The following is a 225,677-nucleotide window of genomic DNA, read 5'->3' on the forward strand; positions in this document are numbered from 1 at the left end:
GGTGTCAGACTCCCATGCCAGCGGCAATGCCACCCAGAGCAAAGTCCACCGCCGCTTCCACATGAATAGCGGTGGAATCGAAGCCTGGCAACGGCAGCTTATCGGTCTCGAGGATCATGCAGATCTCCGTGCAGCCGAAGATGACGGCGTCTGCCCCCTCAAGCTTCGCCTTGTTTATCAGGGAGATGAGAGCCTCGCGAGAATCGTCTAACACCTTGCCCGCGCAGAGTTCGTTAAAGATTATGTCGTGGGTAATCGTCCGCCCTTCAGTGTCGGGAACAACGACATCGATGTCATGCGTTAGCATTCGCGCACGATAGAAACCACTCTCCATCGTGTAGCGGGTTGCCAGAAGCAGAGGGCGGCGGCATCCGTACGCCTTCAGCTTGCGCGCTGTCTCGTCGACAATGTGAATAAAGGGAATGTCGATCTCCTGCTCCACCGCTTCGGCGACCAGATGCATGGTGACGGCGCAAATCAGCACACAATCGGCACCCGCACCTTGCAGGCCGCGTGCAACGGCCGCGAGGCGCATGCCGGCCTCGTCCCATCGGCTTGTCTTCTGCATGTCGACAATGGTCTGAAAATCGACAGAATGCAGAAGGAGTTCAGCCGAATGCAGCGCGCCGAGACGCTCCCGCACGGCTTCGTTGATCTTTCGGTAGTACACGGCCGAGCCCTCAAAGCTCATGCCGCCAATTAGTCCGAGAGTGCGCATATTTGTCGAGTGGTCTTATGGGTGAATGGGGAAAATGGCCGGAGTGGCTACCGTCTGGCCGACGAAGGCTTTGAGCAGGGTGGTCGCCTCATATGTTTCCTCCAAAGAACTCAGCATCGCATCAGGATCCCTTCCTTCGCGCTGTAAGATATCTGCCCTACGCCGGATGCACGCTGCGGCAATCGTACGGGTGAACTCCGGATGAAATTGGGTCGATAGAGCGTTCGGACCGTACCTGACGATCTGGTGAGGGTCATGTGCCGAAAAGGCCAACGCCTCCGCACCGCGAGGCAGTTCGATGATGGTTTGCTCGTGAGTAAGGTGAGCAGTGAAGGATTCCGGCCATTTACTGAGCAAGGGATCATTTCCCGCCGCGGATGTCTTGTGAATGCGATGGCACCCCATTTCGCGTCCATCCGGATGAAAATCCACGCGACCACCCAGCGCATGTGCCATCAGTTGATGCCCATAGCAAACGCCAAAAATCGACATCCCGACTGCTACCGCATCCCGGATCCATTCCGCTGTCGTCTCGCTCCACGGAAGTCGGTCCGTTACCATCGCCCATGATCCCGTGATGATTGCGGCGCTGCCGGGATTCGGTTCTGGAAGCACGTCGCCATCGAAAACGCGTACCACCTCTACCTCATCAATCGGTCGCTCCAATGCACGGCAAAACCATGCTGGCAAGTCGCCCAGAGGCTCACGAATTTCTTTGGGTGGGGTACCGACCTGGACGATCAGCAGTCGGGAATAACGCGCGGATGTCATAGATGAAGCAGTTCGTTAGTGGTGCGCCACCCTAGCCTTAAGGGAGCGAGTCGGTTCAGGGTCCGGCGCCGTACACAAACAATTCCGCTGGCCACCAGGGCGTCGGCAGCAATGGTCAAGCTGTTGCCGGCACCGGCCCTCTCTCGAGGAACGTGCCGCCTCACTTAGCTGCGATGCATTCGAGTTCCACGCGCGCATTGAAAGCCAGCCCCGATGCGCCGAAGACGCTGCGCGCGGGATACTTCCCGGGAGTGAAATAGGTCCGGTACACCTCGTTGAATGTCGACCACTCGCTCATATCCGCGAGCATTGCCGTGCACTTCACGATGTGGCCGAGTGCATACCCGTTGGCTTCCAGGCTGGTCTTCACGTTCTCCATGGTCTGCTTGGCCTCGGCTTTGATGCCGCCGGGAGCGACGTCCGTTGTCCCGGGAATCAGGCCGATCTGGCCGGAGAGGTACAGCGTCCCGCCCACCTTCACGGCCTCAGAGAACGGGAATTCCCCCTTCAGAACCTTTCCGCTGTTCAGGTAGACGTTCTGCGCGATGGAGGTGGACGCACCAAACGCCAGGGCCAGCGCCGCGGAAATACGAACGAACTGTTGCGCGGTCATGATGGAGTTTCTTCAAGTTAGCTTTTCAGCAGAATAGGGGAACGGCCAGCGGCCTGATCACACAGCGATGGTTCCGTCGACACACGTGACCGATTGACCTCCAACGCGAATGACGTCGTCGCCGTTAAAGGCCACAAAGATCTTTCCTGCGCGCCCAACGACCGAACCTTGCGTGCTGACATAGCTGGAACCGAAGGTCTGGACCTGGCCAGCCTCGCGAATGAACGCTGCCACCGAGCCGTTTCCGCTGCCGCAAACGGGGTCTTCATTCACGCCGAGACTGGGCGCGAAGGCGCGCACCTCGATCGCCGCAGGTGCACCCTTCTCATAGGTGCCATACACCACGATGCCGATGGACTTGTTGCGTTTGTCAAACTCCGCCATACGCACAAAGTCGGGGCGAAGCGCCAGGACGGCCTCTGCACTTTCCATCTGGACGATCGTCCAGACGGGGCCGACATTGATGAGCTTCGGCGTGTGCTCACGCTGCACCGGGGCACCAAGAATGGCCGCCAGCTCGTCAATCTGTGCATTGGTCAGGGGAACGAAGCTGGGTGTTGGCAGGTTGAAAGCAATCACCGGGCTTGAGTCGGCCGACGGAGTGACGGTCAGCTCGATCAGTCCGGCATCGCACTCCTGCTTGAGCTTGCCATTTTGCGGCGCAATCCGCCCCGCCTCCAGGAGTGCGTGCGCCGTTCCAAGGGTGGGGTGCCCCGCGAACGGCAATTCCGATTGAGGCGTAAAGATGCGCACGCGGTAGTCCGCACCCGGCTGCGTAGGCGGTAGCACGAAGGTCGTTTCGGAGAGATTGGTCCAGTTCGCAATGCGCTGCATCTCCTCGCCTGTGAGTCCTTCTGCGTCAAGGATCACGGCTACTGGGTTTCCGCGATAGGGAACGTTGGTGAAAACATCAACTTGCTTGAATGGGACGCCGGACATCTATCTGCTTCCTGAGGGTGTATTCGCGATGCGCTGCATCGCGGTTGACTGGCGAGGGGACGGCCGGTGGAACCGCCCGGCAGGCCTTCACGCGACTGCTTGCCACCAGCTGCAGGGATAATAGGAGTGGACCAGTCATGGGTACAGAGGCAGTACAATCCAAAATTTATGGTTACAGTTGACATCGAGAGGAAACCCTGTGCGAACGACCCCATCGGCAGGTAGCCTGTATCAGATCTTGGCTGATGATTTGACCGCGGCTATCTCGTCAGGACGTCTTCCCGCAGGGTCCAACCTGCCTTCCCTTCGCGAATGCGCGATACAGCGCAAACTCAGTCTCAACACCGTCACCGCCGCCTATCGGCTGCTGGAAGATCGGGGCCTGATCGTGGCTCGCCCTCAATCCGGCTTCTATGTGTGCAGTGAGCTGGCAGAACCAGAGTTCGCTTTCCGGCGCATTGCTAAGGACGTGGTGGGGGCAGCTCAGGAAGATTTAATGACTGCAGTTCTGGAGGCGCAGCAGCGGCCAGGCCATATCGATCTGGCATTCGCCGCTCCTCGCGGGAAAAAGTTCTACCCCGGCGAACGCTTGGCCCGAATGACCAGTTCGGTTCTGCGCCGCCAAGGCAACGTTGTCGCCTCTTACGCAATGCCACCGGGTTCGGAGCTCTTGCGCGACCAGATTGCCAGGCGCAGCCAGAGATTGGGGATGGACCTTACGGCCGATTGCATCGTGCTCACGCATGGCGCCATGGAAGCACTTCATCTGGCGCTTCGAGCGGTGACTCGTCCGGGCGACTTCGTCGGAATCGAGGCCCCCTCCTACTTCAATCTTTACCCCCTCTTATCCGCACTCGGGCTCAAGGCCATCGAGATTCCGACGCATCCGCAGCACGGCTTGGATGTTGACTCCGTGGAGAGCGTCCTTGCCGAGAAGCGAGTTGCAGCCCTCGTTGCCATGCCGAGCGTCCACAATCCGCTCGGATGCTCAATGCCAGTCGACGCGAAGCAGCGACTTGCCAAGCTGCTCAATCAATACAAGACCCCATTGATTGAGGATATGGTGTACGCAGAGCTTCAGTTTCTTGAGCCCTTGGCGCCCACCGTAAAAGCCTTCGATCACGGAGGATGGGTGCTGGCCTGCGGAGGATTCTCAAAAACATTGGCTCCCGACTACCGCTTGGGCTGGATCGCCGGCGGGCGCTTCAGTCAGGCCGTACAACGGCTTAAGTTTGCCTCCAGTGCGTCCGAATCCATGCTACTGAGCGAGACCGTTGGGCAGTTTCTCAAAAGCGGAGGTTATGAACGTCACCTCAGCAGTTTGAGACGGTTGTACTTCGCTCAGGTCGCCACGGTACGCGGATTAGTCGCACAATTTTTCCCTGGGGGCACGCGCGCGACTCAGCCGGCAGGAGGGTTCGTTCTTTGGGTTGAGCTGCCACCTCAGGTGGACAGCTTGAAACTGTTCCACGCGGCTTTGGAAAAGGGCATAGTAATGATGCCAGGCCAAGTTTACGCCAAGGGCCCACGCTATCGTCACTATCTCCGATTGTCCTGTTGCCAGGAGATTGATGAGCGTTTTACCAGCGCCGTCCGGACCTTGGGAGAATTAGCGGTCAAAATGCAAAAGGACGGTAACAAGGCGCCGAAGGGTCGGTGAGCCCTGGCGGTCATCCTGTCACTGAGCACCGTATGTTCTAGCCACCGTAGCGCGGTCAGGAGCGCATTGACGATGGAACCAAGATCTTGGGCGGACTGCGTCTTAGACGGACTGCGCGCCTGGCGGACTACGCTGGACTTGCTCGGCTTGTCGCAATGGCGGGACGCCCGTGATCGCCGCCGCCGAAGTTCGGGCGACCCTTACCGGAGTACCGTCGTAGGCAGCGTGGCGTGTTCGGGGCTGAACGGCCAGATGCCTGAATGCAATCCGTCCGAAGGGGTAAGGATGCATTGCAATTGCGCCCGGTCAAGCGGCAGCGATGTTCGTCGTGAACCATCTCCTCGTGGTGTGACCCATCGGGAATACTACCGCGCGGTCCTGCGATCTGGCGATCGGGGAGTGGGGTGGGAAATCAGGGGCGACTTTCCAAGCAAAGTCGGAGCGAGGTTGCATCAAGACAGACAACCAGCCATATGAGAGTGAATCTGCCGGTCACAGACAAAGAGTACGAACTGCCAGCGGGCGAGGTCATCATCACCAGGACCGATGTGCAGGGCAATATCGAATATGCCAACCAGGCGTTCTTCCGCAGCAGCGGGTACGACCGTGCCGAGGTCATCGGCCAGGCGCAGAACATCATCCGCCATCCCGACATGCCAGCGGCCGCGTTTGCCGATATGTGGGCAACCATCCGCGCCGGTACGCCGTGGACCGGCGTGGTGAAGAACCGCCGCAAGGACGGCGGCTTCTACTGGGTGCTGGCCAATGTCACGCCGGTCCTCCAGGACGGCAAGCCCTCGGGCTACCTGTCGGTGCGGACCAAGCCCGCCCGGGCGCGGATTGTCGCTGCAACCCGTCTTTACGCCGATCTGCAGCGCGGGCCGCGCTCCCGCTGGCGTTTGTCTGGTGGCGAGGCTTTTCGCAAGGGCGCCGCGGGTGTCAACCAACGCATGCTGCGGCTGCCTGTGGTGGCGCGTCTGCTCGCGGTCCAGTTCGCGCAGATCCTGCTGATCCTGATGGCGGCGGCAGGTGCGACGTTCTGGTCGGCTCCCTCTGCCGTCACCTGGACGCTGGCTGGGGCGGCGGCGGCGATGTGCAGCGCGGCCGCCTGCTACCTCGTGTTGAACATATTCAGGCCGCTGACGGGCTTGAATCAGAGCGCGCTGGCCGTGCTGTCCGGGCAGTTGCAGCACCAGTTTCCCGAGTGCGGGGACGCGCAGACGCACCTGCTTGGCCGCTTCCTGAACCAGATGAATGCGCGCCTGGTAGGCGTGCTGTTGGATACGCGGACGTCGATTGCCGGCGTGTGGCAGTCTTCCGTCGGACTGGCAAGCGGCAATGCCGACCTGTCCGGGCGGACCGAGCAGCAGGCCAGCGCCATCGAAGAAACGACCGCCACGCTTGCGCAGATCACGGAGACCGCATGGCAGAATGCGAGCGATGCTGAACAGGCCCACCAGGAAGGGCGCCGTACCGCCGAAGCAGCTTGCGCAGCCGCAGGCGGGGTGCGCCGCGCGGCCACGATGATGGAGAAGCTGAGCATACAATCGCGCAAGATTGCCGAAATCACCGCGGTCATTGACGACATTGCCATGCAGACCAACCTGCTGGCCTTGAACGCCGCGGTGGAGGCGGCACGCGCCGGCCAGCACGGGCGCGGCTTCTCGGTGGTGGCGAGCGAGGTGCGAACGCTGGCCCAGCGGTCCGCGGCGGCCGCCAAGCAGATCAAGGCGCAGATCGAGAACTCGCTCGAAGTTGTGGAGGCCAGCACTGAGGCTGCGGTCAGTGCCGGCAGCGAAATGGACCGTGTCGAGCAATCCGTCTCGGCGCTGATACGGACGATCTCGGCGATTGCCAATGCCAGCAGGGGGCAGAGCGTCGAGATCGAGCAGGCCAGCACGGCGGTCGAGCAGATCACGCAGATCACGCAGATGAACGCAGCACTGGTCGATGAGTCGGCCGCAGCGGCAATGGAGCTGAAGCAGCAGGCGCAGGCACTGGAAGATGCGGTGAACGTCCTTGCGAGCTAGGCTTGACATGGGTTCGGCAGCGCCTGCTGCGGGCTGCCGCGGCCTGAACGGCTGGCCGAAGTACTCCGGTCACGTGACAGGCGGGCCCACCCGTCGCGGGGGACGGAGCGCAGGGAATCCGAAGCCTTGTGCGGTGATTTCACAGCGCGATGGGGCGTGCGTTTGCGGGGTACGTGCGCCTGAGTTGAATGCTTTGGGTGTCAGGGAGCCCAAGGAGCAAAAAGCCCCGAGAGTCGTCTGACTTTCGGGGTTTTCCCACTCGGGTGGCCGGAAATCAGTCGAATTGGACTCCGGAATCGGGCTCAGTCCAGATGGATCTCATTGGCCCGTGCGATGTTCTGCCATACCAGCAGGTCGGCTCGCACCGTCTGGGCGAATTGCTCCGGTGTCTTCAGCGGCGGGTCGACCAGGTTGAGTTGCAGGAACCGCTCGCGCAACTCAGGCGCTGAAAGCGTGCCCAGGATCTCGCGGTGTACCGCGGCCACCACGGATTGAGGGGTGCCTTTGGGTGCGAAGACGCCATACCAGGCATCTGTATCGAAGGGGTAGCCTTGCTCCGTCATGGTTTGCAACGCTGGCAGGGCGGGGCCCCGATGAGAGCCAGTGATGGCGATGCCGCGCAGCTTCCCGGCCTTGATCAGTGGCACGGAACTGGTAGCGTCGACGAAGGCGACCTGAATCCGTCCGCCCTGCATGTCCTGGTAGATCTGACTGATGGTCTTGTAGGGAACGTGGCGGATATCGAGGCCGTTCCGACGCTTCAAGGACTCCATGACCAGCTGTCCCGTCGATCCTGGCCCCCAGGTTGCGTAGTCGTACTTGCCGGGGTTTGCCTTCACCAGGCTCACAAAGGCCTTGAGATCGTGCGCCGGGAAGTCGTTGGAGACCACCAGGTGGATGCCGCCGGAGAAGATCTGCGCTACAGGCACCAGGTCACGTGTCACGTCGAATGGCAGTTTGCTCAGCAACGCCTGGCTGATGACGGTCGATGACGAACTGGCAAAGAGCAGGGTGTAGCCATCGGGAGCGGCCTTTGCGACGGCGTCGACCCCGATGACGCCGTTGGCGCCGGGCCGGTTGTCCACGACCACAGGCTGCTTCAGGGACCGGCTCAGTCGTTCCGCAAAGATCCGCGCGATAGTGTCAGGGCCGCTGCCGCCTGCACTCGGAAGAATCAGCCGCACTGGCCGCGCGGGCCAGGTGTCCGCGAGCACCGTGCCGGTCATGCAGGCCATGGCCAGCCACGCACACCGCGCAAGGTACCATGAGGCCACGCGAGCGCGGCCGGCGCATAAGGTCCAGATTTTCATTTGGGTCTCCTCCTTGGTATGCCCAATCGGCGCCGGGTTGCTCAGGCTGCGGTGCGCACGGCACCAATCGACAGTCCGCCGTCCACGACCAGCATTTGGCCGTTGACGTAAGAGGATTCGGTGCTGATGAGGAAGAGAGCGGCGTTGGCGACTTCCCAGCCTGTGCCTTGGCGGCCAAAGGGCAGGGGGCGTGCCGCGCGCGACGGGCGGGCGCGGGAGGCGTCGCGTCCCATCGGCGTGTCGATCAGGCCTGGCGCGAGCACGTTGGCGCGCAGTCCTGTGCTTTGTCCGGCAAAGGCGACGGCGCGACCGAGGGCCATCAGACCGGCTTTGGACGATTCATAGGCCGGCAGGCCGCTCAGAGGCGAAATTGCCGCAGTGGAGGCGACGAAGACGACTGCGCTGCCGGGTGGCATGACGGCCGCCGCCTCCTGTGCGCAGAACATTGGCGCCCGCAGGTTCAGGTCTTGCACACGATCCCAGTCGGCAGGATTCTCGTTGCCAAAGCGGTTCTGGTTGCCGATGCCGACATTGACGACGACCCCGTCCAGGCCGTCCATGGCGGCTACTGCTTCGCGCACCATCCGCGAAATCTGGGCAGGGTCCGAAACGTCAACTTGCACGACGAAGCCCCGCCCGCCTTCGCGAGCGATCCAGTCAACCGTGCCTTGGGCGGCACCGGGATCGATGTCGGCGCAAGTCACCGCTGCGCCCTCGCGCGCAAACAGCACCGACATGGCGCGTCCGTTTCCGACGGAAGGGAGCGGATCCACGGTCTGGCGCTGGCCAGCGCCAACCACCAGGATACGCCGGCCGGCAAGGCGCCCCTCGCGCCGGGCAGTGCCCAGTGCAGGCGCAAAGAGTTGTTGTTCAGGACGCATTTGCAGCGCATTAGTCACGGGGAATCTCCAGGTGTTCAAGCGGCGGGCTCTCAATATCGACTTCCAGGTTTTCCAGCAGGCGTGACACCAGCATGTAGTAGCCGATGGTCACCAGCAGTTCCATGGTCTGCTGATCTCCGAGTGCCTTCGCAACGCGCGCATACAGCTCCTCGGGGGCCTTGACGTCCCGCACCACGGCATCGGTGAATGCGACCACCAGTGCCTCGCGTGAGTCGAGGGCCTCGGTTGAGCCCGGCCCGAGGACAGCTTCGATCTTTGCCTGGGGCACACCGGCGGCGCGCGCCACCCGGCGATGCTGATGGATCTCGTAGGTGGCCTTGCACAGTGCGCCAACCCTGAGGATGGCCAGCTCGCGCAGTGTTGCCGGGAGCGCCGATTTCGCGAGAATGGCGCGCCCCAGCGCCAGGAAGCCGATAGCGGTCTCGGGCGCGTTGGGGAGAATGCGGTACAGGTTGAGCGGCGGACGGCCGCGCACCAGCTCGCCGAGCGGGCCGGTGACTTCGTTGACGTCGAAATATGGCATGCGAGCCATGGAGTCTCCTCTGGCCGCGTTGGCGCGGCTCGTGGGTGGTGGATGGAGCGGAAAACTTCTGTGTATCAGGACAGCACGTTGCGCTTGTCCTGACGGAGTACCAGGTCCCACATGAGCGCAGCGGTGGGATGCTCGCGCTCCTCCAGAACGTGGGCGACCAGGCCGGCGCAGCGTCCAATCAGTGCGAGGCCGCGGCCAAACAGGGGATCAAGCCCCATGTCGGCCAGGATGGCGCCGATGGCACCGGCGGCGTTGAGCGGGAGCTTCTGCTTTCTATTCCCATCAGCGCCCGGCTCGCCTGACGCGTCTGCGAGTGCGAGGGCCAAACGGCAGTGCCGGCCGAAGAATCCGCTGGCGCTGGCGGTATCGAACAACGCCGGAACGCGCGGATCGCCGTCGGCGTGGATCGGATGGCCCAGGCCGGGTAGGGCGCGCCCGGCCCGTCGCGCAGTCGCCACGACCCGGCGTGCGGTCTCGTGCAATACGGGCCCTTGTGCGTCCGGGTCCAGATCAGCAGCTTCTCGCAAGAGGAGTTCGGCGGTGTTCTGCACCGTGCCGAGAAAGCGTTCCCCTGCGCCAAGCAGGCCAGCGGCGACGGCGCCCTGCAGTGACTCGGGAGCGCCAAGCCAGGTCATGCGCGTGCTGATGGCACTGGGTGTCAGCCCATGGTCCACCGCTGTGACGAGTAGCGTGTCGATCATGCGCGCCTCAGCCTTGTCCGGCAGCCTGCCGAGCGCGACCAGGCACAGCATCTGCACAAAATCGAGCTTGCCGATAACGTCGCGCGCGAGATCGCGTCCACGCACCGCAATACGGTCGGGCGTGGTGGTGCCGATGTCAGTGCAGATGCTCCCGCGAGCGGTACTCATGCGGACAACCCCACGGTAATGCCGCCACAGACATGCAAGACCTGCCCGGTCACGAAGGACGCACGCGTATCCAGAAAGAACTCCACGGCGTGGACGATGTCCTCGGCCGTGCCCAGCCGTTTCACGGGAACGCCGGCGACGATACGCTGCGTCAACGCCTGCTGTGCCGGATTGGCCGCGCCGAACGCCGCAGTGGCGATCGGCCCCGGTGCGACCGCATTCACGGTAATGCCGTCCGCGCCTAGTTCGAGCGCCCACGTCCGGGTCATCGCGTTGAGGGCGCCCTTGGTCGCGGCGTAGGCAGTGCGCATTTCCTTGCCCAGCGCCGCACGGCTGGAGATATTGACAATGCGGCCCTGCCGCGCCGCGCGCATGGCGGGCAACACCGCCTGGGCGCATTGCAGGGCGGCGCGGGCGTTAACCAGCATCTGATTGTCGAAGTCGTCCAACGCCGTATCGTCGATGTTGGCGGCACGCAGCGTGGCCACATTGTTGACGAGCCCGCCGAACGCATGCTTGCCGCAGGCATGGCGCAGGACTGCAGCAAGCTCAGTCTCACTGGCCATGTCTGCATCGTAGAACTCCACGATGTCCGGCTGGGGCGGCACGACGCGGTCGACGCTCACGACATGGCAGCCGCGTCTCGCCAGGGTCTGGCACAAGGCCCAGCCGATACCGCCGGAGCCACCGGTGACAAGTACAGATTCAGGAATCATGATGCGAGCGTCTCCTTGACGAAATGAGCCTTGCAGTCCGGACTCGTCAGCTGCCCCGGAGGGCCTGTTTTGAAACCTTGCCGTTCGCGGTCACAGGCAGACTGTCGAGAAAGTGGATTTGTTTAGGCGTCTGGACGGGGCCGAGGCGAGCTCTGACCACGGCCCTGAGCGTGTCGGCCGACACGTCGGTGCCAGGCCTGAGTTGGACGGCTGCGTGTACGGCTTCACCCCAGCGAGGATCGTCGACGCCGAAGACCGCGCACCGGCAGACGGCCGGGTGCTCGCCCAAGGCATTCTCGACGTCAGTCGGGTAGACGTTAAAGCCGCCGCTGATGACCATATCTCGCAGCCGGTCCTTTAGGTAGAGAAATCCTTGCGAGTCCAGGTATCCGCCATCGCCGGTATGCAGCCAGCCGTCGACGATGGTCTCGCTGGTCTTTTCTGGCTGTCGCCAATAGCCGCTCATCAACAGGTCGCCGCGAACGACGATTTCTCCGGCCTCTCCCGGCGGCAGCAAGCGGCCGTCCGGGGCCATGATCCCAATCTCGGCCAGAGGAGTGGCGCGGCCGACAGATCCGTGGCGCACTGGGTTGCGCAGGTCGGCCGCAGGCATATACGCAATGACCGCCGGCGCCTCGGTCTGTCCGAACGAGGTTTCGAGAGTGCCGAACACCGCGATGGCCTGGGCGATGCGGTCTGCTCGCATCGGCGCGGCGGCATAGACCAGATGCCGCAGGTGCGACCAGTCCCGCTCAGCAACACCGGGTTCATCGAGCAAGTCGTAGATCAGCGTGGGCGGCATGAAGGTCGCGGTGATGCGGCCGCTTTCGAGCTGGTCCAGTACTGACTTCGGCCTGGTCGAACTCGCCAGGACAATGGTGCCCCCGCAGGCAAACACGGGAAGAAGGAAGGTCGACGTACCGTGCGTGATCGACGCCACTGCGAGATAGCGCTCATCTTCCCGCAATTGCATTGCTGTCAGGATCGATACGACCGTGGCATTCCAGGCGCGTAGGGATTGCATAACGCCTTTGGGGGCGCCCGTCGTACCACCAGTGAACTTGATGGCCTGGATTTCGGACAATTCCCTTGACTGGCGTCGTGGCATACGCCCTTGCCATGCCGCTATCAAGCCCTCCACACTGTCCGGTTCACGGGAGTGGGCACCGCAAGCAACGCGCAGCGTGCCGGCAGGGACCGCGTAACAGGCCTGCTCACGGTGTGCTTCGTCAAACACGAGAATCGACGGTGTCGTGAACTCGATGATCCTGGCAAGTTCCGGGCCGGCGCTGCGCGGATTGAGCGGCACCCAGGTCTTGCCTGCCGCCAGGGTCGCCATCAAGGCGACCACGTGCGGGACGCTGTTACCGGCACAGATGGCCACCCGAGAGCCGGGCACCGGATCGATGTCCTGGAAGGCGGTGGCTAGCGCGGACACTTGCCGGGCCAGTTCGCCGTAAGTCACTGAGACATCTTCTGCTTCCAGGGCAATACGCTGGGGGAACGCGCTTGCGGTTCTCAGCAGGAAGTCAATCGGCTGCATACGTACTCCGGTTTGAAAAATCGGCCGACACGACTGCCGCACGAAACGGGGCGAGGGATCTCATTCCGGCCGCGCTCCCGACACTTTGACGATTCGATCCCATCTGACCATCTCGTCGTCCACGAAGCGAGCGAACTCCGTGGGGCTCATGGCCTGTGTGTCAGCGCCCATTTCGACAAAACGCTTTCGCAGCGTGTCACTGGTCACGGCTTTCCTCACGGCCTCATTCAGGCGATCCACGACATCAGGCGGTGTGTTTGCCGGCGCGAAGAGGCCGCTCCAGTTGCTGACGGTGTAGCCCGGGACACCGGCTTCCGCGAGGGTAGGCACCTCGGGCAACGCGGGTAAGCGACGCGCAGAAGTGACTGCAAGAGGCCGCACCAGTCCTTTGGCAATCAGAGGAAGCGAAGACGGCACGTTGTCAAACATCAGCTGAACGCGGCCGCCCATCAGGTCCGTGAGCGCTGCGGACGCGCCGCGGTAGGGCACGTGTGTAAAGCGCGTGCCGGTCATCGTCTGGAACAGTTCGCCGGACATATGAATGCTGCTGCCATTGCCCGACGAGCCCATCATCAACTGGCCGGGCCGGCTTTTTGCCAGCGCAACCAGCTCCTTGACCGTACGGGCCGGCACTTCGGGATGGACAACGAGGACGTTGGCGCCGGAAGAGACCAATGCCACCGGCTGGAAGTCCTTGCGGGGTGAATACGGCAGGTTGCTGTACAGGCTGGGATTGATGCCGTGCGTGCCGATCGTGCCGAGCAGCACGGTGTAGCCGTCGGCGGACGCATTGGCGACGGCTCCGGCTGCGATATTGCCGCCGGCCCCTGCACGGTTCTCCACCACAAAAGGCAGGCCAAGCGTTTGCGTCAGTTGCTGGGCCAGGAGGCGGCCGAACACGTCAGCCGTACCGCCCGGCGGGAACGGGACGACGAGTCGGACCGGGCGGGACGGATAGGTTTGCGCCAGCGCCGGCGTGCCAAGCATCGAAATGGCTGTTGCAGCAAGCAAGCCTGACAGGAGTCGGTACAGCATGCAGGGTCTCCGGTGCGGGCGCATCCAGGGGCGCCTTTCTGCAGAATTCGGAAAACGTTTTCAGATCAGAAATGCAAGAGAAAACGGCGTGGTGGTAAATTAACAGTCGGAAAAACTGGCGTCCAACTGTGGAACGTTTTCATTAGGGAAGACCATGACGCAACGCGTATCTGTGAGGGATGTGGCTGAGGCTGCGGGCGTTTCAATCGGCAGCGTGTCACGCGTGTTGAATGGGACGGGTTACGCCAGCGCCGCGCTACGCGCACGGGTTCTGGCTGCCGTGGACAAGCTGGGGTATGCGCCGAGCTTTGCCGCGAAACACCTGCGCACAGGGCGCAGCCACACGGTCGGATACCTGGTTTCGAACATTCGCAATCCGCTGCTGGCTGCCCATTTCAGCGAGGTGGAGCGTCACCTGCAGACGGCCGGCTATTCGGTCATAGTGGGAAATACGCTGGACCAGCCTCACCGTGATCGCGAACTGGTAACACTCTTCGAGACGCGGCGGCTCGAGGGCATCATTGCTGCGCCCAGCGTGGAAAGCGAGTCGCCAGCGGATTTTGTGTTCAGTGCATGTGGCTTGCCCGTTGTCATTCTTGACAGGGAGACGCCAACGCCGATGGACGCGGTCATGCTCGACCATCGTGCCGGCGTACGGCAGTCAGTGGAATACCTTGTTTCGCTTGGCCATCGCCGAATTGCCCTGTTCGGTCCCGGGGAGCACATTCGGCCCGGGCGCGAGAAGTTGTTCGGATATCAAGACGGGCTTCAGGCGGCGGGGATCCCCTATGACCCGGCGCTGGTATTCATGTCACGTTCGGCCGTAGATTCTTCACGAGCGCAGATGAGTGTCATGCTTGGCCTCAAACAGCCGCCCACCGCAATAATCGGGCTAGGCACCCGCTTGCTCTCCGGCGCCATCTACGCGGCGAGGAAAGCAGGACTGGATATTCCGCACGATCTTTCAGTTATAGGCATTGGCACCCCGGAAACACTGGAGCTAATGTACCCACCGCTAACAACGCTGCACTTCAATATCGAAGCGGCGGCGCAAGCCGCGGCGCAATTGATGCTGGATAGACTGGAAGGCGTTGTCGATGTGCCCGCACGCCAGGTAAATGTGCCGTTGGATCTCGTCCTCGGGGAGTCCTGTGCGATGCGAAAGTGACCGCCCTCCGCGGCTCGGAGAACTGCCCATTCTTCGAGAGGAAACACAGAATTTTGTCGCCGACTCTCCGACTCTCCGACTCGCTGGTACAGGCCGATGTCGGGTCGATGTACCGGAAAGTGATCGGCAACCGCTGCCCGGCGCTAGTCGCGCTTGGGAACCGTCGGGCGCAAGACTGTACTCGCCGCCCGTGCCGCCGTCTGTACGTACCGGCTAGCATCTCGATATCCCCAGCGGCTTGGGTCACGAAGGTTTCGTTCATCTGCCGTTATGAATCCTGGGTCCGCACGATGAAGCGCCCCCAAACCGGGTCGTGCACCGCTTGGTCAGAAACATTCTCTGGATGTAGCTGATCGCGACGGCCTTGTCGGGCTCCCTCTGGGAGATGTCGTCGGTAGTGTGCCGATCTCCGTCGCGCGTTGGGCAAATACCGCTCGCGCGATATCCTCCTTCGGCTTGAAGTGATTGTAAAAGCTGCCGAAGCCCACATCGGCCAGCCGTGCAATCTCCTCGATCGTGCATTGCTTGAAGCCCTTCTCGGCCATCAGGAAGTGCGCGGCCACAATCAGCTTGTTTCGCGTGCGCAGGCGCGAACGTGCGCCGCGGGTCAGAGGGGCATCCGAAGGCGCCGACACGTCAGTGCGAACTTCTTTCGGCTTCTGGTTTCGTGTAGCCGTCTTTCTCACTGCCTTTTTTTGCGCCAGCGTCCCCGCGCAACGATGCTTGTTGTCTTCTCGGTTCGTCCATCTTGATTTGTCCAGATCGGCGGCGCCCTCAGGTCGTGGCCGCCGCACTTCAGCGCTATCACCCTCCGAGACCGCTCTGCCCGACCAGTAGTAGGGCATTTCCGTCGATCCGCATCTGCGCGACAGTGAGCTCTCCATTGAATGCGCTCGCGAACGTCGGCCACGCCTGGAACAGGAAGCATCTCACGCGGGCCACACGCGAATCACGCCGAATGAAGCACACGTCGCAAGCGGGTGCGGACAAACGCCAGATCGTCTTTTAATATTGACTAACTCGTCAGGATGACGATAATGTCGTCAAAACATAGGGTGCCACCTATAGCGGCGCCCGACCATTCAGGAGACGCCATGACCCGCCCGCCCCGCAGCGTGCTGCGCACGCCGCCGGCTTTCCCCGAAAGCGCGCTGCCTGCCTTCGTCCAGAAGCTCAACCGGCCCGAAGCCCTGGTCAAGGCCCAGGCGCTTGCCTTCCTGATGTTCGAGAAGCGCGATCTGCGCGCGACGGAGACCTTCCTGACGGATTTCGGCATGCGCTGCGTGTCGCGCACCGGCAGCCGGCTGTTGATGCGCGGCGCCGGCGTCCAGCCGTGCCTGATGCTCGTGACGCAAGGCCAGCGCTCGCGCTATGTCGGCGCGGCCTTCTCGGTGCGCAGCGAGGCAGACCTGCTCCACCTCGAGGCCAACGCGAATGCCCGCCGCCTGTCGGCCGACGAGATCCCGGGCGGCGGCGCCGGCGTCGAACTGACCGATCCCGCCGGGAACTTGCTGTGGCTGGTGACCGGCCAGCAGCCGTTCGACCCGCTGCCATTGCGGGACCCGCTGCATTCGCTCACCAACGACCCGGGGCAGCTTCGGCGGGTGAATGCTACGGTCCGGCCGCCGCTGGAGCCCGCAGCCGTGGTCAAGCTCGGCCACGTTGTGCTCCAGACAGTCGACTTTCCCGGCATGGCGCGCTGGTATATGCGTCATCTCGGCCTGATCCCGACCGATGTCCAGTATCTGGAGGACGGGTCACCCAATCTCTGCTTCTTCCGCCTGGACCTCGGCAGCACGCCTGCGGACCATCACACCTTCGTGGTCGCCGGCGGCATCGAGGAGAAATACGAGCACAGTGCATACGAAGTGCTTGACCTCGACGCGCTCGGCCAGGGCCACAACGTGCTGCGCGCGAATGGCCACCGCCATATGTGGGGGATTGGGCGCCATGTGCTCGGCAGCCAGCTGTTCGATTACTGGTTCGATCCGGACGGCATGGAATTCGAGCACTACGCCGACGGCGATGTCTTCACCGCCGACCGGGAAACCCACTACGTGCCGTTGGAAATGTCCGGCATCTGGGCATGGGGCGACGACGTCCCCGCCAGCATGGGTGTCAAGCGCAATCTCGCCACAGTGTTCCGCGTTGCGCGACTGTTGCGCGCCGGCCGGCTCTCGGCCGCGCGGCTGAAGCTGCTTGGGCGCGCGATGACCCAGGCGCGGCCCTGGCTCTGAGCCTGCGCTACCGCTCCCGCTCCCGTACCACCCCCCCCTCACGTCAAGGAAAGCAAATGTCCGTCAAAGTTGTCCGATATATCCACGGCGGGGAGCCCGGCTGGGGTGTGGTCCACGACCGCCGCATTGCGCCGCTGTCTTGCGGCTCCACCAGCACCGCCGACTTCGTCGCGAACGGTCTCGAAGCCGCGTGGCGCAGCACCCCCGACCAGGCCACGCTGCCGCTCGACGCGGTCACGCTGCTGCCGCCGGTCACGTCTGACCGCCAGTTCCTGTGCCAGGGCATCAACTACGCCAGCCATGTGCGTGAGTCCGGCATGGACCCCGACAAGATCGGTTTCAACACCCTGTTCACCAAGGCCCCGTCCTGCCTTGCGCCCGCCGACGCCGACGTGGTGCGGCCGGCGCATGTGCGCCTGCTCGACTATGAAATCGAGCTCGGTCTGGTGGTGCGCAAGCCGCTGAGCGGCGCGGTCCAGGTCGGGCCGGACCAGCTGCACGAGTTCCTCGCTGGCGTGACCATCGTCAACGACATTTCGGCGCGCGACGTCCAGTTGCCGCAGGCGCAGTTTTACAAGGGCAAGAGCTACCGCAGCTTCGGCCCGGTCGGGCCCTTCCTGGTGCTGTTGAACGCCGAGGAATGGCGGCGCTGGCCCGAGTTCCGTATGCAGCTGCATGTCAACGGGCAGCCCCGCCAGGACGCCTATTGCGGGGACATGATTTTCAAGCCGCACCAGACGCTTACCGAGCTGTCCGCCCTGCACGACGTGCAACCTGGCGATCTGATCGCCACCGGCACACCGGCAGGCTGCGCCGCCCGTGCGCCTGGCAAGCTCGCCATGTGGGTGTTCCGGCATGTGCTGTCCGAGAGCGCGAAGTGGCGCGTCTTCATCAAGAAGGGCCTGTCCAACCCGGCTTACCTGCGGCCGGGCGACATCATGACCGCTGCGATCCGCACCGACGACGGCGCCATCGACCTGGGCGAGCAGCGCAATCGGGTGGTGGCGTCATGAGCCCCAGCTATGTCGCCGCCATCGACGGCTTTGGCGCTGCGTTCGCGTTGCGGCTGCGCCCGGCGCCCCGCCCGCAGCCGCGCCAGGGGGAGATCGTGGTGCAAGTGGAGGCCGCAGCGGTCAATCCCATCGATGTGCGCCGCCGCGGCGGCTATGGCAGCAGAATCTTCTCGCTCATGGGCGCGGCGCGCATGCCGCTCGTGCTCGGTAACGATTTTGTCGGGACGGTTTGCGCGGTGGGCCAGGGTGTGACCGGGCTGCGCGAAGGCGATGCCGTGTTCGGCGCCAAGCCGCCGTCGAGTGCGGGCACGCATGCCACCCATGTCGCCATGCGCGCCGAACACGCTCGCCTGAGGCCGTCGTCCATCCCGGCCGCCGCCCTGGCGACGCTACCGTACAACTTCCTGACCGTGACGCGCGCGTTCGCCGACGCCGGGATCTGCCGCGAGACCGTGAACGGGCGTCCCGTGCTCGTGCACGGTGCCACCGGTGGCCTGGGCCAGATCGCGGTCTGGTTGCTGCACAGGCTGGGAGCGAGTGTTACCGCCGTCGGCGGAGGTAAAGGGCTCGTTGCCTGCCTGGCAGCTGGCGCCGACGAACTCGTCGATCGCCACCGCCAGTCGCTGGCGAGCCTGCCGCGGCATTTCGCTGCGACCCTGAATTTCGCCAACTGGGACGATGAAGCGGACCTGCTGTACCGGCTGGCGCCCGACGCGGCCGGTCACGCGACCACGGTCCATCCGCTGCTCGGCAACTTCGACCGGCTGGGACTGCTCAGAGGCGGGGTGGCCACGCTGGTCGGCAAGCGTGGCAAACGCGGCCTGATACCGAAGGGCGCGCGCTATGGGTGGACGACCTTCCGCCCGAACCCTTCGGCCTTGCAGGCACTGGCCGATTGCGCGGCGGCGCTGGCGCCCCCCGAGGTTAAGACTTTTACGCTCAGCCAGGCCGGGCAGGCGTTCCTGCACGTCGGCCAAGGCCAACCCCGGCGGGCCGTCTTGCTGCCAGGGCAAATCTAGAAAAAAACAGGGCCACAACAAGGAGACAAGCATGCCCGATACCACAAACGACCGCGGGCCGCGTACCGGCGGCATCCAGACCCAGGCCGATATCGACGAATTCGAACGCACGCCCTGGCAGGAAAAGCTGCCCGCGCAGAACACTTATGAACTGCTGTGCCGTGCCTGCGACAGTCATCCGGACAAGACCGCGTTGCGCTTCGTCATGACAGGGGAGCCAGACGCGCCAGAATTTGTCGTCGATTACGCAACCCTCAAGGCGCGCGTGACGCAAGCGGCCAACGCCTTCCACCGCGCCGGCATTTCAACTGGCACGGCGGTGGCGTTGCTGCTGCCCAATCTGCCCCAGACCCATTACGCCTTGCTGGGCGCGCAGGCTGCCGGCATCGCCAGTCCCATCAACCCGATGCTGGAGGTCGACCATATCGCCGCCATCGTCAATGAGACAGGGGCGCAAGCGCTGGTCGCCTGCGCCCCGGTCTCTGACAGCGCGCTGTGGGACAAAGCCGTCGCCGTGGCCGACCGCTGCCCTTCGGTGCGGACCCTGTTCGTCGTCAGCGCTGCGCCGTACCTTCCTGCCGCGGATCTTGCGCGGGTTGACGCGGCCTTCGACACGGCGTCCAGGCCGTGCCGCGCTGACGTGAAGATCGTCGGCTTCGACCAGGCGCTGGCGGCCGAGCCGTCGGACACGCTGGTTTCGAGGCGCCGCATCCTGGCGACTGACCTCTGCTCGCATTTCCATACCGGCGGCACGACCGGCCTGCCCAAGGTCGCGACGCACACGCATCTCAATGAAGCCTTCGTCGCGTCGATGCTTAAGGCGCTGATCCCGTCGCCAAATACGATCCTATGCGGCCTGCCGCTGTTCCACGTGAACGGCACGATGATCACCGGCCTTGCTGCGTTCCATAGCGGCTGGGAGGTCGTGATGCTGACGCCCGCCGGCTATCGGGGCCAGGGCGTAATGCCGAACTTCTGGAAGCTGGTCGAACGGTTCCGCGCCACCAGCTTCAGCGGCGTGCCGACGATCTACGCCGCGCTGGCCGATCTGCCGCGGGAAGGCGCCGACATTGCCTCGTTGCGCTTCGCCTTTTGCGGCGCCGCGCCGTTGCCGGCCGAGGTCGCGCGGCGCTTTGAAGCCGCCGCCGGCATTCCGCTGTACGAGGGCTACGGTCTGACCGAAGGCGCGTGCGTCTCGGCCCTCAATCCGCCGCAGGGCGAACGTCGCCTCGGCACGGTCGGCCTGCGCCTGCCGCACCAGGCAATCGGCGTCTGGAAGGTCGACGGCTGCGGCCACGCCAGCGAGCCGTGCGCGCCGGGCGAAACCGGAGTCATCGGCATCAAAGGTCCGAACGTGTTTCCCGGCTATCTGCGCGAGCAAGATAATCGAGGCATCTGGCTCAATCCGGGATGGCTCAATACCGGCGACCTCGGCCATCTCGATGCCGACGGCTATCTGCATCTGACCGGCCGCGCCAAGGAGCTGATCATCCGCGGCGGCCACAACATCGATCCGGCGATGATCGAGGACGCACTGCTGCAGCATCCGGCCGTGGCGATGGCGGCCGCGGTCGGCCAGCCGGATGCGCACACCGGGGAACTGCCAGTCGCCTACGTCACGCTCAAGCCAGGCTTTAGCCCGGCTGCCGACGAACTGCTGGCGGCAGCGCGCAGCCTCGTGCCGGAACGCGCTGCAGTGCCAGTGCGCATCGACATCCTGCAGGAGATGCCGCTGACCTCCGTCGGCAAGGTGGCCCGGGCGGAGCTACGCATGCGCGCTGCCGAGCATGTGTTCCGAGAGATTCTGGCGCAGGCCGGCACGGCCGCCAGCGTGCGCGTGGGGCCGGATATCCGGCGCGGCACCGTCGCCTTCATCCAATGCCCCGCCGCGGACGTGGCGCGCGTGCAGGATCTGCTCGGACGGTTTCCGTTCCCTCTCGACTTCAACTGCCCGGTGTGAACGCGCCGAGTCCCATCCCGTAGAGAAACCGCTCATGAATACCACATTGCCCGAGCAGGTCGACGTCCTGCTGGTGGGCCTGGGCCCGGTCGGCGCCACCGCGGCCAACCTGCTGGGACGCTACGGCGTCCATACCCTGACCATCGACAAGGCCTCGGATATTTTCACCGCGCCCCGTGCCATCGCGCTCGATAATGAAGCGCTGCGCATCCTGCAGATGGCGGGGCTCGAGGAAGGCGCGTTCGAGACGATCGCCATTGCCAAGGTGCAGATGCATTCGCCGCTGTTCGGCAAGTACGCACGCGCCAACACCGCGGGCACTCTCGACGGCCACCCGCGCCTGGTCACGTTCTACCAGCCCGAACTCGAGCAAGCGTTGCGCGCCCGCTTGAGCCGCTATTCCTGCGTGGATATCGCGCTCGGCGCCGAACTTGCCGGTTTCGAGGACGACGGCGAGGCGGTACGGGCCACGGTGCGCCTTCCCGACGGTGACACGGCCACCGTGCGCGCGCGCTACATCGTTGGCGCAGACGGCGCTAACTCCTTCGTGCGGCGCCACGCCGGCCTTGGCTTCGAAGGCAAGACCTTCACGCAGGACTGGCTGATCGTCGATGCGCTGAATGTGCCGGATCCGATCGACCATATCGAATTCCTGTGCAACCCGCGCCGGCCCACACCGCACATGGTCGCCCCGGGCGGCAGGCAACGCTGGGAGTTCATGCTGCAGCCCGGCGAGTCGCGCGAACAGATGGAAACGCCGGAAAAAATCCGCGAACTGCTCGCCCCCTGGTGCAAGCCGGAGGACATCACGATCGAACGCACTGCGGTCTACCGGTTCCACGCGCGCATCGTCGATCGCTTCTCCAAGGGCCGCGTCTTCCTGGCAGGCGACGCCGCGCATATCACGCCACCCTTCGTCGGCCAGGGGCTCGTCGCCGGCCTGCGCGACGTCGCCAACCTGTGCTGGAAGCTCGCATGGGTTTTGCAAGGAAAGGCGGCACCCGCCATTCTCGAAACCTATGACACCGAGCGGCGTCCGCATGCGCGCTCCATCATCAATCTCGCGCTGCTGATGGGGCGCCTAGTGATGCCGAGCAACCGGCTGACCGCGCTCACCGTCCATGGCGCGATGGCGCTGATGCAGCGCATCCCGGGGGCCCGGGCCTTCTTCGAGGACCTGAAGATCAAGCCCCCCGCACGATTCGGGCGCGGCCTGTTCCGGCGCGGCAAGACGCGCGCAAAGTTGGTGCGCGGCGGTCTGCTGCCGCAAGGGCTGGTGCGCAGCGGCCCGGGCGCGCCCATCGTGCCGAGCGACGAGGCGCTCGGTGCGCGGCTTGTGCTGGCGGGATTCGGCTGCGATCCCGCGTCGCGGCTGAGCCCCAGCCTTCTGGCCGCGTGGCAGCAGGCGGGCGGCGACATTATGCAGCTGCGCCATTGCGGACAAGCCGGGCGCGGAGCGCTCGAGGCGCGCGAAGGGCAGGGCGGACTTTCGTGGGAGGACATGTCGGACAAGCTCGTGCCCGGGGCCGCACCGGTTGGCTGGATCGCGGTCGTGCGCCCCGATCGCACCGTGCTGCACGATGGCCCGCTCGAGGCCCTCGACGACATCGTGCTCGAATCGCTTGCGATGCTTGGCGCGGACAGCCCGCTGCCTGAAGGCCTGCCTCGCACTTTGCAGGCCGCCGGCTGAGACCGGCTTGCCCTGATCGCTTTGGCGTGCGCCCCCGCGCGCCAGCGATGCGCTGGCGAAGGTACGCCGCCCGACCAGAGGCATCCCGCGATAACCGCGGACGAACACACCGGCTCCGGTCGAGGCAAGCGTCGGTCCCGGGGTCGTCAAGTAAAGCAAAACGGCTTTGATACCGGAGGAGACAAAGATGACAAAGAGAACAGCGGACGCACTTCGCTCCGTCGTTTCATGTGCCATGCTTTCATGGTCATGCGCGGCGCTCGGTGCGGAGGGCTTCGAGCCGCGCTACAACATGGCTGGAAGCCTGGGCGGCGAGATGTTTGCGCCGCCCAACCAGACCGGCTTTATCAGCGCGCTCGCCGCCACCCATGTCAGTGTCAGCAAGGTGACCGGGGACGATGGCGGGCAGCTGACCCAGAGCGTTCCGGGGGGCACCGTTGACTTGCCCAAGCCGACGCCTTCGGCCCTTTATCCCACCTTTTCGCGCGGCACGGTAGAGATTCCAGCCTCCGGCACCATGACGCGCTGGGACCTGGTGCTCGGCTATATCACGAACGAGCAGTTTGGGGGCGGGCGGCTGGCCTTTGCCGTCGACGTTCCGTTCGCCAGGAAATCGCAATCCATCAGCACAAGCGGCGCCACACCGGTGCTCAACTGGAATCCCGCGGTTCCGGCCGACGTGCAGAGCGCCGTGCAAGGGCAATTCAGCAGCCAGTACCAGGGCGCGCTCAAGGCGCAGGGCGCGAGCGAAAGCGGCGACGTCAGCGGTATCGGGGACGTCGAGCTCATCGCCGGCTGGCACTACGTGGGCGACAAGCTGCGGGTGCTGGGCAGCGCTGCGCTGGTGGTGCCGACGGGGAAGTACAGCGCCGACGCCGGCCCGGATATCGGCAACGGCAACTTCTACACGGTGCGCCCTACCATCCAGGTGGCCTATCTGCCCACATCGAACCTGGCCTTCGCGGCCAAGGTATCCGCGGGCCTGAACAGCCGCAACCGGGACAACGATGTACGCAGCGGCAACTGGTTCGGCGTGGAGCTCGCTGCCGGGTATAAAACGCCGATCGGGGTGGTGGGCGTGCATGGGATCCGGATCCAGCAGTACCAGGACGACGAGAACAATCCGCTGGGCGCAAGCCGTTTCCGTTCCAACAACCTGGGGGCGTTCTTCACGACGATGGTCCCGGTGGTCGATGTGGCATTGACCGTGCAGTACATGGCGACGACATGGTCGCGCAATGCCAAGCACGCAAAGTTCACCCAGGTCCGGCTGATCCGGATGTTCTGACTGCCGCCAAGTGGTTGGGAGCGCCTGCCCGCAGGCGCTGCTCAACCGCCTACGCGAACATGACGAATTCGAAGGGGCCGGGCAAGTAGCCAGCCTCCTGGGGAGGAAAGAGGCTGGCCGCCGACGGCGCAGGTCATTCCGGCTGGATGCCGGCGGCCTTGATCACCTCAGCCCATTTCACGGTCTCGCCGCGCACGAACGCTGCCAGCTCGTCTGGCGTCGATGGGGAGGGTTGGCCTCCTGTCCGGCTGAAGTGTTCGGTAGCCGCCGGGCTCGTCAGCCCCTGTCGAATCAGCTGGCTCATGCGCGCGACGATCGGCTTTGGCGTATTGGCAGGGAAGAAGGCAGCAACCCAGGCCGTCATCTCATACCCTGGCAGGCCGCTTTCCGCCATGGTCGGGACATTGCCGAGCAGGGGATGGCGCCTGGACGTGGTCACGGCGACTGCGCGCAGCTTGCCGTTCTGGATCAGGGGGAGGGCCGGATTGATGTCGGAAATCATGAAGTCGACCTGGTGGCCCATCAAGTCGGTCAGGCCCTGCGGCACGCCCTTGTAGGGCACATGCAGTGCCGGTGCGCCGCTCATCATCTTGTAGAGCTCACTGGCGACCCGGGTGGAGGAACTGCCGCTGGCGAAGGTCATCTTGCCTTGCCGGTATTTCGCCAACGTGGTCAGTTCTGACACCTTCTGCACCGGGCTGTCGGATGGCACCACCAGGACCAATCCGCTCCTGGCGATCAGCGACACCGGCGCGTAGTCCTTGATGGGATCATAGGGCAGCTTCCTGAACAGGGACGCATTGGCCGCGTGGGTGGTATTTGTCGTGATGAGCATCGTGTAGCCATCTCCGGGCGCGGTCGCGACCGCCGTGGCCGCGATGAACCCGTTGGCACCGGGGCGATTTTCCACGACGACGGACTGTCCGGTCTGGGCAGTGATGGTCCGCGCGATGTAGCGCGCGATGTTGTCCGTGCCACTGCCTGCAGGGAACGGCACCACGACACGGATCGGTTTGTCCGGATACTCGTTCAGGCCCGCTGCCCACACCAATTGCGGGGCCGCGGAAGCAGCGGCCAGTCCGGACAGCAGGGCGAGCATGCGTCGCCGGGGAAATCGCTGGATCATCTTGTCTCCTCCCGCATCTCGGGATCTGATGGATTGACTTGGCCGAGCTTGCGTCAGGACAGCGGATCGTGTGCGCGAATGACAATCAGCTCGCACGTCCCGTCCGCCGATTCGAGGCTGAGCTCCGCACCGTCGGGTACGTAGACCCACTCCCCACTCCCGGCGGCAAAACGCTCGCCTTCGATGCGACCGTGAATCGTGCCGCCACGCACGAAGAGCACCTGCTCGGTCTCGCCAAGCCTGTGCGGCTCGGCGCCGCCATCGGGATCAAGTTCGACCATGTAGATGTCGAGAAAGCGGGAATCGACGGTCTGGCCTGTGATGACCGGCCTGGCGAGCGCGCCACGGTAGTGCGGCAGCTCGATCGGTTCGGTGCTGGCGGGAACGTCGCGGACATCGGCGGCACCGGCCTGAAGGCGCGGGTCGTCCGGGCCGGTCGCGGTCACTGCTGCGTTCGGGTTCTCGCTGTACGGCGGCGCGTAGACCACCATCACCCGTACCGGTTCGTCGCTGATGACCTCGAAGCGATGGAAGACGCCGGCCGCATTGAAGCTCCAGTCCCCCGCGCGCAAGATGCGCTGCTTTCCCGGTAGTTCGCCGAGACCCTCGCCGGCGAGCAGGAGCGACGCCTGCTCGAGGTCCGGGTGTGCATGCGGCAATGCGCCGTGGCCCCGCGAAATCGTGCCCAGCAGGACCTCGAGCCGGCGCGCGCCGACAGTCTCCTTGCCGATGATGCGCTGGTTCGCCGTTCCCGTATGGTTGGCCGGTGCGTACGCGGGCACGTCAGTGGCCCTCCGTACAAAGGATGATGTCATTCGGATGTCTCCTCGCTTGAATGGTGAAGTCTGTCGCGCTCAGCGACGGCTGTCGGGGATGGCGAGCGCGGGGTAGTGCTCGGTCAGCTTGGCTGGCATCTCCACATCCAGGATGAACCGGTCGCCGCGATACCAGAACTCCCCTGCCAGCAGCACATTGCCGTCGACGTCCAGCGTCGACCGGACGATTCTGGCGATTGGCGCCCCGAAGCCATAAGCGAGGTCGCGTGCCAGGATATAGTCGGCCGGCTCAACCGTCATGGTCTGCTGCATCATGCCAAGGCGATCGCCTTCGACCTGGCGCAGCAGGTGACCGAGCTTGTGGTGCTTTTCGCCACCGAGGGGAAAGCGGGCAAAGACTGACGAGGCCACATACACTTCGATCAGGCAGAATGGCGTGCCGCCATGCAAATGCAGTTTGCGGACCATCACATAGCTGTCCAGCGGCGTGCCGCGGCGGGCCAGCCCCGGCCGCAGCGTCACGCCCTCGCGCATTTCCAGGATGCGAATTTCCAGCTCGCTGCCATGGGCCGATTCGTCATTGATGGCGGAGCGCAGGCCTTCTCCGGGTGCTGGCGGCTGCTTCATGACGTGGGTGCCACGACCGCGCTGGCTGTTGACCAGCCCCTCTTCCGTCAGCGCGGCAAAAGCCTGGCGCACGGTGACCTTGGCGATCCCGTAGGTTTGCGCGAGGCTGTCCACGGTTGGCAGCTGCATGCCCACCGGGTACTCGCCCGAAACGATCTTGTGCCGGATGACGCTGGCCAGTTGTCGATATCGCGTCACGCCGCCGATGCCGTCGTCGGCGAGGATGACGCCCTCGTTGGCAGCGGCGTTGGACGCATTGCTCGTCATGACAACAACTCCCGCGGCACGCGCACCGGCATGGTAAGGAGGATCTGCGCCATGCCCTTGCCGAGCGGATCATTGCGCAGCGACGCCATGCCGCCGCCATCCAGGGCCGACTCGCAGACAAAGTTCATGGCGTCGAAGCCGGGCAGGTCGTAGCATGTCACCGGCCCCTTCACCAGGTACCCAAGCCAGTCCGCCACGCGCGCCACCGTCACTTCGGCCCGGAGCACGGGCAGGTACGCCGGCCGGCGGGCGATCAGCCCGATGTTCGAGGTATCCCCTTTGTCGCCGCTGCGGCCATAGGCAAGACGGATCAGCGGAACTTCGACGGTATCGCTTTCTGCCGGGCCCGTGCCTGTCGCTTCCGCGAGTGAAGGTGCCACCGGCGCGACGGGTACCGCCTGACCGCCCGAAGGAACGGCCACGCCGCTGCGTACGCCATCCATCACCACCGCCGGGGTCAGGGCGCTCTTGTCGAGCAGGAATGCATACTGGCGAATCGATGGCGAGGGACTGGAACGCCCGCCAGCCGAGCCCGTCGTGCCCGGCGCCCAACTGGTCCCCGCCGCGGCAATTTCCCGCGCGAACAGTTCCAGCGCCGCCTTCTCGGGATGCATCACCGCCAGCCGCATCACCGCCTCGCGGGTGTGCCGGACGGCGGCATGTGGCCCAAAGCAGGACTCCGCTCCGAGCACCTCGATCCGGGTGCGACTGTAGTCTCCCCACCCGTTCTCCCCGAACAGCTTGCGCGTGCGGGCAAGGATCGCCTGCGCCGTGCGTTCCGCCTTGGCGACCGCGTCGACGCCGACGATGGAAAGCTGCGCATTGCAGCGAAAGCCGTCGACATAGGTGGCACAGACTTTGTAGGCATTGCCCGGAGCCCGCCCGCGCGCGCCGCTGACTTCCACCAGGTCCGGTGCGGCCTGCCGAAGGGTTACCTGCGTGAAATCGCAGGTGACGTCTGGCAGCAGGTAGGTGGCCGGGTCGCCGATCTCGTACAGCACCTGCTCGCCGACCGTGGCGGTATTGACCAGTCCCCCGGTGGCGGGCGGCTTGCCGACCAGGAAGGTGCCGTCGGCACGGCACTCGACCACCGGATAGCCGATGTCGTGCCAGTCCGGGACGCTTTCCCAGTCGGTATGCAAGCCTCCCGTGGCCTGGCACCCGCACTCGATGATGTGGCCGGCCAGACTGCCTTGGGCCAGGCGGTCATAGTCGTCCGCCTGCCAGCCGAACTCGTGCATCAGCACGCCGAGCGTCACGGCACTGTCTACGCAGCGTCCGGTGATGACGACCTGGGCGCCCTGGTCCAGCGCCTGTTTGATCGGCAAGGCCCCCAGGTACGCGTTGGCGCTGACCACCTTCTCCGGCAGGGGGCGGCCTTTCTGCATGTCCTGCACACCGGCTTCGCGCAGCTGTGGAAGCCGGGGCATCACGTCATCGCCTTCCACCACGGCGATGCGCAGCGTCAGGCCCTGTTCCGCGGCCAGCGCGGCAATGGCCTGCGCACACCCGTGCGGGTTCATGCCGCCGGCATTGCTGACCACGCGGATCCCGCGCTCGGCAATCTCTCCGAGCAGGGCCTTCATTGTCACCGTCACGAAATCGGTGGCGTAACCCAGTTCCGGCTTGCGCAATCGGGCGGCGGCGAGAATCGACATGGTCAGTTCGGCCAGGTAGTCGAACACCAGGTAGTCGATATCGCCGTGACGCACAAGCTGTGGCGCGCCAACGCTGCTGTCGCCCCAGAACCCGGAAGCCCCGCCAATGCGTACCGTTTTCACGTCCATTCCCATCTCCCTATCTGCCAGTCCACTTGGGCTGGCGCTTCTCGCGGAATGCCAGCTGGCCTTCGCGCGCGTCCTCGGTCAGTGCAAACAGCCCGATCTGGCTTTCCGTGAACGCCATGGACTGCTCGAACGACATGGTTTCCATATGCTTGAGCGTGTACAGCCCCCGACGGATGGCGGCGGGCGAATTGTTCAGCAGGCGGGTCAGCAGCAAGTCCAGCCTGGCGTCGAGATCGTCGCTGACATCGTTGACGAGTCCTGCGGCCAGCGCTTCCCTCGCGGACAGTGGCTCGCCGCACAGGCACAATTCGGTGAGCGTGCGACGTGGCACCAGGTGCTGCAGCACGCTCAGGACTTGCGCCGGGAACAAGCCCAGCTTGACCTCCGGCAGGCCGAAGCGGGCGCCTTCGCTGGCGATCGCCAGATCGCACATCGCCATCAGCCCCATGCCGCCCGCCATGCAGGCGCCGTTGACACGGGCGATCAGCGGCACCGTCGACTGCCTGGCGCAGCGGAAAAGGTCCGCCATCCCCAGGTAGGGCTCGGCGTAATCGAAGGCAAAGGATTTGCCGGTCTGCAGATCGGCGCCGGCGCAGAACGCCTGCTCGCCCATTCCGGTAATGACCACGGCGCGGATGTCGGCATCGCGATCGGCGCGCACGATGCCGTCGCGAAGTCCCTGCACCACTCCCGGCGTGATGGCATTACGGCGCTCCGGGCGGTTGATGGTCAGGTAGAGCACTGCGCCCCGGACCTCGCTCAGCAATTCTTCACTCATGGCTGGTTTCTCCTTTGGCGTGGCGCGCTTTCGGCCCATCCCCTAAGATGCCCGACGCGTACAGCGCATCGATGGCGGCGTCGTCATAGCCGGCCTCACGCAGTACCTCACGGCTGTGCTCACCCAGGCCGGGTGCATGGCGGCGGCTTGTCGGTGGGGTGCCATGCCATTCGCTGGGCACGGCCATCTCCCGGATACGCCCGACGGCCGGGTGGTCCGATTCGCTGAAGAAACCGATGTCCTGCAAATGGGGATCGTCCAGCAGCGACTCGAACGTGTGCATCGGAAAGACCGGAACATCGGCTTCCTTGAGCAGGGTGCGCCATTCCTCGGTGCTGCGCCTGGCCATTTCGTCGCTGACCATGGCGTACAGCTCGGTGATGTTGGCGGTGCGGGTGTTGATGTTGGCGAAGCGCGGATCGGTGTCGTACAACTCCGGCTTGCCAATGACCCGGAGGAAGGCCCGCCAATGATGATCGTGATAGATCAGGCAGCAGACATGTCCGTCCTTCGTCTGGTACGGGCGCCGCTCGGGCGAGAGCAGGCGCGGATAGCCGAAGCCGCCCTTTGGCGGGACGAAGGTCTCGCCATACAGGTGGTCTCCCATCACATAGGGAACCATGGTCTCGAACATCGGGACATCAACGCGCTGGCCCTTGCCGGTGCTCATGCGCGAATACAGGGCGGCACAGATCACGCCGAAAGCATAGAGCCCCACCGAGCGATCCGCGATGGTGATGGGCAGATACCGGGGACTGTCGCCGCTGCCCAGCGAAACGGCCAGCGGCAGGCCGGTTGCGGCCTGGATCAGGTCATCGAAGGCAGCCTGTGGCGCGTAGCGTCCCCGCTGCGAAAAGCCGAACATGCCGACATAGACCAGGCGCGGATTGATGGCCGACAGCGTTTCATAGTCCAGCCCCAGCCGCTGCATGGCCTGCGGGCGCACGTTGTAGGCCAGCACGTCGGCATCCCGTACCAGGCAAAGCAGGGCCTCCCGCCCCTCGGGCGCTTTCAGGTCAAGCACGATGCTGCGCTTGTTGCGATTCAGGCCCAGGAATAGCGGGCCCATCTTTTCATCGCCGCAGGGACCTATGCCGCGCGTACTATCTCCGCTAGGAGCCTCGACCTTGATCACGTCGGCGCCCAGGTCAGCCAGCATCTGGGTAGCAGAAGGCCCCATGAATACTGACGTGATGTCGACGACTTTCACGCCGGCCAGCGGCCCCGTTGTCTCCTCTTTGTTCATATCCTTTTCATCCCGTTGGGGCAATGTATGACGGCTGGCCCGGAGGCCACCGTTCCGTGCCGATCGGCCGCGACATCGGGCTTGCAACAACGCATCGGTCATCGGTCGGGCTCCGGCTGGATTCGCTACAGTTGAATTCGTCCACCATCATCGGCTGCAAGCATTTGTCGATCGGTGTCGTGCGTCGTGCGGTCAGCGAACAGGATCTTGTTGACGTGGACCGCGGTCGAGCGCAAGACGTTCTGGTATCGGCCTCTTGATTTTCGAGATGGTGTGGGTCTTCACCTGGCGCGCCCACGGCCCATCGATGGTGCGCAGATTCCTGGGCACGAGATGCGCCAGGCCAAGCTCGTCACTGAGCTGCGAAAGGGCAGTCTCGACATCGAGCGAGAGGTTGGTGACCAGAATGTCGTCGCCATGGAAGACGAGGCTGTTCGACCAGAGAAAGCCGATCGGCGTCCCGTTGCGATCGATGCCACCGAAATCGCCGAGCTTGGCAATCACCCGGCCCTGCGTCGGCTCGAGCACGAGAATCTCGTTGGACTGGTTGCACGCGATCCAGAGGTTGTCATGCTCGTCGATGATCAGGCCGTCGGGTCCGCCGCCGATCCGGTTGACGAAGACTTCAGGCGTGCCGGGCTCGAGCGTCGGGCCGGTCAGCGGTATCCTGACAACGATGTCGTTCGCCGTATTGGCAACGAACAAGGCCGTCTTCTTGTTGTTGAACGCCAGGCCATTGGCGCCGATGGTCGGCGGTATCCGCGTGGGCTTCAGCAGCGGGGTGGTGACCCATGCCGACGCTTCGCCGCCATCGGGTCCGACTTTCCAGATGATGCCCTGGTGGGCGTCGGTCACGTAGACGTTTCCGGCGGGGTCGAACGTCAACCCGTCGAGACCGGGGTTCTTGCCGGTGACCGTCATGAACACTGAGGAGGCACCCGTCCTGGGATCGACGCTCAGGACCTTCGCGCCCTTGTAGTCGACGACAAGCAACTGGCCCGTCCGGGGATGGAAGCCGAGGTCAAGCAACAATCTGCTCGAGCCCTTGATGGTGACAGTGCGCAGGTGCTTGCCCCGCGGGTCGAACACAAGTAGCGTGCCCTCGCTCGTCCTGGGTTTGTTCGCCGCCACCGTGACGACGTAGACGTTGCCCTCGCGGTCCACGGTGATCCCCTCGGGATGCGCCTCACCAGCGGGCAACGTGGCGAATGTCTCAACCTTGCCACGCTCCCACGCTCTTGCGGCTAGCGGCGTCGCCAGCATCACGAGCAACATCAGCATCGGCAGTATCGACATCCTCTCGGCTTTGATCATTCTCATCTTGCACTCTCTCAATCTCGCGGATTGATGGATCGTCACTGATTGAACTGATCGGTGTCGTACACGCTGGCCTGTAAGGAGCAGAGGAACGGCACCGCGCAGGCCGACGAGCGGCCTGCCTTGGTGTCAGTCGCTTTTTATCCCTCGATAACGTCGGCGCCGTTGCCGCGGACGTAGGGCACCGGACCGATGCCGCGCGCCGCCGCGAGAGTCTGGATCGCGTACTGGATCGAGAGCGCGTCATTGAGCGAGTGGAACGTGCCGTCCTCGTTGAAGCTCACTTGCGCGCCTTCGATCCAGGCGATGGTGATGGTGTCCTCGGTGTTGTCCTCGGGGGTGTAGAAGGTGTGCACCGAGCCGCCGGGCTCGTACAGGTAGGAGCCGGCCGTCTGCGGCTGGTCGGGGTACTCGCGATACTTCCAGCAGCCCTGGATCGTCCACACCTGCGCCGTCCCGGTGTGGTAGTGAATCGGCAGGGAACAACCGGGTTCCACGATGGCCATGAAGACCCACTCTCCGCGCTCCGGGTCCAGGCGCAGCGGCTTGATGTGGATGCCCGGAAAGACATCCTTGATCAGCGGGATCTGTTCGATGTTGACGGTCAGGAGCTTGTCCTGCGGCAGGGCGGGCAGCGGCAGCTTGGCGCCGGTGGACGTGGTGGGCTGCGTAAGAATTTTTGCAGTCATGAGTTGTCTCCGTTTGTTAGAGGATATGAATCAGTGGAAGGAAGCCGTCCTTTGATGAGGCAGAAGAGGCACGCCGGTCCGGCGGGAAACTCAGAGCTACGGCGGCAACGCGCCGGAGGAATAGCAGCGTCCAGCGAAACTGTGAAGCCTGGCTAACCGCTGCCGGGCTGCATGTCACTGGATACTCCTAAAGTTCTAATGTTGGAAGTTTAGGGGCTGAGGAAGGTTTTTTCTGCCCCTTGTTTACCCTAGGGACAGCCGCGACATCTAGCGTTTGTAGAGGCCGGCCAGGGTAGCTGTGGCGAGCGTGTTCTGGGAGATGAAAAAGCGCACCACAGCGTTGGTCGGGTTGGCCGGCAATCCCAGCTCGGGCACGCCCAGCGCGTGCACGGTGAAGATGTAGCGGTGCGGGGGCAAGCCCTTGGGCGGGCAGGGACCGCCGTAGCCGATGTCGCCGTAGTCGTTGGCGACCTGAGTGCCGCTTGCGCCCCGGTCACTGCCGTCGCTGGAGCCCAGGCCTGCGGCGAGTTGGGTGACGGACGAATGGATGTCGAACAGGATCCAGTGCCAGAAGCCACTGCCGGTGGGCGCGTCCGGGTCGTACAGCGTCAGCGCGAAACTCTTGGTGCCTTCCGGCGCGCCCTGCCATTGCAGCGCGGGCGAACGGTTCTGGCCGGTGCCGTCGTAGCCATCGAACTCATGCACCCGTTGCAACGGATCCTGATCCTTGAATTCAGGCGATGTTAATTTGAAGTTACTCATGCCGTCTCCTTTCACTTGATTTAGTCACATCAGCGCAGAGGTGCGCCGTAACCCGGGCATAGGCACACGACGGCAGCAGTCGCCCGGGCTGGTCGCGGGTGACGCGAAACGAATGCACAACGCCTCTGCCACTGCCTATAGCCTAAAATTCTAATATTGGAATGTTAGGTTCTGTGGGGCGATCTTTCTGCCCCTTGTTTACCCTAGAGGCTGAACGACGGGGGCCTTTAGCCTTGCTTGCGCTCGCCAGCAGCCCGGCGTTGGGGTTCGGTAATGGCAGGCACCGCCTTCAATGCTGACGCGGGGATGTCAATTTCGGAGACGTAGCGGTCACCCCGATACCATGTGACGCCTGCGTAGAGCACGCTGCCTTTGCCATCAAGAAGACGTCGCGACATCTTCGCGACGGGTGTGGCGAACGGGATTTTCAGCATGTCGCACAGGGGAAAATCCGCCGGCATCACGGTCATGCGTTGTCGCACACGTTTGCCCCGCGAGCCCAGTTCATCGAGCAGCGCGGCGAGAAGCTTTTTGTTCCTGGCGGTGTCCTTGGGCAATGAGTCGAAAACCGGGGTCAACACATAGATTTCCGCGTAGCAGAACGGCTCCCCGGAATAGGTGTGCAGCTTGCGGACACAGACGTACTCGCCGTCCGACCGGTCGCCCGTTCCGAGCAGTTCCGGCGGCACCCTGGTGCGGCGCCGGACTTCGAGTACCTCAAAGGCGAGCGCCTCAGGCGCGGCGAACGGATTGTTGATCGCCAGTTCGAGGTCGCCCGTGGCGGCCGGCAGGGCAGCCACGTGGGTCCCGATGCCTCGCTGGCTACGAATCAGCCCTTCCTTGGAAAGCAGCTCATACGCCTGCCGGACGGTAACGACGGCCACGCCCAGATCAGCCGCGAGCTGCGTGATCGGCGGCAGCAGCATGCCGAGCGGATACTCGCCCTTTGCGATGCGGTACCTCAGCAGCGAAGCCAGCCGCTGATATTGCGCAACGCCCCGTTCAGCCGACAGCTCCGCCCGCTCAATCCCCGTAGTTCGATCGTCCGTCATTCCAGTTGCCTGACACTCAGAACCTTGGAGTATGCACCAGAAAAACGGGTGGCCCCTTAGCTAGCAGGCGTCCACCGTCGGTCGGCTGGAACCGGTAGCGTCGAGACGTGGCGCGGTGGCACCAGGTGCGAAGCGTTTCGCGTCTAGCGGTTAAGCGATTGCACGCCAACTGCTATATCGGCCGCGGTTGCCGCGAGGATCTCCCGATACGCTTTCACCACGCCCTCCACCTGCCCGGGCGCGGGCACCTCTGCTTCGGTGCGGCCGCTCAGGACCTTGCCGTCCGGCAGCCGCCGCACGGTCCAGGCGATGGTCGCCGCTGCCCGTTTGCCCACGTCGGCGTCGAGGGCTACCACATCGGTCGTCACGCGGAATGCCGGCTGCGTCGCCGACAGGCCGCGCTGGTAGACATCCACCGCGTCGAGGCTCGCCTGCAGCTGCTGCGACAGCGCATCGCGCAGTTCGTTGGGTAATGGCGACGTCCAGCGCGAAGTGTCGGACAGCTTGAGGCCACCGCCGTTGCCGTCACGCACCACCAGCTGAATGCGGTTCAGGCGTTCCGGCACGCGCACCGGCGTGACTTCGATCCATAACGGGTCGCCGCTCCGGCTGGCTCGCCCGGTCACGGCCGGCGCGGCGTCAGAGCGACTGGCAGCCAGCGTGTAGTAGCGCGCCTCGGGCGACGCGCAGCCGATCATCAGGGTCGTGGCCGCGGCGGCCAGCGTAAGGATCATCGTCAGACGTTTCATCATTTCTCTTCCCTCTTGCCTTGCAGGAGCGCTTCGGGATGCCGCTCGAGATAATCGGTGAGCATGCGCAGCGAGACGGCTGTTTGCGTGAGTTCCTGCATCATCCGACGCGTATCCTGTTGCAGCGATGCGTCGGGCGCCAGCGCGTCATTGGCCGTGGCGAGCGTGCGGCGCATATCCTGCAGCGCGGCGACCACCTGTGGCGCCACATCGCCATTGACCTGTGCCACGAGCTTGTCCGCCTTGACGAGCATTTTGTTCATCGACACCATCGCCGTGCGCGCGTCCTGCCCGATCTGGTCGAACGGCACCTTGCCGATCTTGGTGACGATGTCGCCAAGCTTGGCCTGCAACTCGTCGAAGGTGCCCGGTGTGGTGGGCAGCTCAGGCACCGACGCGTTCAGGTCCAGATCAACCGGCGAGGACGCCTTCGGAAAGAAGTCAAGTGCCACATACATCTGGCCGGTCAGCAGGTTGCCGGTGCGCAACTGCGCGCGCATGCCGCGCTGTACCATGCTATGCACGATGGCGCGCTTGCGCATGTCGTCAGCCACGTCCTTCTCGCGCAGGCCCATGCGAGACGGATAGAGCTCCACCACCACGGGCAGGCGGAAGGCCTTCTTGTCACGCTGGTATTCGATGCCAATCGAGCGTACCTGGCCGACGGTCACGCCGCGGAAATCGACCGGCGCACCGGGGGACAGGCCGCGCACGGACTGATCGAAGTTGAGCACTGCCAGCGCGGGGGCGAGCTCGTCCGGTTCCTTCATGGCTTCGGACTGGTCCGCCGCCAGCAGGTACTGGGTGTTCTCGGCGGCCGGGGCATGCGCTGTCGAGTGGTCCGGAGCCTGGAAGGCTACGCCGCCAAGCATCACGGTGGCCAGCGACTGCGTGGACAACTTCAGCCCGTTCGCGTCGAGCTTGAGGTCGACACCGCTGGCGTGCCAGAAGCGCGTATCGGCGGAAACGAGCTTGTCATAGGGCTTGTTGACGAAGACGCGCAGCGTGATATCGCGGCCGTTCGGTTCGAGCTGGTACGCCACTACATGGCCGACCCGCACGCGACGATAGTAGACCGGTGAGCCGATATCGAGCGAGCCCAGGTCCTGCGCACGCAGCACGAACTGCCTGCCGGAGGCGTCGGTGGTGATGACCGGCGGATTTTCGAGCCCGGTGAAGCTGTGCGTGGTCTCGCCCGACTTGCCGGCATCCACGCCGATATATGCGCCCGATAGCAGCGTCTCCAGTCCCGATACGCCGCTCATGGCAAAACGGGGCCGTACCACCCAGAATCGTGTGTCGGCCACGGCGAAGTTCCTGGCGTCCTTGGTCAGCGCAATCGTCGCGATCACATGCGAACGGTCCGCTGCCAGACGTGCCGTCTTGACCAGTCCGATATCGACGTCCTTGTAGCGCACGGCGGTCTTGCCTGGCGTCAGGCCTTCGGCAGTGCGGAATGTGACGGTGATCTCGGGCCCGCGCGACGCAAGCGTGCTGATCAGCAGCGAGAGTCCGACCACCGCGGCAACGATCGGGATGACCCAGACGAGGGAGGGGAGCCAGCGCGCGCGGGGCTTGCGTCCTGGCGGTGGAATACCGTTTGGTGGAGGATGGTTAATGTGTTCGGGCATTATCGGAGTGCTGTAATTCGATGGAGGAAGGAGAGGTCTCGAGCGCATCCCACAGCAGACGGGGATCAAAGCTCAGTGACGCGAGCATGGTCAGTACGACAACCGAGGCAAAGGCCAGGGCTCCGGCACCGGGCGTAATCGTGGCCAGCGCCCCTGCACGCACCAGCGATGCCAGCAGTGCCATCACGAAGATATCGAGCATGGACCACCGGCCGATGACTTCGACCAGGGTGTAGAGCCGGGTCTGCTCGCGGATGCGCCAGGTCGATCCGCGGCGCACCGATAGCAGCAGCAAGGTCAGGATCATCATCTTCTGCAACGGGACGACGATGCTGGCGATCAGCACCACGATTGCCAGCATGAATGAGCCGGACAACCACAGATAGATCACGCCGGACATGATGGTGTCGCGCTGCGTGCCAAAAATTGACTGCGTCACCATGATCGGCAGCAGATTGGCCGGGATATACAGCAGGTAGGCGGCCAGCAGGAAGGCCCAGGCGCGCGCCAGGCTGGCCGGCTTGCGATGATGCAGTACGGTGCCGCAGCGCGGACACGGTTCGGCCTCGAGCGTCATCGGACTGAGCCGGTCGCACGTGTGGCACGACAGCAGCCCGCGCGAGGTGGCGGTGGGGTGGGGCGACTGAGGCGCGGTCATGACGCGGTATCCCGCGAGCGGGCCGGTACGTCATCTGCATCGTGCGCATCGAGGTGGTGCCAGAGTTCACGCGGGTCGAACGACAGGATGATGGCCAGTACGACCACCAGGGCACCGAACGACCAGAGCGCGACGCCAGGCACCACCTGCGCTATGGTCGACAGCTTCACCACCGTAACCAGCACGCCGATCATGAACACTTCGATCATGCCCCACGGCCGCATCCGGCAAATGCCGCGCAAGATGCGCTCGAACCCGGGTGGCGTGCGCCGCTGCGCCATCGGCACGAGCAGGTAGCACATCATCAGCAACTCGGCGAGCGGAAACAGGATGGTCGTGGCGAACACGAGCATCGCCACCGGCGCCATGTCGTCCGCGTAGAGTGCCTGTACCGCGCTCCATAGCGTGGTCTCCATGCGCGAGCCCTTGAGGTCCATGGCGACAATGGGGTACGCGTTAGAAATCAGAAGCAGGATCAAGGCGGTCACCACGAGCGGCAGCAAGCGGCGATAGGCTCGCGAACTGTCGCGATACAGCGCGCCGCCGCAGCGCAGGCACGTGGCACGTTCGTCCTGTTTCAGCGCCGCGCGCGTATGGAGTGCGTCGCAATGCTCGCATGCCACCAGCTTGTCCGGAGCCTGCATGGGAACTGGCAGCGAGGCGTGGTTCTGATGCACATGTGTCCTGGGGAAAATGATCGGCCTCGTTGCGTGAGGCAAGCAGCGCGTGCGCGCACCGGAATCTTTCATGAGTTCCGTATTCTTTCACAAAATGACTGATGTGTCATCATGACGCGTTGTATGTTATAAGAAGAGCACGGGCGCCGCTGCCGCCAACATGGCGTACGCCATGTTGGCGGCGTTGAAGCGGCGTATTGATATAATCGCCTCGTCACATAAGGTCCTCTAACTGAAGATGCCTGCCGCTCCTGATCCCAAAGACCATCGCCCTCGCGTTGCCGCAGAACGCCGTGAACGGATGCGCAAGCGTCTCATTGAAAGCGCGATGATCGTTTTTGCGCAAAGGGGTGTCGGAGCCAGCGTGATCCCGGAAGTCATCGCGTCAGCTGGCGTCTCGCAAGGTTCCTTCTACAACTACTTCCGTACAAACGAGGATCTGCTGGCGGCTGTCGGCGACGCGCTCAGTCACGACATGGTGCAAATGATCGAGAGCGTGGTCGGCGAAATCGAAGACCCGGCGTTGCGGGTTGCAACGGGTATGCGCTTATACCTGCACCTTGCGCGCTCCTATCCTGTCGTGGCGCAATTTCTTTCCGGTACGGGCCTGCTGTTGGTCGGCAGCAAGAGTGCTGCCGTCTACGAATACCTGCCCTCGGATATCAAGGAAGGCCTGAAGACGGGCACCTTTGACGAGGCTTCGGCCGACGTTGCATTGGACATGGTGGCCGGCGCCGGGCTGATCGCCGTTCACCGCATGGCCAAGGGAAGAACAGCCAGGGATTATCCCGAACGGATTGCCCGGGCGGTGTTGCGGTCGCTGGGCGTGCCTGCGGCGAGTGCGGTACGGTTGACCTCCGCGCCTTTGCCAAAGCTGGTGGCTCCGCCGGAGTCATTGCTCGAAAAGGCCCAGGAGAAGCTCGCCGCCAGGGCCGAGCCCTCCAACTAGTAGCCAGCGCTACGGCACATCGCTGAGCGTTTCCGCGAGCAAGCCGTCGAACAGCGCTTCACTCGCATGCAGCGGCGACCTGGATATCGCATCGGCCGCTGATTCCTCCACGCCCAGGGCGCGCAATGCCACGGCAGCGGCGAGCTCCGAAAAATCTTCGCGACATTCGGTGTCAAGCATGCTCTGCATCGCGCTCATTGCGGCGCCGGCAACGATATTGAAGCCCAGGGCGATCGGCATGCGCTTGAAGCGATTGCGACGAACGCCCTCCTCTATGTCCCTGCGGACAAACTCCAGCATATTCGGCGCGTGGTAGCCCGCCCATCCGTGCCGGCCAAGGATGCCAGCCACACCCGGTTGGTGTACGGTCAGTATCGACGCCAGCCGTATTCCCCTGGCGATGTGCTCGGCCGGGTCGTCATGGTCGCGCACAATGGGGTCGGCCGCCCGCACCCACTGTTCAGCCATCTTCCCGACAAGCTCCCGCACGATCGCGTCAGACGACGGAAAGTACTTGTAGAACGTTCCGCGTGAAACCCGTGCTGCCGAGATGATGTCGTCGATGGACGGCGTCGAGGCGCTGTTCGCCAGCATCAGGCGCATCGCACTGTTCAGCAACAGCGAGCGCATACGCTGCCGCCGCTTTGCGGCAACGCGCTGACGGTGGTCGCCAGTCTTCCACGGTTCTGTTTCCGCTGCGAATCGCGTCTGCATCGGGGTCATTGATCTGTTCTCTCCTCATAGTTAATGCGTCGACAACGCCGCGCGCCGGTCTTCCTGCGTCTTCAGCCTATGTCCGTCGCACCACTTCACGTATAGCCATTGTGGTTGCGCCCACATCCTTCCGGCGCGCGCGCTTTCTTCGTCTCATGCGGTCCGGGACCTCAACGTCGACCCATCCTCACACACAAAAATAAATTGTACGTCATCATGACAAATAAGTCAGTATGACGTAGACTTCGAGCTCTCAGGAAGGGCGAAAGCCCGAACAGGCCTGCCGTCAATGACGCCAGCACGAGTCCGGTTAGAGCGGCTTGGTGGCGTGGATCGCTGATGACTCGCAGGCGAGCGACGGACCTTAGTGGAGCGCAGAAATTGAACAGGAACCTTCGAGCGGCAGCTCTTACCATCATCGCGGCACATCTGGCCGCGTGTACACCGGGTCCGGAACCCGAACGCAAGGACGTGAGGCCAGTGCGGACAGTCGTCGCCGGACGCACCGCCGGGTCGGTCGGTGCGACCTACTCAGGCGAGATTCGTGCGCGCTACGAAAGTCAGTTGGGATTCCGCACAGCCGGCAAGATCGTCGCGCGCATGGTGGAAGTCGGGAGCCATGTCAAGCGCGGCCAGCCGTTGTTCCAGCTCGATCCCACGCAGGAAACGTTGCAGGTGGCCGCGGCGGGTGCGGAGGCTGACGCGGCAAGAAGCCGGGTAGCCCAGGCGCGGGTGGACGTCAAGCGTACCGAGCAACTGCTCGCCCAGAACTTTGCCTCGCAAGCCGAGCTGGACCAGCAGCGGCTGGCGCTTAACCAGGCGGAAGCACAACTGCGTTCGGCACAGGCGCGCCAGCAGCTGAATGCCAACATGCGCGGGTTCACCACGCTCGTAGCAGACCGCGATGGCGTGGTCAGCGCAATCAACGCGGAAGCTGGCCAGGTGGTTTCAGCCGGGCAGACGATCGCCACCGTCGCGGCCGACGGCGAACGCGAGGTCTCGATCAGCATTCCGGAGTCGCGCGTCGACGAACTGCGTAAGGCGCCGACGCTGACGATTACGGTGTGGGCGCAGCCGGACAAGTCCTGGACGGGGAAGCTCCGCGAGCTTGCGCCGGACGCGGACAGCGTCACCCGGACGTACTCGGCACGCATTTCCATTCAGGAGGCGGTTCCGGAGCTGCGGTTAGGCATGACAGCGTCGGTGATCGCACCCGACGTGGACGGCAGCGGCGTAGTCCGCGTGCCGCTGACCGCCATCGTCGATCATGATCGTGGCCGCCAGGTATGGGTGGTCGACCCGAAGACGTCGCGGGTGATCGCGCGTGAAGTCAAGCTGGGCGCGGCGCAGAACGACAGCGTCATCGTGGTTGAGGGACTGGCGGGTGGAGAGACCGTGGTCACTGCCGGCGTGCACATGCTGCAGCCTGGCCAGCAGGTGAAGGTGGCCGAGACGGTAACGGTCGCCAAGGCGGGAGGTGCGAAGTGAAAGGTATCAACCTGTCCGAATGGGCACTGAAGCACCAGCAGATGGTCGCGTTCCTGCTGTTGCTGTTGTCAGTGGCCGGCGCGCTCGCATACGGCAGCCTGGGCCAGAAGGAAGACCCCGAGTTCACGATCAAGACCATGGTTGTGCAGGCGTACTGGCCGGGCAGCTCCGCCCAGCAGATGGCCGACCAGGTCACCGACAAGATCGAGCGCAAGCTGCAAGAGGTGGCGGAGATCGACTATACGTCCACCTATGTGAAGCCGGGCGAAACGCAGGTCAAGGTCAACCTGCGCGAGAATGTATCACCGGACGCGGTGCCGGATGTGTGGTACCAGGTCCGCAAGAAGATGGGCGACATCCGGCATACCTTGCCACAGGGCACGCAAGGCCCGTTCTTCAATGACGAGTTCGGCGACACATTCGGTAATCTCTATGCCATCACGGGCGATGGCTTCGACTATGACGACCTGAGACGGATTGCGGACGCCGCGCGTAATGAGTTCCTTCGTGTCGGCGACGTCAACAAGGTCGACCTGGTAGGCAAGCAGGAACAGAAGATCTATGTCGAAGTCTCTACCGCCAAGCTCGCCTCGCTGGGAATCGACCCGGCACTGATCGCATCGACGCTCGCACAAACCAATGCCGTGACATCGGGCGGGACGGTGCAAACCACCGCGGAACAAGTACGGCTGGCTGTCAGTGGCGAGTTTGACTCGGTCGAAAAAATCCGCGCCATCGGCATCCGTGCCGGCCAGCGCACCTTCCGTCTCGGCGATATCGCCGACGTCCGCCGGGGCTTTGTGGAGCCCGCCACCTCGAGGATGCGCTTCAACGGCAATGAGGCGATCGGACTGGCGGTGAGCATGCGCAAGGGCGGCGACGTGATTCGGCTGGGCGCAAAGCTGGATGAAACGATCCAGCGCATCGAGTCCAACTTGCCGGTGGGCGTGCAGATCCACGCGGTCAGCGACCAGCCGCGTATCGTCGAGCATTCCGTATTCGAGTTCAAGAAGAGTCTGGCCGAGGCGGTGATCATTGTGCTCGTCGTCAGCTTCCTGTCGCTGGGCTTCCGGACCGGACTGGTCGTCGCGCTCAGCATCCCGCTCGTACTGGCCATGACCTTCCTGGCGATGTACGTGATGGGCATCGAGTTGCAGCGCATCTCGCTGGGCGCGCTGATCATTGCGCTCGGACTGTTGGTGGACGACGCCATCATTGCCGTCGAAATGATGGCGCTGAAACTCGAGCAGGGCTGGGACAAGTTCCGCGCCGCCACATACGCCTACACCGCCACGGCTTCCCCGATGCTCACCGGGACGCTGATTACTGCGGCGGGATTTCTTCCGGTCGGCTTTGCGAAGTCGGGAACGGGCGAGTATGTGTACTCCCTGTTCCAGGTGGTGGGCATTTCGCTGGTGTTGTCATGGATCGTGGCCGTCCTCTTTACCCCTTACATCGGCTTCAAGCTCCTGAAGGAGCATGCGAATGCGTCGCATGACGAGGACGCGGTCTACCAGCGCGGCTTCTATGTCAAGTTCCGCCGCTTCATCGACTTCTGCCTGAAGCAGCGCGTGTGGGTGCTCGGCATCACGGTCGCCGCTTTCATCGGCTCACTGTTGCTGTTCAAGGCAATACCCCAGCAGTTCTTTCCGGCGTCTGACCGGCCCGAACTCATTGTGGACCTGTGGATGCCGAAGGCTTCGACGTTCGAGGCGAGTCAACGCGAGGTCCAGAAGCTGGAAGGCCTGCTAAAGGGCGATCCGGACATTGCGGCGGTGACCAGCTTTGTTGGCAACGGTGCGCCGCGATTCTACCTGCCCCTCGACGTGCAGACGCCCAATCTGAATCTGGGCGAGATGCTGGTGATGACGAAGGGCGGCGAAGCACGGGAGCGGGTGAAAGAGAAGCTCGAGAAGCTGTTCGACGAGAAATTCCCCAATGTGCGGGGCCGCGTCAATCGACTGGAGAATGGTCCGCCAGTCGGTTACCCGGTGCAGTTCCGCGTGTACGGGCAGGACAACGCCAAAGTTCGTGCAATCGGACAGAACCTGACGGCAATCATGCGCGAAGAGCCGCACGTGCGCCAGGTCAACCAGGACTGGGGCGAACGCGTCAAGCGCTTGCAGGTCGACGTCGACCAGGACAAGGCGCGTGCACTGGGTATCAGCTCAGGCCAGATCAAGGAGGCACTTGAGGCTTCGCTGTCGGGCACGCCAATCACCCAGTACCGCGAGGAAGAGCAGGGCATTGACGTGGTCTCGCGCCTCGTCGCGGCGGAACGCACGGACCTGAACAACCTGAAGGACGCAAAGATCTATGTGCGCGACGGCAAGTTCGTGCCGGTCTCGCAGGTGGCCCGACTCACGCTGGAGAGCGAGGACAGCGAGCTGTGGCGACGCAACCGCGTGCCAACGCTGACGGTTCGCGCCGATATCGCCGGTGCGCAGGCACCCGACGTCACGCGTGCACTGCAGCCGAAGATCGACGCACTGGAAAAAGAACTTCCGCTCGGCTATGGCATCGAGATCGGTGGCGCTTACGAATCGAGTGCGAAGGCTCAGGATTCTGTGTTCGCGGTGATGCCTGTGACGATCATCGCGGTGCTCCTGCTGCTGATGTTTCAACTGCAGGATATGAGGAAGATGGCGATGGTCTTGCTGACAGCGCCGCTCGGGCTGATCGGTGTCAGCATCATCATGGCCGCGTTCCGGATTCCATTTGGTTTTGTCGCCATGTTGGGCGTTATCGCCCTCGCCGGAATGATCATCCGCAACTCGGTGATCCTGGTCGTACAGATCGACCAGGACGTGGCCGCGGGTGCCGCATTGTGGACCGCCATCGTCGAGGCCGCGGTGCGACGGCTGCGTCCCATCGTGCTGACTGCCTTAGCGGCGATTCTGGCGATGGTGCCGCTTACCCATTCCGTGTTCTGGGGCCCCATGGCGTGGGCAATCATGGGAGGGCTCGCCGTTGCCACGGTGCTGACGCTCGTCTTCCTTCCCGCCTTGTATGCGACCTGGTACCGGGCCAAGCGCCCTGCGACCGTCTGATCGCAAATGTGACGATGAGAGTTATTTCGATGAATAGATTGAGCATGGCCCTGCGGGCCGGGCAAGTGGCTTTGGGCTGCATGCTTTTCCTGAACGCTGGCGAGTCGGGCGCTATCGACCTGGTGGCGGCCTATCAGCAGGCATTGGCGCATGATCCAACGAGCCTCGCTGCAAATGATGCGCTCACGGCGGGGCGGGAGAAGGCAGTGCAGGGCGACGCCTTGTTGCGTCCCCGCGTAAGCCTGCAGGCGGCACTGGACAGGATCAACAATCGTTCGTCCGGCAACCCGCCGGCCGACGTCGCGCCGTTGGTATTCAGCGATAGTTCGGGAACTGCGCGGCAGGCGGGCGTGCTGTTGGTTCAGCCGCTGTACGACCGGACCGCGGTAGCGACGAGGAAACAGTTCCGGGAGCAATCAAACCTGGCGCAGACGCAGGTCGACCAGTCTCGCCAGGATCTGGCCCTGCGGGTGGCCGAGGCATACTTTGGCGTGGTGTTGGGCGAGGAAACGCTCCGTGTGGTGCAAGCCGAGAAGGCGGCCTTACGGCAGCAACGCGATCGCGCCAAGGCCCGCTTCGACGTCGGCCAGGGCAAGATCACCGATCTTCATGAAGCCCAGGCGCGCCTGGATGGTGTAGAGAGTCGCGAAGTCACGGCGCAGTCCGCGCTGGAGCAACGACGCACGCGATTCCAGGAAACGGTCGGCACGCCACCCGATCAACTCAGCGCGCTGGCACCCACTTTCGCGCCGCAGCCGCCGGAACCGGACAATCTCACGGCGTGGCAGGCAAGGGGCGAAGAGCAGAGCTACCTCGTCAAGACCAGGCAGTCGGAGCTCGACATTGCCGGCGCGGAGATCGACAAGTACCGCGTCAGCAGCCGCCCGACCGTCGCGCTCGTGGCACGTTATGGCGCGCAAGGGCAATCCGGCAACCTGGCTCCCTGGATTGCAGCCAGCAACACCCGAAGCGCGACGGTCGGCTTGCAGCTCAACATTCCGCTTTACGCGGGCGGCGGCCTGGATTCGCGCGAGCGGGAGTCCGTTGCGAGGAAGAGCCAGGCGGAGCAGGAGGTTGCCGCCGCCCGGCGCGACGTGCGCCTGAAGGTGCAGGACGGATTCCTCTCGGTGAAAACGGGCGTGTCGCGCGTCGCCGCACTCGAGCAGTCGCTGACTTCGGCGCGTAGCGCGCTCGCGGCGACGACGCTTGGCCGGGACGTCGGCACCCGCACGGAACCCGACGTGCTGGACGCGCAGCAGCGCGTGTTCGCCGCTGAGCTCGACCTGGTCCAGGCACGCCTGGACTACCTCCTTGGCCGTCTGCGGCTTGCCGCCGCGGCGGGGGAACTGAGCGAGGAAACCTTGCGCTCGCTGAATGCCTGGCTCGCCGCCTGATCGCGAAATCCTATGCTAGGAGATCTGCAGCACTATTGGAGCGGTAGCTATCTCGCCGCCAACGCGTTCATCGGGTTGAACCTGGTGGGCGCGTTGCTGCTGGGAATGCTGGTTGGCTACGAGCGCTCGTACAACGGTCGGGCCGCTGGTATGCGCACTTATGGCCTCGTCTGCATGGCGTCGACGGCATTGACTGTGTTCGTCGGCTACCCGGCGCTGTGGTACGGCGGTGCTTCAGCGCACGCCCAGGCAGACCCGACCCGTATCGTCCAGGGAGTCGTCACCGGCGTCGGCTTCCTTTGCGCGGGGGTCATCATGAAGGACGGCATGAGCATCCGCGGCCTCACGACCGCGGCATCGATCTGGGCTGCCTCGGCCATAGGGGTTTTGCTAGGCGTTGGTTTCTATGCCGCCGGGTTGCTGCTCGCCGTGCTCTCCGTGGGCTCGATGTCCCTGTTGCACCGGCTGGAGGCCAGGCTTCCGGGCCGCATGACATTTGATGTATCGCTGACTTTCCAACCCGGAGAAGCGCCTGACTTCGATCTACTGATCGACAGGGCAAAGTCCCGCGGCTATCGCGTACTGCACGACAGCCTGACCATCACGTTTGCCGACAACCAGGCCGTGTGGCGAGTCAGCCTGGTCGCGCCGGACAAGGCGCGCGCCCTATCGCCGGCTTCACTGGCGGCCGAGATGGCTGCAACCCAGGGTGTCTCCCGATTCAGCATCGTACCGGTGCGCAGTTGATTCGGGTAGCCGCTTATCACCGTCTTGAGCGGGTGGGTTCACCGACTGTCTTCCACGCGGCCACAAGCAAGGAGTATCCATTCTCTCCATGAGCGGCAGCCAGGACCTCTATGCCTGACCACTGACCGAAACTGGCCGATGCGGCCAGGCGAACTACCGCCGCTGAACGGCTATTGCTTGGTGTCGTGGCGTCGCCCGAGCGAACGAATGCCGGTGGCGGACGGCGTAAGGTCAGAGGCCCGGCGCCGACCGCGAAGGAAGGACAGGACGAAGAACAGGGCGCGCCGGCTGCCGCCCTCAACGCCGATGGCGGCAATGACGGCAACGATGGCAACAAAGAATGAGCGGGTAGACGCGATCCGCTGGATCCAGGCGCAAATGGCCGACAACGCGCTGACGATGGAGGAACTGGAGGTGGCGGGGTGCTTCGATCCTCCGCCACCCCCGCCGCCGGCGGTCTGCTACCGCAATGCCGAGGGGCTGAGCTGGGACGGGCAGGGCGAGATGCCGGCGTGGCTGCGGCGGGCGGTCCATGCGGGGCAGAGCGTGGAGTTTTTCCGGATCAGATAGCTTCGACAGCGGATTAGCTTGGGGCGGTCGTCTTGTAAAAGTGGGCTCACGCCATTCCGCGAGGCCGCGCGGGGGCGGTGGCGAGCAGGCAGGAGCAGCCAATATCCCCGTAGTACCGCGCTTTGTGGCATGGCTGCTCCGGGTGCCCCCCGAAGTGAAACGGTCAGCTCGGGTGGCGCTCAGCGCGTGCACATTCCATACTAGAAGTGGTCGTCTCCGCCGGAATGAGCGATGCTCGTGGGGACGTCTCCGTCTTCCGAAAGGAGGTATCCCATGTGCTTCCGGATTCATTACCTGGATCGCCCTCGTGAGAATGCGGCCCAGGAGCGGCATAGCTCGACGACCTTGTCGCTTCGCTCTCGTCTCGATGGGCGTCGGGCGGCGTTGATGGCTTGGCTACGTCCGATTCCAAAACCAACCAGCCCGGTGACGGCCACATCCTTGGAGCAGGCCGAGCCGGCTGAGGCCGCGGCGAAGCCGGTCTCTCGGCCCATTGACCAGGCTTGCACCGTCGCCGGCACCGCCCGCGAGCGGGACGTCGAGACGGCGTAGGCCGCCATTACTCCTACATGAGCCTCCCGAGCCCACCGGCCAGGCCAGCGCAAGACCGCTGGGCTCGGGGGGCGTGAAGCCCGCCAATAGGGCTTGGCCGGTGGAGGCAACATGCACGGACTGGCGATCTATATAGAGAAAGGGGGCGAAGCTAGGTATGAAAGCGCTAGGCTTGCTTCTCGCCATATCAATGGCGGTAGGGGTTGCGCCGCACGCCAGTGCAATTGGGTGCCAATATGACATGCAGTGCAAAGGGGAGCGAATTTGCGAGCAAGGCCAGTGCGTCTCTTCTGAGCCACCCGCTAGGGTTCCACCAGCGACGAGGAATGTCCCGGCACCCGGGCAGCCCGCCAAGGCTCCCCCAGCGATGAAGAATGTCCCGGCACCTGAGCAACCCGCCAAGGCTCCCCCAAGGACGAAAATCGTCCCGACACCTGAGCAACCCGCCATGGCGTCCCCAGCGATGACGAATGCCCCAGCACTTTCGACTGAGTTTCGTTATTGCTGCACTAAGGTCGGAAAATTCCCCCTCGACCGAGAACCGAACTCGGAGGGCATTGCCGTCAACCGGAGCGATACCTGTTATGGGATAACCAGTTATGGGACGCCTCTCCCAGGTACGCCGTGCAATTGAGTCACCAGTACACCTGCGGCAGCACCGGCGACCCGAAGGACGTCGTGCTCACCCAGGCCAACCTGCTCGCCAACATCCGCGCCATGCGGCAGGCGGCGCGGGCGACGCCCGCCGACGTGTTCGTCTCCTGGCTGCCGCTCTACCACAACAAGGGGCTGATCGGCCTCGCAGTGCTGCTCGCCGTATGGCGCGAATGGCTGGAAAGGCAGGCGGAGCAGCCGGTGGGGCTACCTCCGTCGTAGCGGGGGCGACACCTGTCGCGCATCCCATCGCTAAGGCAGACACTTCCTAAGTCAGCCACGCGTTGGCGCAGAGCGCTCCGGGTGCTGCAAGCTGCGCTGCAAGGGATGACAACCTGTAGCCTGGCCAGGCGGACAAGGATAGAGTTTAGGCTCCGTCGCGTTCCCACATTTCAGCAAGGCGTGTCAGGACATGGTGCCAAAGATCCTTTGGGTTCTGTTGCCGCTTTCGATGTACGCACTGTATGTCACCGTGTCGACGTGGCGCGGACGGACACCGTCGCGTCAGGCGCTCAATGTGCAAACCAGCTTGCTGTTGATCGCCTACCTGGTGACGACGGCAAGTCTCGGTGTGTTCTGGGTGGCCAATCAGCAGTTGCCGGTGTTCGACTGGCACTACCTGTTTGGCTACTGCACGCTGCTGCTTGTCTCCGTGCATTTGGTTTTCAACCTGCCGGCCGTGTTGCGCTGGCTGCGGCGTGCACCGTCCCAGCCCGCGCAGCAGTCCACCCGCGGCGGCAGGCACGGCCCGGTCGCGGTCGGCAAGGCGCTGACCGTCCTCGCCGCTCTCGGCATGGCGTTCTTCCTCGGCACGCGTCACGGCGCCAGCGAAGTCGCTGTCCGCTGGACCAACGCCGCCGAAGCCGGATTTGGCCCGGTCGATGCGGTGGTCCGTTATCACGAATTCTCGTCCGAGTCGCGCAGCCGCGTGTTCCAGCGCGCGCCAGGGGTCGAATGGGGTGCGCCGCCGCCCGCTTTCAAGCGCTACCCCGACGTGCCGCACATCGCCCTCGCGCGGGACAGGACCCACGAGCGCGGCCTGAGCGACGCACTGCGCGCCCCCTCGCCGCGCACGCAGCGCCTGAGCGTTGCCGAGTTGGGCGAGATGCTGTACCTGACGGCCGGCATCACGGCGCGGCGCGGTGGCCTGGCACTGCGCGCCTCGCCATCTTCCGGCGCCCTGTTTCCCAGCGAGCTCTATGTCGTGGCGCACAAGGTCGAGGGCTTGCCGGCCGGGCTTTATCACTACGACCCGGAGCACAATCGGCTCGACGCGCTGGGCGCTGCACCGGCCGCGCTCGGCGCGCCTCAGGCAGACGGCGCCGACGCGGCCGTGGTGCTGACTGCGGTGTTCCGCCGCACCGGCTACAAGTACCGCGACCGGGCCTACCGCTATGCGGTTGCGGACGCTGGCCACTTGCTCGAGAATCTGCGGCTCGCGGGGCATCAGGCGGGAATGCGGGCGACGCTCGTCGCGCGCTTTGACGAGATGCTGGCCGCCAAGGCCATCGGTGTCGATGGCCTCGAGGAAGGCGTGCTCGCTGTCATGGATCTGCGACCCGCAGCCAGCGGCGTGGCGTCCACCGGCGAAGCTTCGCGCGCGCGCTTCGCAGCGCCGCCGGTACCCTCCGGCCTGACAATCGGCGTGACAGGCATGGTGCACCGGGCCACGTCGCTGCAGCTATTGCCCGACGAGGTGGGCGCCGGGCACATCGCGCTACCGGCGCCTGAGCCCGCCGCCGCAGGCGTGACCGACACGATAGTCCAGCGGCGCAGCCAGCGGCGCTTCCTCGACGAGCCGGTGCCGCTCGCGACGCTGTCATCGATGCTGGCCGACATGGCGCTGCCGCCCCAGCTATCGGGCGCCGTCCACATCAATCTGGTCGTCAATCGTGTCGCAGGGCTCCGGCCGGGCGTGTATCGCTACCTGCCTCTGCACGCGCTGGTACGCGTGCGCGACAGCGATTACGCCGCTGCTGCGCAGGCGGCCGCGTTGTCGCAGGAAGTGATCGGCAACGCCGCCGTGGTGCTGGTGCTATCCGCCGATCGCGCGCACATGCTGGCGGAAGGTGCGCGTGGTTATCGCCATGCCTTTCTCGAGGCGGGCATGCTGGGCGAGCGCTGGTTGCTCGGCGCGGTTGCCCGCGGCTTGGCGGCTTGCCCGGTGGGCGGGTTTTACGACGACGAAGCGGCGGCTCTGATCGATGTCGATGGGCAAAGTGAATGGGTGTTGCACCTCGCGGGTCTCGGTGCGTCGACGGGAACGTAGAAGGAGGCCCGCACAGGCTGATGGACGCGCTCGGGCGCCCGACCCGGCAATCAAAGAGATAACGAGTTGCCATCGGCACTTCAAACCACCCCCGGGCTGAATGCGAGCGACAGCGCGGGGGCGGTTCTCTGGGCTTTAGCGCCTACAATGCCCCACGCGCGAATTGGTCAAAATTCCATTTGTCTATATCGAAGGTGACAAGATTGTTTTCGTCTCCGTTCAACATCCCCACCGCGGATCGCCCGCCCGATATCCGGTGCAACTCCTCGCTCGAAAGTGAACGAATCGTCGTGGTTGGCTTGCCTTGCTGCTCGATGTCGAGCGGCAGCAAGTCCTTGATCGTCATTGTGCTCATGGCTTCTCCTAGCTGTGACTTAACGAGTGTGGTTTCAATCGAGCATGTTGCAGTGCTCGATTGAACAGACGCATGGAGCGTGCCGGTTGCGGAGAATAGCCAGAGGATTGTCGAGGTGGCCGCGCAAACGCCGGGTTTCCGGGCGGGACGGTCGGTATGACCGCGGCGTGGCGAAACGCAACGCGGCGTGGAGTGTTGGAAGGCATCCGGCAGTGCCACGAACCTGTGTAGTGCTACCCAACACCTACAAGCGGCGCGACTAATGCAGGACCGGTGCACTGTGACGCCGCTGACGAGGCGGGGGCGCTGCTTCTCTCCGCGGGCCGCATGGGCGCTCCCGGGCCTATCGGAGCGCCATCAGCCTCGAATCCGATCCGGTGATGCGCCAGTTCCTGCAAGCAGAGCCTTTCGCGAGCCCGGCAATTCGGGCAGACGCGAAGGACGGCATTGGGTCGGGAAGAGCCGTTCGCTGGCGCGATGGCAAGGCGACCAAGGCAGCCGCATTACACTGCTACAAATGAGCTACCCTCCCCTGCAACCCCAGCCCCAAAGCCTCCTGACCTCCTATTTCTGGAGCGGCGACGCTATCCGCAGTCGGCGCGTAAGTGACATCGTGCTGTCAGGCACGGTCGACGTGCCAGAGCCGCCGGCGCGTCTGCTCGCGGATTGGGCTAGGGAGATATCGTCCCGCATGACCTTGGAACCCGGGGATGTTGAGGTGTTGCCTCTGGCACGAGCACGAGCGCGCTGGCCGGACTACTCGCACTGCGTGCAGGCAGTGTCTGATTGGGCAAGCACGCTTGGACTGCCCGGAGTACTTGCCTCCAGTGAGGTCGCTCTCATGGCTTGCCGCGGCGCGAGGTATCACCATGACGGAGAGCAGTACGGCGGTGCGGCCTTCTGCAATCTCTTCCTGAGTGAGGATAAGGGGCAGGACGTACACTTTCCGTCGTTGGGTCTTCGAATCCCCCTGACCCGTGGTTCGGTTCTGATATTCGATACCTGCCAGCCTCATGGGGTCATTCAACGCGGCAGCAGCGGTTTTGATGTGGCCGACTTCCCGCCCGACCAGGATTGCACGCAGCTATTCCTGACCTGGGAGCTTCCCATTGAGGATGTCCATGTCATGCAGACGCTCAACGTCGCCTTCGACATTGACCTTTCGACCTCGCCGAAGGTGAATGAGGAGCAAGTCCGGCTGAATGAGGAACGGGTCAGCGTGCGTCACGAGTCAGGTCGGTGGCGCCGAGCTGACTAATCGTCAGGACTGGTCACGATCCCACCTGACGCATGACGGCGGGCATCCGCGTACGGGTGGATCCAGAATCCTGACCTCCGGAACTGGCGTCGAACGGTCGAAGAAGTCTTGAGAATGCCTTGGCTAGGAAGCGGAACTTGCTCCACCATGTCCTCCCAGAAGAACTGGCCGGCTGCATCGATCTCGCCGTCGCCTGCCGGCCAGGTTCTGCCTGTCAGCGATCCTGTTGAGGCGCCATTTGAACTGCACTTCACTTTGAATCCTGCCGGACAACAGCCGAACCGAAGACTACGCCGTCCCACTGAAACCGGGTTGTCTGTGCTCGAGCTTCGTTGGGGTGAAGGCTATCTGGAAACCGAACCCTATGGCCACGGCAAGATTGCCCGCTTCTATCTTGCCTTTTCGCCAAGCGGAGACGTGAGTTTGCCGATCAGCGCAGAACTCGGTCGCCCCGAGCACCATGAATATCGCTGGGTTACTTTTGCCGAAGCTCGGCAGCTTCTCCCGTCTCGGTTTGAACCGATTCTCGAATGGGCGTGGGGGACCGTCAGTATGTCCGGCTAAGTGCAAATCCTGCCATGCGATGGAATGAACATGGTCCTTGACGAGTTCTCACCCTCTTGCTAGCGAGTGGTGGCACGGTGTCCGCATCGCAGGAGAGCATCGTCGAACTTCGCCGTGCCAGCCATGCGGTATATTCAGGCCTTCGACAACAAGCGCAAGACAGACGGCATGGCCCAGAAATCGATTCGGGTTTCACATGTAGGGGTACCCGGCGACCTCAGCGTCCTCAAACTGAAGGGCTATCTGAGATCCGCACTCGCTGGTGTAGCTGAAAGTACTGGCGACGACGAAATCCTGCTGGTCAAGGTGCTGGTGCCGCGGCCTCTGGGCCTGCGAGCCGGTGAAAAACTGTTCGACAAAATTTTGCAAGGGATCGTCGAGAAGGATCCACGCGTGAACCGGGTGTCGGTTGAGTTTATCGACGGCGAAGTCACGCCAGAGAAGATCGCGGCGAGCGAGGCCCGAACGCAGAAGGAAATTGACGCGTACGGGCACTTGCTCCAGAAGTCGACAGACAACGAACAACCCGGCTGAGTATCTAGATGTGGCTTGGCTATTCGTGCGCGGCGACGAATACTCGATAAGCACCCATGTCATCACCCAGAAAATCTTTCAGACCTCACCAGCTGGTGGAAGAGAGCCTTGAGGATGCGTTCCATCGGAGGTAAAGGCCGATCTACTGGTCGCCGGGCACCAGCACTCAACGCCCCTTGAAAAGGGGGTGCCGGGCGCAGACTGACAGCACGATTCGCTCTGACTGCACCAGGTATTCGTTAAGGGCTGCGGCACACTCCGCGAGCTTGCCCGACTCGAACAGCTGCTGGATGTGCTGGTTCATCTCGACATAAGGGCCATGCAGGAATTCCGGATCCTGCAGCAAGCCGAAAGCCAGGCGCAATTCAGCCAGGAGGTGGGAGAACATCACGTTCAGCCGCTCGCTGTCCGCCAGTTCCACGATGGCCATGTGGAACTCCATATTGGCAGTCCCCGCACCTTGCCAGTCGCCGCTGTCGCGGCAGCGCAGTCCCATTTCCACAGCTTCGCGCATGTGCTTTTTGGCCGGATGGCTGGGGTAGGCCTGGGCGATGGCCTGGCACTCGATCAGGCGGCGCACCCGGTAGATGTCGATGATGGCCGCGATGCTGGGAATGGCCACCGACACTCCGCGATTCGGTTCATGCTTCAGCAGGCCTTCCTTGGTCAGCACGCGAAAGGTCTCGCGCAAGGTATTGCGCGAGATCTGCAGGCTTTCGCTTAGCGCGGCTTCCGACAAGCGCTGCCCGGGCGCGAAGTCGCCACGCACGATCCGCTGGCGAATCTGTTCCGTGACCCGCTCGGCCAAATTTCTTACGTCAGTACTTGTTGTCATGTTGGCTTGAATGGGGCTGGCTGGTACCGGTAAGCCCCCGTGCCGGGATGTTAGCGCACTTTGTTCAACAATATGCACAAGATTGGTGCCAGTGACGCCTTCCCCCGGTGGTTTAGGTGTATACCACGATCGATCAAGCCATAATATTGTTCAACAATACAGCAAGGTGGTTGAGTAATACGTGCCGATAGATCAACATGGTATGTATTTTGCTAAACAGCGCTGGGAAGCAGCGGCGCTGGATAGCGTTCTCGCTCGCTACCGGAACATCGTCGCGAAGACCGCGCGACGAGCCTTTTCCAAGCTTTGTCCTATCCAAAGTGAGCGCAACCATGTGGCTTAAAGAAACAACGCAGGGAGAGCGCAAGACGCTCTTTGCCGCCTTCGTCGGCTACGGGGTCGATGCATTCGACTACATGATCTACACCTTCATGATCCCCACCTTCATCCTGGTGTGGGGCATGACCAAGGCCGAGGCCGGCTATATCGCGACGGGCGCGCTCATCAGCTCGGCCGTCGGCGGCTGGCTGGCCGGCATCCTGGCCGACAAATATGGCCGCGTGCGGATCCTGCAGCTGACCGTGCTCTGGTTCAGTTTCTTTACCTTCCTGAGCGGATTCACCCAGTCTCCCGAGCAACTGTTCGTGACCCGCATGCTGCAAGGGCTGGGGTTCGGCGGCGAATGGTCGGTCGGTTCGGTGCTGATCGCCGAGATGATCCGTGCCCGCCACCGCGGCAAGGCGGTTGGCCTGGTGCAAAGCAGCTGGGCAGTCGGCTGGGGCCTGTCGGCGATTGCCTTCTGGGCGGTCTATGCCGCGTTCGAGCAGCAATACGCATGGCGCGTGCTGTTCTGGATCGGCGTGCTGCCGGCGCTCTTTATCCTCTACATCCGCCGCAATATCTCCGAACCCGAGGTGTATCAGGAAACCAAGGCCAAGCTGGCCCGCACCGGGCAAAGCAATAACTTCATGCTGATCTTCAAGCCCGGCGTGCTGCGCACCACGGTGCTGGCCAGCCTGCTGGCGACCGGCATGCAAGGTGCCTACTATTCGGTGACGACCTGGCTGCCGACCTATCTCAAGATGGAGCGCAACCTGTCCGTGCTCAATACCAGCGGCTACCTGATGGTGCTGATCGCAGGCTCCTTCGCCGGCTATCTGACCAGCGCCTGGCTGTCCGACCGCCTGGGGCGCCGGCGTTGCTTCATGCTGTTCGCAGTGAGCGCAGCCATCCTCGTGATCTGCTATACGCAGCTGCCGATCACCGACGCGGCGATGCTGCTGCTTGGCTTCCCCTTGGGCTTCTTCCTGTCTGGCATCTTTTCGGGCATGGGAGCTTACTTGACGGAGCTGTATCCGAGCCATATCCGTGGCTCCGGACAAGGCTTTTCCTACAACTTCGGGCGCGCGGTCGGCTCGGTGTTCCCGGCCATGATCGGGCATATGAGCGCATCGATGTCGCTGGGCGTGGCCATCGGCTATCTCGCCGCGGGCGCCTATGGGTTGGTCATTATCGCGTGCCTGCTGTTGCCGGAAACACAGGGACGCGAACTACTCGGCGAAACCGAGGCTGGCACGGAAGGACCGGCTGACGCAGCAACTTCGCGGACGGTAGCCTGACACCATGCAAATCGACCTCAACAGCGATCTCGGCGAGAGCTTCGGCGCATGGAGCATGGGCAACGATGCAGCCATGCTGGATATCGTCAGTAGCGCCAACGTGGCCTGTGGCTTCCACGCCGGGGATCCGGCCGGCATCCTGCAGACGCTCAAGGCTGCCAGGATCCGTGGCGCTACGGTGGGCGCCCACGTTTCCTACCCCGACCTGCAAGGTTTCGGCCGCCGCAACATGGACGTGGCCAGTGCAGACCTGGTTGCCGATGTGATCTACCAGATCAGCGCCCTGACTGGAATGGCCGCGACGGTCGGTGCCACCGTGCGCTATGTCAAGCCGCACGGCGCTCTGTACAACACCATCGCCAGCGATGAACGGCAGGCGCGCGACGTGATCACCGCCATCCTCAAAGTCGATCCCGAGCTCACGCTGGTCGCGCTGGCGGGCTCGCCGCTGGTGGGTTGGGCGCGGGAGGCCGGCTTGCGCGTCATTGCCGAGGCGTTTGCCGATCGCGCCTACACGCCGCAGGGCACGCTGGTGCCTCGGCGGGAAAAAGGCGCGGTCCTGCACGATGCCTTGGAAGTGGCGCAACGCATGCTGCGCCTGGTGCGTGAAGGCACGGTACGGGCCATCGACGGCAGCGTGGCCCGCGTGGATGCGCAATCGATCTGCGTACATGGCGACAGTGAAGGCGCGCTGGAAATGGCGCGCGCCGTGCGCGAGGCACTAGAGCTCGATGGCGTGAAAATTTGCGCGTTCGCCTGATTCAAGGCATTGGAGAACCACTCATGCAAGATTCCGCACTGCAACGCGCCCGCATCGCCGCCCTGAACGCCGCGCGTGAGGCGCGTGAAAGCTATCGCGCCGGCACCGTACAGCCGACTGCCGGCATTGCACCGGGGATGACGCAAGCCAACATGATTGCGTTGCCGCGTGACTGGGCCTGGGACTTCCTGCTGTACGCGCAGCGTAACCCGAAGGCCTGTCCCGTGCTCGACGTGATCGAGGCGGGCGCGCACCGGACCGTGCTGGCGGAAGGGGCGGACATCCGCACCGACATTCCGCTGTATCGCGTGTGGCGCGACGGCAAGCTGGTGGAAGAGGTGGCCGATGCCACTTCCCTGTGGGTTGAGCATCCGGACCTGGTCACCTTCCTGATCGGCTGCAGCTTCACTTTCGAGACGCCACTGCAAGAGGCCGGCATCGAGGTGCGGCATATCGCCGACGGCTCCAACGTTCCGATGTACCGCACCAATCGCCAGTGCCGCCCCGCCGGCCGGCTGCACGGCGAATTGGTCGTGTCCATGCGGCCAATCCCTGCGCATCGGGTTGCCGATGCGGTTTCCATTACCGGACGCTTCCCGTCGGTGCACGGCTCGCCGGTCCATGTCGGCAACCCGGCGGCGCTAGGCATTGCCGACATAGCAAAGCCCGACTTCGGCGACGCCGTGCGCATTGAGCCGGGCGAAATCCCCTTGTTCTGGGCCTGCGGCGTCACGCCCCAGGCTGCCGTGATGGCGTCCGGCGTGCCGTTTGCCGTGACCCATGCACCGGGCCACATGTTCATTACCGACGTGCCTGACAGCACGTACCACGTCTAAGACCGCCGGGTCGTTTGTGGAGCTCGTTTTGCGTTTCCTGCCCGTTACCTCGAATGCACTGCTGGTGGAGCTGGCCGACCTGGACCAGACGCTGGCCTTGTTGACCTCGCTGCAGCGCGATCCTCTTCATGGCGTTGCGGAACTGGTGCCCGCCGCGCGCACGATTCTCGTGCACTTCCGCGCGTCGGCCACCAGCGCGGCCGCGCTGGTGCGGGCCATTGCCGCGCGCGACCTGTCGCAGCGCGTCGAGCGCAGCAGCATCCTGGTCGAGATCCCGGTGCGCTATGACGGCGAGGATCTGGCCGAGGTGGCGCAGCTGCTTGGCATCACGCCCGAGGAAGTCGTGCGCCGCCACACCGGCAGCGAATACACCGTTGCTTTCACCGGCTTCGCTCCCGGTTTTGCCTACCTGAGCGGCGGCCATCCCAGCTTCGACGTTCCGCGCCGCAGTACGCCGCGTACGCGCATTCCCGCCGGCGCCGTAGGGCTGGCGGGCACCTTCAGCGGCGTGTATCCGCAGGCCAGCCCCGGCGGATGGCAGATCATCGGCGTGACACCCATGGCCATGTGGGATTTGGATCGCGAACAGCCTGCGCTGCTGCAGCCCGGCTATCGCGTGCGTTTTGTCGATATCGCCACGCACGATGGCATGGTGGACGCGGACGGCGGCATCGCCGCTGACGCGCCGGCACGCCCGCCGTTGCCGGCAGCTAAGGCGCCCGCTGCCGCGGCGCTGAAAGTGAGCGGCACCGGCTTGCTGACTGCATTCCAGGACTTGGGCCGGCACGGCCAGGCGGGGCAGGGCGTCTCGGCTTCCGGCGCGATGGACCAGGCGTCGCTCAAGACCGCCAACCGCCTGGTGGGCAACCGCAGCGATGCCGCAGCGCTCGAGACCATCGGTGGCGGCTTGCAGCTGTGGAGCATGGGCGAAACCGTGCTGGCGGTCACCGGCGCCGATGCACCGCTCACGGTGCGCGCGGCCGATGGCCGGCAATGGAGCGTCCCGAACCACCAGGCTGTGGCGCTCGCCGATGGCGACACGCTGAGCATCGGTCAGCCGCGCGCCGGGGCCCGCTGCTATGTGGCGGCGCGCGGCGGGTTTGCTGTCGCGCCGGTGCTGGGCAGCTGCGCCACCGACACGCTGGCCAAGGTCGGCCCCGCGCCGTTGGCCGTGGGCGATGTGCTCGAGCTGCGACCCGCGCCGGCCGGCGCCGTCGTGGGCGCCCCGGAGCAGCCTGCCGCCGACCTGCCCACGGTGGAGCAGGAGGTCGTGCTGGACGTGGTGCTCGGCCCCCGCACCGACTGGTTCACTGCCGAGTCCGTGGCGCTCCTTGCCGCACAGCGCTGGCAGGTCACCCCGCAATCCAACCGCGTGGGTCTGCGCCTGGCCGGCGAGGTACCGCTGGAGCGCGCCATCACCGGCGAGCTGCCAAGCGAGGGCACAGCCCTCGGCGCGCTGCAGGTGCCGCCCAGCGGCCAGCCCGTCCTTTTCCTGGCCGACCACCCGCTGACCGGCGGCTATCCCGTGATCGGCGCCGTGGCACCCCATCATCTGGATCGTGCCGGCCAGATTCCGGTAGGCGCCTGGCTGCGCTTCAATCCGATCGGCGCCTTTCAAGAACTGAACCCGTCTGCCGCCTGAGCGCGCACACGCACCAACAGAGATTTGCCATGAAGAAAGTCCTGATTGCAAACCGTGGCGAGATCGCCGTTCGCATCATCCGCGCTTGCGCCGACTATGGCGTGGCGTCGGTGGCCGTGTATGCCAATGCCGATATCGACGCGATGCACGCGCGCCTGGCCGATGAAGCCTACGGCCTCGACGGTGACCGTCCGGCGGACACCTACCTGAACATCCCCAAGCTGCTCGATATCGCTCGCCGCAGCGGGGCCGACGCCGTGCATCCCGGCTATGGATTCCTGTCGGAAAGCGAAGCCTTTGCCCGGGCGGTGATCGATGCTGGCCTGACCTGGATCGGGCCGTCACCGGAGACGATCGCCCGGCTTGGCGATAAGGTGGAAGCGCGCAAGATCGCCTTGCAGGTCGGCGCCCCGCTGGTGGCCGGCACGCCCGATCCGGTGGCCGACGCCAACGAGGTGCTGGCCTTTGCCGAGCGGCACGGCCTGCCGATCATCATCAAGGCGGCCTTCGGCGGCGGCGGCCGCGGCATGAAGATCGCCTGGCGCATGGATGAAGTCGAGGAGTTGTACGCGTCCGCCGTGCGCGAAGCGGTCACCGCCTTTGGCCGCGGCGAGTGCTTCGTCGAGCAGTTCCTTGACAAGCCACGCCATATCGAAGCGCAGGTACTGGCCGACCAGCATGGCAATGTGGTGGTGCTGGGCACGCGCGACTGCTCGCTGCAGCGCCGCAACCAGAAGCTGGTGGAAGAAGCCCCGGCGCCGTTCCTGACCGACGCGCAGCGCGCGAGCATCCACGCCGCCGCCCGCGATATCTGCGCCACGGCCGGCTACATCAGCGCCGGCACCGTCGAATTCCTGCTCAGCGCCAGCGGCGCGATCTCGTTCCTGGAGGTCAATACCCGCCTGCAGGTCGAGCACCCCGTGACCGAGCAGACTACCGGGGTCGACCTAGTGGTCGAGCAACTGCGCGTGGCCGACGGCCTGCCGCTGTCGATCACCGAAACACCCGCGCCGCTGGGCCATTCGATCGAGTTCCGCATCAATGCAGAGGACGTGGGGCGCGGCTTCCTGCCAACCCCCGGCCCGGTGCAGCGCTTCGATGCCCCATCGGGGCCCGGCGTGCGCGTCGATTCGGGCGTGCAGGCGGGCTCGGTGGTGCCAGGCACGTTCGACTCGCTGATGGCCAAGCTCATCGTGACCGGCGCCACACGTGAACAGGCGCTGGCGCGCGCGCGCCGCGCGCTGCGCGAATTCCGCATCGAAGGCGTGGCCTCGGTACTGCCGTTCCACCGCGCCGTGATCGACCACGCCGATTTCCTTGGCGCGAATGGCTTCAAGGTTCACACGCGATGGATCGAGACTGACTTCGCCGAGCCCCTCGCCGCGGCTACCCGCGCCGAGCCGCAGCAGGACAGCAGCCTGCTGCGTACCGCCATCGAGATCGATGGCCGCCGCGTGGTGCTCGGCCTGCCGGCGCAACTGCTGCGGGGCCTGGCTGACGCGCCCGCATCCGACAGCGCCGCAGCGCCGGCGCAGGCAACCGCCACCGACGCCGCCGAGCTGCCGTCTCCTATCGCCGGCACCGTGCAGGCCTGGAAGGTCGCGGAGGGCGACGAGGTCAAGGAAGGCGAACTGATCGCCGTGATGGAGGCAATGAAGATGGAAATCCAAGTACATGCCCATCGCGACGGCCGCGTGACCTGGCAGACGCCCGCCGGTGTCTTCCTCGCGGCGGGCGCGCGGCTGGCGAGCATTGAGTGAATTCCTTTAAGGAGTCAGTGCTGGAAGGGGGGAAAGGAACTGACTCCACGAATAGCCAGCAGTACCAAAGCCAATTGCAGGGGCTGGACCAAATACGCCGTATAACAACTCGCAGCACGCCGCGCGCGCACGCTGGCCTATAGTCTGCTGGCCCGCCACCCCATCGGCCTGCCCCGGGCCAGGTCCTTCACCGGAGACAAAGCGTGTCGACCACGGAAGCCTATCTGATCGATTCCATCCGCCTCGCCATGGAAAACGTGCGCGAGCGCAATACCTGGCCTTTCGGCGCCGTGGTGGTCAAGGATGGACAGGTGCTGGCGCGCGCGGTCAACGAGGTGGAAGCCACCTGCGATCCCAGCGCGCACGCCGAAATGCAGGCGGTGCGCGCCGCCAGCAGGGCACTGGGCAAGCCCGACCTGACCGGCTGCACGGTCTACGCCAGCGGCTACCCGTGCCCAATGTGCCTGAGCGCGATGTACCTGGCCGGCGTCGGGGCGATCTACTACGCCTATTCCAACGAAGACGGCGCGCCCTACGACCTGTCCGCGGAACGCGGCTATGTCGAACTGGCGCGGCCGCTCGAACTGCGGGAGATGAAGTTGGCCTACGTGCCGGCGCGCGACGAGGGCCCCGATCTCTATGAGGCGTGGCGCAAACGGCAGGGCTGCTAGCAGTCGCTGGGCCGACGGCCATGAACAGGATTGCTCTGAGGTGCGACGGGCCACACGAAACTGAATCTAGGAATCCCGGTGTGCGGTTTCAACTGCAAACTTTTACCAGGAGAAAGACCATGCAACTCGCATCCCGCCGTCGCGGACGTGCGCGTACCAGCGGTTGACTCTCTGATGATTCGAAGCTGCCGGCCACCGCCGGCGGTTTTGCAGCGCTAACCTGCGTTCACGTCACCGAGTTTCTTGGCGGACGCCTGAAGGCCTTCCAAGATGCTGTCCGAGACACGGGCAGGGAAATTTGGTGGCAGTCGATTGGCGACGTTCGAAACGGCCGCTGGGACCTTGGCAATCAACTCCTCCATGATGGGTTCCGCAGTTGCGCCTGCAAAGCACTTAGGTGCCATGGCATTGAAATGGCGGCGCCGAATATCCTTCAACAGATAGTGGCGGTTCTTGCCTGCAACTGCCATGGCGAGCTTAGCCTTGTGGTACGAGACGTGGTTGGGCCCATCCCCGATAATCGGCCAAGCGGACAGAATGTCATAAAGTGGTGTGAGGTTGTAACGTCCCCCTGACAACATATGGATGCTGAAGTTCTTGGCGTGCCCGTCTGTAGCAGCCAGCATCCAGAAAACGACTTGCGCTGCCAAGAATGTTTTCAGGTCATGCTCTGGAGTTTGTGACTGCCGTAGGACTGCCGCAATGTCGACCATCCCTGGTCCGCCTTCTGCTTCGTACTTCAGATGGGGAGGCACGCCGAGGACCTGGCAGAAATCCTCTTGCGGCAAACGCATTATCCATTTGCCGCTGTGATGAAGTTGTCGGTCGAATCGCGTGACGACGAGCACCTTCTGCTTGCCGAAGGTCAATATCTCACAGTCGGCCACCGGAAGTCCGAACTCCTTGAAGAGCTGCATGCAAAGCCATTCGTTCTCTACCGAGGTCGACAAGTCAGCTTTCCGGTTGCCAACCAACCCGAGCGGTAGCTTCAAGATATGTGTGGTCGGCGTTGCCCCATGCGGAAGCAGCCATTTCCCTTCGTGATGGAGCAGGGCGGTCTTTTCTTGGGCGCCTGCAATGGAGATGCGGAAATCTTCATCTTCCATTATTGTTCCAGGCCCCGTTGTGGTAACCGTGTTCTCGAGGAGCTTCTCAATGTCGGCGTCAGACAGCGGGGTGCCTTCAATACGGTCGACGTTCTGGGGGGCGTCGTCTTCCTTGAGTAGCTGGACCGCGCCAACGCAGTCTCGTCCTATTGCTTCCAACAGGTCGAAGGGGTCGGTGGAAGCGGTCTGATATTTGGTAGCGAGCCGCCGGCGGATGTTGTCGTTATCCGGCAGAAGGTTGTCGAAGTAGTTGCGGACCCGGTTGCCCTTCAAAGGAGAGGTGTCGATGCCGAACGGCAGTGAAAGGGACAAGGGGCGTCCTGCGGCAGAGGCCATCCAGTCTTTGTCATACTTGAGCTCCATAGGGCTATGCGGCGGGATGCGCCAGGTGCCAATACGTTGGCCATTGGCCCAGACTGACAACGCCCGAGTGTGTGACTTTCTTCCCATTGATTACCACTCCGTTTCTTGCGATGTCGGGGCGTGGTTCTTCGACTGGAGAATGAGCTCTAAACCATAAAGGCTGACCAAGGCCAGTAACTGTTCCGCGGAGATGGCTTTGGGCTCAATCTCCAAGGCAGACAGCCGGCTTTGGCTTAGCCCCAGCCTGGTGGCGGCTTGGCCTTGCGTGAGCCGTTTGGCTCGGCGAGCGGACCGCAATATTTCGCCTAGCTGAGATGGCGTTGAGAGCACTTGCTTCATGTTGGATACCTGCTATGCGCGTAAATATATTTTACCTGCATTGCTCGTAAAGGCAAAGTACTTGCTATACAGTTATAAACGACTTACCACCATAAAGAGTAAAGTTGAAATAGCTGTGAAGCAAGTATATGTGTGTAGCAGGTATTTCGAGGTCCGCGGCAGTTGAAGTGTGCGCTAAAGTACATCTGACAACCTGGACTGGAGCATTTCCGCCGCCATACCATCCGGGGGCAGGGTGGCCGTGGTCTCGAACGCCACGACCGGATCCGGTTCGAACGCCAGCAGGAGCAACTGAGCGAACGCGAGCAGGCAGCACGAGCCAGCGTCGAGCGACTGAACCGGATGAAGGACGAGTTCATCGCCATCCTGTCGCACGAGCTGCGCAACCCGCTCAACGTGATCTCGGTCTGGACCCATGTGCTGGGCCGCCATGTCATGACCGACGAACGCCGCCGCGGGCTGGCTGCCGTCGAATGCCATCGAGCAAGGGAAACGTCCCCTGCCAACCGCCATGCTGCGCGGGTCCGGTGGCCTCGCGAGCTTGCGCCCGACCTGGTGCCATCCGCATGGATCGACCCGGCTCGCTTCCAGCAGTCCTGTGGAACCTGCTGTCCAACGCGGTCAAGTACTCGCCGGCCGCGTCAGCGATATCGGCTTGCCCGGACGGGACGGCAATGACCTGATCCGCGAAGTTCGCATGCGTGCGCCGGCACTCCTTACTACTGGCCTCGCCCATTCGACCCGATGCCGCTCCTGGATTGCCTGGTGCCGCGCATCTTCCTCGCTACGCAGGCAGGCGCTTTGTCGTACTCAACGGCCTGTGACCGAAAGTGCATCGCACAACACGCAAGTCGACTTGCTGGTCAACCATGTGCGAGCCGGCGATATGGAGCGGTCAGTGGGCCGAGGCACTGGCCAGGACTGCGGCCTGGCCCTCCCAGTCGGGCGCGCGCACGTAGACGCCCGGCAGCTGCGGAGGATCGTTAATTTCGCTAGCGGCGGTGGTGCCTGCGACGTTCGATTTCAGGTCGGCCATGCCGGACGGGTAGGGTGATGCTTCTGCAAAGCCATGCGTATGATTTGGGGGGAAAGTATGGGTATTCTGGCGATCTGCGTTCACCCCCAATCTTGGCGGCAGAGCTCTCCACTGATAGTGCTCGAGCGCGTTGCAGGACAAGGCCATCTTTAGCTTGATCGTGTCTTAACAGCCGCCAAACTCGCGACGCCGCCTGCAGCAGCGCCCTATGCGACGGCACATGGAAATCGAGCCGGCGTGTCCAGGCGCCATGGCGCGACAGCGCTTCTGCGCTGGCTCTATAGCGGCTTGGGTTCCCGGCAGCACGAGTGATCGCTGTCGTTGACGATGGCCAGATGCAGCTACACAGCGTTGTGGGATAATCGAGGCTCGCATTTCTGCCGTCTCACCAGGCCTATTGGCAAGTTGGCTCTGAAATCAATGTTGGGCAAGTCAATTCATGGAACCGAAATTTCAACGCGGGTGGCATCTCGCAAAAACTGACCTGGAGCAGAGGGCCACAGAATTCGAGTGGGCGTTGATCCGGTTCCATGAGTCGTTTTCCCGCTTCGTGCTGTCCACCGGGATGGTGACGATTGCCGCCGACGTGGATATCAAGTACGAGGAGCACGTCATTCTCCACGTCATCAGGATGCAGGACCGGCCGAAGAATAGTGCCACCATTGCGCGCCTGATGAACCGCGACGATATCCCCAATATCCAGTACAGCTTGCGCAAGCTGGAGGCGGCCGGTCTGATCGAGAAGCAGCGAGAAAAGAACAGCAAGACCTTCGCGTACAACGTCAGCGAGCTGGGAGTCAAGCTGACCGACGAGTATTACAAGGTCAGGGCCGAGATCCTGGTGAAGCGGCTGGAGGAAATCAGCGAGGTGTCGGAGAAATTCGAAAAGGCGTCGCGCTTCCTGTCGCTGCTGACAGGCATCTACGAGGAAGCTGCGCGGGATTCAGCGACGATCACACCGTTGCGGGAAGACGAACAGGAGTGAAACCAGGGCCGGGCGTTGCCGGCCTGGTCTCGTCACACGGCCTCAGCGCGAGACCGTGACTTCCGGATGGTGGCGGTGCCAGTCGGTGGCCTGCTGGAATGCCATGCCGGCACGGCACAGCAGCGCTTCCTCGCCATGGCGCGCCACCAGCTGAAATGCGATCGGCATGCCGGCCGCGGTGAATCCACACGGCAGCGTGATCGCGGGATGTCCGGTGGAATTGAACGGCGCCGTGAACTGGATAAGGCGGCTGTTCAGCTCCGGGTCTTGCGCGAGCGCGCCCAGCTGTTCATGCGTGGGGGCGGCGAATGGCTGCACCGGCACGATCAGGAGGTCAATGTCCTGCATCAGCTTGTTGACCTTGCCACGGAAGGCGGCACGGTTCAGCAGTGCTTGCTGATAGCACATGCCGCTGGTATTGCGGCCAATCTCGATAAGCCTGGAAAGCGCCGGCCCATACTCCGCCGACAGGCGCGGGAACGTGTCCGCATGCGCCACGGCGACTTCGACGCCGCAGTTGATTTCCCATTCGTCGACCACGGTGTGCACGGCGGGAAAGCGAACGTCCCGGATCTGCGCGTCAAGCGCCTTCAGTATGTCGATGGCCCGGTCAATGGCATGGTTGATGACGTCATCCGTGCCATTGCGATTCCATTGCGCATCGACACCGATGCGAAGGCCGCGCAGGTCGCGCCCCTCGGCGGGTAATTCCAGGCGCGATGGCGGCAGAGAAGTCGGATCGCGTGGATCGTGGCCGGCAATCACCCCCAGCATCAGCGCGGTATCGGCGGCACTGCGGGCAATCGGACCCACATGGTCCAGGCTTGCACCGAGCTCCAATACGCCGTGGCGGCTGACTCGGCCCCACGTCGGCTTGATGCCGGTCAGTCCGTTGGCCGCCGCCGGGAAGCGGATCGAGCCGCCGGTATCCGTGCCGATCGACGCGTAGCAAAGCCCAGCGGCGGTGGCGACACCGGAGCCGCTGGAAGAGGCGCCGGCCCAGTGGTTCGGGTGCCAGGGATTGACCGGCTGCGGCACGCTCGGATGATGGGTGGCGAAGGCGCCTTCGGTCAGCTGCAGCTTGCCCAGCACGATCGCGCCGGCATCGCGCAGTTTGCGCACGACGGTGGCATCTTCCGTCGGGATAAAGTCCTTGTGGATCGTGGTACCAGCGGCGGTCGGGGAACCTGCCAGCCAGCAGAGGTCCTTGACTGCCACCGGCACGCCGTGCAGCGGGCCCAGCGGAGCGCCGTGCATCAGCGCACGTTCGGCTTCGCGAGCCTGTTCCAGCGCCTGTTCAGGCAGGACCAGGGCGTAGCTGTGCAGGGCCGGATCGAGGTCGGAGATTCGGTCGAGGATTGCTTCGGTGACGGCTACAGGCGAGATCTCGCGCGCGCGGATCTTGCGCGCAAGTTCCGCGGCTTCCCAGTAGTGGATATCTTCGTTCGGCATAAGCAATTGGTCTGGTAATGTTGTCGGGTATCCTCAGCGCAGGCCGAGTTCCGCGCGATTGCGCGTCAGCGTATCGATCACGGCGTACAGGATCTTGCTCGCGCAAGGCAGCAAGTCCGGGATGTAGGTGGCACCCATGCCTCCCAGGCCCTCGGCCACGCTTTCGGGCGACCCTTGCGCCGGCCATGGCCAGCCGATGCGTGCGGTCGGAATGCCGAAGCGACGCAACGCCGCACCGTCGGTCTGTCCGCCAAGCAAATCGGGAACGCCGTGCGGGCGCGCCTCGACATGCTCCCAGCCGCGCCTGGCCGACTGGATGATCCAGTTGGACGGCGCGGTGGTGCCACCGGGCACGGAGCCATACATCTCCCAGTCCAGATCCAGCGCCGGATGCCGCGCGCGCAGCTCCACGACAAACTGTGCGAACTGGGCTTTGACCTCGGCGGGGCTGGTGCGCGGATTGATGCGCACGTCGAAGAAGATCTCGGTGACCGCCGAAGGAAACGCCGGCCGCTCCGGCCAGCCGGCGCGCACGCCGCCGATCCAGCCGTGCGGCTTGACCACGCCGGAGGTATTGCGCTCGGCATATTCGACCAGCCACTGCTCCAGTTCCAGGATGACCTGCGCGGCCGGCACCACCGAGCTGCGGAAGCCCGGCGTGCCGCGCGGCACGCCGGCGTAGCCCATCGTCCCGTTTACGCTCACTTTGAACCAGCCCATCCCCGGCTCTTCGTGGTAGACCCAATTCCACGGCTTCATGATCATGGCGAAGTCCGGCGCGACACCGCGCGACAGCAGATGCACGACACCGCCCGACATGCCGGCGTTATCGCGCTCGGCCACATTGACGGGCATGCCGCCGTCGGCCGTCGCCAGGATGAGGTCGCCGACCAGCGGGACGTCGGCCTCGATCAAGGCGGTGGCGACTTCGGTGAGCGTGGCCACCATCGCCTTGGGATTGGACGAGCCCAGGCCATAGACCCAGTCTCCTACCACTCGCGCGGCAGGCTGCAGGTCGACATGGTCGGTGTTGCCGGTCCATGGACGGTCAGTGGCATCGCCTTCCAGGTGCGTGTCGATCGGCGCGTATAGCATCAGCGCGGCGCCGCCGCCGCTGCCGCGCTTTTCGCCCACGGCGTTGCCGGTGCGGGCGTTCATTGGGCGGTATGACGCGGTCAGCCCCACCTTGGACATATAGCCCGCCATGAACTGGTTGACGTCGCGCACGGCGCCCGTCGGGCTATGGATGTCCGTCAGGTCGGACAGAAGTTGCTGCAGGCGCCGGGCGTCGATCCTGGCGCAGGCCTTTTCGTACCAGCCTTGCTGTTCGGGCGAAAAGGGAAGGGCAATGGTGGGCTCCACGATGGCTGTCTCCCGTAATTCCAGTGGTGATCCGCAATCAGTTCGAAGGTGCGAACTGCTCGGCGTAGATGTTTTCCGGGCGGACCCCGATCTGGGCGAGGCGGCGGGTAGCGGCCTCGATCATGGCGGGGGGGCCGCACAGATAGGCGACGGTGTCGGTGTGCGTGGCATCGTCTTCACGGATGGCATCGACGGGATTGCCGCTCAGCAGGTCACCGGTCGCGCCCCGGTCCACCGAGATCCGCGTTGACAGGTTGGGCAGCCATTGCTCGCGCAGCCCGATGTCATCCAGGCAGAACAGCGTATCTGGCGTGGCGCAGCCAAAGCTGAGCATCACGGGCGGCTTGCGGCCCGACGTGTTGCGGATGGTGTCGATCATGGAAAGGATCGGCGCCAGTCCCGTCCCGCCCGCCACCATGATGTGGGGTGCCCGCACCTTCTCCCGCAAGAAGAAGCTGCCATATGGGCCCTCAAGCTCCAGCACGTCGTCGCGCGCGGCGCGATTCTCCAGATAGCCGGACATGACGCCGTCATGCAGCAGGCGGATCAGCAGTTCGATCTTCGGCAGGTCGGCGGCAGTGCTGGCAGGCGAATAGCTGCGCACTATGTCGGTGCCGGGGACGCGGACCTGGATGAACTGGCCCGGCTTGAAGTCGAAGGACTCGCCTTCGGCCAGCTCAAGTGTGAGTCGCACGACATTGGGCGCCAGCTTTTCGACGCTGTCGACAAACGCGTTGAGCTTGACGGCACGCCCGGCGCCGGCATCGCTCTCATAGTTCAGGTCGAACGTACAGTCGGTTTCGGGCTGGGTCAGGCACAGCAGGCGCTCGCCCGCCTCATATTCGCTGCGCAGCAGGGTCGAGCTGGCGCCGGCGCGCATGCCTGCCTGGCCTTCGGCCAGCCGCGCGGTGCAGCTCGAACAACTGCCGGAGCGGCACTGGTGGATCAGCGGCACGCCGGCGGCGAGAGCGGCGTCAAGCACGCTCTCGCCGTGCGGCACGGCAACCGATCGGGTCGTTCCGTCGCGGAAACGCAGTGCGACGTTCTTAACAGTAGACATTCAGATACCTCGGTTGCCGCGTGGATTACTCGTCTTCTTCGATCTTCGTGACGAAGTACGCCGTGGCCTGCTTGCCTTCCGACGCCTTCTTCAGCCGCATGGCCGACGCCTTGACGGCGCCATCCACACCGCGGCCCGGCCTGGCAATGCCCCGGTTCCAGCGCGATGCGAGCTTGCGCCAGGTGATCGGGGAGATGTCGGTTGCCATCAGCTGCTCGTTATCCCAACCGGTGCCATCCGCGTAGAAGTCCTGCATCGCTTCGCGCGCATAGAGGTCGCAATCATTGAAGCCGTGCAGGCACAGGGGTTTGTACAGGTAGTCGAAGCGGTACTTGTAGTCCTTGCGCTCTTGCTCCGTGTTGCAGACCTTGACCAGGACTTCCCAGTACTCGTAGGTGTCGTCGGTGACCGGCACATACCACTCGTACTGGACGACATGCTCTTCCGGCCAGTTCTCCACCATGAGGACGCCCGGCAGGACCACGGAGGTACGATACGGACGTGCGTTCAGGTTCTCCACCTTGAGGCCGACCTTCTCGTTTTCGAGGATGGGCTTCCACTTCTCGGTGAACAGCCACTGCACCAGCCCCTTGGGGCCGTTGTCGTCTTCGACCACGGCAATGCAGTCGTCGGCGGTCGGCACGATGCCCAGCGGCAGCACCCAGTCCTTCGCGTGGATGATGGCGTTGTCCTTGTGGACCAGGATGTGCGCATTGTCGAAGCCGTTCTCGCAGGCAATGCGCCAGTTGGCATAGCCGGTACGGTGCATGCCGTGGGCGACGACGTTTTCATCGAGCAGGCTCGGCGCGGACGGCCACAGCGGGTGCGGGAATTTCTCGCTGTTCTCGGGGAAGCGGAACGGCAGGTCGTGCGACAGCGGGGGCACGTCTTCGTCCGGGTAGTCGTCCTCGCGCACGAAGACAAAGATCATGCCGGCGACTTCCTGCACCGGGTAGGTGGTGAGGCCGGTGGTACCGATCAGCTTGTCATCGGGGTTGCCTGCGATGGTCGACAGGTTGCCGCTCTCGAGGTCGAAGGTAAAGCCGTGGTACCAGCAGCTTATGGTGTCCTTGGTGAGGCACATCGGCTTGGCCGAGAGACGGACACCGCGGTGAACGCACTGGTCCTTCAGGGCAAAGATCTTGCCGTCCACGCGGCGCAGCACGATCGGAATGCCGCAGATCTGGATGCCTTCCACACCGTCTTCCGGCAGTTCCTTGCTGAACAGTGCCGGGTACCAGTGATTGATGAACCCCCAGGCCGCATCCTTGTAGGGCTGGTACTGGCTCTGCACCTTTGCGTCGTTGACGCGTGCGTTGCTGATCTCGTGTTTTGTCTCGCTGCTGCGCCGGCGGATGACGGGCTTGTCGCTCATCTTCGGGTTCTCCTCGTGTGGGGCTTTGGGCTGTAACCCTGGCGGTCGGGCCAGGGGTGATCGAAGATTACGAAATAGTAGATTGACTGTCAATCGAAGTTCAATCAAACTTCAAGCAACAATGGATCGATAAACGATTGATTGTGTAGAGTCAGACGCACCGAAGCCCGGGAATCGCGCTCACCGAGGGTTAACCCCGGTCGATGCGCCAGACCCGTGCGTACCAATCAAGAAACGGGGAGACATCAAATGAGGAGACTGAAGGCGATTGCCGCCTGCAGCGTTGGCCTGGCGGGCGCGGCGCATGCAGAGGGCAGCGTGCAGGCATACGGCATCGTCAATACCGGTGTGATGTATGTGTCCAACCAGGGCGGGAGCAGCAACCTGGTTGCGGATCCGGGAACCCAGGCGCCGACCCTGTTCGGCTTCCGGGGCACGGAAGACCTGGGCGGCGGCCTGCACGCCGTGTTCAAGCTGCAGGGCCAGTTTTCAATGAAGAACGGCCAGTCCATCGGGAACCTGTTCGGGCACGAAAGCTATGTCGGCATGGGTGACGACAGGCTCGGGACGCTCACATTCGGGAATCAGATCGATTTCATGTTCTATTCGCTGGCGCTCGATCACTGGGGCTCGGCGTTTCCGTTCATCAGCTGCATCAGCCTTCGGCAGGGGCCGTTCTCGGGTCTGGGCGTGCCCAACACGCCGGGCGGCTCCTTCGACTTTGACCGGGTGGCGGGCCTTGCCATGCCGAACTCCGTCAAATACCAGAGCCCGGCCTTCGGCGGACTGTCGTTCGGCGCGCAATACAGTCTTGGCGGGCAACCTGGTTCGTTCGGGAATAGCAGTGGCCAGAGCGCCGGCGTGAATTACCACGTCGGCAACCTGAGGCTGAATGGCGCCTACACGTACGTCAAATATCCGCAACTGAATGCCGGCAACGATGGCATCAGGAACTTCGGGTTTGGCGCGTCCTACGCGATCGGGCCCGCGGTGGCCGCGCTGATGTACACGAATACCGAAAACACGGCGAGCGGCGCACGGGTTGCGGTTTACGAGGGCGATGTGACTTGGGCTTTTTCCCCCGCCTGGCACCTGAACGCCGCCTACCAGTACATGCGGGGCAACGACACGCTGGACCGGCAGAGCGCCATGCAGGGAACGCTGACCCTGCTTTATTCGTTCTCGAAGCGCACCAGCGTCTACGCCGATCTGGTCTATCAGAAAGCGTCGGGGGCGGGGCAGGCCTGGATCAGCCTGGCGCCCGGGCCTTCGTCTGGTGCCACGCAGGTGGCGGCCAACATTGGCGTGCTGCATTCCTTCTGACGTGCAAAAATTTTTTTTGACCATATCAGTTGAATATCAATTGATATTCAACTTAAAAAAATCGACAAACTTGCAGGAGACGAAGCAAATGAGCGACCCCCACCAGCCCACTATCCAGGCCGCGCGTGTCCATGAGCCGGGCGGCCGGTTCCGGCTCGACACGATTCCACGTCCGATCTTGCTGCGCCCCACCGATGTGCTGATCGACGTAAAGGCGGCGGGCGTCGTGCCCAACCTTCGCAACGTGATGAGCAACTACGGCGAACGCGCCTACCTGACGGTCCCCGACCTGCCTGCGATCTACGGCCTGGACACCGCCGGCATCGTGGCAGAAGTGGGAAGCCAGGTAACCGGCGTGGTCCCAGGGGACCGCGTCTATCTCAATCCGGGGCGCTCGTGCGGCTCCTGCCATGCGTGCCGGACCGGCGAGCCGATCAACTGCACGGCCTATACCTTCCAGGGCTATTTCGGCTTCGGCCCGGAGTCGAAGCGCATGTACCAGCAGTATCCGTACGGCGGCTTCAGTGAATTCGCCACCGCGCCGGCGGATGGCCTGGTCAAGCTGCCCGACGCGGTCACCTTCGAACAGGCCGCGCGATTCGGCTACCTCGGCACGGCGTACTCCGGACTGCGCAAGGCCGGCATCGCGGCAGGGCGCACGGTGCTGATCAGCGGCGCTACCGGCACGCTCGGGCTCGGCGCCGTGCAGATCGCGCGGGCCATGGGTGCGACCAGGATCCTGTGCGTGGCGCGCAATCTCGACCTGCTGGAACGCGTTCGTGCCCTGGATCCGCAGCGCATCCGCATCCATTCCTACGGCACGCAGCCGCTTGCCGACTGGGTTCGCGCCGAGACGGACGGCATCGGCGCAGATGCCTTTGTCGATGCGATCGGTCCGGGCGCCTCGCACCAGATCACGCTGGACTGCATTGCCGCACTGCGGCGCGGCGGCCGCATGGTGGAAATCGGGGCGATGTCGGACCCGTTGCCCGTGAACCTGCATCAGCTGATGTGCGCGCAGGTCAGCCTGGTCGGATCGCTCTGGTTCTCGGTGGCCGAAGGCCAGGAGCTTGCCGCCATGGCGGCGGCAGGCACGCTCGACCTGAACGTCTTCGAGCACCAGCGGTTTGGCCTGCATCAGGTCAACGAAGCCCTCGCCTCCGCCGAAAAGCGCGCCGGCGGGTTCGTCAACGTGGTTGTCGTGCAGTGACCCGGCAACCGATCTTCAGCGGATTAAGGAGCAAGCAATGGTAAGACGCATCGTCACCGGCGAGCGCGACGGCCGTTCCGTGATTGTCTCGGATGGCCCCGTATCCACCACGCACGACTATGCCGCGGTCCCCGGCTTCCAGACCACGCTGGCGTGGGCCACGCAGGCCGTTCCGTCGCTGCCGCAAGATGGCGCCGATCCGGTCGTGACGGTCAAGTCCGTCACGCCGGACCCGCACGGAACGCGGCTGATCGTCGTGCAGTTTCCGCCGGACACCGTGATGGCATCGGAGCAGTTCGATCCCGTGGCGGCCGGCGAGGAGTATGCGCGCCACCTGCCCGGGCTGGCCGAAGCCTTCGAGCCGGATGGCTCCGGCATGCACAAGACCCAGTCGGTCGACTACGACATCATCGTCTCGGGTGAGCTCTGGCTGGAAGTGGATGGCGGGGAAACCCGTCACCTCAAGGCAGGCGACATCGTCATCCAGAACGGCACGCGGCACGCCTGGCGTAACCGCAGCGAGCAGCCCGCCGTCATGGTGGCAGTGCTGATTGGCGCCGACAGGCAAAGAGGTCAAGGCTGAGGCAACTCGCGTGCAGATCGGTGGCACCAATGCCACCGATCCAACGCAGCGGCATATCGGTGCCGCTGGCGACCTTGCCAGGAGAGTTTGAAATGAAAGACACAGCGGATATCGGCACGCCGCCCAACGCGGACGAGTGCCTGGGGCTGGCGTGGACGGATGCCATGCTGCTGGGCCATGGGCCGATCGATGAGGCGCACCAGGAGTTCGTTGAGGTGGTGAACGCTCTGGCCAACTGCTCGCCGGACACGGCGGCCGCGTGCCTTCAGGACCTCGAGGCGCATGTGCATTCGCATTTCGCCGTCGAGAAGGCATGGATGGAGAAGACGGATTTCCCGGCCGCCGATTGCCATCTCGACGAACACGAGCGCGTCATCGACGCCGTGCAGAAGGTCAACGCAAAACTGCTGCTCGGCGAACTCGGGCTGCAGGACATCAGGCGGCTGGCAAAAGCATTGGCGGATTGGTTTCCAGGACACGCTGCGTATATGGATTCGGCGTTGTCTGCCTGGATCAACAAGAAGACCTATGGCGGTGCGCCGGTCGTGCTCCGGCGCGATCTCCGTGGGGACCAGCGTCACGCCGAGGCAGGAGCATGAACATGCCGATTCACCTCGAATGCCTCTCGCACACGCCGTTGCACGGCTATTTCGACCCGGTTCCGGAGATCCTTGCCGAAGTCGAGCGGGCGCAGGCTGCCGCCCGTGCCCGCGTCGAAGCCTTTGATCCCGAGCTGGTGATTGCCTTCGTGCCGGACCATTACAACGGCTTCTTCTACGACCTCATGCCGCAGTTCTGTGTCGGCATGGCTGCCTGCGCGGTGGGTGACTTCAAGAGCCTGGCCGGCCCGCTGCCGGTCCCGTCCGGTACGGCGCTGGCACTGGCACAGGCGGCGCTGGATGCCGACGTGGACGTGGCGGTCTCGTACCGCATGCAGGTCGACCATGGCTGCGCGCAGGCGCTGGAAATACTGACCGGCAGCCTCGACCGTTATCCGGTGGTTCCGGTCTTCATCAACTCGGTGGCCCCGCCGATGGCGAGCTGCCGGCGCGCCCGGTTGCTGGGCGATGCCATCGGCCGCTTTGCCGGCCGTCTCGGCAAGCGCGTGCTGGTCGTGGGTTCGGGCGGCATTTCGCATGAGCCACCGGTGCCGGAGATTGCCACCGCCACGCCGGAAAACGTCGAGCGGTTGATTGCCGGGCGCAATCCCAGCCCGGAGTCGCGTGCTGCGCGGCAGGCCCGCACCCTTGCCGCCGCGCAGGCGTTTGCCGCCGGCAACAGCCACCTGCGTGCACTCAACCCCGAATGGGACCGCGCTTTCCTCGACACGCTGGCGAGCGGGGACCTCACGGCCGTGGATGGCATGACCAACCACGCCATCACGCGCGACGGCGGCAAGTCAGGCCACGAGATCCGGACCTGGATCGCCGCCTTTGCCGCGCTGGCGGCCAACGGGCCTTACCGGGCCGAACGCGACTACTACCGGGCCATTCCCGAATGGATTGCCGGCTTTGCCGTCATGCACGCACAGCCGGCCGCCTGAGGCCCAACCTGACTGACAAGGACAATGACATGACCACCCCACAATCCGTGCTCGCGCTCGCCGAACGCCTGCGCCGCGCCGAGCAGAGCCGCACGCCCGTTGCGCCGCTGTGCGGGGAAATCGCCGCCGGCGACGTCGCCACGGCTTATGCCGTGCAGAGCGCCAACGTCGAGGCTTGGCGCGCGCAGGGTCGCCGCGTGGTCGGCCGCAAGATCGGGCTGACCTCGCTCGCGGTCCAGCGCCAGCTTGGCGTGGACCAGCCTGACTTTGGCACGCTGTTCGCCGACATGGTGTACGGCGACGACGACCCCATCCCCGCTGCGCGCACGCTGCAGCCCAAGGTCGAGGCCGAAGTGGCGCTGGTGCTCAAGCGTGACATCACCGCCCGCGATGCCACGGTGGTGGACCTGATCAATGCGGTCGACTACGTGCTGCCGGCCATCGAAGTAGTCGGCAGCCGTATCGAGAACTGGAACATCTCCTTTGTCGACACCGTGGCTGATAACGCTTCCAGCGGCCTCGTGGTGCTGGGCGCGGTGCCGGTGCCGCTGGCCGGCCTGGACCTGAAGGGCGTGCAGATGGAGATGTTCCGGGGCGAGCAGCGCGTCTCGGCCGGCAAGGGCGCCGACTGCCTCGGTCATCCGCTGAACGCCGCGGTGTGGCTGGCCCGTACGCTGGCATCGCTGGGCGAGCCCCTGCGCGCCGGCGACCTGGTGTTGACCGGCGCGCTCGGGCCGATGGTGCCGGTTGAGGCCGGCCAATGCTACGAAGCGCGTATCAGCGGTATTGGCAGCGTCCGTGCGGCGTTTGCCGCAGAATGAAAGAGAGAACGACATGACTTCCAGGAAACTCAAGGCAGCGATCATCGGCTCGGGCAATATCGGCACCGACCTGATGATCAAGATCCTGCGCAACGCCAGGCATCTGGAGATTGCGGCAATGGTCGGCATCGATCCGGCCTCCGACGGACTTGCCCGGGCCGCACGGCTGGGCGTGGCCACTACGCATGAAGGCGCCGAAGGGCTTACCCGCCTGCCGGTCTTCGATGACATCGACTTTGTGTTCGATGCCACCTCCGCCGGTGCGCACGTGAAGAACGACGCGCTGCTGCGGCAGCGCAAGCCGGGCCTGCGCATGATCGACCTGACGCCCGCCGCGATCGGTCCGTACTGCGTGCCGGTGGTCAACCTCGATGCGCACCTGGACGCGTCCAACGTCAACATGGTCACCTGCGGCGGCCAGGCCACCATTCCCATCGTGGCCGCGGTGTCGCGCGTGGCGAAGGTCCACTACGCGGAAATCGTCGCATCGATCAGCAGCAAGTCCGCCGGTCCGGGCACGCGCGCGAACATCGATGAGTTCACCGAGACCACCTCGAAGGCGATCGAAATCGTTGGCGGCGCCGCCAGGGGCAAGGCCATCATCGTGCTGAATCCTGCCGAGCCCCCGCTGATGATGCGCGACACCGTGTACACGCTGTCGGAACTTGCCGACCGCGACAGGATCGAGGCGTCGATCGAAGAGATGGTGTGCGCGGTCCGTGCCTATGTGCCCGGCTACCGCCTCAAGCAGACCGTGCAGTTCGACGAGATCCCGGCCAGCGCACCGCTGAACATTGCTGGCCTGGGACGCTTCAGCGGCCTGAAGACATCGGCCTTCATCGAAGTGGAAGGCGCTGCCCATTACCTGCCTGCCTACGCAGGCAACCTCGATATCATGACTTCCGCCGCCCTGGCCACCGCCGAGCGGATGGCGCAATCGCTGCTGAGCGCTGAAGAGACCACCGTAGGAGCCCGCGCATGAGTACCCCGAGCAAGAAACTCTATATCTCCGACGTGACGCTGCGCGACGGCAGCCATGCGGTCCGCCACCAGTACTCGATCCGGAACGTCCAGGACATCGCACGCGCGCTGGACCGCGCGAAGGTCGACAGCATTGAAGTTGCGCATGGAGACGGCCTGCAAGGGTCGAGCTTCAATTACGGCTTTGGCGCGCACAGCGACCTCGAATGGATCGCCGCCGTCGCCGAAGTGGTGGAGCACGCGAAGATTGCCACGCTGCTGCTGCCCGGTATCGGCACCACGCACGACCTGAAGGCGGCCCACGATGCCGGCGCGCGCGTGGTGCGCGTCGCCACGCACTGTACCGAGGCCGACATCTCGAAGCAGCATATCGAGTACGCGCGCGAACTCGGCATGGATACGGTCGGCTTCCTGATGATGAGCCACATGACCACGCCGGAAAATCTCGCCGTCGAGGCGAAGAAGATGGAAAGCTACGGCGCGACCTGCATCTACGTCGTCGACTCGGGCGGCGCGCTGACGATGAACGATGTGCGCGCGCGCTTCCGAGCGCTCAAGGACGTGCTGCACGCGGATACGCAGACCGGCATGCATGCGCACCACAACCTGTCGCTCGGCGTCGCCAACTCGATCGTGGCTGTCGAGGAAGGCTGCGACCGCATCGACGCGTCGCTGGCCGGCATGGGGGCGGGAGCGGGCAATGCGCCGCTGGAGGTATTCATCGCCGCCGCCGAACGCCTTGGCTGGAACCATGGCACCGACCTGTACGCGCTGATGGATGCGGCTGACGACATCGTGCGTCCGCTCCAGGACCGTCCGGTACGCGTGGACCGCGAAACGCTGGCGCTTGGCTATGCCGGCGTCTATTCGAGCTTCCTGCGCCACTCTGAAGTGGCGGCGAAGAAATACGGCCTGAAGACGGTCGATATCCTTGTCGAACTGGGCCGGCGCCGCATGGTTGGCGGCCAGGAAGACATGATCGTCGATGTCGCGCTGGATCTCCTCAGCAAGCGCGCGTCCGAAGCGCGGCAGGGACAGGAAGGAACATCATCATGAACGCGACAAGACAAGCCATCACCGAAGCCTCGACGAGCCGGTTCGTCTCGGTGCAGGACGGAGAGACTACTTTCCGGATTCACTACAACGATGCCGGCTCGGGGAGCGAGACCGTCGTCATGCTGCATGGTTCGGGGCCAGGTGCAAGCGGTTGGGCTAACTTCAGCCGCAATGTCGAGCCGCTGGTGGCGGCAGGCTACCGCGTGCTGCTGGTGGACTGCCCGGGCTGGAGCAAGAGCGATCCCGTGATCTGCACCGGTTCCCGCTCCGAGCTCAACGGCAGGGTGCTCAAGGCCGTGCTGGACGCGCTGGCGATTGAGCGGGTGCATGTCATCGGCAACTCGATGGGCGGCCATAGCGCCGTGGCCTTTGCACTGGCCAATCCGCAGCGCATCGGCAAGCTCGTGCTGATGGGTGGGGGCACCGGCGGTCCGAGCCAGTTCGTGCCGATGCCGACAGAAGGCATCAGGCTGCTCAACGGCCTCTATCGCGATCCGACCATCGAGAACCTCAAGCGCATGATGAGCGTCTTCGTCTACGACGCGAGCGCCCTCACGGAGGAACTGATGCAGGCTCGCCTCGACAATATGCTGGCGCGGCGCGACCACCTGGAAAACTTCGTCAAGAGCCTGGCGGCGAATTCCCGGCAGTTCACCGACTACGGCCCGCGCCTGGGCGAGATCGTCGTGCCCACGCTTGTCATCTGGGGGCGGGACGACCGCTTCGTGCCGATGGACGTGGGCCTGAGGTTGCTCGCCGGTATTCCGGATGCGCAGATGCACATCTTCACCCGTTGCGGCCACTGGGCGCAGTGGGAGCATGCCGAGGCGTTCAACCGGATGGTGGTTGATTTCCTCGCCCATTGAATTCGCAAAAATCTGGGTGGCATCCGGTAAAGATCGTCAGCTTTACCGAGTTGCTGGACGCCGTTTGGCCGATGATCAGCGGCGTACTCGCTGCGTCGCAGATCGACCAGATGCGCTCAAACTGATGACGGTCCGCGGAAGTCCGCTGTGGCGGAGCTTGGAGTGATGTGGGGCAAACGGCGCATTCTGGCCGGGAAGGGACCGAAGTGTGCAGCCGGTCAGCCGGCAGACCCCTTTATAGAAAATCCGTCCCGGGTGCATTACTCCTGATCCGGTTCCAATACCGACAGGCGCTGATCAACCATGGCGCCGCCGACGGTAAAGTGATACAGACTTTGCCAAGCGTGGTCCTGGATTCCGAGCATGGCGTGCATTTCATCATCGAAAAAGCAGCCAATCCCCGTGGCGCGCACTCCGGTAGCTTCGGCTTCAAGATAGAGCGCTTGGCCGAGCATGCCGCATTCCCAGAAAAGATGGCGATAACGCCATGGTTGCTTCAGGGCGATTTCAAAGTTCGCGAGCATCCCCAGCGCAAAGCAGGAATCGGCGGCAATATCTTGGTGACAGCAGATCAACTTTGCCACCGCGCGCAAATCGTAAGGCAGCAGAAAATAGAGTGGCAGAAGGTCCGGTCCAGTCCGTTGCCACAGCCATTCCGGGCGCATAGCCTGCTTGAGGCTCGGAAGCGCCCCGGGATTCCTCACCAGCACATACAGGCCGGGCTCCAGATCGTCCACGCGGTGCACCAATAGCGCCGGATGCACCGCGACAGGAGACACCAGCGCATTCCACGGTGGCGTGTCGCGACGTACCAACAGGCACGCCAGCATGGTAAAAAAAGCCGAGGTGGTGATGCGCGTTGTACCATCGAAACTCGTAGCGCTGCGGCGCTGCCGAGCGATCCGAGCAAAGCTCAGATCGAGGGCGGGCGTGGCAGACCACAGGGTCGGCTCCGGACTTAGCGAGGTCGGTTCGCAAGTACGAGACTTGTGCGTGGCGCGATGGATCGAATCGATATCCGGCCACCTCTCATGTCCCGCGCTTAGCTGATTCGCGCATCCGTACCAGTGTGCCTTATCCAAAGCAGGCCATAGGCGCTCCAGGTCAGGCTGTGCTTCAGGATTGCCGATCCAAAGCAGGACATCCGGCACCTCTGGTTCGGCTGCTCCGAAATCCTCGCTGCGATCCAATCCAAGCAATGCGGCCAACGCATCGTCCGCAGCCGCCTCCACCAGCCGCGTCTGCCAGCCGAGAGCCGCTGCCGCGTAACTTACTGCGGCGATAGCATGCCCGCAGTCATGCTGGCAGTAGCGCCAGGCGCGCATTCCGTATTTCCAAGCCTCGCGCCAGTGGATCGAGCTGATGCCGACCAAGATACCACGGTCCGAAAACGCCTCGGTCCATCGCGGATCATCCACTGCAGCGCGATGCTCAAGCACGTGGTCGCGGCTCAGGTAATGGTAGATCCCGCCGGACAAGCCAGGCAGCGCTGGACACAGAAGATAGCCCTCGGTCGGATGCAGATTCCCACTCGAAGGGTTGCAGCGCAGTGCCCACCGCTGAGCGCCATAGGATTTCCACGCTGACAGGCCGAGGGAGAGTTCGAACAGGATTGCCAGGGTACGAAGGCTGAATCTCTGCGCGGGCGGAAGAGTGCCGGAGCGCAGCGCGTTGTAGCGTGCGGCCAGGCTGTCCCCGGCCAGCGGCAGAGCAATCCGCGGTGTGCCGTGAAACACCCGGAACGGGTCTGGCTGGGTTGCCCAGTCGAGTCCTCGGGGGCCAGGGGCATAGCTATTAACACGGTGCTTGCTGCGTTCGTGATAGTCAAGCAACGCCTGCGAGAATCGATCCATGTTCCTTCAGCCCAAGAATACCGGCCGCGCCCCGCTAGGACGCCAGATGGCTCGCGTTGCCGCGCGGTCGGCATCAAGTTGGACAGGGCGCGCTGAGGTCGGTTGCTCTAACCGTCGCCGCTCCTGTCTGGGGCCCGGCTCTGGCCGTGTCTCCGCAAAGCCCGAAAGAATTTCCCAGGGTTCAAATCGCACTTTAGATGGGTTTGACGGTGTTCTGGGCTGCTGACGTAAGATTGCGCAGCTTTCCGGCCTGTGCCGCAAATTGCCTGGCCCCGTCTTCTGCGCCGAAGGTCTTACCGCGCAATGCTGGGCGAGCGGTGATGATGGTCTTCCGACGGCCGGCAGATTGGGTCAATATCGCATCGGTGCCTATACGGTTCCTATACCGGCCCGGTTGTGCGTATTCGGCTTTCGGGATGCGCAGCTTGAGCACGGCCGAAACTGCCCCTCAAGACAGATGCCTAGCGTCGCGAGTGTCCGTTATCGGGTAATCCGCGCAAGATCTACGGTCAGCCAAGCGCAGACCTTCGCAAAGCTGCCTGCGCGGCATTCGGTGTGAGCCAGACCTCGTGCCAAGGGCTCGGCGGCGAACGCTGAACGCTTGCCATTGGCGAGTGGGCTGGCTGGCAAGTTCCGGGCCGAGCGTGCGTCGAACTTCGATTGGCTTGGGTGGCTTCCCTTTAGCTTGATGTGTCAAGTCGCGACGGGAAATCCTGTCTACACTTCCTTAGGGGAGGACACAGCCAGCCCCCAGAAGATCCACGCTATTCCGCCGTACGCGTCGAACATGCCACACCAGGTGCGCCGAGATGACTTCCACGGTACCCCACGGCGAGACGTAAAAGGCAATTCAGGCCGACCCCGGCCTTTCCTCTAGCGACGAGCGCGGCCGATTTTCATGCGAGGACACCATGTCTACCATCGAACCCGGAGATGCCGACGCCGCGGCACTTGAGATTCCTCCGGTCAGCCATGCAACCATCGACGGCATGGATGCCTACCCTAGGCTGGTGACGGAGGCTTCGCAGTTCGCCAAGCCGGTCTGACCGCGGCATTGCTGGCGTATTGCACAACCTCTGCGCATTCTCTTTACAAAAAGACCGGAGATACAACATGGAAGAAGATCTCGCACAACGGATAATCGCGAATCCCAATTATCAGCGGCTGGTCTCGACACGTTCCACGTACGGATGGGTGCTGGCCGGCATGATGATGGTTGTGTACTACGGCTATATCCTGCTGGTTGCATTCGGAAAGTCCCTGCTTTCCGCCAGGATTGGCGATGGCGTGATGACGTGGGGCATCCCGATTGGTCTCTTCGTGATCGTTTTTACCGTGGCCATCACGGGCATTTATGTCTGGCGCGCAAACCGCGAGTTCGATGATCGGACGGCGCAGATTCGCAAAGAGGTGCTGTAATGAAAAGACACCACCACATCCTATGCGCACTGACGCTGTTTTCTGCCGCCGCTGCCGTCCTCGCAGCAGGGGGGGATCTCGGTGAATTGCAGAGGCAACCGACCAACTGGACTGCGATTGCGATGTTCGCTGTCTTTGTCGTGTTCACTCTGTTCATTACCAAATGGGCGGCCAGCAAGACAAAGTCCGCAGCGGATTTTTATACGGCCGGTGGCGGCATCACCGGCTTCCAGAACGGTCTGGCGATTGCTGGCGACTACATGTCCGCGGCCTCCTTTCTTGGCATCTCGGCTGCGGTCTACTCCAATGGCTACGACGGCCTGATCTATTCGATTGGCTTCCTGGTCGGCTGGCCTGTCATCACCTTCCTGATGGCGGAGCGCCTGCGCAACCTCGGTCGCTTCACCTTCGCCGATGTTGCAGCGTATCGCTTCAAGCAGACGCCCATCCGGGTGTTCGCGGCTTCAGGCACGCTTGTGGTAGTGGCGTTCTACCTCATCGCCCAGATGGTCGGCGCCGGCCAACTGATCAAGCTGCTGTTTGGCCTGGAATACTGGCTCGCCGTAGTGATCGTCGGCACGCTGATGATGATTTATGTGCTGTTTGGGGGCATGACCGCGACCACGTGGGTCCAGATCATCAAGGCATGCCTCCTGCTCGCCGGCGCATCGTTCATGGCCTTCATGGTGCTGGCGCAGTTTCATTTCAATCCTGAAGCGCTGTTTGCCAAAGCGGTCGATGTCCATGCCAAGAAGGACGCCATCATGGGCCCGGGCACGTTTATCAAAGACCCGATCTCTGCCATATCGTTCGGCATGGCTTTGATGTTTGGCACAGCGGGCCTGCCGCATATCCTGATGCGGTTCTTCACCGTGCCGAGTGCCAAGGAAGCACGCAAGTCTGTGTTCTGGGCGACGACGTGGATCGCCTACTTCTACGTCCTGACATTCATCATCGGCTTTGGCGCCATCGTCCTGGTCAGCACCAATCCGGTGTACAAGGATGCACTGGGCGGGTTGCTGGGCGGTAACAACATGGCAGCCATCCATCTTGCAAGCGCCGTTGGCGGCAATGTCTTCCTCGGCTTCATCTCCGCCGTTGCCTTCGCAACGATTCTTGCGGTGGTCGCGGGACTAACCCTGTCCGGCGCCACCGCTGTCTCACATGACCTTTATGCGACCGTTTTCAAGAAGGGCAATGCTAGCAGCGAGAAAGAACTGGGGGTCTCGCGTCTTACGACAGTTGCGCTGGGCATCGTGGCGGTGATCCTGGGGATTGCGTTCGAGAAGCAGAACATCGCCTTCATGGTGTCGCTTGCGTTCGCCGTTGCGGCATCGGCTACCTTCCCCGTGCTGTTCATGGCTGTGCTGTGGAAAGATTGCACCACACGTGGGGCAACCATTGGCGGCTTTATCGGCCTGATTGTTGCTGTCGGCCTGACCATCGTGTCCAAGTCGGTTTGGGTGGATGTATTTGGCTACAAGGATGCGATCTTTCCCTATACCTCGCCTGCTTTGTTCTCGATGACGGCCGGCTTCGCCGGTATCTGGCTGTTTTCGATACTCGACCGGAGCGCGCGCGCCCTTAGCGACCGGGCGGGCTATCCGGCGCAGAAGGTAAGGTCGGAAACCGGTATCGGCGCTGCGGGCGCTTCCGGCCACTGAAGGGCCATGCGTCCGGCAAAGGGACGCGACCTGCATGTGAGCAATGGTCTCGCGCCAGGGCGTTCGTGCTTGTATCACCAGCCGCTTTTCCTCCAGTGATTGGTGGAGAAGTGGCGCGCTTTGCGCATGGGATGTTAGTGAGACTTCGAATGATTCGAGAGGCGATCGCCAGACACCATTTTGGCCTGGCATTGCTGCTGCTCTTCGTAGTGCAACTGCTCATCGTCTGCGGGATCTTTGCCTTTCTTGCGCTCGACATGACCAAGGTGCAGCGCGCATGGTTGGGCGAGATGCTGTGGCAACGCCTCGCGATAGGCGGTGCGCTCGCGGTGCTGCTGCTATTCGCGTTGGCCTTTGGTCTCAGAAAGCTGTTTGACGCCTATGTGACGCCCGTTGCCCGCCTGGCCGAAGACGCAGTGCTGCTTGCGGCCAACCCCGGCCATCGCATAACGGCACAGGGCGGTCGCGACGTGCGCATTCTCGCCGAAAAGCTCAACCTGCTGGCAGCGGCTCATCAATCGCTGCACGAAGAGGTGCAGGAAAAGATTGAGGTGGCAAACCGCGCGCTGGCGCAAGAGAGGAATCGGCTCGCCGCGCTCATGGCTGAGCTTACCCTGAGTGTGCTGGTCTGCAATATCGACGGGCGTATTCTCCTCTACAACGCCAGTGCCAGGCATTTGCTAGAGAGCCGAGATGATGGTGTCTTCCCGCCTGGCGGCGCCGCAATTGGTCTGGGCCGCTCAGTGTTCGGTGTGTTGGAACGCGGGCTAATCCTGCATGCGCTCGAACAAATCCAGTATCAGCTCGGGCAGCATGCAGATGGCATGACGCGACCGGTATCCGGCTTCGTCACCACGCTCGCAGGAGGGAGGATCGTGCGCGCCCACATGTCCCCTGTGTTTGACGGTGGGCATGTCCTGAACGGCTTCGTGCTGACACTGGAAGACATCACGCGCAATGTCGAGGCAGCAAGCCGCCGCGACGCCTTGCTGCTGTCGCTTACCCAGGACGTTCGCGTCGGACTGGAAAAGATCCATACGGCGGTGCAAGCCATGCAGTCATCCCCGGAAACGGACTGCGCGGAACGGGCCCGGCTGACCGGGATCATCCACAGCGAAACGAAGCACCTGAAGATGCACTTCGACCGCGCCGCGGATCGGTATGGTGACAGTATGGACAACCGCCAGGAACTGGAAGAGATCCGCGGGGCCGATCTGATCGCGCTGCTGCTGCGGCGCGTCGGCAGTGCGACGCTCAGCGCCACCGCCAGCCCCATGATCGACGCAACAGTCTGGCTCAGGGTGGACAGCTATGCACTGGCGCAGTCGCTCGTCTATCTGTCACGGCAGCTTGGCAACGAAGCCGGCGTTACCGAGGTGCAGTTCGCCCTGTCTCGGACCGACCGGCTGGCTCAGCTTGACCTTACCTGGCGCAACGCGCCGTTGGCCGCTGACAACCTGGCAGCATGGGCGAATGCGCCTTTGCAAATCGGCGCGAGTGGCCAGGTATTTACGCTGAATGCGCTGATTGCCCGTCACGGAGGCGAGGCAATATATTGTGTAGACGCGCCTCCGGGTGTGGCGCGCTACCGCTTGATATTGCCGGTTTCCGAGCCGCGGCCGGCGTTGAGCATCCCGCTCACACAGGACGGCCGGCCGGAATTCTACGATTTCGACCTGTTCCACCAGGCGGGCCAAAGCGCCGAGATCGACCACCGTCCGCTTTCGCAACTTAGTTACACGGTGTTTGATACCGAGACCACCGGACTTGACCCCGCCGGCGGCGACGAGATCATCTCTGTTGGCGCGTTGCGCATCGTCAATGGCCGCTTGCTGCAGCAGGAGAACTTCGACCAGCTGATCCAGCCGCGGGCTCCACTGAGCGCGGACTCGATTGCGATTCATGGCATCACGCGCACCATGCTCGATGGCCAGCCACCGATCGAAGCCGTGCTGCCGCAGTTTCACTGCTTCGCCGCTGACACCGTGCTCGTCGCGCACAACGCCGCCTTCGACATGAAGTTCCTGCAATTGCTGGAAGCAAGAACCGGAACGGCCTTCACGCAGCCGATCCTGGACACGCTACTGCTATCACAGGTGATTCACCCCCATAAATCCGACCATACACTGGAGGCGCTCGCCGAGCGCCTTGGCGTTGCGGTAATCGGACGCCATACTGCCCTGGGCGACGCCATCGTCACTGGCGAGGTCTTTCTCAGGATGCTCCCCCTCCTGGCGGAAAAGGGAATCTTTACCCTCAAGGAGGCCCGCGATGCCGAGCAACAGACGGCCTACGCGCGTATCAAATACTGAGGGACGTAGCGCCCATGGATAGCCATTCCACGATCAATCCTGATGCTGCTCCCGATCCACGCAGCCTCGACGGAAGCGTATTCGCGCAAGATATTGACCGTATTCGTCTGGGCATCGTCAGCGCGACGGACGAGGCGGGCTTGCAGCGGGCAGCCGCTGAGATTCGAGCGCTTATGCATCGCCTGGTTGGCGAAGTACCCGCGGAAGCGTGCACCCGCCTGATCTCCAGGCTGAATGATGCGCTGACGCGCCGCATGATCGAACTGACTTGCGCAGACGCGCGGATGCCTGCTGCACGCTGGTGCTGGATAGCGCTCGGCAGCGAAGGCCGCGAGGAACAGACGCTGTCGACCGATCAGGACAATGGCATCATCATGGCTGGCCGCGACGGTGCTGAAGGACTGCGCGAGAGGCTGTTACCGCTGGCACTGCGTATCAACGAAGCGCTCGACGCGTGCGGATTTCCGTTGTGCACGGGGAAGATCATGGCGAGCAATCCGCAATGGTGTCTTGACTTGCATGAATGGCGGGAACGCTTCGCTAGCTGGATCATTGATGGTGATCCGCAGGCGCTGCTCAACGCAACCATCTTCTTTGACCTGCGCGCGCTTTTCGGTGCTCACGACCTGGCAGCGGCGCTGGCGGACTGGTTAGCGGAGATTGGGGCGGACAGTCCCCGCTTTCTGTTCCAGATGACCGAAAATGCATTGCGGCGTAAGCCGCCGCTCGGTGTGCTGCACGACTTTGTGGTCGAGAAAGGCGGGATGTTTGCTGGCACCATCGATCTCAAACGGGATGCCGCAACGCTATTCGTCGACGCGGCCCGCATCTATGGCTTGGCCTGTGGCGCCCGCACCAGCAACACGGCGGATCGCCTCAGACTGGCCGCTGACGCGGGGCGTCTTCGTCCGACCGATGTGCAAGCTTGGATAGGCGCGTTCTATTTCATCCAGATGTTGCGCCTGAAAAATCAGCAGTCCCATTACGAACAGGGCTCGATCATGCACAATCATGTGGATCCAAATGAACTGGGCGGCGCTGAGCGGCGCGAGTTGCTCAACGCCTTGCGCGAAGCCCGCGCACTGCAAAGACGTCTGGCGCTGGAATACCTTGGCACAAGCCAGGGCATCTGAGCAAGGTCTCTGCTGCGGATCGAAGATGACGCTGAATGTAAGCCGTTGGATGGTAGCACCTGACATGTCGCTGCGGGCCGGTCGTCAAACTCGAAACGGCCGTTCGCTACCGCCCGCTATCCCTTCTCTTCAAGCGATTTCTGAAATTTGTTTACCAAGAAGTCAATGAAAGCGCGCGCGCGCGCTGTCTGATTACGGCGCTGCGAGTAGTAGACAAAGAGGTCAGCCGATGGCAGCTTGAACTGCGGTAAGACGACTCGCAAGCGGCCGCTGTCCAGATACTTTGCCAAGTCCCACTCGGAACGGATCAGGATGCCGTGCCCGTCAAGGGCCCAGCCAAGAACAATATCCCCATCGTTACTGGATAGCGCCCCTGCGACCTTCACGCTTTCGTGACGACCATCATGCTCGAAGCGCCAGATGACGTGGGCTTCGTCGTTCTGTCTGTGAATGATGCATCGATGGTTGGAGAGATCTGGCAGTGACTTAGGCGAGCCGAATTTCTCCAGGTAGACCGGGGACGCGCAGAGGAAGCGACGGTTCGACATGATTCGCCTTGCACTAAGCCGCTTGTCCGGCAGTGTCCCGAATCTGATCGCCAGGTCGACGCCACTGTCCACAAGGTCTACAGGGCGATCCGTGACCTCAAGCTGTACCTCGACTTGCGTATAGCGCTTCGCAAACTCTGAAACGAGAGGCGCAATGGTGGTGCGTCCGAATCCGAGTGTCGCATTGACGCGCAGCAATCCGCGGGGTTCTGCGCCGCTGCTCGCTACAACGCTCTCCATCTCGCGCAGGTCCGCCAGGATTTTTTGGGCATAGCCCAAGTATGTCTCGCCTTCGTTCGTCAGGCTGATGCTCCGTGTGGTGCGGTTGACCAGACGGACACCGAGCCTGCTTTCCATCAAGGCAAGCCGCTTCGTCGCTGCCGGCGGCGTCAGGTCCAGTTCGCGCGCAGCGGCAGCGAGGCTGCCATGCCGGGCAATCAGGACAAAGAACTCCAATTCGGAGGCAATCTCAGTCTTCACTTTTGGCGAATAATGAAATGAATTTGGTTCAATTCTAGTGCATCGTTCCGCGCCTAAGCTACGGATTCCCACGCCCCACGCATCTGCGTAATGTGAACCAGGAGACGCATTGTGAAAATCGTTGAAATCCGCGAAAAGACCTTCCCGATCAGCTCGCCCATCCGGAATGCATACATCGACTTTAGCAAGATGACCTTGAGCCTGGTCGCGGTAATCACCGACGTGATCCGCGACGGCAAGCCCGTGGTCGGATACGGCTTCAACTCGAACGGCCGGTATGGCCAGGGAACGCTGATGCGCGAGCGTTTCATCCCGCGCATTCTGGAGGCCGACCCCGAGTCGCTGGTCGACGCCACCGGTAACAACCTGGATCCGCACAAGATCTGGGACACCATGTTCAAGAACGAAAAGCCGGGCGGCCATGGCGAGCGCTCAGTGGCCATCGGAACCTTCGACATGGCGGTCTGGGACGCTGTTGCCAAGATTGAGGGCAAGCCCCTGTTCCAGTTGCTGGCCGACCGCTATGGAAACGGGGAGCCGGACCGTAAAGTGTTTGTCTATGCCGCCGGCGGTTACTACTATCCCGGCCAGGATCACGGCAAGCTCAAGGACGAGATGCGCAGCTACATCGACCGCGGTTACACGGTGGTCAAGAAGAAGATCGGCGGCGCCTCGCTTGATGAAGACCTGCGCCGTATCGACTCGATTCTCAGCGTGCTCCAGGATGGCCAGAAGCTGGCTGTCGACGCCAACGGCCGCTTCGACCTCGACACAGCCATCAAGTATGCCAAGGCACTGTCGCAATACGACCTGTTCTGGTACGAGGAGCCTGGCGATCCGCTCGACTTCGAGCTGCAGGCCACGCTGCGCAACTACTACGACAAGCCGATGGCCACCGGCGAAGACCTTTTTTCGATGCAGGATGCCCGCAATCTGATCCGCTACGGTGGCATGCGTCCCGACCGCGACTATCTGCAGTTCGACTGCGCGCTTAGCTATGGACTGGTCGAATACCTGCGCACGCTCGACATGCTCAAGCAGCACGGCTGGTCGGCCAGCCGATGTATCCCACACGGCGGGCACCAGATGTCGCTGAACATCGCCGCAGGTCTGGGACTGGGCGGCAATGAGAGCTATCCCGACCTGTTCCAGCCGTTCGGTGGATTCCCCGATGGCGCCAAGGTCGAGAAAGGCTACCTCACGATGCCGGACCTGCCCGGTATTGGCTTCGAAGGCAAGTCGGACCTCTACAGCGTGATGCAGCAACTGTCGGCTTAAGCCGTCAGCATCCCAAAAACACAAACGGAGACAACCATGTGGATCAACCAAGCGGCAGCCCGCGCCGCAACCCTATGCATTGCTAGCGGTCTCTTCGTCATATCGGGCTACGCTCATGCCGATTATCCGGAGAAACCTGTCACCTTGGTTGTCCCGTTCGTGGCCGGAGGCCCGAGCGACAAGATCGCGCGAGACGTCGCCGAATCGCTGCGCAAAACGCTCGGCACGACGGTCGTAGTGGAGAATACTGCAGGTGCCGGCGGTACGATTGGCACGGCACGTGTCGCGCGTGCGAACCCTGATGGCTATACGCTGCTGGTACACCATATCGGCCTGGCGACGGCGCCCGCGCTGTACAAGAAGCTCGGCTACAAGACCTCGGACCTGGAGTTCCTGGGGCTGATTAACGAGGCGCCGTCGACACTGATCGGCAAGACCGACCTACCGCCGAACAATTTGACCGATCTTCGGAAGTTCATTACCGCGAACGGCGGAAAGCTGAACCTGGCAAATGCAGGCGTGGGCTCGGCGTCACACCTCTGCAGCCTGCTCCTGCAGAGCACGCTGAAAAGTAACATGACCTTCGTGCCGTACAAGGGAACGGCGCCCGCGATGTCCGACATCATGGGTGGGCAAGTCGATCTGATGTGCGAGCAGGCCACGAACAGTACGCCGCAGATCGAAGCCAAGAAGGTCAAGGCGTATGGGGTGACGAGCGCCCAACGCTCGATGGTGCCGACTTTGGCGGGCATTCCGACGCTTGACGAAGTGGGCCTGTCGGGATTCAACTTCACCGTATGGCATGGATTGTATGCGCCACGGGGCACGCCGCCAGCCGTACTCGAGAAAATCAACAAGGCCCTCCGCGCAGCGTTGAAGGATCCGGCGCTAATCAAACGTGAAGAGGCATTGGGCATCACGGTTGTCGCCGACGACCGGCTCTCACCGGCAGGGCATAAGAAGTTCTTCGACGAAGAAGTTAACAGGTGGACGAAGGTCATCAAGGACGCTGGCATTCAGCCGGAGTGATTGCATAGCGCTCCCCACCGGGCACGGCACGCATGTCTGGTGCCGTCCAGCCTTTCACCAATATCAATGATCGCCAGGCGGCTCCGATGTACTGGAGCTGCCATACTGGCAGCGGTCCGCTTCTGGCCGGGAAGCGGCCATGCTTCCAAGACCTGGACATTTCAGGGGGCGCTCGCCACGCTACCCGAATCGCCATGTGCCGTTCAGCCTCGCTGCTCAGCGCGGTCCACCCAACCTTCTGCTGCCGCGAGTCGGCAAAAATGAAGAACGGGCAGCTCACGCTGCCCGCTTCCCCGCCGCTCTCCTTCCTGTTATCTCGTGCTCACCGCTACCGCATGCTCCACCGCCTGCTGCTGGCGCAGGGCTTCCGTCGTTTGGCCCTTGCCGTCCGGTGCCCAGCCCGGGGGCATCACCAGGTAGCCGACCGCGTTCAGCAGGCTGCTTGACTTGATCATGTCCCTGCCCAGGCTGACCCAGTGTTCGAACTGGTTGACGAACGGGTTGTGTGTGGTGGTCGGGTGGACCAGGCCGAATCGGCACGGTTCGTCTTCACGCTCTTCCACATAGGTGCCGAACAGGCGGTCGAAGAGGATCAGCACGCCGCCGAAGTTGGCGTCCAGGTAGTCGATGTTCGAGGCATGGTGCACGCGGTGCGCCGACGGGGTGTTGAACACGTATTCCAGCCAGCCCAGCTTGGGGATCCAGGTGGTGTGCAGCCAGAACTGGTACAGCAGGTTCAGGCTCAGCGTGGCCAGCACGACCTCGGGACGAACACCCAGCCAGACTAGCGGCGCGAAGAAGATGGCGGTGCCGGTGATCTTGCCGGTCCAGCCCAGGCGGTAGGCGGTGCCCAGCGTCAGTTCATTAGGCGAGTGGTGCACCGCGTGCGTGGCCCAGAAAAAGCGGATGCGGTGCGAGGCGCGGTGGTACCAGTAGTAGCAGAACTCTTGCCCGATGAAGAGCAGCAGCACGGCCAGCACGCTGTTGATCTCGACCGTGAAGATGCGGTGTTGCCAGGCGAACGCGAAGATCGGCGCGGCCAGCGACAGCGGCAGCAGCGCCATCAGCTTGCGCCCGACCATGTCGATCAGCGACAGTCCCATTTCGTGCCAGGGGTAGGCTTTGCCTTGCTGGCGTGCCTTGCGTGCCAGGCAGAAGGCCTCGACCAGTGAGACCGCCACGACGAAGACCGTGGCGAAGAGTGTGATCTTGTGGAGGTTGTGCATGATCGTCCTGTGTGAGAGGGGACGCCTGGCTTTGCGGAGCCCGCGTTGCTGCGTCGGTGAGGCAAATGTAGTGGTCGATCGCGGCCGGCGCCATGTGGGAAATATGTCGCTGCATGTCATGAGTCGCGGAGCCTCGCCGGGCGATGAATTGCCTTCGATGCCGTCGCATTCGGACATCTTCCTGGCCGGAAAGTCAGCGCGCCGTCGTGTAACACCGCGACATGTTTTCCACCGCGAAATTCGCAAGCCACCGACTTATAGTTCGGTCCGTTGCCGCGCTGCACCGGCCGGCTGAAACCGAAACAGAAGGACCTGTGATGATCTCGCGCTTCTCCCGATTCCCCCGCTTCCTTGGCGCAGCCGCCGGTACGTTGATCCTGCTGGCGAGCAGCCAGGCCTTTGCCTCGACCGTGGTGGTCACGCCGGCAACCGTGTATGTCCGCCCGCCGAAGGTCGTGGTCACTACCGCGCCCAAGGTGCTCGTCGCTTCAGCGCCGCTGCCGACGGTGGTCGGGAGGGCCACGCCGCTGCCGCGTACCGTCTACGTCGCATCTCACCCCGTCTACGTGATGCGGTGATATCGCCGGGCAATTGCACGGGCGCCGTGTGAGCACCCATGCACCTCATCTGGATTTGTCGCTGAACCTGATTTCGCAACCCCGCCGGCACAGGGCGGCTAAACGGAGAAACATCATGAAGAAGATGATTGCAGTGCTCACCATGTGCGTGGCGTCCGCTGGTGCGTTCGCGCAAAGTGTCGAAATGCCCGCTGCCGTCAGCCCGCGGGTGGAGCGTGCGATGCAGCAATTGCAGGGCCGCTTTTCCGATGCAAACACTACGCACGACGGCAAGCTGACGCGCGAGCAGGCGGCCGCCGGCATGCCGATGGTCGCGAAGCATTTTGACCAGATCGACGCCCAGCGAAATGGCTATGTGACGATGCCGCAAATCGAGGCCTTCATGGGGCAGATGGTGCTGTCGCGGTGACCCCTCCGATGTTCGGAATGCACGGCGAGGCCGCCGGATGACTACGCGCGCAGAAAGCCGTGACATCGGACGAAATATTTCCCGCCTGGCGTACGGCGCCGGCGTTTTCCATACTCTGGTCACCGCGCCGCAACGCTCAGCCGCACTGAAGCCCGACGCGATGACATGCTCTCCGATGGTTTGTGATCCTGTTGTGGATCCAGGGATTGTCGGTGAAAGATCTTCAGACCACCGACGGCACACGGGTGCCAATGAAGGATTCAAGATGCAGAACGCTTTCCAAGCCATTGCCACCAAGACCAAGCGCCTGGCCATGGCCGCCCTCGCGACCGGCGCGATGCTGGCGGCCGGCTGCGCCAGTGCCGGCGTCACCGGCATCAACCAGATGGGCCTGATGCAGACCGTGCAGGCCGACGTCATCTACGTGCATGCCTTCAACGCCGATGCCGGGCAGGTGCAGCTTGACGGGGGCCTGATGCAGAGGGTGAAGACGATGGCCACTGGCGGCTCGGCCGCCGGCGCGCAATCGCAGGCCGCCACCGAGGCGCGCGAACAGGTGGCCAACGAGATCGTACGCACGCTGCGGGCGCAAGGCCTGAACGCGGTCCGCTCGGACGCACCGGCACCGGCAAATACCAATGCCCTGATCGTTGAGGGCGACATCCGCAAGATTGATGAAGGCACCAGCCGCCGTCGTTTGCTGATCGGCCTGGGTACCGGCAATAGCGAGGTCGGGGCACAAGTACGCATCTCGTACAAGCCGGCCAACGGTGCGCCGGTGCCGCTGCAGAGCTTTGTCGCCGACGCCGACAGCGGTCATATGCCGGGCGTTGCCGAAACCGCCGGGGTTGGCGCCGTGGCCGGTCACGTGGCAATGGCCGCTGCGGCCGGCACGGGTGTGCACGGCGTGTCCGAAGTCAAGCACGACACCATCTACGCGGACGCCACGCGCCTGGGCGATTCGATCGCCAAGCAGGTGGCGGCGGCGAGCCAGGAGGAGGGGTGGATGGCGGTCCGGCCGGTCATCTGATGGCAGGGCGCCGAGCTGGCGGCTGGCACGGAAGGAACCGCGGCTGCTACTCGTCGTCTCTTTCCGAACCGAAGCGGTCAGGTGGGTATTCCGAAAGCAGACATTCAACGTCCGGGTACAGGCGCTGGCACCAGCCCATACTCGGACATGACAGCGATAAGCTTCGCGCGGTCGGGCGGCCCGCCTGCATTGACAATGGCTCCGACATCGCGGGAATACTGAGCCCCAATGTCGGGCGTAAGGACGATCAGTGCGCGGGCCATGTCACTGTGCGGTTGCTGAAGTGATGGACAGATCTGCGTGGGGTGAACATCCATTGTCCTGGCGATAGGTCTCGGACTACCCCATCGACCGAGTACCGAAGTATGCCCTCCAGCACATGGACGCACTCTTCCTTGGGCCGGGAGGCACATTCAACTCGAATACACCCATCCCGCCTGTGGCGGCTCCGATAACTTGGAGGAGATTGAAAAATGACCGCTAGCGGCGTGGCACCAAGCCAACCAATCAAGGTCGGTCAAGTTAGCATTCAGTACCAGATTGATCTTCGTCCGCCCTCAAACTTTTTCCCGAAGCTGCTCAGGCGCCATCTGCGGGTCGTGCGACCCCCTTGGAGATGCCGTAATATTCCGAGGGAACCGGACACACCGGATCCTGGCGGCAACGAAACTCGACCTTCCCTTCCTGCGGGCCGCCAACACGCCGAGCACGTTCCTGACCTAGTCCAATGTGGAAGTTTCGACATGACCACACTCTTCGCCGCAAGAGCAGCCTGCCTTGGCGAATGGAGGGGGCAGGGAGAGAGCGACACGCCTGCGGCAGGGCCTACCGCACTCTGATGCTGCTTTTACTTGCGGGACTCAGTGCCTGCGGGTCGCTTCCTCACAATGCTCCGCGAAATCTGCCTCAGGCCGCGGCTGGCAGCGCATCCGCGGCCATGCGCGAACCCACCGACGTCGCCGGCCAGACAACCGTCGCCATGTCGTTCTCTGGCGGTGGCACGCGAGCCGCAGCCTTCGCCTTCGGCGCGCTGCAGGGGCTCGACGCCATGAGAGGTCCGGCGGGTGCATCCCTGCTCGACGACGTCGCATTCATTAGCAGCGTGTCCGGAGGCTCCATCACCGCTGCGTACTACGGTCTGCACGGCAAGGCCAGCCTGGCGACCTTTCGATCAGTGCTCTTGACGGACGGAGAGGCGGGACTTCGCTTCAGTCTCCTGAATCCGGTCAACCTTGCGCGCCTCTTCGCGGGGGGCCTCAACGATCGGGAAGATCTCCAGACATGGCTCGACGAAGACGTGTTCAAGGGCGCGACGTACGCCGACATGTTCCGCCGCGGCAAGCCAATCGTTTGGATCAACGCCACAAACGTCTACTACCGGGTCGCGTTCCCGTTCAGCCAGCTGGCATTCGATGCACTATGCAGTGATCTTGCGAGCTTTCCCGTTTCCGAGGCCGTCGCCGCATCCATGGCGGTCCCGCTCTTCTTCGCACCGATCGTCCTTCAAAAGCATCCCGAGGCTTGTAGTGCACCGCTGCCGAACCTTGACCACGCCCAGGCGCCTGGGCGATCGCTGCTGCTTGGCGCGTTGGCAAACGCCGTTCGCGGTCACCGGGATATTTCGAAGGGAAAGTACATCAAGCTGGTCGACGGCGGGGTGACCGACAACTACGGCTTGGCCACCATTCTGCAATCGCGCCTGCTGCTGGGCACGGCTTACGGTCCCATGAGCGAGAACGACGCGATCAAGGTGCGGCGGCTACTTTTCATCGTTGTTGACGCCGGTCAGGGCCCACGCGGCGATTGGAACCAAAGCCAGGCTGGCCCATCCGGAATCGAAGTCGCAAGCGCGGCCATCGACGCGGCAATGGCGACCAACGTTCGAATGAGCTATGACGCCTTCGTTCCCATGATGCAGCAATGGCGCGACGACCTCGTGGCCTATCGGTGTGGGATGCCGCATTCTCGGCAGCAGGAAATCGCTGCACGCCTCCCAGGCTGGCGGTGCGACGAAGTCGAATTCTTCGTCACGCGGATCTCGTTTGAGGCCCTCGACAAGGAGCGTGCTGCAAGTCTGAACGATCTGCCGACCAGACTTCGTCTGCCCGAGAGGGACGTCGATCGCCTGATCGAAGCGGGAAGGGATGCCATCCTTGGCAACCCGGTGATCCGTGAGTTCGAGCGCGAATCGACTGCGGCGCGATAGTCCCGCGGCACGCGGCGTGGGTGAGGCCGCGTTCTTGCTGCTCGGCCGCGGCGCTCTGGCGGAGGCACGCTCCGCACGGCCGATGATCAACGAAACCTTGGTGCGTCGCATTGGGTGCGTGCCGTATGCTATATCGTCGAGGCCGATGGATGCAACCCAGCTATGTACGATTCGGGAGTACTGCCTGGTTGAGAGATGCGGGGATGAATGCAGCCGGCTTGGGAACAGGAAGTCGGCCCCTGCTATGCTTCCGATCTGCGTTGTTCGGCGAAATAAGGTGGGAAAACATGCGTCAGGTGCTTCTTATCGTGGACATACAATCCACGTTCTCTCCGCCAGTATGGCTGGTCGAAGGCGTCAGAGATTTGGCACAACACATTCCGTCAGTGGCAACTATCGAGTTGCATGATGAGGCCAGGACTCCCTTTCGGGGTCAGCTAGGCTGGTGTCCCGCCGTTGAGGACAAGTGTCTGGTGGAGGCAGATAAGATTTTCATCAAGCACGGGTATGGGCCGTCGGCCGAAACAGTCGAATACCTGAAGCGAATGAACCCGGATCGCGTACTGGTCTGTGGCGTCCAGACAGAGACATGCGTGCTCGCTGCTGGATTCTCGCTGTTTGACGTAGGGTTGCATCCCACGTTGATTACTGATCTTACAGTCGGCTCGTCGCTCGATAGATCAGGCCGGCTCGTGATCAGCCTTTGGAAACATCATTTCCGACAGACTATTTCGAAAGCTGAACTGCTCCCTGACGTGAGCGTTTGACGCCGAGCGTACTCATTCGACGTCCATTGAAGGATCTTGCACTCGGGGCAGTTCGACCAGCGTCCTGACGCGGGTAACCCAGCCCCTTCACTGCCGTCCGTACTGAACTTTGGCAGAGAAAATCCCGCCGGCAGGGGCCGGCGGCCACATATGAAGGGCATTGCTCGGCAGGCCACAGCGCCGTACAGCGCCCGCGCTGCGCAATTCGCCGCCACGCAGACCGGTATTCCTGCTCCTCGCTACCGCAAGGCTTAACGCGTCCTTCCTTTCGGGCAGCACAATCCTGACGTGCTGGAGTCCCGCAGTTGCCTGGCAATCGCTCGGGCAACTGCGATGGTGATGGCCTCGCGCAGCCCGAGCATCGGTCGTCCTATTCCGACCCAGAACGGTCAACCGATTGGTCGTGGTAGAGTCAACCATCATTCTTTATCGCGTAGCCTTATGTCGCCACCCGTTGAACGTGGACCCGTCGATTCAGCAGGCCATCGAAAGGGCACGGAAAGCGCCGCTGATGCGCGCAGTGTGACCATGCAGATTCCGGCAATTGTTCCCGCGCAAACTGCTCTGGTGGTCATGCATTATCAGACCGACATCCTGGCGTTATTTCCATCGGTGGCGCCCACTTTGCTCTCCAATACGCGCAAGCTGTGTGACGCTGCGCGGGCCAGGGGCGTCAGCGTCTATTTCGCCAAGATCCACTTCCGTCCAGGCTATCCGGAAGTCAGTCCGTTGAACAGGAACGGGCAGGGTATCAAGCAACTTGGTCTTTTCGTCGACGACCAGATCTCGCCGGAACTCGGCCAGCAGGCCACTGAACCGCTCATTATCGCGCATCGTGCTAGCGTGTTCTTTGGTACCGACCTGCAGGTGCGGCTTTCCGCGCAGGGTATCGATACCCTGCTCATGGTGGGCATTGCGTCGACCGGTGTGGTGCTGTCCTCGGTCGCGTACGCGAGCGATGCGGACTTCCGTTTATTCACGGTCAAGGATTGCTGCTACGACCCAGATCAGGTCGTGCACGATCATCTTTTTTCAACGGCGTTCGATTCGCGCACAACGGTGCTCTCGCTCGCTGATGCCTTGCTGTTGCTTGCCTAGCATTTACTGGCATTTCGACAGCTTTGGGGGCAAAGCAGTGGCTCCACCGCGCGTCGTGCGGCTCGCTCAACGGCCGGGGGTGGGCGAGGGCGTCGCCTAGCGCGGGGAACCAAGTGGTAGCGTTCGCCCCGTTGCGTGACCTGAGCCGCGGCGCGCTGCCGGTGATGCCAGCAGCCGGTCGCCGTCGTACTTGATCTCAAAGTGCCAGCCGGGCCCGCGCGGGATAGTCTTGCGCTCGCACAGGAGTATCGGCCTGAGTTTGTCCAGGCTGGGCGCTGGCGGGTGCCGGCCGGCCACCGCATCACTCCTTTACGCCGAGCGAATCCTCAGCGATGGCGCTGCGCAAGCGAACAGTCCCGTCTTGACGGTGTATGTGCAGTTCGGCGTTTTCGTGCTTCGCTCGGTGCCATCCTGCAGCAATTGCCGCTTCAAGGGATGAAAACCGGTGGGGCCGTTCCGCAGGGCCTTCTATTTCGAGTGCCCAGCCATTTTCAGCCGGCACAACGCGAACGATTCGCGTACGCATCAATGTCTCACAAGGCGTTAGCGGCAGCACGACCTCTGCCTTTAGTCCGAAGTTCCATGGTGACGCTGCGGCTGCGGCGTCGCGAAGCCCTTTTCCCGATTGAGGAATCGGCTCATCGGGGGGCGTTCGATGCCCTCATTTTGTAGTCACTAAAAGTTCTTGACATTGGCGGGTTTTCTCCTATTCTGCTGGCTATGCCAGCACGAAACGGAACCGCTCACGTCGTTACGACGACCCGCAAGTACAAGGACCAGATCTATCGCACCCACCTGTTGCGGCGCAGTTACCGCGAGGACGGCGTGGTCAAGAACGAGACGCTGGGCAACCTGTCCCACTTGCCCGAGGCACTGATCGAGATCATCCGCCGCTCACTCAAGGGCGAGACCTTCGTGCCGCTGGGCGAGGCGTTCGAGGTGACACGCTCGCGCGCTCACGGCCACGTGCAGGCGGTGGCCACGGCCATGCAGCGTCTGGGCTTTGCCTCGCTGATCGCCTCCAAGCCTTCGCGCGAGCGCGACCTGGTGCTGGCGATGGTGGCCGCGCGCATCGCGGCGCCGCACACGAAGCTGGCCACCACGCGCTGGTGGCACACCAGCACCCTGGCGGAGGACTTCGGCGTGACCGAGGCCAACGAGAACGACCTGTACGCGGCAATGGACTGGCTGCTCGCGCGCCAGGGCACAATCCAGAAGAAGCTCGCCGCGCGCCACTTGAGCGCCGGTGGCCTGGTGCTGTATGACCTGAGCTCCAGCTACTTCGAGGGCAGCACCTGCCCGCTGGCCAAGCTTGGCTACAGCCGCGATGGCAAGAAGGGGCTGCTACAGGTCAACTACGGCTTGCTCACCGATGCGCGCGGCTGCCCAGTGGCGGTGTCGGTGCATGAGGGCAACGTGGCCGACAGCCAGACCTTCATGCCCGAGGTGCGGCGCCTGCAAGAGGAATTTGGTCTCTCCCGATTGGTCATGGTGGGCGATCGCGGCATGATCTCCAGCAAGGCCATCGACCAGATGCGTGAAGGCGGTGACCTGGGCTGGATCACCGCGCTCAAGAGCGCCTCGATCCGCCCGCTGCTCGAGCAAGGGCAACTGCAGCTTGGCCTGTTCGACGAGCGCAATCTGCTGGAGCTGAGTTCACCGGACTATCCGGGCGAGCGGCTGGTGGCGTGCCGCAATCCGGAACTGGCCAGGCTACGTGCCCACAAGCGAGAAGAGTTGCTGGCGGCCACCGAGGCGTGCCTGCAGCCGATCGTTGCCCGCGTGCAGGCGGGCAAGCTTGCCGGGCGCGATCAGATCGGCCTGCGCGTGGGCAAGGTGATCGACAAGTACAAGGTGGCCAAGCACTTTGCGCTGAGTATCGACGACGCGGCCTTCACGTTCAGCCGCAACAGCGAGGGCATCGCCCGCGAGGCGGCGCTCGACGGCCTCTACATCATCCGCACTTCGGTGAGTGCGGCGCAGATGGACTCGGCCGAGTGCGTGCGCAACTACAAGGCGCTGGCCAACGTGGAGCGCGCGTTCCGTTCGCTAAAAACGGTGGACCTGAAGGTGCGGCCAATCCATCACCGCACGGCCGATCGGGTGCGTGCGCATATCCTGCTGTGCATGCTGGCCTACTACGTCGAATGGCACATGCGTGAGGCTTGGCGCGAACTGATGTTCGCCGACCCGGATCAGGCCGCCAAGGCCACGCGTGATCCGGTGGCGCCTGCCGTGCGCTCTGCGGCAGCGCTGGCCAAGGCGGCGCGCCACACACTTGACGACGGCACGCCCGTGCACAGCTTCTCGAGCTTGATGGCCGAACTCGCCACGATCGTGCGTAACACCTGCCGCACACCCAGCGCTGGCGCTGAAGTGCCGACGTTCGAACTCGTCACCACGGCCAACGCGAAACAGAAGCAGGCTCTGGAATTGCTTCAGCAAATCCGCGTGTAGACAGAAACTGGAACACGGGAATCACGACAAGTGGTTGTCGCAAAAGGGGAAACTCGCCCAGGCGGCTGGTGAACTTCGGTTTAGTGGCACCCCAGAAAAATGCGCCCGCTGCGTGGAGCGGGCGCTGCGAAAGCCGAATGGGTGAACGCATTCGACAGGGTCGATATTGCCCAGCTATGTTGCGCGCAGCCTATCCCCACTCAAGAGGGAGCGTCGTCGAAACGCATCACCCCTTGAGCTTGCGCGGACCCGTACTGAAGGAATTTCGCATGCTGATGTGGCCGTCGCGGGCATAAACGATAAGATCGACCTTTGCCTGGTTGGCCAGCTTGGTCCCGGCGGCGATCGCTTCATCCTGGGACGCGTAGACCTGCCGGCCCTCGGGGCCACCCTCGGCCTCGACCGCCCACCCGCTATCGTCGGGCACGATGTGGATGTTCTTGCGTGGCATGGTTCGTTTCTCAGTGGGCCAGTTGCCAGGTCCTTCTCGAGCCTCATTTCCGCAAGAAAGCCCCTCGGGAAGGGGTGGGTGTTCGAGGGAGAAGCAACGTCGGGCTGTAGCGTTCCAACCCTGCTGTTCAGTCTAGTTTTTGCGCTTCGGTATGGCCGGGGCGTCGGTGTGACAGCAAACTGTTAGGGTAAATCGAAATCATTCTCAAATCCCTTGGGGTTTTGAGCATTCACCCCAAGGATCGTCGCTATACAGCAGGTCGTAGTCTTGTGGGAAGAGCTTTTGGATCTCGAACTGTTCGCGCTCTCAATCTGCGCTCCCTGCCGCAAGGTGTTAGCTCTGCTTCTGGGACTTGGTCAAGTCGGGACATAGTGGATCCGATGGATCGCATCATGACGTCATGCTAATGCCTGTCCATCCCACCAGCAAAGGGCACAGACTCAGTGATCGGCGTCAGCCGGCCCCCCACTCTGGTCGTTCGCGAACGAGTGTCGCAAAAGCACCGAGCCGTCGCAATCCTGTATCACCAACTCTGACCTAATTGCGCTGCGCGAGGACTCGTGCGGCGGCTGATGGCCGCTTCAAGGGTGCCGGATTTCGAGCCGTTTTCACGACCGCCGACTGATACTGCCCAACCCTGGGCTACCCGTACAACGAGCACGTTTTCGCCCGGCATAGACAGACCCCCTTCGTGGCGCGCCGCGTCAGGGAACTCTGGGTAGAGCCGGATTGCATCACATCTTGATCCTTTGACGCCGCTGTTCAGATTACACGTGAATCGGACGGGAATCGAAGAAATGAACGACGGCCATGCTGGATGCCTATACAGTACCCGTGATGCCAATCTAATGCGGGCACCAGTGCATCCCGTACTGGTTGATCGGGCAGTCGTAGCCTCAACAAATCTTGTCCGCACGCGGCGCTCGTTCGGCGCCGAGGCGGTGAAACGCCCAGACCTAATCCCGCTAGCATTCCCTGCATTGCGTTGCCTATATTGTGTGCATCGCCTACAACATTTGCTCTTGTCATGCGCCCCGAGAACCAACGCCTTGCCGACCTGTTGCGTGCCGATCCTGACAAGATCCTGAGCGGTTGGACCACCGAATACCAGGCGCTCTCCGGTGGCCGCGGTGTCACCGGCAACGTTGCCGCTGAACAGCGTAGCATCCTTCAGGGTCTCGAAACCGCGTTGCGCGCCGATGGCGACGTCAGGCGCTTCAACGACGCCCCGTTTGCCGCCGTGCGCGACGTACTGGCGCAATTGTCCGCTTCGCGCGCCGCGCAGGGAGAGTCTGCGGACATCACCAGCGGCTTCGTGCTCTCGGCCAAGCGCCCCATTTTTGATGCGGTTCAGCGCGACGGCGGCAACGTGGACGCGCAGATTGATGTGATCTGGACGGCCTCTTCGATCCTGGACCGCATGGCGCAATGGACCATGTCGGCCTACCAGCAGAACCGCGAGGACATCATCCGGCGCCAGCAGTCGGAACTGCTGGAGTTGTCGACCCCCGTGATCAAGCTGTGGGAAGGTGTGCTGGCGGTGCCGGTGATCGGCACGCTGGACAGCAAGCGCGCGCAGATGGTGCTCGAGACCTTGCTGGAGCGTATTGTCGAAACCGGGTCCGAACTGGCGATTATCGATATTACCGGAGTACCGACCGTCGACACGCTGGTGGCCCAGCACTTGATGAAGACGGTGACCGCCATTCGGCTGTTGGGTGCCGAAAGCATCATCAGCGGGATCCGTCCGCAGATCGCCCAGACCATCGTGCACCTGGGCATCGACCTCCAGGGCATCGTGACCAAGGCGACGCTCGCGGATGCCTTGGCGGCCGCAATGCGCATGACGGGACACAGCATTTCCCGGCAGCAGGCCTGAAGCGGAGGCCAGGCCATGGAACGCATTCCGATCCTGCGCATGGGGCACTACCTCCTCGTCACGATCCAGATCGATATGCAAGACCAGACGGCGTTGCGGCTCCAGGAAGACCTGGCGAGCCGCATCGAGCAGACCGCGGCACGCGGCGTGCTGATCGACGTGTCGGCGCTCGAGGTGGTGGATTCCTTCGTCGGCCGCATGCTGGTGAGCATTTCCGACGTCGCGCGGATCCTTGGCGCCGTCACGGTCGTGGTCGGCATCCGGCCGGCCGTGGCGATCACGCTGGTGGAGCTTGGTTTGCCGCTCACGGGCGTGCGGACGGCACTGAATGTCGAGCGCGGCATGGCCCTGCTCGACACTGCACAGCGGTGACACCAGGTGACCGGGCCCGAATTTGCCCCCACCGGCACCATCCCGCTGCGGGATGAGCGCGATGTCGTGCAAGCCCGCTCAGTGGTGCGCGGCCTGACCGTCGGCTTGGAGTTCTCGCTGGTGGAGCAGACTAAGATGATTACGGCGGCTAGTGAACTCGCCCGTAATACGCTGGTGCATGGTCACGGCGGGGAAATGCGCTGGGAAATCATCGACGAGGGGGCGCGCAAGGGACTGCGGCTGCATTTCGAGGACCAGGGGCCCGGCATCCCGGACCTCGACCTGGCGCTCACCGATGGCTGGACCACCGGCCGCGGCCTGGGCATGGGGCTGTCCGGGAGCCGCCGCCTGGTAAATGAATTCGCAATTCGTAGCCAAGTCGGGGAGGGGACCTGTGTCAGTATCGCTCGGTGGAAGTAGCGGGCAAGGGCCGGTCGTAGTCGTGCGCATGGACGACGCCAGCCAGGTGGGCGAAGCCAGGCGGCTGGCGGCTGACCTGTCCACACGGCTGGCCTTCGACAGCGTGCTTGCGGGCCGGATCTCCGTCGCGATCAATGAACTGTGCAACAACCTGATCCGGCATGCTGTGGGTGGCCGCCTGATGATCGGCGCTCGGGCGGCCGGCGAGGCCATGATGATCGAACTGATCTCGATGGACGACGGGCCCGGCATGGGCGACCTGCAGGCCTGCATGTGCGATGGCTATTCCAGCGCGGGCAGCGCCGGGCAGGGCCTCGGAGCCGTGCGGCGCATGGCCGATGATTTCGACATCGTCAGCCTTCCTGGGCAAGGGAGCTGGATCCTGGCCAGGTTCTACCGCGAGCGGGAGGTTGGAGGGCACCCGGTGCGCGCCGGTCCGGTGCACGGATGCGCCGTGGGAGCGGTCTGCCTGGCCGCCCCCGGCGAGCAGGTCAGCGGCGACGGCTGGGGCGTGGCGCAGCATGAGGGGGGCGCGGACATCCTGGTGGCGGACGGGCTTGGGCATGGCCCCATGGCCGCCGTTTCCGCCAAGGCAGCGCTTGACGCCTTTGCCACCGGGCCTGGCGTGAGCCCGCGGGAGTTGCTCGAACGGGTCCACACGGCGCTGCGCAGCACCCGCGGCGCTGCCGTCAGCGCCGTTCGCCTGGACATGCGGGCCAACCAGATCCGTTTTGCCGGCGCGGGCAATGTGATCGGCCGCATCATCACCGGCACCGCCGACCGTACGCTGCTGCCGCAGCCCGGCACGGCCGGCATCGAGGTGCGCGCGGTGCAGGAGCAGGTGATCGATTGGCCCGCACATGCGCTGGTCATCCTCTGCTCGGACGGCGTGCAAACGCGCTGGCAATTGGAGGATGCCAGCCTGCTGCGGCACGATCCGACGCTGATCGCAGCCTTTATCTTGGGGAAGTTCAGCCGCGGTTGTGACGACGCCACCGTGCTGGTCATCCGCCGCGCCGAGGAGTGAACATGGCGACGGACGACCTTGACCGCCTGCGGGCCGACACCGCGCTGAGCCGGGCCGATCTGGAGGAAACCCTGGCAGCCAAGACCCGCGAATGCGACAGCCTGCGCGCTGAGCTGGAGGAGACCAACCGCGGCGTGCTGGCGCTCTATGCGGAACTGGATATCCAGGCGGAAATGCTGCGCCAGGCGACGGAACTGAAGAGCAGGTTCCTCGCCTACATGAGCCATGAGTTCCGCACGCCCATCGTCGCCATCCAGAGCATCACGCGCTTGTTGATCGACCGCGTCGACGGCCCGTTGACTACCGAGCAGGAACGACAGGTGATGTTCGTGCGCGCGACCGCCGCGGAGTTTTCCGACCTGGTCAACGACCTGCTGGACCTGGCCAAGCTCGAGGCCGGCCGCGTGGACGTGTCGCCGGCATGGTTCGACATGGTGGCGCTGTTCGATACGCTGCGCGGCATGTTCAAGCCCGTACTGACGAATCCCGAGGTGTCGCTGATCTTCCAGGAGCCGCACGACGTGCCAGGCATTTACAGCGACGACCGCAAGCTGTCGCAGATCCTGCGCAACTTCATTTCCAACGCGCTCAAGTTCACGCCTCGCGGCGAAGTCCGCGTTTCGGCTGCGCTGGTCGGCGAAACGGAAGTCATGTTCTCGGTCCAGGACACCGGGATCGGCATTCCCGCGGCGATGCACGGTGCCGTCTTCCAGGATTTTGTACAGATTGACTCGCCGCTGCAGCGCCGCCTGCGCGGCTCAGGCCTGGGCCTGGCGCTCAGCAAGCGGCTGGCCGAGTTGCTCGGCGGCCGGGTCGGGTTCGAGAGCGAGGTCGACGTGGGCTCGCGCTTCTATGTCACGCTGCCGCTCACGTATCCGGAACCGCTGCCGGCAGCGGGAGAAAAGGGGGCGTGACCATGGACCATCAAGCCCTGCCGCGGACTGGCCGGCCGCAGGCGCAGCCACTCATACTGGTCGTTGACGACAATCCGGTCACCCGTTATTCGACCGTGCGCGTGCTCAATGGCGCCGGATTCCGCACGGTCGAAGCGGATTGCGGACTGGATGCGCTGCACATGGCAACGGACCCCGAAATCCTGGTCATGGTGCTCGACGTCAACCTGCCCGATATCGACGGCATCCAGGTGTGCGAGCGCTTGCGCGCGGCGCCCGACACCGCCACGCTGCCGGTGATTCACCTGTCGGCCACCTATGTGCAGGACTACGACAAGGCACGCGGGCTGGATGCCGGCGCAACCGCGTACCTCGTGCATCCAGTCGAACCCGAGGTGCTGATTGCCACCGCCTCCGCGCTGGCGCGCGCCAGCGCGGCCGAGCGCTCGTTGCGCGATAGCGAGGCGCGCCTGCGCGCGATCTACCAGCAGGCCACCATTGGCATTTGCGTGCTGGACGCGCGCGGGCATCTGGTCGACGTCAACCCGGCCATGGTGGCGCTGCTGCAACGGCCCGCTGCGGAGTTGGCGGGTCAGGCCGTGACTGCGCTCGCGCCCCCCGAATGGATGGAACTAACGGCCGAGGCCACCGGACCCGCGCAGCGTGGCGGTTGGCAGGGGACGTTTCCGTTGCTCGATGGAACAGGCGAGCCGATGCACCTGGACTGGAGCATTTCCGCCGCCATGCCATCCGGGGGCAGGGTGGCCGTGGTCTCGAACGCCACCGACCGGATCCGGCTCGAACGCCAGCAGGAGCAACTGATCGAACGCGAGCAGGCGGCACGAGCCAGCGTCGAGCGGCTGAACCGGATGAAGGACGAGTTCATCGCCATCCTTTCGCACGAGCTGCGCAACCCGCTCAACGTGATCTCGGTCTGGACCCATGTGCTGGGCCGCCATGTCACGACCGACGAAGGCCGCCGCGGGCTGGCTGCCGTCGAACGCAACATCGCCATCCAGCAGCGGCTGGTGGCGGATCTGGTTGACGTGTCGCTGCTCAACGTCGGCAAGATGAAGCTGGAATGCGAGATGGCCAGCCCAGCCGCGGTCATCCACGCTGCGCTGGAAAGCATGCAGTTGATAATGCAAGAAAAGCACATTACGGTGCAGGCCGAACTCGCGCCCGACCTGGTGCCATCCGCATGGATCGACCCGGCTCGCTTCCAGCAGATCCTGTGGAACCTGCTGTCCAACGCCGTCAAGTTCTCGCCGGATGGCGCCACCATACGGGTGATCGCGAACTCTGATGTGGAGACGCTGCGCGTGTCGGTGATCGACGTCGGCCGCGGCATCGAGCCGGAGTTCCTGCCCGTGCTGTTCGACCGCTTCACCCAGAGCGACGACGCCAACCGGCGCAAGCACGGCGGGCTGGGACTGGGACTGGCCATCGTCAAGCGCCTTGCGGAAATGCACGGCGGCGCGGTTCAGGCCTTCAGCGCCGGAAATGGCTGCGGCGCGACCTTCGAAGTGTCCATTCCGCTGGTGCCGCCCGCCGCCGAAGCCCCCGAGGCCGAGGCACAGCGCAGCACGGGCAACGGCGCGGCCGCGCCCACGACGCCGCTGGATGCGCTGGACATCCTGCTGGTGGAGGACGACAGCGATGCCGCCGCGGCCCTGAGCGCCGTGCTGGCGGATTACGGCGCCCATGTGCGCACCGCCCGGGACAGCGACGAGGCGTTGAACCTGATTGCCAGCGCCACGCCGGACCTGATCATCAGCGATATCGGCTTGCCCGGACGGGACGGCAACGACCTGATCCGCGAAGTTCGCACGCGTGAGACGATAGAATCCCAGTCCCGCGTGCCGGCCATTGCGCTGACGGCTTTTACCCGTCAGCAAGACCGGCGGCTGGCCATGGAGTCCGGGTTCGATGCGGTCTGTGGCAAGCCATTGCGTCTGCAGGAACTGATGAGTGCGATCGAGATGGCGTTGCCGGGGGCGGACTAGCCGATGTAGGCTCTGCGTTCAGAATTTTGCAGACTTGACTTGCTCTGGCTCCTTGAGATGGTGAAATCGTTTTCGCTCAAATATTACACAATGAGCTCGGGGCAAGCTCGCCAATCAGCGCATTAACAGTGACCGCTTCGCGCCAACAAGCGGTCGTTACCCGCCGGATGGCAATCGTCTCTAGCCGGTCTCGGACAGGAGGCTCGTCGCGAAACTGTGACCGTGTCGCACTGACCCTTGTCGGCCGCAGTTAATAAGGTATCTTCTTCGGAGATTCCATTCCAGCAATCTCGTCTACCCTGTAGTTAGGAACATTGGGGTCGTCGCCGCCATTCCACCAAGCGGTTAGGTCGAACGACAAAGCGGAGTCCGCAAGCCTTTGCACGAGAACAGTTTGCATTGTTAAGGGCTTGCCAGGCGCGCAGGGGCCCGGCGACGTCGTTGGACTGAGAAAGTGCACGGCGCTAGTCGAGGTCGTCGAGATGTTCGTCACCCGACGGGCGATGTAACGACCTGATGCCTTCTGGATTAGCAATGCCGTTTCCACGTCGATTCCGATGCCCCTGGCATCGGAAGGCGTCAGAATCCCGCCTGGACACCCGACATCGCCGGTACCAGGGGCAATGGTCCTAGACACAAAGGTAACGAGCCGGCCCATGCGATCCCGGGCGTCGAAGTGCGGATCCACAAAGGTATTCTTTAGAGCAGGGACGCTTAGAAAACTGGCCGCCGAGAACGGTGTCGGGTCGAGCGTCATGGCATCGTTGTAAGGATCCTTTAGCGCGTCCTTCGATGTGACCGTCCCATTGAGGGCAGAGAAGATAAACTCCCCGAGCACGTTTGCGCCCGCGCTTGTGCCGCCGACAGGAACATTGTTGGCAAGAAGCGTTGCAATCGTGCTTTCTAGCGCTGTTCCTTTCCATAGTCTGATGTAGTTAGCCTGGTCACCGCCTGCGATCCACAATGCATTCGCGGAGCTAACCACCGCGTTGACAAACGGGTCATTCGCGCCGGCTCTGCTGGTAATGATTAGTGTTTCCGCTGATGTCAGCCCGAGGTACGCACCGCCGACGAAGCCATCCACCGCCGGTGTTGTAGTGGAGTTGCTCGCATCGCTGTAATAGAAGTAGGGGTCGTAGGCGTCGGATCCGGTCGCTCTAATCACGACGAAACGCCCTCCGGTCGATCGTGTGATGCCGGCCTGCTGGATCATCCACCGGAATGCCTCATCAACGTCCGGCCCACCGCCCATCACTACCACAGGTTGAATGGCCTGCGGCGTAGTCGCAGGAAGCGGCCAAACAACTGGCTTCGGCTTTCCGGACTCAAAATATTGAGTTCCGGTCACGAAATAGCTGTAAGGTGGCGGGGGCTCCGTTGGTGTGGGGGCAGCGACAACGGAGGGCACTGTCAAGACAATGAGAAGCCCAAACGCTGCCGTCGCTTGGCGAACGTCGGCCCAGCAGCGCAACGCGAATTTGGCAAGGATTCCCATAACACCTCCCTGGTGTTGTACTTTCTACCTGGCTCGCAGTAGCGATGGTGAGGCCGCTTTGGCATAGCCCACCTAAAACGCAGATTAGAAGTCTATAAGCCGAACCGGTGCTGGTCAAACGTCGCCAGGCGGAGAGATCCGCCGTCGTGTACTTGCCCGGCGTCCGAGCGTGCTCATCGTTCAGCCAGATCAAGGGGATGGGTCGAAGGGCTTCAACCCTCGAAGCGCAATACGCCCGACAAGTCTTCAAGCTGACTTGCGAGTTAATCGAAACCCGCCGTCGGCGAGCACCGCAATCTGAAGAAACTCTCGATGGCAGTGTCATTGGTCAGTGCATGACAAAGCATCGACACCAAGAGTGGCTGCGCTTCTTGCGGCAGATTGATCGAAGTACGCCCAAGGACCGCGAGCTTCATTTGATCGCTGACAACTATGCAACCCACAAGCACCTCAATGTGCAAGCGTGGCTCGCCAAACATCCACGATTTCACATGCATTTCGTGTCGTCTCAAACTAGGCCGGCGCAATCGCAAGAGTTACCGCTCCTCTGGCCTGTTGTTGTTTTGTCACTAAATCGTCATACCTTTCCGAAGAAGATAGTTTCTGCTCTCCCGAAAGCAGGCGGTGGACCACACAAAAATCCAGGGTCCAGGCGGACCCATTGAGGAGGTTTCATGGAGAACACGGACGTCCCGCTTGCTGAGGGCGTCCGCTGGGCAGTCCTGAGCTTGACGGCGTCTTTCCTGCTTGGCTGCCAGGCAGGGGCCCAGGCAGATCCGCCCATCCAGGCGCGAGAGCAGCTCAACCCCGTAGTCTGGATGCAGCGGTCGACGGATTATCCTGCAAGCGCGCTTCAGACATACCGACTGGCCACCGGCAAACTGGCCGAGGCCAAGTCGTGAACGTCTGTCACGGCGTCCGTCGAGCAAGCCAAGGCAGGCGGATTCAAGTCGAAGAAGCCGGCAGTGGTTCTAGACATCGACGAGACCGTGCTGAACAATTTAAAGTCCGGCGGCCTGGGGATTGGCCTGTCGATCTGCCGGTCCATCATCGATGCCCACAGCGGAAAACTGTGGGCAGACGACAACCCGCCGCACGGCGCCGCCTTCAGGTTCACGTTGCCGGCCTTCCACTAAACCAAGGTTCAGTGCACCCAACCATGTGCGCAGGCTCTCGGCCCGCCGGTTGAATACCGCCTGCATTTCGCGTGCCGCGGGCGTGCACGTCGATACCAAAAGGTCGAACCCCTCGACAACGGCGCAATACAAATCAACCACAGTACCCGGCATCCTTCGGCCCCGGATTGTGAACATTTGCGGTCACAGCCGAATGCAACCAACGGTTTCCAGGGAGTTCGCCATGCCACAGACGCCTGATTTCGGTCGCCGTCTCTTTTGCGGCACTGCAGTGGTAGCCGCTGCAAGCACGCTAGGTCTACTCAATCTTTCAGAAAGGTCTCACGCCATGACTAAAGTTGCACAACAGATCGGTACCGACGGAGTTGCCATCCGTCCGTTTCATGTGAATTTTCCAGAATCGGATCTCGCCGAATTGCGACGGCGCGTCGCCGCGACGCGGTTGCCGGAGAAGGAGACCGTCGCAGACTTTTCACAGGGCGTACCGCTCGCCACAGTTCAGAAGCTCGCGCGCTACTGGGCCACGGAATACGACTGGCGCAAGGTCGAAGCGCGGCTCAATGCCGTGCCGAACTTCATCACCGAGGTCGACGGTCTCGACATCCACTTCATCCACGTTCGTTCGAAGCACGAAAATGCCTTGCCGGTGATCATCACGCACGGCTGGCCGGGGTCCATCGTCGAGCAGCTCAAGCTCATCGAGCCGCTGACAAATCCCACGGCGCATGGCGGCACTGCTGCAGATGCCTTCCACGTGGTGATTCCATCGATGCCGGGCTACGGCTTTTCCGGAAAGCCAACCACGACCGGCTGGGACCCCGCGCACATCGCACGTGCCTGGGCGGTGCTGATGAAGCGCCTTGGATACAAGCGATATGTGGCGCAAGGCGGGGATTGGGGCGCAATTATCGTGGACGTGATGGCTACGCAGGGACATCCGGAGTTGATCGGCATTCACACGAACATGCCCAACGTGATTCCACCCGAGATCGACAAAGCGGCCGCGGCCGGCAGCCCGGCACCATCGGGTCTTTCGGCCGACGAAAAGCACGCGTACGAGACGCTGGCCTCTACCTACAGGAACTTCCAATATGGCTACTTCATGGGGTCGCGTCCGCAAACGCTGTACGGCATCGCGGATTCACCCGTCGGTGTGGCAGCCTGGATGCTTGACCACGACCCGCGTAGTTTGCAGCTCATCGCACGTGCATTTGACGGGCAGCCAACGGGTCTTACACGGGACGATGTGCTCGACAACGCCACACTGTTCTGGTTGACGAACACAACAATCTCTGCTGCTCGTCTCTATTGGGAGGCGATAGACAAGAAGACCGACTTCTTTGGCCCCAAGAACGTCTCCATCCCGGTCGCTGTGAGCGTCTTTCCTGACGAGATCTACCATACGCCGCGAAGCTGGGCGGAGCGGGCGTACCCCAAGCTCATACACTACAACAAGCTTCCCAAGGGCGGACATTTCGCCGCCTGGGAGCAACCGAAGCTCCTCTCGGAAGAACTTCGCACCGGCTTCAAGTCGCTGCGCGGGTAACTAGCTCGTTGAAGCTCCACGGACGAAGCATGTCTGTGGAGCATCCGAAGCATGCGCCCAAGCAACCAGGCGAGAACCAGCGCAGCTACCGGCTGATCTCCCGCGTCTTCGCAGGGCTGGCCGCCGAGCTCACACGAAACGACATCCTCGACAACATCACACTCACCTGGTTGACGGGCACGGCGCTTTCATCGACCCGCCTCTACTGGGAGAGCAAGGTGGGGTTCTTGAACGTCAAGGGCGTCACCATCCCCGTTGCCGTGAGCGTCTTCCCCGACGAACTCCATCGCGGCGGCACTGATCGTGGGAAGCGGTTTGGTGTTGTACCTGGCACAGGCGCAGAAGCCGGAAATCGGGCGTACCGAGCTCACGCACCGCAATCTCGGCCACTCCGTACGCGAGGTCATCCAGACAGGTGTCGACTTTGGCCCAGAAGCAGCGTTCTCCAAGCACTATCGAATCCCAGAGACATGAGCTCGGTGTACCACCCGCAACCTGGCCTACTTCCACGTGGTCGGCAAGGGTGGACACTTCGCTCTATGGGAGGAGAACGAGGATCGGTGCTACGACAATAAAGTTCAAGGCTTCTCCTCTCTTGAGAAACGAAATTGAAGGCGGCCGTATTCATGCGACCACCTCCACGGGATGGATTTGGAAGCCGAGCGCGGCGGCGCGGCGTTTGAGCGCGGCAATGCTGCGCTGGCGCTGCTGCTCTTCATAGTGCTGCTGGCCCTGGTCGACGAAGGCTTCGCCGCGGGTCAGCATGAAGTACACCATCCGTGCGAGTTTATGGGCAACGGCGGTATTGGCGCGCGGCTTGTCCATGCGGGCACACAGCCGGCGGTAGAACGCGCCGAGCGCCGAGCCGTTACGCGACAGACTCATCGCGGCCAGTTTCAGCGCCTGGCGTACCCGGTTGGTGGAGCGCCGGGTGCGCGCGCTGAGCACCTTGCCGCCACTGACCTTGGTCCCGGGACACAGTCCTAGCCAGGAACAGAAGTGCTTGACGCTGCCAAAGCGGCTCAGGTCCGGCCCGATTTCCGAAAGGACAGTCAGCACCGAGGTGACGGCCAGTCCGTTGATACGGGTGAGGTCCACACCGGCCCAGCGTGCGAGCGCCGTGCGTAGGTCGAAGCTGGGCGTGTTCTTGCCGCGCCGCTTGCCCGGCCCGCCGAGTTCGACCTCGTGACGGCCCAGCGGCGCGAGCAACGCCTCGATCTTCGCGTCGCACTCGATGATGCGCTGGGCCAGACTGTCGAACATCGCCAGGGCCTGCCCGAGCACGAACAGATGCTCCTCACGCCAGTTACCCGTCAGCGCCCGCGCGATGTCGCGCTCGCTAGCCTTGACGCGTCCATGGCGATGGCGCGCCAGCACGTTGGGGTCACGCTCGCCCGCCACAATTGCCCGCACGATGGCCTGTCCGGTCATACCCATCACGTCGGTGAGGACTTCGCTGAGCTGGAGGTTCATCTGCACCAGCGCCTTCTGCATGCGCTGCACCCAATTGGCCTGCTCGGTGAGCAGCACCTCGCGCTGACGCACCACTGCACGCACCACACAGACCTCGTCGCCGGGCCGCCAGGCCGCCCGCAACAGCCCCAGACTCATTAGCTTCTGCAGCCACTGGCAGTCGAGCACGTCGCTCTTGCGCCCGGGCACGTATTTCATCTGCCGTGCATCGACCAGCCAGACCTTCAGCCCGCGCTGCTCCAGCACTTCGTACACCGGGATCCAGTACACCCCGGTGGATTCCAGCGCCACCGTGTCGACGCCACATGCAATCAGCCAGTCGGCCATGTCGTTGAGGTCGTCAGTCATCGCGCCGAATTCGCGCACCGGGTCGTCAGTCGCATGGCGGGGCACGGCGACCCAGTGGCTCGATGCTCCGACATCGATCCCCGCTGCGTTGGGAAATACCTCGTCTTCTCGCTTGCGCATGGCCATGGCTTGCTCCAAGATCGTCAGTGAACGGCAGCGCCATGGGAAGCGTCGATTTCGACTCGATCTCTCAAACGGGATGCGCATCGCTGCGCTCACCACTGTCGCCGACGATTCCCGGACCAGGCTCAATAACGGGCTCACCCAGCAGCGAGGCCAATCGCCGCGAGCTCGCACCAATGGGTTATCGGTCATCTCGGCGCTGCCGTTCCCCTTTATAGTCGTTTCTTCGCGAACGCCGGGCACAGGCTTGGGCTTGGGCTTGGGAAGCTCAATAGCTTCAGCTTCGCAAAACAAGTCGGCGATTGGTACGTGGAATGTAATCCGTCTCACCAAGATTCGGGCCTGAGTGCTTGCCGCAAGCCAACTATTTTGTGGCCGCGATCAAGGCTACGCCGATCAATAGCGGAGATCGCGCATCCCTCACCTTCTGGGATCCAATAACTGCTTGCAGAGTGGGCGGCCCTGCCCTAGCAGTCGGGCCGGCAGCGCAAGCAACAGCGCGACCGCTCCCACTGCCAGCAGCGCGGCGAGCAGGTCGAACGCGAGGTAAAGGTCCCCGGTGCGGGTCTTGATCGCGCCCACCGCGATCGGGCTGAGCAAGGCCGCCACGCCTCCCAGGCTGCTGACAAAGGCGATGCCGGCGGGGGCCTGCGTGCCGCCAAGGTAGGCCGGCGGAATCGTCCAGAACACTGGCAGCGCGGCCAGGGATGCGGCAGCGCCGACGGTCATGCAGATGACTGACGGCAACAATTCACCACGCAGGACGCCCATCAGCAGGAAGCTGGCGGCCGCTACGAGGAGGCAGCCCGCCACGTGCCAACGCCGTTCGAGGTGGCGGTCCGAACTGCGCGCCAGCAGGTGCATCGTGACCAGCCCGAGTACATAGGGCAAGGTGGAGATCCAGCCGATGTGCGCCACCCGCGCTTCACCGAAGCCCTGGATCAGGGTAGGCATCCAGTAGGCGATGGTGTTGGTGCAGGCATAGATCGAGAGGAAGATCAGGCCGATGACGTAGACACGCGGATCCATGAGCAAGGCTTTGATCCCGCCGTGCTGTTGTGCGTGGACCTCCTTGCCAAGGTCGCTGGCGAGCAGCGTTTTCTCTGCCGGACTGAGCCACGCCGCCCGCCCCGGGCCGTCGTCGAGGAAGCGATACGCGACGAGACCCAGCAGCATCGCCGGGACGCCTTCCACCACAAACAGCGCCTGCCAGTCGCGCAGCCCCATCCATCCGTCCAGATGCAGCATGATCGCCGCGGCGAGCGGGCCGCTGATCATCCCGGCGAAGGTGCCGGACATCAAAAACAGCGAGGTGATTCGCCCGCGGCGCTGCGCCGGGAACCAGTAGGTCAGGTAGAGGATGACGCCCGGGAAGAAGCCGGCCTCGGCCACGCCGAGCAGGAAGCGCGCGACGTAGAGCGCCTCGGGCGAATTGACCTGGCTCGTGGCGATGGTCGCGAGGCCCCACAGCAGCATGATGCGCGTGATGGTCAGGCGCGCACCGATCTTCTGCATATAGAGGTTGCTCGGCACCTCGAACAGGATGTACCCGGCGAAGAAGGCCGCCGCGCCGATGCCATAAGCAGCGTCCGAGAGACCAAGGTCGCTGGCCATGCGCAGCTTGGCGAACGAGATGTTGATGCGGTCGATGGTGTTCAGCACATAGGCGGCGAACAGAAACGGCAGCAGCCGCCACATGATCTTGCGATAGACGGCGGCAAGCGAGTCGGCATCCTGCGCCAGCGTTGCGGCGTTGCCTGTAGCGAGTGGTTGCACTGCGTACTCCTGGAACTTACGGGTGGGGCCGGCAGAGCCGGCCCCGGGGGTCAGGCTGCGGTTTCCCGTATCGCGCGGTCGAGCATCGGCACCGCGAGCTCGCATGCCTCGATGCCTTGCAGGCTGACGATCTTCAGCACTGCCAGGATCTGGGCGCGCGTGGCACCGAGACGGAGGGCTGCTTCGATATGCCGTTGGGTGCCATGGCCGTACATGTGGGTAATCGCGGCATCGCCGGCGATGCAGAGGAATTCGATCCACAGCGGCGGCAGGATGTGGTCCTGCCACAGGCCGAAGCCCATCGACAGGAATTTCTCCAGGTATTGCGGATCCCAGCGGTACATCGTTTCCCACAGCGGATTGAACATGCCATTGGCACGCACCGCGTCGCACACCGGCGTCGCGCCTGGCGCCACAGGCTCGTCGGGGATGCCGGCGCGCGCCAGTTCCTCGGCCAGCGCCGGCACGCCGACCGCGCAGGCATGGATGCCGACCACGCTGGCAAGCTTGAAGACTTCCAGTATTTCGGCGCGGGTGGCGCCCAGGCGGATGGCCTCGCGCACGTGGCGGGACACGCCCGGCTTGTACAGGTGCGTGGCGGTGACATCGATGTTCAGGCGGATCAGCGCGACCAGCTTGGGGTCGAGCACGCTTTCGGCCTGCGCATCGCGCGCAAGCGCGACCCAGGTGGCGATCCACTTGGGATCCCATTCGGTCAGCGGATCGAGTTCGCTGCCGAGCACGCCGGCGTCGCGCAAGGCCTTGTAATGGGGAAAGAGGTTGTGTTGCATGGCTGTCGAAGTCTGTTGGCGGGCTCAGATCACCGAGCCGCCGTTGGGGCTGATGACCTGGCCTACCAGGTAGTGTTCGTCGCTGGCGAGGTGCAGCACCGTTGCTGCGTACTCCTCCACGGTGCCGAAGCGGCCCGCCGGGCAGCCTTGCCAGAGCTGGTTGCGGCCGTCTTCGCCGATCTTTTCCAGGTATTCGTTGAAGGCGGGCGTCGCAACCCCGCCGGGTGCCATCGCGTTGACGTAGATGCTTGCCCCGGCCACTTCCAGCGCCACGGAGCGGGTGAAGGCGACCACGGCGCCCTTGGTGGCGCTGTAGTGCGGGCTGTGCGCGCTCCTTGACGAGATTCCGGCGATCGAGGCGATATTGATGATGCGCCCGTAGCGTTGTGGTTGCATCAACCGGAGCGCCTCGCGGGTGCAGTAGAACGTGCCATGCACGTTGACGTCCCAGTAGCGTAGCCATTCCTCGTCGGTGATTTCACTGGTGAAGCCGAGCGAAGCGCGCGGTACCGGTGTCTGCATGTACGCGTAGAGCTGGTTGCGGCGCTCGGTGTCCACCGGACGGTTGGGCGTCAGCGCGGCGTTGTTGACGAGGATATGCACCGTGCCGAAGGTCTCGCGCGCCTGCGCGAACATGTCGGCCACTTGCTGGCTCGACGACACGTCGCAAACGACGGACAGGCAGCGGCGGCCTTCAGCGAGCACCGCTTCGCGCGCGGCGGCAAGCGATGCCGGGCTGATGTCGCAGATCACCAGGTCGGCGCCTGCGCGCGCCAGCGCCACGGCGATGCCCTGGCCCAGGCCGGGCCCGACGCCCGTGACGAGGGCGATTTTGTTGGTCAGTTTCATGATCGGTTGCGGGAGGCTGTTCAGAAGCCACCGGCGCGCGCGGCCGGAGCATCGCGCGCACCGTGGCGGATGGCCGCGCTCAGACGCTGCCCGGCACCGTGAAGCCACGCTGGCCCGGCTTGCGGTTCGGCGCCATGCCGAGCTGGCGGATGGTTTCGTCGGCGCTGTCGTACCACTCGTTGATCTTGTAGATGCGGCGGGCTTCCTTGCCGTTGGCGACGTCGCGGCCAAGCTCGCGCGCCAGGCGCACGGTCTGCTCGATCTGCTGCACCGAGGTCATGCGTTCGCCCTTGCGGCCCCACAGGTTGTCCTCGATGCCCACGCGGACATGCAGGCCCAGCGCGATCGCCATGGCGTTCATCGGCAGCACCGCGCGCATGGCGCTTTCGATCGTCAGCACGGCGCCGTCCGGCGTGCGGCGCGCGAACTCGATCATGTCGGCCGGGTGCAGGCCGGCCGCGCCGCCGCCGATGGCGACGTAGTTCAGGATCAGCGGGCCGCGATACAGGCCCTTGCGGATCAGGCGCTCGACCGTCTCAAGCTGCGCCACGTGGCCGAGCATGAAATGCGGCTGGACCCCGGCCTTGGTCAGGCGCTCCAGGTGTTCGATGAAGAACGACGGCTTGGAGTCGACCACCATCTCGCTGTACGCCTTGAAGTATTCCGGCTTTTCGAGAATGGTGCCCTGGACGTCGTCGGCGGTCAGCATCCAATCCACCCAAGATAAGCCGTCAAATAGAATCGCAATTTGCCACGCGCACGCTTGACAGATGACGAGGTTCGAGCGGCCGCCGCCCTGCTTGCGCTGGCTGTTTAGCGCAAGCAGGGCGGCGGCCAATAGAGGATCGTTTCTCGATCTTCGCTTGGCTCTCATGCCCCTGTCCGATCTGTTCGCTACGCTTACCCAATATCTGCACACCAAGGTCTTTCACGATCTTGCCCGTCATCCCGAATATCCAGCCGCATTCACCCGTCAGCGCAAGCTCACCCTGCCCACACTGATCGCGTTCATGCTTGGCAACTTGCGCATGGGCGTTCAAGCCGAACTCGATCAATTCTTCGCCGCGCTCGCCCGCCAAAACACCTTGTGCCGGCGAGTCAGTGAACAAGCCTTCGCCCAGGCTCGCAGCAAACTCAGCGGCGATGTCTTTGCTCACCTCAATGACTGGCTGCTTCAGCAGGTGTCCAACCATTTGCCGCGCTGGCATGGCTTTCGGCTGGTCGCAGCCGACGCCTCGCACCTGCGTTTTGCCATCCGCCACAGCCATCTGCCTCGAGCCGCCACCCGTGATCAACTCGCTTTCGGCCTGTACCTCCCCGGGGCCGAGATGATGCTCGCCGCCTCACTGCACAGCGTGCTCGAGAACGAACGCCAGATCCTGTTCGAGCATCTGGACCGCCTGCAATCCGACGACTTGCTGTTGCTCGACCGCGGCTACCCGGCCCGCTGGCTGGTAGCCGTACTCAACCAACGAAACATCCCTTTCTGCATGCGCGCCGACGGTAGCGGCTTTGCTGCCCTGCGGGACTTCGTCCGCTCCGGCCGCGCCGAGACCGTCGTCACGCTCCCGGCTCCAGCCCGCAATGACGCGCGCGACTATGAATGTGCGTCCGTCCCGCAGACCGTCCGGCTCATCCGGCAGATCTCGCCAGCCGCCAAGGTTCGCGTGCTCATCACCAATCTGCTCGACAGGCACCGCCATCCGGCTGCCACCTTCCGCGATCTCTATCACCAGCGCTGGCGTCTCGAGGAGGCCTTCAAACGCCTCAAACACCGCATGGCACTCGAACACCTGTCCGGCCTCTCACAGTTGGCCGCCAGGCAGGACTTCGGAGCCAAAGTCCTGTGCGATAACCTGCACGCCCTGTGCTGTCTTGCGGCCGCGCAGGAACATGACATTGACTCGGATCATCGGATCAACCGTGCCTACGCCATCACCGCCCTTAAACGTGTCCTGCCTGCACTGCTGCTCGGCCTGCGCTGGGCCAAGGCTGCCCTGAACGAGACCTTGACCTTGATCGCAACACGTCTCCAGCGCGTGCGACCAGATCGCGCCAAGCCCCGTCCACCACGCCACAAGCCTCATCGACATGCCGCTTATAAGGCTTGTTGATGCTGCTTATCTTGGGTGGATTGGGTCAGCATCTCGCAGATATTCATCTGGCTGGTGTTGATCGCGATCGTGACCTGGTCGGGCTTGGGGTCCAGTTCTGCCAGCATGTGGCGCGTGTCGTAGTCCAGCCACTCGGCGGCCTTGCCTTCGCCTTCGGGGGCGAACGAGATCGAGCCACCAACCTGCAGCACCATGTCAGGCACGGCTTCGCGCAGGCGCGCCAGCATCTCGTTGAACATCGACATGCGCTTGGAACCCTTGCCATCCGCCTCGCGCACATGCACGTGCAGCACCGTGGCGCCGGCGTAGTAGCAATCGACGGCTTTCTGGATCTGGGCATCCATGCTCACCGGGATGTCATCCGAGTCGGAGGGCAGCCACTGCGGGCCGTAGGGCGCGACCTGGATCACCAGTTTTTCCTGGCTTTCGGGAAGCAGGCTGTCGTCGAGAAAATGCATGGATGGTCTCCTGATGGTGAAGCCCTTTGCTGGGGCGGTACAGGTATTCTGGACGGCGGCCGGACGCTGCGTTTATCCGCTTGTCACTATTTCATGTAGCTTTGTCACATCTGGTGAAAACCCGAAGCAGGGCCGCCGCCCACGGCTCACATTCGCTGCGCGAGTGAACGGCGACAGTGGCAACGCGCGGCTGACATTACCAATCGCTTATTCCTTCAAGGTTTTATTTCATTAGTTTTCGGGAGTGAGTCGTGCGCACAATGCCGATGCCCATACATCTGGGATAACCAGGCATTCAGAGAACGGCGTGGGCCCAAGGAGACAATATGAAATCAAGACTGACATGCCGCGGCACGCGCGCATGGCATCTCGCAGTACTGACCGCCACCGCGCTTGCAGCCGCCCCCGTACTCGCGCAGGGTAGCTGGCCATCGCGCCCGATCCGCATGGTGGTGCCAAGTCCCGGCGGCAGCGGGCCGGACGTGCTGGCGCGCGTCTTCGCGGAGCAGATTTCGCAGTCGCTGAAGCAGCCGGTGGTGGTCGACAACAAGCCCGGCGCAAACGGGCAACTGTCGGTTGATGCTGTCGTGCGCGCCCAGCCCGATGGCTATACGGTGCTGTTGGCGAGCGCCTCGGCCACCGTGATGAACCAGGCGATCCAGCCCAAGCTGCCGTTCAATATCGTCGATGACCTCATCCCGGTCGCGCAGATTGGCTCGGGCGGCGTGCTGCTGGTGGTCGCGCCGGACTTTCCCGCGAAGGATATGAAAGCGTTCGTGGAAACGGTCAAGGCGCGTCCGGGCAAGTATGACTACGGTACCTGGGGTATCGGCTCGGGCGGGCACCTGGCCATGGCGCAACTGCGAACGCTGACGGGTGTCGACCTGACCCACGTTCCCTACAAGGGGGTGCCGCCGATCCTGACGGACATGCAGGGTGGCGTGCTGAAGATCGCCTTCGTCGACATCACTACTGCGGTGCCGCTGGTGAAGAGCGGCAAGATTCGCCCGCTGGGCATCACCGGCAAGCATCGGGCGCCTGCTTTTCCTGATGTGCCGACCATGGCCGAGCAAGGCTTCCCGATGACCAACGAGGGCTGGTACGGGCTGTTTGTGCCGAAGGGCACCCCGCGCGAGATCATCGTGACGCTGAACAAGGAGATCAACAAGGCGCTGCGCTCGCCGGCGCTGAGTACGCGCTTCCAGCAACTCAACATGATGGCCGATCCGCCCCTCACCACACCAGACGAGTTCGCGCGCACTGTGCGCAATGACTATGCTGCCTGGGCCAATGTGGTGAAAGTGAACGACATCAAGCCGGAATAGGCATATTGCCTGGCCGTGGCTGCAGTGACCTCCATCAGCCGGCCGCGGCCAGTTCCGAGCAATGCTGGAATAGTTCGATGGCGGGGGATGGTGCCTTGCCGGCCAGCGTAAAGGTGGACACAGGCAGCAGGACGCCCGGTATCTCCAGCGGCAGGATATGGGCAAGGCCACGTGCCTCATAAGTGCGGGCAAGGCGCCCTGTCACGATGGCCACTGCCTGCATCGCCTCCAGCAAGCCCAGCACCAGGCCCGCCGATACGGATTCCACATGGTTGGCAGGCACGTCCGCCTTCAGGCGTCGCAGCGCCGCGTCAAGACTCTGCCGCAGCCGCGCGGTGCGCGGCGGGACCACCCATGGATACGCCGCCAGGTCACTCCACCCGAGCGGCGTATATGCCGCCAGAGGATGCCCCGGATGGACCACCACGCGCAGCACCTCCTCATAAAGATGACGCTGCTCGATATCCCCGGCCGTGGCCCGCTCCGATAGCGCGCCCAGCACGATGTCCAGCCGACCCGTGCGCAACTGGCCCATCAGCACGTCCATCGGCGCTTCGTACACCGCGATATTCAGGGTCGGCATTCGCGCCTTCGCCAGCGCAATGATCCGCGGCGCGAGCGCCAGCGTCGACCCCGGCATGGCGCCGACGGCGATGGACGCGCACGCCCCCTGGCCCAGTGCCAGCAGTTCATCGCCGGCGCGGTCCAGTTCGTCCAGGATGGACTGCGCATAACGGACAAAGACCATGCCGTGCGGCGTGGGTTCGATGCCGCGGGGCAGGCGGATAAACAAGGGGTAGCCCAGGCCGTTCTCGACCTCGGTCAGTGCCTTCGAAACCGCCGGCTGCGTAATGTTCAACGCGTTCGCGACACGCGCGACCTGCCGGTACTCCTCCAGTGCTATTACCAGACGGAGATGGCGCAGCTTCAGCCCTGTGCGGAGGAAACCGATCGCATCCATGGTGGAAACCCTAGAAATAAAGCCGAAGATTGCTACATGGCGGTTGATGGCGCCGAATTTCGCATCGAGATATTACCTTTTGGTTTGGTCAGGCGCATCAATTTTCATTAGTCATGCGCGCGCTCCCTTCGCACAATGGCTTCACCGGCCAGGCAATGGCTGAGACAACAAGGAGACAGCGATGGAAGCAGCGCAAAACGAATCGGCACAGGCGGCGGATACGCCGGCGGCGTGGGATGCCCGGCAGATCGCCGCCAGGGAGGATGAATGGGTCGTGTGGCTGACCGCGGACGATATCGCACAACTCGACGCAGCGCTGGCCCACACCAGGTCGCTGGGCCTGGCCGTGCCCGCCATCACCAAGGCGACGTTCCCGCTGGGTAGTCTCGCGGCGAAGCTGGAAGACCTGCGCCATCGCCTCGAGCACGGGCTTGGCGTGGTGCTGTTGCGAGGACTGCCGGTTGAGCGATATTCCAAGATGGACGCGGGCACGATCTACTGGGGCATCGGCATGCACCTGGGCCGCGCGGTCGCGCAGAACGCGTTTGGCGACGTGCTTGGCCATGTCTGGGACCTCGGCAAGGACCCGAAGGAGGACATGACGGCGCGCGGCTACCAGTCCAGGCATCGCTTGCCCTTCCATACCGACGGCGCCGACGTGGTCGGCCTGCTGTGCCTGCGCACGGCCCGGCGCGGCGGCCTGAGCAGCATTGCAAGCTCCATGGCCATCCACAATGCCATGCTGCGGGAGCATCCCGAGCTGATGGCGCGGTTGTATGAACCCTTTGCCTTCGATCGCCGGCATGAAGAAGCGCCAGGGCAGGCGCCATTCACCATGACCCACGTCTTCACGTGGCACAACGGCCGGCTCTTCAATCGCTATATCCGCAGTTTCATCAATACCGCGCAGCGCTTCCCGGACGCGCCGCGGCTGGCCCCGGAAGACATTGCCGCGCTCGACAAGTTCGACGAATACACGCAGGACCCGCGCTTTCGCATCGACATGGAACTGGCCCCCGGCGACATGCAGTTCCTGAACAACTACGTCATCCTGCACTCGCGCACCAGTTATGAGGATTACGCCGAGCTCGACCGCAAGCGCCACCTGCTGCGGCTGTGGCTGTTCACGCCGGGTTTGGCCGACGTCCCGGAAAGCTTCCGCCTGCGCTACCTGCTGACTGATGCGTGGGCAAAGAACCCGCGTCCGCCGATCTATGACGTGAACCAGATCATGGGCGTGACCACGCATTGATGCGTCCGACGCACGCTACCTCTCCAGATACAAGACCAAGGAACACCGCCACTATGAAATCCCTTCACGGAAAGACCGCCTGGATCACCGGAGGCTCAAGCGGTATCGGCCGCGCCTGCGCACTGTCGCTGTGGCAAGCCGGTGCCACGGTCGTGATCTCCGCGCGCAGCGAAGCGGCGATCGCCGGCCTGGTCGCCGAGTTTGGCAATGAACGCGTCATCGCGCTGCCGCTGGACGTGGCGGACCGCGAGGCGGTGGCCGCCGCCGGCCGGCAACTGCAGGAGCGCATCGGCGCCGTCGACATCCTGGTCAACGCCGCCGGCATCAATGTGGTCAACCGCAAGATGTCCCGGCTCACGCCGGCAGACTGGGACCAGGTCATCGACATCAACCTCAACGGCGCGTTCTATTGCATGCACGCAGTGTTGCCGGGCATGCGCGATAAAGGCGACGGCACCATTATCAATATCTCGTCGTGGGCGGGACGCTATGCCTCGGCGCTGACCGGTGCCGCCTATGGCGCCAGCAAGCACGCCATGGCAGCGATGACCATATCGGTGGCCATGGAGGAGTGCGCCACCGGCATCCGCGCCTGCGCCATCTATCCCGGCGAAACCGCCACGCCGATCCTGGTCAACCGGCCGACGCCGCCGTCCGCGGAAGATCTCGCGCGCATGCTGCAGCCGGAAGACGTGGCTGCCGCGGTGGAATTCGTGGTGTCCCTGCCGGCGCGCGCCACCGTGAATGAGCTGGTCATCAGTCCTACCTGGAACCGCGCCTTCCTCGGCTTTCAGCCGCCTCCGAAGCGCGGCTGAGAAAGTCGGCGACGGACACTGCCGCGGCCCGGCATCGATATCCGCTGGGCCGTGGCGCGCCGCCATTGCATGGCAAGACAACTCCGGAAGCAACGACCATGAACCGACGCAAATGGCTGCAGGACCTGATCCCGGCCACCATCGCGCTGTCCCTCTCACCGCAGGTGTTTGCCCAGCCCCCGGCGCCCTCCGCCTGGCCTTCACGGCCGCTGCGCATGATCGTGCCGGGCGGCGCGGGCTCTGGCACCGACCTCATCGCCAGGGTGTGTGCCGAGCCGCTCTCCAGGGCGCTGCGGCAACCGGTGGTGGTGGAAAACCGGCCCGGCGCCAACGGCATCGTCGGCAATAACATGGCCGCCAAGGCGGCACCGGATGGCTACACCATCCTGTTCAGCAACGCCTCTGCGATCGCGATCAACGCGGCGTTGCGTGACGCCATGCCGTACGACACCGTCAAGGACCTGGCGCCGGTGATCCAGATCAGCGCGGGCGGCGTGCTGCTGGTGGCGGCGGCGGATACCCCGGTGCGCGACCTTGCCAGCTTCGTGGAATACGTCCGGGCCCATCCCAATATTGCCTACGGCACCTGGGGTGTCGGCTCGACCGGTCACCTGGCGATGGAAGCCATTGCGCGGGCACGCGATCTGCGGATGCGGCATATCCCGTACAAGACCATGGGGCAACTGCTCACCGACTTGCAAGGCGGCGTGGTCAGGATTGCCTTCGTGGACGCACGCTCGCCGCTGTCGCTGATCCAGGCCGGCAAGCTGGTCCCGCTGGCGATGACCGGCACGCGTCGCTCGCCGATGCTGCCGGAGGTCAGGACGCTGAAGCAGCAGGGATTCGATCTCGACCTCGACGGGTGGTATGGCGTGTTCGTGCCCGCGCACACGCCTGCTGACATCGTGCTGCGGCTCAATGAGGAGATCGCGAGGATCATGGTGGCGCCGGCGCTGCAGTCCAGCTTCGTCCAGCAAGGGCTGCTGTGGGTCGAGAAGAACTCGCCGGAGCAGTTTGCGCGGGTGATCCAGAACGACATCCGGTCGTGGAAATCGCTGGCGGTGACCGCTCAGATCAAGGCTGACTGAGAAAAAACAAACTGATCATGGATAAGACATCCCCAGTGCCGACTACCGGCAAGATCTCCGTTTCGTTGTCGGAGATTCCGAATCGCGCAGCCAAACGAATCTTCCATGGCGGACGATGCGTCGCCTTGTTCAGGGTGGACGACAAGATCTATGCGTTGGAGGACTCGTGCCCGCATGCTGGCGCCTCGATCGCGAACGGGAGGGTGGAGAGGGGCGCTGTTCGTTGCCCCGCTCATGGTATGCGCTTCGATCTGGCTACCGGGGGCATGCCCGGAAATCCGGATTTCAAGATCAAGGTATTCCGGACCGCGCTTGCTGGTGACACCGTGACGGTGGAACTTGGAGCGCAGGAATCCATGCCATGACGGCCACAGCCCGCGTTGGCATATACGCTGACCGGGAAGGTGCGCCTCCGCCATCGAAGGGCGATGCGCGGTCGCGTATCAGGTGCGGCGCACCGTCAGGGTAGGTCGCCGGCGCTGACCGGTGCGCAGCTTGCCGGGCGACACGCCGTGCCATCGCAGGAATGCCTTGTTGAATCCCGCCTGCGACCTGAATCCCAGCACGCGCGCGATATCGCCCAGCGGCATGTCGCTGCTTGTCAGCAGCCGCTGGGCAAGCGCGTCGCGCTCCTCGTCGAGCAACAGGGCGAAGGATGTGCCGTGGTCCTGCAGGTGGCGGTGCAGTGTGAAGCGATGGACGGCAAACAGCGATGCCAGCCGTGGCGCCGTGCATTCGCCCAGCAGCATCAGGTCCCGTATCGCCTGGCGGACCTGGCCGAGGAAATCCGGCCTGACGTGGGATTCCAACTCGCCCAGGTAGCGGACGACGGACGACTCCAACGCCTTGTCCGTCGCGCCGCAGTGCGCGTCGAGCGTGTCGGCCGGGAAGAGAAACTCGTCGCGGGGCTGGTCGAACAGGACATGCGTCTTGAAGTGTGCCGTGTATGGCCCGATACGCGGCGGCGACGGGCGGGACAGGTGAACGGCGGCCGGTGCCCATGACTTCCCAAGCAGCATCCGAAACATTTGCACATTGGCCGCCAGGTACGCGCTGACGAGGTCGTCGCGCCCGGCAAGTACGCCAGCAATCTCTACCGAGAACGAGGCGAATCCCTCGCGCGTGGTGAGCGCAGTATCGATGCCTCGATACCAGATGCGGCCATAGCGAAGAATGCCATCGGCCGCGTCTTGCAGTGTGCGTGACGACAGGATCAGCAGGCGCAACGGTCCGGCGTTTTCCATATTGGCGCGAGCGCCGACCAGTATGCCGAGGTGCGGGCAGGCGGCCGCTTCGGCGGCGTCCGCGAGGATGCGGGCGCATACCGATAATGCTACCGGGGCCATGGGCTCTTCCAGCGCGGCCGGCGTCACGCCATGGCGCTTGAGAATCGGCCAGGGCGCCGCGCCGATTGCCTCCAGTGCCTCGACCACCCGCGCGAGCGTGCCAATGGGGACGGAGCGAGCGTCGAGCTTCATGCGTTCAGGGTTTTCACCGGCTGTGACAACGGTATTTGATAGTGTGACTATAGGATAAACGAAACGCAGGCGCGCCGTTCAGACGTGATCAAGTCCGGCGGAGAGTGGGTCTCACCGCTGGAGATCGAGAGCCTGATCTCGCGGCACCCGGCGGTGGCTGAAGTGGCTGTCATCGGCATCAAGGACGAGAAGTGGGGCGAACGCCCGGCGGCACTGGTCGTGCTCAAGCCAGACGCAAAGCCGGTCACGGACGAGGAGATCCGCCGTCATACCCTTGGCTTCAGTGAATCGGGCCAGATTTCCCGGTACGCCGTGGCTTAGGTCATTCGCTTCGTCGATGCGCTGCCCAAGACAAGTACTGGCAAGAACAACAAGAAGGTGATGCGCGAACAGTTTGCCACGTTGGGCGCATGACAACGATCGTCGCATAGAGAACTTGGATACGGCGCTGCCGGAGATTGCAGCGCCCATTTCAGACAGAACAAAAGAGTTGAGTTCGCTTCTGAAGCACTCCTGCACTTTCTGGGATCCAATGACCGATTTGCAGGTCGGATGCGACATCGAAGGTCCGGCCGCGAATTGGGCGAAAGTCGGCTCGTGGCCGGAAGCGGAAGTCCGCATGCGAGCACTGATAGTTCATCGGCCATGTGTTGAGGCGGGTGACCATCCGTCTGAACGCCACGCTTGTCGAGCGCTTCCACCTTCGCCATCGTTTCGCGCACACCCATGCCCGGCAGCAGCACCGCGATTCCTTTCCGCTGACCTTGGGGCCGCGAGGTCCAACCAACGGAGATTCTCGCGGCAGATCCGGGCCATAGCCACCGGCATGCGGTCCCTGGCCCTGTTCCCGTGCTTCCAGGTATCGTGATGCGACCGGAAGCGGGCGATGTCGAGGATCGGCAGCGACAGCGGTTGGGAAGAGGGGTTATGGCGCTCACCTGTCCTAGACTGACAAAGACAGTTGCCGCTGAAGCCGAAAGTCAGTGCCTTTTCGTCACCGGCTGGGCCGCCGACGCTATTTCGAACCGTTGGAACTGGCGGCGAGGAGCGAATTGACGATGTTGAGAATCAAAGTCTTATTGCTCCCTGCGTCTTTGTTACTCATCCTCACACTGGGCGGCTGCAGCGACGGCGCATCGAACACGATCGCGCCGCCCGCCGGGCTCACATACCGGGGACGCGGCGGTGGTCTATGTCGTGAATGAGCCCATCGTGCCCGACACACCAAGTAGCAGCGGAGGTGCCATCACGCAGGAAAGCGTGCAGCCGCCCTTGCCTGCGGGACTGCATCTCGATCCCGTGACCGGCGTGATCAGCGGCACGGCTGGGGTCGCCACGGCCGCCGCGCTCTACACAGTTACCGGCAGCAATGCTGCGGGCAGTGATACGGCGGAACTACGCATCGAAGTGCAGATGCAGGAGATGCCGCCGACGGGCCTGCAATACACCACGCCGAATCCGGTCTATGTAGTCGGCACGCCTATCGCCGTCGACATCCCGCAAAGCGCCGGCGGCCTGATTACCTCCTACACGATCTCACCTGCCTTGCCTCCTGGCCTGAGCCTGAATACCGGGTCAGGCGCGATTACCGGCACGCCGCGCAACCCCCCAAGGGCAGGTCGCCTATACCGTCAGGGGTAGCAATGGCGCCGGCTTCATCTCCGCGCAGGTATTGATTTCGATCGCGGCTGCCAGTTTCTGGGGACCGGCGGACAATTTGGCGATCGCGCGAAGCGACCACACGGCGACGCTGCTGCCGAACGGCAAGTTGCTGGTCGCGGGCGGAGCCAATAACTCCGGCCGGCCCAATGCCACCGGCAAGCCCCTGGCCACGGCCAAACTCTATGACCCGGCCACGGGCCGATGGGCAGCCACCGGCGCCATGGCCACGCCACGCGAGTTCTGCCCGGCCACCCTTCTGGCAAACGGCAAGGTGCTGGTCGCCGGGGGCTACGATGGCCTGCTCGGCACCGCGACGGCAGAACTGTACGACCCGGCCGGCGGTACCTGGTCAGGCACCGGCAGCATGGGCCCCGTGCGGCAAAACCACACGGCCACGCTGCTGCCGGACGGCAAGGTGCTGGTTGCGGGTGGCAACCCCGGCGGAGCCACGGCCGAACTGTACGATCCGACCACCGGCACCTGGTCACCCACAGGCAACATGGCGCGGGTGCATGCTGCCGGTGTCGCCGTCCCGCTCCCCGACGGGCGGGTATTGGTGGTGGCGGGTACCAGCGCCGCCGTGGCGGAGTTGTACGACCCGGCCACCGGTACTTGGTCGGACGCGGGGACGATGACGACGCCAAGGTTCTTCCTGACGGCTACCCTGCTGGCCAACGGCAAGGTGCTGGCCGTCGGCGGCAGGGATGCTCGCAACCGCGAGCAATCCACTGCCGAGTTGTTTGACCCGGGCAGCCGCACCTGGCAGGCGACGGGCAGCATGGAAACGGCGCGTGCCTTCCACACTGCCACCTTGCTGGCGATCGGCGACATATTGGTGGCAGGAGGATTTGTCAGCACTGCCACCGCGGAACGGTACAACCCGGCCAATGGTACCTGGACAAGTGTTGACAGCATGACGGGGCCACGCCTGAGTCACACGGCGACGCTGCTGAATAGTGGTGTGGTACTCGTTGTGGGGGGGCAGGGATATCCATGGCAGAAATGGCCGCAACAGTTACTTGGCGTCCGCAGAACTGTTTCACTAACGCCATGACTCGTAGGAGGCAAGCCATCTTTGCCGTAGGCGGTGTGGTGGCAGATTTGTACGAGCAGAAACCCGCTCAAGGCAGCATGCGGCAGCGGTCCCGGCATCCTATGTGGGCGAAAATGCTGGGAGCGCTGAAGATGAGGAACGAGGTCTCAATTCTTGATTCGCCAATCTGCGGGGCGAGACCGGCTCTCTAGACAAGCCCTTCTATGAGGGCAAGGATGTCAACCCCCGTTCAGTATTGGATTTCATGTAGTTGTCATGTCGGGCTCGATATGTCTTTCCTTGCAAGCCATTAGCTTTCCTTCGCGGACTGACGCGGCGGGCGAAGCCGGAGGTCGGGGTGCTCAATGACGGGCTGTTGCCCGGCTACCTTCTATCCGTGCCGGCGCGGAGCCGGGCACCACATACCACATGCGCAAAGCGCTGGGACCACCCCTGTTACCTGCGCGCCCCATCTCTAACGACGGCTACCCGCGGGGAGTAGCCCGGCTTGTCTACGGGCGCGCTGACCTGCTATTCGTTACCGCGTTGCTGTCCACACTTAGGTCGGCATCACGTCGCTACTGGTTTGAGGCTTGCGCCGGGGGGAATCTCGCCGTACTCGAGATAGCGCCACAGGGCAATGGCCAATCGACGGGCAAGTGCGACGATACCGACGCGCCGCATGCGCTTGCTGCCTGGGGCGAAGCGCTCATTGAACCATTGCGTGAGCTGACTCGTTGGCTGGTGGCGTCGCCAGCTCCATGCCAGTTCAATCATCAGCCAGCGCGCTCGTTTGTTGCCGGCCTTACTGATGCCTTGCTCGACCTCACTTTCGCCACTGCTGTAGGGCGTCGGCGCCAGTCCCAGGCAACCTGCGACTTCGCGCCGATTGTGAAAGCGCCGCCAGCCAAACAGTTCCTTGACCAGGAGCCAGGAGCTGCCCATGCCGATACCGCTGAGCCGCGCGAGCAGCGCGATGGCTGGCTGCGTGCTGCTGAGCTTCACCGCCTTGTGCTGCTGGGCTTCGATTGTCTTGATTTGCGCTTTCACCAGCGCCAGTCGCACGACTTCACGCTCGATCTCGGCACGCAAGCCAGGGGGAAGTTGTGAACCATGATCGCTCCACCACTGCTGCCAGGACCGGTCACCGATGTGGGCGACCCGCAGGTTGTGCAATACCAGCAGCGAACGAACACGGTTGCTGTGGGCCGTACGTTCCTGTTTGAGCCGACCGAGCTCGCGGTGCAAACGCCGTTCATCTTCCTGCTCTTCAGTTGGTACCCGTGCGACTGCCCACACCCGCCGCTCGCCGGCGTGGTAGCGCATCAACATGGAGAGCAGCTTGTCGCCGTCGAGCCGGTCGGTCTTGGCACGCCGGGTACGACGGTTGACTTCGATGCTTGCCGAATCCACCACTAGGTTATGGATTCCTTGCTCGGCCAACCAGCGGTGCAGCCAGAAGCCGTCGCGCCCAGCTTCGTAGCAACTGCGCACCGGTGCTTGCGGCGCCAGGCCGCAGCGTGCCTTGGCTTTGGCGATCACTTGCAGGACTGCATTCAGATCGCCAGCCACCAGGGTATGCCGGCTCGGTCCGTGCACGCTGTCCCCGAACGACAGCTTCCAAGTGTTCTCGCCCAGTTCGAAAGCCATGTACAGCCAGCCGGTGATTGGCGTATTCTGCCCATGAAGGGCTGTGTCAGGCGCGTCCATTTGCGTGTCTCCTTTCGAGAAACGAGAGTGCGAATCTTCGTTTTACTCCAGGAGTTGCCTCCGCGGCCCCTTCATAGGCAGTATGACTTCCCGTGCTGCAGAGGCTGGCCCGCCGCGAGGAATCAAACGCGGGTTAGCATTGCTGCCAGAGCCGCACGGTGCGGACAGGGCCGCACCCGGCGATTTCCAGCGCGGAGGCCAGCATGGAAAACGATAGCACGTTGTATGTAGGGCTGGACGTTCACAAGGACTCAATCACGGTCGCCTACGCACTCGGCACGGGCGAGGTCGAACTGCTTGGCAAGATCGGTACCTCGAAGGCCGATATCGATCGCCTGTGCAAACGCCTGCAGTCTAAAGCGCGGCGGATCCGAATCGTCTACGAGGCAGGCCCATGCGGATATGGCCTTTACAGACAGCTTGCAGGGAAGGGATTCGAGTGCATGGTATGCGCGCCGTCGCTAATCCCGAAGAAACCCGGCGAGCGCGTCAAGACCGATCGGCGCGATGCGGTCAAGCTCGTGCGTTCGTTGCGTGCAGGGGACCTGTCGGCGGTGTACGTGCCCAGCATCGAGGACGAAGCATTCCGTGATCTGGCACGCGCGTGGGTCAGCGCCAAAGACGATCTGAAGCGCGCCCGGCAACGGCTGAAGGCCTTTCTGCTTTCGCACGGTGTGCGCTACAGCGGCCGAGCCGACTGGGGGGCGGCGCACCGGCGCTGGATCAGTGCCTTTGCCTTCGACACTGCGTGGCAGCAACTTGCCTTTAACGAATATCGACGTACGATCGAGGATCGCCTCGAGCAATGCAGCCGTCTCGAAGCCGCCTTGCGCGAAGCGGTGGTCAACTGGCACTTCTATCCAGCCGTATTAGGCTTGCAAGCCATGCGCGGGGTGCAGTTCACCACCGCTGTGGGCTTGATCGCGGAATTGGGCGATCTCTCGCGCTTTGAGCATCCGCGCCAACTGATGGCTTGGCTCGGTGTTACACCATCCGAACACTCCTCGGGTGATAAGCGCCGTCAGGGCAGTATCACCAAGACCGGCAACAGCTACGCAAGGAAGCTGCTCGTCGAGGCTGCCTGGAGCTACCGGCACCCGGCCCGCGTGAGCCCCGATATCCAACGTCGGCACGAAGGCATTCCGAAGGTCATCATCGATCGCGCCTGGGACGCGCAGTTGCGGCTATGCCGCCGCTATCGCAAACTGGCGGCGCGCGGCAAGAACCACAACATTGCGGTGGTCGCGGTGGCGCGCGAACTGAGCGCGTTCATCTGGGACATCAGCCAACTGGCCATGTCGTTGGCCATACCGCGAGAGGCGTACGCGGTATAACACAGCGCTTCGGCCAACCACCACAACCCACTGGAGGAGTTTCCTGAAGGCGGCGTAGCCCGGCATCCCGAGTAACCCGCGAAGATACTACGCAAGGAATGTCATCCGATTTGCGACCATAGGTAGCGGCCAGGCTCATTGGACGGACCTCTGTAATGCGGTAGCCAACCCGCGAATATCAGTGTGATCCACCGTCGACTCTTACTGCTACGTCGCCCTCAGGAAATTCAGATCAAATGCTCACAAACTAGAAACCAATCCCCCATTGACACGGGAAGTCATATCAGTATCTCTTGTTTTCGGCTGCGCTCCGTGACCGATCGAGGTTCAAACCAATTCGCCCTTCCCACCGGGAGGCCTATGGCCGGGAAGGGGCCGCCTTCAGTTGACTACCGGTCGGCTCTTCTCGACTCGGAGGGGTCGTTTACTTGGGAAAGATGGATGGCCGCAGCCGACTTCGCCCAACTGAGTGGAGGGCGTCGGTCGGCGCTTACCGACCCGTCACGTTCATTCGCGCACCCATCAATATCCCGCTGAAGCGGTGATGGACCGTGGGCCGGTAGCGCGGCAAGAAATGGAGGATGGGCGAGAGCCCAGATAGTGCGTCCGGCCAGTGCAAACAGTGCTGCCTCGCTCGCCCCTCTGCCAATCTAATCTTGCGCGTGCCTTTGCGGATCCGGTCGTCGATCAACATGAACATCGCGCCAGGCCAGCATTTCCAGTAGCCGCTCCTCGCGAGCATCATCGAAGCCGCAACTGTGCTGCCACTCGGCCGGATTCTCATATGTGCCGAAGAGCATGTCCCACCAGGTGATGTCGCCGTAATTGTTCCGGTGATACCCCAGGCGATGGTGGATGCGATGCATTTCGGGGCGCTGGAAGACAAGACCGACCCAGCGCGGCGTTCTGACATTGGTGTGGTAGAAAAATTCGCCAAGCGCGGTGCATAGCGTGTAGACGCCGCCAGCCTCAGTTGACAAGCCGAGCAACATGTAGACCAGCAGGCTGCCGATTAACGAGTTGACTATCATTTCGGCCGGATGCTTGTAGAACGATGTGATTACCTCCAGTCGTTGGGGACTATGATGGATCTGATGGAACAGGCGCCAGAGCAGGTCGGACTGGTGGCGCCAGCGGTGCCACCAGTAGAAGACAAAGGTCGCGACAAAATAGGCGAGCAGCCCCCCGAAGATTGGGGAGACCTGCTGCGAAAGCCGGAACAACGAACACGAAGACAGCCATCTCTCCCAGCTCACACCTGCAAGCAGTACAACGCCAAGCTGCACGGCGTTGACCAGCAGCACGCGCACAGGCCATGTGCGCACGCGCGGTAGAGACCAGCCGGGCCTGGTCCGCTCCAGGATGTAGCAGCATCCAAAAACAACGAGGATGACGGAAATCATGCTCGTGCTCCGTCGCGCCGGACGGCGACCTCGGGCAGCAAGACACCGTCAAATACAAGATGAAGTGCCGGGCTGCGCAGCAGGCTGGCAGGTGTCACAGTCTCCCGTTCCCAGGGAATCCGGCCGAAGAACCACAATCGCCAGAAGCCGAGTGCAGCACGTGGCTGACGCGCCAGCAGCGCCTTGAAACTTTCCACCTCACCGACGCTGACGTTGGCTGCTTCCGACAGGACTTCTCGTACAAAGCGAGAACAGAACTGGCGGCCGGACTGAAGATTGAAGCCCGAGTCATACCAGATGCCTGTCCGTCGGCGGGCGGCTTCCGACAGTCGGATCTGCTGTGACGGTGTCAGCGGTGCCCGGGGCCGGCCGATGGCAATGCGCCCATGCTCGGAACGGCCTGCAAACCGATTGAAAGTGGTGGTGCGGCTGAACGGGAACGTGCTCTCCGCTATCAAGGTCTCAGTTTGCGAGTTCCCGACCACGATGCCGACGTGGTTCGTCCATGAGGCGGTAGCGGCGGCAACTTCCCGAAAGGGGCGGGCATGAACGCGGATGAATACAACATCTCCAACTTGCAATTTCGCGGCAAATTCTCGTGCGTTGGTGTCGGTTTTCATGACTGGCTTCCTGGCGACGCACTGCTGATGCGCGTCAGCATGCCACGCGGTATCACAAAACGAGAGCATCTGTTGTCAACGTAGCACTTTCATGGCTATTTAGTATCGAAAATCGATACCATATGGTGTGGAGCTCATTCTTTCGTTTGGGGACCTATGAACGAGGTCAAACACCTCATTGCCACGATCAAGCATCAGCTCAGGGCACAGGGGCTGACGTATCGCGACGTCGCTGAAGCACTGGCGCTTTCCGAGGCAAGCGTCAAGCGGATGTTCGCCAGCGAGCGGCTGAACGTGGACCGATTGGTGCAGATCAGTGCAATGCTCGGTTTTACGCTGGCCGAGCTCACTCAGGAGGCGGCTGTGGTACCGCCGGCGTTGCGGGTGCTTACCCAGGAACAGGAAGCGCAACTGGTGTCAGACCGCAAATTGCTGTTGGTCGCCGTCTGTGCTCTAAATCACTGGTCCGTGGAAGAAATCATCGCCACTTACAGGATCACCCGCGCTGAATGCGTGAAGCGGTTGCTAATGCTTGATCGCATGGGCCTGATTGCCCTCCTGCCAAACGACCGTATTCGGCCGCGCGTCATGCGCGATTTCGACTGGCTGCCCGATGGCCCTATTCGCGCCTTTCTCCGGCAGGATGGGCTGGAGGATTTCCTCGACAGTCGTTTTGACGGGGCGGGCGAGACCATGGAATTCGCGCATGCCATGCTGACCGGCCCGGCGCTGGAACAACTCCGGCTGGAGTTGCAGAGGGTTCGGGCGCGTCTTGCGCAATTGCATGACGAGTCCGCGTCGGCCCCTCTGGCACAGCGGCGTGGCATCGCCATGCTCCTGGCCGCCCGGGAGTGGGAGCCGGCGGGATTTGCGCAATTGCGCCAGCCAGTGCCTTCATCCGCACGCAAGCGCGTATGAGAACTGCCGAAACAGGGCGGCGGAATGTCGGCTGGCAGATGATCCGCATAGGAGCACGCTGTCTCTTCGTAGACGTCTCTTCGTTTTCCGGAAGCAGTCGCTCTAGACACGGTCTACGACCGGCCCCCGGCGTTCGAATGCTCTTGCGGTAGTCAGACTTTTGCGAGCGATTCGTACAGCCAGCCTCACTTGCAGTCTTTTTCAAGCGAAGCGCTACACTAACCAAGTGCGAGACACCTGGTTGGAGAGGGCGCATGCAAAATCCGATCGAGCTGTATGGCGCCTTGACTGGCAACTGCATCCGGGCCGCGATTGCGCTTGAGGAGGCGGGCGTCCCGTATACGGTCAAACGTATCGACTTGGCAGCGGGCGAGCAACTGGGCTCCCAACATCGGGCTCTGAATGCGTTCGGCAAGGTTCCGGTGCTCGTTGAGCATCGGCGCGAAGGCACCTTCGTCCTAACGCAATCCAACGCGATCATGTTTTTTGCGGCGGAGCGTTCCGGAAACGGACTTCTGCCCGCGGATCCAGTCGCGCGAGCCAGGGTCTACGAGCGGTTCTTCTATTTCCTGACCGACGTCATCGCGGTAAGCCATGGTGCATTCCGGCTCGAGCAAATGGGCGCGAGGGCCCAATCCACGCACCTGAATGGCATGGCAATGGCGGCGCTTGCCGAGTCGGAACGATTTTTGGAGTCGACACCATTCATGGCCGGCGACGAATTTTCTCTTGCTGACATTTCGGCATTCACTATCGCCAGTGCTTTTCGCGAGGATCTTCAGTGGGCAAGTCATCCTGCCCTTACGCGTTGGTTTGAGGCCGTCTCGATGCGACCTGCCGTGATCAACGGTCTCAAGGCCTTTGCCTAGGAGCCACGGCCCTCGATTTCAGGTCGGGTAATCCGCACTTTGCTTCGCAGGATCTTCTCTTCTTGACTTCCATTTAGATGGTGATTACCATCTATTTAAGATGGTTAGCGACCACACACAACAGGAGCGGCGAGATGAGAAAGACGAAGGTCGAGACGGCGGAAACCCGTCGACGCATTGTCGAGGTCGCCGCGCGGGAATTCCGGCTGAACGGCATCCAGGCGACGGGGCTGAACGATGTGATGTCTCCGTTGAACCTTACGCAGGGCGGCTTCTATCGGCATTTCGCCTCGAAGGACCAGTTGGTTGCAGAAGCGTGTTCTCAGGCGATGACGGAAGTGATCGAGGGGCTGACAACGGTCGCTCGCGACAGTCGGGCTGCCAGCGGTTTTGCCGCCATGGTCGAAGCCTATGTGTCTCAGGCCCACCGCGACACACGGACAGGCGGATGCCCTCTGGCGGCAATGGGAAGCGAACTCGCCAGGGCAGATAAACAAACGCGCGCGGCAGCCGCGCAAGGTTTTGACGATCTGGTTGACGTACTGGCGAAACATATGGCGGACAAGCCGTCACAGGAAGCCAGGTCGTCTGCCGTGTTCGCTTTGGCGGCCATGATTGGGGCCGTCACGATGTCAAGAGTCGTTGAAGATTCCGACGCTTCAACGGCGATTCTGGAGGATGTGAAGCAGCACCTCGGGGCGATGTAAACCTGTCGGACACATTCACAGATTGGAGCAATTCATGGAACAGCGTAAATACCTCATCACTGGCGCCACGGGTAAGACCGGCGTCCACACCATCCGATTCCTGCTGAAGGCAGGGCACGCGGTTCGCGCCTTCGTACACCAGGAGGATGAGCGCAGCGCAGCCCTGCGCGAAGAGGGGGCAGAGATTTTCGTCGGTGATCTCCTTGAGCACGACGACGTGATTCGCGCCATGGACGGCGTGGACGGTGCGTACCTGTGCTATCCGGTGCGTCCCGGCTACATCCAGGCCACCTCATACTTCGCTGATGCCGCACGGCGTGCCGGCGTTGAGGTCGTGGTCGAGATGTCGCAAATCTCGGCACGAGAAGATTCCAAGAGCCATGCCGCGCGCGACCACTGGATTGCCGAGCGCGTTCTCGACTGGTCCGATGTTCCGACCGTCCATATTCGCCCGACCTACTTCTCCGAGTGGCTGACATTTCCGTGGGTGCTCGATCCCCTGGTGCAGGAAGGCAAGATCACGTTGCCCTACGGGGAAGGGCGTCATGCGCCGATTGCGGCCGAGGACCAGGCGCGCCTGATCGCCAGTATTCTCGCGGAACCCGCAGGCCATATTGGCAAGACTTACTCCCTCTTCGGCCCCGTCGAGCTGAATCAGCAGGAGATCGCGAGCGAGATCAGCAAGGTGCTGGGACGCGAGATCACCTATGTGCCCTCGACCCTTGAGCAATATCGCGAACATCTGCAGAAGTACAACCTGCCTGAGTTCGTGATCCAGCATTTCCTTGAAACCGCCATCGACTATCAGAACGGAATCTTCTCCGGTACGGATGGCGTTATCGAAGAAATCACGGGCCAGGCGCCGCAGACTGTGGCTGCGTTTGTACAGGCCAATCGTCAAGTGTTCCAGGCGTAGTTTCGGCAGGAACCCGCCGCCCACACAGTCGGATGATCGTATGGGCGGGCGGGGGACGTAGGTCCATGAAACGCAGTGGCAACTCTACATTTAATACGAGCGGTACGTCTGGCATTGGCTTCGAACCGCCGTTCAGGAGAACGAAGTGAGCATCCCTGTCACTATCGGTGGCTTCATCGCGCCCGATTCGGAACTGTCTCGAAAGGCCGCATCACTTGTCGAGAGCGTGCACTCGAAAGCGATGCTGAACCACGTCCACCGGACCTGGTGGTTCGCCGAGTTCCTTGGGCAAAGGCGGCAATTGAAGTACGACCGGGAGGTCGTTTACCTTGCATCCGTCCTTCACGATCTTGGCTTGACCCATGAGTTCGTTGCCGATCAGCGTTTCGAAGTCGATGGCGCCAATGCTGCCAGCAAATTCTTGCGCGGACATGGCTACCCGGCATCCAAAACCGATCTGGTCTGGGAAGCGATCGCGCTGCATTCCAGCAGTGGCATCGCCGAGCTTATGGCGCCAGAGATTGCCCTGGTCTTCATGGGCGCCCATGTTGACGTGCTCGGAGTGCGTTATGACGAGGTGACGCCTTCCTTCGTCGATGACGTTGTTCAAGCGTATCCGAGACTCGGATTCAAAGCGGCATTCCAGGAAGCCCTGGCCGAAGTCGCCAGGAAGAAGCCACATACCGCGATCGGCACTGGACTGGCCGACATCGGGCACCGCCACGTACACGGATTCTGCATTCCGGACGTCTGCGACCTGATCAATGGCACCCCGTTTAAAAGTTGATACAGCCATTGCCGTATCGGTGGCCCTGCATCAATGAATGACTTTGGTGACATATCCTTCAACGCCAATACGACCGCATTTTCGCGAGTCCGCGCGCTTGGGAGTTGCCGGCGGCTGTTCAGGGGCGGCTACCGGCCCTTCTCCGACGTTCGGTTTGGCGAGGTGAACGGCTGCTATGGCCGACGAGCGGGGATCCTGGCTTTGCCTACGGAAGGTCCGGTGAGCGTCCGTCAGCGGTCATTCAAGGCGGTGCGTTGGTCGTCTTTTCACCTGGGCCGAACCGGGCCCTCGAAAATGCTTTGAAATATAGCGCGTGAACGCCCGCGCGGGAGACGGCGCGCAGCCGATCGATGACCTCGGCAGGAAGGGAGAACGACGTGAGCAGTTTGTTCATGCAGGCCCGTCCCGCTTTGTCCGTCAACTATGAGCGAGTAGCATGAGCAGCCTGGGCCGGAGCAAGGGCTTTTCTTAGGGAAATCGCCGTCCGCCTACCATGCCAACGACGCCAGTCCGCGGGCAGCCCCTGCCACATAGATGAACAGGGCAACCCAGTTCAGCCCATGGACAAGCGACATGCGCACAAACTGCGCCGAGCCGATCACGGAGCGGTAGCCGTGCAGGATGTTGCGGGCATTCAAGGGCTGACGGCGCTCTGGCGGCAGCGACTCTGGCAATTTGCGCGCATACACGATCAGCATCAGCCCGCCGACTACAGCGAGAAAACCGAACACCGCGCGCCAGCCCCAGAGTACGGTGAGCCAGCCCGCCAATACCGGCAGGACGATAGGGCCTGCGGCCTGGATCAAGCTGGTGCGGGCGATCATTTTTTGTGCGACTTCGCCGCTGTACAGGTCGCGGATGATGGCGCGCCCCAGGATCATCCCCGAGCCCGCCGCCAATCCTTGCACCATGCGCAGCACCCACAAATGTTCCATGCGGGTAACCAGCAAGCACGCGAGGGAAGTCAGAGTGAGCACGCCAAGCGAGCCGAGCAGCACCACCCGGCGACCCAACGCATCGGCCAGCACCCCGTGCCAAAGGGCCATGAAGGCGCTGGCCAATAAGAACAGGGACACCACCTGCTGCGCTTCCGATGCGGACGCACGCAGATCCCGCTGCAGGGCTGGTAGCAGGGGAATCAGCATGTCGCTCCACAAGGGCATGAGCACAGCCATGATCCCCAGCAACAGCAGCATATGGGCCGCCTTGATGGGCGTAGCCGGCGTGGGAGCTTCGTCGATCGTCGTGGTAGCGGTGGTCATGGCGTTGTTCGGTTAAGGTTGGCGTACACCGTCAGTTTCCCTGTGACGGTCAGCTCAGCGAGCCACTAAGAGGACCGCGGCAACCAGGATCGCGAGGAACGCGGTCTCGCTGACCATCAGTACGACCGGCTTGAATCCCACGGTCGCGATATCCTTCAGGTGCGACTTCATGCCGATCGCGGCCATCGAGACCACCAGCAGCCAGGTCGACAGCGTCTGCAGCGCGTGCTGCAGTGCCGCTGGAATCAGGCCGGCGCTGTTGATGGCGACCATCAGCGCGAAGGCCACCACGAACCAGGGCAGCATCGGCGGCTTCTTCGTGCCGGCCGGCCCGGCAACATGGTGCTTGCGGTACGACAGCGTGATGACCAGGATCACCGGCAGCAGCATCGCGACGCGCAGCAGCTTCACGATCGTCGCGATGTCGCCGGTCTCCTTGGACATTCCGTAGCCCGCGCCGACCACCTGCGCCACGTCGTGGATCGTGCCACCCAGAAAGACGCCGGCATGCTCGCTGCCGAAGCCAAGCGCCGAGACGATCATTGGGTAGAGCACCATCGCGGCCGTGGAGAGCGTGCTGACGCCAATGACGGTGAAGATGGTGGCGCGCTCCTTCACGTTGTCTTCTGGATGGGCGGGCATCACCGCGGCGATCGCCATCGCCGCCGAGGCACCGCAGATCCCCACGGCGCCGCCCGTCAGGACGCCGAACCGGTTTCGATAGCCGAGCATCCTCGCCAGCACGATGCCGAATCCGATGGTCAGCGCCACCGACAGCACGACCATCGCGATCGGCATCGCACCCAAGGCCGTGATCTGCGACACCGTGATGCGCACGCCGAGAAGCGCCACGCCGATGCGCAGCAGCGTGGTTGCGGAGAACTGGATGCCCGGAACGCACCGGCCCTCGGTCGACAGGAAGTTCAGGGCCATGCCGAGCAGCAAGGCAAAGAGCATCGGCGACACGTGGTAGTGCCCGGCCAGGGAGATGGCGGCCACCGCCACCACCACCGACACCAGGATGCCGTGGAAGTTCGTGCGGGCGGGCTCGCGCCAGCCGGACAGCGTCAGTGAGAGATTCATGGAGGAGGACTCGCGGTAGGGAGTTGCGTCGAAGTGGTCCCGAATGCGTTCAGGCCGCCGCTTGCGGCCGCGATTTCTTCCTTCGTGGCGCCAATTTCCAGCGCCTTCCGGATATGACGGCGCGTGCCCGGTGCGTACAGATGCGTTCACTGCGATACCGAGAAATTCAAGCACCTTTCGGCTCGAGCACGCCGGGCACAGCGGGAGGCACGCCCATCACCACGAATTTCTCGGCCCACTCGAAGTATGGTCCATACGTGAATTTGCTTTTGACGATCCGGGAGATTGAATTTACATCTTGGGAGGGTCAGGGAAAACGTGATGTCCTGTCTATTACGCAGCGCCAGCCTCACCAACTACGTCGAAGTCGCACTCGCAAACTTACTGGCCCTTCCGCTGGGGAAAGCACCGGGAGGTTTCATTGCTCGTCAACATCAGTCCCCGACTTGCCGAACTGAAAGCGGCTTCGATATTGCCCGGGAGAAGAACCGATGCGCTCACGGAAGAGTCGGGAAAACGACGCCTCCCAGACAGCCCGACACGCCGGTGATGACGCCGACATGGTCGAGCAGGCGAGACCTCTTGCCTGTCGGTCCGACGACTTCGGTGTTGCGCAGGAATTCAAGGACGCCGTACGAGAATGCGGCAGCGCGTGTTCCGCCGCCCGAGAAGGCCAGAATTATCAGGTTCTCGTTGTCCGCCGCGTACTGTGGGCGCGTAAAAAGCCGATAGCCGGCATTGGGGTCAGCGTGGGTGATCGGAGGATTGACAGGCCGGCTGGCGCAGCCGCCCAGCAGGAGCAACAACGCAAGTATCAGCAATGCAGGCATCTGCATTCGTGTCGTGGATCCTCCGGATCGGCCCATGCATGCCTCGTTGTCACGAGCGAGCGTGCGAACCTGGAAATCGGTTGCGACCGCGAATTAGAATAGTCGGAAATCCGGTGTGTCTGCTAATGCATACACCAAATGGTTGGCGCTACCGCAAGGAGAATTCGATGCGATTCGGAATTGGAGGAAGCCAAACCTCGTTGGCGTCCCTCGGATATCGGATCAGTATGTTTTTATCCGCACTCTATAGGGCTGCCCCCGGCTTTCCCCCGGTCTCGATCAGCGGAATCGCACCTTCCTTTTCCGCCAGTTCCGGCAGTTCGCGCATCGGGCCTGGGGGGCGGCCCACCAGCGAAGCGGTCAATGGGATCCTGATGTTCGGCGTCTCGACCTCGGTGATGACCGCAGCGGTGATGGATATGATCAAGCACAACATGGCCAGGCTGCCGCAGGGCGAACGGCCGTAGGTCAGAAAGGCAGAAGCCGGGGCCAGAGAGTCTTTGTGGTTCCCTTGAGTTTTCAGCAGGTGGCCAGCCAAAGCCTTTTACAAAGCTGATTCCGGCGCCTAAGCTCTTTTACGTGCGTACGAACCCCATTCCCCGGGGACCATCATGGCCACGCGGCGGGCCGCGCGAAGATGTCGAATGCAATCGCGGATGGCGGAAAGTTCGTCCAGGCTCTCGTCTTGCAAGGTCGCGGCGCGCTGGGCGCGTACCAGGCAGGCATCTAATGCAGGTTTCGCGGAAGCCGGCTTGATGCCTGACTGAATTTCACGTGTATCGTGCTCACGCCTTTCCCATTCCGATCCCGACGCCCGGCTTCGCTGGCCAGAAGGAGAGCGCGCCATGAGTAATGAAGCAGAGAAGGACCGCCTCGACGAAGCGCAGGCGGGCCGCGCGGCCTGGAAAAAATGGGGGCCCTACCTCAGCGAGCGGCAATGGGGGACGGTGCGCGAGGACTACAGCGACAACGGCGACGCCTGGAACTACTTCACCCATGACCAGGCCCGCTCGCGCGCCTACCGCTGGGGCGAAGACGGCCTCGGCGGTATCAGCGACGACCACCAGGTATTGTGCTTCGCGCTGGCCCTGTGGAACGGGCGCGATCCGATCCTGAAGGAGCGCGCCTTCGGACTGGCCAACAGCGAGGGCAATCATGGCGAGGACGTGAAAGAGTTCTACTTCTATCTCGATTCCACGCCGACGCACTCGTACATGAAGTATCTGTACAAGTATCCGCAGGCCGCCTATCCCTACAGTGACCTCGTCCAGACCAACCGCAGCCGCAGCAAGCATGAGGCCGAGTACGAGTTGCTGGACACCGGCGTGTTTGACGACAACCGGTATTTTGACGTCTTTGTCGAATACGCTAAGGCGGCGCCTGAAGACGTGCTGGTGCGAATCAGCGTCTTCAACCGCGGCCCGGACGCGGCACCACTGCACCTGTTGCCGACCCTGTGGTTCCGCAACACGTGGTCGCAGCCGTGGGGCGGCTCGAAGCCGATCCTCGAGCGCGTCGATGCCTCCGGGCAGGCGGCGGTCCGCGCGCGTCACAGCGACCCGTTGTTTCAGGAATCGCTGGGCGAGTATTACCTCTACTGCGACGCCGACGTGCCGCTGCTCTTCACCGAGAATGAGACCAACAACACCCGGCTGTTCGGCACGGGCAACGCGTCGCCCTACGTGAAGGACGGCATCCACAACTTCATCGTGCACGGCGATGCCGCGGCGGTGAATCCCGCGCAGCAGGGAACCAAGGCAGCGCCCCACTATCAGTTCAACATCGGCGGTGGTGAGTCACAAGTCGTGCGGTTGCGGTTGACGACCCAGGCGCCGGGGGCGGCGTCCGCGCCCTTCCATGGCTTCGACGCGGCATTCGCCGCCAGGCTGGAGGAGGCCGATGCCTTCTACGCGTCGATCACACCGCTCGCGATTCGCGACGACGCGGACCGTGTGAGCGTCATGCGCCAGGCGCTGGCCGGCATGCTGTGGACGAAGCAATACTTTTACTATGACCTTGACCTCTGGCTCGACGAGCACGGCGCGGGTGCCCGCTTGCCGCAACTGGAACGCAAGCGAGTGCGCAACAGCGAATGGGCGCATATGTTCAACGACGACATCATCTCGATGCCGGACAAATGGGAGTATCCCTGGTACGCCGCGTGGGACCTGGCGTTCCACATGATTCCGCTGGGCATGGTCGATCCCGACTTCGCCAAGCAACAGCTCGACCTGATGCTGCGCAACGACTACCTGCACCCGAACGGCCAGCTCCCTGCTTACGAGTGGAACTTCGGCGATGTCAACCCGCCCGTGCATGCCTGGGCGACGATGCAGCTCTACTTATTCGACAAGGAGCGCCGCGGTGGCAGCGGCGATGTCGAGTTCCTCAAGTACGCCTTCGCCAAACTGCTGGTCAATTTCACCTGGTGGGTCAATCGCAAGGACCGCGCCGGTGCCAATGTCTTCGAGGGCGGCTTTCTCGGGCTCGACAATATCGGCGTGTTCGACCGCTCATCGCCACTGCCCACTGGCGGGTACCTGGATCAGGCCGACGGGACGGCGTGGATGGTGTTCTTCAGCGAGCAAATGCTGCGCATCGCGGTCGAGCTCGCGTTGCAGGAGCCGCTCTACGAGGAGTTCGTCGAGAAATTCTTCCAGCACACGGTGTTCATTGCCGGCGCGCTGGACCGCGTCGGTGAGCGGAACGACGAAATGTGGGATGAGGAGGATGGCTTCTTCTACGATGTATTGCGTTTCCCGGACGGCAGCGCCACGCGACTCAAGGTGCGCTCCATCGTCGGGCTGCTGCCACTGGCCGCAGTGGCCGTGTTCGAAGAAGACATCCTCGTGAAGCTGCCGAAGTTCCGTGAGCGTGCGGGACTGTTTCTGAGTCGCCACCCCGAGCTTGCCGCCAACATGCATTTGCCTCCAAAGCCCGGCGTAGCCAATCGCCGCATGCTGGCGATCGTTGGCGAGCAGAAGCTGCGCCGCATCCTGGCGCGCATGCTGGACGAGGACGAGTTCTTCGGCCCGCATGGCATTCGCGCGCTGTCGCGCTTCCACCTCGAACACCCCTATGTCTTTCACCACGCGGGTCAGGAGCATCGGGTGGCCTATGTGCCGGGCGATTCCGACACCGGCATGTTCGGCGGCAATTCCAACTGGCGCGGGCCGGTGTGGATGCCGATCAACTTCCTGCTGTACACCGCGCTGATACGCCTGTACGCCTATTTCGGCGAGGACTTCAAGGTTGAGTGCCCAACCGGCTCGGGGCAGATGATGACGTTGCTCGACGTGGCCAAGGAATTGGGCGAACGCCTGAGCCGGATCTTCCTGCGCGATCGCGACGGCCGCCGACCGGTGTATGGCGCGGCGAGCAAGTTCCGCGACGACCCGCACTGGCGCGACCTGGTGCTGTTTTATGAATATTTCCACGGCGACACCGGTGCCGGGATCGGCGCGAGCCACCAGACCGGCTGGACAGGCTGCGTCGCGCGTATTATCCAGGCGAATTCCGTGCTGTCGAAGGACATACTGCTCAGGCCGGGCGCGGAGGTGGCGGCCTTACGCGCGCTGAGCGCCCCGCACACGCCCCCGGAGTCTGCCATCTCCGGCAATCCTGTCAATCCCGAGGAGGCTATCTAGGCCACCTAGGCCGCCCAGGCCATCGAGGCGACCGAGGCCATCCCGGCCGCGAGCGACGAAACCTGCAGAGCCCGCGCGATGCCGCGCCTGCCGGGCAACGGAACGAAGGAGTACACCATGGAAAGTTACTACGCCAGCAGAAACCTGCCCCATCCGGCGATCCCGGCGCTGAAGCCCCTCGACTTGCTAAAAGGCCAGACCGCGCTGGTGACCGGCGCCAATTCCGGCATCGGTCGCGCCATCGCGGTCGCGCTCGGCAGAGCTGGCGCCAACGTGGTAGTCAACTACGTGGCTAACCCCGCAGATGCCGAGGCGGTGGCCGAAGAGATTCGCGGCGGCGGGCAGCGCGCGATCATCGCACTGGCCGACGTAGCGGATGAGGCGCAAGTGCAAGCCATGTTCGCCGCGGCGGTGCAGGAGTTCGGTACCGTCGACATCCTCGTCAGCAATGCCGGCATGGAGCGCAACGCGCCGTTCCACGAGATGAGCGTGGCGCAATGGGACGCGGTGATCAGTGTCAACCTGCGCGGCGCGTTCCTGTGTGCGCGTGAGGCCGTGCGCGAGTTCCTCCGGCGCGGCGTGCGCCCGGGCATTTCAGTGGCGGCCGGCAAGATCATCTTCACGAGTTCAGTACACGAGGTGATTCCGTGGGCTGGCCACGTCAATTACGCAGCCTCCAAGGGCGGGTTGATGCTGCTGATGAAGAGCCTGGCACAAGAGGTCGCCGAGAAGCGCATCCGCGTCAATTCCATAGCGCCGGGCGCAATTCGGACGCCGATCAACACGGCGGCATGGTCTACGCCCGAGGCCTATGCCGAACTGATGAAGCTCGTGCCCTACAAGCGTATCGGCGAGATCGAGGAGATTGGCCATGCCGCAGTCTGGTTAGCTTCGGACTTCACCGACTACATTGTCGGCACGACGCTTTTCATCGATGGCGGGATGACGCTATATCCTGGGTTCGAAACAGGGGGTTGACGGCTGTGCTGACACCTCGCTATCCAGCGCTTTACCAGCTCAACACCCGGGTCTGGTTGAGCGAGTGTCGCTATCGCTCGGCCATGCGGCCACGCTGGATGATATCGCCGACACCGAACTGGACCGTCTGGTTGAGATGGGTTTCGACTGGCTCTGGTTGCTGAGCGTTTGGCAGACGGGGCCAGCCGCGCAGCGCATCTCGCGCAGCAACGCGGCGTGGCGGCGCGAGTTCGTGCAAACGCTGCCTGACCTGCGGGAGGAGGATATCGCTGGCTCCGGCTTTGCGATCACGCGTTACACCGTGCGCCGCGACCTCGGAGGCGACGAAGCGCTGGCGCGCCTGCACACTCGCGCGCGACAGCGCGGGCCGCGCCTGATGCTCGATTTCGTATGGGCTTCGCACGAGTGCATGTTCGTGGCCGTGAACTACTCGCCGCAGCAAAGCCAATGCTTCATGCGAACTCCCTTCAGGGAACTGGGGGAGGGGACCGTACGACTCCAGGACTGGCTTAGCCCGGCTGTCTATGATCGACCGGGCGCTGACCTGCGCGCCCGTGGTCTTTTCCTGGACATGCCGCCCTGGGGCTACCATGCCTTTGATGTGCAATGGATTGACTGACGGGGGGAGTTTGGCCGCGGGGACTGCATCAACTAGTCTCCGAGGGCGCGCTCCGGCGCGGTCGCCCCCGCCAGGCTGCGAGGGGCCGGACACGACTCACTGCTGCTTTCCTCCCTTGATGTTGCCGGCCACGCCTCCCGCGACGGCACCTACTGCGGCGCCAGTCCACCCGCTTCCTCCCGCGATGGCGGCAATGCCTGCACCGGCTAGTGCACCCACGCCCGCGCCGGTCACCGTCCCTTGTTGTTGCGGCGTCATGTTCGTGCAGCCGACAACGCCGGCGAGGACGAGCGCCATGCCAATCCCTTCGAGTCCTTTCATGTGTGTCCCCTACTTGTTGCTCTGCAGTCCGGGCACGACCATTTCGAACCATATCGTTTCGATGACCGGCCGCTGCAGCCGATCCGAATGCGCGGCGTACCAGCGGTCGAGTCCTTCGCGCACCGTGTCGAGCGTCTGGCCCTTCAGCCCCCTCGCAAGACGCGGAATGACGCTTTGCGAATCGGTTGGCGGTTTGCCTGCATGAAAGGCGATATCAACCTGGGCGAGATTGGCGATGCCGATGAGGTAGGCCTTTTTCGTCTGTTCCGATGACTCGGTCCACTGCTTCCCGGTGATCAGGGGGATTTCTTCCGCGCGGAGAGTGCCCGATACCATCGCCAGCGTCACGCATCCCACGGCCATCGCCGCGCGCAGTTTCAGTTTCATCAACATCGCGTTCTCCTCGGGACTCTGCGCTGCAATGGTCCCGTAAGCGGGCTGGACCCTGCGATACCGCAAAGCCCGGTTGCGCAGGTTCCTGGCCGCGGTGGCAAGAAATCGCGTCCAACCGCCAGCCCCGTCGACCTTTCGTTCCGCAGGCTCATTTCTTCGACGCGGGCTCGACCGAGACGGCCACCGCTTCGGTATAGATCGCCTGAACTTGGTCCCCCTTCTTGATGTTTTTCAACTGGTCTGGATCCCGAACGTTCAGGTCGACCGTATTACCTTTTGGTCCGCGCAGCGTAACGAGTTGCTTTTTCGTGTCCACTGCGACGACGTTCGCAACGATTGTCACCTCGCGGGCCGCGCTCCCGCCCGGCTTCGCGCCAAGCGGAGCCCGCTCCCCCGACTCGCGCTCGGTTTGTCCGGCAATGCCACCACCACCTTTCTTGAGATCCAGCGACAGCGCCTGCTTGTATTCGGCGACGACCTTGTCGCCTACCTTGAGCTGGTCGAAGTTTCGTACTTCTTCGCCCGCCACGAGATTGGATACCCCTTTCGGTCCCTTCAATGTAATGGTCCTCGTTGCCGGGTCGATGCCCACTACGGTTGTCGTCTCTTTCACGGTCTGGGAAAAAGCGGCCTTACCGGGCGCAGTCATCGACTGGCCCGTGGTTTCCTGCGCCGGTGCGATTACCGGCTGCGTGAGCAAGGCAAGCGTGGCCAGGGTGGGAAGTATCGTCATCCTCATTTTGTTCTCCCTTGAATGACCGAGCTCAAGCTCCACCGGCCTTCGCTTGTGGCAATGCGTTTAAGGGCGGCGAGCGCGTCATGTCCGTACGATGGCCCTGGCACACCGAGACGAGAAGCAATCTCATTGAGGTCGCACCGAATTCTAGGCCATGGGATTGATTTGCCTCGACGTTTAACTATAGGAGCCAGTCAGGCGTGGAGTTAATAAATCGCAAGGTTATAAGCACGCGGCCCCAAACCATTGATATGACGGCGACGGTACGCGGCTTCCCGATGCCGGATAAGCGCCGTACGTAATGCTTTTCGCTCGCCTGCCGAGACCGATTGAGCCTTGGTTCGGCAGCGCGCAGTGTGGGAGCCCGGCGCGGTGGATGCGCGGCGGGCGCTATGATAGCGCCCCCACGGCGTCGCGAACCTCTGAATCCAAGGCGCTTCTGTGCATCAACTTTCAGATCGCGCCATGCAAAGGACCGGACGCCTTGACGGCTGTTAGCGGCTAATCCCCCGTGATCCAACAACTGGCGCAAGACCGGTGGTTGTCATGTTCTAGACTCAAGGTATCGATGGTCAGGCGCGGAAGGGCTGACGGGCGCGCAACGGCCTTCACGGAAGGCTGGCGGCGCTCACCGTGTGGCTGGGCGTTGCCACCATGCGCACGGAGTTCTTCGTCATGAACGCGCCCCGGCTGGTCCATATCCTTGCTGGACTCCTGTTCATGCTGGCCTTTGCCTTACAGGGTGTCCAGGGCGCTGAACCGCAATCGCCGACAGGCGCCTCCGCTCCGGCCGCTCCCCCACCCGCACGCCAGTTCAGCCTGAATCACGCGCCCTGGCGCGGCGACTTCGACGGCATGCTTGAGCGGCGCTCAATCCGTGTGCTCGTACCCTACAGCCGCACGCTTTACACAACCGCGCGCGGTTTGCCTTCGCCAGCTACAACGCCGGCCCCGCTGATATCGCCAAGATGCGCAAGGAGGCCGTGCAGCGCGGGCTGGACCCTGACCAGTGGCTCAACAATGTGGAGATCGTGGTCGCCGAGAAGATCGGCATCGGGACGACCACGTACGTGCGGAACATCTACAAATACTACGCTGCCTACCGGCTCATCGTGGACGGCAAGGCAGAGCGGGACAAAGCCATCGAGAAGGTGCGCCAGTAACGTAGGCTCTTGAAGAGAAGGGGGAGTCAAGGTGAACGCAAAGAAGTCGCGGGGAAAAGCCAAGACGGCAATCGCCGAGGTGGAGGAGAACGCCCCGGTATTTCGCGCACGCGCAGAGCGTCTCGCCGCCGGTAAGGCTTTGCGCGATAGTGTTTCGCGCGTCAGTCACGCGGACTGGACACCGCCAGCCCATGGCCGGGACCCCATAGAGATTCTCGAAGCATCGAGTCAGGACCGACTGCCGGAACTGGTACCAATCCGCTACGGCCGCATGCTCCGTAGCCCTTTCACGTTCCTGCGCGGCTCCGCCGCACTCATGGCGCACGATCTCGCCACGACCCCAAGCACTGGAATTCGGGTGCAAGCCTGCGGGGACTGCCACCTGCTGAATTTTGGTTTGTTTGCGACGCCGGAGCGCAATCTGGTCTTCGATCTGAACGACTTTGACGAAACCCTGCCCGCCCCCTGGGAATGGGATCTCAAACGGCTGGCAGCCAGTTTTGCGGTCGCAGCACGCGACAACAAGTTGTCAGATGCGGATGCCCGGAAAGCCGCCCTGGAGTGCGTGCGTGCGTATCGGGAGCGTCTGCGGGAGTATTCCCGGATGGACCCTCTGGAGGTCTGGTACGCGCGCCTGGACGCGGAAACCATCATTGCGATGGCGCCCGATGAAAAGGCGAAGAAGTTCCGGGAGCAAATGGCTGCGAAAGCCCGCCAGCGTGTCGTCGAACACCTCTTTCCAAAGATTGCCGAGGAAGCGGGTGGGCGACTCCGCCTTGTCGACCAACCACCCCTTGTCTATCACGTCACTGACGCTGACATCGAGGAAGGGTTTCGTGAGGGGCTGATCGACTACCGGCAGACGCTTTCCGACGAGCGGCGCGTCCTGCTGGATCGCTACCGCCTGGAAGACTTCGCCCTGAAAGTGGTGGGTATTGGCAGTGTGGGAACGCGCTGCTTCATGGGACTGTTTTCCGACGAAGAAGGGCATCCCCTGCTCCTCCAGATCAAGGAAGCCTGCCGGTCTGTTCTTGAGCCCTACGCGGGCAAGAGCCGCTATGACCTACAGGGGCAGCGCGTCGTCATGGGGCAACGGCTGATGCAGTCCTCCAGCGACATCTTTCTGGGATGGGCGCGGGGGCGACAAGGCAATGACTATTTTTTGCGCCAGTTGCGCGACATGAAGATGTCTTTTCCCGTCGAAGGCATGGCTCCCGTGCAGTTCAACCGCTATGCCGAGGTCTGCGGCTGGACGCTTGCTCGTGCCCACGCCAAGTCCGGGGATGCCACGACCATTAGTGGCTATCTGGGCAAGGGCGACACGTTTGACCAGGCAATGGGCGCGTTCGCTCTTGCCTACGCGGATCAGACGGAGCATGACCACGCGGCCTTGGTGAGGGCGGTACGCACAGGACGGGTCGAGGCTCTTATTGAGGAGGAGTAGAGATCAGAACGCAAGCCGCCATGAAAGCCGCATCCAAAGAAGATCCTCCGGCCGCAGCGCCGCCTGGCTCCCTGACTCTTGCTGCAATGAGGCTAGGGTTGTGCATTGGGGCGGTGGCGCTGTTCACCGGTTGCGGGTCTCTCGGCCCCAAAACCATTCCCATGGATCGTTTCGATTACAGCACGGCGGTCGCCGATTCGTGGAAGCAGCAAATGCTCTTGAACATTGTCAAGCTGCGCTACATGGATTTGCCGGTCTTTGTGGAAGTCGCGTCCGTCGTTAGCGGCTACTCGCTGCAAACCGGCGTGACCGTCGGCGGCACGCTTTCGTCGGAGCGGGCGGTTCAGGGCAACTTCTTCTCGTCGGGGGTACAGGGCATCTACACTGACCGGCCCACCATCACCTACACGCCGGCGACGGGGGAGAAGTTCTTGCGTGGACTCATCACGCCAATTGACCCAAAGAACATTTTCTTCATGCTCCAGGGAGGTTATGCGGCGGACTTCATCCTGAGTCTGACCGTCGAGTCGCTCAATGGCGTGCGTAATCGCTCGATAGCTGGCGGCGCACTGAGGGAGGCGGATCCTGAGTTCCGGCGCGCGCTCGCGTTGTTGCGCGAAGTGCAGGCCGCAGGTGCGGTCGGGATGCGGGTGGAGGAGGACAAGACCAAAGGCTCGACCGCTGTGCTGTTCTTCCGGCGTGACGACCTGCCGCCTGACATCGTGGAAAAGACGGCTGAAATCCGGCGGTTGCTCAAGCTCCCGGCCGACGCGCAAAGGCTCACGCTCACCTATTCCCCGGCGCGTGGAGCGGCCAACGAACTGTCAGTGAACAGCCGCTCGATGCTACAAGTCATGATTGCCTTTTCGAGTTACTTGGACGTACCGGAAGCGCACTTGAAGGAACACAGCGCGCTGCCCGCGTTCGAGCACGCGTCCACGGAGAGCCGGGAGGATAGGGTTCGGATTCACAGCGGCAAGGACAGGCCGCCGGACACATTTGCCGCCGTGCACTACCGCGACTATTGGTTTTGGGTCAACCACGGCGACTTGCAAACAAAACGCGCCCTCACGGCGGTCATGTTTTTCTTCACGCTGGTCGAAACTGGCGGCAACGAGAGGCTGCCGTTAATCACAATCCCGGCACAGTAGGAGCACATACGGTCCCAGTGACGCAAGAAGCATGGCGATTTCATGCTGGACACCAGGGGCAGTGGCGCTCCAGCGCGGCCGGCTTCATCGCTCCTGCCGCGCTCGCCACTGAGAGACGCTGCAGCCAAAGTGCCCGTTAAACCAGCGCGAGAAGGCACTCAGGGACGAGAAGCCCAGCAGTGTCGCCACTTCGGAGAGCGGACGCTCGCGATTCTCGATATACCGTGTGGCCAGGTCGACCCGCACTGCATTGACGACCTTGGAATAGTTTTCACCGTATTGCTCGAGATGATGATGCACGGTCCGACGGTCCACACCGAGTTGCTCCGCCACGCGCTCGACCGAGCAAACGCCCAGCGGGAGCATGGCAATCACCAGTTGCCGCACCTTGTCGGGCATGCTGGCGTTGGACTGCGCAAGCATCGTGTCGAGATACCGTCGCACCTGGTTCGCCATGGCCGGTTCATAGGAGGGCAAGGGTACTTCCAGGTCAGCGGCCCGGCATACGATGCCGTTGAAATCCTGATTGAACATGACTGGCATGCCGAACACGCGCATGTGCGTGGCGGTGCTGACTGGCGCCGCGTGCGTAAAGCAGATGCTGCGCGGCCTCTAGGACGCTCCCACGAAGGCCTGCAGCAAGCGATACAGCACGCCAACCATCAACTCAATGGACTGGCGCAACGAGCCGGGAACCCCGCTCAGCACTTCCTCCCGGATCATGACAAGGCCTTCCGCTTCCTCGATGCGCATCGCCAGCGCCTCATTGTGCAACCGTAGGTAGCGGGCCATGGATTCGACCGCCTTGCGCAAGGTGGGCTCCTCACGCACCGCGAAGGCCAGCGGGCCAAGGTTGGCAAGCTGGCGTGTCTCGGCCATGCGCAAGCCGAAGTCCTCGGCGTCCGCCGCCTGCGCGGAGGCCTCAAGCAGGCTGGCCACCGCTTCAGCCGGGATCTTGATGTCGTGGTCCAGTAACGCGTAACGGCTGATTCCCGCAGCGCTCAAGTGCTGATAGGGATCCAGGCCCACGGCGCGTGCGACCTCGACATAGTTGGTGAGGCTGGCGCTGCGTAATAGGTAGGACATCGCGTTTTCCCTGAATCTCCCAAAATGTAAATTCAATCTCCCAAATCGTCAAATTGGAATTGGTGGTTGGCCAATACTTCGGGTGTCGCGCCGAACCCCTTGTAGATGGCAACGATTCGAAGGAGACGATGATGAGTAGTGAGAAAAGCAGCAGGGCCGAGCCCAGCCCCACGCCGGTCTGCGACCAGATGCGGGCCACGGGGAACTGGAACCCTGCCTGGGACGCCTTTGCCGAACTCGACCCGATCTGGGCCGAGAAATTCATGGTGATGGGCGTGCATCCCATTCTCGCGGGCGTGCTCGAGCCGAAGGTGCTTGAGTTTCTTGCTATCGCAGTGGACGCGTCGTGCACCCATATGTACGCGCCGGGCACGCGCCGTCACATCCGCAAGGCGCTCGAACTTGGCGCCACCAAGGAAGAAATCGCCGCCGTGCTCCAGGCGGTCAGCGTGCTGGGGATTCACACCAGCAGCCTGGGAGCGCCAATTCTTCTCGAAGAGTTGGCCGCCATGCAACGGGAACGCGCTGCTGACGACCGCGCAGCCGCCTGAAGGCCATCCCCAGATCCAATCACATTCTCAAAGAGGAAGACAAGACATGCATTTCCTAGACGACTCCCTGCTGCCCGAAAATCAGGAAAAGCTCGTGATCCAGGTTGCGCCCTATGGCCCGCAGTGGATCCCGGGTGATTCGGATGACATTCCGGTCACCATGGACGAGCAGGTCCAGAAGGCAGTCGACTGCTACAACGCCGGCGCGACCGTGCTTCACGTGCATGTGCGCGAGGCCGATGGCAAGGGCAGCAAGCGCCTGTCCATGTTCAACGAGATGCTGGCGCGCCTGCGCGAGGCGGTGCCGAAGATGGTGCTGCAAGTGGGTGGTTCCATCTCGTTCGCCCCCGAGGACGAAGGCCAGGCTGCCAAATGGCTTACCGACGATACGCGCCACATGCTGGCCGAGCTGACGCCGCGTCCTGACCAGGTGACGATCGCCATCAACACCAGCCAGATGAACATCATGGAGCTGATGACGCCCGCTGACGTGGCCGGCACCTCGTTGACCAATCCGGCGATCCAGGCGGCTTACAACGACATGATCGTGCCGTCGAACCCGTCGTGGCATGTGGAGCACCTGAAGCGGCTGACCGCCGCCGGCATCCAGCCGCACTTCATGCTCGGCAGCCTGACCCAGTTGGAAACGGTTGAGCGCCTGATCCGCCGCGGCGTGTACACCGGGCCGCTGGTCCTGAACTATGTGGCGATCGGCGGCGGCCAATCCGGCCTGCATCCGGCCGACATGATCGAGTTCGTGCGCCGCACCCCGGATGGCGCCGTGCTCACGCTGGAGACGCTTAATCGCAATGTGGTGCCGATGAACACCATGGCCATCGCCATGGGTCTGCACGTGCGGGTCGGCATTGAGGACACGCTGTTCGGGCCGGACGGCGAGCGCGCGACTTCCGTGCAGCAGATCGAGAAGATGGTGCGCATCGCACGTGAGCTGAATCGCGAGATCGCCAGCGGCGAAGACGCACATCGCATCTATCAGACTGGTACGTACTGGAACAGCACCGACGAGACGCTGCGGCACCTCGGCATGACGCCGAACCGGGCGCCCGCACAGCGCGGCATTCCGCTGCGCAAAGCAGCCTAGCAAAAATGAATCGGGGCGGCGCGCGGCAGCGTACCGCGTCCGCCCCCGGGGCGCTGTAGAGCGCTTCTGGGCGCAACTATCAGTCCCCCTCAGGAGACAAAAGATGTTCTGGAAAAAGAGTCCTTCCACCGTCCTGGCAGGCCTGCTTGTGATCCACCTGCTGGCGCACGGGGATCGCAATATGCTGCTGGGCTTCTCGCCGCAAATCATTGCGGATCTCAATATCAGCAACGCACAGTATGGTTTCCTGGTTGGCGCCGTCTGGGTCCTGAGTTTCGGATTCATGGCCCTGTTCATGGGCTCGCTGGCCGACCGCTTCAGCCGCACGCGGGTCATCGCCGCCGGTGTATTGATCTGGAGCGCCTGCACATGGGCCTCCGGGCATGCCCAGAGCTTTGAACAAATGGTCGTGGCGCGCTTCTTTGTCGCCAGCGGCGAAGCCGCGCTGGTACCCGCGGCAGTGGCGTTGCTTGCCGAGTTGTTCTCCGCGAAGCGCCGCAGCTCGGCCATGGGCGTCTTCTTCATGGGCATTCCGTTGGGCGTCGGCTGCAGCTTCCTGCTCGCGGGAACGTTCGGTGCCGAGCATGGCTGGCGTACCACCTTCTATGCATTGGGCCTCATAGGCGTGGCTATCGCGGTGCTGCTCGCTTTCCTGAAGGATGACCGCAGCCAGCTCCCGCCGCACGAGCGGGGCGCGCCCTTCGGGCAGCAGGTGCGTTCGGTGCTGGGAACCATTCATGATCGTCCTGCGCTGCTGCTCATCATCATCGGCTTCGTACTCGTGCACATGATCTTTGCCGGGCTCGCCTTCACGCAACTGTGGCTGGTCAAGGAGCGCGGCATGGACGCCGCCGAAATCGCCACCCGCATCGGCATGCTGCAGCTTGCGTTCGGCGCGCTCGGCTCCCTCGTGGGTGGCGTCATCGGCGACAGCCTGGCCCGAAAGTTCCGCGGCTCCCACGCCTCGCTGATGACTTTCCTGGTCATCCTGTGCGCGGCACCGATGATCGCCTACCGCTTTGCCGCCCCCGGCTCGGCCGTTTTCTATATCGGCATGTGCGCGGGCTTCTTCCTGCCACTTACGCTGTACGGTCCGGTCAACGCCGCCATCATGAGCATGGTGCCCCAGCAGACACGCTCGACAGTGACTGGCTTCACGATGCTGTGCATCAATGTGTTCGCGGTCGCCATCGGCAATCTGGCTGTGGGCTGGGCGATCGACTATCTCGATACGCACGGCGTGCCAGCGCCGCTCACCCAGGTGGTGCTGGTAACCGATGTGATCGCGATCAGTTCGGCGCTGTTCTTCGCGCTGGCCGCGCGCGCCGCGCGCAGTGTGCCCCTGACGGGAAACATCGTCCAAAGTGCGAGCCAGGGTTAGGGCGCGGCATTGCAATCGCTCGTCGCTTTTGATCGGCACTCCCATCCCAATATCTCAACATCACCCGCTATTTCGAGGGGGAGGCTTACATGCAGCAAAATCTCATCATCCCAACGCCGTCGGCGTACGCGTACCCGTTGCTCATCAAGCAATTGCTGGTCAACGCACTGAGCCTTTACGGCGATCAGGAAATTGCCTATCGCGGCGACATGCGCTACAGCTTTCGCGAGTTCCGTCAACGCATCGGCCGGCTTGCGTCGGCGCTAAGCACGCTCGGTGCGCGCCACGGCACGACGGTGGCGGTGATGGACTGGGATAGCCATCGCTATCTGGAGGGCTACTTCGGCATTCCGATGATGGGGGCAACGCTGTTTACCGTGAACGTACGCCTGTCGCCGCAGCAGATCCTCTACACGCTGAATGACGCCGAGGCCGCGATTGTGCTGGTGCATGCGGACTTTCTCCCGGTCCTCGAGCAGATCAAGGATGGCCTCAAAGGTGTGCGCCAGGTTGTGGTGATGGCAGACGGCCAGGCCATGCCGCAGACAGAACTGCCGGTGGCGGGCGAGTACGAGGCGCTACTGGGGCAGGCCTCGCCCGGTTTCACGTTCCAAGACTTCGACGAGAATACCAAGGCGGCGACCTTCTACACGACAGGGACGACAGGCGACCCGAAGGGCGTGAGCTATAGTCACCGCGATATCGTCCTGCATGCCCTCGTCACGGCCACGAGCCTGTGTGCGCAAAAGGATGGCCAGCGCCTGCACCGCGAAGACGTCTACATGCCCATTACGCCGATGTTCCACGTGCTTGCATGGGGCATGCCATATGTCTCCGTCATGCTTGGCCTCAAGACTGTTCTACCCGGCCGCTACGCCCCCGACCTCCTGTTGAAACTGCGCGAGTCGGAGCGGGTCACCTTCTCCCATTGCGTCCCGACTATTCTGCAGATGCTGCTGCAGGCGTCACACGATGGCACGCACGATCTGTCGGGGTGGAAACTGATCATCGGCGGCTCGGCGCTTTCACACGCCCTGTGCGAAGCGGCTCTCGCCCGAGGTATCGATGTGTTCGCCGGCTACGGCATGTCGGAGACCGGACCAGTCGTTTCGCTGGCACAGCTTCCGCCTGGCCTTACGGATGCTGATCCGCGCGACGAGGTATGGATGCGATGCTCGCCCGGCCGTCCCGTGCCGTTGGTGGACTTCCGTGTCGTTGACGACGGGATGAACGATTTGCCGCGCGACGGCAAGAGCCAGGGGGAGATCGTCCTGCGCGCACCCTTTCTCACGCAGGGCTATATTAAGAAGCCCGAAGCGTCCGAGGAACTCTGGTCAGGCGGCTATTTGCACACGCAGGACATCGCGGTCATGACGCCAGACGGATTCGTTCAGATCGTCGATCGCATCAAGGACGTGATCAAGACCGGTGGCGAGTGGGTATCCTCAATCGAGGTGGAAGGCCTTATCGCCGACGTACCAGGCGTGCAAGAGTGCGCCGTGATCGGCGTGCGCGACGAGAAGTGGGGCGAGCGCCCGATGGCGTTCATCGTTTGCAAGCCTGGTATTCGGCTAGAGCCAGGGGCAATCTGCGAACGACTGCTGGAACATGTCGAATCGAAGCGAATCAGCAAATATGCCGTCCCGGAACTGGACCGCATAGCCTTTGTTTCCGAAATTCCGCGAACCAGTGTCGGCAAGATCAATAAGAAAGAACTACGCGAGCGCTCGGCCTGATCAGGATGGGGCGGCTTTGATATACGTGGCCCCCTCAGTTTCTTCTCATCCAGCCCTCCCCTGCCGGTGAGGTGCGAAGAGCGGTCATCCAGGGGGAGGCTGGCAATCATCTCTCCCTCGGCCAAAGCGGTCGGCCTCCGGAGCGCATCAAGGAACGGCCGAGTCTGGCCGGGAAGGGACCTCCGCCATCAGGCTGCCGGTCGGCGCTTGCCGACCCGTTGCCATCATTCGGGTTTCCGCGACGGCAACGTCCGGGCATCCCGCCTCATCGGCTGAGCGAGCTGTCCGGATTTCGCTTGCTTGAGCCGTGGATTGATATCAATGCAACGCCTCACTATTATGATTTGATGCGGCTGCTCGGGCAGGAGCCTGCGAGGAGAATCGTCATGCGGATGCTATGGAAGGCTGCGTTTCGGACATTCCCAGTCTTGCTGTTCGCCTCCGAGAATGCCGGCTGCTTCTGATCACAATGGTTCCGAGGGCAACAACCGAATCCTGCTATATTTCGGTTGGCTGACCCTGTTCGTCCATCTGGCAACGCCGGCCGGTTACCTGGTTGATATACAGACGTCGTACCTGCTCAAGAATCAGTTGCATGCGACGGCGACGGAGATATCGACATTCCGCCTGGTTACGGGCATACCCGTGTACATTGCGTTCGCTTTTGGACTCGCGCGCGACCATTGGAATCCGCTGGGATTGCGGGATCGCGGCTTCTTCCTGATTTTCGCTCCCGCAACCTCGGTGGCATTCATCTGGATGGCGTTTTCAGGTATCTCATACACGGGACTGGTCGTCGGGATGCTACTGGCAATGCTGTCGTCCCGATTTACTGCCGCAGCCTATCAGGGGTTGATCGCTCTGGTGGGTCAGGAGAAGCTCATGTCTGGGCGCCTGAGCGCTCTGTGTAACGTGGTCAGCTCCGTCCCCGTCGTCGCGGGAGCGTTCGCTTCCGGGTACGTCTCCGATCATCTTGCCGCGAAAGAGGCCTTCTTCCTGGTGGCGATGGTCACTTTTTTGATTGCCGTGTTTGGACTCTGGAAGCCCATTTCCGTCTTCGGCGATACGTACGAGAAGCCGCAGGCCAGGGGCGCAGATTTCGTTGGGAATATCAGGCGGCTGGTGAAGCATAAGGCCGTCTATCCAGCAGTTCTCATCTGCTTTCTATGGAACTTTGCGCCAGGATCGGCCACTCCGCTGCAGTTCTATCTGACCAATGAGCTGCATGCATCGGATTCCGTTTACTCGTACTACAACGGGATCTTTGCCGCCGCGTTCATCCCGACATTTTTCCTGTATGGCTTTCTGTGCAAGAAGGTATCGCTGAACAAGCTACTGTGGTGGGGAACGATCGTCGCAGTGCCGCAGATGATTCCGCTGGCATTTATTCACTCAGCCAATCTCGCGCTTGTATTGGCGGCACCGATAGGGCTGATGGGCGGTCTAGCCACGGCAGCATACTTCGATCTCGCGATGCGGTCCTGTCCGCCGGGCCTGCAAGGGACCTTGATGATGCTGGTGGAGGGCGTTCTGGCGCTCTCGGCGCGTGCCGGCGATCTATTGGGCTCATGGATCTATAGCAGCGGCGCAACGCACGGATTCACATTTTGTGTGGCCGCCACTACCGTGGTGTACGCACTGATCCTGCCCTTGATTCCGCTTACGCCGAAAGCATTGATTGCTACCAAGGATGGTGAACCAAATCCGGAGATCGAGGCCGAGGTGCTGAAACGAGATCCGGCGGATTGAGCCTACATAGACTTCCGCGGCTTGGGCGGGAGTAGGCCGGTTGATGGGGAAGCCGCCAAAAAAGGAGCGGAGTACGTGTAGGCCGACCCTCGAAGGGCTGGTCATAGCCGGCCTCGGCAGCTCAAAGCGGGGTGCTGGCCGTTCTGTGGCACATCGACGACCAACTTCCGGAGCCGACCCTCTCCGGACCCTTGGTCGAATTTTGCGAACGTCTCTACCCCGTTCAAAAGCGGCGGCTCCTGTCGGTACCGGCCATATTCACCAAGAATTATCCTGCTGCGGACATTTCCGGACGGATGCATCGGCACCGCCAGGTTGTCTGCCGAGTTCGTCGTCGTTCTCTACCGAGCCACACGTACAGCTTCTGCACGGAAGCGCACAAGAAAAATGTTTGATGAGAACCCCGCGAGCTATCTCGCCGGATAAAAAAACGCCAACCCATACGGTTGGCGTTTTGCTTGGGGTATTACTGGTATCAGAACTGGTTCATGGTGTTGTCTTTACCCGCCGCTTTCAGAGCCGCTTCGCCGCTGAAATACTCCTTGTGGTCGTCGCCGATGTCCGAGCCGGACATGTTCTGGTGCTTGACGCAGGCGATGCCCTGACGGATTTCCTTACGCTGCACGCCAGCCACATAACCCAGCATGCCCTGGTCGCCGAAGTATTCCTTGGCCAGGTTGTCGGTCGACAGTGCGGCGGTGTGGTAGGTCGGCAGTGTAATCAGGTGGTGGAAGATACCTGCTTCGCGCGACGCGTCGGCCTGGAAGGTCCGGATCTTTTCGTCGGCAAGCATCGCCAGTTCGGTCTGATCGTATTCCACGCTCATCAGCTGGGCGCGGTCGTATGCCGACACATCCTTGCCCGCGGCCTTCATCGCGTCATACGCCTGCTGGCGGAAGTTCAGGGTCCAGTTGAACGACGGGCTGTTGTTGTACACCAGCTTGGCGTTCGGGACGACCTTGCGAATCTCGCTGACCATGCCGCCGATTTGGGCGATATGCGGCTTTTCGGTTTCGATCCACAGCAGGTCAGCGCCGTTTTGCAGTGCGGTGATGCAATCGAGTACGCAGCGCGCTTCGCCCGTGCCGGCGCGGAACTGGAACAGGTTGCTAGGCAGGCGCTTAGGACGCAGCAGCTTGCCGTCGCGCTTGATGATGACGTCTCCATTGCCCAGTTCGTCGGCCGACAATTCGTCGCAATCGAGGAAGGAATTGTATTGGTCGCCCAAGTCGCCTGGCGTGTTGGTCACGGCGATCTGCTTGGTCAGGCCGGCACCCAGCGAGTCGGTACGGGCCACGATGATGCCGTCGTCCACGCCCAGTTCCAGGAAGGCGTAGCGGATGGCGCGGATCTTGGCCAGGAAGTCCTCGTGCGGCACGGTGACCTTGCCATCCTGGTGGCCGCACTGCTTCTCGTCGGACACCTGGTTTTCGATCTGAATGCAGCATGCGCCCGCTTCGATAAACTGCTTGGCCAGCAGGTAGGTTGCTTCGGCGTTGCCGAAACCCGCGTCGATGTCCGCGATAATGGGCACGACGTGGGTGACGTGGTTGTCGATTTTTTCCTGGATGGCGGCCTTGGCAGGGCCTTTGGCAGCGTCCAGCTCGCGGAACAGACCGCCCAGTTCACGGGCGTCGGCCTGGCGCAGGAAGGTGTACAGCTCGCGGATCAGCGCGCTGACGGAGGTTTTTTCGTGCATCGACTGGTCCGGCAGCGGGCCGAACTCGGAGCGCAGCGCGGCCACCATCCAGCCGGACAGGTAAAGGTAGCGACGGTCGGTGCTGTTGAAGTGCTTCTTGATGGAGATCATCTTCTGCTGGCCGATGAAGCCGTGCCAGCAGCCCAGCGACTGGGTGTACTTCGACGAGTCGGCATCGTAGGCGGCCATGTCGGCGCGCATGATCTTGGCGGTGTACTTGGCGATGTCCAGGCCCGTTTTGAACTTGTTCTGGGCACGCATGCGGGCGGCATACTCGGGATTGATGGCATTCCACGCGCTGCCGTGGTTCTCTTTCAAACCGGCAACTGCCTTGATGTCGTCTTGATACTTGGCCATGCGAATTTCCTAAGAATAAAGCGCGTTTGAAATAATTTGAGTGTGCCGACGGATGTCGAGGCAAGCAGCGTGACCTCATTGTAGGACCTTTTTGATGCGTCGCGGCCATGTCTTATATAAGACATAAGAGTTAATTTGTCTTTATTTTTCAATGAGATAGATGGTAAATTTCGCGATGTGGAACACCTTTTCAAAAAACGAAAAATACCGCTGCGGGAAACATGGAGTGAATTCCACAATGTGAAACGCGCTTTCAGTTGTCGGCGGGAGGGGCAAGCACGGATGGCTCGAGCAACGATAGGTGGGGGATTTTGTAGACGTCTGTTCCGACGAACAGTGCCCTGAGCAGGCGCGGCAACGTGTGGCTGTGTTCGTGTCCGCTTCGGTCATTCGATCACGAGCGATGCTCGTCGGAAACTGGCCGGGAGCGGCCGGTCGCCGCGGTATGCCGGTGTCTAGCCGCCTTCATCCAAGCCCGAGATGGAGTCCTATGGTAAGGTTGGCGGGATGAGTTCAGGACTTCAACTGGTGATGCATGGGCCGCACCTATGTGCTGGGAGAGTGATGGAGCGTGAGTGATGCGAAGCAGGAAACGCGGCGCACGCTGCGGACTGAGAGAGTTTCAATCAGCAGGGCGTTGCGCCTGAGCGTGCCGCCAGAGGCCAGGCCTGCGCCGGTCAACGGGAAAGACTGGCTGCGGCAGAGGAAAGAGCAATTGCAGGCTGCCCGTGCCGCTGCCAAGCAAAGGCGCGATCTACTAAGAGCCGAAATCATGTCGGCCGTGCAAGATGTCGCCCGAGAGGAACGCACTGCTGCGCGGCTAGAAGCTGAGCGCCTGAAGGCGGAAGCCAAGACCGCGCGGACCCACACGCGGGAGGACGCACGCGCCGCCGCCAAGTTCGAGCGCGGCCAACCAACCCGCTCGGCGTCCAAACGAAAGACGCTTTCCAATGAGAAACGCAAGCTGGTGTCTTACGCTGATCTGTTGCGGATGCGTGGGTGATCTGGCGGAAGTTCGCCAGAGCGGACTGCCTATCGATTTCGTGGAAAGCGGCTTCGATCTCGTGCGGGGTTAGTTCGAGAAGGGAGCATTGCAGCGGCTACGAAGTGATTAACGTTCAGCGGCCTTGCCGCCACAATCGGTTACACGGTCTCCCCGCCAGTCCCGCGCCAGCCCGCTACAGGTCAGGTAGAATCCCGCCCTATGTCGCGCGTGATTGCCATCCTCCTGATGCTGATCCTGCCGCTGCAGGCCTTGGCTGCAGCGCAGCGGCAACTCGTACATTCGGCCGGCTTCCCGCCGGACCATATGGCGGCGCACGCCGAGCATGTCCCCCATCACCACGATGACGACGGGGAGATCGCGTTCGACGATTCCACAGCATCCGCGTCGCACCAACTCGACTTCGACTACGGCACCCACTTCCAGGCGCCGCTGCCAGCGGGCCTGCTGTTGCCGCTGTCGCAGCAGACGCAGCCCGAGCCGTTATTCCTCGCCGGCCGCATGCCTGATCCCCGCGGCAGTCCACCTTTACGCCCCCCTCACGCGCCCGCCTGACGGCGGGGCATTGACCTCCTGATTGCATACCGTGGCGCAATGGCTTGCGCCGCGCCCCGCCGCATTGCCTGTGTCATCGCGATTTGCGTTGGGGATTCCATGCAGAAGTTTTTCATTTCCATTGTTGCGTCTGCGCTGCTGATGCCGTCGGCCCATGGCCAGCGTGCGCCGGCGGATCTGCACGCGCTTTTTAATACCGCGTGGGAGCGGTCCGTTGCATTCCAGGCAACCGAGGGGCGGCGCCTGGAGGCGGCGGCCAGTCGGGTCCAGGCGGATTCGCTGCTCGCCGGGCCACCGACGCTCGGTCTGCTGCACCGCGACGACCGCTGGACCGAGAAGCGCGGCCTGCGCGAGAGCGAGGTCCAGCTTGGCGTCGGTGTGGATGCCGGGCCAGCGCGCGGCACGCGGCGACTTGGCCGACGCACAAGCGGCCGAGGCTGAAGCCGGCGCCGCATTGGCGCGGCTGAACGTTGCCGCCGAGGTGCGCGAGCGTGTCTGGCAGCTCGCGGCCGCGGAAGGGGAGCGCGATGTGCTGCGGCTTCGTGTAGAGATCGCCGTGTCGTTGCGCGACGACGTGCGGCGGCGGGTCACCGCCGGCGACCTCGCGCGCACCGACCTGCTGCTGGCGCAGCAGGACTACCTGGCGGCGCAGGGCCTGCTCGCGGACAGCGAGGCCGGCCTGGTGGACGCCAGGGCGCGGCTGCTGCAAGCGACCGGAGTATCGGCACTGCCGCTGCGGTATGACGAAGCGGCAGCGCCTGTGAGCGATCCTGCCGCGGATGCCGTGAGCCATCCGCGGCTTGAAGCGGCGCAGCGGGCAGTGCTGCGTAGCGAGCGCCAGGTGGGCTACCTGCGCAAATCGCGCCGCGACCCGCCGGAAGTTGGCGTGATGTACCGCAACGACCGTGCGGGCCGCGGCATGCCCAGCGACCAGACTGTCGGCCTTTTCATCAGGATCCCGTTTGCCACCGACGCGCGCAACTTGCCACGCGAGACTGCTGCACAGACGGAGCTGATGACAGCCCGGGCCGAGCTCGATCGCACCGAACGCATCGTGCGCTCCGATATCGACGCGGCACAGTCGGCGCTGTCGCTCGCAGAGCTGCAACTCAAACTTATCGAAGAGCGCAGCGCCACGCTGTCTGAACGGGCAGCGCTGCTGCGCAAGACATTCAATGCCGGCGAAATCGGCTTGCCTGAAGTGCTGCGCGCACAGAACCAGGCCCTCGAAGCCGAAGCCGACCTGGCGCGTCAGCGTGCCCGGCGTGGCATCGCCACTGCCAAGCTGAACCAGGCTCTCGGAGTCTTGCCATGATCCGCCAGCTCATTCTCACCCTGCTCTTGTCCCTTGCCTGCGCCGCGCATGCCGCGCCGGGCGCCCATGGCCCCAATGGCGAGCATCTGGATGCGCCGGCGAGCACCGGCGCCGCGGCGAATGCCCAGCCCGTCATCGAAGCCAATACGGAATCGTTCGAGCTGGTTGGCACGCTGGCCGCTGATGAGCTCTCGGTGATGGTCGACCGCTACGCCACCAACGAGCCGGTGCTGAACGGCACGCTGGAGGTCGAGTTCAACGGCATCAAGGCACAAGGCAAGCTGCACGCCGACTTCGGCGACTACTCCTTTACCGACGAGAAACTTCTCAAGGCGCTGCGCCAACCGGGCAACCATGCGCTCGTGTTCACGCTCGTTGCCGGCAAGGAGTCGGACCTGATCGAGGGGACCCTGAACGTTGCCGCGGACGGGCACGCCTACGGCCTCGGGGCATTCTGGCGAGCGCGCTGGCCGTGGGTCGTCCTGCTTGTAGCGGTTGTCCTGGCCGCCGCAGTCTGGGGCGTGAGGCGCCGCAATATCCAAAAGAGGAACTGAGGCCCGACATGCTGAAGACATCCAGTTTCGCAACGATCGCCATCGCGCTGGCTGCCTGCGCAACCATGCCGGCACTGGCCGGGCCCGGTGCACACGGGCCCGGTGGCGAACACCTTGATGCACCGGGGGTGGTGTCCGGCAGCGGCGGCCTGGCTCGGCTGCCCGACGGCAGTGTCCAGGTGCCCAAGCTCGCGCAACGCCGCATGGGCATCCGGACCACAATGCCGCAGGAAGCCTTGCACCCCGTGACCGTAGAGCTGAATGCCGTGGTGGCGATCGACCCCAATGCGGGCGGGCGTCTGCAGGCAGGGCACCCGGGCTGGATCGAGCCGCCGCCGGACGGCTTTCCGGTGTTGGGGCAGCGTGTCAGCAAGGGCCAGGTGCTGGCCGTGCTACGGCACAAGAGCGAGCCCTTCGATATCGGCAATCAGCAGGCGCAGTTCGCCAACCTGAGCGCCAACCTGAAGCTGGCCCGGCAACGGCTGCAGCGGTTGGAATCGCTGCAGGACAGTATTCCGCGCAAGGAGATCGAAGCTGCCCGCGCCGAGGTCCAGAGTCTTTCCGGCCAGCGCGAGGCGGTGGGCAAGAGTCTGCACCAGACCGACTCGCTGACCGCGCCGGCCAGCGGCGTCATTGCCACGGCCAATGTGCTGGCCGGTCAAGTGGTTGCCGCTGGCGACGTGCTGTACGAAGTGGTTGACCCATCCCGGATGCTGATCGAGGCCAACACCGCGGATGCCTCGCTTGCCAACCGTATCCAGGGCGGGACCCTGGGCCGGTCGGACGGAGGCAAGCTGGAGTTCATCGGCGCCGGCCGCAGCCTGAAGAATGGCGCCGTGCCGCTGATGTTCCGGCTGACGGGCAATGCGGTGCCGCTTGCCGTCGGGCAGCCAGTGACTGTGGTTGCTACGCTAACCGATACGGTCAAGGGCATCGCATTGCCAAGCGAGGCCCTGGTCCGCAATGCCAGCAACCTGCCGGTGGTGTGGATCAAGTCCGGCACGCAGCGCTTTATCGCCCAGCCGGTTGAAGCTCGCGTGCTGGATGCGGGAACGGTTGTCGTGGTCAAGGGACTATCGCCGGAGAACCGGGTGGTGGTGTCCGGGGCGGCGCTTATCAACCAGATCCGCTGAGGGGCGCGCATGTTCAACTGGATCGTTCGCGCGAGCCTCGGCAACCGGCTGCTGGTACTAGCCGTCGCCATAATCCTGATGGTGTACGGCGGCGTGACCGCATGGCGCACGCCGGTGGATGTTTTCCCGGACCTCAACAAGCCGCTGGTGACGGTCATCACCGAGTCCGGCGGCATGGCGCCGCAGGAAGTGGAACTGCTGGTGTCGTTCCCGATCGAGGCCGCGCTCAACGGCATGCCGGGCGTCACCCGGGTCCGCTCGGTGTCGGGCGTCGGCCTGTCGATCGTCTACGCCGAGTTCGACTGGGGCAGCGATATCTATCGCAACCGCCAGCTTGTGTCGGAGCGGCTGGCGCTGGTGAAGGAACAGTTGCCTGGCGGGCTCACGCCCATCCTCGGACCGGTCTCGTCGATCATGGGCGAGATCATGCTGATCGCCTTGCCGATCGACCCGACCAAAGCCAGCCCGATGCACGCGCGCGAGTATGCCGACTTCGTGCTGCGGCCGCGCTTGCTGTCGGTGGCCGGCGTGTCGCAGGTCATCCCGATCGGCGGCGAGGTGCGCCAGCTCCGGGTGGAACCGGACACCGCCAGGATGGCGCAGTTCGGCGTGGCGTTGCCGCAGGTGGAAAGCGCGTTGCGCGACTTCTCCGCCAATACCAGCGGCGGCTTCATCGACCTGAACGGCCGCGAATACCTGATCCGCAACCTCGGGCGCACCAACCGGCTCGACGACCTGAAGGGGCTGGCAGTCGCCTACAAGGACGGCATCCCGGTGCTGCTGGAGCAGGTAGCCGGCGTGCGTTATGCCGCGGCGCTCAAGCGCGGCGATGCCGGATTCAACGGCAAGCCGGCAGTGATTGTCAGCGTGCAGAAGCAGCCCGCGGCCGACACGGTACGGCTGACGCGGGACCTGGAAGCAGCGCTCGGCGAACTGAAGCAGGGGCTGCCGCCGGGCCTGTCGCCGCCGCAGGTACTATTCCGGCAAGCGGACTTTATCGAGGCCTCGATCGGCAACGTAGTCGAGGCGCTGCGCGACGGCGCCATCATGGTGACCGTGATCCTCTTCGCCTTCCTGCTGAGCGCGCGCACCACCGCGATCTCGCTCGTGGCGATCCCGCTGTCGCTCGCCGTCACCGCGCTGGCTTTCCACCTGCTGGGCCAGTCGATTAACGTGATGACGCTGGGCGGCCTTGCCATCGCCATCGGCGAGTTGGTCGACGACGCAGTAGTCGACGTGGAGAACATCCAGCGCCGGCTCAGGCAGCGCGTAAGCATGGAGGACCCGTCGTCCGTGCTGGAAACCATCTGGCGCGCCTCGGTCGAAGTCCGCTCCGGCATCGTCTATGCCACGCTGGTGGTGGTGCTGGTGTTCGTGCCGCTGTTTGCGCTGCCGGGTATCGAAGGGCGCCTGTTCGCGCCGCTGGGTATCGCCTACATCGTGTCGATCCTGGCATCGATGCTGGTGTCGATGACGGTGACGCCGGTGCTGTCGTACTACCTGCTGCCGCGGATGAAGCGGCTGGAGCATCCGGACAGCCCGCTGGTGGCGTGGCTCAAGCGGGTCGATGCAAGGATCCTGGGCTGGTCGTTCCCGCGCGCCAAAACGGTGCTTGCCGCGGCTGCGGTCGCCGTCGCGCTGGCAGCCGCCACCGTGCCTTTCATGCCGCGAGCCTTCCTGCCAGCCTTCAATGAAGGCTCGCTGGTGATGTCGCTGATGTTCAATCCGGGCACCTCGCTGGCCGAAGCCAACCGCATGGGTGCCCTGGCGGAGACGCTGATCCGGCAGGTTCCGGAGGTGACGCAGGTCGGGCGGCGCACCGGCCGTGCCGAACTGGACGAACATGCCGAAGGCGTGCATTCCTCCGAGATCGACGTCGACCTGAAGCGCTCCGACCGCAGTCGGGAGCAAGTGATGGCCGCCATCCGCGTCCAGCTTGGCAGTCTCCCTGCGTCGGTGGCGATCGGCCAGCCGATTTCCCACCGGCTGGATCACTTGCTTTCCGGTGTGCGGGCACAGATCGCGCTGAAGATCTATGGCGATGATCTCGATACGCTGCGCGGCCTGGCGGAGAACGTGCGCGGGCGGCTTGCTGCCATACCAGGACTCGTCGATATCACGGTCGAGCGCCAGGTATTGATACCGCAAGTCAATGTGCGACTCGATTACCGGAAGGCCGCGCAATACGGCATCCCGGCGGGTGAGGCGCTGAAGGCCTTGCAGACGTTGTCGGATGGCACGCGGGTAACGCAGGTGATCGAAGGCGTGCGCCGCTACGACCTTGTGGTGCGGTTGCCCGATACCGGCCGTACGCCACAGGACCTGTCCCGCGTCATGCTGGATTCGCCGCGTGGCGCGGTGCCGTTGTCGGCAATTGCCAACGTCGAGGATGGCGACGGCCCGAACCAGATCGGGCGCGAGAACGGCCGCCGGCGCATCGTAGTCTATGCCAATACCGACGGCTCGGATATGTCGAAGATCATCGGCGATGTGCGCAGCGCGGCCGCGCGCGCCGGGCTGCCCGGCGGCTATTTCGTCAGCATCGAGGGGCAGTTCCAGGCGCAGGAGCAGGCGACGCAACTGATCGTGCTGCTGTCCCTCGTTTCGCTGGCGCTGATCTACCTGGTGCTTTACTCGCGCTACCGCTCTGCGACACTCACGCTGATAATCATGGCGAACATCCCGCTGGCGTTGATCGGCAGCGTGATCGCCATGTGGATCGGCGGCCTGACGCTGTCGGTGGCGTCCATGGTCGGCTTCATCACGCTGACTGGCATCGCCACCCGCAACGGCATCCTGAAAGTCAGCCACTACATCAACCTGTGCCGCTTTGAAGGGGAAACCTTTGGTATCCCGATGATCGTGCGTGGGTCGCTGGAGCGGCTGACGCCGGTACTGATGACCGCGCTGGTCGCGGCGTTCGCGCTGGTGCCGTTGCTGGTGTCAGCCGACGCGCCCGGCAAGGAAATCCTGCATCCGGTGGCGGTGGTGATTTTCGGCGGGTTGGTCAGTTCGACCATCCTGGATTCCTTGCTGACACCATTGGCGTTCTGGTTGTTCGGGCGCCGCCCGCTGGAGCGGATCCTGTCGCAACCGCAGGGCGACGCGTACTGATTGCGGGCTTTGGCAGCGACGCCCGTAAGTCGCTGCACCAATGGAGTATTCGATGAAGAAACAGATCTCAGTCATGTTGTTTGCCGGCAGCCTCGCACTGTCCGGCCTCTCCGGCCTGGCCATGGCCCACGGCGCCAAGCCCGCTCAGTACGGCGGCATCGTGCAGACCGCCAGCGACCTGCAGTTCGAGTTGGTCAACAAGGATGGCGCCGTCACCATTTATGTCGACGACCATGACAAGAAGCTGCCGGTGGCTGGTGCCAGCGGCAAGCTGACGGTGCTGACCGGCGCCCAGAAGACGGAAACGGCGCTGAACCCGGGGACGGACAATGCGCTCGTGGCAGCCGACAAGCTGCAGCTCAAAGCCGGCTCCAAGCTGGTCGCGACGATCAAGTTTGCCGACGGCAAGACCGTGACGGCACGCTTTGTGGCGAAGTAATACAAGGACCGGCCGGCTTCATAAGCCACTGTGACCATCAGATGCCGGAGCGAACGGACATGCGCGCTAGTGAAGGTCCGGCCATCTGGGATGGAGATCATCAATCGTGAAGGCGTGCCGGTGGCTGTGGCTGCCCGTGCGCTCGCCTTCAGACAGGTGGTCCTCGAGCGCCGTATCCGCCGGATGGCTGTGGTCGAGGATATCGTGATCTGCGGCCGGCCACATCCGCCAGGCAATCCCCACACCAAGGACTGTCAGCGCAGCGAGGACGGCAAAGGTCGGCGCCATGCCCAGCCTCGCACCAAGCTGCCCGGCCAGCGGATACGTGACCAGCCAGCACGCATGCGACAGGGAAAACTGCGCGGCGAAGATTGCCGGCCGGTCGGCCGAGCTTGCCGAGCGACGCAGCAAGCGCCCGCTGGGCGTCAGCGTCATCGAGTAACCAATGCCGATGGTGAACCAGGCTGCAAGGAATGTCGGCCATTCAGCCGGCCCTCCCAGCCCCGCGATAGCGATGCCGGCCAGCAAGCCAAGCGCCATGACCGAAGCACCGGTTAGCATGGCGGGCCTGTCGGGCCGCCTGTCGAGGTACTTCGGCAGCAGCAATGCCACGAGCATCGATCCGCATCCGAACGCAGCCAATGCAATCGGAACGTCGCTGGCGGGCCGCTGCATTTTGCTTTGCACGTAGACGACAGTATTCACGAAGACCATCGAACTCGCCGCCGCAGCGGCAAGGTTCAGCGCAAGCAAGCCCCTGAGGCGCGGCGTCCGCAGATAGATCGACATGCCATGAGATGTCTTGGCGTAGATGCTTCCCGATCGCTCCACTGCCCGTGACTGAGGCAGGCGCACAGAAACAACCAGCGCAGCCGAAACGAGGAAGCCGATGACGGTACCGGCAAACAGCCAGTGGAAGCCGATCACCGTCAACAGCGCCGCGGCCAGCGCAGGGCTGGCAAGGCTTTCCAGGTCATACGCCAACCGCGACAATGACAATGCCCTGGTGTAGTCCTTCTCGTCGGGCAGAACGTCGGGGATCGTCGCCTGGAACGTGGGCGTGAACGCCGCCGACGCCGACTGGAGTAGGAAAATGAGGAGATAGATTTGCCAGGCTTCGGTCACGAACGGTAGCGAGACCGCGACACCGGCACGGACCAAGTCCATCGACACCAGGAACGCGCGCCGGGGCAGCCGGTTCGCGAACGCACCGACGACCGGTGCGACACCGACATAGGCGACCATCTTGATCGCCAGCGCTGTGCCGAGGACGGTGCCGGCGTTCGCGCCAGCCAGGTCATAGGCCAGCAACCCTAGCGCAACAGTCGCCAGCCCGGTGCCAATCAGTGCGATAACCTGCGCGAGAAGCAGGTGGCGGTAGGTGCGGTTGGCCAGGGCATCCAGCATAACTGTGACTCTTACAGATATTTGCTGATGGACTTGAACTCACGCAGCGCTTCGTCCGCCGTGCGGGTACCGGCGCGAATCGCATCGTCAAGGCAATGGTCGATATGGTCATGGACCAGCGTTTTCTTGGCATTTGCCACGGCGGATTCCACCGCCTGCAACTGCTGCGCGACCTCCACGCACGGCCGCTCTTCTTCGAGCATGCCGATGATGCGCCTCAGATGGCCTTCGGCGCGCTTCAGGCGCTTGATGATTTCGGGGTGCGTGGCGTGCGTCGCCATGGTGGCCCCTATCCTGGGGGGGAGGATAGCATTGATGTCCCTCGGCTGAGGTAAGGCGGAGCTAGCGCTCCTCATCATCCGACGACTCCTCGTCGTCCCTTTCGCCACCACTATGGATCGGATACTTCAGCGCTGCGACAACGACGATCGCGGCCAGCACTGCTGTGATCCAGTCCAGTAGGTCCACATCCGGCTCCGATGGTCAGTTGAGTGGCTTGACCCGACGGAACGCGCGCAGCATCGCGAGGTCGTAGAAGATCTTCAGCAGGCCGCAGGCGACCAGCGGCGTGCTGGCATAGCCGTAGGCCATCAACGCGGCGGCGAGCGCAGGACTGAGGGCCGCAGCCAGGCTGCGCGGCACTGCGGTCAGACTTGCAGCCGCCGCCCGTTCAGGCGGGGTGACAACGGCCATCACATAAGCCGTCCGGGTCGGCACATCCATTTGCGACAGCGCGCTGCGAGCCAGCAGCAAGGCCAGGCTAAGTGTCAGCGTGGGCGCGAAGGCGGCTGCAATCAGGCACAGGCTGGACGGGATATGCGTAAACACCATCGTGTTGAGCAGGCCGATCTTTCGCGCCAGCGGCACCGCAGCGAGCTGGGAGAGCGTCGTCAGCATTCCTGCCAGGAAGAAGAACTGGCCGGTCGCGGCAGGACTCAGGCCGAAACGCTGCATCAGCCACAGCGACAGCAGCGAATTGACGACCAGCCCGCCCGCGAACGCGTCCACGCTGAACAGCATGGCCAGGCGTAGTACGATCGGACGGGACGGACCCAATGGTGTTGTCGCCGTGGTCGCCGCTGCATGCGGCTGCGTGACAGGTACGCGCGCATAGAGACGCCACAGCAGCAGCCCTATGATCCCGTAGAAGACGAACATCAGACGCATCGCATCGAGCGAGGACAGCCAGGATTGCTCGACTAGCCATGCCGGTATCGCCGCTGCCAGTGCCCCCAAAGCGGATGAAAATGCGCCGATCAGGCCGTAGCGGGCGAACAGCGCTGTCCGGGTGTCAGGCGATGCCGATTCCGCTAGCCGCGCGTGTTCCAACGGCAGGAAGACACTGACATCACCGGAGCCAGGGTTAAGCGTGCCGACGAAGGCAATCACCAGAAGCGGCCACAGCGTGGAGAAGCCCGCAAAGCCCAGGCCAGTCGCAAACATCAGGGCAGCCGCCAGCATCAGCAAGCGGCGTTGCGGGTAGCGGTGTCCGACGATCCCTATCAGGATCGTGGCGAGGGCAGAGCCGATCAGCGTTGCGCTGCTGATGAGCCCAACTGCCATCGAATCGAAGCCAAGCGCCAGCAGGTAGGTCGGCAACAGCACCGCAGTATAGCCATCACAGATGCCACGCAGCGCGCGGCCGGCAAGCAGCGGCAAGGCGTCAGGGTGAACGCCGGAGGGCAGCGCGATGCGTTCGAGCCAGCTACTGTTGGCGCTCAAGGGGTGGTCCTTATCCACAAACATGACGAGCCTGACTTGCCTGTGTGGCATCAAGGCCAGTTGGCGAGGGCGGACTGCTGCGTGGATTGCAGCCTGACATGGCGCCTGCCGCCTTATCTGGTGTCGTTGCTGCCAAACGAGATGGCATCAAAGAGGGTCACGCTGTCCGCCTTGGTCCAGACTCCGATGGCACCGGCGCCCGGGATATGCTCGTCCGAGGTGTCGATGTACAGCTTGCCATCGAGCGCCACCCGGATGCGCGGGCCGGTAAATTCCACGTGCAGCAAATGCCAGATGCCGGGGGCAACGGGCGCATCACGATAGCGGATCGTGTGCCTGCGGCCGCCCGTCGTGTAGTACAGCGACACATTACCCTCCAGCGCATTGGCCCGGGCGACATAGTAGTTGTTCCCATCCTTCCAGCGCCAGACGACGCCACCCGCTTGATCCTCGCGGCCGGCGACGGGCTTGAACCGCGCCTCCACGAAGCCGTCGGCCAGGGAAACGTCCTGTTTCACACACCAGGGGAAGTCGCCGGACCCCGATTGCCTGAGCACATTGCCGAGGTTTGGGCGCGTCGTGTCGCGTTCAATGGTCCAATTCGGATTGCCGTGCCCGGTGACGCCGCACACCCAACCGGCGGGCAATACGCCGGGGCGCTGCTGACTGAACAGGATGGTCTCGCCCATGGCCGGTATGGCCATCCCCAGCAATAATGCAATGAGGAGAATCGGCTTCATGTGGCAACTCCTGGCTGATGGTGGGCGCAGCGTTCAGGCAGGCATCTTCGGCGGCCAGCGGTGGGTCTCCGCTTGGCAGTGCTGACACCACGCATAGAGCGCGTCGTACATCACCATGCCATGGCCGAGCATCTCGTGATCGTCGGCATACACCTGCGAGAGGCCAAGGGAAATCGCATAGAGTCCGCTGGACTGTGGCGTCAGGTCGAGCTTCGACGTATCGGCGCCGCGCACGATCTCTGCCAGTTGCCGCAAGGCGGGATCGGGCAGGCCGTACTTGTCCAGGAAGGCATCAAAGCTGCATAGCTCACCGGCATGCGACAGCTCCACCCCGGGGATGTCATAGGGAATGGCGCCGGTCTCGCCTGCCACGCGCAAAACGTCGCCGGCGGGCACATAGAGAAATTCCGGCGCCTCGTCGATGAACCGGGCGATGAGCCACGGGCAAGCGATGCGGTCGATCTTGGGGCGCTCCCGGGTAATCCATTTCATGGTGGTCTCCGCTCTGGTTCGTCGAGGTGAGGCTAGGTCTAGGCGGTCGGAATTCCCCCTGACTATTTGCTCACCCCTCCGAAGCGATCGGCGACCCTTGCCCAATTGATGTTCTGCATGAACGCATCGACATAGGCCGCGGCTTTCGCACCATAGTCCATGTGGTAGGAGTGCTCGTACATATCCAGCGCCAGGATCGGCGTCGCGCCAGCCAGCGTATGGGCGTGGTCAGAAGCCCACTGGTTGACCAGCCGAGCGTCGCGCGGGGAGTAAGTCAGCAGTACCCAGCCCGAGCCGCCGCCAAGTGCCTTGCCCATGGCGGTGAACTCCGCTCGCCAGCGCGCGACAGAGCCGAAATCGCGCACGAGCGCCGCTTCCAGTTCGCCGCCTAGACTGCCGCCGTCGCCGAGGCTGTCGAAGTACACCTCATGCAGGATCATGGAGTTCGTTGCAATCAGTTCTTCGCGCTTCAGGCCGTTCAGCACAAAGACCGGTGTGGCTGCAACGTCGAGTGTTGACAGCTCTGCGGTAATCGCATTCAGTCGCTTCACCGCGCCGCCATAGTTGTTTTCGTAATGGCTGACGATCAGTTTCTCCGACAGGCCCGAAAGCCGGGCGGGATCGCATGCCAGTGGTTTCATTTCGTAACTCATGGTGTCCCCTGGTTCGTGTGGTTCAGTGATGCAGCACCGGATAAATGGCAAGGCCGATCAGCGCGGCGCAGATGATGATGACTGGCTCAGGCAGCTTCTTGAATTTCAGCAGCAACGCGACCGTGCCCAGCGCCAGCAGGATGGTCGGAACGTCGACAATCGAGCGCTTGGCCAGTACGAACACTGCACCGGTGATGGCGCCAATCGCAGCCGCCGTGACGCCATCGACAAAGGCCAGGATGCCCGGCAGCTTTCCGTACTTCTTGAAGTAAGGGGCCGGCAGTACCGTGAACAGGTAGCAGGGTAGAAAGGTCGCAAGTGCCGCCACGCAGGCGCCGGGCAGCCCGGCCACCAGGTAACCGATGAAGCCGACCGTGATGACCACCGGGCCAGGCGTGATCATGGCCACGGCTACCGCATCGACGAATTGCTTGTCGTTGAGCCAGTGATGTTCCGTCACGACACCGCCGTAGAGGAATGGCACGATGGCGAGTCCAGAGCCGAAGACAAAGGCGCCTGCCTTGGCAAAGAACACGCCGATCTGAGTGAGTAGCGGCCAGTCCAGCGTGCTCAGCAGGCCGCTCGCGGCCGGTACCTGCGTGACCGCGAGCGCATTGGCGCCACCCTGGTGCAGCCATTTGGGTGGGGCGCGCCAAAACCAGGCAAGCACGCCGGCTGCCACGAACAGCCAGGCGATTTCGGACTCTGTGACGATGGTCACTGCAGCCAGCACCAGGTAAATTGCCCACAGCAGTTTGTCCTTGCCCACGCTCTTTGTCGTCAGCTTGTAGGCGCTGATGGCGATGATGCCGATGACGGCGGCGCCCACGCCATAGAACACGGATTGCATCCAGGTCAGCCCGCCAAACCGGACATAGGCCCAGCCTAGCGCCAGCACCATCAGGAACGACGGCAGCACGAATGCCAGGCCGATCAGCGTGGCACCGAGGACTCGATAGTGGACGTAGCCGAGGTAGATCGCCAGTTGCGCTGCCATCGGCCCGGGCGCCAGTTGTGCGAGCGCTATGCCTTCCTTATAGTCGCCATCGCTGATCCAGCCTCGCCGCTCCACGAGGTCGCGGTGCATATAGCCGGCCAGCGCGACGGGCCCGCCAAAGCCGAACGTGCCCAGGCGAAGGAAATAGAGCACGAGTTGCCAGAGGGTGTAGGCGGGCCGTTCCGAGACGTCCGGCGGAGCCATGCCGGCTTGTTGCATGCGATTCATAACGGGATCTTGGACGAAGGTTGAAGTCAGGGCTTTTTGTTGGTGGAGAAGTGTGCGTAAAGCGAATCCAGCACCGTGCCGATTTCCGCCAGCAGCGCGTCGTCGTCCGCCAGGCGCGCTCGTGCGCCGGCCAGCATGGCTTCAAAGCCGCTGGCTTCCGGTACCGAAATGCCGCCAATGTCCAGCGCATGGACCATGGTGCCGAGCCGGCTAAGCCCGCGGTCGGACTCGAGGCCGAAGCTCGACAGCAGCACTTCAAATGAAACGCGCTCGCCCACATGCGTGAAGGTCGCGTCGTCGAAATCGAAGCCCAGCGCATCGTCAGGGCAATCGGCGGGGCTTCCCAGCCACAGGAACCGGGCGTGGGGATCGATGAAGCGCTGGATCAGCCAGGCGCTTGCCACGCGATCCACCCAGAGGTGGCGGCGCGTGGCCCAAAGCCGCCCTTGATACTGGGCAGGATCCCTACGAGCGATTGCTCGCGTGAGCGCCTGCGGTTCGCCCGGAGACTGGATGGTCTCGATGGCGCGGCTGAAGTCATTCCATTGGGCTTCGGCACGGGTCGACACCTCATTGGGGAAGAAGTCGATCGTGCGGATCGCTGCGTAGGCACGTCCGTGACGGCGCAGCAGGCGATTGAGTTCGGCGCTGCTTTGATCGGAAAGCGACTTGCGCGCATCTGACAGGGCAGCCTGAAGTTCGGCATAGTCAGCGCTGCGGTCGAACAACGCCCGGAAAGCGGTCTCTTCCTCCGGATTGGCGGCGCGGACATTCAAAAGCCAGGCCTGGCCGTCTTCCTGGCGGGCCTCGTCGGCCAGCTCGCGCAACTGGGCGATTTGCTCATCACCTGCGGGCAAAAGGTAGGCGCCGTCACGCAGTGCGGCGCAACCAATTGTCTTGATCGCGCGCCAGATCCGCATCCGGGCGGTGGCGCCGGAGGTTGGTAGCGTGACGATCAGCAAAGCCCAGGAATCGGTGAACGCAGTCATGAGCGCATGTTAGAGGGCCATAGCTCGCATTTCAACGATGTAGATATCTCTACATTAGAGACTTTTTCGCCATATTTCGGGCGGGGCTGAGAATGTAAGTACGCCCGCGGACCAGCGATGGATACGTGGACCGTCCATGGCCGCCCAGGCGGAAGCCGCTCCCCAACGACAGCCGGAAGCTGCCATTTGCGCTTGCCGCATGTAGAAAAGCAGCGGCCCCGTGCGAGAAGCATTGCGCCCTTCATCGATAGAGGGTCGGTAGTTGGTGCGCCCAGATCTGATTACCCAGCGTAAGGACGATCGCGCAAGCTCAAGTGCCCAGAAACGACCTCTACCTGTAGTAGCCAGCCGGCTACCTGCCACGATCACTTACCGGCCATGAACGGTCATCGGCCAAGCCTTCCGACCGAAATAGGACTTAGGCCAACGGTTGCTCACTGTCTTCTCGGTGCCCATAGTCGCCTTCGACGCGAGCTCCGACGTGCGCCGCCTGCGCCTGCTAATGAGTGACTCTGAGTCGTCGCGCGTAGCAGTGATCCGCGGCGATCGCTGACCTGCGGCGGACCTCCGCCCCTCCTTCGCGCTGAATATGACACTACTGCGCTGGGAGGCCTGATCGGCCGCCACCCGCGCACGCCGCTGCGTGATGCGGTGAGCGAGACGTACATGCAATTCCACAGCAATATCGCCAGCGGCGAAAATCGCGGTATTTGACGCTCCCCTGGGATCGTTCGGTATGGATTCAGATGCTGGGGATCCCGCCACTTCCGGCCGTCAGGGCGACGCCGCGGCGCTACTGGACCGACCTCCTTTGTCCCGCCCGCCATCCTCGCCCCGTGTACCACGAGCCGTGCTAAAGGCCCATTGCAAGGCGCCGCGTCCGCAGCCGCCTTCGTGTTTTCCCTTGCCGCCCCGAAATGTCAAGCGAACGTCCCGGCTTGTCAAATCTCCTGGCGCCATTGACGGCTATTTTTGCAGTGGAACTCGATTTCCTAGGTAGTGCAAAAGCCGCGCCACCTGTCTGCAGCAGTTAAACCGACATCTGGAACATATATGCAATTTCTCGACGATTCCCTGCACCCCGAAAACCAGGACAAGGTGGTCATCACCGTGGCCCCGTACGGCCCCGAATGGATGCCGGAGGATTTCCCGGAAGACATTCCGGTGACGATGGAAGAGCAGGTCCAAAAGGCCGTCGATTGCTACAACGCCGGCGCCACCGTGCTGCACCTGCACGTGCGCGAACTGGATGGAAAGGGCTCCAAGCGCCTGTCCAAGTTCAACGAGCTGATCGCGGGCGTGCGCGCCGCGGTGCCCGACATGATCATCCAGGTGGGCGGCTCGATCTCCTTCGCGCCGGAAGACGAAGGCCAGGCAGCCCAGTGGCTGTCGGACGACACCCGCCACATGCTGGCTGAGCTGGATCCGAAGCCGGACCAAGTCACCGTGGCGATCAACACCACGCAGATGAACATCATGGAGCTGCTGTACCCGGAATACCTGAAGGGTACATCGCTCGAACTTCCGGCCTACCAGGCGGCTTACCGCGAGATGACTGTGCCGGCTGGCCCGGGCTGGGTGGAGGAGCACCTGCGCCGCCTGCAGGCTTCGGGCATCCAGCCCCACTTCCAGCTCACCGGCATCCACGCCATGGAGACGCTGGACCGCATGGTGCGCGCCGGTATTTACAAAGGCCCGCTGAACCTGACCTGGATCGGCATCGGCGGCGGCTTCGACGGCCCCAACCCGTTCAACTTCTTCAACTTCGTCCACCGCGCGCCGGACGGTTGCACGCTGACCGCAGAGTCCCTGCTGAAGAACGTGCTGCCGTTCAACATGATGGCGATGTCGATGGGTCTTCACCCGCGCTGCGGCATCGAGGACACCATCATCGACCAGCACGGCAACCGCATGAGCTCGGTGCAGCAGATCGAACAGTGCGTGCGCGTGGCCAAGGAACTGGGCCGCGAGATCGCCTCGGGCAAGGAAGCCCGCGAGATCTACCGTATCGGCACCTGGTACGACAGCGCCGACGAGACGTTGGCCGCCAATGGCATGGCGCCCAACCGGGCGACGGGGCAGAGGAACCTGCCGCTGCGCGTCGTGGCTTGACGTGTAGGCCTGGCCGGGGAAGGCGAATCTGCGGTCGGGCTCGGACACGAGCACAGCTACGACGCCGCCCTGTTCCCGATCCCGTCCATGTATTGGAACTTGCCGCACATTACCGGGGCCAAGGACGTTCTACACACTGTATCGACTACGGAGTTACTCATGCAACATTGCCGCGCCTTCTCCCGGATCCGCATGGCCGCCGTCGCCGCCGTCATGGCCCTGGCCATGCCCGCTGCGATGGCATGGACCACCAAGCCAGTCAGGATCCTCGTACCGGCGCCCGCCGGCGGGTCCATGGATGTGCTGGCCCGTGTGCTGTCCGATCAACTGACGACAGACCTTGGCCAGGCCGTGGTGGTCGACAACAAGCCCGGTGCCGGAGGCGGCATTGCCATCAATACCCTGCTATCGGCGCCGGCTGACGGGCAGACCATCCTGGTTGCGACCACCAACGTGCTGACCGAGATCCCGCATGTGATGAAGGTCTCGTTCGATCCCATGCAGGACGTGAAGCCTGTCGCGGCGGTCGGCAAGGCGCGCCTGGTGCTGGTCGGTTCGACCAGCCTGCCGCCCAGGGACCTGCAGGGCCTGATCCGCTACGTGAAGGACAACCCGGGCAAGCTGAGCTTCGCCACCTACAGCGCAGGCACGGTCGCCCACTATGCCGGTGTCATCATGAACCAGAAGTCTGGCATGGACCTGCAGCACGTGCCGTTCGCCGGCTCCCCGCCGGCGCTGGCCCAGGTGATGGGCGGGCAGATCGCCGTCATGTACGACGGCATGGTGTCCTCCTTGCCGATGATCCGGGCCGGCAAGTTGCAGGCATTCGCGATCGCATCGAAGGAGCGGTCGCCCCTGCTGCCCCAGGTGCCGACCTTCACCGAACTGGGCTATGCGGACCTGGACTTCAGCAACTGGGCCGGTGCCTTCGTCTCCTCCCACGTCCCGGCAGAACTGGTGCAGAAAATCCAGGCAGCAGTCGACAAGGCGGCGTCGACGCCCAAGGTGCGGGACCGGGTCGCCTCCCTCGGCTTCGAGCCGATGCCTGCCCAGACTCCCGCGCAACTTGGCCAGGGATTGCGGACCGAGTACGAGCGCAATGCCGGCATCGTCAAGACTTACCACATCCTGCCCTGATGCGAGCAACGGCCCGGGCCCGGTCCGGGCCGACCGTTAGCGCTCTGCGCTTTGCTGCGTCCGTCGCTGATGGCGTGCCGCAGCGCCATCCCATCCGCGTAGCGCCGGCTTTTTCCGCTGTCCCGAATGGTCAAGGCGATGACCCCGGGCATCAACCGGTCAACCCTAAGCGCCTTCTAGAATCGCCACACATCCCTAACGATGTGAGCCGCCCCACCGCAGGGCAGCGTGCATCGACGAATCAAGGAGCCTGTCTTGCGTTCTTCATCCTGGCCGCTGGAGCCGGCCCACTCGCCGGAAGATGTCGGGCTTTCCTCGTGCCGGCTGCAGGCGATCGCTTCGGTGCTCCATCGCGATATTGACCAGGGAATGATCCCCGGCGCGGTCGTGCTGGTGGCGAGGAAAGGGCGAGTCGCCTGGTACGAGGCGGCTGGCTTCGAGGAGCGGGACGATCCGGCGCGCATGATGCAGCGCCATTCGGTCTTCCGGATCGCGGCGATGACGCGCCCGGTCGTCAGCGTGGCGGCGCTGACGCTGGTGGAAGAGGGCCGGCTGGCGCTGTGCGATCCGGTCGAGCGGTATATCCCGGAATTTGGCGGCCTGGAGGTTGGCGTCGAGCACGTCGACACGCGTACAGGGCAACGGAGCCTGATGCTGGAGCCGCTGTCCCGCTCGATCACCGTGCATGACCTGTTCCGACACACGTCAGGCCTTACCTACGGGCAGTTCGGCGATTCGTTGGTGCAGCGGCGGTATCGCGACAGCGATCTCATGCATCCCGGCCAGACCAATGCCGGGATGGTGGCAACGCTGGCAACCCTGCCGCTGCAATGCCAGCCAGGGACCGCATTCGAGTACGGCATGTCCACCGATGTGCTGGGGCGCGTCATCGAGATCGTGTCCGGCATGGACCTCGAGCGCTTCATCGCCGATCGCGTGACCGGTCCGCTGCGCATGCACGCGACCGGCTTCCGGCTGGCCGCACAGGCGGGAGCGGGCCTTGCGCTGCCATTGCGGCAGCGTGGCGGCGCGCCCGCTGCCTTATTTGACTATGACGAGCGCAATCCGCCCCGTTGGCATTCCGGCGGCGCCGGCCTGTTGTCGACAGCCGGGGACTACGCGCGCTTTTGCCAGATGCTGCTGAACGGCGGCATGCTCGACGGCGTGCGCTTGCTCTCGCGCAAGAGCGTCGAGCTGATGCTCTGTGACCACCTGCCGGCGGGCGTCGGCCACGGCGGCTCGACCCAGGGGCTGGGCATCAACGCGCCATTGCCCGAGTTGGGGCAGGGCTATGGGCTCGGCGTCGGCGTGCGGCACGCCGCAGGCCTGTGCCCCGTGCCAGGTTCGAACGGCGATTTTTTCTGGGGCGGAGCGCTCGGGACCTACTTCTGGGCCGATCCCCGGGAGGAGCTGATCGCGGTCCTGATGCTCCAGGAAAACGACATCGCCACGCGCGCCTGGTATCGGGCATTCCTGCGCAACGTCGTCTATGGGGCGGTGCAGGACTAATTCGCCACAATCTTGTCATTGCCGGGACGCCAGTCCCGGCCTGGAGGAATTTGATGAAAACGATGAATCGACGTTGGGTACTCAGGCACCGCCCGGTCGGCGACCTCAGCGAGGGAGACCTGGAGCTCGTCGAGACGCCGCTACCGGTGCCCGGCGACGGCGAGATCCTGGTGCGCAACATCTACTTGATGGTGGCGCCGACCAACCGGGTCTGGATGAGCCATATCGACCAGTACATGCCGCCGGTGGCGATCGGCGAGGTCATGCGCGGCGGCACGATGGGCGTTGTAGTCGAGTCCAACCATCCGGACTTCAAGGCGGGAGACGTCGTCGAGGGCGGCATGGCCTGGGAAGAGTACTCGGTGAGCAGGACCGCGCGGCGCATCTCGCTGGAGTACGACCTGCCGCTGTCCGCGTTCGCGAGCGTGCTGGGCAACGCCGGCATGACCGCCTACTTCGGCATGCTCGACGTCGCCCGTCCGAAGGCCGGCGACACCGTCGTCGTCTCGGCGGCCGCGGGCGGCGTCGGCTCGATCGCCGCACAGATTGCCCGGATCGCGGGGTGCCGTGTGGTGGGCGTCGCCGGCGGGGCCGACAAGTGTCGCCTCGTCAGGGAGGAATTCGGCCTCGATGCCTGCGTCGACTACAAGGCGGGCAACGTGCTCGCCGACCTGCGGGCGGCATGCCCGGACGGCATCGACGTCGACTTCGAGAACGTTGGCGGCGACACCATGGACGCGGTGCTGACGCTGATGAACGTGGGCGCGCGCATCGCCCTATGCGGCATGATCTCCACGTACAACGCGCAAGGCGACTGGTGGAGCCCGAAGATGTTCCGCAACATCATCATGAAGCGGGCGCGGGTCGAGGGTTTCCTGGTCTCCGACTACCGTGCGCGGTTCCCGGAGGCGGTCGATGCCCTGGCGCAATGGATTCGTGCCGGGGAGCTCCGGTACAGGGTCGATATTGTCGATGGCATCGGGCAGGCGCCGGCCGCCCTGAACCGGCTGTTCAGCGGAAGAAACGTCGGCAAGCAACTCGTCCGGCTGTCTCCCGATCCGACCTTGGCATGATTCCCGCAGACAACATCGACTCGCCCATGATGCCCCAACCGACAGCCCCCCGACACGGCGAACCGCGCGCGCCCGGCGACGCGCAAGTCGCACTCGCCCGCACGGGCATCACGGATTTCCGCGGCAAGGCGGCCATCATCACTGGCGCCGCGTCGGGCATCGGCCTGGCGCTCGCCGAAGCACTGGCGGAGCGCGGCGCTGACCTCGCTCTCGCGGATGTCGACGCGCACGGGCTGAAGGCGGCCCGTGAGCGGCTGGCCGTGACAGGCAGGCGCATCTGCACGCGCGTTCTCGACGTATCGTGTGAGGCGGACGTCCGTGCTGCGGCATCGGCCTTCGGGACTGCCCTGGGCAGGATCCATCTCGTCTTCAACAATGCCGGCATCGACATGAGCGGCGGGCTGGCGTCACTGTCGGGGAAAGACTGGCAGCGAGTCTTTGGCGTCAACGTGTTCGGCGTGATCCACGGCATCCGCCATTTCGTCCCACTGCTGCGCAGTCACGGCGAGCCCGCCCATGTCGTCAACACGGCCTCAGGCGCCGGCTTCTGGGTGAACGGCGATATCCGTATGGGCGCCTATGCGGCGACGAAGTCATGCGTGGTCGCGCTGTCCGAGGCGCTCGAGCAGGAACTCGCCGGCTCCGCCATCGGCGTTTCCGTCCTCTGCCCGGGGCCGGTCAGGACGTCGATCGCCGAGCGCTCGCGCCATGCGAGCGACCAGTTGAAGGCGGGCATCGCCGCGGGAGAGCCGCCCGCGGCGGTTGCGCACCAGGTGCTGGAGGCGATCGTGCGCGGGGAGTTCTATGTCTTCACGCCCAATCGCATGCGCGCGGGCGTGCAAAGACGATTCGCGCGCATCCTCGATGCGCTGGACCGCATGTCTGGTGCTGCCTGATCCTGCCGGCAGGCCCACGGCTCATCCTGGCAGGCGATCCCGGATGCCGTGGTGTTCCTGCTGCGGCAGGGCTGGCGTCGGTCCTGCCTGCGCGCGCCACACGCTCGGGCTGCAGCCAAAGCGGTCGCGAAACCAGCGGGTGAACGCGCTGTGCATGGAGAAGCCAAGCAGTTCGGCGACGTAGCTGATCGGCCGCTCCCTCTGCCCGAGATATTGCAAGGCCAGCGCGGCGCGGACCTCGTCGAGGATGGCGCTGAAGGTGATGCCTTCGAGCAGCAGCCTGCGATGGATGGTGCGGCGGTCGATGCCTAGCTGGACGGCCACCCGTTCGATGCTGCAATTCCCGGTCCTGAGCAGCGAGAACACCATCCGCCGGACTTTTTCGGCGAGCGACTGGTTGGTTCGCGCCAGCAGCGAGTCCAGGTAATCCCGCGCATACCTGGCCAGGGTCGGGTGCGCGGCGGGCGGAACGGCATCCAGGTCCCTGCGATCGCACACGATCCCGTTGAAGTCGTGGCCAAAGGTCACCGCGCTGCCGAAGATGCGCAGATGGGTCGCCATCTGCCTGGGGGCACTGTGCGACAGGCAGATCTGCCGCGCGCGCCAGGCCGGGCCGAGCAGTTCCTGCAGCACCCGGTACAGCGCGCCGAGCACCATCTCGTCGGCCTGCCGCGTCGGCCCGATGTCGTCGAACAACAGGTACATGCGGAGCACGAAGATGCTCTCGTTCTCCTCGAAGTCGAGGAGCGCCGCCTCGCTGTGCAGCGCGAGGTAGCGGACCATGGCGGCCAGCGCCTCACGCAGCGTGGGGGAGTCCCGCACGACCATGCCGAGCGGTCCGAGGATCGAAATCTCGCGGCTCTCGCACATGCGCAGGCCGAAGTCCTCGGCGCCAGAAGCGGCTGCCGACTTCTCAAGGAGACGGCAGGCGGCACTCGCGGAGATAAGGCTGTCGGCGAAGTCCAGCGTGCTGCGGGGGATGCCGGCTTCGGCCAGGAGCGGCAGCGGGTCGAGCCCCGCCGAGCGCGCCACCTCCTGGTAACCGGAAAGGGTTGCACTGCGCACCAGACGGTTCATAAAGCTCTCCATGAAACTGCGGCCGCGCGGTGCCGGTTCAGATCACCGCCCCGCCGTTAGGGCTGATGACCTGCCCGACGAAGTAGTGATCTCCCGCCAGGAACGTCGCGATCGACGCGTATTCGTCCATCGTGCCGAAGCGGCCGGCGGGGATCACCTGCCAGAAGCGGCGCTTTGCCTCCTCGCCGATGCTGTCGAGGTATTGCTCGAAGAACGGCGTCGCCACGCCCCCCGGCGCCAGCGCGTTGACGAGGATGTTGGCGCCCGCCACTTCCGCCGCGACGGACTTCGTAAAGGCGATGACTGCGCCCTTGGTGGCGCAGTAGTGTGGGCTGTGCGCACTCATGGTCGAGTACCCGGCGATGGAAGCCAGGTTGATGACCCGGCCATATCGCTGTGCTTCCATCAGGCGCAGGGCCTGGCGGGTGCAGTAGAACATCCCGTGCACGTTCACGTCCCAGTAGCGCAGCCACTCCTCGTCGGTCAGGTTGCTGGTGAAGCCCAGGGACTGTCGCGGCACCGGCGTGGTGATATAGGCATAGTGCTTGTTGCGCCGGACTTCATCGGCGGCCGTGGTCGGCGCGCGCGCGGCATTGTTCACTAGCACGTGCAGGGTGCCGAAGCGCTCGACGATGCGGGCGAACATGTCCGCCACTTCGCTGCTCGAGGAGATGTCGCAGCGCAGTGCCAGGCACTCCGCACCGGTTGCCTCGACGGCGGCGCGAGTGTCTTCCAGCGCGGGCATGTCGACGTCACAGATGACGACTTTCGCGCCGGCGGTGCCGAGGTGCCGGGCGATGGCACCGCCGAGGCCGCGCCCGGCACCGGTGACCAGGGCGACCCGGCCGGCCCGCTTGCTGTGGTCCGCCGTGCCGGCCGCGTGCGCGGACGCGAGAGGTAGTTGCTGCATTGCTGTGTCTCCTCGTTGGAAATGGAATGTGTGGGATGGGCGCTGTGCACTGTGTCGCGGGCCTCAGGCGCGGCGCATGAGGCTGTAGCTCTGCGCGCTGGGGCCGACATTGGGCATGCTGGCCAGGAACAGGGCGAGGGGAACGACGTCCTCCGGCTCCTTGACCCACTCGCCGGGCGGCATCGTGGCGTCGCGCGTGAGCTCCGTCCTGACCGGCCCGGGGATCAGTTCGTTGACGCTGATGTTGAGCTCCTGCAATTCGACAGCGAGGGACTGGGTGAGCATCCACAGGCCGCTTTTGGAGCACGAGTAGGCTGAGAAGCCCGGAGCGGGGCGGTTGCGCTGGCCGGATCCGATCATGATGATCTTGCCGGCGCCGCGCCGGCGCAGGTGGGGGATGGCCGCGTGGGCGGTGTGGTAGGCGCCCGTCAGGTTGATATCGATGGTTTTGCGCCAGAGTGCCGGATCGCTGTCGGCGATCGGTCGCAACTCCGTCGCGACGCCGGCGTTGGCGACGACGATGTCGACCCCGCCGAATTCGTCGCTGGCGCGCCGGAACAGGGCGGCCACTGCCTCGTAATCGCCAACGTCGGCGCTCTGGGCAATGGCACGGCCGCCTGCTTCCCGGATCTTGCTCGCCGTCAGGGCGATCTCTGCCTCGCCACGTGCGCTGCAAACCACGGTGGCTCCTGCGCGCGCATAGGCCAGTGCGATGGCACGGCCAATGCCGCGGCCGGCGCCGGTGATGACGGCTACCTTGTGTTTGAGCAGGATGGGATCGGTATGGCTCACGGTTGGTAACTCCTTGGGCTGCTACGGTGTCGGGCCCGCTCAATACGGGCGGTCGCCGATGACGGTTGCGCGGTCCATCCGGCGATGGCACGGCGGATAGTCCATGACGGCGTAGTGCTGGGTCGAGCGGTTGTCCCAGATCGCCACGCTGTCCTTGGTCCAGCGCCAGCGCACCTGGTGCTCCGGGATATAGGCCTGGCTGATCAGGTAGCGCAGCAGCTCGGCCCCGCCCTGGTTGAGGTCCTGCCCGAAGCGCACGCGCTGGGGCGTATGGAAGTTGGTGAAGTGCGTGGTAAAGCCGTTGACGAAGAGCACCTTCTCGCCGGTTTCGGGATGGGTCCGCACGACCGGATGCTCGGCGTCGGGATACTGGGTCTTCAGTGCCAGGCGTTTCTCGATCGGCATGCCTGCGCCGAAGCTGGCCTCGATGCTGTGGCGTGCCCGCAGGTCCGAGATCTGTTCCTTGACGTGGGCAGGCAGGTTCTCGTAGGCGAGCACCATGTTGGCCCACATCGTGTCTCCGCCCACCGGCGGACACTCCCGGCAGCGCAGGATGCTGGCAAGCGGCGGCGCTTCGCGCCAGGTGGCATCTGTGTGCCAGGCATTCTCGTAGCGCGGACTGGGCTGGTCGGGGTTCTTGTAGATCCGGACAAGCCCGGGGTGCTCGGGATCGCTGCCTGCAACCGGATGGTCCTCCAACTCGCCGAAGCGGCGGGCAAACGCCACGTGCCCGGCGGCCGTGATGTTCTGGTCGCGCAGGAACAGCACGCGGTGCCTGAACAACGCCTCGCGGATGGCGGCGAACATCCCGTCATCGTGGATGGCATCGGCCAGGCTGATGCCGGTCAGTTCGGCGCCGATGGCGCAGGTGAGTGGCTCGACGCGCATGGGGGCCCCCGTTACACGGTAAAGATCGACGAACCGGTGGTCTTGCGCGCCTCCAGGTCGCGGTGCGCCTGCGCGGCGTCCTGGAGTGCGTAGCGCTGGTTGATCTCGATCCGGATCCGGCCTGCGGCGACGTGGCCGAACAGCTCGCCCGCGAGCGCGTCGCGCTCGGCATGGTCGACGATGTAGTCGGCCAGGGCGGGACGGGTGAGGTAGGGCGAGCCCTTGGTTGCCAGGATCTGCGGGTTGAAGAGCGGGAACGGACCGGATGCAGTGCCGAGACACACCATCAGGCCGCGCCGCTTGACCGAGTCCAGCGAGGCATCGAAGGTGTCCTTGCCCACGCTGTCGAACACGACGTTGACCCCCACGCCGTCGGTAAGCGCGCGCACGCGCCTGGCCACGTCCTCGTGGCTGTAGTTGATGACATGGTCGCAGCCGTGCGTGCGCGCGATCTCGGCCTTCGCCTCGCTCGACACGGTGCCGATCACCGTCAGGCCGAGCAGCCTGGCCCACTGGGAGACGATCAGGCCCACGCCGCCCGCCGCCGCGTGCAAGAGGATGGTGTCGCCCGGCTTGAAATTGTAGATCCGGCGCATCAGGTAGGACGACGTCAGGCCCCGCATCGTCATGGCCGCCGCGGTCTCGCAGGAGATGCCGTCCGGCAGCCGGATCAGCGGCGCGGCCGGCACGAGGCGCTCGGTGCTGTAGGCGCCGATGGTGTTGAGGAAGCCGGTGTACGTGACGCGGTCTCCAACCGTGACGTTCATGACGCCCTTCCCGACGGCCTCCACGATGCCGGCGGCTTCCACGCCCATGCCGGACGGAAGCGGCATGGGATAAAGGCCCGAGCGGAAATAGGTGTCGGCGAAGTTGAGTCCGACCGCTTCATGGCGCAGTCTCACCTCGCCCGGGCGGGGGTCGCCGACTTCAACCGTTTCCCAGCGAAGGACTTCCGGTCCACCGGTCTCGTGCATGCGAATTGCGTGGGGCATCTCTTTCTCCGTTTCGGGTTTCCGTTGCGCGCTGCATGGGTCATGCGTCACGGCATGCGGGCCAGTATTGGAGAAGGTGTGTCCGGCTAGTTGACATTCTGGGGCAGGAACTTTACCTTTTGGGGCACTCCGGGTAATTCCTATGTCGACGCTACTGCAACACGCAAGCCTGACGAACTTCGTCGATGTGGCCCTGAAGGCAGGCCTGGATCCCTACCGACAGCTCCGGCAGGCCGGCATCAGTCCCACGGTCCTGGTCGACCCGGATATCCGCGTCCCGACGAAGTCGGTGATGCGGTTGCTGGAGGAGTCGGCCCGGCTGGCCGGGCTGGAGGACTTTGGCCTGCGCGTGGCGGAAGCACGGCCGCTTGCCAGCCTGGGGCCACTGTCCATCGTGATGCGCGAGGAGGCGACGCTGCGCACGGCGCTTGAAGCGATGGCGCGTTATATCCGCCTGCTGAACGAGGCGCTGGACCTGCGGATCGAGGAAGTGGGCGAGACTGCGCTCATCCGGCTTGAGTTCCTGGTGAGCGTGCGAGGGTCCACGCGGCAATCGACGGAACTTGTTGTCTGCCTGTGGTTCCGCTTGCTACGCCTGCTGTTCGGGCCGGCATGGAAGCCGCGCAGCGTCATGTTCACCCACGAGGCACCGTCAAGCCTGGCCACCCACCGGCGCCTGTTTGGCGTGCCCGTCCGCTTCCGGCAGGATTTCAATGGCATCGTGCTGTCAGCCACCGACCTCGACGTGCCAGGCCCGGCCTATGACCCGGCGCTGGCCCGTCATGCGCGCGAATTCCTCGACGCCAAGCTGGCGCGATCAGACGACACCATGCCCGACAAAGTGAGGAAACTGGTGTATGCCCTGCTCCCGTCTGGAGAGTGCGGGGCGGAGCGCGTGGCCGAGCAACTTGGCATCGACCGGAAGACGGTGCATCGCCACCTCGCGCGCCACGGGCAGAACTACCAGTCTATCGTCGACGAAGTCAGGCTCGAACTGGTTTCACGCTATGTCAGGCAAGGCGAACGGCCCTTATCGGACGTGGCAGTCCTGCTCGGCTTTTCTTCGTTGAGCGCCTTTTCCAGATGGTTCTGCGCTCGCTTCGGCTTCAGCGTGTCGGCCTGGCGGCGGCGTGACAGGAGAGCAGAAGGGTAGCAGTCAGCGTCGCTCTCAATAGTGAATCTCGCCCGGCAGCCCGCCACCTACCGGGATGGCAGCGCCGTTGATGGCAACGCTCAGCGGTGAGGCGAGGAATGTCACGACGTTTGCCACCTCGCCGGCATCGACGATGCGGCCAAGGGTGTTCCACGTTGCGACGCGCGCCTCGGTGGCGGGGTCCGTCTGCTCCGTGCGGGTGGCGCCCGGATGGACGGCGGTGACGTTGATGCCCTTCGGGCCCAGTTCGTCGGCCATGCTCTTGGTGATAGCCGCGACGCCCACGTTGCGCAGGGTCGCCACGGGCCGGCCGGTGCGATAGATGGCCAGGCCACCGATGTTGATGATCCGGCCCCAGCCATTGGCGATCAGGTGCGGCGCAAGCGCGCGTGCCGTGCGCAGGTAGCCAATGACCTTGATGTTGATGTCTTCCAGCGCCTCCGCATCGACGATCTGTTCCAGCGCCGTCGCTGGTGAAATGCCGCCAGGCAGTGCCGCCGCGTTGATCAGGATATCGATGCCTCCCAAGGCACCGATGGCCTGTTCCACCATGGCGTCGACGGACGCCTGGCTGGCGGTGTCGACTGTCAGTGCCACGACGCGGCGTCCCGTCTGGGCCGCGAGTTCGGCCGCTGTCGCCTCCAGTGCTGCCTGCCCCCGTGCGGCGAGAACGAGATCTACCCCCTCCTGGGCGAGGTGGCGCGCGATTGCCTTGCCAATACCGCGGCTGCCACCGGTGACGATGGCGCGCTTGCCGGCCAATTTGAGATCCACGATTCCTCCTTGAGTCGATACATCGTGGGACTTATTGTGAGCGGCTTTTCCATGTTGCGCTTGATCCCAGATGCCACCGGCTTGACGGATCGGGACAAAGCTGGCCGGCCGAATTGCCGGTCAGCAGCCGGGTTGCCGCCGCGGCCGGAGCGCTTCGGGTTTGCGAGCAAGCCCAACCGAAAGCAGAGTTCGAACGCCCGCGTCTGCAGGGAGTAGGACCGCGTGAGCCGAAGGCAAAGCAACGTAGCTACCGATCATTTCAGAAGCTTACGGTGACATCAGTGCACCATTCGCGTTAGTTGTATGCAGACAGTCCATCGTCGTGACGACAGGGAGTCGGCTCCGATGAGCCAACTCCCGCCGACCGCTTATTGCGCCTTGACCTGCGCGCGTGCAGATTCCATCGAAAATACAACCAGCATGCCACCGAGGATGGCAATGTTCTTGAAGAAGTGATTGAACTGGTTCTGGTAGTTCGCGACGTCGGCACTCCAGAAGCCATGGAAGACCAGGCTGACGGGCACCAGGAACAGCGCCAGCACCAGGGCGCCCCAGCGTGCGTTCCAGCCGGTGATCAGGGTCAGACCGCCGCCGACCTCGACCGCGATGGTCATGACGAGCAGGACGCTTGCGAGTGGCAGACCGGCGCTGGCCATCCAGGCGGCAACCCCGGCGAAGCCGACAATCTTGAAGATGCCGGAGAGCAGGAACAGCACGCCAAGCAGGGCACGGCCGGCGGGGTAAAGACGGGTGATGGTCGAGTTCATTTGTAGGGGCTCCAGGGTTGGTTAGAGGAAGATCATCAAACCGTGTGAATCTGTAATTCCTCTTGGTGGGAAGGATGATAGGTTGGATGCCGTCGGCAAGGGGGAGCCATAATCAAGGAGATGTTCGAAATTTTTGAACATATGGAGGTTGCGTGTCCGACATGCCCGGTCATGATGGTCGATGTCTACAGTGAGGTACGCGAGGTGCCTCCGGCGCCGCAAGTAGTTGCCGACATAAGGAAAAGCTCAGTGGCAGCCAATGCCTGTCGACCAGTCGAGGACGGGCGCTAGGGTCGCGTCGCACGCATTGGAATCGGATCGAGGAGGGCTCATTAAAGTGCTTTATGCAGCATGGTTCGCGGCAGTTTGCTTCGAGACAGTCCGGCGACGATCGGCCGGACGACGCAGTCGGTGCTGGACGAACCTGTAGCTTGGCGGCTGACACTTGACCAGGATCATGCGAGGCCTCGTCCAGCGCCGCTACACTTTGCCAGTCGTAGCCCGACGCGCGTCCGACTCATCCTGATGGGCAGCTCTCGAAGCTGCCTTCGCCCCCCGCCATGAAGCCTGCAATCGCCCGACACACTCCCATCGAGAACTTGCAGGCACTGCTGATAGGCACGCTGCTTGTCGCACTGGCGGTAACCATGTTCAAGCAGGCAGGTTTGCTGTCCGGCGGTACGGCTGGTCTGGCATTCCTTGCCCATTACCTCGGCGGCGTGCCATTCAGCCTGGCGTTCATCATCCTCAACTTGCCTTTCTACTGGCTTGCGTGGAAATACATGGGCAGGACGTTCACCTTCCGGACGTTTGTGGCCGTGCTGCTGCTTTCCGTCGAAGCCGACTTGCTGCCGCGCTGGCTCAGCTTCGCCACGCTCGATCCGACGCTTGCCGCGACACTGGGAGGCGCACTACTGGGCAACGGATTCCTGATCCTGTTCCGGCACAGGGCAAGCCTCGGTGGTGTGGGCATCCTTGCGCTCGTGCTTCAGGAACGGCTCAACTGGCGTGCTGGCCATATTCAGATGGCGGTGGATGCGGCGATCGTCGCAGCGGCACTGCTGACCGTTCCATGGCCGCGCGTCGCCCTCTCAATTCTCGGTGCCGTTGTCCTCAACTTCGTGCTGGCAACCAACCACCGGCCGGGACGCTACGTGGTCCAGTGACCATGGCTGGCGGATTCTCTCAGTCACCCGCCGGCGGGAGTGAGCCTTCCCACCGCTGCTCACTCCTGGTAGAGAGCGTCTGCTATCTCTTCACTGCCCGGATCCCAAGTCGCCGCTGTCGAGTGGGGCCATCTCCGGGAGGGATCCATTTGGCCGGCAAGGGACGGTGGCCGGCAGGTAGCGGCCGGCCGCTTCAACCCTTCGTTGTCATTCGCCCAGGGCTCAGTAGGCGACTTAACGCGCTCCGCTGACGACTGGTGAGCAGGTATGCGTCCGGGAGACAGGCGCCACCTCGAAAGGGTGATCGAGTTCATCGACCATTATCGCGAGGGCTGCGAGAGGTTCGTGTCTGCGCGCAGGGAGGCGCGCGTAGGCGCCCGCGCCTTTAACCCCGCATGTCAGCAGGACTCCGCCGCGGGCAATTGCAGGCGTAGCGCATCCATCCGCGCGTAGAAGTCGTTCACCTGCCGCTGTGCGTTGCATCGCATCGTCTCGTTGCGCGCCCTCAGGCTGGCCGCGTCTTCCTGCGCCCCGGTCTCGCCGACTTTGCGCGAGGTGTCCTGCACGAACTTGCACAGGGGATAGCGTGCCTCACCGAAGGCTCGCAGCGTGGCCTCCACGCCGACGTCGCGCGACAGCATTTCCGCCAGCAGCACCGCGTCTTCGAGCGCCATCGCGCCGCCTTGTCCCGTGAAAGGTGTGGAGGCGTGCGCGGCGTCACCGATCATGATCACACGGCCACGGTGCCAGGGCAGCGGGGCGGCGACCTCTTCCACGGCGGTGTAGAGCACTTTGGCGTCAGCCGAGAGCGCGTCCAGGAACTGGCGCGCCGGGCCGCCGAACTCCGCAAAGCGGGCTTGCATCATCGCCGGCCAATCGTCGCGCTCATACCATTGCCCGGCGGGCTCGGGCAGCGTGCCGAACAGGTACAGTTGGTCGTCGCTGATCGGCATGATGCCGAGCCGCTTGCCGGTACCCATCATCATGATCTTCGCGGTGAGGTCTTTCAGTCGCGCATGCACGCTGCGCCAGACGCCGAGTCCGGTATAGTCCGGCTCCAGCGGGCCTGCGACCAGGCGGCGGACTGACCGGCCAGTCGATGTACCTGGCCGGCGTCGTCCCGTCAGGCCAATTCCAACACCAGGTTGCGATAGATCTCCCGCGCCCCCTCCAGTTGTTCCAGCGCGATCGATTCATCGATGGTGTGCGCATCCTCCTCGCACCCCGGCCCCAGGCCGATGGTCGGAATACGGCGGCGTCCGGCGGACTCGGAGCCGTTTGTGCAAAACGCCCAGCTCCCGACCTGTGGTGAGCGGCCCGCCTGCGCGATCGCACGCACGGCGGCTTGCACGAGCGGGGCGCTGTCCGGCTGCTGCCATGCCGGTAGCCAGCGGGTCGGTCGCGCCGATTCGCCGGTAAAGGTTCGCACTTCGTCGGCTGACACCGCCAGCGAGAAGTTGTGCAGACCGGCGGCACGCAGGCAGGCGTCGATCTGACCGAGAACGTCCTCGCGCGTCTCGCCGTCGAGGGTACGGCGGTCGAAGCGAATGGTGGTGGAGGTCGGGATCATCGAGATCGATGGATAAGGCGACGAGACGATGTCCGTCGGCACCAGCAGCGCAGCGCCAAGCACCGGGTCGGTCGGCAGTTGCAGTCCTTCCAGCGCGGTTAGCGCGCGCGCGGCGGCGATCAGCGGATTGACACCGAGGTGGGGCGTCGCGGCATGCGCCGGTTTGCCGTGGAAAGTCAGCCCGATCTCGAGCCGGCCCTTTTGTCCCGTCTTGACCTGCAGTTTCGACGGTTCGCAGATGACCACCGCCGCGGGATCGCACCGGCCCAGCACCGACGCCAGCGCGTGCCCTTCGATGACTTCCTCCAGCACGCTGGCGGAAACCGCGATGCGCTTGCGCAGCGGCCGTGTCCGCGCTGCCGCCGCGACGCCGCAGATCGCCGCGGCGATGCCGCCCTTCATGTCGGTGCTGCCGCGCCCGTGCAGTCGACCGTCGTGGATCGTGCCGCCGAACGGGTCGAAGCGCCACTGACCGGTGACCGGCACGACGTCCATATGGCCGTCGAACAGCAGCGCCACGTCTGCATCCTCGGGGCCGATCAGCCCGAGCACGCTGCCGTTGCGATCCATCGTCACCGACGTGAAGCCGGCTTCGGACATGCGGCGCATCAGCAGCGCGGCGAGGTCGCCCTCCTGGCCCGAGAGGCTGGGAATGCGCACCATCTCGCGCGCCAGCGTGGCGACGTCACTGATATTGCATGCTTGATCGATCATGTCGGATTTCTCTTGTTGTCAGCGGTTGACCAGCGTGGCCGGCACACGGAGCACCAGCAGTGCGCCGATCACGGTGAAGGAGGCGAGGAAGTACATACCCCAGTCGGTCGAGCCGGTCAGGTCCTTGATCCAGCCGATCGCGTAGGGGCTGGCGAAGGCGGCGAGGCCGGCGAAGGCATTGATCGCCGCGATGCCGGCCGCCGCGCTGCGGCCTTCGAGGAATGCGGTCGGCAGGCTCCAGAACAGCGGCGAGCAGACCATGCAGCCCGCCGCAGCCACCGACAGCATCGCCACCGCGAGCGTGGGGTTGTGGCTGAACAGCGTGCTGAGCGCCAGCCCGGCGCCGCCGACGAGGAAAGGCACCACCATGTGCCAGCGCCGCTCGCGCGTCCGGTCCGAGTGGCGGCACACCAGGATCATCGACACCACCGCGAACGCGTTCGGGATCGCCGTCAGCAGTCCCACGTCCAGCAGCGAGACCACGCCTGTCGAGCGGATCACCGACGGAATCCAGAACGCCAGGCCCGACAGGCTGGAGACCGTGCAGTAGCAGATCAGCGCCATGTGGATCACGCGGCGGTCCCGGAACAGCTTCAGCAGCGACACGTGTTCGATCTTGGCCGCCTTTTCTGCCGCGATGTTGTGCGCAAGGCGGTGCTTCTCGGCTGCGCTCAGCCACTGCGCGTCGGCGATGCGGTCGTCGAGATACCACACCACGGCAAGCCCCAGCACGATCGATGGAATCGCCTCGAGCAGGAACATCCATTGCCAGCCGGCAAAGCCGTAGTGGTTGTGCATGCTCTCCATGATCCAGCCGGACAGCGGCCCGCCGAGGATGCCGGCCATCGGCACCGCGGTCATGAATACCGCGATGACCGCCCCGCGGCGGTGCGACGGGAACCAGTAGGTGAGGTACAGGATGATGCCGGGATAGAAGCCGGCCTCGGCGGCGCCGAGCAGGAAGCGCAGCACGTAGAACTGCGTCGGCGTTTTCGTCAGCGCCATGCAGGCCGAGATGCAGGCCCACAAGATCATGATGCGCGCCAGCGTCTTCTTCGCGCCGATGCGGTGCATCAGAACATTGCTGGGGACCTCGAACAGGAAGTAGCCGATGAAGAAGATGCCGGCGCCAAGACCGTACACCGTGTCGCTGAACTTCAACTGGTCCAGCATCTGGAGCTTGGCGAAGCCGACGTTGACGCGATCGAGGAAGGCAGCCACGTAGCAGGCCATCAGGAAAGGCAGCAGTCTCCAGGCCACCTTGCGGTACAGCGCGTGATCGTGCGCTGCCATCGTGTCCGTGGTCCCGGTGTTCGGGGTTGTGGCCGGGGTGCGCAGCGTCTGCGCGGAGTGCAGGGAATCGCTCACTATGTTCCTCCTTTGGATTTGGCGAGACAACAACGCCCCCTGCGGGCGCCCGGAAGCGCCTGCATCACGTTATTTTTTTATTCGCGAAGGGGGCGGGGAAGGGTGCCGGCTACGCGGCCACGGCTTGCGGCGGCGTGGCGCCCCGCTGGCTGGTGATGCGGCCGTAGGCCTCGGGGCGGCGGTGCCGGTCGAAGTTGAACGTCGTGGTCTTGTACGACTGGCACAGGTCAAGGTCGCAGCGCGCGATGGCCAGCTCGTCGCCCTTGGTCGAGCAGGCCGCGACGATCTCGCCGGACGGCGCGATGATGCAGGTGCCACCGATCATCTCGCAGCCTTCCTCCTTGCCGGCCTTTGCCACGCCGACCACCCACGTGCCGTTCTGGTAGGCGCCGGCCTGCATCACCAGGTGGTTGTGGAACATCGACAGGTCGTCGTGTTCCGGCGCGGGCGGGTTGTGCACGGGCGTGTTGTAGCCGAGCAGGATCATTTCGGCGCCCTGCAGGCCCATCACGCGATAAGTTTCCGACCAGCGGCGGTCGTTGCACAGCGCCATGCCCATCACGCCGCCAAACGCCTGCCAGACGCCGAAGTCGTCGCCCGGCTCGAAGTAGCGCTTCTCGAGGTGCTGGAAGGCGCGCCACGGCTCATGCTGGTCGTGGCCGGGCAGATGCACCTTGCGGTACTTCCCGGCGATCCTGCCGTCGCGGCCGACGAGGATGGCAGTGTTGTAGCGGCGCTCGACGCCGCCCTCGACCGCCAGTTCCGCGTAGCCGAGGTAGAAGCCGATGCCGAGCCGCGCGGCGGTCTCGAACAGGATGCGGGTCTCGGGGCCGGGCATCTCGCGCTCGTAGAAGGCGTTGAGCTCCTCGGGGTCTTCCATGTACCAGCGCGGGAAGAACGTGGTCAGCGCCAGCTCGGGGAACACCACGAGGTGGCAGCCCATCTCGTGGGCGTGGTGCAGGTGGCCCAGCAAGCGGGCGACGACGTCGCGGCGCGAATCGCTGCGCTGGATGGGGCCGAGCTGGGCTGCGGCGACGTGGACGAAGCGGGACATGATGGGGTGTCTCCAGTTATGCGGTGAATGTCATGCGGCCAGCTCGAGCATCAGGTCGAGCAGCACGTCGGCGCCGGCCTGGATGTCGTGGTCGTGGGTCAGTTCGGCGACGTTGTGCGAAAGGCCGCCCACGCTCGGCACGAAGATCATGCCGGCGGGGCACATGCGGGCGAGCATCTGGGCGTCATGCCCGGCGCCGCTCGGCATGCGCCGCACGCTGTGGCCGTGGCGGCGCGCGATGGCCTCGACGCGGGCGACCATGCCTTCGTCGAACGCCACCGGTGCGAAGTCAGCCAGCGTACGTTGGGTGAGGCGCACGCCCTCGGCCTTCGCCATGTCCTGCGCATAGGCCAGCGTGCGCTGCACGGCCCCGGCAAGCACCGCGCCGTCGGTATTGCGCAGGTCGACCGTGAACACCGCGCGGTTCGGAATCACGTTGACCAGATTCGGGAAGAACTGCACCTGGCCGACCGTCGCGAGCTGCGCGCTGCCAAGTTCGCGCGACAGGTCCCGCACGAAGCAGGCGATCCGCGCGGCGACAAGGCCGGCGTCGTGGCGCAGCCGCATCGGCGTGGTGCCGGCATGGTTGGACGTGCCTTCGACGGTGAACTCGGTCCAGTGGATGCCTTGCACGCCGGTGACCGCGCCGATGGTGATGCCCTCATGCTCCAGCACCGGTCCCTGTTCCACGTGCAACTCGACAAAGGCATGGACGCGGTTGCGGCCCACCGGCGCCGGTCCGGCATAGCCGATCCGGGCGAGGTTCTCACCGACCGTGGTGCCGTCGATGCCCTTCGTATCCAACGCCTGCCGCAGCGGAAGGTCGCCCTGGAACACCAGGCTGCCCATCATGTCGGGGGCGAAGCGCGCGCCTTCCTCATTGGTGAAGAAGGCCGCTGCCAGCGGGCGACGCGTGACGATGCCGGCGTCGTCGAGCGCCGCCATGACCTCCAGGCCAGCGAGCACGCCGAGGTTGCCGTCGTAGCGGCCGCCGGTGCGGACGGTGTCGATGTGCGAGCCGGTCATCACGGGCGGGAGGTCTTCGCGGCCGGCACGTACGCCGACCACGTTGCCGATGCCGTCGATGCTGATCGACAAGCCCAGCTCGCGCATCCACGACACCACCAGGTCGCGCCCGGCGCCGTCCTCGTCGGTCAGGGCGAGCCTGCAGACGCCGCCGCCGTCGATGGCACCGACTTCGCCGAGCGCGGCGATCCGCCGCAGCAGGCGGGGCAGGTCGATTCGCGCCGTCTGTTCAAGGTCGAGGGTAGCGTTCACGCTGCCTTCCTCACGTCTTCCGGCAGGCGGCCGACGATGCGCTCGTAGAGTTCCACGTCGGTCGCGCCTTCGCTGCCGAACACCAGCACCCGGCTGGCAGCAGTCAGGCCGAGCGGTTCGCGCACGGCGGCATCGGCCATCGCGCCGAGGCAGCCGGCCAGCCCCGCGACCGCCGATTCGCCGGCCACGATGGGCGTATCGCCATAGCGGCCGTCGGCCAGGAGGCGCACGCTGTCGAGCGCGGAGGCATCGTCAATGGTCAGGAAGGCATGCGCGCCGGGATGCAGGACTTCCCACGCCAGCAGCGAGACTTCGCCGCAGGCGAGACCGGCCATCACCGTGTCGAGGTCGCCGTGGATCGCCACCGGCTTGCCGGCGCGCGCGCTTTCATACAGGCAGGCGGCCTTGTCCGGCTCGACCACGATAAAGCGCGGGCGCTTGTCGCCGAGTACTTCCCAGAAGTGCGCGCACACGGCGGCTGCGAGTCCACCCACGCCGCCCTGCAGGAAGACATGGGTCGGAAGCTGGCCGTCCGGCAACTGATGCAGCGCCTCGTCGGCCATCACCGCGTAGCCCTGCATCACGTCCTTCGGCACCTCCATATAGCCTTCGTAGGAAGTGTCGGACACCACGAAGCGGCCCAGCCGCGCCGCATCGTCGGCCGCCTGGCGCACCGAGTCGTCGTAGTTGCCGGCTGTGCGGACCACCTGCGCGCCGTACTGCTCGATGGCCGCCTTGCGGCCTTCGCTGACGGTGGCGTGGACATAGATCACGCACTGGCAGCCGAAGCGCTGCGCGCCCCAGGCGACCGAGCGGCCGTGGTTGCCGTCGGTGGCGCAGGTCACGGTAATGTCGCGGACCACGTCGGCATAGCGGCCCGACAGGAGATCGTCTACCGACACGTCGCTCACGCCTAGCCGGCTGGCGATCTCGCGCAGCAGCAGGCGGCTGACCGCGTAGGCACCGCCCAGTGCCTTGAAGCTGCCCAGCCCGAAGCGGCCGCCTTCGTCCTTGTAGAGGATCTGGGCGACACCGGCGGCACGCGCGAGGCCGTCGAGGGCGACCAGTGGCGTCGGCGCGTAGCCCGGCCAGCGACGGATCTGCGCGGCCGCGCGGGTGAAGGCTTCGCCGCCGAGCACGGCTTGCTGGCGGGACCCGTAGGGGGCGCCGGGCGTGGCGGCCGGGTTCAGGGCGCACTGCAGCTTCAGGTTGGGGAGCGGATGATTCAAGACAGTCTCCTTGGTTGGGATCTAGCGATGGAGGTCGCCGTAGTGGTCATGGAGTGACTCGATTTCCTCGAGCCGCTCGCGCGCCGCGTCGCCGAGGACCAGCGCGAGGCATGTGCAAAGGTGGTTGATCAGGCTGACGGCGGCGACGTAGGAGTCGAATACCGCGGCGCCGTGGTTGACGCAGCGGAGCACTACGTCGGAGCGCGCCGGCAGATCCGTCGCGCTGGGGTCGGTCAGGATCACGACCTTGGCGCCGACGCGGTTGGCGTGGGCGACCATCGGCCACAGCAGCGTCACGCGTCGGCGGAAGTCCATCACCAGCAGCACGTCGCCGGCGCCCAGGTCCGCCAGGTCTTCGGCGAGGTTCAGGCCAGCGCCCGGCGCTAGCGTCACATGCGGCCGCAACTGGGTCAGTAACGCCCACGCGTATTGCGCAAGCACGCGGCCGTTGCGAAAGCCCGCGATGAAGACCCGCCGCGCATCGGCGAATATCGCGACGGCGCGCTCGACGTCGGCCGGATTCAGGCGGTCGAAGGTGTGGGCGAGGTTCTGCATGTCGTTGGCGAGGTGGCGCGCCAGCGGCGCCTGCTCGTCCGCTGGGGCCTGGACGCCGGCCAACTCATACAGCGGTGAGCCGCGGTCGGATTCGTCGCGCAGAAGGGACCGGACCTCGTTGAAATTCTCGTAGCCAAGGCGGCGGAAGAACCGTCCGGCCGTCGCCTTGGAAACGCCGGCCTTCTGCGCCAGCTCGGTTGCCGAGTAAGCCGCAAGGTTGCCGATGCACTCGAGGGTGACAGCGGCCAGGCGGCGCTCGCTTTCGGTGAGCTGGTCGTGGAGCGCGAGGATCTTGTCTTGCAACGATGGGGTCATGATTGGGTCCGGATGAAACTTCGGTTTCAGAAATATAGGTGAATGAAACTTTAGTGTCAAACAAAATTAAACGTGAAACTTTGGTTTCAGAGTATGCATTTTTACGCACATGACGTTGTGGGGGCGGGCTGGTGCACACAGCCGAGTAAGCATGTCTTAGAGAGGTTTGCACGCGCCGGTCAGGCGACCAGATCGCCGTTAGCGTCTGGGCGCAGTGCACCACGGCAAAGGTCCGGTAACAGAGAAACCGGGTGTGCGGGGTCTTGGTGATGACCGGCGGCTGGCCGTGCGCGAGAACGTGCGTGCAGTGGGCGCGAAAGCTATAGAATCCGAGGCATCTCTTTGGGGGAAGCCCATGTCATTACCCTGCACTGCCAGCTATCGAGAGGTCTCGCTTGGTCTCCGGTCGCGAGACGAGCGCGAGTTCATTCCGCAAGGCAATGCGCAATACGGGGGCAAGCGACAATGAGGGCTGAAATGCAGGGTGACTTGCTGGAGCGTACGGCCGCTTTCCACAAAGCGGCCGTCGCGTGCATCGGGAATTCGCAGCCGAGCGAAGATACGAGGGCGGTATCAGCCTATCAATGTGCGCTCATGTCGGTTGAGCATGCCACGGGGGCACTTGCCTTGCTCAGTATCGGCCTGCCGAACGCAGCAATGGCGCTGTTTCGTCCGCAGTTTGAGACATTGGTCCGGGGCGCCTGGCTTCTGGAAGCGGCTGACGAGAAGTGGGTTCTCCAGTATCACGAGCCACTGTCTCAGGATTCAGGGCGTGCAGCCGAAAAGGCGCCGGGGGTGAACGCCATGTTCGACCAGCTCCTCAAGCTGGGGGAGCCGCGAGTGCAGGATGTTATCGCCAATCTTGACCAGTATCGCGCGCTGGACTGGGGTGCACTACATAGCTTCACGCATGGCGGCATGCACCCAATGGCAAGATCCGGTGCCGGGTACACGGATGAACTTGTTGACAACGTCATCCGCAACGCGAACGTGCTGGTCTGCCTGGCGGCGCAGATGGCGGCGCTGGTATCCGCCGACCCACAGGCATGCATGGTGCCCGTGCGAAAGCTGCATGAGGACTTCCGGGACTGCATACCGCTTGCCTGAGACCTTACGTGGGTGGCTGGTGCTAGATGCGGGTGGCGGTAGTGGAGATCGTCGAAGCTGCGCTGTCACAGGCCCAATCGCAATAACAAGATATCGGCGCGGCCAGACAACTCTCTTTTGGTCATTGCACAGTAATCAATACAACCGGGAGGTAAGGCGAGCGAGCCAACCGCGCAACTCATCTGCGCGAATATCTTGAAACTTCCCGCAGAGAACCAGGGCGAGATCCGACTGAAGCGTCCCGAACACGGCCGCTGCGTCGGACAAGGTAATGCCTGCGGCTCTCATACATACCGTAATGTCTTTCACGATTTCCGCCTTGAGCGGAATTTCCTCAGCGTCCGCGAAGCCAAGCTGCGCGTAGACATTGGTCGGCCCGTACTCGAATCGAAACATGTGGACCTCCTATGTTGTTGTTTTTGAACATGGCCATCGAGCGCGCTGTACCAATACAGTGCCGGCTGAGGGCAGGATTATTGGTGCATACATTCGATAAGACAATGGGGGAAACACTGAGACGCTTATGGCCACGGGTAGTTCACGGCGCCAAAGCGATTTCATCACCCCGTAACATTGAGCCAGGCAGCGCAGCGCATGGGCGACGGTGGAATGGGTCATGTCGCTTCCTGTGTGAGGGCCGCTGATCACCGCAGGGCAATGCCAGACGAGGCGATCACCGATGCGTATTTGGGCAGGTCGCGCGTGAGCGTGGCATCCAGTTCCTGCGCCGACGAGGCGACGACCACATAGCCCGCGTCTTCCAGTTGGCTGCGCGTAGCGGGGTCATGCAGGACCGCTGCCACATCGCGGTTGATGCGCTCGACCACGGCGGCCGGCGTTGCGGCGGGCGCAAGCAGGCCCTGCCAGCTCTCCACGGCAAAACCCGCCGCACCGGCTTCTGCCAGCGTGGGTACCTGCGGCAGCGCCTTGGAGCGGTAAGGCGTCGTGACCGCCAAGGCGGTGAGCTTGCCGGCGCGTACATAGTCTGTCACCGCCGCCAGCGTGATCAGCGTGGCGTCGATATGGCCGCCAAGCAGGTCGACAGTAGCCGGCGCGCCGCCGGGGTATGGGATGTAGTTGACTTTAATGCCGACCTGGCGCGAAAGCATTTCATGCGCGACGTGCGCGATGCCGCCATTGCCGGGTAGTCCCAGCGCCAGTTCGCCCGGCTTGCGGCGTGCCAGCGATACGTATTCCTGGAAGCTGCGCACGCCGAGATCAGGCCTGACCACCAGCACCTGCGGATTGACTACCGCCTTGGTGACGCCGCGGAAGGCGCGGCTGGTGTCATAGGGCAGGTTCTTGAACAGCGATGCATTGAGCGTTACGCCTTCGCCGCCGAGCAAGAGTACATGGCCGTCGGGTTTTGCCTTGGCTACCTGCGACGCGCCGATGGTGCCGCTGGCACCGACGACGTTGTCGACCACAACCGGCTGTTGCCATTTCTCGCTGAGCTTGGTGGCCAGCGTGCGCGCCAGCTTGTCGGCGCTGCCGCCGGGAGCGACCGGTACGACAATGCGTACCGGGCGCGAGGGATACACGGCGTCGGTGGCGAAGGCCTGCATGGAAGCGGCGGCCAGCGCGGCAGCGGAAAGACTCAGGGTGGCGCGAAGGAAGTTGCGGCGAAGCATCGTGATGGCCTGGAATGGGAAGCAGGCAGGCCGCCTGGCGCAAGTTTGCGCTGGGGCCTGCTCGGGACACCAGCATAAGAAGCCGGGCGCGCCGCACCAACGAATCTTTGAGCCTATGGATATGCGTTGATGCGGCTCGCGCTGAATTGCATGTCGATCCTTGGAAGCCTTCTTTTGCAGCGCTCGAGGGCGGCGTTACAGTCACCGCATGACCCAACAGAACCTATCCCCATCCGCGGTGCCGGGCAACGCTGTTGCCAGCCGGCGCCACGCGGCCGTGGCCGCCTTCCTCAACGAAGCCAGGCGCCTGCTGGACAGCGCGCCGCGGCGCGATCGCGAGACGCTGCAAGCGGTCGCAGGCGCGCTGGAGCGCCTGGGCCTGCAGCAAGACCTGTTCCCGCAGGCACACTTCCCGGTGACACCCGACAACCCGGCGCAGGTATATCGCTTGGCGGAAGACCTGGACGGGCGCTATGCGTTGTACGTGTCGGCCGGCTTGCCGGGCAAGGCGCAGCCGCCGCACGACCACACCACCTGGGCCATCATTGCCGGGATCCGCGGCAGCGAGCGCAACGTCTTCTACCGGCGCGAGCCGACGGCCAATCCGGCCCGCAACAAGCTGGTCGAGACCGGCAGCAGCGACGTGGTCGCGGGCACGTCGGTTACGCTGCTGCCAGAGGACGTGCACACCATCGAACTGACCGGCAGCGAGCACGGGCTGCACCTGCATTTCTATGGACTGGCGCTGGACCGGCTGAACGAACGCGTGGTGTTCGAGAGCACAGCGGGCGGGAGTTTCCGCCATTTCGGGCCGCCAGAACGCATCGCCCACGCGCTGATCGATCCGGTGGCGCTCAATGCCGCCCTCGCGGACGGTGAGGAAATTGCGTTGCTGGACGTACGCGAGACTGGTGTCTTCGTACGCGGCCACTTGCTGCGCGCGGCATCGGCGCCACTGTGGCGCCTGGAACTGCTGATCGACCGTCTGGTGCCGCGGCGCAACGCGCGCATCGTCCTGGCCGACAATGGCGAGGAGCGTGAGGGCCTGGCGCATGAGGCGGCCGCCAAGCTGGTGCGCCTTGGCTGGCGCAATGTGTCGGTCCTCGCCGGCGGCGTGGCGGGATGGGCCGAGGCGGGCTTCGAGGTTTTCAGCGGCAGCAATGTTCCCAGCAAGGCGTTCGGTGAAGTCATCGAACACCGCAAGCACACGCCTTGGATCAGCGCCGATGAACTGCAGCAGCGCATCGGGCGCGGCGACGACATCGTCGTCGTCGACAGCCGCACCACCGAAGAATTTGCCGATTTCAGTCTGCCCTTCGCGCACAGCCTGCCGGGCGCGGAGCTGGTGTACCGGATCGAGGAACTGGTTCCGCGTGCCGAGACGCTGGTGGTCGTCAACTGCGCCGGCCGCACGCGCAGCATCGTTGGCGCCCAGACGCTGATCGATGCCGGCCTGCCGAACCGCGTTGTCTCGCTCAAGGACGGCACCATGGCGTGGCTGCTTGCCGGCCGCGCGCTCGCCACAGGCCGCCATACCCCGCTGCCGGAGCCAAGCGAGGCGGCACGCGCCACAGCTCGCACCCGCGCCGAAGGCGTGGCCGCGCGCGCCGGCGTGCGCCGCATCGATGCGGATACGCTACAGCGCTTCGAGGCAGAAGCGGGCGAACGTACCTTGTATCGCTTCGATGTGCGCACCCGCGCGGAATACGAGGCTGGCCACCTGCCGGGCTGGCGCTGGGCACCCGGTGGCCAGCTGGTCCAGGCTACCGACGAGTACGCGGCCACGCGCCATGCGCGCGTGGTCCTGGCCGACTGGGATGGCGTGCGCGCGCTGACCACTGCTGCATGGCTGGCGCAGCTCGGCGCGCATGACGTGTTCGTGTACGCGCCGCCGCCGCACGCCGCGCTCGACACGGGGCCGGAACCGGTCCGCGTATTGTCGTCGCGACCGGCGGCGCGACAGGTGTCGGCCTTGCAAGCCGATTCGCTGCTCAAGGCAGGGCTGGCACATATCTTCGATGTCGAACGCCGCACCAGTTATGAGAAGCGCCACATCGCTGGCGCGCAGTTTGCCGTGCCGGGCAAGCTTGAGTCAATCCTTGACGGCCTGTCGCCGAAGGAGACGGTGCTGGTGACGTCGTCAGACGGCGTCCTGGCGCGTACGGTGGCGGCGGAGCTTGCGGCCCGCAGTGGACGCGATGTCAGAGCGCTGGCTGGCGGTACCCAGGCATGGGTGGCGGCGGGTCTGGCCACTGGCAGCGGGGCGCAAGGTGTGCTGACCGGGGACGATGACTACTGGTTCAGTCCTTACCAGCATAGCGATATCGCGCAGCGCAATGCCGGCTTCCAGGCCTACCTGGACTGGGAGGTGGGTCTGGTGGCGCAGCTTGAGCGTGAGGGTGATATTGGCATCCGGTTGGTGCCGGACGCGAACACTGCCGACGTGCCGGTTGTCGGCGAGCAGTCGAGGTCATAGGTCGCGGGCACTGGACGCAGCTGGCGCTGCGTCCTTAAGCCGCTCCTGCTACAAGCCAGGAATCCTTGCGAGCATCCCCTCTACCGACGTGGGGGAGAGGGGCGGAGGAGAGGGGCGGAGCATGAAGCGCGTCGGTATGCTTGCGCAAGCCTTCTCCCGACTTCATTCATCGGAAGGGCGTGGGCGCACAAACCGACAGCATCAGCTGACCGGTTCAGGAGTCCGGACACTGTCCGGCCCCTCGCCATCAAACGATAACCCGGTGAAATGCCTGATCCAGATCCACAATCAGATCCTGCGGATCCTCCAGGCCGACATGCAGTCGCACCACCGGCTCGTTCCCCTGCCATGCGCTATGCTCGCGCAGCCGTTCCGGCGCGGCAACCAGCGCAAGGCTCTCATAACCGCCCCATGACGCCCCCAGCGCAAACAGTCGCAGCGCGTCGACAAAGGCCGCGGCGGCCTTGCTATCGGCATGGCGCAGCGTAAATGACACGAGCCCGCTGGCGCCACTGAAATCCCGCTGCCACAGCGCATGGCCGGGGTCATCCGGCAGCGCCGGATAAAACACACGTTCCACCTGCGGCTGCGTCTGCAGCCACTTCGCAATTTCCGTAGCATTGCGCTGATGCTGGGCCAGCCGCACTGGCAAGGTACGCAGGCCGCGCAATGCCAGGTAGGCGTCGTCGGCACCGATGGTCAGGCCCAGCGCTTCATGCGCCGTAGCGATTCGCTCGGCCAATGCCGCGCTGTCGACAATCACCGCGCCCTGCATCACATCGGAATGGCCGGCAATGTACTTGGTCGACGCCTGGATCGAGACGTTGGCGCCCAGCGTTAGCGGTTGCAGGAACCAGCCGCCGCTCCAGGTGTTGTCCACGGCGACCGGGATGTCATGTTCGCGCGCGATGCCGGCCAGCCGGGGCAGGTCCAGCACTTCATACAGCAGTGAGCTTGGGGATTCCAGGTAGACCAGCTTGGTCTGCGGCTGGATCAATGCAGCGAGATCGTCGCGACCGGGTGAAAAGTATTGCAGCGTGATGCCCAGCCGCTGTAGCAGCGTCTTGTCCACGCGCCTCAGCGGGGAGTAGACGCTGTCCGAGACTAGCGCATGATCGCCCGGCCCGAGCAGTCCCACCAGCACCAGCGTGATCGCGGACAGACCGGAAGGTGCGAGGAAGGCGCGATGGCCGCCTTCGAGCGTGCACAGCGCGTCTTCCAACGCCTGGTGGGTATCCAGGCCATGCCGCCCATACGAAGCCACGCGCTCGCCGGCCGCGCGGCGATGGTGGCGATCGTCCAGCTCGGCGTTGCTCGCGAAGCGCACGGTGCTGGTCCGGACCACGGGTACGTTGACCGGTCCGGCGCCATCGCGCAGCGACGGCGCGCCGGCGTGGAGCAGTCGAGTGTGCTTGCCGTCCACGCTCATGCCGCCACCTTGCTGGGCTGCATTTGGGTGGCGTTATAGTTCACGATTTCGCCGGTCTCCAACCGCACACCGTAGCGTCCGGTCAGAGTTTCCAGCGGTCGCCCATAGAGATGGAAGTGCAGCGTCGGGGTATCGCCGAGCACGTGGATGCTGTGGATGTCATCGGGCAGGAAGGCGATCGACGTACCTGGCTCGACCGTTAGCTCCTGCACCAGCTCGAGACGGGCGACGCCGGGCTCCTGGCCGTTGTCGGTGCGCCGGTAGACGCGGTTGTGCTCGCGGCCTTCCACGGCGACGATCACGGCCCAGGTGTCGTGGTTGTGCGGGATCGTGGTCTTGCCGGGGTTGATGGCATTCAGGTACAGGGCGATGCCGTCGTCGCCGTCGGCCGGGTTCAGGCGATAGCGCGTAGAGGCGCCGCTGCCTTCGGCGGCTGAGGGCGGTGGAAAGTCTTCATGTGTGAACAGCGTGCGCTGCGAGGCCAGCGCCTGCAGCCGCGTGGAAATCGATGCCAGTGTCTCACGGTCGGGCTGGGCGCCGGCGAGACGGCGGATCTCCGTCAGGGCCTCGGCAATCGCCTGGCGGCGCGCGGACTGGCGTTCTTGTGGTGTGGATTGGCTCATGGTGTCCGTCCTTCAATGGGCGAGTGGGGATGGGGCGGGAGAGAACGCGGCATCGAAGCCCGCCGGCAGGCGCGCTACGGCGCCCAGCGCGCGGCGCAGGAAGGCGCGCGTGCGCTCGTGCGTCGGTTGGCCGAAGATCTGTTCGGCGGGGCCGTGCTCGACGATCCGGCCTGCCTCGGTGAAATAGATCCGGTCGCTGATCTCGGCCGCGAATCGCATCTCGTGCGTGACCAGCACGCAGGTCATGCCGTCCTGCACCAGTTCGCGGATCACGGTTAACACCTCGCCGACGGTCTCGGGATCGAGTGCGGAGGTGACCTCGTCGAACAGGATAAGCTCGGGCTGCATCGCCAGCGCGCGGGCGATGGCAACGCGCTGCTGCTGGCCGCCGGACAGTTCCCCGGGGTAGGCGCCGGCCTTTGCCGACAGCCCCACGCGCGCCAGCAGCGCATGCGCGTCGCGCTCGGCGTCGGCGCGTGGCCGGCCGATGACGCGGGTGGGAGCAATTACCAGGTTCTGCAGCACCGTCAGGTGCGGGAACAGGTTGTATTGCTGGAAGACAAAGCCCACTCGCTTGCGCAGCGCGATCAGCTCGCTTTCGCTGCGCAGCGCTGGCACATCGGTGTCGCCCACGCGGATCTCGCCGCGCTGTGGCCGCAGCAGGCCGGTGATGCAACGCAGGATCGTGCTCTTCCCGGACCCGGACGGCCCGATGATGGTAACGGCCTCGCCGCGCCGCACGTCGAGGTCGATGCCATTGAGCACGGCGTTGTCGCCGAAGCGTAGGTGCACGTCGCGCAGGCGTACCAGCGGGGCGGTGGCATGGATGTCGGGCGCGTGCGCATCGCTGCGCAGAAACGATTCAGTGGCGTTCATGGCGGCGCTCCAGCGCGCGGGTCGCACGCGCGATCGGGTAGCAATAGGCAAAAAAGAGGACCAGCAAGGTGAAATAGACCAGGATCGTGAAGTCGGTGCGTGCCACGGTGTTGCTGGCCACTTGCGCGGTGTCGACCACGTCGTGCACGCCTACCAGGGAGGCCAGAGACGTGCTCATGGTGATGCTGGCGTAGAGGTTCATCCATGGCGGCAGCATGCGCCGCAGGCACTGCGGCAGCACGATCAGGCGGAACACCTGGCGGCGCCGCAACGCGAGCGACTGCGCGGCTTCCCATTGCGCGCTGGGAATAGACTGGATGGCACCGCGGAAGATCTCGGCCACGTTGGCGCTGGCGGGCAGCGCCAGCCCGAGCACCACCTTGACCCAGTCCGGGAACGGCACGGTCCAGCGTAGCAGCGCAAGCTCGAACGGAAATACATAGGTGGTGAAATAGACCAGCACCAGTACTGGCGCATTGCGAAAGGCCTGGACCCAGAGACCTGCGGCGCCGCGCAGCACCCGATTCGGCGTCAGCAGCAGCGCGCCGATCACCAGGCCCACGGCGGTGCCCAGTGCCATCGCCAGCACGCTGATCTGGATGTTTGCCCACAAGCCGCGCAGCAGCGCGGGGGTCCAGGTCCACAGGCTGCGCAGTGCAGCCGGCGGTGGAACCACGAGCGTCCAGCAAACCAGCACCAGCAGCAAGGTGCCAAGGATCAGCGCCCAAGGCCCGCGCAGCCATGCTTGGGATCGGCCGCGGCCGTCATGCAGGGCGGTGTCACTGGCCATAACCGGGCATCCCTAAGCGAGCTTCGAGCCATCGGCCGGCCTTGCCGACCAGCCAGGTCAGCAAGCCAAACCAGGCAAGGATCAGCAACAGCAGTTCCAGCACGTTGTCCCGCTGGGTCCAGATCATGATGGATTCGTAGGTGACGTCGCCCACCGCGATCGCCGACGCGACCGCGGTCATCTTCACCAGGTCGACCAGGTTGTTGACCAGCGCGGGCAACGCAAAGCGCACCGCCAGCGGCAACTCGACGCGCCACAGCAACTGGCGCCGCGAGAAGCCCAGGGAGCGTGCCGCTTCCAGCGTCACGCGCGGCACCGCCTCGATGCCGGCGCGCAGTGCCTCCGCGTGAAATACCGCCTTATGCAGCCCGACCACCAGCACCACCCAGAAAAAGGGCGTGAGCGGGTTGCCCACGCCGCGGCTGTCCAGGTGCTGGGTGATCAGCATGTTCAGTACCAGGAAGGCGCAGTAGAGCTGGACCAGCGTGGGCGTGTTGCGCGTCAGTTCTACGAAGACGCGCGCCGGTGCTACCAGAGCTCGCTGGCCACTGGTCAGCATCGCCGCAATGACCACGCCGGCCAGTAGGCTGCATGGAATGGTGAGCAGGCAAAGTTGCAGCGTGACGACCAACCCGCGCAGGAACGCGGCGCGCTCGCCTGGGTCGAGCACGAAGGCGTAGTTCAATCCCAGTGCCTTGAGTGCAGCAATCAGTCCGGGTAACCAATGTTCGGTCATGCCTCAGGAGGGATTCTTGAAACGCGACTGCAACTCCACCAATACCGGCTGCGGTGGCGTTATGCCCAGGCGCTTCTCAGTGGAAATCAGCCAGCCTGAGCGGTGCCATTCCTGCACCACCTTGTCGACCACCGCGATAATGTCGGTTTCGCCCTTGCGGGCCCACACCACCGACGGTGCGGGCAGAATCTCGGCGGCGATCGGGGCAGCGTAGTCGGCCCACTCCGGGTTGCTGCGCAACAGCGGGTGGATGAGCGTGGCGTCATGCACGGCCGCCACGCACTGGCCGCCGCGGAATGCCAGCAGCGATTCCGCGGCGGTCTTGTAACCGCGCACCTGCGCGCCGTACTGGTCTTGCAAGGGCTTGATATAGCTGCTGCCCTGCGAGGCACACACCGGCTTGCCGCGCAGGTCCTCCCACTGGCGGATACCGGTGCGCTTGAGCACGGCGGCGGTGCCGCCGACGCGGTAGAACGGCGTCGGCGCGTAGCTGAGCAGCTCGGCGCGCTCAGGGTTCAGTTCCATCGACGCGATAAGCAGGTCGACCTTGCCCTGCTGCAGGAACTGCACGCGGTTGGAAGGCTGCACATGGACCAGCTCGACCTCCGCACCGATGCGCTTGGCGAGGTCGCGTGCCAGTTCGGGGTTCCAGCCAACGAGCTGTTGCGTGGCGGGATCGATCGAGCCGAACGGGCCGCCGCTGGCGGCCACGCCGATGGTGACTTTGCCCCGCTGCTTAATGCGATCGAGCGTGGCGTCTGCCCAGGCGGTGTTCAGGCCGATGACGGAAAGTGCCATCGTGGCAAGCAGGCGGCGTGGGACGGTAATAGACATGAAGGCGAAGTAGGGAGCCGGAAAGGAGGAACGATGCTAGCGCGGCAGGGGCGCCGGTCCAACGAAGGCTTGCGGATATCGATATGGGTTTCTTTCGCTCCAGCGTGGCGTCGCGTTCCCTATCCTGTGAGGCCGTTGCTGGCGCTCTTCGAGTGCGCCTCGGTGGTGCGTGCGCAAACCCGTATATGGACGTGATCGCCGTGCGCGAGTCGGACAAGAATGCGCTGTGGGTGTCCGCGATGGGTGACGGCCTGGCAGTCCGAGGAATGCGCAAGTTCATCCAGGCCAAGTACAGGGCTTGGCGATCCCTCTGACCCGGTGCGCGCCGAGCCGCACTCAACCAGGGCTTCGCGCAACGCGAGCGAAGCTTTGCGCATGCCGATATGCGATCGCTGCGTCTATGCACATGCAAAATCGGCAGTTCGCCGGCACGATGCCTCACCGTACGATGCCGGCTGGCCGTCCCCCAACAGCGATCCGATACATGGCGGCCGAAGCACCGACGATACCCATGCCTTCCCTAAAGCTCCCCGCCTGGCCCCGCGCCTTCGCCTCTCTTCTGGTCGCTTTCTCCGTGGCCCCCGTCTATGCCGAGTCGAGCTTCCCGCAAAAACCCATTACTTATGTGGTGCCGTACACGCCGGGTGGCACGAACGACAACGTCGCGCGAATCATTACCAAGCGGCTTTCCGAGAAGACCGGGCAGCCGGTGGTGATCGAATACAAGCCCGGTGCCGGTGGGACGCTGGGCGCGGGCTTTGTCGCGGCGGCTGCGCCAGACGGCTACACGCTGCTCAGCACCTCGATCGGGAATCTGGCCATCGCCCCGCAGCTGATGCAGGTGAAGTTCGACCCGTTCACCGACCTGGTTCCGGTCTCCTATATCGGTAACTCGCTGGCAACCGTGGCGGTCAACCCGGCGGTGCCAGCGCAAACGCTGCTGCAGCTGATCGCTTACGCGCGCGCCCATCCCGGCACGCTGACGTACTCCAGCTCGGGCAACGGCACGCCCGGCCATCTTGCGGGCGAACTGCTCAAGCGCGTTGCGAATATCGACATCCGCCATGTCCCGTACAAAGGCAGTGCGCCAGCGGTGGCTGATGTGGTGGCCGGCCACGTCGATATCGTCTTCGATCCGCTGAGCGCGTCGTACATCAAGGCCGGCAAGCTTCGCGCGCTGGCTTACTTCGGGGGCGCCAAGGCACAGGGGCTGCCGAATGTGCCGTCGATCCGCGAAGCCGGCGTCAAGGGCTGGGAAGACGCGCTGGCCGGTGCCTTCTTTATCAGTGCGCCCAAGGGCGTGGCGCCGGAGGTGCTGGTCCAATTGCGCCGCCTGATTGGCGAGATTCTGAAGGAACCCGACACCATCGCTGCACTCAACCGCGTGCAGGTGGACGTGCAGCCGCTGACGCCGGAGCAGGCCTCGCAACGGATTCGCCAGGTCCACGACATTGCAGCGCGCGTGGTCAAGGACGGCGCGCTGCAACCCAACTAAGCGCCTGCCATTCCTGTTGTCTATTCATCCTAGCGTTTCCCCATGAAGCTTGGCCTGTTCCTGCTAGCCGCCGGCCACCACGCCGCCGGCTGGCGCTATCTCGACGCTGAATCCGGCACTGAAAACATCGACTTGGTGGTGCGCATGGCGCAGGCGGCCGAGCGCGCAAAATTCGACATGGTGTTCTTCGGCGACCGTCTGATCACATCCGCCGACGCGCACCCGTCGATGATCACGCGCCCGGACCCGCTGGCGATGCTGGCGGCATTGTCGATGGTGACCTCGCATATCGGCCTGGCCGGTACTGCATCGACTACGTACAGCGAGCCGTTTAACCTGGCGCGCACGTTGGCCACCGTCGACAAGCTGTCGCGCGGCCGCGCCGCCTGGAATATCGTCACCACCTTTGCCGACGGCTCGGTCAACTTCAGCCGCAGCCGGCACCCGGATCATGCCCAGCGCTATGAGATTGCCGATGAGTTCGTCACGGTGGTCAAGGGTCTGTGGCGCTCATGGGATGGCAATCCCTATGTGCAGGACAAGCGGGCTGGCATCTATGTCGATGTGGCGAAAATGCATGCGCTTAGTCATCAGGGCAGGCATTTCTCGGTGGCGGGGCCGCTGAACGTCACCGGCAGCGAGCAGGGCCATCCGGTGCTGATCCAGGCCGGCTCCTCCGGACCGGGCCAGGCGCTGGCGGCCCGCCATGCCGAGGTGGTGTTTACTGCCCAACAGGACCTGGAAGCGGCGCGTGATTTTGCCCAAGGGCTGAAGGCACAGGTCAGAGGGCAGGGCCGCAACCCGGCACATTGCCTGATCATGCCCGGGTTGATGCCGATCATCGGGCGCACCGAAGCCGAGGCGCACGACAAGCTCGCAACATTGCAGTCCTTTACCGACCAGTCCAATGCTCTGGCCATCCTGAGCGAGCAACTGGCCGTCGATGTTTCGGGCTACGACCTCGACAGGCCGCTGCCTCCGCTGGCGCCCGAGGAGGTGGTGCACAGCCGCAGCGCGCTGCTGTTGAAGCTCGCCGAGGAGCGCGGGCTGACGTTGCGCCAGCTCTATCATCTGGTAGCCAGCGCCCGCGGCCACCAGATCGTGGTCGGGACTGCGGAACAGGTTGCGCAACACATGATAGGCTGGGTCGCCAGTGGTGCCGCAGACGGGTTCAACATCATGCCGGCGTACTTCCCCGGTGGCTTCGAAGATTTCACGGGCGAGGTTGTGCCGATCCTCCAGGCGCGCGGTGCCTTCCGGCGCGAGTATGAGGCTGACACACTGCGCGGTAATCTTGGTCTGCCGGTGCCGCCCGGCGCTGCCCTCACGGCATCCTCATGAGCGGCGGGCTCTGGGGCGCGTTGCGCTCGAGCGCGACAGTTCGTCGCGGCCTGGAGCGCACTCGCTGCTAAGCCAAGCCTCCTGCAAACCAACAGCAACTCGTCTGGCTTCTAAAACTCGCGTCGCGACACGCCACCTGCCGGGATCAGCGGGCACCGCTCGCAGATGTAACGGTCCCGGGGAATCAGTCTGGGGCGACAGCCACACGTACCTGCTTCAATGCCTGGAACGGTTCCAACTGCGTTGCCGTGGCCGCCGCGTCGGTGATCAGCGTCCATGCGCGGTCTAGCGGCGTCCAGTGCTGCTGCTGTGCCCGGCCGAGCTTGGTGGCGTCGGCAAGCACGAAGATATCTGCCGCCTGGCGGATGATGCACTCCTTCAGGTAGGCCTGCTCCGCGCTGGCTTCGCACAATCCCACGCCCGCGACCACGCCGTCCGCGCCGAGGAACGCTTTGTCGACACTGATGCGCGACAGCGCCACCTGGGCCAGCGGGCCGAAGGTCCCCATGCTGGAAGGACGCACGTCGCCGCCGATCAAGGTCACGCGGATGCCGGGCAGGCCGGTCAGAGCGGTGACGGCCAGCAGGTTGGTGGTGTAGACATGGAGGTCCTCGCGCGCCCCCAGCTGCCGTGCCAGCGCAGCGGCGGTGGTGCCGCTGTCGAGCAACACGGCGTCGCCGTCCTGCACGAAGCTCGCCGCCATGCGGGCGATGGATTCCTTCTGCTCACGCTGCAGCGACTTGCGTTCCTCGAGCGAGGCCTCGGGCTCGTGGCCACCCACCTGCATCAGCGCGGCGGCACCGCCGTAGGTCCGCACAATGCGGCCTTCGCGGGCCAGCGCGGTCAGGTCGCGGCGCACCGTGGCCACGGAAACCCCAAGGCTGCCAGTCAACTGTTCGACATTGGCGACCTCGCCCGAGAGCACGAGTTCGAGAATGGCGCGGCGGCGGTCGGCGGCGTTCATGGCTGGCGAAATCAAAATTGGGGATCCTCAACGATCCCCGATCTTACAGGAGCCGGCAGCCCCGGCGTGCGCCGATGGCTCAGGCGCGGCGCGTGGCCAGCTCGGCGCCCTGGCGCAGCGCCTCAAGCAGGCTGCGTTCGTCGGCGATCCCCTTGCCGGCGATGTCGAACGCGGTGCCGTGATCTACCGACGTGCGGATGACCGGCAGGCCCACCGTGATATTGACGCCGGCCTCCAGGCCGAGCACTTTGACCGGCCCGTGGCCCTGGTCGTGGTACATCGCCACCACCAGATCGAAGTCACCGCGGCCGGCGCGATAGAACAGCGTGTCGGCGGGCAGCGGACCTTCCACGTCCCAGCCGCGCGCGCGCAAGGCCTCGACCGCCGGGATGATCTTTTCCTCCTCCTCGCCGTGGCCGAACAGGCCGTTTTCGCCGGCGTGCGGATTGATGCCGCACACGCCGATGCGCGGCGATGCAATGCCAGCGCGCTGCAGCGTCTGATGGCCGCGCTCGATCGTGCGCTGGACCAGGCTCGGCTCGATCTTGCGGATGGCGTCGAGCAGGCCGATGTGCGTGGTGACGTGAATCACGCGCAGCTGCGGCGCCACCAGCATCATCGACACCTCTGGGGTGCCGGTCAGATACGCCAGCATTTCCGTATGGCCGGGAAACTTGTGACCACCCGCGTGCAGGGCTTCCTTGTTCAGCGGCGCTGTGCAGATCGCATCGATCTTCTCGTCGCGGGTCAGTGCCACCGCGCGCTCGATGTAGCGGAAGGCGGCATCGCCGGCGACGGCGGACAGCTTGCCGAAGGGCAGGTCTTCCGGGATCAGGCCCAGGTCGATGCAGTCGATGGTGCCGGGCTCGAAGCGCGCTTCCTCCGGGGCCTGGATGGCGCGCACCTTAAGCGGGGAGCCGACGAGCCGGCCGGCCAGTTCCAGCCGGCGCGCGTCGCCGATGACGAGCGGGCGGCATTGCGCACGAACGCTGTCATGCGCGAGGCTCTTGACGATGACTTCGGGGCCGATGCCTGTGGCATCGCCCATGGTGATACCGATGACGGGGAGGTAGTCGCTCATTTATGTGTCTCTTGTCGAGTGTGGCGCGGCGCGCCGTCAGGCTGACGGCGCGCGGGATTCAGTCATAGCCTGCCACGCAAGCCACAGGGCGGTCTCGGAGCCGAATGCGCCGGCCTTGGTAGCAACGCGGCGCGCGGGCACGCCGGGCAGCGCAGGCGTGTCGGACAACGGCACACCGGGCTCGACTTCGCGCCGCAGTGTCAGGGCGCCGATGCCGGCCGCCGAGAGCATGGCCCGAGCCGTCTCGCCGCCGGTGGCAATCAGGCCGCGCGCATGCTGGAAACCGGGCAGGGACAACTGCGCCAGCGCGGCGCTCAGGCGCGGCCCTTCGCCCGGGTCGAACGCGTCGTCGCGACCAATGCTGACCAGCAGGTCGCCGCCTGCCCGCAGGCATTCGGTAATCGATTGCTGCGCGGCGCCCCACTCAGCGTGGCCTGCACCTTCGCGCAGGATCCGCGGCGGGACCACCATCGATGGCATCCCGGTGCGTTCGCGCAGGCACGCGGCCTGTCGCCCGGAGATGCCCGAGAGGCTGCCGACCAGCGTCAGGACAGGGCCGCCCTCAGGGGCAGGCAGCGGCTGCGGCGTACCGCCCTCGAACAGGCATTGTGCAGCCAGCGCACGAGCCAGGCCGCCCGAGCCGACCCAGAATGCGGGGACGTCGAGCTGCGCCGTGGCCGCGGCCAGCGCCGCCAGGTCTTGCTCCGTCTGCGCATCGCAGACGACGGCCTGCACGCTTTCGCGCGCCAGTCCGGCGATGGTTAGCCGCAGGTCCGCGTCACCCGCGCGCACCGCATCCAGTGGCAACAGGGTTGCCCGCAGCCCCTGCGCGGCCAGCAGCGCGACAAGGTCGGCACGTCCGGTAAGCCCTTCCAGGCGCCAGATGTCGGAGTCTTCCAGCGGCTGGCCGTTCACGAACATGCAGCCGCCGGCCGTGGTGCGGCCAGTGGCCGGGAAGGCCGGCGCGACGATGGCGAGGCCTGCCAGCGGCGGCAGCGCGGCGGTTTCGACAGCCCAGTTGCCTCGCAACGTGGAATCGATCTTCTTGTATAGCCGCCGCCTGTCGCCCTGGCCGCGATGCCAGGCTTCGAGATTGCGCGCCGCCGCCTCCTTGGGCGCCATGCGGCGGCTGTCGACGTCGCAAGCCACTACGTCGGCCGGCGACAGGTCGGCGCCCGCGGGCGCCGCCTCCAGCGTTACGACGGTGCGGGCGCCCGACATGGCGAAGCCGATCGCACAATCGGCGGCGCCGGAAAGATCGTCGGCAATGATGAGCCAGCTCATACGGCGGTCCTCACTGCCGCCTCGGCCCCCTTGCCCGCCACGCGGCGGGCGACCCAGGCGGTCACCAATGGCGTCAGGACGGCGGTGACCACCACGCAGGCGGCCACCAGGATCGTGGCGCTCCTGGCCGATTCGGCGTAGACCGGATTGGCCGCCGCGACCAGCGTCGGCACGGCGGCGGCATTGCCGGCGGTGCTGGCGGCCGCGACGCCTGCCACGCCCGTGCCGCCGGAGAGGCGGTCCGCGAAGTAAAGCGCGCAGCCGGTGACGGCCACCACGGCGAGGCCAAGTCCGAGGCCTAGCATGCCCGCCTGCCAAACCTTGTGCAGGTCCAGGCCGGCGCCGAGCGCCAGCGCGAAAAAGGGGATCATTACCGGCACGGCCTTGCCCAGGAAATTGCGCATCTCCCGATCCAGGTTGCCCAGCAGCATGCCCAGCATCAGCGGAAGGATGCTGCCGACCATCGTCGGCCACGGGAACGCGGACAGGCCGGCCACGCCTAGCGTCACCATCGTCAGGAAGGGACCGGACTCCAGCGACATGATGCTGTAGGCGCCCACGTCCTCAGGCTTGCCGTACTGGCCCATCAGGGCCATGTACAGGCCGCCGTTGGTGTCGTTCATCGCGGCCACCACGGCAAGCGTCGACAGGCCGGCGAACATGCCGGCACTGATTGGCGCCTCGCCCAGGAAGTGTCCCATGATCACGCCCAGCACCATGGCGGTGCCGACCTTGGTGCCGAACAGCACGCCGCCCTTCTTGAGGATGTATGGCGTGGCCTTGATGTTGATGCTGGCGCCCATGCAGACATAGAACACCGCGAGGATGGGCAGGGCGCCGGTAAAGAGCGCACCGGTGAACGATCCGAAGAACTTCGGCCCTTCCGGCGCGAACGTGGCAACGAGCGAACCGATCAGCAGCGGCACGATCATCATGCCGCCGGGCACGCGCTCGACGGCGCGCTTGATGGAAATCTGCATGTCTGTCTCCTTCCGTTGGGTGCGGCCATTGTATGTTTCGATCAAACACATGATCGAATCGATCATGTGTTGACAGGAGTGTAGATCAGCAAATTAGATTTGACCACTTCAATCATCAAGGTGATTGAAGTGGTCAAATTCGTGCGAGAGGCGGGCGAGGAGTCTGTTGCCCAGAGGAATAGCGGCGCTCATATCGCTCAAGTGGTGTTGAGCCGACAAGGATGAACTTGAGGTAGCAAGAGCTGCACGTTGCTGGAGCGGCTACTGCCGAGGCGGCGCTTGCGCGCCAGTTGCCAGCAGAATCGCCGCATGGCGCCGGGCGAGCGTGCGGACCGTAGGCAAAAGAAAGCCCGCTCAGAGAGCGGGCATGGACCCTTTAGGAGAAAGGGAGGAGACGGGCGTAAGTATAAACCCTTACGCGAACTCTTGCAGAGTGACGCATTGTCGTGAATCGGCATGCCGATATCGCCGCGATGCCTACGATTCCGCCGTGTCGCGTCCGGTTATCGGCACCGGGATGGCACTGATTTGGTCGCTCCGGTGCATTTCTATGTTCTCGCCAGCGGGTGCCTTTCGCTGACGACCCTCGTCAATGGGGGGTGCCCTTGTTCCAGTACCGTAGAATCGCTCGCGTCCCTTGTCCCGTCCCTGAACGTCATTAGATGCGAATTGGTCGCCCCGTCCCCGCTGCTCCTCAGCCCAGTTGCGACTACTGCGGTGCCAAGGCGCGTCTCGCTATCGCAGGCGATGAAGCGTATCCCTATCTCGAAGACTATGGTCCTGTGTGGCTTTGTTCGCCGTGTGAGGCATGGATAGGGGTCCGGGCACGTAGCAAGCGCCATGTGCCGCTTGGGCGGTTGGCCAACGCCGCGTTGCGTGATGCGAAAAGCCGCCTGCACGATGCGCTCGAGCCGCTGGTAGCCGCAAAAATGCGGCGCGATGGTGTGAATGCCTTCGAGGCCCGCGGCAAAGCAATGAAATGGGTGATTGCATCGTTAGGTTTGGAGGTCGAAACCCCGAGCATCCATGCGCTGTCGCTCGAACAATGCGAGCAGGCGATCCGTTACATCGCGGACTTCCGGGCGTCTCGCCGGCGCGATCCGCCGGCTTCCTAACCAAATGGCTCGGATTGGTCTCTCTATGGCCTCCGGCGTCAGCACGGCCACGCCTGGTGAAGACTGCGGCATTGAGTACGCGCAACCCCCTCTTACGCGCCAACAAGCGATTCCTTGATCTATACAGATTCGCCTTGCGATGAAACGGCTAGTACCGCTGCACAGAGGTTATGACAGTTTGGCTGGGTTGTAAGACAGGCAAGCAGTTGTGGTCAACGAGCAGTTCGATGGTGCGAGCGATGCCTGCTTGGCGGCGGATCAATCCATTGCGTTCGAGGTTGAGCACCATTTGATGGACGGAAGGAGCCGTGACGGCGAAGAAGCGCTGCATGTCGCGCTCGGCCGGAGAGCGGCCGTTTATCAAGCTGTAGGCCCATATGAAGGCGAGATACTGACCTTGCTTGTCGGTGAAGCTCGGACAGGCTGAGCGCTCGCCAGACAATGGAAGCGATTTCTGATTCATTCGGAACCCCCGCAGTCGAAGGAGGCCCCCCAGAAGGAGGCCATCCGAATGAATTTACGCTATCGAGTCGAGCTCGACCAATCCGAGCGTGAGGCGCTTGCTGCCATGCTAAGCGGCGGCAAGCATGCGGCACGCAAGCTCAAGCGAGCGCAAATCCTCCTTGCAGCGCATGCAGGCCAGGATGACGCGAGCATTGCAGCCACCGTGGCGGTTGGCGAATCCACGGTGTACCGCACCAAGCGCCGCTTCGTGGAGATGGGTCTGGAAGCGGCGCTGAACGAACAGCCTCGACCCGGGGCGCAGCGCAAGCTCAGCGGCAAGGAGGAGGCCCTGCTGATTGCCACCGCCTGCACCAACCCGCCACCGGGACGTGCGCGCTGGACGCTGGAATTGCTCGCCGACACGCTCGTCAAACTGACCGAGCACGAAGAGCTATCGCGCGAGACGGTACGCCGGCGCCTGGCCGAGAACGATCTGAAGCCCTGGCGCAAGGACATGTGGTGCATTCCCAAGATCGACGCGGAGTACGTTGCACGCATGGAAGACGTGGCGTCCTGGCCGACCGTCTGCGCCGGCTGGTGGAGGCCGGTGTCCTGACCACCCGACCCGCATCGGATGGCAGTGCATATCAGGAATATGTGCTGACAGCAAAGGGGGAAAGCCTGTTCCCCATCGTGGTGGCGCTGCGGCAATGGGGTGAACGCTATTTGTTCAAGCGCGGCGAGCGGCACTCTCAGTTGGTGGAGAAGCGCACCGGCAAGGCGGTGCCTTCCATGCTGCCCCGAACGGATGACGGCGGCGTGCTTGCGCCGGGCGAAGCCGAAGTGCGCAAGCCGTGATGACGAACGGCTGTCAGGCTTGATGCCCGCTCATCGGTTCACGGCTGCGACGGATGAAGGATCGTCATTGATGGCAACATCCACTCGCCACGAGCGCACGCGGCAAGACCATTGAACAGCGTCGTGAACAGGTCGGAGACAAGACCCGGTTTGCTAACCGACTGATCAACGCACTCAAGCAGTACTATCCTCAAGCCCTGGAGTGGTTCGAGGACATCGACTCAGTTCACACCTGTTGGCAGCCCTTGCCTCGCTACTGCCACTACGTTGCGATCATCGACGCAATCACTGCCTCGACCTGAGTCCGCCGAGGCAGTGGATCGACCGCGCCGTAGCCTTGCGTGCTCAGCGCCGCGGCAGGGCTGGCGACCCGCGCGGCATCGACCAGTAGGGTCACCGTGAGCGGCCTGCGCTGCCTCAATCGGCCGTGATGTTGTTTGCCTTCACTACGTCGCCCCACATCTTGTAGTGGGTGCGGGTCAGGGTTCCGAGCTGCTCCGGCGTGCCTCCGCCCGGCTCGTCACCGCGGTCGACGATGCCCTTGACGACGTTTGGATCCTTCAGCGCCGAATTCATGGCGCTGTTGGCTTTCTTGACGATGTCAGGGCTCAGGCCAGGCGGCCCATACAGGCCAATGAAGGAGATGATGGTGAAGTCCTTGATGCCGCTCTCGGTGGCCGTCGGCACATCCGGGATCATCGCCACGCGCTTTGCTCCGGTGACCATCAGCGGCCGCAGCTGGCCCGACTTGATGAAAGGCGCGACGACCGAAGTCGCATCGAACATCGCATCCAGGCGTCCAGCCATCAGGTCGATCATCGCCGGGCTGCTGCCCTTGTAAGGCACATGGTTCATTTTCGGGCCGCCCATGCGCTCGCGCAGCAGTTCCATCGTGACATGCGGCAACGCACCGGTGCCACCCGATCCGTAGTCAACGGTCTTGCCCGCCTTGTCCCGCGCCTTGACCTCCTCGACGAATTGCGCGTAGGTCTTGATGGGCGAGCTGGCAGGCACGACAAGGACCAGCGGGGACTGCAGCAGCACGCCGATCGGCGTCAGCTTCTGCGGGTCGACGATGCCGAGCTTGGTGTAGACGTGCGGCATGATCGTCATCGAGCCGTTGCCCACCAGCAGCTTGTTGCCGTCTGGCGGCGCTCGCATTACCTCTACCGATGCGATGTTGCCGTTCACGCCGGCCTTGTTGTCGATCACTACGGGCTGGCCGAGCGAGCTCTGTAAGCCATTGAGCAAGGCACGTCCTGCGAAGTCGGTCTGCCCCCCGGGCGGGAATCCAACCAACAGGGTAACCGGCTTGGTCGGCCAGGTGGTCTGTGCCCAGGCGGCCGTCGCTGTCAACGCGCCAAGACCGAGCGCAGCGAGGCCCAGGATTAGCGCTGAACGGCGCGAAGTCGCGAGAGAGTTCTTGATGATTTCCATGACAGGTCTCCAATTATGTTTTTTAGACAGGGCTGCAGTCTCACGGCTCTTCAGGCCATCTTCTCCATCGCTTCCCACAGCCCGTTGATGTAGACCGCACCCAGTGCGCGGTCATAGAGGCCATAACCTGGCTTGCCGGTCTCGCCCCAGATCATGCGGCCGTGATCGGGGCGAAAATAGCCCTGGAAGCCGACGTCATGGTACGCCTTGACGATCGCTGCGATGTCCAGCGAACCGCAGCTCGACAAGTGGGCGGTTTCTTCAAAATCGCCTTCCGGGGTGACCTTGACGTTGCGGATGTGGGCGAAGTGGATGCGTCCGATGCCGCCGAACTCACGCACCAGCGCCTCGACGTTATTCTGCGGGCCGGCGCCGAGCGAGCCTGAGCACAACGTCAGGCCGTTCTCCGGCGTGTCGACGATCTTGAGGATGCGCGCCAGATCGTCTCGGTTCTTGACGATGCGCGGCAGCCCGAAGATGGGGCGCGGCGGATCATCCGGATGGATGGCCATCTTGATCCCGCACTCCTGCGCAACCGGAATGACCGCGCGCAGGAAATGCTCCAGATGCTCCCAGAGCCTGTCTTCGTCGATCCCGCGATATTCGCCCAGGAGCGCCTGCAACTGGTCGGGCTGGTAGCTGGAATCCCAGCCGGGCAGGGCGATGCCTTGGCTGACGTCTATCTGTTCGACTTCCCTGGTGCTGAACGCCAGGCAGGTCGAGCCGTCATCGAGCTTTTTGGACAGTTCCGTGCGGGTCCAATCGAACACCGGCATGAAGTTGTAGCAGATGACTTCGATGCCGGCGGCGGCCAGGTTCCGGATGTTCTGCTGGTAATTGGCGATTAATCGCTCGCGCGTCGGCTTGCCGAGCTTGATGTCTTCATGGACCGGGACCGATTCGACTACTTTGAACTGCGAGCCTGCCGCCTCGATGGTGGACTTGAGCGCCAGGATCTTGTCCAGTGGCCATACCTCACCGACGGGTTCGTCGTAGATGGCAGACACGATGTGGGTCATGCCGGGGATCTGCCGGATGTACTCAAGACTGATCGGGTCGGACGTTCCGTACCAGCGGAAGGACATCTTCATGGGGGCTTCCTTGGGTCGACTCTGTTGATGAAGGAAGGGCGGCTCAAGCGACCCGCTTTGCGTTCCGAGGAGACGATCGACAACATGCCGAGCGTGAGTGCCAGTGGTGAACCACACTGGTTCACCAATTATGAACCGGTTGCCCAATTTTGCCCTCATGGTTTACCATGGGGCACATCAGGCACTGCGCGGCCAAGCCAGCCGACCGCCATAGCACCAGCCTGCGACACGAGTCCCGATATGTTCTCGCGCGGGTGGCCAACGGTTACGAAATGTGCGGCTACCGCCGCCCCCACGATGCGAAACACCACAAGCGAGCTTGCACCACCTCCGAAGATTGAGAATTCGCCTGGTGCCAGCGATCGCTCCTACCTGAGCCTGGCCGGTCAAGTGCATGCACTGATCGCATCCGGGGAGTTTTCTGCGGGCACGAGGCTTCCGTCCGAACGCAACCTGGCCGAGCGATTCAGCGTGAGCCGCACATTGGTGCGTGAGGCAATCATTGCGCTCGAGGTCCAGGGAGTGGTAGAGGTGCGCGTCGGCTCGGGCATTTACGTATGCGCGGCAGCGGCTGCGCCCGCTCCTGACCCGTTCGAACTGCCTTGGCGGCCGGGCCCGATCGAAACGCTGCGTGCCCGGGTGTTGATCGAGTCAGAAATAGCCGGATTGGCGGCAAGCGAACGCAAGGACAGCGACCTTGACCGGATGTTCTCGGCGCTGAGCCTCATGCGCGAGCATATGCACGACAAGCAAGCCAATGAGGCAGCAGACCGCCAATTCCACCTTTGCCTTGCAGAATCCACCGGCAACAAGGTCTTGCTGCATATGGTCACTGCGCTGTGGGACAGCGCGCGCAGCGATCCCTTATGGGACAAGATCGAGGAACACTTTCACACCGCGGAACTGCGGGTCGCGTCGCAAGAGGACCACCAACGGATCTTCGCCGCTGTGATGGCCCGTGACGGCGTGGCGGCGCGTGCAGCCATGCGAACCCACCTGGAGCGGGTGATCAGCGAGTTCACTCAGGCTTGGCGCTGATCCATAGTTCGTGCTGTCTGCCGCTCACCAGATCAGACTCAGCGCTCATTGGTAGCTTATCGACGGCAGGCGGAAACACGCGCCAGCAGCCGTCATCGTGTCGAAAGAAGAATAGTGCGCGCAAACTGCCCGGTTGCGAGGTCTCAACGTATACGTAACGTCGCCGGCCTGATTGGGTGCGGCTAAATTCCACTACGTGGACCGACGTCGTGGAGCCCGGTGCGAGCCACTTTTCGACCTGGAAACGCAGTGACCGCTCGTTCGTGCTTTTCATTTCCCCCTCCATTACCCGGCTCTTTATGCTTGCAGCGCCCCTGTGGCTCGGTAGCTGCAGAATCACCGGAGTGCACCGCTGCAATGTGATGTGTTTCATGGTGCACGTCGCATCGCAGCAAACTCTTGAGAAAGCACTTTAACTCTATGCCACAAAGGGGCGTCCCTGCGTACCCCTTGGCGTAATAGCAACAGCGGAAAGCGGGGAAAGCGGGTGGCTGCATGCGACGCTAATGTACTAGTCCTGATGCAGCGCAGTATGTGCGTCCGCCCCCAAGGAATCCCGTTACGTTCCAATGGGGAAACGGCGGAGATTTGCAAAAGGTTGACCCCGGGCTGGGCTGTCAGCAGCATGCGCGTTTCGTCGGTCGGATCCAGTCCACGCCGCCACCCTGAACTGGCCTCCAATGGGTCGCGCAGGTCGTCGGCGTAGCTCCCATTGGAAGCGTGGTGTGGCGTGGTGTGGCGCATTCATCATACCGGACGAATGCTGATCGATTCCTGTCGCGACAGTTTTTCAGGCGGCATTGGTCTTGCGCCCCACGCTCCGGATCAGTTGCGTGACGCGCCCCATGTACAGGTCGAACACCTGGCTCGCCTGCGCCTGGCTGTCGATCGGCTGTGCCACGGTACGCCCCTCTGATTCCAGCTTCGCGCGGATCTCGGGCTTGTTCAGCGCTTCGCCGATCGCCTTGCGCAGCACTGCCAGCCGGTCCGCGGGCGTGCCGTGCTTGACGAAGTAGCCGCCGCTGATTGCGTATTCGAAGTCAGGTACCTGCCGGCTCTGCGTGATCCGCGGGATGTGCTGAAGGGCTGGGGGTAGTGTCCTGGAGAAGCAGGTCAGTATTCTTAGTCGGCCCTGTTGCTGCATGGCCTCGAAGCTGGACTGGTAGGGCAGGATGGCAAAGTCCACTTCGCCACCGGCAAGGCCCTGCAGTGCCGGCGCGCCACCTTTGTAGGGCACGTGCAGGAAGGGTGTGCCGATGCGCGCGCCAAGCGCATCGCCCATCAGATGATAGATCGAGTCGATGCCCACTGTGGCATAGGTCAGCGGCTTGCCCTTGCTCTGCCTGGCATAGTCGAGGAATTTGTCCAGCGTGTCGGCGGCTATGCCGTTCCTGACCAGCAGCACGATGTTGGCATCGCTGATGGGCGCGGCCAGTATGAAGTCCTGTGGCTTGTAGCGCGCCGCCGGATTGAGCATGGGGGCGAGGAAGACCTCGTTGATCGAGCCGTGGAAGAAGGTGTAGCCATCGGCTGCTGCGCCGAGCACCTTGTTGGCGCCGATCAGGCCGGTGCCGCCACCGTAGTTCTCGACGATCACCTGCTGCCTGACGCTCTTGCTGATGGATTCCCCGAAGATGCGAGCGGAGGTGTCGCTGGCCCCGCCGGCAGGGTAGGGCACCACCAGCGACAAGGGTTTGGTGGGGAAGCTCTCTGCGGCAAGCGCCGGCAGG

General features: G+C 63.6%; 210 protein-coding genes and 9 pseudogenes (1 of these 219 running past the window's edge). 112 read left to right on the forward strand and 107 right to left on the reverse strand.

Going from position 1 to position 225,677, the window contains the following annotated elements; genetic code table 11:
• Nucleotides 1-4: 4 nt before the first annotated feature.
• The 4 genes from ABNX08_RS34320 to ABNX08_RS34335 form a co-directional block, all read right to left on the reverse strand.
• Nucleotides 5-718 carry an aspartate/glutamate racemase family protein gene (locus ABNX08_RS34320; RefSeq protein WP_022539906.1) on the reverse strand — a complete coding sequence of 238 codons (714 nt, stop codon included), beginning with the start codon at nucleotides 716-718 and terminating at the stop codon, nucleotides 5-7.
• Nucleotides 719-733: 15 nt separating this feature from the next.
• Nucleotides 734-1,489, reverse strand: a complete 756-nt coding sequence (locus ABNX08_RS34325) for a glutamine amidotransferase (protein WP_349608385.1) — start codon at nucleotides 1,487-1,489, stop codon at nucleotides 734-736.
• A 160-nt stretch (nucleotides 1,490-1,649) separates the two neighbouring features.
• Nucleotides 1,650-2,102, reverse strand: a complete 453-nt coding sequence (locus tag ABNX08_RS34330; protein ID WP_349608387.1) for a RidA family protein — start codon at nucleotides 2,100-2,102, stop codon at nucleotides 1,650-1,652.
• A 57-nt stretch (nucleotides 2,103-2,159) separates the two neighbouring features.
• Entirely contained in the window at nucleotides 2,160-3,041 is an 882-nt protein-coding gene (locus tag ABNX08_RS34335; protein ID WP_349608389.1) for a PhzF family phenazine biosynthesis protein, read from the reverse strand.
• A 199-nt stretch (nucleotides 3,042-3,240) separates the two neighbouring features.
• Here ABNX08_RS34335 and ABNX08_RS34340 point away from each other — a divergent pair, with 199 nt between their 5' ends.
• Complete coding sequence (locus ABNX08_RS34340) at nucleotides 3,241-4,701, forward strand: PLP-dependent aminotransferase family protein (protein ID WP_349608391.1); 1,461 nt, start codon at nucleotides 3,241-3,243, stop codon at nucleotides 4,699-4,701.
• Between the two features lie 473 nt (nucleotides 4,702-5,174).
• Nucleotides 5,175-6,731 carry a methyl-accepting chemotaxis protein gene (locus ABNX08_RS34345; protein ID WP_349608393.1) on the forward strand — a complete coding sequence of 519 codons (1,557 nt, stop codon included), beginning with the start codon at nucleotides 5,175-5,177 and terminating at the stop codon, nucleotides 6,729-6,731.
• Between the two features lie 302 nt (nucleotides 6,732-7,033).
• On the opposite strand, the gene ABNX08_RS34350 is transcribed toward ABNX08_RS34345, so the two are convergent.
• The 7 genes from ABNX08_RS34350 to ABNX08_RS34380 form a co-directional block, all read right to left on the reverse strand.
• A complete protein-coding gene (locus ABNX08_RS34350; protein WP_349608395.1) occupies nucleotides 7,034-7,957 on the reverse strand; it encodes a tripartite tricarboxylate transporter substrate binding protein in 924 nt (307 codons plus the stop codon).
• A 125-nt stretch (nucleotides 7,958-8,082) separates the two neighbouring features.
• Nucleotides 8,083-8,922, reverse strand: a complete 840-nt coding sequence (locus tag ABNX08_RS34355) for an SDR family oxidoreductase (RefSeq protein WP_349608543.1) — start codon at nucleotides 8,920-8,922, stop codon at nucleotides 8,083-8,085.
• A gap of 10 nt (nucleotides 8,923-8,932) precedes the next feature.
• A complete protein-coding gene (locus ABNX08_RS34360) occupies nucleotides 8,933-9,475 on the reverse strand; it encodes a carboxymuconolactone decarboxylase family protein (protein WP_349608397.1) in 543 nt (180 codons plus the stop codon).
• Nucleotides 9,476-9,540: 65 nt separating this feature from the next.
• Nucleotides 9,541-10,344 (reverse strand): citryl-CoA lyase, encoded by an 804-nt coding sequence (locus ABNX08_RS34365; protein WP_349608399.1) that lies wholly within the window; start codon nucleotides 10,342-10,344, stop codon nucleotides 9,541-9,543.
• The gene (locus ABNX08_RS34370; RefSeq protein WP_349608401.1) at nucleotides 10,341-11,060 is read right to left on the reverse strand and encodes an SDR family oxidoreductase; all 720 of its coding nucleotides are present in this window, start codon (nucleotides 11,058-11,060) and stop codon (nucleotides 10,341-10,343) included. Before ABNX08_RS34370 ends, ABNX08_RS34365 begins: the two co-directional genes overlap by 4 nt.
• A gap of 46 nt (nucleotides 11,061-11,106) precedes the next feature.
• Complete coding sequence (locus ABNX08_RS34375; RefSeq protein ID WP_349608403.1) at nucleotides 11,107-12,603, reverse strand: AMP-binding protein; 1,497 nt, start codon at nucleotides 12,601-12,603, stop codon at nucleotides 11,107-11,109.
• A 60-nt stretch (nucleotides 12,604-12,663) separates the two neighbouring features.
• Complete coding sequence (locus ABNX08_RS34380; protein ID WP_374063777.1) at nucleotides 12,664-13,590, reverse strand: Bug family tripartite tricarboxylate transporter substrate binding protein; 927 nt, start codon at nucleotides 13,588-13,590, stop codon at nucleotides 12,664-12,666.
• 202 nt (nucleotides 13,591-13,792) lie between these two features.
• Between ABNX08_RS34380 and ABNX08_RS34385 the strand changes: the two genes are divergently transcribed.
• The gene (locus tag ABNX08_RS34385; protein WP_349608407.1) at nucleotides 13,793-14,806 is read left to right on the forward strand and encodes a substrate-binding domain-containing protein; all 1,014 of its coding nucleotides are present in this window, start codon (nucleotides 13,793-13,795) and stop codon (nucleotides 14,804-14,806) included.
• 326 nt (nucleotides 14,807-15,132) lie between these two features.
• Here the strand turns inward: ABNX08_RS34385 and ABNX08_RS34390 are convergent, their stop codons facing one another.
• Entirely contained in the window at nucleotides 15,133-15,651 is a 519-nt protein-coding gene (locus ABNX08_RS34390) for a TetR/AcrR family transcriptional regulator (RefSeq protein ID WP_349608409.1), read from the reverse strand.
• Between the two features lie 249 nt (nucleotides 15,652-15,900).
• Here ABNX08_RS34390 and ABNX08_RS34395 point away from each other — a divergent pair, with 249 nt between their 5' ends.
• The 6 genes from ABNX08_RS34395 (at nucleotide 15,901) to ABNX08_RS34420 (ending at nucleotide 24,013) form a co-directional block, all read left to right on the forward strand.
• Nucleotides 15,901-17,043, forward strand: a complete 1,143-nt coding sequence (locus tag ABNX08_RS34395; protein WP_349608411.1) for a VOC family protein — start codon at nucleotides 15,901-15,903, stop codon at nucleotides 17,041-17,043.
• A 56-nt stretch (nucleotides 17,044-17,099) separates the two neighbouring features.
• Complete coding sequence (locus ABNX08_RS34400) at nucleotides 17,100-18,056, forward strand: fumarylacetoacetate hydrolase family protein (protein WP_349608413.1); 957 nt, start codon at nucleotides 17,100-17,102, stop codon at nucleotides 18,054-18,056.
• Entirely contained in the window at nucleotides 18,053-19,075 is a 1,023-nt protein-coding gene (locus ABNX08_RS34405; RefSeq protein WP_349608415.1) for an alcohol dehydrogenase catalytic domain-containing protein, read from the forward strand. The genes ABNX08_RS34400 and ABNX08_RS34405 overlap by 4 nt, the downstream gene beginning before the upstream one ends.
• 31 nt (nucleotides 19,076-19,106) lie before the next feature.
• Nucleotides 19,107-21,035, forward strand: coding sequence for an acyl-CoA synthetase (locus ABNX08_RS34410; protein WP_349608417.1), 1,929 nt, complete (start codon nucleotides 19,107-19,109; stop codon nucleotides 21,033-21,035).
• 34 nt (nucleotides 21,036-21,069) lie between these two features.
• Complete coding sequence (locus tag ABNX08_RS34415) at nucleotides 21,070-22,725, forward strand: bifunctional 3-(3-hydroxy-phenyl)propionate/3-hydroxycinnamic acid hydroxylase (protein WP_349608419.1); 1,656 nt, start codon at nucleotides 21,070-21,072, stop codon at nucleotides 22,723-22,725.
• A gap of 187 nt (nucleotides 22,726-22,912) precedes the next feature.
• Nucleotides 22,913-24,013, forward strand: coding sequence for a transporter (locus ABNX08_RS34420; protein ID WP_349608421.1), 1,101 nt, complete (start codon nucleotides 22,913-22,915; stop codon nucleotides 24,011-24,013).
• A 133-nt stretch (nucleotides 24,014-24,146) separates the two neighbouring features.
• On the opposite strand, the gene ABNX08_RS34425 is transcribed toward ABNX08_RS34420, so the two are convergent.
• The 14 genes from ABNX08_RS34425 to ABNX08_RS34490 all read right to left on the reverse strand — a co-directional run bounded on the left by ABNX08_RS34425 (nucleotide 24,147) and on the right by ABNX08_RS34490 (nucleotide 38,122).
• Complete coding sequence (locus ABNX08_RS34425; protein ID WP_349608423.1) at nucleotides 24,147-25,139, reverse strand: tripartite tricarboxylate transporter substrate binding protein; 993 nt, start codon at nucleotides 25,137-25,139, stop codon at nucleotides 24,147-24,149.
• Between the two features lie 53 nt (nucleotides 25,140-25,192).
• Nucleotides 25,193-25,954 carry a cupin domain-containing protein gene (locus ABNX08_RS34430; protein WP_349608425.1) on the reverse strand — a complete coding sequence of 254 codons (762 nt, stop codon included), beginning with the start codon at nucleotides 25,952-25,954 and terminating at the stop codon, nucleotides 25,193-25,195.
• A gap of 39 nt (nucleotides 25,955-25,993) precedes the next feature.
• Nucleotides 25,994-26,809: a GntR family transcriptional regulator gene (locus ABNX08_RS34435; RefSeq protein ID WP_349608427.1), complete on the reverse strand. Its 816-nt coding sequence runs from the start codon at nucleotides 26,807-26,809 to the stop codon at nucleotides 25,994-25,996.
• The gene (locus ABNX08_RS34440) at nucleotides 26,806-28,596 is read right to left on the reverse strand and encodes an acyclic terpene utilization AtuA family protein (RefSeq protein ID WP_349608429.1); all 1,791 of its coding nucleotides are present in this window, start codon (nucleotides 28,594-28,596) and stop codon (nucleotides 26,806-26,808) included. Before ABNX08_RS34440 ends, ABNX08_RS34435 begins: the two co-directional genes overlap by 4 nt.
• A 10-nt stretch (nucleotides 28,597-28,606) precedes the next feature.
• Nucleotides 28,607-29,374 carry an enoyl-CoA hydratase/isomerase family protein gene (locus ABNX08_RS34445; protein WP_349608431.1) on the reverse strand — a complete coding sequence of 256 codons (768 nt, stop codon included), beginning with the start codon at nucleotides 29,372-29,374 and terminating at the stop codon, nucleotides 28,607-28,609.
• Nucleotides 29,367-30,620: a CoA transferase gene (locus ABNX08_RS34450; RefSeq protein ID WP_349608545.1), complete on the reverse strand. Its 1,254-nt coding sequence runs from the start codon at nucleotides 30,618-30,620 to the stop codon at nucleotides 29,367-29,369. Before ABNX08_RS34450 ends, ABNX08_RS34445 begins: the two co-directional genes overlap by 8 nt.
• Nucleotides 30,621-30,812: 192 nt before the next feature.
• A complete protein-coding gene (locus ABNX08_RS34455) occupies nucleotides 30,813-31,934 on the reverse strand; it encodes an SMP-30/gluconolactonase/LRE family protein (protein WP_349608433.1) in 1,122 nt (373 codons plus the stop codon).
• 143 nt (nucleotides 31,935-32,077) lie between these two features.
• Nucleotides 32,078-32,626: a 2,4'-dihydroxyacetophenone dioxygenase family protein gene (locus ABNX08_RS34460; protein ID WP_349608435.1), complete on the reverse strand. Its 549-nt coding sequence runs from the start codon at nucleotides 32,624-32,626 to the stop codon at nucleotides 32,078-32,080.
• A 267-nt stretch (nucleotides 32,627-32,893) separates the two neighbouring features.
• On the reverse strand, nucleotides 32,894-33,388 hold the full coding sequence (locus ABNX08_RS34465; RefSeq protein ID WP_349608437.1) for a YbhB/YbcL family Raf kinase inhibitor-like protein: 495 nt from the start codon (nucleotides 33,386-33,388) through the stop codon (nucleotides 32,894-32,896).
• A 227-nt stretch (nucleotides 33,389-33,615) separates the two neighbouring features.
• Entirely contained in the window at nucleotides 33,616-34,440 is an 825-nt protein-coding gene (locus ABNX08_RS34470; RefSeq protein WP_349608439.1) for a GntR family transcriptional regulator, read from the reverse strand.
• A 143-nt stretch (nucleotides 34,441-34,583) separates the two neighbouring features.
• Nucleotides 34,584-35,192 carry a PqiC family protein gene (locus ABNX08_RS34475; protein ID WP_349608441.1) on the reverse strand — a complete coding sequence of 203 codons (609 nt, stop codon included), beginning with the start codon at nucleotides 35,190-35,192 and terminating at the stop codon, nucleotides 34,584-34,586.
• The gene (locus ABNX08_RS34480) at nucleotides 35,189-36,820 is read right to left on the reverse strand and encodes an MlaD family protein (RefSeq protein ID WP_349608443.1); all 1,632 of its coding nucleotides are present in this window, start codon (nucleotides 36,818-36,820) and stop codon (nucleotides 35,189-35,191) included. Before ABNX08_RS34480 ends, ABNX08_RS34475 begins: the two co-directional genes overlap by 4 nt.
• On the reverse strand, nucleotides 36,804-37,478 hold the full coding sequence (locus tag ABNX08_RS34485; RefSeq protein ID WP_349608445.1) for a paraquat-inducible protein A: 675 nt from the start codon (nucleotides 37,476-37,478) through the stop codon (nucleotides 36,804-36,806). The genes ABNX08_RS34480 and ABNX08_RS34485 overlap by 17 nt, the downstream gene beginning before the upstream one ends.
• A complete protein-coding gene (locus ABNX08_RS34490) occupies nucleotides 37,475-38,122 on the reverse strand; it encodes a paraquat-inducible protein A (RefSeq protein WP_349608447.1) in 648 nt (215 codons plus the stop codon). Before ABNX08_RS34490 ends, ABNX08_RS34485 begins: the two co-directional genes overlap by 4 nt.
• Before the next feature lie 334 nt (nucleotides 38,123-38,456).
• On the opposite strand from ABNX08_RS34490, the gene ABNX08_RS34495 reads away from it, so the two are divergent.
• A complete protein-coding gene (locus tag ABNX08_RS34495; protein ID WP_349608448.1) occupies nucleotides 38,457-39,104 on the forward strand; it encodes a TetR/AcrR family transcriptional regulator in 648 nt (215 codons plus the stop codon).
• Between the two features lie 9 nt (nucleotides 39,105-39,113).
• Here ABNX08_RS34495 and ABNX08_RS34500 read toward each other — a convergent pair whose 3' ends face one another.
• Entirely contained in the window at nucleotides 39,114-39,827 is a 714-nt protein-coding gene (locus ABNX08_RS34500) for a TetR/AcrR family transcriptional regulator (RefSeq protein WP_349608450.1), read from the reverse strand.
• A gap of 372 nt (nucleotides 39,828-40,199) precedes the next feature.
• Here ABNX08_RS34500 and ABNX08_RS34505 point away from each other — a divergent pair, with 372 nt between their 5' ends.
• The 7 genes and pseudogenes from ABNX08_RS34505 to ABNX08_RS34535 all read left to right on the forward strand — a co-directional run bounded on the left by ABNX08_RS34505 (nucleotide 40,200) and on the right by ABNX08_RS34535 (nucleotide 50,542).
• Nucleotides 40,200-41,306, forward strand: coding sequence for an efflux RND transporter periplasmic adaptor subunit (locus ABNX08_RS34505; protein ID WP_374063778.1), 1,107 nt, complete (start codon nucleotides 40,200-40,202; stop codon nucleotides 41,304-41,306).
• Entirely contained in the window at nucleotides 41,303-44,356 is a 3,054-nt protein-coding gene (locus ABNX08_RS34510; protein WP_349608454.1) for an efflux RND transporter permease subunit, read from the forward strand. The genes ABNX08_RS34505 and ABNX08_RS34510 overlap by 4 nt, the downstream gene beginning before the upstream one ends.
• 29 nt (nucleotides 44,357-44,385) lie before the next feature.
• Entirely contained in the window at nucleotides 44,386-45,750 is a 1,365-nt protein-coding gene (locus ABNX08_RS34515) for a TolC family outer membrane protein (protein ID WP_349608456.1), read from the forward strand.
• A gap of 12 nt (nucleotides 45,751-45,762) precedes the next feature.
• Nucleotides 45,763-46,497 (forward strand): MgtC/SapB family protein, encoded by a 735-nt coding sequence (locus ABNX08_RS34520; RefSeq protein WP_349608458.1) that lies wholly within the window; start codon nucleotides 45,763-45,765, stop codon nucleotides 46,495-46,497.
• Between the two features lie 327 nt (nucleotides 46,498-46,824).
• Nucleotides 46,825-47,067, forward strand: coding sequence for an H-NS family nucleoid-associated regulatory protein (locus tag ABNX08_RS34525; RefSeq protein ID WP_349608460.1), 243 nt, complete (start codon nucleotides 46,825-46,827; stop codon nucleotides 47,065-47,067).
• Between the two features lie 1,191 nt (nucleotides 47,068-48,258).
• Nucleotides 48,259-48,495, forward strand: a pseudogene (locus ABNX08_RS34530) (AMP-binding protein); the annotation flags it as partial.
• Nucleotides 48,496-48,685: 190 nt separating this feature from the next.
• The gene (locus tag ABNX08_RS34535; protein ID WP_349608462.1) at nucleotides 48,686-50,542 is read left to right on the forward strand and encodes a SagB/ThcOx family dehydrogenase; all 1,857 of its coding nucleotides are present in this window, start codon (nucleotides 48,686-48,688) and stop codon (nucleotides 50,540-50,542) included.
• A 142-nt stretch (nucleotides 50,543-50,684) separates the two neighbouring features.
• Here ABNX08_RS34535 and ABNX08_RS34540 read toward each other — a convergent pair whose 3' ends face one another.
• On the reverse strand, nucleotides 50,685-50,897 hold the full coding sequence (locus ABNX08_RS34540; RefSeq protein ID WP_349608464.1) for a hypothetical protein: 213 nt from the start codon (nucleotides 50,895-50,897) through the stop codon (nucleotides 50,685-50,687).
• Between the two features lie 517 nt (nucleotides 50,898-51,414).
• Between ABNX08_RS34540 and ABNX08_RS34545 the strand changes: the two genes are divergently transcribed.
• The 3 genes from ABNX08_RS34545 to ABNX08_RS34555 all read left to right on the forward strand — a co-directional run bounded on the left by ABNX08_RS34545 (nucleotide 51,415) and on the right by ABNX08_RS34555 (nucleotide 53,253).
• Nucleotides 51,415-52,155, forward strand: a complete 741-nt coding sequence (locus ABNX08_RS34545) for a hypothetical protein (protein WP_022539915.1) — start codon at nucleotides 51,415-51,417, stop codon at nucleotides 52,153-52,155.
• 147 nt (nucleotides 52,156-52,302) lie between these two features.
• Entirely contained in the window at nucleotides 52,303-52,719 is a 417-nt protein-coding gene (locus ABNX08_RS34550; protein ID WP_349608467.1) for a hypothetical protein, read from the forward strand.
• A 123-nt stretch (nucleotides 52,720-52,842) separates the two neighbouring features.
• Nucleotides 52,843-53,253 (forward strand): hypothetical protein, encoded by a 411-nt coding sequence (locus tag ABNX08_RS34555; protein ID WP_349608469.1) that lies wholly within the window; start codon nucleotides 52,843-52,845, stop codon nucleotides 53,251-53,253.
• A 166-nt stretch (nucleotides 53,254-53,419) separates the two neighbouring features.
• Here the strand turns inward: ABNX08_RS34555 and ABNX08_RS34560 are convergent, their stop codons facing one another.
• Nucleotides 53,420-54,088: a GntR family transcriptional regulator gene (locus ABNX08_RS34560; protein WP_022539917.1), complete on the reverse strand. Its 669-nt coding sequence runs from the start codon at nucleotides 54,086-54,088 to the stop codon at nucleotides 53,420-53,422.
• Between the two features lie 332 nt (nucleotides 54,089-54,420).
• Between ABNX08_RS34560 and ABNX08_RS34565 the strand changes: the two genes are divergently transcribed.
• From ABNX08_RS34565 to ABNX08_RS34590, 6 genes are all read left to right on the forward strand, one after another.
• A complete protein-coding gene (locus tag ABNX08_RS34565) occupies nucleotides 54,421-55,707 on the forward strand; it encodes an MFS transporter (protein ID WP_349608471.1) in 1,287 nt (428 codons plus the stop codon).
• Nucleotides 55,708-55,711: 4 nt separating this feature from the next.
• On the forward strand, nucleotides 55,712-56,467 hold the full coding sequence (locus ABNX08_RS34570) for a LamB/YcsF family protein (RefSeq protein ID WP_022539919.1): 756 nt from the start codon (nucleotides 55,712-55,714) through the stop codon (nucleotides 56,465-56,467).
• Between the two features lie 23 nt (nucleotides 56,468-56,490).
• Nucleotides 56,491-57,303, forward strand: coding sequence for a putative hydro-lyase (locus tag ABNX08_RS34575; protein WP_022539920.1), 813 nt, complete (start codon nucleotides 56,491-56,493; stop codon nucleotides 57,301-57,303).
• A 28-nt stretch (nucleotides 57,304-57,331) separates the two neighbouring features.
• Nucleotides 57,332-58,945, forward strand: coding sequence for a 5-oxoprolinase subunit PxpB (pxpB, locus tag ABNX08_RS34580; protein ID WP_349608474.1), 1,614 nt, complete (start codon nucleotides 57,332-57,334; stop codon nucleotides 58,943-58,945).
• 29 nt (nucleotides 58,946-58,974) lie between these two features.
• Nucleotides 58,975-60,705, forward strand: a complete 1,731-nt coding sequence (locus ABNX08_RS34585) for a biotin carboxylase N-terminal domain-containing protein (RefSeq protein ID WP_349608476.1) — start codon at nucleotides 58,975-58,977, stop codon at nucleotides 60,703-60,705.
• A 203-nt stretch (nucleotides 60,706-60,908) separates the two neighbouring features.
• Nucleotides 60,909-61,376 carry a nucleoside deaminase gene (locus tag ABNX08_RS34590; RefSeq protein WP_022539923.1) on the forward strand — a complete coding sequence of 156 codons (468 nt, stop codon included), beginning with the start codon at nucleotides 60,909-60,911 and terminating at the stop codon, nucleotides 61,374-61,376.
• Between the two features lie 215 nt (nucleotides 61,377-61,591).
• On the opposite strand, the gene ABNX08_RS34595 is transcribed toward ABNX08_RS34590, so the two are convergent.
• The 3 genes from ABNX08_RS34595 to ABNX08_RS34605 all read right to left on the reverse strand — a co-directional run bounded on the left by ABNX08_RS34595 (nucleotide 61,592) and on the right by ABNX08_RS34605 (nucleotide 63,664).
• Complete coding sequence (locus ABNX08_RS34595) at nucleotides 61,592-62,932, reverse strand: type II toxin-antitoxin system HipA family toxin (RefSeq protein WP_349608479.1); 1,341 nt, start codon at nucleotides 62,930-62,932, stop codon at nucleotides 61,592-61,594.
• A gap of 3 nt (nucleotides 62,933-62,935) precedes the next feature.
• Entirely contained in the window at nucleotides 62,936-63,184 is a 249-nt protein-coding gene (locus tag ABNX08_RS34600) for a helix-turn-helix transcriptional regulator (RefSeq protein ID WP_022539925.1), read from the reverse strand.
• A 174-nt stretch (nucleotides 63,185-63,358) separates the two neighbouring features.
• A complete protein-coding gene (locus ABNX08_RS34605) occupies nucleotides 63,359-63,664 on the reverse strand; it encodes a hypothetical protein (protein ID WP_349608549.1) in 306 nt (101 codons plus the stop codon).
• Between ABNX08_RS34605 and ABNX08_RS34610 the strand changes: the two genes are divergently transcribed.
• Complete coding sequence (locus tag ABNX08_RS34610; RefSeq protein WP_349608547.1) at nucleotides 63,581-63,862, forward strand: hypothetical protein; 282 nt, start codon at nucleotides 63,581-63,583, stop codon at nucleotides 63,860-63,862. The two genes, ABNX08_RS34605 and ABNX08_RS34610, sit on opposite strands and share 84 nt — an antisense overlap.
• Before the next feature lie 217 nt (nucleotides 63,863-64,079).
• Here ABNX08_RS34610 and ABNX08_RS34615 read toward each other — a convergent pair whose 3' ends face one another.
• Complete coding sequence (locus ABNX08_RS34615; protein WP_349608481.1) at nucleotides 64,080-64,220, reverse strand: hypothetical protein; 141 nt, start codon at nucleotides 64,218-64,220, stop codon at nucleotides 64,080-64,082.
• Nucleotides 64,221-64,737: 517 nt separating this feature from the next.
• Between ABNX08_RS34615 and ABNX08_RS34620 the strand changes: the two genes are divergently transcribed.
• Nucleotides 64,738-65,205 carry a winged helix DNA-binding protein gene (locus ABNX08_RS34620; RefSeq protein WP_349608483.1) on the forward strand — a complete coding sequence of 156 codons (468 nt, stop codon included), beginning with the start codon at nucleotides 64,738-64,740 and terminating at the stop codon, nucleotides 65,203-65,205.
• 42 nt (nucleotides 65,206-65,247) lie between these two features.
• Here the strand turns inward: ABNX08_RS34620 and ABNX08_RS34625 are convergent, their stop codons facing one another.
• The 4 genes from ABNX08_RS34625 to ABNX08_RS34640 are packed head-to-tail and all read right to left on the reverse strand — an operon-like array spanning nucleotide 65,248 to nucleotide 70,454.
• Nucleotides 65,248-66,657: an amidase gene (locus ABNX08_RS34625; RefSeq protein WP_349608485.1), complete on the reverse strand. Its 1,410-nt coding sequence runs from the start codon at nucleotides 66,655-66,657 to the stop codon at nucleotides 65,248-65,250.
• A 33-nt stretch (nucleotides 66,658-66,690) separates the two neighbouring features.
• A complete protein-coding gene (locus ABNX08_RS34630) occupies nucleotides 66,691-68,019 on the reverse strand; it encodes an acetylornithine deacetylase (RefSeq protein WP_349608487.1) in 1,329 nt (442 codons plus the stop codon).
• A gap of 37 nt (nucleotides 68,020-68,056) precedes the next feature.
• Complete coding sequence (locus tag ABNX08_RS34635; RefSeq protein WP_349608489.1) at nucleotides 68,057-69,079, reverse strand: ring-hydroxylating dioxygenase ferredoxin reductase family protein; 1,023 nt, start codon at nucleotides 69,077-69,079, stop codon at nucleotides 68,057-68,059.
• 25 nt (nucleotides 69,080-69,104) lie between these two features.
• Nucleotides 69,105-70,454, reverse strand: coding sequence for a Rieske 2Fe-2S domain-containing protein (locus ABNX08_RS34640; protein WP_022539931.1), 1,350 nt, complete (start codon nucleotides 70,452-70,454; stop codon nucleotides 69,105-69,107).
• Between the two features lie 216 nt (nucleotides 70,455-70,670).
• On the opposite strand from ABNX08_RS34640, the gene ABNX08_RS34645 reads away from it, so the two are divergent.
• The 9 genes from ABNX08_RS34645 to ABNX08_RS34685 all read left to right on the forward strand — a co-directional run bounded on the left by ABNX08_RS34645 (nucleotide 70,671) and on the right by ABNX08_RS34685 (nucleotide 78,837).
• Nucleotides 70,671-71,777 carry a porin gene (locus tag ABNX08_RS34645; RefSeq protein ID WP_349608491.1) on the forward strand — a complete coding sequence of 369 codons (1,107 nt, stop codon included), beginning with the start codon at nucleotides 70,671-70,673 and terminating at the stop codon, nucleotides 71,775-71,777.
• A gap of 88 nt (nucleotides 71,778-71,865) precedes the next feature.
• Nucleotides 71,866-72,987: an alcohol dehydrogenase catalytic domain-containing protein gene (locus ABNX08_RS34650; protein WP_349608493.1), complete on the forward strand. Its 1,122-nt coding sequence runs from the start codon at nucleotides 71,866-71,868 to the stop codon at nucleotides 72,985-72,987.
• 37 nt (nucleotides 72,988-73,024) lie between these two features.
• The gene (locus ABNX08_RS34655; RefSeq protein WP_349608495.1) at nucleotides 73,025-73,570 is read left to right on the forward strand and encodes a cupin domain-containing protein; all 546 of its coding nucleotides are present in this window, start codon (nucleotides 73,025-73,027) and stop codon (nucleotides 73,568-73,570) included.
• A 29-nt stretch (nucleotides 73,571-73,599) separates the two neighbouring features.
• Nucleotides 73,600-74,169 (forward strand): hemerythrin family protein, encoded by a 570-nt coding sequence (locus tag ABNX08_RS34660; protein WP_349608497.1) that lies wholly within the window; start codon nucleotides 73,600-73,602, stop codon nucleotides 74,167-74,169.
• 2 nt (nucleotides 74,170-74,171) lie between these two features.
• Nucleotides 74,172-75,113, forward strand: a complete 942-nt coding sequence (locus ABNX08_RS34665; RefSeq protein WP_349608499.1) for a 3-carboxyethylcatechol 2,3-dioxygenase — start codon at nucleotides 74,172-74,174, stop codon at nucleotides 75,111-75,113.
• A 29-nt stretch (nucleotides 75,114-75,142) separates the two neighbouring features.
• Nucleotides 75,143-75,934, forward strand: a complete 792-nt coding sequence (gene mhpD / locus ABNX08_RS34670; RefSeq protein WP_349608501.1) for a 2-keto-4-pentenoate hydratase — start codon at nucleotides 75,143-75,145, stop codon at nucleotides 75,932-75,934.
• A gap of 13 nt (nucleotides 75,935-75,947) precedes the next feature.
• Entirely contained in the window at nucleotides 75,948-76,916 is a 969-nt protein-coding gene (locus ABNX08_RS34675) for an acetaldehyde dehydrogenase (acetylating) (RefSeq protein ID WP_349608503.1), read from the forward strand.
• On the forward strand, nucleotides 76,913-77,971 hold the full coding sequence (dmpG, locus tag ABNX08_RS34680) for a 4-hydroxy-2-oxovalerate aldolase (RefSeq protein ID WP_349608505.1): 1,059 nt from the start codon (nucleotides 76,913-76,915) through the stop codon (nucleotides 77,969-77,971). Before ABNX08_RS34675 ends, dmpG begins: the two co-directional genes overlap by 4 nt.
• Complete coding sequence (locus tag ABNX08_RS34685; protein WP_349608507.1) at nucleotides 77,968-78,837, forward strand: alpha/beta fold hydrolase; 870 nt, start codon at nucleotides 77,968-77,970, stop codon at nucleotides 78,835-78,837. Before dmpG ends, ABNX08_RS34685 begins: the two co-directional genes overlap by 4 nt.
• 260 nt (nucleotides 78,838-79,097) lie before the next feature.
• Here ABNX08_RS34685 and ABNX08_RS34690 read toward each other — a convergent pair whose 3' ends face one another.
• Both ABNX08_RS34690 and ABNX08_RS34695 read right to left on the reverse strand, forming a co-directional pair.
• Complete coding sequence (locus ABNX08_RS34690; protein WP_349608509.1) at nucleotides 79,098-80,690, reverse strand: SagB/ThcOx family dehydrogenase; 1,593 nt, start codon at nucleotides 80,688-80,690, stop codon at nucleotides 79,098-79,100.
• 193 nt (nucleotides 80,691-80,883) lie between these two features.
• Nucleotides 80,884-81,123, reverse strand: a complete 240-nt coding sequence (locus tag ABNX08_RS34695; RefSeq protein WP_349608511.1) for a hypothetical protein — start codon at nucleotides 81,121-81,123, stop codon at nucleotides 80,884-80,886.
• 478 nt (nucleotides 81,124-81,601) lie between these two features.
• Here ABNX08_RS34695 and ABNX08_RS34700 point away from each other — a divergent pair, with 478 nt between their 5' ends.
• The 5 genes from ABNX08_RS34700 to ABNX08_RS34720 all read left to right on the forward strand — a co-directional run bounded on the left by ABNX08_RS34700 (nucleotide 81,602) and on the right by ABNX08_RS34720 (nucleotide 87,218).
• Nucleotides 81,602-81,736 carry a hypothetical protein gene (locus ABNX08_RS34700; protein ID WP_349608513.1) on the forward strand — a complete coding sequence of 45 codons (135 nt, stop codon included), beginning with the start codon at nucleotides 81,602-81,604 and terminating at the stop codon, nucleotides 81,734-81,736.
• 67 nt (nucleotides 81,737-81,803) lie between these two features.
• Complete coding sequence (locus ABNX08_RS34705) at nucleotides 81,804-82,109, forward strand: DUF485 domain-containing protein (protein WP_022539943.1); 306 nt, start codon at nucleotides 81,804-81,806, stop codon at nucleotides 82,107-82,109.
• The gene (locus ABNX08_RS34710) at nucleotides 82,109-83,773 is read left to right on the forward strand and encodes a cation acetate symporter (RefSeq protein WP_022539944.1); all 1,665 of its coding nucleotides are present in this window, start codon (nucleotides 82,109-82,111) and stop codon (nucleotides 83,771-83,773) included. Before ABNX08_RS34705 ends, ABNX08_RS34710 begins: the two co-directional genes overlap by 1 nt.
• A gap of 149 nt (nucleotides 83,774-83,922) precedes the next feature.
• Nucleotides 83,923-86,085 carry an exonuclease domain-containing protein gene (locus ABNX08_RS34715; protein WP_349608515.1) on the forward strand — a complete coding sequence of 721 codons (2,163 nt, stop codon included), beginning with the start codon at nucleotides 83,923-83,925 and terminating at the stop codon, nucleotides 86,083-86,085.
• Between the two features lie 14 nt (nucleotides 86,086-86,099).
• Entirely contained in the window at nucleotides 86,100-87,218 is a 1,119-nt protein-coding gene (locus ABNX08_RS34720; RefSeq protein WP_349608517.1) for a DUF294 nucleotidyltransferase-like domain-containing protein, read from the forward strand.
• Between the two features lie 116 nt (nucleotides 87,219-87,334).
• On the opposite strand, the gene ABNX08_RS34725 is transcribed toward ABNX08_RS34720, so the two are convergent.
• Complete coding sequence (locus ABNX08_RS34725; protein ID WP_349608519.1) at nucleotides 87,335-88,246, reverse strand: LysR family transcriptional regulator; 912 nt, start codon at nucleotides 88,244-88,246, stop codon at nucleotides 87,335-87,337.
• A gap of 111 nt (nucleotides 88,247-88,357) precedes the next feature.
• On the opposite strand from ABNX08_RS34725, the gene ABNX08_RS34730 reads away from it, so the two are divergent.
• On the forward strand, nucleotides 88,358-89,524 hold the full coding sequence (locus ABNX08_RS34730; protein ID WP_349608521.1) for a mandelate racemase/muconate lactonizing enzyme family protein: 1,167 nt from the start codon (nucleotides 88,358-88,360) through the stop codon (nucleotides 89,522-89,524).
• 36 nt (nucleotides 89,525-89,560) lie between these two features.
• The gene (locus tag ABNX08_RS34735; RefSeq protein ID WP_349608523.1) at nucleotides 89,561-90,553 is read left to right on the forward strand and encodes a tripartite tricarboxylate transporter substrate-binding protein; all 993 of its coding nucleotides are present in this window, start codon (nucleotides 89,561-89,563) and stop codon (nucleotides 90,551-90,553) included.
• A 311-nt stretch (nucleotides 90,554-90,864) separates the two neighbouring features.
• Here the strand turns inward: ABNX08_RS34735 and ABNX08_RS34740 are convergent, their stop codons facing one another.
• Entirely contained in the window at nucleotides 90,865-91,779 is a 915-nt protein-coding gene (locus tag ABNX08_RS34740) for a sterol desaturase family protein (RefSeq protein WP_349608525.1), read from the reverse strand.
• Between the two features lie 314 nt (nucleotides 91,780-92,093).
• Here ABNX08_RS34740 and ABNX08_RS34745 point away from each other — a divergent pair, with 314 nt between their 5' ends.
• The 3 genes from ABNX08_RS34745 to ABNX08_RS34755 all read left to right on the forward strand — a co-directional run bounded on the left by ABNX08_RS34745 (nucleotide 92,094) and on the right by ABNX08_RS34755 (nucleotide 93,796).
• The gene (locus tag ABNX08_RS34745) at nucleotides 92,094-92,357 is read left to right on the forward strand and encodes a hypothetical protein (RefSeq protein ID WP_349608527.1); all 264 of its coding nucleotides are present in this window, start codon (nucleotides 92,094-92,096) and stop codon (nucleotides 92,355-92,357) included.
• A 28-nt stretch (nucleotides 92,358-92,385) separates the two neighbouring features.
• Nucleotides 92,386-92,766 (forward strand): hypothetical protein, encoded by a 381-nt coding sequence (locus ABNX08_RS34750; protein WP_349608529.1) that lies wholly within the window; start codon nucleotides 92,386-92,388, stop codon nucleotides 92,764-92,766.
• Between the two features lie 265 nt (nucleotides 92,767-93,031).
• Nucleotides 93,032-93,796, forward strand: coding sequence for a DUF4410 domain-containing protein (locus ABNX08_RS34755; protein ID WP_349608531.1), 765 nt, complete (start codon nucleotides 93,032-93,034; stop codon nucleotides 93,794-93,796).
• Between the two features lie 247 nt (nucleotides 93,797-94,043).
• Here the strand turns inward: ABNX08_RS34755 and ABNX08_RS34760 are convergent, their stop codons facing one another.
• Nucleotides 94,044-94,175, reverse strand: a complete 132-nt coding sequence (locus ABNX08_RS34760; protein WP_349608533.1) for a cupin domain-containing protein — start codon at nucleotides 94,173-94,175, stop codon at nucleotides 94,044-94,046.
• 558 nt (nucleotides 94,176-94,733) lie between these two features.
• Here ABNX08_RS34760 and ABNX08_RS34765 point away from each other — a divergent pair.
• Nucleotides 94,734-96,002: a patatin-like phospholipase family protein gene (locus tag ABNX08_RS34765; protein WP_349608535.1), complete on the forward strand. Its 1,269-nt coding sequence runs from the start codon at nucleotides 94,734-94,736 to the stop codon at nucleotides 96,000-96,002.
• A gap of 57 nt (nucleotides 96,003-96,059) precedes the next feature.
• Here ABNX08_RS34765 and ABNX08_RS34770 read toward each other — a convergent pair.
• Nucleotides 96,060-96,239, reverse strand: a pseudogene (locus ABNX08_RS34770) (integrase); the annotation flags it as partial.
• 50 nt (nucleotides 96,240-96,289) lie between these two features.
• Between ABNX08_RS34770 and ABNX08_RS34775 the strand changes: the two are divergent.
• On the forward strand, nucleotides 96,290-96,769 hold the full coding sequence (locus ABNX08_RS34775; protein WP_349608537.1) for a cysteine hydrolase family protein: 480 nt from the start codon (nucleotides 96,290-96,292) through the stop codon (nucleotides 96,767-96,769).
• Between the two features lie 528 nt (nucleotides 96,770-97,297).
• Nucleotides 97,298-97,867, forward strand: a complete 570-nt coding sequence (locus ABNX08_RS34780) for an isochorismatase family cysteine hydrolase (RefSeq protein ID WP_349608539.1) — start codon at nucleotides 97,298-97,300, stop codon at nucleotides 97,865-97,867.
• 301 nt (nucleotides 97,868-98,168) lie between these two features.
• Here the strand turns inward: ABNX08_RS34780 and ABNX08_RS34785 are convergent, their stop codons facing one another.
• Nucleotides 98,169-98,393 (reverse strand): DUF2188 domain-containing protein, encoded by a 225-nt coding sequence (locus ABNX08_RS34785; RefSeq protein ID WP_374063779.1) that lies wholly within the window; start codon nucleotides 98,391-98,393, stop codon nucleotides 98,169-98,171.
• Between the two features lie 194 nt (nucleotides 98,394-98,587).
• Here ABNX08_RS34785 and ABNX08_RS34790 point away from each other — a divergent pair, with 194 nt between their 5' ends.
• Nucleotides 98,588-100,324 (forward strand): IS1634 family transposase, encoded by a 1,737-nt coding sequence (locus ABNX08_RS34790; RefSeq protein WP_022534593.1) that lies wholly within the window; start codon nucleotides 98,588-98,590, stop codon nucleotides 100,322-100,324.
• A gap of 226 nt (nucleotides 100,325-100,550) precedes the next feature.
• Here the strand turns inward: ABNX08_RS34790 and ABNX08_RS34795 are convergent, their stop codons facing one another.
• Entirely contained in the window at nucleotides 100,551-100,775 is a 225-nt protein-coding gene (locus ABNX08_RS34795) for a DUF2188 domain-containing protein (RefSeq protein ID WP_349607447.1), read from the reverse strand.
• Between the two features lie 1,027 nt (nucleotides 100,776-101,802).
• Here ABNX08_RS34795 and ABNX08_RS34800 point away from each other — a divergent pair.
• From ABNX08_RS34800 to ABNX08_RS34825, 6 genes are read left to right on the forward strand one after another with little or no spacing between them, the layout of a single operon-like run.
• Entirely contained in the window at nucleotides 101,803-102,654 is an 852-nt protein-coding gene (locus ABNX08_RS34800; protein WP_349607449.1) for an STAS domain-containing protein, read from the forward strand.
• A 15-nt stretch (nucleotides 102,655-102,669) separates the two neighbouring features.
• Entirely contained in the window at nucleotides 102,670-103,026 is a 357-nt protein-coding gene (locus ABNX08_RS34805) for an STAS domain-containing protein (RefSeq protein WP_349607451.1), read from the forward strand.
• A 6-nt stretch (nucleotides 103,027-103,032) separates the two neighbouring features.
• Nucleotides 103,033-103,446, forward strand: coding sequence for an anti-sigma regulatory factor (locus ABNX08_RS34810; protein ID WP_349607453.1), 414 nt, complete (start codon nucleotides 103,033-103,035; stop codon nucleotides 103,444-103,446).
• 28 nt (nucleotides 103,447-103,474) lie between these two features.
• Nucleotides 103,475-104,473 (forward strand): SpoIIE family protein phosphatase, encoded by a 999-nt coding sequence (locus ABNX08_RS34815; RefSeq protein ID WP_374063780.1) that lies wholly within the window; start codon nucleotides 103,475-103,477, stop codon nucleotides 104,471-104,473.
• Between the two features lie 2 nt (nucleotides 104,474-104,475).
• The gene (locus ABNX08_RS34820; RefSeq protein WP_349607457.1) at nucleotides 104,476-105,387 is read left to right on the forward strand and encodes an ATP-binding protein; all 912 of its coding nucleotides are present in this window, start codon (nucleotides 104,476-104,478) and stop codon (nucleotides 105,385-105,387) included.
• Between the two features lie 2 nt (nucleotides 105,388-105,389).
• Nucleotides 105,390-107,372: a response regulator gene (locus ABNX08_RS34825; RefSeq protein WP_349607459.1), complete on the forward strand. Its 1,983-nt coding sequence runs from the start codon at nucleotides 105,390-105,392 to the stop codon at nucleotides 107,370-107,372.
• Nucleotides 107,373-107,622: 250 nt separating this feature from the next.
• Here ABNX08_RS34825 and ABNX08_RS34830 read toward each other — a convergent pair whose 3' ends face one another.
• Nucleotides 107,623-108,720: a cyanophycinase gene (locus ABNX08_RS34830; protein ID WP_349607461.1), complete on the reverse strand. Its 1,098-nt coding sequence runs from the start codon at nucleotides 108,718-108,720 to the stop codon at nucleotides 107,623-107,625.
• A gap of 452 nt (nucleotides 108,721-109,172) precedes the next feature.
• Here ABNX08_RS34830 and ABNX08_RS34835 point away from each other — a divergent pair.
• The 4 genes and pseudogenes from ABNX08_RS34835 to ABNX08_RS34850 form a co-directional block, all read left to right on the forward strand.
• A pseudogene (locus tag ABNX08_RS34835) lies at nucleotides 109,173-109,367 on the forward strand (IS630 family transposase); the annotation flags it as partial.
• A gap of 174 nt (nucleotides 109,368-109,541) precedes the next feature.
• On the forward strand, nucleotides 109,542-109,769 hold the full coding sequence (locus ABNX08_RS34840) for a hypothetical protein (protein ID WP_349607463.1): 228 nt from the start codon (nucleotides 109,542-109,544) through the stop codon (nucleotides 109,767-109,769).
• Between the two features lie 63 nt (nucleotides 109,770-109,832).
• Nucleotides 109,833-110,003, forward strand: a complete 171-nt coding sequence (locus ABNX08_RS34845) for an ATP-binding protein (RefSeq protein ID WP_374063781.1) — start codon at nucleotides 109,833-109,835, stop codon at nucleotides 110,001-110,003.
• 223 nt (nucleotides 110,004-110,226) lie between these two features.
• Nucleotides 110,227-111,549 (forward strand): epoxide hydrolase family protein, encoded by a 1,323-nt coding sequence (locus tag ABNX08_RS34850; protein ID WP_349607465.1) that lies wholly within the window; start codon nucleotides 110,227-110,229, stop codon nucleotides 111,547-111,549.
• A 624-nt stretch (nucleotides 111,550-112,173) separates the two neighbouring features.
• Here ABNX08_RS34850 and ABNX08_RS34855 read toward each other — a convergent pair.
• The 5 genes from ABNX08_RS34855 to ABNX08_RS34875 all read right to left on the reverse strand — a co-directional run bounded on the left by ABNX08_RS34855 (nucleotide 112,174) and on the right by ABNX08_RS34875 (nucleotide 117,618).
• Nucleotides 112,174-113,496, reverse strand: coding sequence for an IS110 family transposase (locus ABNX08_RS34855; protein ID WP_349607467.1), 1,323 nt, complete (start codon nucleotides 113,494-113,496; stop codon nucleotides 112,174-112,176).
• Nucleotides 113,497-113,913: 417 nt separating this feature from the next.
• The gene (locus tag ABNX08_RS34860) at nucleotides 113,914-115,191 is read right to left on the reverse strand and encodes an MFS transporter (protein ID WP_349607469.1); all 1,278 of its coding nucleotides are present in this window, start codon (nucleotides 115,189-115,191) and stop codon (nucleotides 113,914-113,916) included.
• A 128-nt stretch (nucleotides 115,192-115,319) separates the two neighbouring features.
• A complete protein-coding gene (locus ABNX08_RS34865) occupies nucleotides 115,320-116,060 on the reverse strand; it encodes a carboxymuconolactone decarboxylase family protein (RefSeq protein WP_349607471.1) in 741 nt (246 codons plus the stop codon).
• Between the two features lie 24 nt (nucleotides 116,061-116,084).
• Nucleotides 116,085-116,909, reverse strand: coding sequence for an SDR family NAD(P)-dependent oxidoreductase (locus ABNX08_RS34870; RefSeq protein WP_349607473.1), 825 nt, complete (start codon nucleotides 116,907-116,909; stop codon nucleotides 116,085-116,087).
• Nucleotides 116,910-116,988: 79 nt separating this feature from the next.
• Nucleotides 116,989-117,618 (reverse strand): 3-keto-5-aminohexanoate cleavage protein, encoded by a 630-nt coding sequence (locus ABNX08_RS34875; RefSeq protein ID WP_349607475.1) that lies wholly within the window; start codon nucleotides 117,616-117,618, stop codon nucleotides 116,989-116,991.
• Between the two features lie 163 nt (nucleotides 117,619-117,781).
• On the opposite strand from ABNX08_RS34875, the gene ABNX08_RS34880 reads away from it, so the two are divergent.
• Nucleotides 117,782-119,023 (forward strand): IS4 family transposase, encoded by a 1,242-nt coding sequence (locus ABNX08_RS34880; protein WP_051370080.1) that lies wholly within the window; start codon nucleotides 117,782-117,784, stop codon nucleotides 119,021-119,023.
• A 20-nt stretch (nucleotides 119,024-119,043) separates the two neighbouring features.
• Here ABNX08_RS34880 and ABNX08_RS34885 read toward each other — a convergent pair.
• Nucleotides 119,044-119,481, reverse strand: a pseudogene (locus ABNX08_RS34885) (3-keto-5-aminohexanoate cleavage protein); the annotation flags it as partial.
• Here ABNX08_RS34885 and ABNX08_RS34890 point away from each other — a divergent pair.
• On the forward strand, nucleotides 119,480-119,716 hold the full coding sequence (locus ABNX08_RS34890; RefSeq protein ID WP_349605025.1) for a hypothetical protein: 237 nt from the start codon (nucleotides 119,480-119,482) through the stop codon (nucleotides 119,714-119,716). The pseudogene ABNX08_RS34885 and the gene ABNX08_RS34890 sit on opposite strands and share 2 nt — an antisense overlap.
• 91 nt (nucleotides 119,717-119,807) lie before the next feature.
• Nucleotides 119,808-120,806 (forward strand): tripartite tricarboxylate transporter substrate binding protein, encoded by a 999-nt coding sequence (locus tag ABNX08_RS34895; protein ID WP_349605027.1) that lies wholly within the window; start codon nucleotides 119,808-119,810, stop codon nucleotides 120,804-120,806.
• Between the two features lie 34 nt (nucleotides 120,807-120,840).
• Here the strand turns inward: ABNX08_RS34895 and ABNX08_RS34900 are convergent, their stop codons facing one another.
• Nucleotides 120,841-121,767 (reverse strand): LysR substrate-binding domain-containing protein, encoded by a 927-nt coding sequence (locus tag ABNX08_RS34900; RefSeq protein ID WP_349605029.1) that lies wholly within the window; start codon nucleotides 121,765-121,767, stop codon nucleotides 120,841-120,843.
• A 181-nt stretch (nucleotides 121,768-121,948) separates the two neighbouring features.
• Between ABNX08_RS34900 and ABNX08_RS34905 the strand changes: the two genes are divergently transcribed.
• The 4 genes from ABNX08_RS34905 to ABNX08_RS34920 all read left to right on the forward strand — a co-directional run bounded on the left by ABNX08_RS34905 (nucleotide 121,949) and on the right by ABNX08_RS34920 (nucleotide 125,287).
• Entirely contained in the window at nucleotides 121,949-123,019 is a 1,071-nt protein-coding gene (locus tag ABNX08_RS34905) for a TauD/TfdA family dioxygenase (RefSeq protein WP_349605030.1), read from the forward strand.
• A 53-nt stretch (nucleotides 123,020-123,072) separates the two neighbouring features.
• Nucleotides 123,073-123,834 (forward strand): SDR family oxidoreductase, encoded by a 762-nt coding sequence (locus ABNX08_RS34910; protein ID WP_349605031.1) that lies wholly within the window; start codon nucleotides 123,073-123,075, stop codon nucleotides 123,832-123,834.
• A gap of 98 nt (nucleotides 123,835-123,932) precedes the next feature.
• Nucleotides 123,933-124,922 carry a tripartite tricarboxylate transporter substrate binding protein gene (locus tag ABNX08_RS34915; RefSeq protein ID WP_349605032.1) on the forward strand — a complete coding sequence of 330 codons (990 nt, stop codon included), beginning with the start codon at nucleotides 123,933-123,935 and terminating at the stop codon, nucleotides 124,920-124,922.
• Nucleotides 124,923-124,939: 17 nt separating this feature from the next.
• Nucleotides 124,940-125,287, forward strand: coding sequence for a Rieske 2Fe-2S domain-containing protein (locus tag ABNX08_RS34920; RefSeq protein ID WP_349605034.1), 348 nt, complete (start codon nucleotides 124,940-124,942; stop codon nucleotides 125,285-125,287).
• 78 nt (nucleotides 125,288-125,365) lie between these two features.
• Here ABNX08_RS34920 and ABNX08_RS34925 read toward each other — a convergent pair whose 3' ends face one another.
• Complete coding sequence (locus tag ABNX08_RS34925; RefSeq protein ID WP_349605035.1) at nucleotides 125,366-126,400, reverse strand: AraC family transcriptional regulator ligand-binding domain-containing protein; 1,035 nt, start codon at nucleotides 126,398-126,400, stop codon at nucleotides 125,366-125,368.
• 72 nt (nucleotides 126,401-126,472) lie between these two features.
• Here ABNX08_RS34925 and ABNX08_RS34930 point away from each other — a divergent pair.
• The 3 genes and pseudogenes from ABNX08_RS34930 to ABNX08_RS34940 all read left to right on the forward strand — a co-directional run.
• Nucleotides 126,473-126,814: pseudogene (locus ABNX08_RS34930) on the forward strand (fatty acid--CoA ligase); the annotation flags it as partial.
• Between the two features lie 672 nt (nucleotides 126,815-127,486).
• Nucleotides 127,487-128,041 carry a putative Ig domain-containing protein gene (locus ABNX08_RS34935; protein WP_349605037.1) on the forward strand — a complete coding sequence of 185 codons (555 nt, stop codon included), beginning with the start codon at nucleotides 127,487-127,489 and terminating at the stop codon, nucleotides 128,039-128,041.
• Nucleotides 128,042-128,072: 31 nt separating this feature from the next.
• The gene (locus tag ABNX08_RS34940) at nucleotides 128,073-129,116 is read left to right on the forward strand and encodes a kelch repeat-containing protein (protein ID WP_349605036.1); all 1,044 of its coding nucleotides are present in this window, start codon (nucleotides 128,073-128,075) and stop codon (nucleotides 129,114-129,116) included.
• Between the two features lie 549 nt (nucleotides 129,117-129,665).
• On the opposite strand, the gene ABNX08_RS34945 is transcribed toward ABNX08_RS34940, so the two are convergent.
• Complete coding sequence (locus ABNX08_RS34945; protein WP_374063782.1) at nucleotides 129,666-130,805, reverse strand: IS110 family transposase; 1,140 nt, start codon at nucleotides 130,803-130,805, stop codon at nucleotides 129,666-129,668.
• A gap of 203 nt (nucleotides 130,806-131,008) precedes the next feature.
• On the opposite strand from ABNX08_RS34945, the gene ABNX08_RS34950 reads away from it, so the two are divergent.
• Complete coding sequence (locus ABNX08_RS34950) at nucleotides 131,009-132,139, forward strand: IS110 family transposase (protein ID WP_349609889.1); 1,131 nt, start codon at nucleotides 131,009-131,011, stop codon at nucleotides 132,137-132,139.
• A 650-nt stretch (nucleotides 132,140-132,789) separates the two neighbouring features.
• Here ABNX08_RS34950 and ABNX08_RS34955 read toward each other — a convergent pair.
• Together ABNX08_RS34955 and ABNX08_RS34960 are read right to left on the reverse strand one after the other, a co-directional pair.
• Entirely contained in the window at nucleotides 132,790-133,542 is a 753-nt protein-coding gene (locus ABNX08_RS34955) for a sterol desaturase family protein (RefSeq protein WP_349607056.1), read from the reverse strand.
• Nucleotides 133,539-134,162 carry a YebB family permuted papain-like enzyme gene (locus tag ABNX08_RS34960; RefSeq protein WP_349607057.1) on the reverse strand — a complete coding sequence of 208 codons (624 nt, stop codon included), beginning with the start codon at nucleotides 134,160-134,162 and terminating at the stop codon, nucleotides 133,539-133,541. The genes ABNX08_RS34955 and ABNX08_RS34960 overlap by 4 nt, the downstream gene beginning before the upstream one ends.
• Before the next feature lie 156 nt (nucleotides 134,163-134,318).
• Here ABNX08_RS34960 and ABNX08_RS34965 point away from each other — a divergent pair, with 156 nt between their 5' ends.
• The 5 genes from ABNX08_RS34965 (at nucleotide 134,319) to ABNX08_RS34985 (ending at nucleotide 138,359) form a co-directional block, all read left to right on the forward strand.
• A complete protein-coding gene (locus ABNX08_RS34965; RefSeq protein ID WP_349607058.1) occupies nucleotides 134,319-135,080 on the forward strand; it encodes a transcriptional regulator in 762 nt (253 codons plus the stop codon).
• 254 nt (nucleotides 135,081-135,334) lie between these two features.
• Entirely contained in the window at nucleotides 135,335-135,949 is a 615-nt protein-coding gene (locus ABNX08_RS34970; protein WP_349607059.1) for a glutathione S-transferase family protein, read from the forward strand.
• Between the two features lie 134 nt (nucleotides 135,950-136,083).
• Nucleotides 136,084-136,656: a TetR family transcriptional regulator gene (locus ABNX08_RS34975; RefSeq protein WP_349607060.1), complete on the forward strand. Its 573-nt coding sequence runs from the start codon at nucleotides 136,084-136,086 to the stop codon at nucleotides 136,654-136,656.
• A gap of 34 nt (nucleotides 136,657-136,690) precedes the next feature.
• The gene (locus ABNX08_RS34980) at nucleotides 136,691-137,572 is read left to right on the forward strand and encodes an NmrA family NAD(P)-binding protein (protein ID WP_349607061.1); all 882 of its coding nucleotides are present in this window, start codon (nucleotides 136,691-136,693) and stop codon (nucleotides 137,570-137,572) included.
• A 145-nt stretch (nucleotides 137,573-137,717) separates the two neighbouring features.
• Nucleotides 137,718-138,359: an HD domain-containing protein gene (locus ABNX08_RS34985; protein WP_349607063.1), complete on the forward strand. Its 642-nt coding sequence runs from the start codon at nucleotides 137,718-137,720 to the stop codon at nucleotides 138,357-138,359.
• Nucleotides 138,360-138,600: 241 nt separating this feature from the next.
• Here the strand turns inward: ABNX08_RS34985 and ABNX08_RS34990 are convergent, their stop codons facing one another.
• The 5 genes from ABNX08_RS34990 to ABNX08_RS35010 form a co-directional block, all read right to left on the reverse strand.
• Nucleotides 138,601-138,753, reverse strand: coding sequence for a hypothetical protein (locus ABNX08_RS34990; RefSeq protein WP_349607065.1), 153 nt, complete (start codon nucleotides 138,751-138,753; stop codon nucleotides 138,601-138,603).
• A gap of 94 nt (nucleotides 138,754-138,847) precedes the next feature.
• On the reverse strand, nucleotides 138,848-139,621 hold the full coding sequence (locus tag ABNX08_RS34995; RefSeq protein ID WP_349607066.1) for an MFS transporter: 774 nt from the start codon (nucleotides 139,619-139,621) through the stop codon (nucleotides 138,848-138,850).
• 54 nt (nucleotides 139,622-139,675) lie between these two features.
• Nucleotides 139,676-140,704: a putative sulfate exporter family transporter gene (locus ABNX08_RS35000; RefSeq protein ID WP_041682272.1), complete on the reverse strand. Its 1,029-nt coding sequence runs from the start codon at nucleotides 140,702-140,704 to the stop codon at nucleotides 139,676-139,678.
• A 497-nt stretch (nucleotides 140,705-141,201) separates the two neighbouring features.
• Nucleotides 141,202-141,534, reverse strand: coding sequence for a hypothetical protein (locus tag ABNX08_RS35005; RefSeq protein WP_349607067.1), 333 nt, complete (start codon nucleotides 141,532-141,534; stop codon nucleotides 141,202-141,204).
• Nucleotides 141,535-141,778: 244 nt separating this feature from the next.
• Complete coding sequence (locus ABNX08_RS35010) at nucleotides 141,779-142,072, reverse strand: hypothetical protein (protein ID WP_374063783.1); 294 nt, start codon at nucleotides 142,070-142,072, stop codon at nucleotides 141,779-141,781.
• Between the two features lie 307 nt (nucleotides 142,073-142,379).
• On the opposite strand from ABNX08_RS35010, the gene ABNX08_RS35015 reads away from it, so the two are divergent.
• The 3 genes from ABNX08_RS35015 (at nucleotide 142,380) to ABNX08_RS35025 (ending at nucleotide 146,778) form a co-directional block, all read left to right on the forward strand.
• Nucleotides 142,380-145,181 carry a glucosidase gene (locus ABNX08_RS35015; RefSeq protein ID WP_349607068.1) on the forward strand — a complete coding sequence of 934 codons (2,802 nt, stop codon included), beginning with the start codon at nucleotides 142,380-142,382 and terminating at the stop codon, nucleotides 145,179-145,181.
• A 78-nt stretch (nucleotides 145,182-145,259) separates the two neighbouring features.
• Complete coding sequence (locus ABNX08_RS35020; protein WP_349607069.1) at nucleotides 145,260-146,159, forward strand: SDR family oxidoreductase; 900 nt, start codon at nucleotides 145,260-145,262, stop codon at nucleotides 146,157-146,159.
• Nucleotides 146,160-146,223: 64 nt separating this feature from the next.
• A complete protein-coding gene (locus tag ABNX08_RS35025) occupies nucleotides 146,224-146,778 on the forward strand; it encodes a hypothetical protein (RefSeq protein WP_349607070.1) in 555 nt (184 codons plus the stop codon).
• A 96-nt stretch (nucleotides 146,779-146,874) separates the two neighbouring features.
• Here ABNX08_RS35025 and ABNX08_RS35030 read toward each other — a convergent pair whose 3' ends face one another.
• From ABNX08_RS35030 to ABNX08_RS35040, 3 genes are all read right to left on the reverse strand, one after another.
• Nucleotides 146,875-147,099: a hypothetical protein gene (locus tag ABNX08_RS35030; RefSeq protein ID WP_022539972.1), complete on the reverse strand. Its 225-nt coding sequence runs from the start codon at nucleotides 147,097-147,099 to the stop codon at nucleotides 146,875-146,877.
• A gap of 9 nt (nucleotides 147,100-147,108) precedes the next feature.
• Nucleotides 147,109-147,492 carry a hypothetical protein gene (locus tag ABNX08_RS35035; RefSeq protein WP_022539973.1) on the reverse strand — a complete coding sequence of 128 codons (384 nt, stop codon included), beginning with the start codon at nucleotides 147,490-147,492 and terminating at the stop codon, nucleotides 147,109-147,111.
• A gap of 148 nt (nucleotides 147,493-147,640) precedes the next feature.
• Nucleotides 147,641-148,231: a hypothetical protein gene (locus ABNX08_RS35040; protein ID WP_022539974.1), complete on the reverse strand. Its 591-nt coding sequence runs from the start codon at nucleotides 148,229-148,231 to the stop codon at nucleotides 147,641-147,643.
• 908 nt (nucleotides 148,232-149,139) lie between these two features.
• On the opposite strand from ABNX08_RS35040, the pseudogene ABNX08_RS35045 reads away from it, so the two are divergent.
• The 3 genes and pseudogenes from ABNX08_RS35045 to ABNX08_RS35055 form a co-directional block, all read left to right on the forward strand.
• Nucleotides 149,140-149,391: pseudogene (locus ABNX08_RS35045) on the forward strand (lytic transglycosylase F); the annotation flags it as partial.
• A 31-nt stretch (nucleotides 149,392-149,422) separates the two neighbouring features.
• On the forward strand, nucleotides 149,423-150,835 hold the full coding sequence (locus tag ABNX08_RS35050) for a DUF2252 domain-containing protein (RefSeq protein WP_022539976.1): 1,413 nt from the start codon (nucleotides 149,423-149,425) through the stop codon (nucleotides 150,833-150,835).
• A gap of 20 nt (nucleotides 150,836-150,855) precedes the next feature.
• Nucleotides 150,856-151,986 carry a hypothetical protein gene (locus ABNX08_RS35055; RefSeq protein WP_022539977.1) on the forward strand — a complete coding sequence of 377 codons (1,131 nt, stop codon included), beginning with the start codon at nucleotides 150,856-150,858 and terminating at the stop codon, nucleotides 151,984-151,986.
• An 84-nt stretch (nucleotides 151,987-152,070) separates the two neighbouring features.
• On the opposite strand, the pseudogene ABNX08_RS35060 reads toward ABNX08_RS35055, so the two are convergent.
• Nucleotides 152,071-153,072, reverse strand: a pseudogene (locus ABNX08_RS35060) (AraC family transcriptional regulator).
• A 131-nt stretch (nucleotides 153,073-153,203) separates the two neighbouring features.
• On the opposite strand from ABNX08_RS35060, the gene ABNX08_RS35065 reads away from it, so the two are divergent.
• From ABNX08_RS35065 to ABNX08_RS35085, 5 genes are all read left to right on the forward strand, one after another.
• Nucleotides 153,204-153,623: a carboxymuconolactone decarboxylase family protein gene (locus ABNX08_RS35065; RefSeq protein WP_022539979.1), complete on the forward strand. Its 420-nt coding sequence runs from the start codon at nucleotides 153,204-153,206 to the stop codon at nucleotides 153,621-153,623.
• Nucleotides 153,624-153,669: 46 nt separating this feature from the next.
• On the forward strand, nucleotides 153,670-154,725 hold the full coding sequence (locus ABNX08_RS35070; protein ID WP_022539980.1) for a 3-keto-5-aminohexanoate cleavage protein: 1,056 nt from the start codon (nucleotides 153,670-153,672) through the stop codon (nucleotides 154,723-154,725).
• Nucleotides 154,726-154,873: 148 nt separating this feature from the next.
• Nucleotides 154,874-156,106 carry an MFS transporter gene (locus ABNX08_RS35075; protein WP_349607071.1) on the forward strand — a complete coding sequence of 411 codons (1,233 nt, stop codon included), beginning with the start codon at nucleotides 154,874-154,876 and terminating at the stop codon, nucleotides 156,104-156,106.
• Between the two features lie 89 nt (nucleotides 156,107-156,195).
• Complete coding sequence (locus ABNX08_RS35080; RefSeq protein WP_349607072.1) at nucleotides 156,196-157,842, forward strand: fatty acid--CoA ligase; 1,647 nt, start codon at nucleotides 156,196-156,198, stop codon at nucleotides 157,840-157,842.
• 447 nt (nucleotides 157,843-158,289) lie between these two features.
• Nucleotides 158,290-159,591 carry an MFS transporter gene (locus tag ABNX08_RS35085; RefSeq protein WP_022539986.1) on the forward strand — a complete coding sequence of 434 codons (1,302 nt, stop codon included), beginning with the start codon at nucleotides 158,290-158,292 and terminating at the stop codon, nucleotides 159,589-159,591.
• Nucleotides 159,592-160,066: 475 nt separating this feature from the next.
• Here ABNX08_RS35085 and ABNX08_RS35090 read toward each other — a convergent pair whose 3' ends face one another.
• Nucleotides 160,067-161,647, reverse strand: coding sequence for an isocitrate lyase (locus ABNX08_RS35090; protein WP_022539987.1), 1,581 nt, complete (start codon nucleotides 161,645-161,647; stop codon nucleotides 160,067-160,069).
• Between the two features lie 571 nt (nucleotides 161,648-162,218).
• Between ABNX08_RS35090 and ABNX08_RS35095 the strand changes: the two genes are divergently transcribed.
• The 8 genes from ABNX08_RS35095 to ABNX08_RS35130 all read left to right on the forward strand — a co-directional run bounded on the left by ABNX08_RS35095 (nucleotide 162,219) and on the right by ABNX08_RS35130 (nucleotide 169,760).
• Nucleotides 162,219-162,650: a hypothetical protein gene (locus ABNX08_RS35095; RefSeq protein WP_022539988.1), complete on the forward strand. Its 432-nt coding sequence runs from the start codon at nucleotides 162,219-162,221 to the stop codon at nucleotides 162,648-162,650.
• 201 nt (nucleotides 162,651-162,851) lie between these two features.
• The gene (locus ABNX08_RS35100; protein WP_349607073.1) at nucleotides 162,852-163,205 is read left to right on the forward strand and encodes a hypothetical protein; all 354 of its coding nucleotides are present in this window, start codon (nucleotides 162,852-162,854) and stop codon (nucleotides 163,203-163,205) included.
• Between the two features lie 99 nt (nucleotides 163,206-163,304).
• Nucleotides 163,305-163,646 carry a hypothetical protein gene (locus tag ABNX08_RS35105; protein WP_349607074.1) on the forward strand — a complete coding sequence of 114 codons (342 nt, stop codon included), beginning with the start codon at nucleotides 163,305-163,307 and terminating at the stop codon, nucleotides 163,644-163,646.
• Nucleotides 163,618-164,520, forward strand: coding sequence for a TolC family protein (locus tag ABNX08_RS35110; protein WP_349607075.1), 903 nt, complete (start codon nucleotides 163,618-163,620; stop codon nucleotides 164,518-164,520). The genes ABNX08_RS35105 and ABNX08_RS35110 overlap by 29 nt, the downstream gene beginning before the upstream one ends.
• A complete protein-coding gene (locus tag ABNX08_RS35115; RefSeq protein ID WP_349607076.1) occupies nucleotides 164,517-165,074 on the forward strand; it encodes a hypothetical protein in 558 nt (185 codons plus the stop codon). Before ABNX08_RS35110 ends, ABNX08_RS35115 begins: the two co-directional genes overlap by 4 nt.
• 8 nt (nucleotides 165,075-165,082) lie before the next feature.
• The gene (locus ABNX08_RS35120) at nucleotides 165,083-166,207 is read left to right on the forward strand and encodes an efflux RND transporter periplasmic adaptor subunit (RefSeq protein ID WP_022539992.1); all 1,125 of its coding nucleotides are present in this window, start codon (nucleotides 165,083-165,085) and stop codon (nucleotides 166,205-166,207) included.
• Nucleotides 166,208-166,216: 9 nt separating this feature from the next.
• Nucleotides 166,217-169,321: an efflux RND transporter permease subunit gene (locus tag ABNX08_RS35125; RefSeq protein ID WP_349607077.1), complete on the forward strand. Its 3,105-nt coding sequence runs from the start codon at nucleotides 166,217-166,219 to the stop codon at nucleotides 169,319-169,321.
• Nucleotides 169,322-169,373: 52 nt separating this feature from the next.
• Complete coding sequence (locus ABNX08_RS35130; RefSeq protein ID WP_022539994.1) at nucleotides 169,374-169,760, forward strand: hypothetical protein; 387 nt, start codon at nucleotides 169,374-169,376, stop codon at nucleotides 169,758-169,760.
• 66 nt (nucleotides 169,761-169,826) lie between these two features.
• On the opposite strand, the gene ABNX08_RS35135 is transcribed toward ABNX08_RS35130, so the two are convergent.
• From ABNX08_RS35135 to ABNX08_RS35175, 9 genes are all read right to left on the reverse strand, one after another.
• Nucleotides 169,827-171,167 (reverse strand): MFS transporter, encoded by a 1,341-nt coding sequence (locus tag ABNX08_RS35135; protein ID WP_349607078.1) that lies wholly within the window; start codon nucleotides 171,165-171,167, stop codon nucleotides 169,827-169,829.
• A gap of 11 nt (nucleotides 171,168-171,178) precedes the next feature.
• Entirely contained in the window at nucleotides 171,179-171,448 is a 270-nt protein-coding gene (locus ABNX08_RS35140; protein ID WP_349607079.1) for a metal-sensing transcriptional repressor, read from the reverse strand.
• A 61-nt stretch (nucleotides 171,449-171,509) separates the two neighbouring features.
• A complete protein-coding gene (locus ABNX08_RS35145) occupies nucleotides 171,510-171,635 on the reverse strand; it encodes a hypothetical protein (protein ID WP_349607080.1) in 126 nt (41 codons plus the stop codon).
• A 15-nt stretch (nucleotides 171,636-171,650) separates the two neighbouring features.
• Nucleotides 171,651-172,913 (reverse strand): MFS transporter, encoded by a 1,263-nt coding sequence (locus tag ABNX08_RS35150; protein WP_051370052.1) that lies wholly within the window; start codon nucleotides 172,911-172,913, stop codon nucleotides 171,651-171,653.
• A gap of 89 nt (nucleotides 172,914-173,002) precedes the next feature.
• On the reverse strand, nucleotides 173,003-173,629 hold the full coding sequence (locus tag ABNX08_RS35155; protein ID WP_022539998.1) for a hypothetical protein: 627 nt from the start codon (nucleotides 173,627-173,629) through the stop codon (nucleotides 173,003-173,005).
• 33 nt (nucleotides 173,630-173,662) lie between these two features.
• A complete protein-coding gene (locus tag ABNX08_RS35160) occupies nucleotides 173,663-174,121 on the reverse strand; it encodes a chromate resistance protein ChrB domain-containing protein (protein WP_022539999.1) in 459 nt (152 codons plus the stop codon).
• 62 nt (nucleotides 174,122-174,183) lie between these two features.
• The gene (locus ABNX08_RS35165) at nucleotides 174,184-174,774 is read right to left on the reverse strand and encodes a superoxide dismutase (RefSeq protein ID WP_022540000.1); all 591 of its coding nucleotides are present in this window, start codon (nucleotides 174,772-174,774) and stop codon (nucleotides 174,184-174,186) included.
• A 22-nt stretch (nucleotides 174,775-174,796) separates the two neighbouring features.
• Entirely contained in the window at nucleotides 174,797-175,990 is a 1,194-nt protein-coding gene (locus ABNX08_RS35170) for a chromate transporter (protein ID WP_349607102.1), read from the reverse strand.
• A 35-nt stretch (nucleotides 175,991-176,025) separates the two neighbouring features.
• Nucleotides 176,026-176,988, reverse strand: coding sequence for a chromate resistance protein ChrB domain-containing protein (locus ABNX08_RS35175; protein ID WP_022540002.1), 963 nt, complete (start codon nucleotides 176,986-176,988; stop codon nucleotides 176,026-176,028).
• A gap of 1,053 nt (nucleotides 176,989-178,041) precedes the next feature.
• Between ABNX08_RS35175 and ABNX08_RS35180 the strand changes: the two genes are divergently transcribed.
• The 5 genes from ABNX08_RS35180 (at nucleotide 178,042) to ABNX08_RS35200 (ending at nucleotide 183,715) form a co-directional block, all read left to right on the forward strand.
• A complete protein-coding gene (locus ABNX08_RS35180; RefSeq protein ID WP_349607082.1) occupies nucleotides 178,042-179,100 on the forward strand; it encodes a 3-keto-5-aminohexanoate cleavage protein in 1,059 nt (352 codons plus the stop codon).
• Nucleotides 179,101-179,259: 159 nt separating this feature from the next.
• Nucleotides 179,260-180,237 carry a tripartite tricarboxylate transporter substrate binding protein gene (locus tag ABNX08_RS35185; RefSeq protein ID WP_349607083.1) on the forward strand — a complete coding sequence of 326 codons (978 nt, stop codon included), beginning with the start codon at nucleotides 179,260-179,262 and terminating at the stop codon, nucleotides 180,235-180,237.
• Nucleotides 180,238-180,492: 255 nt separating this feature from the next.
• Nucleotides 180,493-181,746 carry a serine hydrolase gene (locus tag ABNX08_RS35190; RefSeq protein ID WP_022540007.1) on the forward strand — a complete coding sequence of 418 codons (1,254 nt, stop codon included), beginning with the start codon at nucleotides 180,493-180,495 and terminating at the stop codon, nucleotides 181,744-181,746.
• A 53-nt stretch (nucleotides 181,747-181,799) separates the two neighbouring features.
• Nucleotides 181,800-182,819, forward strand: coding sequence for an NADP-dependent oxidoreductase (locus ABNX08_RS35195; RefSeq protein WP_022540008.1), 1,020 nt, complete (start codon nucleotides 181,800-181,802; stop codon nucleotides 182,817-182,819).
• Nucleotides 182,816-183,715, forward strand: a complete 900-nt coding sequence (locus tag ABNX08_RS35200; protein WP_349607084.1) for an SDR family NAD(P)-dependent oxidoreductase — start codon at nucleotides 182,816-182,818, stop codon at nucleotides 183,713-183,715. Before ABNX08_RS35195 ends, ABNX08_RS35200 begins: the two co-directional genes overlap by 4 nt.
• 21 nt (nucleotides 183,716-183,736) lie before the next feature.
• Here ABNX08_RS35200 and ABNX08_RS35205 read toward each other — a convergent pair whose 3' ends face one another.
• The 5 genes from ABNX08_RS35205 to ABNX08_RS35225 all read right to left on the reverse strand — a co-directional run bounded on the left by ABNX08_RS35205 (nucleotide 183,737) and on the right by ABNX08_RS35225 (nucleotide 188,374).
• Nucleotides 183,737-184,792, reverse strand: coding sequence for an AraC family transcriptional regulator (locus ABNX08_RS35205; RefSeq protein WP_022540010.1), 1,056 nt, complete (start codon nucleotides 184,790-184,792; stop codon nucleotides 183,737-183,739).
• A 37-nt stretch (nucleotides 184,793-184,829) separates the two neighbouring features.
• Nucleotides 184,830-185,702 (reverse strand): SDR family NAD(P)-dependent oxidoreductase, encoded by an 873-nt coding sequence (locus tag ABNX08_RS35210; RefSeq protein WP_349607085.1) that lies wholly within the window; start codon nucleotides 185,700-185,702, stop codon nucleotides 184,830-184,832.
• 63 nt (nucleotides 185,703-185,765) lie between these two features.
• On the reverse strand, nucleotides 185,766-186,494 hold the full coding sequence (locus tag ABNX08_RS35215) for an SDR family NAD(P)-dependent oxidoreductase (RefSeq protein WP_349607086.1): 729 nt from the start codon (nucleotides 186,492-186,494) through the stop codon (nucleotides 185,766-185,768).
• A 39-nt stretch (nucleotides 186,495-186,533) separates the two neighbouring features.
• A complete protein-coding gene (locus ABNX08_RS35220) occupies nucleotides 186,534-187,382 on the reverse strand; it encodes a TauD/TfdA family dioxygenase (RefSeq protein ID WP_022540013.1) in 849 nt (282 codons plus the stop codon).
• 11 nt (nucleotides 187,383-187,393) lie between these two features.
• Entirely contained in the window at nucleotides 187,394-188,374 is a 981-nt protein-coding gene (locus ABNX08_RS35225; protein WP_022540014.1) for a quinone oxidoreductase, read from the reverse strand.
• Nucleotides 188,375-188,516: 142 nt separating this feature from the next.
• On the opposite strand from ABNX08_RS35225, the gene ABNX08_RS35230 reads away from it, so the two are divergent.
• Nucleotides 188,517-189,527 (forward strand): AraC family transcriptional regulator, encoded by a 1,011-nt coding sequence (locus tag ABNX08_RS35230; protein WP_349607087.1) that lies wholly within the window; start codon nucleotides 188,517-188,519, stop codon nucleotides 189,525-189,527.
• A 15-nt stretch (nucleotides 189,528-189,542) separates the two neighbouring features.
• Here ABNX08_RS35230 and ABNX08_RS35235 read toward each other — a convergent pair whose 3' ends face one another.
• Complete coding sequence (locus ABNX08_RS35235; RefSeq protein WP_022540016.1) at nucleotides 189,543-190,301, reverse strand: SDR family NAD(P)-dependent oxidoreductase; 759 nt, start codon at nucleotides 190,299-190,301, stop codon at nucleotides 189,543-189,545.
• Between the two features lie 368 nt (nucleotides 190,302-190,669).
• Nucleotides 190,670-191,068: a DoxX family protein gene (locus tag ABNX08_RS35240; RefSeq protein WP_022540017.1), complete on the reverse strand. Its 399-nt coding sequence runs from the start codon at nucleotides 191,066-191,068 to the stop codon at nucleotides 190,670-190,672.
• 560 nt (nucleotides 191,069-191,628) lie between these two features.
• Between ABNX08_RS35240 and ABNX08_RS35245 the strand changes: the two genes are divergently transcribed.
• On the forward strand, nucleotides 191,629-192,234 hold the full coding sequence (locus tag ABNX08_RS35245) for a YitT family protein (protein WP_022540018.1): 606 nt from the start codon (nucleotides 191,629-191,631) through the stop codon (nucleotides 192,232-192,234).
• Between the two features lie 398 nt (nucleotides 192,235-192,632).
• Here ABNX08_RS35245 and ABNX08_RS35250 read toward each other — a convergent pair whose 3' ends face one another.
• From ABNX08_RS35250 to ABNX08_RS35280, 7 genes are all read right to left on the reverse strand, one after another.
• Complete coding sequence (locus tag ABNX08_RS35250; protein ID WP_349607088.1) at nucleotides 192,633-193,220, reverse strand: FAD-dependent monooxygenase; 588 nt, start codon at nucleotides 193,218-193,220, stop codon at nucleotides 192,633-192,635.
• A 137-nt stretch (nucleotides 193,221-193,357) separates the two neighbouring features.
• A complete protein-coding gene (locus ABNX08_RS35255) occupies nucleotides 193,358-194,518 on the reverse strand; it encodes a YgeY family selenium metabolism-linked hydrolase (RefSeq protein WP_022540020.1) in 1,161 nt (386 codons plus the stop codon).
• 18 nt (nucleotides 194,519-194,536) lie between these two features.
• On the reverse strand, nucleotides 194,537-195,811 hold the full coding sequence (locus tag ABNX08_RS35260; protein WP_349607103.1) for an MFS transporter: 1,275 nt from the start codon (nucleotides 195,809-195,811) through the stop codon (nucleotides 194,537-194,539).
• A gap of 184 nt (nucleotides 195,812-195,995) precedes the next feature.
• Complete coding sequence (locus tag ABNX08_RS35265) at nucleotides 195,996-196,940, reverse strand: N-carbamoyl-D-amino-acid hydrolase (protein ID WP_022540022.1); 945 nt, start codon at nucleotides 196,938-196,940, stop codon at nucleotides 195,996-195,998.
• A gap of 30 nt (nucleotides 196,941-196,970) precedes the next feature.
• Nucleotides 196,971-198,218: a M20 family metallo-hydrolase gene (locus ABNX08_RS35270; RefSeq protein WP_022540023.1), complete on the reverse strand. Its 1,248-nt coding sequence runs from the start codon at nucleotides 198,216-198,218 to the stop codon at nucleotides 196,971-196,973.
• Nucleotides 198,215-199,447 (reverse strand): diaminopropionate ammonia-lyase, encoded by a 1,233-nt coding sequence (locus ABNX08_RS35275; protein WP_349607089.1) that lies wholly within the window; start codon nucleotides 199,445-199,447, stop codon nucleotides 198,215-198,217. Before ABNX08_RS35275 ends, ABNX08_RS35270 begins: the two co-directional genes overlap by 4 nt.
• Nucleotides 199,448-199,468: 21 nt before the next feature.
• On the reverse strand, nucleotides 199,469-200,317 hold the full coding sequence (locus ABNX08_RS35280; RefSeq protein ID WP_041682277.1) for an SIS domain-containing protein: 849 nt from the start codon (nucleotides 200,315-200,317) through the stop codon (nucleotides 199,469-199,471).
• 477 nt (nucleotides 200,318-200,794) lie between these two features.
• Here ABNX08_RS35280 and ABNX08_RS35285 point away from each other — a divergent pair, with 477 nt between their 5' ends.
• Nucleotides 200,795-201,424, forward strand: coding sequence for a hypothetical protein (locus ABNX08_RS35285; RefSeq protein ID WP_041682278.1), 630 nt, complete (start codon nucleotides 200,795-200,797; stop codon nucleotides 201,422-201,424).
• Between the two features lie 135 nt (nucleotides 201,425-201,559).
• On the opposite strand, the gene ABNX08_RS35290 is transcribed toward ABNX08_RS35285, so the two are convergent.
• Nucleotides 201,560-201,820: an XRE family transcriptional regulator gene (locus tag ABNX08_RS35290; RefSeq protein ID WP_022540027.1), complete on the reverse strand. Its 261-nt coding sequence runs from the start codon at nucleotides 201,818-201,820 to the stop codon at nucleotides 201,560-201,562.
• A 248-nt stretch (nucleotides 201,821-202,068) separates the two neighbouring features.
• Entirely contained in the window at nucleotides 202,069-203,055 is a 987-nt protein-coding gene (locus ABNX08_RS35295; protein WP_349607091.1) for a tripartite tricarboxylate transporter substrate-binding protein, read from the reverse strand.
• Nucleotides 203,056-203,263: 208 nt separating this feature from the next.
• Here ABNX08_RS35295 and ABNX08_RS35300 point away from each other — a divergent pair, with 208 nt between their 5' ends.
• Entirely contained in the window at nucleotides 203,264-205,531 is a 2,268-nt protein-coding gene (locus ABNX08_RS35300) for a rhodanese-like domain-containing protein (RefSeq protein ID WP_349607092.1), read from the forward strand.
• A 247-nt stretch (nucleotides 205,532-205,778) separates the two neighbouring features.
• Here ABNX08_RS35300 and metC read toward each other — a convergent pair whose 3' ends face one another.
• From metC to ABNX08_RS35330, 6 genes are read right to left on the reverse strand one after another with little or no spacing between them, the layout of a single operon-like run.
• Nucleotides 205,779-206,960: a cystathionine beta-lyase gene (metC, locus tag ABNX08_RS35305; protein WP_349607093.1), complete on the reverse strand. Its 1,182-nt coding sequence runs from the start codon at nucleotides 206,958-206,960 to the stop codon at nucleotides 205,779-205,781.
• Nucleotides 206,957-207,583 (reverse strand): cysteine dioxygenase family protein, encoded by a 627-nt coding sequence (locus ABNX08_RS35310; RefSeq protein WP_349607094.1) that lies wholly within the window; start codon nucleotides 207,581-207,583, stop codon nucleotides 206,957-206,959. The genes metC and ABNX08_RS35310 overlap by 4 nt, the downstream gene beginning before the upstream one ends.
• A gap of 12 nt (nucleotides 207,584-207,595) precedes the next feature.
• Entirely contained in the window at nucleotides 207,596-208,459 is an 864-nt protein-coding gene (locus ABNX08_RS35315; protein WP_022540033.1) for an amino acid ABC transporter ATP-binding protein, read from the reverse strand.
• Nucleotides 208,446-209,249, reverse strand: coding sequence for an amino acid ABC transporter permease (locus ABNX08_RS35320; RefSeq protein WP_349607095.1), 804 nt, complete (start codon nucleotides 209,247-209,249; stop codon nucleotides 208,446-208,448). The genes ABNX08_RS35315 and ABNX08_RS35320 overlap by 14 nt, the downstream gene beginning before the upstream one ends.
• Nucleotides 209,239-209,985 carry an amino acid ABC transporter permease gene (locus ABNX08_RS35325; RefSeq protein WP_349607096.1) on the reverse strand — a complete coding sequence of 249 codons (747 nt, stop codon included), beginning with the start codon at nucleotides 209,983-209,985 and terminating at the stop codon, nucleotides 209,239-209,241. Before ABNX08_RS35325 ends, ABNX08_RS35320 begins: the two co-directional genes overlap by 11 nt.
• A 3-nt stretch (nucleotides 209,986-209,988) precedes the next feature.
• Nucleotides 209,989-210,783, reverse strand: a complete 795-nt coding sequence (locus ABNX08_RS35330; RefSeq protein WP_349607104.1) for a transporter substrate-binding domain-containing protein — start codon at nucleotides 210,781-210,783, stop codon at nucleotides 209,989-209,991.
• 221 nt (nucleotides 210,784-211,004) lie between these two features.
• On the opposite strand from ABNX08_RS35330, the gene ABNX08_RS35335 reads away from it, so the two are divergent.
• From ABNX08_RS35335 to ABNX08_RS35345, 3 genes are all read left to right on the forward strand, one after another.
• Nucleotides 211,005-211,133 carry a hypothetical protein gene (locus ABNX08_RS35335; RefSeq protein WP_349607097.1) on the forward strand — a complete coding sequence of 43 codons (129 nt, stop codon included), beginning with the start codon at nucleotides 211,005-211,007 and terminating at the stop codon, nucleotides 211,131-211,133.
• Nucleotides 211,134-211,330: 197 nt separating this feature from the next.
• Nucleotides 211,331-212,314, forward strand: coding sequence for a tripartite tricarboxylate transporter substrate binding protein (locus ABNX08_RS35340; RefSeq protein ID WP_022540037.1), 984 nt, complete (start codon nucleotides 211,331-211,333; stop codon nucleotides 212,312-212,314).
• Nucleotides 212,315-212,356: 42 nt separating this feature from the next.
• Nucleotides 212,357-213,655 (forward strand): LLM class flavin-dependent oxidoreductase, encoded by a 1,299-nt coding sequence (locus ABNX08_RS35345; protein WP_349607098.1) that lies wholly within the window; start codon nucleotides 212,357-212,359, stop codon nucleotides 213,653-213,655.
• Nucleotides 213,656-213,839: 184 nt separating this feature from the next.
• Here the strand turns inward: ABNX08_RS35345 and ABNX08_RS35350 are convergent, their stop codons facing one another.
• The 4 genes from ABNX08_RS35350 to ABNX08_RS35365 form a co-directional block, all read right to left on the reverse strand.
• Nucleotides 213,840-214,619, reverse strand: a complete 780-nt coding sequence (locus ABNX08_RS35350) for a DeoR/GlpR family DNA-binding transcription regulator (RefSeq protein WP_022540039.1) — start codon at nucleotides 214,617-214,619, stop codon at nucleotides 213,840-213,842.
• Between the two features lie 79 nt (nucleotides 214,620-214,698).
• Nucleotides 214,699-215,700 (reverse strand): 4-hydroxythreonine-4-phosphate dehydrogenase PdxA, encoded by a 1,002-nt coding sequence (gene pdxA / locus ABNX08_RS35355; protein ID WP_349607099.1) that lies wholly within the window; start codon nucleotides 215,698-215,700, stop codon nucleotides 214,699-214,701.
• 36 nt (nucleotides 215,701-215,736) lie between these two features.
• Entirely contained in the window at nucleotides 215,737-216,984 is a 1,248-nt protein-coding gene (gene dtnK / locus ABNX08_RS35360; protein WP_349607100.1) for a D-threonate kinase, read from the reverse strand.
• Nucleotides 216,981-217,964: a 2-keto-3-deoxygluconate permease gene (locus ABNX08_RS35365; RefSeq protein WP_022540042.1), complete on the reverse strand. Its 984-nt coding sequence runs from the start codon at nucleotides 217,962-217,964 to the stop codon at nucleotides 216,981-216,983. The genes dtnK and ABNX08_RS35365 overlap by 4 nt, the downstream gene beginning before the upstream one ends.
• A gap of 662 nt (nucleotides 217,965-218,626) precedes the next feature.
• Between ABNX08_RS35365 and ABNX08_RS35370 the strand changes: the two genes are divergently transcribed.
• Nucleotides 218,627-219,079 (forward strand): zinc-finger-containing protein, encoded by a 453-nt coding sequence (locus ABNX08_RS35370; RefSeq protein ID WP_022540043.1) that lies wholly within the window; start codon nucleotides 218,627-218,629, stop codon nucleotides 219,077-219,079.
• Nucleotides 219,080-219,227: 148 nt separating this feature from the next.
• Here ABNX08_RS35370 and ABNX08_RS35375 read toward each other — a convergent pair whose 3' ends face one another.
• Nucleotides 219,228-219,542, reverse strand: coding sequence for a LexA family transcriptional regulator (locus tag ABNX08_RS35375; protein ID WP_022540044.1), 315 nt, complete (start codon nucleotides 219,540-219,542; stop codon nucleotides 219,228-219,230).
• Between the two features lie 48 nt (nucleotides 219,543-219,590).
• On the opposite strand from ABNX08_RS35375, the pseudogene ABNX08_RS35380 reads away from it, so the two are divergent.
• Both ABNX08_RS35380 and ABNX08_RS35385 read left to right on the forward strand, forming a co-directional pair.
• A pseudogene (locus ABNX08_RS35380) lies at nucleotides 219,591-220,091 on the forward strand (helix-turn-helix domain-containing protein); the annotation flags it as partial.
• A pseudogene (locus tag ABNX08_RS35385) lies at nucleotides 220,088-220,381 on the forward strand (winged helix-turn-helix transcriptional regulator); the annotation flags it as partial. The pseudogenes ABNX08_RS35380 and ABNX08_RS35385, both read left to right, overlap by 4 nt.
• 417 nt (nucleotides 220,382-220,798) lie before the next feature.
• On the opposite strand, the gene ABNX08_RS35390 reads toward ABNX08_RS35385, so the two are convergent.
• On the reverse strand, nucleotides 220,799-221,818 hold the full coding sequence (locus ABNX08_RS35390; RefSeq protein WP_022540048.1) for a tripartite tricarboxylate transporter substrate binding protein: 1,020 nt from the start codon (nucleotides 221,816-221,818) through the stop codon (nucleotides 220,799-220,801).
• 50 nt (nucleotides 221,819-221,868) lie between these two features.
• Nucleotides 221,869-222,909: a mannonate dehydratase gene (gene uxuA, locus ABNX08_RS35395; RefSeq protein ID WP_349608254.1), complete on the reverse strand. Its 1,041-nt coding sequence runs from the start codon at nucleotides 222,907-222,909 to the stop codon at nucleotides 221,869-221,871.
• Between the two features lie 297 nt (nucleotides 222,910-223,206).
• Here uxuA and ABNX08_RS35400 point away from each other — a divergent pair, with 297 nt between their 5' ends.
• Nucleotides 223,207-223,947 (forward strand): FadR/GntR family transcriptional regulator, encoded by a 741-nt coding sequence (locus ABNX08_RS35400; protein WP_041682279.1) that lies wholly within the window; start codon nucleotides 223,207-223,209, stop codon nucleotides 223,945-223,947.
• On the opposite strand, the gene ABNX08_RS35405 is transcribed toward ABNX08_RS35400, so the two are convergent.
• The gene (locus ABNX08_RS35405) at nucleotides 223,928-224,221 is read right to left on the reverse strand and encodes a hypothetical protein (protein ID WP_349608249.1); all 294 of its coding nucleotides are present in this window, start codon (nucleotides 224,219-224,221) and stop codon (nucleotides 223,928-223,930) included. The genes ABNX08_RS35400 and ABNX08_RS35405 overlap by 20 nt on opposite strands.
• Nucleotides 224,222-224,737: 516 nt before the next feature.
• On the reverse strand, nucleotides 224,738-225,677 hold the 3' portion of the coding sequence (locus tag ABNX08_RS35410; protein ID WP_349608247.1) for a tripartite tricarboxylate transporter substrate binding protein. The gene runs 71 nt beyond the window's last position; 940 of the gene's 1,011 nt are visible here — the last part of the coding sequence; its start codon lies off the right edge, out of view; it ends in the stop codon at nucleotides 224,738-224,740.

The organism is Cupriavidus sp. DF5525 (assembly GCF_040149425.2).
Taxonomy (GTDB): domain Bacteria; phylum Pseudomonadota; class Gammaproteobacteria; order Burkholderiales; family Burkholderiaceae; genus Cupriavidus; species Cupriavidus pickettii_A.

Bases quoted from the DNA above. Each gene is read 5' to 3' on its own strand.
- ABNX08_RS34595 (WP_349608479.1), bottom strand. From the start codon at position 62,932: ATGGGAAGAAAGTCACACACTCGGGCGTTGTCAGTCTGGGCCAATGGC.
- ABNX08_RS34465 (WP_349608437.1), bottom strand. From the start codon at position 33,388: ATGAGTAACTTCAAATTAACATCGCCTGAATTCAAGGATCAGGATCCG.
- ABNX08_RS34450 (WP_349608545.1), bottom strand. From the start codon at position 30,620: ATGAACAAAGAGGAGACAACGGGGCCGCTGGCCGGCGTGAAAGTCGTC.
- ABNX08_RS34660 (WP_349608497.1), top strand. From the start codon at position 73,600: ATGCCACCGATCCAACGCAGCGGCATATCGGTGCCGCTGGCGACCTTG.
- ABNX08_RS34715 (WP_349608515.1), top strand. From the start codon at position 83,923: ATGATTCGAGAGGCGATCGCCAGACACCATTTTGGCCTGGCATTGCTG.
- ABNX08_RS35085 (WP_022539986.1), top strand. From the start codon at position 158,290: ATGCCGGCTGCTTCTGATCACAATGGTTCCGAGGGCAACAACCGAATC.
- ABNX08_RS34780 (WP_349608539.1), top strand. From the start codon at position 97,298: ATGCAGATTCCGGCAATTGTTCCCGCGCAAACTGCTCTGGTGGTCATG.
- ABNX08_RS34570 (WP_022539919.1), top strand. From the start codon at position 55,712: ATGCAAATCGACCTCAACAGCGATCTCGGCGAGAGCTTCGGCGCATGG.
- ABNX08_RS35135 (WP_349607078.1), bottom strand. From the start codon at position 171,167: ATGCTGGATGCCCTGGCCAACCGCACCTACCGCCACCTGCTTCTCGCG.
- ABNX08_RS34990 (WP_349607065.1), bottom strand. From the start codon at position 138,753: ATGAACAAACTGCTCACGTCGTTCTCCCTTCCTGCCGAGGTCATCGAT.
- ABNX08_RS34755 (WP_349608531.1), top strand. From the start codon at position 93,032: ATGCAGAACGCTTTCCAAGCCATTGCCACCAAGACCAAGCGCCTGGCC.
- ABNX08_RS34950 (WP_349609889.1), top strand. From the start codon at position 131,009: ATGGAAAACGATAGCACGTTGTATGTAGGGCTGGACGTTCACAAGGAC.
- ABNX08_RS34700 (WP_349608513.1), top strand. From the start codon at position 81,602: ATGTCTACCATCGAACCCGGAGATGCCGACGCCGCGGCACTTGAGATT.
- ABNX08_RS35255 (WP_022540020.1), bottom strand. From the start codon at position 194,518: ATGATCGATCAAGCATGCAATATCAGTGACGTCGCCACGCTGGCGCGC.
- ABNX08_RS34675 (WP_349608503.1), top strand. From the start codon at position 75,948: ATGACTTCCAGGAAACTCAAGGCAGCGATCATCGGCTCGGGCAATATC.
- ABNX08_RS34500 (WP_349608450.1), bottom strand. From the start codon at position 39,827: ATGACCCCGATGCAGACGCGATTCGCAGCGGAAACAGAACCGTGGAAG.
- ABNX08_RS34380 (WP_374063777.1), bottom strand. From the start codon at position 13,590: ATGCTTGGCACGCCGGCGCTGGCGCAAACCTATCCGTCCCGCCCGGTC.
- ABNX08_RS34330 (WP_349608387.1), bottom strand. From the start codon at position 2,102: ATGACCGCGCAACAGTTCGTTCGTATTTCCGCGGCGCTGGCCCTGGCG.
- ABNX08_RS34420 (WP_349608421.1), top strand. From the start codon at position 22,913: ATGACAAAGAGAACAGCGGACGCACTTCGCTCCGTCGTTTCATGTGCC.
- ABNX08_RS35220 (WP_022540013.1), bottom strand. From the start codon at position 187,382: ATGCGCGTCGAGCCACTCACCTGCGCCATCGGCGCCGAACTGACCGGC.
- ABNX08_RS34980 (WP_349607061.1), top strand. From the start codon at position 136,691: ATGGAACAGCGTAAATACCTCATCACTGGCGCCACGGGTAAGACCGGC.
- ABNX08_RS35320 (WP_349607095.1), bottom strand. From the start codon at position 209,249: ATGGCCAGTGACACCGCCCTGCATGACGGCCGCGGCCGATCCCAAGCA.
- ABNX08_RS35315 (WP_022540033.1), bottom strand. From the start codon at position 208,459: ATGAACGCCACTGAATCGTTTCTGCGCAGCGATGCGCACGCGCCCGAC.
- ABNX08_RS35400 (WP_041682279.1), top strand. From the start codon at position 223,207: ATGCGAAACACCACAAGCGAGCTTGCACCACCTCCGAAGATTGAGAAT.
- mhpD (WP_349608501.1), top strand. From the start codon at position 75,143: ATGACCACCCCACAATCCGTGCTCGCGCTCGCCGAACGCCTGCGCCGC.
- ABNX08_RS35375 (WP_022540044.1), bottom strand. From the start codon at position 219,542: ATGAATCAGAAATCGCTTCCATTGTCTGGCGAGCGCTCAGCCTGTCCG.
- ABNX08_RS34800 (WP_349607449.1), top strand. From the start codon at position 101,803: ATGCGCCCCGAGAACCAACGCCTTGCCGACCTGTTGCGTGCCGATCCT.
- ABNX08_RS35030 (WP_022539972.1), bottom strand. From the start codon at position 147,099: ATGAAAGGACTCGAAGGGATTGGCATGGCGCTCGTCCTCGCCGGCGTT.
- ABNX08_RS35015 (WP_349607068.1), top strand. From the start codon at position 142,380: ATGAGTAATGAAGCAGAGAAGGACCGCCTCGACGAAGCGCAGGCGGGC.
- ABNX08_RS34945 (WP_374063782.1), bottom strand. From the start codon at position 130,805: ATGGACGCGCCTGACACAGCCCTTCATGGGCAGAATACGCCAATCACC.
- ABNX08_RS34545 (WP_022539915.1), top strand. From the start codon at position 51,415: ATGAGCTACCCTCCCCTGCAACCCCAGCCCCAAAGCCTCCTGACCTCC.
- ABNX08_RS34920 (WP_349605034.1), top strand. From the start codon at position 124,940: ATGGATAAGACATCCCCAGTGCCGACTACCGGCAAGATCTCCGTTTCG.
- ABNX08_RS34685 (WP_349608507.1), top strand. From the start codon at position 77,968: ATGAACGCGACAAGACAAGCCATCACCGAAGCCTCGACGAGCCGGTTC.
- ABNX08_RS35265 (WP_022540022.1), bottom strand. From the start codon at position 196,940: ATGTCCCGCTTCGTCCACGTCGCCGCAGCCCAGCTCGGCCCCATCCAG.
- ABNX08_RS34795 (WP_349607447.1), bottom strand. From the start codon at position 100,775: ATGCCACGCAAGAACATCCACATCGTGCCCGACGATAGCGGGTGGGCG.
- ABNX08_RS34970 (WP_349607059.1), top strand. From the start codon at position 135,335: ATGCAAAATCCGATCGAGCTGTATGGCGCCTTGACTGGCAACTGCATC.
- ABNX08_RS34735 (WP_349608523.1), top strand. From the start codon at position 89,561: ATGTGGATCAACCAAGCGGCAGCCCGCGCCGCAACCCTATGCATTGCT.
- metC (WP_349607093.1), bottom strand. From the start codon at position 206,960: ATGAGCGTGGACGGCAAGCACACTCGACTGCTCCACGCCGGCGCGCCG.
- ABNX08_RS34325 (WP_349608385.1), bottom strand. From the start codon at position 1,489: ATGACATCCGCGCGTTATTCCCGACTGCTGATCGTCCAGGTCGGTACC.
- ABNX08_RS35240 (WP_022540017.1), bottom strand. From the start codon at position 191,068: ATGAACTCGACCATCACCCGTCTTTACCCCGCCGGCCGTGCCCTGCTT.
- ABNX08_RS34550 (WP_349608467.1), top strand. From the start codon at position 52,303: ATGTCCTCCCAGAAGAACTGGCCGGCTGCATCGATCTCGCCGTCGCCT.
- ABNX08_RS34960 (WP_349607057.1), bottom strand. From the start codon at position 134,162: ATGAAAACCGACACCAACGCACGAGAATTTGCCGCGAAATTGCAAGTT.
- ABNX08_RS35130 (WP_022539994.1), top strand. From the start codon at position 169,374: ATGAAGAAACAGATCTCAGTCATGTTGTTTGCCGGCAGCCTCGCACTG.
- ABNX08_RS35125 (WP_349607077.1), top strand. From the start codon at position 166,217: ATGTTCAACTGGATCGTTCGCGCGAGCCTCGGCAACCGGCTGCTGGTA.
- ABNX08_RS35000 (WP_041682272.1), bottom strand. From the start codon at position 140,704: ATGAATCTCTCACTGACGCTGTCCGGCTGGCGCGAGCCCGCCCGCACG.
- ABNX08_RS35120 (WP_022539992.1), top strand. From the start codon at position 165,083: ATGCTGAAGACATCCAGTTTCGCAACGATCGCCATCGCGCTGGCTGCC.
- ABNX08_RS34710 (WP_022539944.1), top strand. From the start codon at position 82,109: ATGAAAAGACACCACCACATCCTATGCGCACTGACGCTGTTTTCTGCC.
- ABNX08_RS34875 (WP_349607475.1), bottom strand. From the start codon at position 117,618: ATGCTGACCGCCGACGACGTCCAGGGCACCATTCTCGAAAAGCCGGAA.
- ABNX08_RS34860 (WP_349607469.1), bottom strand. From the start codon at position 115,191: ATGTGGCGGCTGCTGCCGTTTCTGTTCGCCGCCTATGTGCTGAACACC.
- ABNX08_RS35295 (WP_349607091.1), bottom strand. From the start codon at position 203,055: ATGCTTCGCCGCAACTTCCTTCGCGCCACCCTGAGTCTTTCCGCTGCC.
- ABNX08_RS35035 (WP_022539973.1), bottom strand. From the start codon at position 147,492: ATGTTGATGAAACTGAAACTGCGCGCGGCGATGGCCGTGGGATGCGTG.
- ABNX08_RS34365 (WP_349608399.1), bottom strand. From the start codon at position 10,344: ATGAGTACCGCTCGCGGGAGCATCTGCACTGACATCGGCACCACCACG.
- ABNX08_RS35080 (WP_349607072.1), top strand. From the start codon at position 156,196: ATGCAGCAAAATCTCATCATCCCAACGCCGTCGGCGTACGCGTACCCG.
- ABNX08_RS34535 (WP_349608462.1), top strand. From the start codon at position 48,686: ATGGTGCCAAAGATCCTTTGGGTTCTGTTGCCGCTTTCGATGTACGCA.
- ABNX08_RS35175 (WP_022540002.1), bottom strand. From the start codon at position 176,988: ATGACTGCGTTCACCGATTCCTGGGCTTTGCTGATCGTCACGCTACCA.
- ABNX08_RS34405 (WP_349608415.1), top strand. From the start codon at position 18,053: ATGAGCCCCAGCTATGTCGCCGCCATCGACGGCTTTGGCGCTGCGTTC.
- ABNX08_RS34425 (WP_349608423.1), bottom strand. From the start codon at position 25,139: ATGATCCAGCGATTTCCCCGGCGACGCATGCTCGCCCTGCTGTCCGGA.
- ABNX08_RS35405 (WP_349608249.1), bottom strand. From the start codon at position 224,221: ATGAAAAGCACGAACGAGCGGTCACTGCGTTTCCAGGTCGAAAAGTGG.
- ABNX08_RS34890 (WP_349605025.1), top strand. From the start codon at position 119,480: ATGGATGGTCTCCTGATGGTGAAGCCCTTTGCTGGGGCGGTACAGGTA.
- ABNX08_RS35350 (WP_022540039.1), bottom strand. From the start codon at position 214,619: ATGAACGCCGCCGACCGCCGCCGCGCCATTCTCGAACTCGTGCTCTCG.
- ABNX08_RS34850 (WP_349607465.1), top strand. From the start codon at position 110,227: ATGCCACAGACGCCTGATTTCGGTCGCCGTCTCTTTTGCGGCACTGCA.
- ABNX08_RS34400 (WP_349608413.1), top strand. From the start codon at position 17,100: ATGTCCGTCAAAGTTGTCCGATATATCCACGGCGGGGAGCCCGGCTGG.
- ABNX08_RS35165 (WP_022540000.1), bottom strand. From the start codon at position 174,774: ATGAGTTACGAAATGAAACCACTGGCATGCGATCCCGCCCGGCTTTCG.
- ABNX08_RS35150 (WP_051370052.1), bottom strand. From the start codon at position 172,913: ATGTTTGTGGATAAGGACCACCCCTTGAGCGCCAACAGTAGCTGGCTC.
- ABNX08_RS34370 (WP_349608401.1), bottom strand. From the start codon at position 11,060: ATGATTCCTGAATCTGTACTTGTCACCGGTGGCTCCGGCGGTATCGGC.
- ABNX08_RS34615 (WP_349608481.1), bottom strand. From the start codon at position 64,220: ATGGCCGACCTGAAATCGAACGTCGCAGGCACCACCGCCGCTAGCGAA.
- ABNX08_RS34360 (WP_349608397.1), bottom strand. From the start codon at position 9,475: ATGGCTCGCATGCCATATTTCGACGTCAACGAAGTCACCGGCCCGCTC.
- ABNX08_RS34460 (WP_349608435.1), bottom strand. From the start codon at position 32,626: ATGACTGCAAAAATTCTTACGCAGCCCACCACGTCCACCGGCGCCAAG.
- ABNX08_RS35230 (WP_349607087.1), top strand. From the start codon at position 188,517: ATGTCGACGCTACTGCAACACGCAAGCCTGACGAACTTCGTCGATGTG.
- ABNX08_RS35185 (WP_349607083.1), top strand. From the start codon at position 179,260: ATGCAACATTGCCGCGCCTTCTCCCGGATCCGCATGGCCGCCGTCGCC.
- ABNX08_RS34490 (WP_349608447.1), bottom strand. From the start codon at position 38,122: ATGCAGGCTCCGGACAAGCTGGTGGCATGCGAGCATTGCGACGCACTC.
- ABNX08_RS35370 (WP_022540043.1), top strand. From the start codon at position 218,627: ATGCGAATTGGTCGCCCCGTCCCCGCTGCTCCTCAGCCCAGTTGCGAC.
- ABNX08_RS34815 (WP_374063780.1), top strand. From the start codon at position 103,475: ATGGACGACGCCAGCCAGGTGGGCGAAGCCAGGCGGCTGGCGGCTGAC.
- ABNX08_RS34895 (WP_349605027.1), top strand. From the start codon at position 119,808: ATGAAATCAAGACTGACATGCCGCGGCACGCGCGCATGGCATCTCGCA.
- ABNX08_RS35225 (WP_022540014.1), bottom strand. From the start codon at position 188,374: ATGCCCCACGCAATTCGCATGCACGAGACCGGTGGACCGGAAGTCCTT.
- pdxA (WP_349607099.1), bottom strand. From the start codon at position 215,700: ATGAGCGACTACCTCCCCGTCATCGGTATCACCATGGGCGATGCCACA.
- ABNX08_RS35325 (WP_349607096.1), bottom strand. From the start codon at position 209,985: ATGACCGAACATTGGTTACCCGGACTGATTGCTGCACTCAAGGCACTG.
- ABNX08_RS34775 (WP_349608537.1), top strand. From the start codon at position 96,290: ATGCGTCAGGTGCTTCTTATCGTGGACATACAATCCACGTTCTCTCCG.
- ABNX08_RS35335 (WP_349607097.1), top strand. From the start codon at position 211,005: ATGGACGTGATCGCCGTGCGCGAGTCGGACAAGAATGCGCTGTGGGTG.
- ABNX08_RS34925 (WP_349605035.1), bottom strand. From the start codon at position 126,400: ATGAAGCTCGACGCTCGCTCCGTCCCCATTGGCACGCTCGCGCGGGTG.
- ABNX08_RS34350 (WP_349608395.1), bottom strand. From the start codon at position 7,957: ATGACCGGCACGGTGCTCGCGGACACCTGGCCCGCGCGGCCAGTGCGG.
- ABNX08_RS34540 (WP_349608464.1), bottom strand. From the start codon at position 50,897: ATGAGCACAATGACGATCAAGGACTTGCTGCCGCTCGACATCGAGCAG.
- ABNX08_RS34345 (WP_349608393.1), top strand. From the start codon at position 5,175: ATGAGAGTGAATCTGCCGGTCACAGACAAAGAGTACGAACTGCCAGCG.
- ABNX08_RS35245 (WP_022540018.1), top strand. From the start codon at position 191,629: ATGAAGCCTGCAATCGCCCGACACACTCCCATCGAGAACTTGCAGGCA.
- ABNX08_RS34965 (WP_349607058.1), top strand. From the start codon at position 134,319: ATGAACGAGGTCAAACACCTCATTGCCACGATCAAGCATCAGCTCAGG.
- ABNX08_RS35210 (WP_349607085.1), bottom strand. From the start codon at position 185,702: ATGCAGCAACTACCTCTCGCGTCCGCGCACGCGGCCGGCACGGCGGAC.
- ABNX08_RS35300 (WP_349607092.1), top strand. From the start codon at position 203,264: ATGACCCAACAGAACCTATCCCCATCCGCGGTGCCGGGCAACGCTGTT.
- ABNX08_RS35310 (WP_349607094.1), bottom strand. From the start codon at position 207,583: ATGAGCCAATCCACACCACAAGAACGCCAGTCCGCGCGCCGCCAGGCG.
- ABNX08_RS34395 (WP_349608411.1), top strand. From the start codon at position 15,901: ATGACCCGCCCGCCCCGCAGCGTGCTGCGCACGCCGCCGGCTTTCCCC.
- ABNX08_RS35200 (WP_349607084.1), top strand. From the start codon at position 182,816: ATGATTCCCGCAGACAACATCGACTCGCCCATGATGCCCCAACCGACA.
- ABNX08_RS35140 (WP_349607079.1), bottom strand. From the start codon at position 171,448: ATGGCGACGCACGCCACGCACCCCGAAATCATCAAGCGCCTGAAGCGC.
- ABNX08_RS35020 (WP_349607069.1), top strand. From the start codon at position 145,260: ATGCCGCGCCTGCCGGGCAACGGAACGAAGGAGTACACCATGGAAAGT.
- ABNX08_RS34470 (WP_349608439.1), bottom strand. From the start codon at position 34,440: ATGACGGACGATCGAACTACGGGGATTGAGCGGGCGGAGCTGTCGGCT.
- ABNX08_RS34520 (WP_349608458.1), top strand. From the start codon at position 45,763: ATGCTAGGAGATCTGCAGCACTATTGGAGCGGTAGCTATCTCGCCGCC.
- ABNX08_RS34665 (WP_349608499.1), top strand. From the start codon at position 74,172: ATGCCGATTCACCTCGAATGCCTCTCGCACACGCCGTTGCACGGCTAT.
- ABNX08_RS34455 (WP_349608433.1), bottom strand. From the start codon at position 31,934: ATGATCAAAGCCGAGAGGATGTCGATACTGCCGATGCTGATGTTGCTC.
- dmpG (WP_349608505.1), top strand. From the start codon at position 76,913: ATGAGTACCCCGAGCAAGAAACTCTATATCTCCGACGTGACGCTGCGC.
- ABNX08_RS35280 (WP_041682277.1), bottom strand. From the start codon at position 200,317: ATGACCCCATCGTTGCAAGACAAGATCCTCGCGCTCCACGACCAGCTC.
- ABNX08_RS34525 (WP_349608460.1), top strand. From the start codon at position 46,825: ATGGCAACAAAGAATGAGCGGGTAGACGCGATCCGCTGGATCCAGGCG.
- ABNX08_RS34690 (WP_349608509.1), bottom strand. From the start codon at position 80,690: ATGGATCGATTCTCGCAGGCGTTGCTTGACTATCACGAACGCAGCAAG.
- ABNX08_RS34880 (WP_051370080.1), top strand. From the start codon at position 117,782: ATGCCCCTGTCCGATCTGTTCGCTACGCTTACCCAATATCTGCACACC.
- ABNX08_RS35340 (WP_022540037.1), top strand. From the start codon at position 211,331: ATGCCTTCCCTAAAGCTCCCCGCCTGGCCCCGCGCCTTCGCCTCTCTT.
- ABNX08_RS34655 (WP_349608495.1), top strand. From the start codon at position 73,025: ATGGTAAGACGCATCGTCACCGGCGAGCGCGACGGCCGTTCCGTGATT.
- ABNX08_RS35105 (WP_349607074.1), top strand. From the start codon at position 163,305: ATGCAGAAGTTTTTCATTTCCATTGTTGCGTCTGCGCTGCTGATGCCG.
- ABNX08_RS34495 (WP_349608448.1), top strand. From the start codon at position 38,457: ATGCGCAAGCGTCTCATTGAAAGCGCGATGATCGTTTTTGCGCAAAGG.
- ABNX08_RS34430 (WP_349608425.1), bottom strand. From the start codon at position 25,954: ATGACATCATCCTTTGTACGGAGGGCCACTGACGTGCCCGCGTACGCA.
- uxuA (WP_349608254.1), bottom strand. From the start codon at position 222,909: ATGAAGATGTCCTTCCGCTGGTACGGAACGTCCGACCCGATCAGTCTT.
- ABNX08_RS34575 (WP_022539920.1), top strand. From the start codon at position 56,491: ATGCAAGATTCCGCACTGCAACGCGCCCGCATCGCCGCCCTGAACGCC.
- ABNX08_RS35090 (WP_022539987.1), bottom strand. From the start codon at position 161,647: ATGGCCAAGTATCAAGACGACATCAAGGCAGTTGCCGGTTTGAAAGAG.
- ABNX08_RS34335 (WP_349608389.1), bottom strand. From the start codon at position 3,041: ATGTCCGGCGTCCCATTCAAGCAAGTTGATGTTTTCACCAACGTTCCC.
- ABNX08_RS34840 (WP_349607463.1), top strand. From the start codon at position 109,542: ATGGAGAACACGGACGTCCCGCTTGCTGAGGGCGTCCGCTGGGCAGTC.
- ABNX08_RS34820 (WP_349607457.1), top strand. From the start codon at position 104,476: ATGGCGACGGACGACCTTGACCGCCTGCGGGCCGACACCGCGCTGAGC.
- ABNX08_RS34565 (WP_349608471.1), top strand. From the start codon at position 54,421: ATGTGGCTTAAAGAAACAACGCAGGGAGAGCGCAAGACGCTCTTTGCC.
- ABNX08_RS34855 (WP_349607467.1), bottom strand. From the start codon at position 113,496: ATGGCCATGCGCAAGCGAGAAGACGAGGTATTTCCCAACGCAGCGGGG.
- ABNX08_RS35115 (WP_349607076.1), top strand. From the start codon at position 164,517: ATGATCCGCCAGCTCATTCTCACCCTGCTCTTGTCCCTTGCCTGCGCC.
- ABNX08_RS35040 (WP_022539974.1), bottom strand. From the start codon at position 148,231: ATGAGGATGACGATACTTCCCACCCTGGCCACGCTTGCCTTGCTCACG.
- ABNX08_RS34910 (WP_349605031.1), top strand. From the start codon at position 123,073: ATGAAATCCCTTCACGGAAAGACCGCCTGGATCACCGGAGGCTCAAGC.
- ABNX08_RS34415 (WP_349608419.1), top strand. From the start codon at position 21,070: ATGAATACCACATTGCCCGAGCAGGTCGACGTCCTGCTGGTGGGCCTG.
- ABNX08_RS34410 (WP_349608417.1), top strand. From the start codon at position 19,107: ATGCCCGATACCACAAACGACCGCGGGCCGCGTACCGGCGGCATCCAG.
- ABNX08_RS35330 (WP_349607104.1), bottom strand. From the start codon at position 210,783: ATGGCACTTTCCGTCATCGGCCTGAACACCGCCTGGGCAGACGCCACG.
- dtnK (WP_349607100.1), bottom strand. From the start codon at position 216,984: ATGAGCTGGCTCATCATTGCCGACGATCTTTCCGGCGCCGCCGATTGT.
- ABNX08_RS34375 (WP_349608403.1), bottom strand. From the start codon at position 12,603: ATGCAGCCGATTGACTTCCTGCTGAGAACCGCAAGCGCGTTCCCCCAG.
- ABNX08_RS34765 (WP_349608535.1), top strand. From the start codon at position 94,734: ATGCGCGAACCCACCGACGTCGCCGGCCAGACAACCGTCGCCATGTCG.
- ABNX08_RS35390 (WP_022540048.1), bottom strand. From the start codon at position 221,818: ATGGAAATCATCAAGAACTCTCTCGCGACTTCGCGCCGTTCAGCGCTA.
- ABNX08_RS35345 (WP_349607098.1), top strand. From the start codon at position 212,357: ATGAAGCTTGGCCTGTTCCTGCTAGCCGCCGGCCACCACGCCGCCGGC.
- ABNX08_RS34390 (WP_349608409.1), bottom strand. From the start codon at position 15,651: ATGCCCTACTACTGGTCGGGCAGAGCGGTCTCGGAGGGTGATAGCGCT.
- ABNX08_RS35365 (WP_022540042.1), bottom strand. From the start codon at position 217,964: ATGCAGATTTCCATCAAGCGCGCCGTCGAGCGCGTGCCCGGCGGCATG.
- ABNX08_RS34740 (WP_349608525.1), bottom strand. From the start codon at position 91,779: ATGCACAACCTCCACAAGATCACACTCTTCGCCACGGTCTTCGTCGTG.
- ABNX08_RS34640 (WP_022539931.1), bottom strand. From the start codon at position 70,454: ATGAGCGACAAGCCCGTCATCCGCCGGCGCAGCAGCGAGACAAAACAC.
- ABNX08_RS34915 (WP_349605032.1), top strand. From the start codon at position 123,933: ATGAACCGACGCAAATGGCTGCAGGACCTGATCCCGGCCACCATCGCG.
- ABNX08_RS35100 (WP_349607073.1), top strand. From the start codon at position 162,852: ATGTCGCGCGTGATTGCCATCCTCCTGATGCTGATCCTGCCGCTGCAG.
- ABNX08_RS35065 (WP_022539979.1), top strand. From the start codon at position 153,204: ATGAGTAGTGAGAAAAGCAGCAGGGCCGAGCCCAGCCCCACGCCGGTC.
- ABNX08_RS35285 (WP_041682278.1), top strand. From the start codon at position 200,795: ATGCAGGGTGACTTGCTGGAGCGTACGGCCGCTTTCCACAAAGCGGCC.
- ABNX08_RS34705 (WP_022539943.1), top strand. From the start codon at position 81,804: ATGGAAGAAGATCTCGCACAACGGATAATCGCGAATCCCAATTATCAG.
- ABNX08_RS34385 (WP_349608407.1), top strand. From the start codon at position 13,793: ATGACGCAACGCGTATCTGTGAGGGATGTGGCTGAGGCTGCGGGCGTT.
- ABNX08_RS34825 (WP_349607459.1), top strand. From the start codon at position 105,390: ATGGACCATCAAGCCCTGCCGCGGACTGGCCGGCCGCAGGCGCAGCCA.
- ABNX08_RS35260 (WP_349607103.1), bottom strand. From the start codon at position 195,811: ATGGCAGCGCACGATCACGCGCTGTACCGCAAGGTGGCCTGGAGACTG.
- ABNX08_RS34785 (WP_374063779.1), bottom strand. From the start codon at position 98,393: ATGCGTACGCGAATCGTTCGCGTTGTGCCGGCTGAAAATGGCTGGGCA.
- ABNX08_RS34355 (WP_349608543.1), bottom strand. From the start codon at position 8,922: ATGCGTCCTGAACAACAACTCTTTGCGCCTGCACTGGGCACTGCCCGG.
- ABNX08_RS35005 (WP_349607067.1), bottom strand. From the start codon at position 141,534: ATGCCTGCATTGCTGATACTTGCGTTGTTGCTCCTGCTGGGCGGCTGC.
- ABNX08_RS34320 (WP_022539906.1), bottom strand. From the start codon at position 718: ATGCGCACTCTCGGACTAATTGGCGGCATGAGCTTTGAGGGCTCGGCC.
- ABNX08_RS35055 (WP_022539977.1), top strand. From the start codon at position 150,856: ATGAAAGCCGCATCCAAAGAAGATCCTCCGGCCGCAGCGCCGCCTGGC.
- ABNX08_RS34995 (WP_349607066.1), bottom strand. From the start codon at position 139,621: ATGACCACCGCTACCACGACGATCGACGAAGCTCCCACGCCGGCTACG.
- ABNX08_RS34600 (WP_022539925.1), bottom strand. From the start codon at position 63,184: ATGAAGCAAGTGCTCTCAACGCCATCTCAGCTAGGCGAAATATTGCGG.
- ABNX08_RS35170 (WP_349607102.1), bottom strand. From the start codon at position 175,990: ATGCAACAAGCCGGCATGGCTCCGCCGGACGTCTCGGAACGGCCCGCC.
- ABNX08_RS34585 (WP_349608476.1), top strand. From the start codon at position 58,975: ATGAAGAAAGTCCTGATTGCAAACCGTGGCGAGATCGCCGTTCGCATC.
- ABNX08_RS34805 (WP_349607451.1), top strand. From the start codon at position 102,670: ATGGAACGCATTCCGATCCTGCGCATGGGGCACTACCTCCTCGTCACG.
- ABNX08_RS35160 (WP_022539999.1), bottom strand. From the start codon at position 174,121: ATGAAATGGATTACCCGGGAGCGCCCCAAGATCGACCGCATCGCTTGC.
- ABNX08_RS34975 (WP_349607060.1), top strand. From the start codon at position 136,084: ATGAGAAAGACGAAGGTCGAGACGGCGGAAACCCGTCGACGCATTGTC.
- ABNX08_RS34440 (WP_349608429.1), bottom strand. From the start codon at position 28,596: ATGGACGTGAAAACGGTACGCATTGGCGGGGCTTCCGGGTTCTGGGGC.
- ABNX08_RS34900 (WP_349605029.1), bottom strand. From the start codon at position 121,767: ATGGATGCGATCGGTTTCCTCCGCACAGGGCTGAAGCTGCGCCATCTC.
- ABNX08_RS34650 (WP_349608493.1), top strand. From the start codon at position 71,866: ATGAGCGACCCCCACCAGCCCACTATCCAGGCCGCGCGTGTCCATGAG.
- ABNX08_RS34445 (WP_349608431.1), bottom strand. From the start codon at position 29,374: ATGAGTGAAGAATTGCTGAGCGAGGTCCGGGGCGCAGTGCTCTACCTG.
- ABNX08_RS35180 (WP_349607082.1), top strand. From the start codon at position 178,042: ATGCAATTTCTCGACGATTCCCTGCACCCCGAAAACCAGGACAAGGTG.
- ABNX08_RS34625 (WP_349608485.1), bottom strand. From the start codon at position 66,657: ATGCCGAACGAAGATATCCACTACTGGGAAGCCGCGGAACTTGCGCGC.
- ABNX08_RS35250 (WP_349607088.1), bottom strand. From the start codon at position 193,220: ATGATGATGGGTACCGGCAAGCGGCTCGGCATCATGCCGATCAGCGAC.
- ABNX08_RS35070 (WP_022539980.1), top strand. From the start codon at position 153,670: ATGCATTTCCTAGACGACTCCCTGCTGCCCGAAAATCAGGAAAAGCTC.
- ABNX08_RS34555 (WP_349608469.1), top strand. From the start codon at position 52,843: ATGCGGTATATTCAGGCCTTCGACAACAAGCGCAAGACAGACGGCATG.
- ABNX08_RS35205 (WP_022540010.1), bottom strand. From the start codon at position 184,792: ATGAACCGTCTGGTGCGCAGTGCAACCCTTTCCGGTTACCAGGAGGTG.
- ABNX08_RS35195 (WP_022540008.1), top strand. From the start codon at position 181,800: ATGAAAACGATGAATCGACGTTGGGTACTCAGGCACCGCCCGGTCGGC.
- ABNX08_RS34480 (WP_349608443.1), bottom strand. From the start codon at position 36,820: ATGCCCGAACACATTAACCATCCTCCACCAAACGGTATTCCACCGCCA.
- ABNX08_RS34870 (WP_349607473.1), bottom strand. From the start codon at position 116,909: ATGAAACTGACCAACAAAATCGCCCTCGTCACGGGCGTCGGGCCCGGC.
- ABNX08_RS34955 (WP_349607056.1), bottom strand. From the start codon at position 133,542: ATGATTTCCGTCATCCTCGTTGTTTTTGGATGCTGCTACATCCTGGAG.
- ABNX08_RS35155 (WP_022539998.1), bottom strand. From the start codon at position 173,629: ATGAAGCCGATTCTCCTCATTGCATTATTGCTGGGGATGGCCATACCG.
- ABNX08_RS34475 (WP_349608441.1), bottom strand. From the start codon at position 35,192: ATGATGAAACGTCTGACGATGATCCTTACGCTGGCCGCCGCGGCCACG.
- ABNX08_RS34560 (WP_022539917.1), bottom strand. From the start codon at position 54,088: ATGACAACAAGTACTGACGTAAGAAATTTGGCCGAGCGGGTCACGGAA.
- ABNX08_RS34905 (WP_349605030.1), top strand. From the start codon at position 121,949: ATGGAAGCAGCGCAAAACGAATCGGCACAGGCGGCGGATACGCCGGCG.
- ABNX08_RS34515 (WP_349608456.1), top strand. From the start codon at position 44,386: ATGAATAGATTGAGCATGGCCCTGCGGGCCGGGCAAGTGGCTTTGGGC.
- ABNX08_RS34435 (WP_349608427.1), bottom strand. From the start codon at position 26,809: ATGACGAGCAATGCGTCCAACGCCGCTGCCAACGAGGGCGTCATCCTC.
- ABNX08_RS34605 (WP_349608549.1), bottom strand. From the start codon at position 63,664: ATGGCATTCGACGGCAGCCAGCCCGCGGCGGCGTTCGTCGGTCATGAC.
- ABNX08_RS35290 (WP_022540027.1), bottom strand. From the start codon at position 201,820: ATGTTTCGATTCGAGTACGGGCCGACCAATGTCTACGCGCAGCTTGGC.
- ABNX08_RS34790 (WP_022534593.1), top strand. From the start codon at position 98,588: ATGCCAGCACGAAACGGAACCGCTCACGTCGTTACGACGACCCGCAAG.
- ABNX08_RS34865 (WP_349607471.1), bottom strand. From the start codon at position 116,060: ATGCAACACAACCTCTTTCCCCATTACAAGGCCTTGCGCGACGCCGGC.
- ABNX08_RS34485 (WP_349608445.1), bottom strand. From the start codon at position 37,478: ATGACCGCGCCTCAGTCGCCCCACCCCACCGCCACCTCGCGCGGGCTG.
- ABNX08_RS34635 (WP_349608489.1), bottom strand. From the start codon at position 69,079: ATGTCTACTGTTAAGAACGTCGCACTGCGTTTCCGCGACGGAACGACC.
- ABNX08_RS34720 (WP_349608517.1), top strand. From the start codon at position 86,100: ATGGATAGCCATTCCACGATCAATCCTGATGCTGCTCCCGATCCACGC.